Below are 228522 nucleotides of genomic sequence, written 5' to 3' on the forward strand. Positions count from 1 at the left end.
GCCCCCGGCCGATGCCGTGCGCGGCGCGTTCCCGCGCGCGGGACTCCGGCGGGCCGGGCGGTCCGCCCGCGGCTCCGGCGCCTGGGTGCGCCCGGTACGGGAGGGGGTCACGGGACGTACGGGAAGGGTGTGGCAGCGGGCCGGGTCGCCGCCGTCCAAAGGCCCGCCCCCGTTCTGTCCGAGTGCTCACACTTCATTCCTCGCGGCAACCTTCTGCCCCTCCTGCTCGTCGCATTCAGTGGGGGCGCACTCGGGGCGTGCTGATTGTCACGTCCGGAAAAGGCCGGATCGGCGCCCCTTTGTCATAGGGCGCGGTGTTAGCTTGCTGAGCTGACCTGATCGACGAACTTGTGTGCCACGGAGAATGAAGCGGAGCGGATCGACCCATGGGACGAGCTGAAGAGAGACGAGCGCGGCAGGCGCAGGGCCGCCGCGCCGCGCCCCAGAGCTCGCCCGGTGGGCATGAGGCAGCGGGCTCCGGGTCCCCCGGCGCGAAGGCGGGCGCCAAGCCCCGCCGCACCGGCATACGCCGGTTCGTGAACTGGAAGACGATCCTCGGGACGTTCTTCGGCTTCTGCCTGCTCGGCATGGGCGGCTTCATCGTGCTCTACATGATCGTCCCGGTGCCCGAGGGCAACGAGGCCGCGAAGCGCCAGAGCAACATCTACGAATACAGCGACGGCTCGATGCTCGGGCGCAGCGGCAAGGTCAACCGCGAGATAGTCGACCTGGCCAAGGTGCCCAAGGCCGTCCAGAAGACCTTCGTCGCCGCCGAGAACAAGACCTTCTACGGCGACTCGGGCATCGACCTCAAGGGCACCGCCCGAGGTCTGATCAACACCCTCTCCGGCAAGGGCAAGCAGGGTGGTTCGACGATCACCCAGCAGTACGTCAAGAACTACTACCTCAGCCAGGACCAGACCGTCACGCGCAAGCTGAGGGAGATGGTCATCTCGTTGAAGGTGGACCGCAAGAAGTCCAAGGAGGACATCCTCGCGGGCTACATCAACACCAGCTACTACGGCCGCAACGCGTACGGCATCCAGGCCGCGGCGCAGGCGTACTACCAGGTCGACGCCCAGAAGCTCTCGGTCGCGCAGGGCGCCTACCTCGCCTCGCTGCTCCAGGCCCCGAGCCAGTACGACTGGGCGGTCGCCTCGAAGACCGGCAAGAAGCTCGTCCAGGCCCGCTGGAACTACACCCTCGACAACATGGTCGAGATGCACTGGCTCGACGCTGGCAAGCGCGCGGGCCTGAAGTTCCCGGTCCCCAAGGAGCCCAAGGGCGCGCCCGGCATGGAGGGCCAGACCGGCTACCTGGTGGAGACGGCCAACAACGAGGTGGCCAAGCAGCTCGTCGCCCAGGGCACCGCCGAGGACCTCGACGACGCCAAGGCCATGCTCACCGCGGGCGGCTGGACCATCAAGCTCAACATCGACAAGCAGAAGCAGACCCTGCTCGAGAAGACGGTCAAGCAGCAGCTCACCAGCAAGCTGGACCCGAAGAAGCGCAAGGTCGACGCCGACGTCCAGGCCGGTGCCGTGTCGGTCGACCCCAAGACCGGCAAGGTCCTCGCGATGTACGGCGGCAAGGACTACTTCAAGCACTACTTCAACAACGCGACGCGCGACGACTACCAGGCCGCGTCGACGTTCAAGCCGATGATCCTGGCGGCCGCCCTGGACGAGCAGGCCAAGACGCAGTCCGGCACGCCGATCACCGCGAACACGGTCTACGACGGCACCAACCGCCGTCCCGTCGTCGGCAGCGACATCGGCTTCGCGCCGCCGAACGAGGACGAGGCCAGCTACGGTCCCGTCACCGTGCAGACCGCGATGAACAAGTCCATCAACTCCGTCTTCGCGCAGATGGGCGTCGACGTCGGCATGGACGAGGTACTGAAGGTCGCGGGCAAGCTCGGCATGAACACCAAGAAGCTCCAGGCGGTGCCCGCCCAGACCCTCGGCTCCATGGGCGCGAGCCCGCTGGAGATGGCCGGCGCCTACGCCACGCTCGACCACCACGGCAAAAAGGTCACCCCGACGATCGTCGCCTCGGTCGAGCACAAGGACGCCACGGTCACGATGCCGGACGCGATCGGCGAACAGGTCATCAGCGAGAAGGCCGCGGACACGGTCACCTCGGTGCTGACCGGCGTGGTCGACGACGGTACGGCGCGGGTCTCCGTGCGGAACAACCCGAACCGCAACGGCCAGCAGGTCGCCGGCAAGACCGGTACGTCCGACGGCAACAGGTCGGCCTGGTTCACCGGCTACACCCCGAACCTGGTCACCTCGGTCCTGCTGTTCGGTGAGGACCCGAAGACCTACAAGCACGTCTCCATGAAGGGCGCCACGGGCCTCTACCTGGAGGGCGGCCGCGTCAACGGCGGCGGCTACCCGGCGAAGATCTGGGCGGCCTACACGTTCGAGGCGATGGGGGGCAAGGTCACCAAGTTCGACCTGAACACCACGTCGGGCGCGGCGGTGGCGCCGACCGGCCTGCCCACCGTCACCCGGACGCCGTCCAGCACGCCGTCGTCGACCCCGACCACCGAGGAACCGACGACGCAGCCGCCCACCACCAGCAGCCCGCCGACCCCCACGACCGAACCGCCGACGACCGAACCGCCGACGACGGCCCCGTCCACACCGACGAGTTCACCCACCGGCGACGTCATCGACGACCCGTTCGGCCAGACGAGCCAGTAGCGCGTGAGCCGCTGACACGTCAGGAGGGCACCCGGATCTCCGGGTGCCCTCCTTCTTCTCTGCCGCTTCTCCGCCACCGACACCGTGTGGGCGCACGGGCCGGGATCCGGCACGGCCCGGCGCCGGTCCGCCGGGACCGGACGGTTACCGGGTACCCGGTACTCGGTCAGCTCCGGTTCAGCTCGAACCAGACGACCTTTCCCGTACTCAGCCGGGTCGCCCCCCACCGTCGTGCCATCCGGTTCACCAGGAACAGCCCGCGGCCGCCCTCGTCCGTGGCCCGTGCCTGCCGCAGCCGCGGCAGCTGGGGCACGTCGTCGCCGACCTCGCAGCGCAGCACGTCCGTCCGCAGCAGCCGCAGCGTCACCGGCCGCGACGCGTACCGCACCGCGTTCGTCACGACCTCGCTGACCAGCAGCTCCACGGAGTCGGTCATGTCCTCCATGCCCCAGCGGGCCAGGGCCCGCCGGGCCAGCCGCCGGGCCCGGCCGGGCGCCGCGTCCTCCGGCTCCAGGAACCAGTACGCGACATCGCTCGGCGCGATCCCGTCGAACCGCGCCGCGAGCAGCGCGATGTCGTCGTCCCGGTCTCCCGGGCCGAGCATGTCGAGCACCTCGTCGCACAGCGCTTCCAGCGGCGGAGGGTGGTCCGGTCCGGTCAGCGCCGCGACCGCCGCGAGCTTCTCCCGCAGCTGCTCTATCCCGGTCCAGACGTCACGCAGCCGCGACTCGACCAGACCGTCCGTGTACAGCAGCAGCGTCGCCCCGGCCGGAGCGTCCAGCTCCACCGCCTCGAAATCGACTCCGCCCACACCGATGGGGGCGCCCGGAGGCACCCGCAGCACCTCGGCCCGCCCGCCCAGGTGCAGCAGCACCGGCGGCGGATGGCCCGCGTTGGCGATCGTGATCCGGTGCGACACCGGGTCGTAGACGGCGTACAGGCAGGTCGCCATGCGGTCGGTGCCGAGCCGCTGCGCCTGCTCGTCGAGATGGTGCAGCACCTCCTGCGGCGGCAGATCGAGCCCCGCGAGGGTCTGCGCCGTCGTCCGCAGCTGGCCCATGATCGCCGCCGACGTCATGGAGTGGCCCATCACGTCACCGACGACCAGCGCGACCCTGCTGCCCGGCAGCGGGATCGCGTCGTACCAGTCGCCGCCCACCCGGGCCGTCTCCGCGGCCGGCAGATAGCGGGACGCGAGCCGGACCCCCGTGGGCCGCGGCAGCGTCTCGGGCAGCATCGTGCGCTGCAGCTCGTCGGCGATGTACGCCTCACGGCCGTACAGCACCGCCTTGTCGATGCCGAGCGCGCTGTGCGTGGCGAGCTGCGCGGCGACCAGCAGGTCGTCCGCCTCGAAGGCGAGCCGCTCCGGCCGGCGCAGGAACAGCGCCGCCCCGATCACCCGGCGCCGGCCGCGCAGCGGGGCGAGGATCGCGCGCTGCCCGCCCGGCACCGGCAGATCGTCGCCGAGCAGCTCGGGCAGCGCGGCCCGCGCGGCGGGCGCGTCCGCGAACACCGGCCGCACCCCGCGCAGCACCTCGGCCAGCGCACCACCGGGGCGCACCTCGCACAGCTCGGCCGTCATCGCCGACAGCTCGCTGGGCTCGGGCCGCAGCGCGGGCAGGAAACCGCTCTCGGTGTCCCGCTCCTCGGGAATCCGGTCCGTGCGCCGCAGCCGCAGCACGAGAGGACCCGTCGGCCGCTCGTCACCGACCGGCAGCGGGTCACGCAGATAGACGAGGATCGTGTCCGAGAAGGTCGGCACGGTCGCCCGGCACAGGCCCATCACGATCTCGTCGAGGTCGATGCCCCGGGCGATCCGCCGGGTCGCGGCGCCCACGAAACGCAGCCGGTCCCCGTCCCGCCGCATCGGCATCGGGCCGCCCGTCGGCGCGCCCCGCCCGGTACGGCGCTCCTTGCCGCCGGAGGCCCGCGGGACCCGGCCCTGCTCGGAGTCCGGCTGGATCGGGATGCCCTCCGGCACGGGCCGGGGGCGGTGCGTGTCGGGCTCGGCCGCCGAGGGCTGCGAGTGCTCGGGACCGGGCCCGGAGGAGGCGGACGGGGGCGACGGCACGTCCGTGCCCGAGGACGCGGACACGCCGGTGTCGCCGGACACCTTGCCGCCGGCCTTCCCGCGCTTGCCGCGCGGCTTCGACGCGCCCGAGCTCCTCGGCGCGTCGCCCGTGCGGGCCTGTACCGGTAATGCGCCGGGACCCGGCAGCTGGGACGGCGGTTCCGAGGTACGCAGGAGCGCCCCGCGAGGGTCCGCGGGGCCGGCGCCGCTCTGCCGGCGCTCGTGCGAGGTGGGGTGCTCCGTCACGCGTGTCGAGTCCATCCGTCCGGGACCGCGCGCCGTGCGCGCAGTTCTTCCCGCAGCCCCGATACCCGGAATGTGTGCCCCAGGAACGGATTCTGCGTGTCGTCAGGTCCGGGACCGACGGCGGGAACGGCCGCCACCCGGCACGGTACGGCTCGCCGACGGCCGAAAACGGCCCGCGCCGACAGCGGGGCGATGACCGAAGCCCTGGCCCGTACGACCGTCGTGGCGGGCCCGCGCGCTGCGACCGGACTTCGGCCGGCCACGTCGCCGTACGCCTCGTACCCCTCGCTCACGTCCTGCCGCCCCTCGGTGACATATGGTCAAGCCCGGCTCATCCTGCGGGAGTTGTTGTTGCCGTGCGCCCTTGCGGAAGACGATCCTACGGTTGTACCACGGGGGCGCATCAAGGGTCTCATGAGGACACGTGCGCGGGCGTACGGTCCCAGTCATCCGGCAGGGCGGGAACCGGCCAGCTCGGATCAGGTCTCCAGTGCTGCCATCCGTCGGAGAACGGCGCGCCCCAGGAACGGATCACCTCCACCGCCGACCACCCCGCTTCCCTCACACGTGACGCCAGTTGAGCATCCATCAGACCGGCCCGCTGCGCCATGGCGAATTCGTCCTCGTCGAGCCAGCGCCAACTGCGGTCCGGGTGGACCGAGATGTCGAGGAAGTGGTCCTCGGAGTCGACCCCGCCCGTCCAACGGGTCAGTGGGGACTCCAGGTTCACGTACCAGTTCTTGAAATGCCAGCCCTGTTCCCAGAACAGCCACACCGACCAGGCCTCGCCCGGCCGCGCCAGCTTCAGCACCCCGGTCCCGGTCCAGCGGCCCCGGCGCACCGCGCGAGGCTTCGTGTAGCGCGACTCCAGCGGTTCTCCGTGCACCGGCGAGCCGTCGGCCAGCACCGGCTTCACGCACTCCGTCCCCGGCGCCATCCACACCGCGAGCAGCTCGGCGTCGTCCCGTACGACCGTCACGGGGCGGCAGATGTGGACGCGCTCACCGGCGTTCTCCCGGTACCGCCACAGGATCTGGCTGCCGGGCTCCCAGTACGCCGCCGGCCCGCCCGCTTCCGCTCGTCTCACCGCTCCACCCTCCGCCATGGCCAGATATTAGGTGCCCCCGGCATACGACGCTGCGGTACGCGTCACGGTTCACGCCTTCGGGAAGCCACTGTCACAGAGCCGTCATCAGGCGTTTCTCCCCGGAATCGGACCGTTACGGGTGCGTCATCCGCAGGACATCCAGCGCCTCGTCCAACTGCTCCACGGTCAGGTCCCCGCGCTCCACGTACCCCGACTCCAGCACCACCCGGCGAATCGTCTTGCGCTCCGCCAGCGCCCTCTTCGCCACCTTGGCGGCCTCCTCGTACCCGATGTACCTGTTCAGCGGCGTCACCACCGACGGGGACGACTCCGCGTACTCGCGGGCCCGCTCGCGGTGCGCCACGATCCCGTCGACCGTCCGGTCGGCGAGCAGCCGCGAGACGTTCGCGAGCAGCCGCACCGACTCCAGGACGTTCTTGGCGATCACCGGCAGCATCACGTTGAGCTCGAAGTTCCCGGCCGCGCCCGCGGTGGCGACCGTCGCGTCGTTGCCCGTCACCTGCGCGGCGACCATCAGCACCGCCTCCGGGATCACCGGATTCACCTTGCCCGGCATGATCGAGGATCCCGGCTGCAGGTCCGGGAGGCTGATCTCGGCCAGTCCGGTGCGCGGCCCGGAGGCCATCCACCGCAGATCGTTCGCGATCTTCGTCAGTCCGACGGCGATGGTCCGCAACTGCCCGCTGGTCTCCACGATCCCGTCGCGCGCCCCCTGTGCCTCGAAGTGGTCGCGGGCCTCGGTCAGCGGCAGCCCGGTCGCCCGCGCCACCTCCACGATCACCGCGGCGGAGAAACCGGGCGGGGTGTTGATCCCCGTCCCCACGGCCGTGCCGCCGAGGGGCAGTTCGGCCAGCCGCGGCAGCGAGGCCTCCAGCCGCTCGACCCCGTACCGCACCTGGGCCGCGTACCCCCCGAACTCCTGGCCGAGCGTCACCGGCGTCGCGTCCATGAGGTGGGTGCGCCCCGACTTCACCACATCGGCGAACTCCCGCGACTTGCGCTCCAGCGAGGCGGCGAGATGCTCCAGCGCGGGCACGAGATCGCGGGTCACGGCGGCGGTCGCGGCGATGTGGATCGAGGACGGGAACACGTCGTTGCTCGACTGCGACGCGTTCACCTGGTCGTTGGGGTGGACCTCCCGGCCCAGCCGCTCGCCGGCGAGCGTCGCGATCACTTCGTTGGCGTTCATGTTGGAGGAGGTGCCCGAGCCCGTCTGGAAGACGTCGACCGGGAAGTGCGCGTCCCAGTGCCCCTCGGCGACCTCCGCGGCGGCCTCCTGGATCGCCTTCGCGACGTCCTCGCCGATCACGCCCAGCTCGCCGTTCACCTTCGCGGCGGCCCCCTTGATCCGGGCGAGGGCCTCGATGTGCGAGCGCTCGATGCGCTGCCCCGAGACGGGGAAGTTCTCCACGGCGCGCTGCGTCTGCGCCCGCCACTTCGCCTCCGCGGGCACCCTCACCTCGCCCATGGAGTCGTGCTCGATCCGGTACGCGCCTTCGCCCTGGCCATCCGCCACTGGTGACACCTCCACGGGGAACAGCGTCCTGGAGCCTCTGAGTGTTCCCGCCCGGCGCGCGCGAAACCGTACGTTCATCCGAACGGCCCAGCGTCGGCGGGGCGCAGGAACGGCGAACGGCGAACGGCGGCCTCTCCGGCCGCCGTTCGCCGCGTGCCGTGCCGCTAGGCCAGTCCCGGGCCCCGCACCGGGATCGTGGTGAAGGTCGGGGCGGGGGCGGGGTCCTGGAAGAAGTCGTTGCCCTTGTCGTCGACGACGACGAACGCCGGGAAGTCCTCGACCTCGATCTTCCAGACGGCCTCCATGCCGAGCTCCTCGTACTCGACGACCTCGACCTTCTTGATGCAGTCCTGGGCGAGCCGGGCGGCCGGTCCGCCGATGGAGCCGAGGTAGAAACCGCCGTGCGTGCCGCAGGCGTCCGTGACCTGCTTGCTGCGGTTGCCCTTGGCGAGCATCACCTTGGAGCCGCCCGCGGCCTGGAACTGCTCGACGTAGGAGTCCATGCGGCCGGCCGTGGTCGGACCGAAGGAGCCGGACGCGTAGCCCTCGGGGGTCTTGGCCGGGCCCGCGTAGTACACCGGGTGGTCCTTCAGGTACTGCGGCATGTCCTCGCCCGCGTCCAGCCGCTCCTTGATCTTGGCGTGCGCGATGTCGCGCGCCACGACGAGCGGGCCGGAGAGCGAGAGACGGGTCTTGACCGGGTACTTGGTCAGCTCGGCCAGGATGTCGTCCATCGGCTGGTTCAGGTCGATCCGGACGACGTCGCCGGCCTCGTCGAGGTGCTCGTCCGTCGTGTCCGGCAGGAACCGCGCGGGGTCGGTCTCCAGCTGCTCCAGGAAGACGCCCTCGGCGGTGATCTTCGCGACGGCCTGGCGGTCGGCCGAGCAGGACACGGCGATGGCGACCGGGCAGGACGCGCCGTGGCGGGGCAGGCGCACCACGCGCACGTCGTGGCAGAAGTACTTGCCGCCGAACTGCGCGCCGATGCCGATCTTCTGGGTCAGCTCGAAGACCTTCTCCTCCAGCTCCTTGTCCCGGAAGCCGTGGCCGAGCTCGGAACCCTCGGAGGGGATCTCGTCCAGGTAGTGCGCGGAGGCGTACTTCGCGGTCTTCAGCGCGTACTCGGCGCTGGTGCCGCCGACGACGATCGCCAGGTGGTACGGCGGGCAGGCGGCCGTACCGAGCGAGCGGATCTTCTCCTCCAGGAACTTCATCATGGAGGCCTCGTTCAGGACGGCCTTCGTCTCCTGGTAGAGGAACGACTTGTTGGCGGAGCCGCCGCCCTTGGCCATGAACAGGAACTTGTAGGCACCGCCGTCGGTGGCGTACAGCTCGATCTGCGCCGGCAGGTTCGAGCCGGTGTTCTTCTCGTCCCACATGGTCAGCGGGGCCATCTGCGAGTAGCGCAGGTTCAGGTTCTTGTACGCGTCGTAGATGCCGCGCGAGAGGGCGGCCTCGTCGCCGCCCTCGGTGAGCACGTTCTGGCCGCGCTTGCCCATGACGATCGCCGTGCCGGTGTCCTGGCACATCGGCAGGACGCCCGCGGCCGCGATGTTCGCGTTCTTCAGCAGGTCCAGCGCGACGAACTTGTCGTTGCTCGACGCCTCGGGGTCGTCGATGATGCGGCGGAGCTGGGCGAGGTGGGCCGGGCGCAGGTAGTGCTGGATGTCGTGGATCGCCTCTTCGGCGAGCTTGCGCAGCGCCTCCGGCTCCACCTTGAGGAACGTGCGCCCGTCGGCCTCGAAGGTGGAGACACCCTCGGAGGTCACCAGCCGGTACGGGGTGGTGTCCTCTCCCTGGGGGAGCAGATCGGTGTACGCGAACTCAGGCATCTCGCCCATTCCTCACTCGACAGACAGCGTTCGGGGGCCAACCCCTTGGTCCGCCTCGGGCGCGCCCCCTCGGCTCGCTCGCCGGAGGCATGCCGTCATCGGCAGCGTCCACCAGCGTAGGACCTGGCGCGGACGCCGAGGCTGTGAGGTAAGGCTCAGTTCGGACACCGGACCGTCCGCCCCGGCGGAGCGGCGGGTTTCGGGTGGGCGGCGGTCGAGGGGTAGTCGCGATCTATCGCGTTTGGGTACGCTGTTGCCGTGGACCTTCAAAAGAGCCCCGACGCGAGCGCCGCCACGGCGGCGAAGCCGGCCGAGCTGCGCGCCTCCGACGCCGACCGCGACCGGATCACCGACATCCTGCGCGAGGCCCTGGCCGAGGGGCGCCTGACCCCGGAGGAGCACGCCGAGCGGGTCGAGGGCGTGCTGGCCACCAAGACGGTGGGCGAGCTCGACCGCTTCGTGCGGGACCTTCCCGCCGCCCACACCGGCCGCGCGGCCTCCGCGTACGTCTCCGCGCCCAACCGCCCCGCCCAGGGCGCGATCCCGGCGGAGGCCGACGAGAACGTGGTGGCGGTCTTCAGCTCCGCCGTCCGCAAGGGCCGCTGGCGGGCGGGCCGGCGCATCCACGCGTACTCGGTCTTCGGCAACGTCGAGATCGACCTGAGCGAGGCGATCTTCGAGTACCAGCAGGTCGTGATCAAGGCGATCTCGGTCTTCGGTAACGTCGAGATCTTCGTCCCGGAGAACGTCTCGCTGCGCGGCAGCGGTGGCGGGGTGCTCGGCAACTTCGAGGTGGACACGCTGGATTCGGGCGACGCCGACGCGCCCGTGGTCTACATCGACGGTCTCGCCGTCCTGGGGAACGTCGAGGCGCGGCCCAAGCGCGGCAAGCTCGTCGTGGACATCCTCGACCGGGTCACGAGCCGGGTGAACGAGCGGGTGGCGGACCGGCTGGACCGGAGTCTGCGCAAACACCTCGGTCATTGACGCTTGTGAACGCGCGGGCGGGGGGACGCGGTCCGGCCCGGCGGCGGACGATCGATCACGCGTGAGAACGGCCGGGCTTCGGCACGCAGTGCATAGGCGCGCGCACAGCGGGTAGGGCTTGCTGCATCGTCTCTTGGAGGGCGCTGCGGAACTTCCGCGGTGCCCGGCACGCTTGCGAAGCCGTCGTCAGGAGTAGACCGTGCTGCAACCGCCGCGTCAGTCCCTGCAGGTAGCTGCCGTACCGGCCCAGCGGGAGCCCGTGCGGGACAGGGATCAGGAAGCGCCATGGCACACGGAGGCGGTGTGCAGGCGTGACGAAGCCGGCCTGTTCTTCGCGCCCTCCAAGGAGCCGACCGCTTCCCGGCTCTCCCGGGAGGAGGCCGCCAAGCGTGTCTGCGCCCGCTGCCCGGTCATGGTCGAGTGCCGCGAGCACGCGTTGCTGCAACCCGAGCCGTACGGCGTATGGGGCGGCCTCACCGCCGCCGAACGCCGGGTCGTGCTCGCCCGGCGCCGCCGCCGCGATCTGGAACTCAAGAAGGCCGCCCGCGGCACGATAGCCGCGGCCGGCTGACCCACCCCGGCGAAAGCCGAGCCCCCCGTCCCGCACGCGGGGAGCCAGGTCACCCACTCGGCACACGAGGGGGTTCGGGCCGCTCGCCCCGCAGGCGCGGGAGCCGGGCCGCTCGCCCCGCACACGTGAAAGCCGGGCCGCTCGCCCCGTGCGCACGGGAGCGCAGGTCGTCCCCTCCGCGCGCGGGGTGGACGGGCCGCCTTCCCCGCGGGAGGCGGGTGGCTCACCTCGTACGCGCGAGCCGGGCCGTCCACCCGGCCCGTCCGGGTCCCGAGGGCCGGGTGTCGGAGCAGGGGAAAGGGGCGCCCCTCCGCACAAGGGGCGCCCCTTCCGTGCCTCGTCGGCACCCGGCCCGCCGGGCCGGTGGTCCTACTTGGCGCGGTCGAAGTCGATCGCGCTGTACGCACGCAGCTTGCTCAGCCGGTGCTCCGACCTGATCTGGCGGACCGTGCCCGACTTGGACCGCATCACGATCGACTCGGTCGTCGCGGTCTCGGAGCGGTAGCGCACCCCGCGCAGCAGCTCGCCGTCGGTGATCCCGGTCGCGACGAAGAAGACGTTCTCGCCGGAGACCAGGTCGTTCGTGGTCAGGACGCGGTCGAGGTCGTGCCCGGCGTCGACCGCCCGCTGCCGCTCCTCCTCGTCCTTGGGCCACAGCTTGCCCTGGATGGTGCCGCCGAGGCACTTGACGGCGCAGGCCGAGATGATGCCCTCGGGCGTGCCGCCGATGCCGAGCAGCAGGTCGATGCCGGTGCCCTCGCGCAGCGCGAGGATGGAGCCCGCGACGTCGCCGTCGGAGATCAGCTTGATGCGCGCGCCGGTCTCCCGGATCTCCTTGATGATCCCGTCGTGGCGCGGCCGGTCGAGGATGACGACGGTGACGTCCTCGGGCGTGACCCGCTTGGCCTTGGCGACCCGGCGGATGTTCACCTCCACGGACGCGTTGATGTCGACGAAGTCGGCGGCCTCCGGACCGGTGACCAGCTTGTCCATGTAGAAGACCGCGGACGGGTCGAACATGGTGCCGCGGTCGGCGGCGGCCAGCACGGCGATCGCGTTCGTCATGCCCTTGGCGGTGAGCGTGGTCCCGTCGATCGGGTCGACGGCGATGTCGCACTCGGGGCCGGTCCCGTCGCCCACGCGCTCCCCGTTGAAGAGCATCGGGGCCTCGTCCTTCTCCCCCTCGCCGATGACGACGACGCCGTTCATCGAGACGGTGGAGACGAGGGTGCGCATGGCCCGGACGGCGGCGCCGTCGGCACCGTTCTTGTCGCCGCGGCCGACCCAGCGGCCCGCGGCCATCGCGGCGGCCTCGGTGACCCGGACGAGTTCCATGGCGAGGTTGCGGTCGGGGGCTTCGGAGGGGACCTCGAGTTCGGAGGGCAGATGATGTTCGGTCATCGACACGCACCTTTCTGATACGACGACGGCCGGATGAGGGTGATGTCCCGACTCTATCGCCAGGCTTACAAAATGAGCAGGGGGCCCCACGGATGAGCAGACCAGGGCACCTGCGACGATAGGCGCGTGGCAGGTATGAAAGGCAAGCAGTCGGTCCGGGACATGATTCTTTCCCTGGGCCTCATCGGGCTCATGGCGGGCGTCATCTACATCTTCATCCCGCATGACGACTCCGAGCCCGATCTCAAGCGTGTCGACTACCGGGTCGAGCTGCTGACGGCGCGCCGCGCGGCGAGTTATCCCGTGGCGGCGCCCGAAGGTCTGCCCTCGGCGTGGAAGGCGACCTCGGTGCGCTACGACGGCAGCGAGTTCGACGCCTGGCACCTGGGTTTCCAGGCCCCCGACGGTCAGTACGTGGCGGTCGAGCAGTCCACTCAGCGCCCGGCCGTGTTCATCGACTCGGCGAGCCAGGGCGCACGGCGGACGAAGGGCACCGAGCGCATCGGCGACCGGACCTGGCAGCGCTACGAGGGCGACCACTACGACGCCCTCGTCCTGGAGGGCAAGGGCTCCACGACGGTGGTGACCGGCACCGGGTCGTTCGCCTCGCTGGCGAAGATGGCGGAGGCCCTGAAGACCTCGTAGGTCCCCGCGGCACGGAGAAGGGCCCCCGGCGACAGCGCCGGGGGCCCTTCTCGTGTCCGTGTGGGGCGAACAGCCGTACGGTCGTCCGCCGCACCGGTCGTCCCTTCGTGCCGTGGGTCAGACGGTCGTGATGACCTGGTCGGCCTCCAGGCGCGGGGAGCGCGGGAACCAGGCGTCCTCGCCCGGCTTGCCGATGTTGACGATCATCAGCGGGGTGTGGTCGTCGTCCAGGAACTCCTTCTGGACGCCGGCGAGGTCGGCACCGGTCATCGGGCCCGCGGCGAGGCCGGCGGCGCGGACGCCGATGATGAAGTACGCGGCCTGGAGCGCGGCGTTCATCGCGGCGGAACCCTCACGGACCGGGCGCTCGGAGAAGAACATGTCCTTGGCGGCGGGGAAGTGGGGGAGGAGCGCCGGCAGCTCCTCGTGGAACTCGTTGTCCGCGGAGAGGATCGCGACCAGCGGGGCGGCGGCGGTCTTCGCCCGGTTGCCCTCGGCGAGGTGCTGCACCAGGCGCTCACGGGCCTCGGGGGAGCGGACCAGGGTGATGCGCAGCGGCGACTGGTTGAAGGCGGTCGGGCCGAACTTGACCAGGTCGTAGATCGCCTGGACCTGCTCGTCGGTCACCGGCTCGTCGGTGAAGGTGTTCGCGGTGCGGGCCTCGCGGAACAGCAGGTCCTGAGCGGTGGGGTCAAGGACGAGAGACATGAGAAACCTTCTCGGTACGTGCGGTGGATCCGGGGGGATCTGTTGGCGGGTACGACAGTACGCCGAAGAGGTTTAAAGTTCAACCAAAAGCGGGGTGTGGTGATCCGCTTCACAGGCGGAGGGGTCGGAAAAGGGGTCGAAAAAAGGGGACCCGCGGTGTCGCGGGCCCCCTCGGAGCTGCTGGGGACGGGACGTCGAACGGACCAGGAGCCGGGGGTCACCCGGACCGGGACGGGACCGGGAGCGAGCCGCGGCCGTTCACTCGGAGCCGGAGCCGGAGCCGGAGCCGGAGCCGGGGTCCGCCTCCCCTTCCCCGGACTCCTCGGCCATGGCCGCGTCCAGCCGGGCCCGCGCGCCCTCCAGCCAGCGCCGGCACACCTTGGCCAGCTCCTCGCCGCGCTCCCAGAGCGCCAGGGACTCCTCCAGGGTCGTACCGCCCGCCTCCAGGCGGCGCACGACCTCGATCAGCTCGTCCCGCGCCTGCTCGTACCCGAGCGCCTCGTCCACCTTGCTGGTCATTCGCCCACCCTATGCATCGACTTGAACCGTGAATTCACCCTCGGCGACCCGCGCCCGCAGCGTCTCGTCCGCCGCCACCTCGGCCGGGTCCCGGACCACGTGGCCGTCGGCCCGCTGCAGCACCGCGTACCCCCGCTGGAGGGTCGCGGCGGGGGAGAGGGCCACCACGCGCGCGTGGGTGTGCGTCAGCTCCGAGTCCGCGCGGTCCAGCAGATGCCCGAGCGTGCGCCGGCCCCGGTCGAGCAGGGCGGAGACCTGGTCCGCCCGCTCGTCGACCATCCGGTGCGGATCCTCCATGCAGGGCCGGGCCAGCGCGTGCGTGAGACCGCGCTCCTCGCGGTCGACGAACGCCTGGACGCAGCGCCGCGCGCGCTCCCGCAGGAACCGCACCCGCTCGTACTCCTCGCCCACGTCCGGCACGACCTTCTTGGCCGCGTCCGTCGGTGTGGACGCCCTCAGGTCGGCCACCAGGTCGAGCAGCGGGCTGTCCGGCTCGTGCCCGATCGCCGACACGACCGGCGTGCGGCAGGCCGCGACCGCGCGCACGAGCTGCTCGTCGGAGAACGGCAGCAGGTCCTCCACGCTGCCGCCGCCGCGCGCCACGACGATCACGTCGACCTCGTCGAGCGCGTCCAGTTCCCGCACCGCCTGCACGACCTGCGGCACGGCGTGGACGCCCTGCACGGCGACGTTGCGCACCTCGAAGCGGACGGCGGGCCAGCGCCGCCGCGCGTTCTCCAGGACGTCCCGCTCGGCCGCCGACGCGCGCCCGCACACCAGCCCGACGAGCTGCGGCAGGAACGGCAGCGTCTTCTTGCGCTCGGCCGCGAACAGCCCCTCCGCCGCCAGCGACTTCTTCAGCTGTTCGAGGCGGGCCAGCAGCTCCCCCACTCCCACCGGCTTGATCTCGGCGGCGCGCAGGGACAGCTGTCCGCGCGGCGCGTACCACTCCGGCTTGGCGTGGACGACCACCCGGGCGCCCTCGCTCACGACGTCGGCGACCGAGTCGAAGACCTGCCGGTAACAGGTCACGCTCACCGAGACGTCGTACGACGGGTCGCGCAGCGTCAGGAAGACGACGCCCGCCCCGGGGCGCCGCGACAACTGGGTGATCTGCCCCTCGACCCACACCGCGCCGAGCCGGTCGATCCATCCCCCGATGAGCCGTGACACCTCGCCGACGGGCAGCGGAGCGTCCGCGGACGTGTTGAGAGCCATGCGCCGAGCGTAGTGGCCGCCACCGACAACACCGGCGAGCCCGTGCGCCCCGGTGAGCGGCCATGTCACCGAGGAGGCGATCCCCGGGCCCGCCCGGCGCGGCCTTACGATGGTGGGCATGACCGCTTCTCCTGGCCGCCGTGTCCTGCTCGCCGCCCCCCGTGGCTACTGCGCGGGCGTGGACCGCGCCGTGATCGCCGTCGAGAAGGCCCTCGAGCAGTACGGGGCTCCGATCTACGTCCGTCACGAGATCGTCCACAATAAGTACGTCGTGCAGACGCTGGAGAAGAAGGGCGCGATCTTCGTCGAGCAGACGGCGGAGGTCCCCGAGGGGTCCATCGTCATGTTCTCGGCGCACGGCGTCGCCCCCGTCGTCCACGAGGAGGCCGCCGCCGGCAAGCTCGCCACCATCGACGCGACGTGCCCGCTGGTCACCAAGGTCCACAAGGAAGCCGTCCGCTTCGCGAACGAGGACTTCGACATCCTCCTCATCGGGCACGAGGGCCACGAGGAGGTCATCGGCACCTCCGGAGAGGCGCCCGACCACATCACCCTGGTCGACGGCCCCGAGGACGTCGCCAAGGTCGAGGTCCGCGACCCCTCCAGGGTCGTCTGGCTCTCCCAGACCACCCTCTCCGTGGACGAGACCATGGAGACGGTCGACGCCCTCAAGGAGAAGTTCCCACTGCTCATCTCCCCGCCGAGCGACGACATCTGCTACGCCACCCAGAACCGTCAGCTCGCCGTGAAGCAGATGGGCGCGGAGGCCGACCTGGTCATCGTGGTCGGATCGCGCAACTCCTCCAACTCGGTGCGCCTCGTCGAGGTGGCCAAGCTCGCCGGCGCCCGCGCGGCCCACCTGGTGGACTTCGCCGAGGAGATCGACGAGGCCTGGCTGGAGGGTGTGACCACGGTCGGCGTCACCTCCGGAGCCTCCGTCCCCGAGATCCTCGTCGAGCAGGTCCTGGAGTTCCTGTCCGGGCACGGCTTCGAGGACGTGGAGATCGTCAAGGCCGCCGAGGAGTCCATCACCTTCTCGCTCCCCAAGGAGCTGCGCCGCGACCTGCGCGCCGAGGCCGCCGCGCTGGTGGAGGCGCGCACCGGCGCTCCGTCCGGGAAGTGACGGTCAGCCGTACGACGTAACGTAGGGCCATGAAGATCTTCGGTGTGGACATCGGCGGATCCGGGATCAAGGGCGCCCCGGTGGACCTTGATCGCGGTGACTTGGCGGAGGAGCGCTGCAAGGTGCTCACCCCGCACCCCGCGACGCCCGACGCGGTGGCCGACGGGGTGAAGGACGTCATCGACCACTTCGGCTGGACCGGCCCGGTGGGCATCACGTTCCCGGGCGTGGTGACCGGCGGTTCCACCATCCGCACGGCGGCCAACGTCGACAAGTCCTGGATCGACGTGGACGCGGGCGCCCTGCTCGGCGAGCGGCTCGGCGGGCTGCCGGTGACCGTGCTGAACGACGCGGACGCGGCGGGGGTCGCGGAGATGGAGTTCGGCGCGGGCAGGGGCCGCCGGGGCACGGTCATCCTGCTCACCTTCGGCACCGGTATCGGCAGCGCCGTCTTCACCGAGGGCGAGCTGGTCCCGAACACCGAGCTGGGCCACCTGGAGCTGAACGGCCACGACGCCGAGAAGAAGGCCTCCACCAAGGCCAAGGACGACAACGGGCTGACCTGGGAGCACTGGTCGCGCCGCGTCACCAAGTACCTCACCCACGTCGAGATGCTCTTCTCCCCGGAGCTCTTCATCATCGGCGGCGGCGTCAGCCGCAAGGCCGACAAGTTCCTGCCGCTGATCAAGGGCATCAAGGCGGAGATCGTCCCCGCGCAGCTCCAGAACAACGCCGGGATCGTGGGCGCGGCGATGCGGGCGGCGCAGATCCACCACCCCTAGGGCACCCCCGGGGGCACCCCCGGGCCCGTCCGTGACGGGTCAGCGGGGCTGTCGGCCGGGCGGCAGGACGCGTGCCCGGTCACGCCGCAGGTCCGCCCGGCGGCGGTTCACCAGGCGGATCCGGCGGAAGGCCACGACGAGGACCGCGGCCAGCGTTCCCCCGTACAGCCAGCCCGCCTGCAGGGCGAGGGCGGTGACCAGGCCCATGAGGAGGCCGCCCGCACCGCCTCCGCCGTCGTCGGCGATCGGCGGCAGCCCGACGGCGAAGGCGATCGGTACGACCACGGGGGCGGTCACCAGGTCGCCGGGCCGCACCCACAGCGCGGTCAGCACGCACACCGGCAGGAACAGCACCCCGTACACCGTCGCCGACCCGCCGAACAGCAGTTGGTCGACGCAGGCCAGCACGAACATCGACGCCCCGCAGAACAGGCCGCAGCCGAGCCCGGTCAGCCGGGGACGCGACGTCCGGCGCGCCTCCCGGGCACCGGCGGGCGCGGGCCGTCGTGCCACCGGGCCGTCCCGTCGGACACCGCCGCCCGCGGCCCGCCCGGCCTGCGCCGGAACGGGTGCGCCGCGTCGCGGTTCGTGCTGGTGGGGACGCGTCCTGTGCTGCTCCATTGGACCAACTTAGGTCGTTTTATGTGCGGAATGGCCCGTGGGACACGCCGAAGATCAGCCGAAGACGAGGCCGTGGAACGAGCTTGGCCATGCGTTCGATACCTCGCGGGCGGGGGCCGGGGCACGCCGTAGACTGGTGGATCGGCCCGCTCTTCTGGAGGGCCCTTCGCCCATCCTCTCGTACGGGAAGTCGCAACGTGTCGCTCACGATCGGAATCGTCGGTCTGCCCAACGTCGGCAAGTCGACCCTGTTCAACGCCCTGACCAAGAACGACGTGCTCGCGGCCAACTACCCGTTCGCCACGATCGAGCCGAACGTCGGCGTGGTGGGCGTCCCCGACCCCCGGCTGACCAAGCTGGCCGAGATCTTCTCCTCGCAACGCGTCCTGCCGGCGACCGTGGACTTCGTCGACATCGCGGGCATCGTGCGCGGCGCCAGCGAGGGCGAGGGCCTGGGCAACAAGTTCCTCGCGAACATCCGCGAGTCGGACGCGATCTGCCAGGTCATCCGCGCGTTCAAGGACGAGAACGTCGTGCACGTCGACGGCAAGGTCTCGCCCAAGGACGACATCGAGACGATCAACACCGAGCTGATCCTCGCCGACCTCCAGACGATCGAGAAGGTCCTGCCGCGCCTCCAGAAGGAGTCGCGCATCAAGAAGGACGTCGCGCCCAAGGTCGCGGCGGTCGAGGCGGCCAAGGAGATCCTGGAGAAGGGCGACACCCTGTTCTCCGCGGGCATCGTCCAGGGCTCCGGCAACGAGGAACTGCTGCACGACCTGCACCTGCTCACCACCAAGCCGTTCCTCTACGTCTTCAACGTGGACGAGGACGAGCTGGTCGACGAGGACTTCAAGGCCGAGCAGCGCGCCCTGGTCGCCCCCGCCGAGGCGATCTTCCTCAACGCCAAGCTGGAGCAGGACCTCGCCGAGCTCGACGAGGCGGACGCCCTGGAGCTGCTGGAGTCGGTGGGCGCCGAGGAGCCGGGCCTGGCCACCCTCGCCCGCGTCGGCTTCAACACCCTCGGCCTGCAGACCTACCTGACGGCCGGCCCCAAGGAGTCCCGCGCCTGGACGATCAAGAAGGGCGCGACGGCCCCCGAGGCGGCCGGTGTCATCCACACCGACTTCCAGAAGGGCTTCATCAAGGCCGAGGTCATCTCCTTCGCCGACCTGGTCGAGACCGGCTCGGTCGCCGAGGCCCGCGCCAAGGGCAAGGCCCGCATGGAGGGCAAGGAGTACGTCATGCAGGACGGGGACGTGGTGGAGTTCCGCTTCAACGTCTGACACTTCCGGTGAAAGGCCGTCCGACCTGCGGTGGAGCGGGTCGGGCGGCCTTTGCTGTCCGCGCACCACGAGCCGCAACCGCCCGCCGCTTCGAACAGGACGTTCGCGCGCCCCTCCCCGGCCACGCCGACAGGATCCTCGCCGACCTCGCTTGGGCTGCCCTGACCACCGCCCTCGCCCACGCCGGGACCGCCGGTCACAACCCCGACGCCCCCTGGCCGAAGTGAGCGCCCAGCGAGAGCTCGACAGCGCCGAGCGCCCCGCCGAGGTCCTCGACCGGCGCATCACCGCTCAGCCGAACCGGCGGGCGCAAGCCGCTCGTAGGCAAAGCACCATCAGCGGCCCACTGCTCAGCCAGCCATAGAGCTGCTCACGTTGATTCCCCACCCGGTCGGCGAGCCACGCTTCAGGAGCAGATCCACTCCTCGCCGGGCAGTGCGTGCCACAGGTCGAGCCAGTCGTGGAGCAGGAAGAGGGGGCGGGTCAGGACGATGTCGCCGGCCCGCTGGGAGCGGATCGCCAGGCCGAGGTCGGCGAAGACCGGATCGCCGGCGACGCTGTACGCCAGGCTGCCGGGCCGTGTCGTGCGGTGGACGAGCCAGTCCTCCACGTGGGAAGGCGCGCAGCCGGTCAGCGGGGCTGCGTCCAGTCTCACCTGGGGGCCGGTGAGGGCGTCTGCGGCGACGCACCCCAGGCGGCCGTCGTGAAAGAGGGCCCTGATCCCGCTCTCAGTGAAGTCGGCATGGTTGAGCCGCTGGTTTTCGCCGTGGTGGGAGTAGGACGAGACGGCCGGTCCTTCGCCGAGGACGCGGGTGATCTCCTCCAAGGTCATCCCGAAGTGCAGGGGGCCGACTCCTACGTACGGAGTGAACGTCCATTCGGCGCGCTCCTCCTCCCGGGCGATCCGCCACGGCCCGTGGTACCCCGCCTCGCTTCCAGCGGCGGCCACGGGCGGCTCGGGTACCGGCCCGTGCGGGGTGGCCGGTAGGGGAGTGGTCCGGTCCTCACACCGGCGGCCGGGTCGTTCCGGAGCCGCGGTGTCCTCGGGCTGTTCTTCCAGCCAGCGGATCGCCTGCTCCTGGTCGCCGAACGGGTCCTCCGCCAGCTCGCCTGCCCGGTCCAGGGCCGCGCGGCGCTCCTTCTCCGCAGTGACGAAACCAGTGACGTCCTCACCCCAGGCAGCCAGCCGTTCCCGGGCGATCCACCGGTAGTACGAGTCCGCGCTCACGGCAAGGACCTCGCGAACGGCGGGCGCGTACTGGGGTACGGACGGGGCGAGGGCGGGGTCGGCCAGGAGCAGGGCGGTGGCCGCGAGCGCGGCCTCCCTCACCAGTGGATCGCCGGCGTCGCAGAAGTCCGCGATGCGGTCGTGGAGCGTTGGCCTCGCCGTTCGGGCGGCGGCCAGATCCTGTGCCGTACCGACGCCCTCCTCGACGTCCAGGCGGGCGATGTCGGCGAACGAGGCCAGCCAGTTCAGCAGTTCGGCGCGAAGCGACCGCCGACCGGCCCTGCCTTCCCAGCGGTCTTCGGCGAGGGTGCGCGGGTCGTCGAGAAGACGAACGAGGACCAAGGCGGCCGGAGCGGTCGCCGGAAACACCTGCTCCCGATTGAGGAGCAGCCGATACAGATCCCCCACTGCCCGCACCCGGCGGGCCGGGTCGGTGGCGAGCACAGCGCCGAGGACGTCCGGTGTGTCAGGCACACCGTGCCGGCCCGTGCAGACGTGCGGCAGCTCCTCCCAGGCGGTGCCGGCGAGCTCTGCCTGTGCTCTGGGTGGCAGGGAGCCGGCGGGAGCACCAGAACGGTCTGGGGTCATCTCGTTGATCACGGCCGCAGTGTTCCAGCCGGCTCCGACATCAGCGCGGCCGATACGTGCCACAGGCCGCAGACGGCTCACGCTCGAGCAGCACTCTGACGCCCTCGCTGCTCGTGGCAGCGAGAGCATCAGGGCGTCAGACGGCGCGGGTTGTGGGTGACCGCGCGACCCACCTAGTGATCTCGGTCAGGTGCTCGGGCCGTAGACCGAGGTGCGGGTCGGGCTGAATGCGGCAGTGAGTCGGATGTCGTACTGCAGCTCAGCGGCTGCCTCTTCATGTGCCGCACTTGCGGCCAGCACATGGCGTACGCGGACTTCACGTAGCCGCAGTCAGGCGGCTGCGGCTACGGCCGGGTCCAGCCGTCGGCGAAGTCGCATTGGAGGTCAGTCCAGCGGCGACGCTCGGCGGGGGTGTGGGCGGGGTGGTCGCGGAGGTGGGCCAGGGCATTCACCCACTGGTCCCAGAGACCGTCAGGCTCGGTGAAGCGGTCCGCATGGTGGGTGCCGAGGTGGGCGTCGAGGCGGAGGAGGGCGCCGAGGGCTGCGGGCTGGTCGTAGCGGAGGTCGGTGCGGGGGAGGTAATGGTCGAGGTAGGCGGTGAGGATCTCGGCGTCCGCGTGGGTGCCGAAGCGGGCCAGGGCGAAGCAGTAGGCGCTGCCGGAGAAGCAGAACTCGCTGGCCAGGAGCAGGTCGCCGATGCGTTCGCGGAACGTGGCGCGTCGGCCTACGCCGATCAGCCAGGCGGCGGTGAGGCGTGAGCGCCACTCGTAGCCGAGGAGGGCTTCCAGCTCGGCATCGGTGATCGTGGCCGAGTCGTCGATGAGGTGATGGGCGAAACGTTCGGCGTGAGGACACTCGGGCCGCAGGAATCGACCACTTTTCAGGACGAGGTAGCGCGCGTGGCCTGAGTCCTTCATTGCCGCGTAGCGCTCGATGACGTAGCCGTAGCCGATCTCCTCGGGGTGCTGGAACGGCATCGGTCACCTCTCCGGGTGCAGGTCGGTACGGTCGATCCAGGTGGGGGCGACGAAGATGTTGTCGTCGGCGGGGGCTTCGGAGGTTTCCGGCAGGGACCAGGTGCGGGACTCTTCGACCAGGTGCTCCCAGGGCGCGGTCCAGTCGAGTCCCCAGTCCAGGCCGGTGCCGGAGACGCTGTACGCGCGGCCGGCGTCCACGCGCCAGAACTGGGAGCAGAGGATCACCTGGGCGTGGTCGGCGAGGTCGTCGATGATCTCGGCGAAGTGGGCCGAGGGCCACCCCGGGGCGTCGTCCGCAGCGGTGGCCCGCAGGCGTGCGGTGAGCGGCGGGACGACAGGACTGCGTGCGCCGAGTTCGGTGAGGGCCCAGCGGATGCCGACCGGCTCGCTCCAGTCCGGTGGCGTCGCCCGTTCCAGGCAGGCGCGGTGGGCGCGGCGCACGGGCTCGACCGCGCCGTCGATCTTCAAGCTCGCCAGGGCCGTCGCCGCCCATTCTCGGACGGTGCAGTCGTCACTGCCCAGGAGGGCGATCAGGGCGGGGCCGCAGCGTGGGTCCGCCACCTCTTCGAAGACCTCGATGGCGGTCAGCTGACCGAAGCCGCCGAGGGAGGGCAGTCCGTCGATGACGGCGGGGACGGTGTCGGAGCCGATGCCGATCAGTTCTGCGCGGGCATCGTACGACGGGCCGGTCGAGTCGTCGAGCTGCCGGACGAGTCTCTCGGTGTGGGTGGTCATGGGTGGTCCCGGCGCCAGAAAGTGGGGAGCCACCAGCAGAGCACCGAGCGGTCGTCGGGCCACGGGGCACGGTCCTCGGCGTCCCAGTCCTCGAAGGAGTCGCGCGCCAGGTCGATGGGGCGCCAAGCAGGGTCGAGCGGCTCGCCCTCGGCCGGTGGACGGACGTACTGCCGGCCGTGTTGGTCGCAGGCCCCGAAGTCCTGGTAGTTGCGCTGGGCCTCGATCAGGGAGACCTTGTTCGCCCCGCCAGCCATGGTCGGCCAGCGGAACTGGACTCCGTCGTCCTCCCAGAAGCAGACGGGGCAGATCTCGTACGAGCCGGGCATCGCGTCCAGTACGCGGTGCCCGCAGCACGGGCAGGGGTAGGCGTCGCTCACCCGCGCAGTCTCGTTGCAGGTCCCGCCCGTGTGCCATGGATTTCTCCGCCTCGGGACACCTGACCAGTCCGCAGCCAGTCCGCAGGACACCCGTGAACCGCCGTCGGGAGCCAACGCGTGCCCACCATTGCGCGGCGCGACCGGTCCGGTGCCGCACGGCCCGAGAGGCGTCGGGTGCGCGATTCGTGACCCTGGGTGGCAGTCGGCAAGGACGGCAAGCTAACACCGATGTTGCTAACGTTGATGTTAGTTTCATGATCGGGGGTCGGTGAGCATGGTGGACTTCGTGGGCCGTCGGCAGGAGCTGGCGACGTTGGAGCGAGAGCTGCAGAAGGTGGCGGCAGGGGTTGGCGGGGAGCGGCCCGGTCGGTGCGTGATGTTGCGCGGGCGGCGCCGGGTGGGCAAGTCGCGGCTGGTCGAACGGTTCGCGGAACGCTCCGGAGCCCCGTTCTTGTTCTACGCGGCGACCGGCGCGTCCCCTGGGGATGATCTGGCACGGCTGGCCCGGGACGCCCAGGCGTCGACGCTGCCGCTGGCGGGGCTGGTGGCCGCCGCCCGGCCGGAGAGCTGGGATGCCGCGTTCGACGTGCTGGCCGCGGCGCTGCCCGCCGACCGGGTGAGCGTGCTGGTCATCGACGAGGTGCCGTACCTGATGGACGCCGATGGCGCCTTTGAGGGGATGCTGCAGCGGGCCTGGGACCGGGTGCTGGAGACCAAGCCGGTGCTGCTGGTCCTCATCGGCTCCGATCTGTCGATGATGGAGGCCCTGAACAGCTACGGGCGACCCTTTCATCAGCGCGGCCGGGAGATGGTGCTGGGACCGCTGAACCCCGCCGAGGTGGGGCGGATGCTCGGGCTGGACCCGGCGGAAGCCTTCGACGCCGCGCTGGTCACCGGCGGGCTGCCGCTGATCTGCGCGGAGTGGCCGCGGGGCGCAGGGCTGTGGGACTTCCTCGGTGAGGCGCTGACCGACCCGGTCTCCGCCCTGCTCGTGTCGGCCGAGCGCTCGCTGGCCGCCGAATTCCCCCCGCAGGCCCAGGCGCGTACGGTGCTGGCGGCTATCGGCAGTGGTGAGCGGACCTTCACCAACATCGCCCGTGCGGCCGGCGGGATCGGGGCCACGCCGCTGCAGAGAGCTCTGGAACTGCTCGGGGACAAACGGATCGTCGCCGGGGAGCTGCCTGTATCGCTGCGTCCGTCGAAGGATCGCCGCTACCGGGTGGCAGATCCCTACCTGCGGTTCTGGCTGCACATGCTCGGCCCGTCCATGGAGGAGATCGAGCGGGGGCGGGGCGATCTGGCCTTGGCGCGCATCCGGCAGAACTGGACCAGCTGGCGCGGCCGGGCGATCGAGCCGCTCGTCCGCGAGGCGCTCGCCCGGATACTGCCCGACGGCCGACTGCCCGCAGCCCCCGCGGTGGGCGGCTACTGGACCCGCACCAACGACGTCGAGATCGACATCGTCGGGGCGGACCGCGCTCCCATCGCCAAGGAGTTGCTCTTCGTGGGCTCCGTCAAGTGGCTGGAGCGGTCGCCCTTCGACCGGCACGACCTGGCGGCCCTCCACCGCCACCGGGCCGCCCTCACCGACGAACCCGTTCCCGTCGTGGCGGTCTCGCGCAGCGGAGTCGACTGTCCGGGGCTCGACGCCGCCTACGGCCCCGGCCACTTGCTGGCAGCCTGGCCGCTGTGAGTGGTGGTAGCGGGCGAGGCAGTCGACGCCGGACGCGGTCGACGTCTCGGACACGTCGATGACCCGCTTGTCGGCGAGGCGGGTGCGTTCGGGAGGCGCAGAAGGGCCGGAACGCGGTCAACCCGCCCTGCGGGGCTGGATACTGGTGCCTTTCGACTACGTGGCGATCAGAGGGGGGCGGATCGATGGGCTCTGCCGGAGAACCGGATGGTTGGGGCGTGAGCGGCGCCAGGGGCGTGCGACACGCGGTCGTCGTGGGCGGGAGCCTCGCGGGGCTCCTCGCGGCGCACGTCCTCGCCGGACACGCCGACCGGGTGACCGTCGTGGAGCGCGATCGCTTCCCGAGTGGCACGAAGTCGCGGCCCGGCGTACCGCAGGGCCGGCATCCGCATGTCCTCTTGCAGGGCGGTCAGGTGGCCCTGGAGTCGTTGCTGCCGGGCTTTCTGGCGGAGCTGGCGGCGGCCGGGGCGCCGCGGGTGGGCATGCCGTCGGACATGGTGCTGTGGCAGACCGGCCGCTGGTACCGCCGGGTGCCCGCGACGACGCACATCTACACCGGTTCCCGCGCACAGCTCGAGGAGTTGGTGCGGCGGCGGGTGCTCGCCGATCCGGTGATCAGCGTGGTGGAAGGGACCGATGTCGTCGGGCTCCTCGGTGACGCCTCACGCGTGCGTGGAGTGCTGCTGCGAGAGCGCTCGGGCGACGCCCGCGGGGAGCGGCGGGCCCTTGAGGCCGACCTGGTCGTCGATGCCTCCGGCCGCGGCACGAAGGCATCACAGTGGCTCATGACGATCGGCGCCGAGGCCCCGCACGAGGAGACCATCGACACCGGGCTCGCGTACGCCTCGCGCGTCTACCGCGGCAGGAGCGGCGTCCTCGACGGCGACACCGTCGCCTACTACGCCTACCCCGACCCCGACCAGGTGCACGCCGGCGGCGCACTGCCGCTGGAGGACGGCAGTCATCTGGTCATCGTCTCGGGGCTGCGCGGCGACGAACCGCCCACGGACGACGAGGAGTTCGTGACGTACACCAAGAGGCTGCCGCATCCGCTCCTGCACCGGTGGCTGGAGGAGGCCGAACCGCTCTCGCCGGCGTTCGGCTACCGGCAGACCGCGAACGTCCGCCGCCGCTACGACCTGCCCGGTCGCCGCCCGGCCGGATTCCTCGCCACCGGCGACGCCCTGTGCACCTTCAATCCGATCTACGGGCAAGGCATGGCCGTCGCCGCGATGAGCGCGGTCGCCCTGCGGGACGCACTGTCCGACCGGCGCCGGACGCCCACGACGCGGCGAGTGCAGCGGGCGCTCCTCGCGGCGTCCCGGCAGGCGTGGGACATCTCCGCCGGGGCGGACCGCAAGATGCCGGGTGCGGTCGGCACCGCGGTCGTCGGCGGGTCCGCGGACCGTGTCGCCGACTGGTACCTGCGCCGGGTCCAGGAGCGGGCCACCGGCGACCCTGTCGTGGGGCGCGCCTTCCGCTCCGTGCTGACCCTCTCCGCGCCCGTCACCTCTCTGTTCGCCCCGCCCGTGGCGCGGGCCGTCCTCTTCCGCCCGCCCGTGCCGACCCCTGCCGAGCCGCCGGCCGCCCCGGAGGAACCGGCGGCCTGAGTGGCCGGCGGGGCGGTGGTGGCCCTGGAGGTGCGCCCTCCGTGGGCGCCGGCACTTTCGAGGCCGGGGATCAGGCCCGTGCCATGCCCGTCTTCGCCCCCGCCCCGCACAGCGGCACCACGGCCTCCCGCGTGCCGAGGGCGCCCTCCCGGACCGCCGCCCAGCAGGCCACCCCGGTGGACTCCACGTACAGCCCGCGGCCCGCGAGATCCGCCTGGGCGTGACGGATCTGGTCCTCCGTCACGGTCAGGAAGGCGCCCCCGGAGGCGCGCACCGCGCTCAGGATCTGGCGGGCCCGCGGCGGGTGCGGGATCGCGATGCCCTCGGCGAACGTGGGTGCCACGGGGGTCGCCCCGACGAGGTCGTCGGCCCCCTCGGACCAGGCGCGGGCCAGCGGGGCGACCGCGGCGGCCTGGACGGCGTACAGGGCGGGCCTCTTGTCGATCAGCCCCGCCGCGTGCAGTTCGGCCACGGCGAGGGCGGCGCCGAGGAGCAGCGTGCCGTTGCCGACCGGCAGCACGACGACGTCCGGCAGGCGGCCGCCGAGGTCCTCCCAGAGCTCGTGGACGTACGTCTTCGTGCCGTGCAGGAAGTAGGGGTTGAAGACGTGCGAGGCGTAGAACACGCCGTCCTCGCCCGCCGCCTCACGCGCCGCGCGTGCCGTCGCCTCGCGGTCGCCCTCCACCACCCGCAGCCGGGCCCCGTGCGCCTCGATCTGCTCCAGCTTCTTCGCGGAGGTGCCTTCGGGGACGTACACGGCACAGGGAAGTCCGGCCCGCGCGCAGTACGCGGCGACCGCCGTGCCCGCGTTGCCGCTGCTGTCCGCGATCACCCGCCGGGGCCCGAGCCGCAGCGCCAGCTCGGCCAGCAGCACGGCCCCGCGGTCCTTGAACGACAGCGTCGGCATCAGGAAGTCGAGCTTGGCGAGGACGCCCTCGCGCAGGGGGACCAGCGGAGTGCGGCCCTCGCCGAGACTGACCGTGGGCGCGGCCAGCGGCAGGCACTCGGCGTACCGCCACATCGAGTTCACCCGGCCGGTGAGGGACGCGAGGGGAGCCGGCGTCGGCGCGAAGTCCAGATCGAGCGGGCCGCGGCAGACGGGGCAGCACCAGGCGAGCGAGCCGGCGGGGACGCGGGTGCCGTCCGTCGGGCAGAAGCAGTCCGGCAGTGCGGTCATGGGTGCAGGTTAGACGCACCGCCGGGGAACGGGGTGGTGTGAGCGCCTCCGGAACGTCCGGTGCCCGGCGGTCGCCGGGGCGGCCTCCGCCGTGGTCCCGCCCGTGCCGCGCTTACGATGCGCGCAGCCGTTCGGCAGTCGCACGAGCGTTTCGTCACGGATGGACGAGGAGCAAGGTAGACCGTGGCCACACCCCCGCCACCCGGCCCGCAGCAGCCCGAGGGGCAGTACCCGCCGCCGGGACTGCCGCCGTATCCGCACGCCCCGTCCCCCCATGGGGCCGCTCCGCAGGACCCCTACCGGCAAGGGCCGTACCAGCAAGGGCCGTACCAGCAAGGGCCGTACGCGGGTCCGTATCAGCCCTGGGGGCAGGGCTACTCCCCGTACAACCGGCCCGTCCCCTTCAACGGGCTCGCGATCGCGGCGCTGGTCCTCGGCATCCTCTGCTTCCTGCCCGCCGTCGGACTGGTGCTCGGGACCGTCGCGCTCCTCCAGATCAAGAAGCGTGGAGAGCGCGGCAAGGGGATGGCGGTGGCGGGCATGGTGCTGTCGTCGATCGGCGTCGTGCTGCTCGCGCTCATGGTCGCCACCGGGGGAGCGCGCGACTTCTGGGACGGTTTCAGGGGCGCCGCGGACGGTTCGGGGGGCTCCGCGTTCTCGCTGGACGTGGGCGAGTGCTTCGACACGCCCACCGGTTCCCTGAAGGGTCTGGCGATCGACGTCGACAAGGTGCCGTGCTCGGGCGAGCACGACGCCGAGGTGTTCGCGGAGATCACGGTGGCCGAGGACGGCTACCCGGGAGCCGGGGCACTCGCCGACGAAGCCGACCAGCAGTGCTACCTGCGCCGGAACACCTACGCCATGGACTCCTGGGCCGTCCCGGACGACGTCGACGTCTACTCCTTCACGCCGACCTCGCAGAGCTGGCGCCGCGGCGACCGCAAGGTGAGCTGCCTGTTCGGGAACGCCGACGAGAAGGGCGGCCTGACGGGCTCCCTGCGCAAGGACCAGCTGACGCTGGACCCGGACCAGTACTCCTATCTGAGCTCGGCGGCCGCGATCGACAACGCGCTGGACTCGGTACCCGACGCCGAGTACGTCGAGGACGACCTGCCCGCCTACAAGGAATGGGCCGACCATGTCTCGGAGGTGCTGGCGTGGGAGGCGGACGGCCTGCCCGCCCACAGGTTCGCGCCATCCGCGGTCAAGCCGGTGGCCGCGCTGGCCAAGGACCTGGAGCGCTCGGCGAAGGAATGGGCGAAGGCCGCGGACGCGCCGGACGTGGACACCTTCTGGGCCCGCTACCAGAAGGCCCTGAAGCTCGTCGACCCCCAGAAGACGGTCACCACCCGCAAGGCTCTGGGCCTCGCCACCACCCCGCCGAAGGGCGACGAGGGGGGAGGCGCCGGTAGCGGCGGCGAAGAAGGCACCGGAATCGAGGTGTGACGGCGGCCACAGTGGGGAGAAAGTGCCTGCGTAATGCCCCAGGGGACGCGCGTCATCACATTGGGTGATTCTCTGGCCTTCGCTTGCATGGCACAACCCACGGTTGCCACGCTGTTGCTGTCTGTACAACCTGATGGGAGCGGCTAAGTGACATTCGGTGAGCAGCCGGCGTACCTGCGCGTCGCGGGTGATCTCCGCAAGAAGATCGTCGACGGCTCGCTGCCACCGCACACCCGGCTCCCCTCGCAGGCCAGGATCCGCGAGGAGTACGGGGTCTCGGACACGGTCGCCCTGGAGGCGCGCAAGGTGCTCATGGCCGAGGGCCTGGTCGAGGGTCGCTCCGGTTCGGGCACCTACGTCCGCGAGCGGCCGGTGCCGCGCCGCGTCGCCCGCTCCGGATACCGGCCGGACAGCGGCGCCACCCCCTTCCGCCAGGAGCAGGCCGACTTCGCCGTGCGCGGCACCTGGGAGTCCCACAGTCGGCAGGTCGAGGCGAGCGGCGCGATCGCCGAGCGGCTGGCCATCCAGCCGGGCGACCGCGTGATGTGCACGAACTACGTCTACCGGGACGGCGGCGAGGCGATGATGCTCTCCACGTCCTGGGAGCCGCTCGCCGTGACCGGGCGCACGCCGGTGATGCTCCCCGAGGAGGGTCCGCTCGGCGGCATGGGTGTCGTCGAGCGCATGGCGGCCATCGACGTGATCGTGGACAACGTCACCGAGGAGGTGGGGGCGCGCCCCGGCCTCGCCGAGGAACTCCTGGCGCTGGGCGGCGTCCCCGGGCACGTGGTCGTCGTCATCCAGCGCACCTTCTACGCCTCGGGCCGTCCGGTGGAGACGGCGGACGTGGTCGTGCCGGCGGACCGCTACCGGATCGCCTATCACCTGCCGGTGAAGTGACCGCGCGTCACCTTCGCGCGGCGTGCCGTCCGGAGGCCCGTGCGGCGCGCCGTCCGGCGTTTCGCGCGGCACTTCGTACGGTCCGGCGGCCCCGCGCGTCGGCCGGGGCGCCCCCGCTCCGGCGCGAACACCCTTGAAGCCGGTTGGAATCTGGCCTTTCTCGAACGGCGGACCGGGGGCGGCTCTACCCTGCCCGGGGATGCGTGAGGGTCGTGAGCGGCGCGTTCGACGGCGTGCGCCCCCCGGGTCGCCGTTCCTTACTGGCCGGTTGCGTATCTCTTTGTGTAAACCCGTGTTCGCTGCGTGAAGGTAAGGCGTAGGCTCGGGCATATGCGTACTGCGGTTTCGTTGGAATGCGGGGTTCGGCGGGGGCCCGGGGCGGGAAGTGGAGGGGCTCGATGAACGACAGTACGATCACGCTTCCCTGGCTCGTCATACGGCAGGACGACAACGGCAATCGCTATCGCGTGGGCAGGTACGCGACCCGTGCCGAGGCCCAGAAGATCGCGGACAGCCTCGACGACCGCGGGCACAAGCAGCTCTACTGGGTCGAGCAGATCGGGCCGAACGGAACCCGGTGAGCCGGTCGGCGCCCGGCCCCCTCCCGCTCCCGTAGGCTCCGGCGCATGACGGAACGGATCGTGGTGGTCGCGGGCGCCCTGGTGCGCGACGGGCGCCTGCTGGCCGCGCGCCGCAGCGCACCCCCCGACCTCGCCGGGCGCTGGGAACTGCCGGGCGGCAAGGTCGAACCCGGCGAGACCCCCGAGCGCGCCCTCGTGCGCGAGCTGCGCGAGGAACTGGGCGCCGACACACGGGCGCTGGAGCGCGTCCCCGGCGAGTGGCCCCTGAAGCCGGGATACGTCCTGGTGGTGTGGGCCGCCCGGCTGCTGCCCGGCTCGGCCGAACCCGCGCCCCTCGAGGACCACGACGAACTGCGCTGGCTGACCCCCGAGGAGATCTGGGACGTGGACTGGCTGGACCAGGACGTACCGGCGGTCAAGGGCGCACTGCCGTGGATCGATCCGGGTGCGTGACGACCTGGGCGCCCGCGCGTGCGCCGTTCGCGCCAGGGCATGCCCCCGTAGGCGGTAAAGGTCCACTGATACCGGGTATGTGCCCATTAACCCCCCGAAACCGGGCGTGGGTGGGTTCTGGTCTGGGAAGTGATCGGCTTGATCGACACTGACGGCTACTGCGCCGAGTGGACCTTTCCCGCGGAGCCCGGTGCCGTCCGCGCCGCCCGTGCCGTCGTCCGGGGACAACTGCGCGACTGGGACCTCGAATCCCTCGGTGACATCGCCGCGCTGCTGGTCAGCGAACTGGTGACGAACTCGCTCCGGCACGCGACGGGGCCGATCGGCGTCCGTCTCGTACGTCCCGAGGACGTGCCGGACGCCCTGCGCGTCGAGGTCTCCGACCCGCTGCCCGATCCGCCCCGCGAACGGGCCGCCGACACCTCCGACGAGAGCGGACGCGGACTCCAGCTCGTCGCGGGCTCGTGCAGACGCTGGGGCACATGGCCCGCGGACACCGGCAAGACGGTCTGGTTCGAGCTGGCCGTGCCGGACTGAGACGAGGAGGCCGGGACGCCCGCGCGCCGCGCGGCCGGATCACGCTCCCGACCGGTGTCGTGCTGTGTGGTTCGACGGACCGCCACCTGGTTAGAAGACTGGGGAGTATGTCGCGGCCGGTCCAAAAATCATCGGGACCGTGCTGTGATCGTGAACACCGTGTCGTGCGGCGCCGTAGTGCTGGATACTGCGGGCAGCCGCCCCCGGTGACCGGTGCCGGACGCGGTGAGCTGGAGGGGACGGTTCGCGTGAGCGAGATACCAGCGAAGGCCACGGGGTCCGAGGACCCGTCGGACGGCGCGAGGGCCGATGCGGCGGGTGATTTCGCGCGCGCGGTTCCCGGCGAGGCCGCGGGCGCGGCCACGGGCGGAACGGCGGCCGACGCGGCCGGTACGGCGGTCGGCGCGGCGGCCGGTCCGGTCGGCGACGAGGCCGGCGAGGTGCTGGGCGACACGATGTGGCAGAGCAGTCCACCCGGTTCGATCTACGACTACATCAAGGCCGCCTCCTTCTCCATCGGCGCGGACGGGCTCGTCGACCAGTGGAGCCTGCGGGCCGAGCAGATCTTCGGCATCTCCGCGGAGCAGGCCGTCGGCGTGGATCCCATCGAGGCGTTCGTCCCCGCCGACCGGCGCGAGTCCGGTCAGCGGAAGATGGCGGAGATCCTGGACGGCCGCGAGTGGACCGGGCTGGTGCCCTTCCGCGTGCCCGCTTCCGAGGACGCCGGTGAGGGCGCCGGGGACTCCGGGAGCAGGGAGGGCCTCGCCGAGGTCTATGTGATGCCGACGACCACCGAGCACGGCGAGCGGGCCGCCGTGTGCATCGTGGTGGACGTCCGCACCCTGCGGACGATCGAGACGGACCTCGCCGCCTCGCAGGCGATTTTCGGTCAATCTCCTTTCGGATTCCTGCTGATCGACACCGACCTCCAGGTCCGGCGCGCCAACCAGAGGTTCGCCTCGATCTTCGGCGGCACCGTCGACGACCACCGGGGCAAGGGCGTCCACGACTATCTCCCGCACGCGGAGGCCGAACGGGTGACGGCGGTCCTGCGCAGGGTCCTGGAGACCGGCGACTCCATCACGGACATGCACGTCACCGGGCAGGTCCCCGGTTCCGACGAGCGCAGGCACTGGTCCATCAACCTCTACCGGGTGCACAGCGGGAGCGGCCGCCCCATCGGCATCGCCTGGCTCGGAACCGACATCACCGCCCGTCGCGCCGCCGCCCGCGAGGCCGCCGCCGCCCGCCGCAACCTCGCCCTGCTGAACGAGGCGGGCTCCCGCATAGGCAACTCCCTCGACCTGGAGACCACCGCACGCGAACTCCTCGACGTCGTGGTCCCCGGCTTCTGCGACCTCGCGACGGTCGACCTGTACCAGGGGCTGCTGGTCGGCGACGAGACCCCGCCCGGCCTCGCGGACGGCAGTGCCGAACTCCGCCGGGTCGCCTTCGCCAGCGCCGTGGCCGACGCGCCCTTCGCCGGCGGCCCGGCGCCCGTCGCCGTCGGCGCGGTCCACCACTACCCGTTCAACTCGCCCTGCGCGGACGCCCTGCGCACCGCCCGGCCGCAGCACATCCCCGCCGAGGACGGCGGCCTCGTCCAGTCCACGCTCGCGGTCCCGATGGTCGCCCACGACACGGTCGTGGGGCTCGCCCAGTTCTCCCGCACGAAGGGCAGCGAGCCGTTCGGGGAACGCGACCGCGCCCTGGCCGTGGAACTGGCCGCCAGGGCGGCCGTCTGCATCGACAACGCGCGCCTGTACCGCCGCGAGCACGAACGCGCCCTCATCCTGCAGCGGTCCCTGCTGCCCCCGGGCGACCCCGAGGCCTCCGGCCTCGACATCGCGTGCCGCTACCTGCCGGGCAACGCGGCGACGGAGGTCGGCGGCGACTGGTTCGACGTCATCGAACTCCCGGGCCACCGCACGGCCCTCGTCGTGGGCGACGTGATGGGCCGCGGACTGCGCGCCGCGGTGGCGATGGGTGAACTGCGCACCGCGGTACGCACCCTGGCCCTGCTCGACCTCGAACCCGCCGAGGTCCTCTCGGCGTTGGACGAGATCGCGCGCGGCCTCGGCACCCCCGGAGGGGTCCAGCAGGCCACCCGGACGGCCCGTCAGCCCCGCGACGCGGACCTCTCCGAGGTGTACCTCGCGACCTGCGTGTACGCCGTCTACGACTCCGTGACCCGCCGGTGCACCTTCGCCAACGCCGGCCATCTGCCGCCCGTGCTCGTCGAGCCCGGCGAGAGCGCGCTGATGCTCGACGTGCCGCCCGGGATGCCGCTCGGGGTGGGCGGCGAGCCCTTCGAGGAGGTGGAGGTCGAACTGCCCGAAGGCGCCCTGTTGGCGCTCTACACGGATGGACTGGTCGAATCGCGCGACCACCCCCTCGACGAGGGGCTGCAGGCGTTCGTCGGCGCCCTCACCGACCCCTCCAGGCCGCTGGAGGACGTCTGCGACCACGTCCTGAACACCCTCGACACCCATCACGGCGAGGACGACATCGCCCTGCTGATGGCGCGTGTCCAGGGGCTGCCCGCCGAGTCCGTCGGCGACTGGACCCTGCCGCGCGAGCCGCGCAGCGTGGGGCGGGCCCGCGAGTACGCGCGCACCCAGCTGGTCGCCTGGGACCTGGAGCCGCTCGTCGACACGACGGAGCTGCTGGTCAGTGAGCTGGTGACGAACGCCCTGCGCTACGGCGAGGGCGAGATCAGACTGCGGCTGCTCCTCGACCGCACCCTGGTCTGCGAGGTCTGGGACGCCGGCCTCGTCCAGCCGCGCCGCCGCCGCGCCCGCGACACCGACGAGGGCGGGCGGGGCCTGCAACTCGTCGGCCTCCTCTCCGCCGGGTGGGGCTCCCGCCGTACCCCGCGCGGGAAGACCGTGTGGTTCGAACTCCCGCTCCCGGACGGGGAGACGGGCCTCATGGACCCGGCGGAAGCGTTGCTGAGCCTGTTCTGAGGACGAGGGCCGAGCGCCGGGGGCGAGGGCTGGGCTGAGCGCCGAGCCTGAGTGCCGAGCTTGAGTGCCGAGGGCGAGAGCCGGGGCTGAGTGCCGGGGTGATGGCTGAGCTCCGGGGCTGAGAGGCCGGGGCTGGGCGTCGGGGCTGAAGACCGTACGGGCGCTGTTCGGCGGGTCAGGTGAAGTGGGCTCCCCGGCGGCCCCGGGTGCGCGGTCCGCCGTAGCTCATCGGGCCGCCCTCGCCGTCGCTCAGGAGGATTCCGCCGAGCACCGCGCCGCCCGCCCCGGCGCCCCCGCGGCCGCCCGAGGGATTGCCGTACGCCCGTACGTCCCGCTCGGCGAGCCGTCGTGCCTCCCGGGCGAGTTCGTCGGCCCGCAGCACCTCGGAGAGGGGGACGGACCCCGGCCCGAGCAGCCGCCGCGCCTCGGCCAGCCGGGTCCGCGCCTCGCTGCCGACCACCCCCCGGTGCGTGCCGATGAAGCACGCGGCCCCGGCGAGCGCGCTGCGGGCCGGGACCAGCGCGTGATCGTGCCCGTCGGCCACGTCACCGCCCCCCGCCCCGGCCAGGCCCGCGGACGCCTCCGTCACCCGGCGCAGCGCGTCCAGCGGATCGTGGGACCCGGCCGCCGTCTCGTGGCGGACCGAGGCGAGCAGCGCCTCCGCGTGCCCCAGCGGCCCGACGAGCCCGGCGCGGGCGTCCGCCGGGAGTTCTCGGACCGCGTCGCGCGCGGCCTCCGCCGCCGCGATCGCCGCGGGCAGCCCGGCCGTCGCCGAGGCCAGTTCCCCGGCCAGCCGGGTCACGCCGTTCACCAGTTCGGCGGCCTGGGCCAACGCCCCTTCCGCCGCCCGCAGATGGGCGGCGGCCTTCGGGCCGTCGCCCCGATCCGCGTACTGCCGTGCCTGGTTGAGGTGGGACGTGGTGAACAGGAGCCGGTCCTTGGCCTGTTCGGCATCGCCGACGACCGGGAGCGAGGCGGCGGGGGCGTACCGCCCGTGGAGGTCGGCGAGCGTGGCCTCGGCGGCACGGACGCGCCCGGCGACCTCCCGGAAGAGGGTCTCGGCGGACTCCAGCGCGGCCACCGCGTTCCGCTCCAGCGCCCGGATCTGGTCGAACCCCGGAGCCGCCGTGTCCAGCAGCTCCCCGGCGTCCTGGCAGCGGGCGACGATCTCCTCCAGGACGTCCCTGCGGCCGCCCTCGTCCCCGTCCGGGGCCGTGCCGGCCGCGTCCGCCTCGTCGAGGCGCTGCCGCAGCCGGAAGGCCGCGGCGAGTCCGGCTTCCGCGTGCCTCAGGTCGTACACGTACGGTTCGACCGCGTCGCCCGCCGACCGGTCCGCGGCGAGGGCGAGTTCCTCGGCGCCGACGCGTACGCAGTCGTCGATCTCGACGAGCAACCGCCGTGACCGCAGGTCGAGTTCGGGAAGGGGGATGAGCCCGGGGTCGCCGCCGGGTGTCGTCCGGGTCGTCGCCCGCCGCCTGCGGCGCGTGTACCCGTACGCCGCCAGTGCGCCCGCGGCGCCGACCGCGACCAGGGGCGGCACGAGATCGCCGGTCGTGGTCCCGTCCTGCGCGGCCGCGGCTGCGGTCGTGGCCGGCGGAGCGGTGACCTCCGCGCCCCGCGCCGCGGCTGCCGGGGTCTCGTCCCCCGCCCACGCCGACGGCAGCACCAGCCATCCCATCGCGACCAGCCCCCCGAGCACGGCATGCGCCACCCGCACGGCTCTGTGCGACGGGACCCGGCGCGACCGGCTTCGGCTCAGGGGCGACGTCACATTTGGGAGCGTATGGCCGTTCGAGCGCCTCCGCGACCGGTATACGAGGAGTTGGGGGTGGTCGGGGTACGGGAGGTATCGGGGTGTGCGGGAGGGGCGCGGGGGTCTTGCTCGGCGGCCCGCGAGGGGGTGACCGCAGGGGGTCCGCGTGCCATGATCAGGCCGCGTGCTCCCTTCCCGCACGCGGAGGAGCGGGCTCGATGCACTGGTATTTCGTCGCAGGCGCCGTGCTGGTCGTCGTGGCGCAGGCGGGACTGGGGACGGCGGCCCTCACGAAGTACTGGATCCCGCCGTGGGTGCGTCCCCGGGTCGTACGCCCGAAGCTGTGGGGATGGGGCGCGTTGACGGGCTCCGTGGGATGGTCCCTGTTCATGTTCCTCGGACCGCTCCGCGGACCCGACGCCTCGTTGATGCCTTACGCCTTGGGCGGGATGGCCCTGTTCATCGCGGGCCTGGTGGTCCAGATGGCGGGGCAGCGCCCGGGCCGACGTCCCATGGTCCCGCCGGCCCCCGAAGGACGGTGACGCCGGGGCGCGCACGGACGGAGACGGTGCGCCGCCCCGCCCGTGCCCGACCCTCGCCTACGTCCGCCGCCTGCCGATCTTCGACCCCAGCCACACGAGCGGGTCGTACTTGCGGTCGACCGCCCGCTCCTTCAACGGGATCAGCGCGTTGTCCGTGATCCTGATCCCCTCGGGGCAGACCTCCGTGCAGCACTTGGTGATGTTGCAGTAGCCGAGACCGTGCTCGTCCTGGGCCGTGGCCTTGCGGTCCAGGCCGGATTCCGCGGCCGCGTCCAGCGGGTGCATGTCCAGCTCCGCCACCCGCATCAGGAAGCGCGGCCCGGCGAACGCGGGCTTGTTCTCCTCGTGGTCACGGACCACGTGGCAGGTGTCCTGGCACAGGAAGCACTCGATGCACTTGCGGAACTCCTGCGACCGGTCGACGTCCTCCTGCATCATCCGGTACTCGCCGGGCCCGACCCCGGCGGGCGGCACGAAGGCGGGGACCTGCCGCGCCTTGTCGTAGTTGAAGCCGACGTCGGTCACCAGGTCCCGTACGACCGGGAAGGCGCGCAGCGGGGTGATCGTGATCGTCTCCTCCCGGCTGAACACCGACATCCGCGTCATGCACATCAGCCGCGGCCGGCCGTTGATCTCCGCCGAGCACGAACCGCACTTGCCCGCCTTGCAGTTCCAGCGCACCGCGAGGTCCGGGGCCTGGGTCGCCTGGAGCCGGTGGATGATGTCGAGCACCACCTCGCCCTCGTTGACCTCGACCCCGAAGTCCTCCAGGCCGCCGCCCTTCACGTCCCCGCGCCACACCTTGAAGCGGGCCTCGTAGCTGCTCATTCGTACAGCTCCTCTTCGGCGAGGTACTTGACCAGCTCCTCCTTCTCGAAGAGGGCGAGCAGGTCGGGGCGGATGGGCCGGGTGGTCTCGCTCACCAGGTCGATCTGTCCGGCCACCGGGTCGGTGGCGGCCAGCCCGCCGGTGGGGTCCGCGAGCCGGCACAGCAGGTTGATCCGGCGCCAGGAGCGCTCCATCGCCGGGTGGTCCTCACGGGTGTGCCCGCCGCGCGACTCCGTGCGCTCCAGTGCCGCCCGCGCGACGCACTCGCTGACCAGGAGCATGTTCCTGAGGTCGAGGGCGAGGTGCCAGCCCGGGTTGAACTGGCGGTGGCCCTCCACCCCGGCCCGGCGTGCCCGTACCCGCAGCTCGGCGAGCTTCTCCAAGGCCTGCTCCATCTCGGCCTCCCGGCGGATGATGCCGACCAGGTCGTTCATGGCCTGCTGGAGCTCCTGGTGCAGGGTGTACGGGTTCTCGGGCGGCTGCGCGGCGGGGGCGCCGTCGGCGGACGCGGCGGGGACGGCCCCGGGTCCCTCGGCCGAGAAGGGCCGCAGCGCCTCGGCGGCGGCCGCGTCGACCTGGGCGTCGTCCACCGGCGGGCGGGTGCCTTCCCCGGTGAGCCCGGCCGCGTACTCGGCCGCGTGCCAGCCCGCCCGGCGCCCGAACACCAGGAGGTCGGAGAGGGAGTTGCCGCCCAGCCGGTTGGAGCCGTGCATGCCGCCCGCGACCTCACCGGCCGCGAACAGTCCGGGCACCCCGCGCGCCGCCGCCGTGTCCGAGTCGACGGCGACACCGCCCATCACGTAGTGGCAGGTCGGCCCGACCTCCATGGCCTCCGCCGTGATGTCGACGTCGGCCAGCTCCTTGAACTGGTGGTACATGGAAGGCAGCCGGCGTCTGATCACCTCGGCCGGCATCCGGGTCGACACGTCGAGGAAGACCCCGCCGTGCGGTGAGCCGCGGCCCGCCTTGACCTCGGAGTTGATCGCCCGCGCCACCTCGTCGCGCGGCAGCAGTTCCGGAGGGCGCCGGTTGTGGTCCGGGTCCTCGTACCAGCGGTCGCCCTCCTCCTCCGACTGCGCGTACTTCTCCTTGAAGACGTCGGGGATGTAGTCGAACATGAACCGCTTGCCCTCGGAGTTGCGCAGCACCCCGCCGTCGCCGCGCACCGACTCGGTCACGAGGATGCCCTTGACCGACGGCGGCCAGACCATGCCCGTCGGGTGGAACTGCACGAACTCCATGTTCAGCAGCGGCGCCCCGGCGAGCAGCGCCAGCGCGTGCCCGTCACCCGTGTACTCCCACGAGTTGGACGTCACCTTGAAGGACTTGCCGATGCCGCCGGTGGCGATCACCACCGAGGGTGCCTCCAGGGTGAAGAAGCGCCCGGACTCCCGCTCGTAGCAGAAGACCCCGGAGACCCGCTCCCCGTCCTTCAGCACACGGGTGACGGTGCACTCCTGGTAGACCTTCAGGCGCGACTCGTAGTCGCCGGTCTCCTTCATGTCCTCCTGCTGGAGGGACACGATCTTCTGCTGGAGCGTGCGGATCAGTTCGAGACCGGTGCGGTCGCCGACGTGGGCGAGGCGCGGATACTCGTGACCGCCGAAGTTGCGCTGCGAGATCCGTCCGTCCTTCGTCCGGTCGAAGAGGGCGCCCCAGGTCTCCAGCTCCCAGACCCGGTCCGGCGCCTCGCGGGCGTGCAGCTCGGCCATCCGCCACTGGTTGAGGAACTTGCCGCCGCGCATGGTGTCGCGGAAGTGGACCTGCCAGTCGTCACCGGAGTTCACATTGCCCATGGCGGCCGCGATGCCGCCCTCGGCCATCACCGTGTGGGCCTTGCCGAACAGCGACTTGCAGATCACCGCCGTCCGGGCGCCGCGCTCGCGTGCCTCGATCGCGGCACGCAGACCGGCGCCACCGGCACCGACCACGACGACGTCCCACTCCTGTCGGTCGACCACGGACATCAGGGGGCTCCACCCAATCTAGAAGAAGCGCGGATCGTCGAAGGCACCGGACGCGACCAGGTAGACGTAGAAGTCGGCGAGCGCCACGCTCACCAACGACGCCCAGGCCAGCAGCATGTGACGGGCGTTCAGCTTCCCGACCCACTGCCACATCCGGTAGCGCACGGGATGCTTGGAGAAGTGCTTGAGCTTCCCGCCGACGATGTGCCGGCAGGAGTGGCAGGAGAGGGTGTACGCCCAGATCAGCGTGATGTTGACCAGGAACACCAGCGTGCCGAGGCCCATGTGGCCCCAGGCGTAGTGCTCGTCGCGGAAGGAGAGCACGGTGTCGTACGTGAGGATGCCGGCGACGACGAGGGCCGCGTAGAAGAAGTACCGGTGGATGTTCTGCAGGATCAGCGGGAAACGGGTCTCGCCGGTGTACTTCTTGTGCGGTTCGGCCACCGCGCAGGCCGGCGGGCTCGCCCAGAAGCCGCGGTAGTAGGCCTTGCGGTAGTAGTAGCAGGTCAGCCGGAAGCCGAGCGGGAAGACCAGGATGATGATCGCGGGGGAGAGGGCCCACCAGCTCCCGAACAGGTCCGCGTTCGGCCCCGCGCGCATGGTCCCGCACCGCTCGGCCAGACAGGGCGAGTAGAACGGCGAGACGTACGGCGCCGCGTAGTAGTGCGCGTCCGCGAAGGCCCGCCAGGTCGAGTACACGACGAAGGCCAGCAACCCGGCCGCGGTGGCGGCGGGCGCCAGCCACCAGCGGTCGGTCCGCAGATGCGGGGCGGCGATCGCGGCGCGCGTACCGGTGCGTACACCGCCGCTGTTCAGATGAGGTTCCGTACCAGTGGCCAACTTCGCACTCCGGTCGGGTTCGGGGGCGCGCCGGTGTCGGGGGCGCTAGTGGGAGGGACCGTGGTGCGCGCCGAGACCCTCGTCGTCGGAATCGGTCCACAAGGAGCTGTCGTACGGGGTGTCGGGGACGGGCACCAGGTCGGGCAGCCGGCCGGACACGGATCCCGCCTGTCCCGGCACGGCCGGGAGCCCGGGGGAGCGGCCGGCGGCGGACTCGCGCAGCAGCGCGAGGCTCTCGCGCAGGTGGTCGGCGTCGGCGCGCACACGGCGCATCTCCAGATCGGCGCCCATCTGCTGTTCCAGGCGCCGCACCGACCGCTGCAGATCGTCGAGGCAGCGCTGGACCGACGTCAGGTCGTCGTGAACGGACATGACTTGCCCTCACTTCCGTGGGCCCCGAGGCCTTCAGGCGGCAACGTTCATGCGCCTGCGAGTGTTGCGCGTCACCCGTACCCGTGTGAAGGCGTGTGCACGGATTGAAGGTCTTCGCGCTCCAGAACGGACTCCGCGCGCCGGGCCGTCCGCCTCCGCGCCGGCCGGTCTCCCCGCGCGCCCCGGGCGCGGTTCCGGATTGCGCCGCACGAGTGGGGTTGCCCGCGCCCGTCGCCGTGTCTCCGCCGACGCTCCGCAGCGCTGTTCTTCAGTTAGCACGTAGATCGGATGAGCTCTCTAAATACCGCCGAACGGGATCAGAAGCAGACCTGCCCCGCGGCGCAGCGTCCCCCGGAGGTTGCAGTGATGTCCCACGAAGGCGTCGGACTGCGCGCGGTGATGCGCTCGGCCGCATTCCTCACCGCGGGCGCGCTCGCGGTACCCGCCCTCGCCGCGTGCAGTGCGGACGAGGAGACGGACAGGGCCGTGGCCGTGCAGGACATCGCGCCCGCGTCCCGTGACCTGATCGCCGACGGGGGCACCCTGCGCTGGGCCGTGGACGCCGTACCGGAGACGCTGAACACGTTCCAGGCGGACGCCGACGCCGCGACCTCCCGTGTCGCCGGCGCCGTCCTGCCGTCGATGTACCGGCTGGACGCGAACGGGCGGCCGCAGGTCGACTCCGACTACCTGGAGTCGGCGAAGGTCGTGGGGACGTCGCCCAAGCAGGTCGTGCTGTACAAGCTCAACCAGCAGGCCGTGTGGAGCGACGGACGCGAGATCGGCGCCGCCGACTTCGCCGCCCAGTGGCGCGCCCTGTCCGGCAAGGACTCCGCGTACTGGACGGCGCGCAACGCCGGTTACGACCGCATCGAGAAGATCGAGCGGGGCAAGAACGACCTGGAGGTCCGCGTCACGTTCAGCCGGCCCTACGCCGACTGGAAGGCGCTGTTCTCGCCGCTGTACCCGAAGGACGTCATGGGGACCGCGGACTCCTTCAACGACGGCGCGCGGCGCAAGCTCAAGGTCAGCGCGGGGCCCTTCGCGGTGAAGACGGTCGACCGCAAGGCGGGCCGGGTCCGGCTCACGCGCAACACGCGCTGGTGGGGCCGGCCCAGCAAGCTCGACGAGATCGACCTGGTGGCCGTGGCCCGTGACAAGCGGGCCGAGGCGCTCGCCGCCGACGAGCTCGACCTGGCCGAGATCGACCCCGCCGAGGCCGAGCGCGTCACCCTCGCGGCCCGGAACAAGGACGGCGCCCCGTTGCAGGGGGCCTCCGCGACGAGCGAGAAGAGCGAGAAGGGCACCTCGAAGAGGAAGAGCGAGAAGAGCGAGTCCGAGGAGGAGGACGGGAAGAACGCGACGGAGGAGAAGAGCGACAGGGACGAGGAGGGCACCCGGAGCGAGAAGACCGAGAAGAGCGAGAAGACCGAGAAGAAGAGCAGGCACGACGACAGCGACGAGGGCGACGAGGGCGGGAAGACCGACAAGGACGAGAAGAGCGCCCAGCACAAGAAGAGTGCCGAGGGCGAGAAGAGCGCCGAGCACAAGAAGACCGACGAGGGCGACGAGGGCGCCGAGAGCGAGAAGAGCACCGGGCACGCGAAGAGCGTCGAGCACAAGAAGACCCACGAGGACGAGGAGGGCGCCGAGGGAGAGAAGGGGAGCGGGGCCGGGTCGAAGAAGGCTCCCGCGCGGTCGGCGCTGAGCGAGTTCGTGATCCGCAAGTCCCTCGAACCCGCCTACACGCAGCTCGCACTCAACGGCTCGGAGGGCCCCCTCGCTGACGAGCGCGTCCGCCGAGCGGTGGCCCGGGCCCTGGACCGCAAGGAACTCGCCAGGATCGTCCTCCGGCCGCTCGGCCTGCCCGCCGAGCCGGTCGGCAGCCACCTCGCCCTGGCCGGACAGGCCGCGTACGCCGACGGCAGCGGCGCCCTCGGCGACCAGGACGCCGCCGAGGCGCGGGCCCTGCTCGCGGACGCCGGGTGGGTGCCGGGCGGGCCGGTCACGGAGCAGAAGAAGACGGAGAAGGCGGCCGGGTCCAAGGGGAAGAAGGGGGACTCCGCCGAGGACGGCAGGCCGGGCGCCGGCGGGACGTACGACCTCGGCGACGACAAGCCCGCCGGAGCGGTCCGGGAGCCGGCGCAGGACCCCAAGGACCACGCGAGGAAGCAGGAGCAGCAGACCGGCGTCCGGCCGGGTGCCTTCACGGACGAGCAGGCCGCCCGGAACCTGGAGGGTCGGCAGTACGCCGGACAGGGCGGCCTCCCGGGGGCGTACGCGCCCAAGGGGACGGCCGCTCCGGCGGGCGCCGCGGCCGGCGTCCTCGCCAAGGACGGCAAGCCGCTGACGCTCCGCTTCGTCGTGCCCTCCGGCGCGGGCTCGGACTCCCTGCGCCTCGTGGCCGACCGGATCGCGAAGATGCTCCAGGGCATCGGGGTCCGCACGGACATCACGAAGGTCTCCGACGAGAGCTACTTCAAGGACCACATCGCCTCGGGCGACTACGACCTGGCGCTCTACTCGTGGCCCGCCTCGGCCTTCCCGGCCACCGACGCCCGTCCGATCTACGCCAAGCCCGTCCCGGCGGCGGACGGATCGCTGAGCGTCGAGCAGAACTACACCCGCGTCGGCACCGACCAGGTCGACCAGCTCTTCGACCAGGCGCTCTCCACCCTGAACGAGGACGAGGAGCGCTCCCTGGTCCGCAAGGCGGACGCCCGCATCTGGGCCGCCGCCGGTTCCATCCCCCTCTATCAGCGCCCCCAGCTCGCCGCCGCCCGCATCGGCCTGGCGAACACCGGAGCCTTCGGATTCCAGACCCCGGTGTACGAGGACATGGGCTTCCTGAAGAAGGGAGCGAAGCCTTCGGCGAGCCCGTCGAAGACCCGGTGACCTGCGGGTGAACGGACCGGGGCCGCCCCTTGGCGGGCCCGGTCCGTCCGGGCCCCGGCAACCCTGCGGAGGCCGCTTCTGTCAAGGCCACGTACCATGGGGTAAGGCCGTGGCGTGTTCAGCCCGGCAGTGGCCCCGCGGATGCGGAGGCCGTCCACTCACTCCGGGAGAAGCGCCTCACTATGGCCACGCGCCACGACATCCGCAACGTCGCCATCGTCGCCCACGTCGACCACGGCAAGACCACCCTGGTCGACGCCATGCTCAAGCAGGCCGGTGCCTTCGCCGCGCACGCCGCCGAGTCGCTCGACGACCGCATGATGGACTCGAACGACCTGGAACGTGAGAAGGGCATCACGATCCTGGCGAAGAACACGGCGGTCAAGTACCACCCGAAGGATGGCAGCGACGCCATCACGATCAACATCATCGACACCCCCGGCCACGCCGACTTCGGTGGTGAGGTCGAGCGCGGCCTGTCGATGGTGGACGCGGTCGTCCTGCTGGTCGACGCCTCCGAGGGCCCGCTGCCCCAGACCCGCTTCGTGCTGCGCAAGGCGCTCCAGCAGCGTCTGCCCGTCATCCTCTGCATCAACAAGACGGACCGCCCGGACTCGCGGATCGACGAGGTCGTCAACGAGACCTACGACCTCTTCCTCGACCTGGACGCCGACGAGGACCAGATCGAGTTCCCGATCGTCTACGCCTGCGCGCGTGACGGCGTGGCCTCGCTGACCAAGCCGCAGGACGGCACCGTCCCGGCCGACAGCGACAACCTGGAGCCGTTCTTCTCCACGATCCTGGAGCACGTCCCGGCCCCGTCCTACGACGAGTCCGCGCCGCTCCAGGCCCACGTCACCAACCTGGACGCCGACAACTTCCTCGGCCGTATCGCGCTGCTCCGCGTCGAGCAGGGCGAGCTGCGCAAGGGCCAGACCGTCACGTGGATCAAGCGCGACGGCACGATGTCCAACGTGCGCATCACCGAGCTGCTGATGACCGAGGCGCTCACCCGCAAGCCCGCCGAGGTGGCCGGCCCCGGTGACATCTGCGCCGTCGCCGGTATCGCGGACATCATGATCGGTGAGACCCTCGCCGACACCGAGAACCCGATCGCGCTGCCGCTGATCACGGTCGACGAGCCGGCGATCTCCATGACCATCGGCACCAACACCTCGCCGCTCGTCGGCCGCGGCGGCACGGGCAAGGGCGCGGACGCCAAGGCCGCGGTCAAGGACCGCAAGGTCACCGCCCGCCAGGTCAAGGACCGCCTCGACCGCGAGCTGATCGGTAACGTCTCCCTCCGCGTGCTCGACACCGAGCGCCCGGACGCCTGGGAGGTCCAGGGCCGTGGTGAGCTCGCGCTCGCCATCCTGGTCGAGCAGATGCGCCGCGAGGGCTTCGAGCTGACCATCGGCAAGCCCCAGGTCGTCACCCAGGAGATCGACGGCAAGACCTACGAGCCCGTCGAGCGCATGACGATCGACGTGCCCGAGGAGCACATGGGCGCGGTCACGCAGCTCATGGGTGTCCGCAAGGGCCGGATGGACAACATGTCCAACCACGGCTCGGGCTGGGTCCGCATGGAGTTCGTCGTGCCCTCCCGCGGTCTGATCGGCTTCCGGACCGAGTTCCTGACCCAGACCCGCGGCACCGGCATCGGCCACTCCATCCACGAGGGCCACGAGCCGTGGTTCGGCACGCTGGCGACCCGTAACAACGGCTCGCTCGTCGCCGACCGCGCCGGCGCCGTCACCGCGTTCGCGATGACGAACCTCCAGGAGCGCGGCGTGCTGTTCACCGACCCCGGCACCGAGGTGTACGAGGGCATGATCGTCGGCGAGAACTCGCGCTCCGACGACATGGACGTGAACATCACCAAGGAGAAGAAGCTCACGAACATGCGGTCGTCCTCGGCCGACTCGTTCGAGGCGATCGTCCCGCCGCGCAAGCTCTCGCTGGAGCAGTCGCTGGAGTTCTGCCGCGACGACGAGTGCGTCGAGGTGACCCCGGAGGCCGTTCGCATCCGCAAGGTCGTCCTCGACCAGCGCGACCGCGCCCGCACCGCGAGCCGCGCCAAGCACGGCTGATCCACCGCGCCGAGCACGGCTGATCCACCGGCTTCGGCCGGCTGATCCACCGGCGATCCGAGCCCGGGTACCCCCGCATGGGGGGTACCCGGGCTTTTTTGCCACCCGTTTTCCGCCCTCCCGTGTCCGAAATCCGGTACCTCCAGACCGATACGCATGTAACACGTCCGTTTCGGGGGCTTCTCCCGCAGATCATTTTGTCCAGATTTTGGAAGATGTACGCGGCAGCTGTGATGGAACCGAGACCTAAAGGCTGTGGTCGGTTATCTGGCTCATGTCACATAGTTAGCCGCGTAACGCTCGGGTCAATGGGTCATGCGCTGTGGGGACAGCGCCGACTCACGAGCACAGTGGGGTGCTTGATCCTCCGTCAGGGGTGTCGGAGATCAGCAGTACCCCTCCTGTCCGTGCACCGGTTGAGTCATGAGGAGGTACCCATGTGCGGTGTCACCAGCGCCCTGTGGGTCACATCGTCCCCTGCGGTCCGCGACGACGGCGCGGAGTTCCGAGCGCGGATCCGCGCCCGCGCGTACTGACGCGGAGCCGGCGCCATTCCCGGCCCGGCGGACCGTGACGTGGTCTCAACTACGCGCGTCCCGCTGGGATTTCCGGACGACCGCCGGGTGATCGACGTCTCTTCTGAACCGAACGGTGGCCGGCACGCCAGGTGACGGCCGTCGGCTCGGCACGGCCTGATCCGCCCCGGCGGACCGGCTCCGCCGGGCACGGCACACCCACACTTGCGGAATGGGCGAATTGTGACGAGTCCTATCGAGACTGAGGACGGCGCGGAACCGGTCGTCGTGCACGGCGGGCAGGCGGCGGCCACGAAACCCGAGGGCGAGCAGCTCGTCGGCCGGTCTCCCGGCCAGTTGATGTGGGCCCGCTTCAAGCGGGACCGCTCGGGGGTCGTCTCCGCCTACGTCGTGGGGTTCTACTTCCTGATCGGGCTGGCGGCCCCGCTGATCGCCAAGGTGTACGGCAAGAACCCGTACACGGTGTACGCGGACGAACGCCCCGAACTCTTCGACAGCGCGGGCGTGCCGCTCCAGCCCAACGGCGGTATCAGCGGCGAGTTCTGGTTCGGCCTGGAGCCGGGCAACGGCTACGACGTCTTCACCAAGCTGATCTTCGGTATCCGGACCTCGCTGATGATCTCCGTGGTGGTGACGATCACGGTCGTGCTCACCGGCATCCTGCTGGGCGTCACCGCCGGCTACGTCGGCGGGAAGGCCGACTACGCCATCAGCCGTGTCATCGACTTCCTGCTGGCCTTCCCCTCGCAGCTCTTCTTCATCGCGAGCATGCCGGTCGTGGTCTCGCTCTTCGTGAGTCCGCGCGACGAGACGCCGACCTATGTACGCGTGGTCGCGCTGATCGCCGTCCAGTGGTTCCTCGGCTGGATGAGTCTCGCCCGCATCCTGCGGGGAACGTCGCTCTCCCTGCGCGAGAGGGAGTTCATCGAAGCGGCCAAGGTGAGCGGGGCGTCCCCCTGGCGGATCATCCGCAAGGAGGTGCTGCCCAACGTGGTGACACCGCTCCTGGTGCAGTCCACCTACCTGCTCCCCAACTTCGTGACGATCGAGGCGGGCCTGTCGTTCCTCGGCGTCGGGATCGTCGAGCCGACGCCCGACTGGGGACAGATGTTCTCCAAGGCCTCGACGGAACTCGTCCTGCAGAACGACATCACCTACATGTTCTTCCCGGGCGTCTCGATGATCATCTTCGTCGTCGCGTTCAACCTGCTCGGGGATTCGGTCAGGGACGCCTTCGATCCCAAGACGGCTCGCTGACCACAGAGTTGTGGGCGCCTTCGCCCCGATCACGAACGGCACTTCCACAGCACCGCAATGTCCGACACCGGTCCGAAGACCGCAGACCGCAACTCACCGGCACCACAGGTGCACTTGTTCGCACCGGTGACAACAGATGGGTAGGAATCTGAGTGATGAGTAGGGGCGGACGCCACGCATACGCCGCAGTCTCAGTGCTCGCGGCGGGAGCTCTCGTGCTCACCGGTTGCAGCAAGGGCGGCAGCGACAACGGGAACGACAACAAGAAGGACAAGGAGAACGCGCAGCGGCAGCAGCAGTCGATCAAGTTCGGTAACGCGGCCGACTCCACCGGCCCCGCGGCCGAGGTACCCGGCGCGAAGAGCGGCGGCACGATGGAGGTCCTCCAGCGCGACAGCTACGCGCACCTGGACCCGGGCCAGATCTACGTCTCCGACGAGGGCTCCCTCGCCACGCTGATCCACCGCGGTCTGACCGGCTACAAGGCCACGAGCGACGACGGCTCCAAGCACGAGGTCGTCGGCGACCTCGCCACCGACTCCGGCACCACGACGGACGGCGGCAAGACCTGGAAGTACACGCTCAAGGACGGCATCAAGTTCGAGGACGGGTCGCCGATCACGTCCAAGGACGTCCGCCACACCATCGAGCGCCTCTTCGCCCCGTTCATCAACCAGGGCCCGCCCTACGTCCAGCAGTGGCTCGCCGACACCCCGGGCGCGGACTACCGCAAGCTGCTGAAGGACGGCCCCTACAAGGGCAAGCACCTGTCGGACGACATCCTGCAGACGCCGGACGACAAAACCATCGTCTTCAAGTTCAAGAACTCGCACCCCGACCTGCCGTACGCCCTCGCCATGGCGGGTTACGCGGTCGTCTCCGCCAAGGGCGACACCAAGACGAAGTACGACCGGGCACCCGTGACGACCGGACCGTACAAGATCCAGTCGTTCAAGTCCGGCAAGTCGATGGTCCTCGTGAAGAACACCAACTGGGACCCGAAGACGGACCCGATCCGCCACCAGTACGTGGACAAGTTCAACATCACGTTCAACCAGCAGTACGAGACGTCCACCAAGACGCTGCTGGCCGACACCGGCGCCGACCAGGCCGGCATCAGCTTCAACAACCAGGTCGACGCGGGCAACCTCTCCAAGGTCCTCGCCGACCCGAAGATGAAGTCCCGTACGGTCTCGGGCTTCCAGCCCTACGTCGGCCAGATGAACATCAACATGAGCCACCCGGCGCTCAAGGACAAGAAGATCCGCGAGGCCATCGCCTACGCCCTGCCGATCACGCCGTTCGTGCGCGCCTACGGCGGCACCGACGCGATGCAGGTCGCCGGCGGTCTCATCAGCCCGACCGTCAGCGGCTACGACGCCTCCTTCGACCCGCACGGCAAGATCAAGAAGCCGGCCGGTGACCCGGAGAAGGCCAAGGCCCTGCTGAAGGAAGCGGGCAAGGTGGGCATGAAGCTGACCTTCGGCTACATCAACACCCCCGAGGGCCAGCAGTACTCCACCGCCATGGCGGCGGGTCTGAAGAAGGCCGGCTTCGACGTCCAGCGCCAGGAGATCCCGGCCGAGACCTACTACGACCAGGTCAGCAAGCTGGACAACAACTACGACATCTTCCACACCGCGTGGGGTGCCGACTGGCCGTCCGCCTCGACCGTGATCCCGCCGCTGTACGACGGCCGCGCGATCGCCGACGGCGCGCAGAACTACTCGCAGGTCAACGACCCCAAGGTGAACGCGGACATCGACCGCATCAACAAGATCACCGACCCGGTCAAGGGCGCGGCCGAGTGGGAGAAGGTCGACCAGTACCTGGTCAAGGACGTCGTCAACGTCGTCCCGACCGGCTACTACAAGCAGACCCAGATCGCCGGCTCCAAGGTCGGCGGCATGGTCTACGACGACGTGATCGGCGGCGTCGACCCCCGTCGCCTGTTCGTCAAGTAACCGTCGCTCTGACGGGGCCCGGCGCGCTCGCCCCCGGCGAGACACACGCGCCGGGCCCCGCCGGGCCCGCTGACGTCTGAGAGCTGCCCCTGCCATGCTGCGCTTCCTCATTCGCCGGACACTCGGCGCCGCCGTCATCCTCTTCCTGCTGAGCATCGTCGCGTTCCTGCTGTTCTTCGGGATGCCGAGGGACCCGGGACTGCTGATGTGCGGCAAGACATGCACGCCCGCCAACCTCGCGAACATCCATCATGTGCTCGGCCTCGACAAGTCGATCCCCGAGCAGTACTGGATCTTCCTGCACAACCTCGTGCTGGGCAGCAACGGCTTCGACCAGGGTCCGTGCCCCGCACCCTGTTTCGGGTACTCGTACCACACCAACGAGGCGGTCTGGGGCACGCTGATGGACCGCCTGCCCACGACGGTCTCGCTGACGCTGGGGGCCGCGGTCTGCTTCCTGTTCGTGGGCCTCGGCACGGGCATGCTCTCCGCGTGGAAGCGCGGCACGCTCGTGGACAAGACGGTGACGGCCGGCGCGATGGTGCTCAGCTCGATGCAGATCTACTTCCTCGGCCCGCTGGCGCTGGCGGCCCTCGTCTACCAGAGCCACCTCTTCGACAAGCCCTCCTACAACGACTTCACCGCGAACCCGGTCAGCTGGTTCAGCGGACTGATCATCCCCTGGGTGATCCTGTCCACGATCTTCGCCTCGCAGTACACCCGTATGGCGCGCTCGTCGATGATCGAGCAGCTCCAGGAGGAACACGTCCGCACCGCGCGGGCCAAGGGCATGTCGCGCAAGTACGTCTTCTTCCGCTACGCCTGGCGCGGATCGCTGATCCCCATCGTCACCATCTTCGGCATCGACCTCGGCTCGCTGCTGGGCGGCGCGATCATCACCGAGTACACCTTCGGACTGCCCGGCCTCGGCAAGCTGGCCGTCGAGTCGGTCTTCTTCAGCGACCTTCCGCTGCTGCTGGGCGTGATGCTCTTCTCCGCCGCCATGATCCTGCTGTTCAACATCATCGTGGATGCCTGCTACGCCTTCATCGACCCGCGCGTGCGGCTGTCCTAGGAGCGATCCGTGACCACTTCGACCAAGGAATCGGGCGCCGCCGTCCCGGCGACCCCGGGTCCCTTCCTCTCGGTGCGGGACCTGTACGTCAGGTTCAAGACCGAGGACGGCGTCGTCAAGGCCGTGGACGGGCTCTCCTTCGACCTCGAACGGGGCAAGACCCTCGGCATCGTGGGGGAGTCGGGCTCCGGCAAGTCGGTGACCAACCTGACGATCCTCGGCCTGCACAACCCGATGTTCACGACCGTCGAGGGCGAGATCGTCCTCGACGGCCAGGAGCTGATCACCGCCCGCGAGTCGGAGCTGGAGAAGGTGCGCGGCAACAAGGCCGCGATGATCTTCCAGGACCCGCTGACGGCGCTCTCCCCGTACTACACCGTGGGCAGGCAGATCGCCGAGCCGTTCTGGAAGCACACCGGGGCGTCGAAGAAGGAAGCCTGGGACCGGGCGGTGGAGATGCTCGGCAAGGTCGGCATCCCCAACCCCACGCAACGGGCGAAGGACTACCCGCACCAGTTCTCCGGCGGCATGCGCCAGCGCGCGATGATCGCGATGGCGCTGGTCTGCGACCCCGACCTCCTGATCGCGGACGAGCCGACCACCGCGCTCGACGTCACCGTGCAGGCCCAGATCCTCGACCTCCTGAAGAGCCTCCAGCAGGAGTTCGGCTCGGCGATCATCTTCATCACGCACGACCTGGGCGTGATCGCGGACATGGCCGACGACATCATGGTGATGTACGCGGGCGGAGCCGTGGAACGCGGCACGGTCGACGAGGTGCTGCGCTCGCCCCAACACCCCTACACCTGGGGCCTGCTGAACTCGATGCCCCGGCTGGACTCGGACCTCGACACCCCGCTGGCCCCCATCCCCGGCGCGCCGCCCTCCCTGCTGAGGCCGCCGTCGGGCTGCCGGTTCCACCCCCGCTGCACCTTCCAGGGCGAGGTCGGGGGCGCGCGGTGCGTGGACGAACTCCCGCTGCTGCCGACGGGCCGGGGCGGCGCGTGCCACCTCACGGCCGAGCAGAAGCAGACCATTTTCGTCGAGCAGATCAAGCCCCGGCTGCGGTAGGGAGAAGAGCGACATGAAGGAAGACGTCGCGAAGGACGTCACGACGGGCGCCACCACGCTGCCCGCCCCCCGCACCGCCGCCAAGGACACCCCGGCCGAGCCGCTGCTCGTGGTCGACAAGCTGGTCAAGCACTTCCCGATCAAGGGCGGTTTCCCCGTCCGGCGCACGGTCGGCGCGGTGCAGGCCGTGGACGGCATCGACCTGACGGTGCACGTGGGCGAGAGCTTCGGCCTGGTGGGGGAGTCGGGCTGCGGGAAGTCGACGACCGGACGCCTGATCACCCGCCTGCTGGAGCCGACGGGCGGCACCATCTCGTACCGCGGCCGGGACATCAGCCATGCCAGCCGCAAGGAGCTGGCGCCGGTCCGCTCCGAGATCCAGATGATCTTCCAGGACCCCTACTCGTCGCTGAACCCGCGCCAGACCGTCGGCAGGATCATCTCCGCGCCGATGGAGATCAACGGGATCGACCCGGCCGGCGGCCGCGAGAAGCGGGTCCGTGAGCTCCTGGAGATCGTCGGTCTGAACCCCGAGCACTACAACCGCTTCCCGCACGAGTTCTCCGGCGGCCAGCGCCAGCGCATCGGCGTGGCCCGCGCGCTGGCGTCCGAGCCGAAGCTGATCGTCGCGGACGAGCCGGTCTCCGCGCTCGACGTCTCCATCCAGGCGCAGGTGGTCAATCTCCTCCAGAAGGTGCAGCGGGAACTGGGCATCGCGTTCCTGTTCATCGCCCACGACCTGGCCGTGGTACGGCACTTCTCGCAGCGCGTCGCGGTCATGTACCTCGGCAAGGTGATCGAGGTCGGCGACCGGGGCTCGATCTACACCCGGCCCCGGCACCCCTACACCCACGCCCTGCTCTCCGCGGTCCCCGAGGTCGAGCTGGAGGAGTCCGGCAAGGTCCGGCGGGAGCGCATCCGGCTCGCCGGCGACGTGCCCTCCCCCATCTCCCCGCCCTCCGGCTGCCGCTTCCGCACCCGCTGCTGGAAGGCGCAGGACAAGTGCGCCCAGGAGGAGCCGCCGCTGGTCCGCCTGTCGGGCAACCGCGAGGACCATCTGACGGCGTGCCACTTCCCGGAGGACCCGACCACCGAGGCGCGCGACGAGGACATCGTGCTGGACCCGGCGCTGGCGGCCCTGGAGGACGCGGCCGAGGACCAGTAGGGCGAACCGCCGTACGCGGAAGGGGCCCGTCGCATCGAGCGCGGGCCCCTTCTCCGCTCCGGGACCCCGGGGGTCAGGCCCGGCCGGCGACCGTGATGATCTCGGGGGCGGCGGGGGAGAGCGGCTCGCGCCCCCAGTCCCCGTACTGCTCGTGCACGACGAGCCCGGCCTCGCCGAGGAACTCCCGCAGGGCGTCCCTTCCCAGGAACCGCAGTGTGCTGCGGCTGACCCGGGGCCGCCCCCAGCGCGCGTGCTCGAAGGTCTCGCTGAACGTCACGCGGTCCCCGCGCACCGGCGTCTCGACCTCGTGCCGCACCCGTACGACGTCCCCGTGCGCGTCACTCACCTCGCGCGCCCGCTCGGGCCGCCAGGTCTCCCACGCCCGGACGGCGGGATTGCGGGTCTCGAAGACGAACCGCCCGCCGTCGCCGAGGGCCCGCCGTACGGCGGCCAGCGCCGAGCGCACCTCCTCGTCGCCGACGAGCACCTGGAACGCGTGCCCGGTCATCACGACGAGGTCGAACTCCCGCTCCCAGCGCACCGATCCGAGATCCCCGAGCACCCACTCGACGTCCGCCCGCCCGCGCGCCTGCACCAGCATGGCCGCGGCGGGATCCAGCCCGCACAGGCGCCCCTCGTGACCGGCCTCGCGGGCGCGCGTCAACAAGCGTCCCGTCCCGCAACCGACATCGAGCACGGACTGCGCGGACATCACCAGATCCAGGTAGAAGTCGTCGCTCGGACCCCAGGGATTCAACGCGTCGTACAGGGTGGCGAGCGAGACGTCACTGAACGAACGGTCAGTCATCGCAGCAGTCTCTCAGCCCGCGAGGTCATCCGAAACCACTGATCGGGAAGGAATCGGGTGAGCAACCGGCCGGAAGGAACCGCAGGTTGAACGCGTCGGGAGGGAAGCCCGGTCACGGCGTCCTTAATCGCTCGACACCGGCCGGTGGACCCGGGATGCTTCACCCCGATGACTTCACAGACACGAACGGACAAGCCCGGTGCCTGGGACGAGCGCACCCAGTTGACCACCTTCCTCGACTACGCCCGTGCCACCGCTCGCGCCAAGTGCGAGGGGGTGTCGGCGGAGGACGCCCGCAAGGCCCCGCTGCCGGGGTCCCCGCTGATGACGCTGAGCGGACTGATCAACCACCTCCGCTGGGTCGAGTACTTCTGGTTCCAGGTGATGTTCCTGGGCGAGGACGACAAGGGACCCTGGACGGACGAGGACCCCGACCGCGAGATGCGGATCGCCGTCGACTTCCCGCTGCCGCAGCTGCTCCAGGAGTACGAGGAGCAGAGCGCCCGGTACCGCGAGCTGGTGGCCGCGCACGACCTCGACACCAAGGCCAGGCGGGCGGGCCGCGACGGCGACCACGTCGACCTGCGCTGGATCGTCCTCCACCTCGTGGAGGAGACGGCCCGCCACAACGGTCACATCGACATCCTGCGCGAGATGGCCGACGGCCGGACGGGAGACTGATCGTGGGAGAGGCACAGCTCTCGCATCCCACCATCCGTACGATCACCTTCGACTGCAGCGGTGATCCGTACGATGTCGGGCTGTTCTGGAGCCGGTTGCTCGGCCGGCCGCTCGCCGACGACGACAAGCCCGGTGACCCCGAGGCGGTGATCGAGGACCCGTCCGGTGGTCCGACCCTCCTGTTCGTGCGGGTCCCCGAGGGCAAGGCGGTCAAGAACCGCGTCCACCTCGACCTGACCCCGCACGGTCGCACCCGGAACGAGGAGGTCGAACGGGCCCTGTCCCTCGGCGCCCGCCGGGTCGAGGACCACGTCCGCCCCGACGGCAGCGGCTGGGTCACCCTCGCGGACCCCGAGGGCAACGAATTCTGCATGGAACGCGGCCCGGCGGACCACTGACCGGACCGTCCTGCTTCCCTGCTCCCGGGTCGGCCTGAGCGGCTCGCGCCGGCCGGCCCGGGGGCAAGCTCGGTCCTTTCCGACGTAGATGACGTTCTGTCACCCCGCCGGTGAGTCCCCCGCCTTGCCGTAGCGGCGGAAGGCGTCGGTCCTGACGGTCCACGGACCGAACGGGACGGCGTCGCCGAAGATGTACGAGGCCTTGTCCCGGTAACGATCCCCGCAGGGCTTCGAGTGCACCTCGATGGTGCCCGTGCGGGGATCTACGATCATGTAGTCGGCGATGCCCATGGCCGGGTACTCGGCGAGCTTCTCGCCATAGTCGTTGTCCGGGTTGGACGGGGAGACGATCTCGATGACCGCCAGCACCTGGGTGGCGTCGACGGAGAGCCCCTCTTCGTCGAGTACGTCCTCGGGGATGACGATCGCGTCCGGGCGCCGCATACGACCGATTCCCGGATGCTCGATCTCAGGGCCGTTCTCGCAAATGTAGCCGGGGTGGGTGGCGGGGAGCTGCTCATTGAGCTGGTTGCGGATACGGCGGACAGCGCCCTCGTGACGCTTCGAGGGGCTCATCATGGCGAGGAAAGGTCCAGATGGGCCGATCTCGACCTCCCACGATCCCTCAAGCTGCTCGGCGTACTCCGTCAGCTCCTCGGCGATCATGCGCATCTTCGCGTAGTCCATGGTCCCAGATTAGCCAGTTCGATGCCCCCTGCCCCGTCCACGGCGAAGGCCCGCACCGGGACGGTGCGGGCCTTCGGTCCCCTGAAACCGGCGTTCATGGGCTCGGGTCAAAGGGCCGGGAAAGTCGGTTCCTGAAGGGGGCGGCTGACGGGAAAGGGGTGTGTCAGACCGCCGCCTCGGGGCTTTCGGCGAGACGCTGGGCCGGAACGGTCTCCGTCGTCTCCGGGTAGTGGCAGGCCGTCAGGTGGCCGTCGTTGCTGCCCGAGGCCTGGACCAGCGGCGGAGCCTCGGTCGCGCACTTCTCCGTCGCCTTCCAGCAGCGGGTGCGGAAACGGCAGCCCGACGGCGGGTTGAGCGGCGAGGGGACGTCACCCTTGAGCAGGATGCGCTCACGGGCCGGGACGTCGTCCGCGGTGGCCTCGGGAACGGCGGACATCAGGGCGCGCGTGTACGGGTGGCGCGGGTTCCCGTACAGGTCCTCACGGTTGGCGATCTCGACGATCTTGCCGAGGTACATCACCGCGACGCGCTGCGAGAAGTGCCGCACGATCGCGAGGTCGTGGGCGATGAACACGAACGCGATGCCCAGGTCCCGCTGGAGTTCCTGGAGCAGGTTGACGACCTGCGCCTGGATGGAGACGTCGAGCGCGGAGACCGGCTCGTCCGCGACGATCAGCTTCGGCTCCAGGGCCAGCGCGCGGGCCACGCCGATGCGCTGGCGCTGGCCGCCGGAGAACTCGTGCGGGAAGCGGTTGTAGTGCTCGGGGTTCAGACCGACGGTCTCCAGGAGCTCACGGACCCGCTTCTCGCGGCCGCCGGCCGGGTTGATGTCGTTGATCTCCATCGGGCCCGAGATGATCTTGCCGACCGTCTGCCGCGGGTTCAGCGAGGCGTACGGGTCCTGGAAGATCATCTGGATCTCGGAGCGGACCGGCGCCAGCTTCTTGCGGTCGGCGTGCGTGATGTCCTGGCCGCGGTACTTGATGCTGCCGCCGGTGGGCTCCAGCAGACGCGTGATCAGGCGTCCGGTCGTCGACTTGCCGCAGCCGGACTCACCGACGAGGCCGAGGCTCTCGCCCTCGGCGACCTGGAAGTCGAGACCGTCCACGGCCTGGACCGCGCCGATCTTCCGCTTGAAGGGGAAGCCGCCCATCACCGGGAAGTGCTTGGTCAGTCCGGTGACGTCCAGGAGGGGGTTCGTGTTGCTCATGATCGTGAAGTCCCGTCTCAGTTACGTCAGTGCGACCGCGTCGCGGTGTGGTCGGCGAAGAAGTCGCGGCGCTGGTCCGCCGTGAGGTGGCAGGCGGCACCGCGCCCGTCCGTGACCTGGAGCAGCGGCCGCTCGGAGGAGCAGCGGCCGTCCGTGACCTTCTCCGCGAAGGCGCACCGCGGGTGGAAGCGGCAGCCCGACGGCGGGTTGAGGAGCGAGGGCGGCGAGCCGGGGATCGGCGACAGCGGCACGTCGACCGGTCCGTCCAGGCTCGGCATCGAGCTCAGCAGACCCCAGGTGTAGGGGTGCTGCGGCGCGCGCAGCACCTCCTTCTTGGTGCCCCGCTCCACGCACCGGCCGCCGTACATCACCAGCACGTCGTCGGCGATGTCGGCGATGACGCCGAGGTCGTGGGTGATGAAGATGATCGCCGTGCCGAACTCCTGCTGGAGGTCCTTGAGCAGGTCCATGATCTGGGCCTGCACGGTGACGTCGAGCGCGGTGGTCGGCTCGTCCGCGATCAGCAGCTCGGGGTCGCAGACCAGTGCCATCGCGATCATCGCGCGCTGGCGCATACCGCCGGAGAACTGGTGCGGGTAGTCGTCCACCCGGACGTCCGGCTGCGGGATGCCGACGCGCCGCAGCATCTCGATCGCCCGCTCCCGGGCCTCCTTCTTGGAGGCGCCGGTGTGCTTGCGGTACGTCTCGCCGATCTGCCGGCCGATGGTGTGGTACGGCGACAGCGAGGCCAGCGCGTCCTGGAAGATCATCGACATCTTGTTGCCGCGCAGCCGCTCCAGCTCCCGCTCGGAGGCGGTCAGCAGCTCCTTGCCGTCCAGCAGGATCTCGCCGTCGATGGCGGTGCGCTCACGGTCGTGCAGACCGAGGATCGTCAGGTTCGTGACGGACTTGCCCGAACCCGACTCGCCCACGATGCCGAGCGTCTTGCCCTTGGCCAGGTCGAAGGTGAGACCGTCGACGGCCTTGACGACGCCGTCCTCGGTGGAGAAGTGGACCTTCAGATCCCTGACGGACAGGAAGGGCTGCTGATCGGTGCTCGTCACGGGGACGCTCCTGGGGGGTGATGCGAGGGGGTAGCTTGCGGTCGGCGGGTGGGCGGCGCGGGGGCGCCGGGGTCAGGCGAGCCGGATCCGCGGGTCGATGAAGGCGTAGACCGCGTCCACGATGATGTTGAAGAAGACGATCGCGCCTGCCGCGACCAGCGTCACGCCGAGCAGCATCGGCAGGTCGTTCGCGTCCACGGCGGTCACGGCGAGCTTGCCGATGCCCTGGAGGCTGAAGACCGACTCGGTGATGATGGCGCCACCGATCAGGGTGCCCAGGTCGATGCCGAAGATCGTGACGATCGGACCCATCGCGCCGCGCCAGGCGAAGCGGAAGAACACCGAGCGCCGGGACAGGCCCTTGGCGCGTGCCGTGCGCACGTAGTCCTCGCTGAGCTGTTCCACCAGCTGGGAGCGGGTCATACGGGTGTAGTTGGCGGTGAAGATGATCGACAGCGTCAGCCAGGGCAGCAGCAGGCCGCCGGCCCAGGCACCGGGGTCGTCGGTGAACGGCGTGTACGAGGGCTGCTCGAGGATGCCGAGCTGCTGGACCAGGAAGTACATCGCGATGTAGCCGACGAAGTAGATCTGGAGCGAGGAGCCGATCAGCGAGAACGAACTGGCGATCTTGTCGGCGGCCTTGCCCTGCTTGACCGCGGCGATCATGCCCGTGCCGACGCCGATGATGAGGAAGAAGACCGCGGCACCGAGCGCGAGGGAGAGCGTCGTCGGCATACGGTCCATGATCGTGCCGAGAACGGGCTCACGGTTGGTGAACGAGAAGCCGAGGCAGGGGGCGTTGCAGTTGCCCAGGCCGCCGTAGTCGCGGCCGGCGAAGATGCCCACCAGCCAGTGCCAGTACTGCACCGGCAGCGAATCCTTGATCCCGAGGTTGGTCCTGACCTGCTCCAGGAGTTCCGGGGTACAGACCTTTCCGCACGCCATGCGGGCTGGGTCACGCGGCATCGCGTAGAAGAGCATGAAGGTGACGGCGCTGATGATCAGCAGAATCACAAGTGCGCCGAGAACACGGCGGACTAGAAAACGGAACATGTGGCGTGACTTTCCGGACGGGGCGCCGTCGCCGGGAGTGTGGGGAGAAGTACGAGGGGGTGGAGAGGGACCGGGGCGGCGGCACGGGTGCCGCCGCCCCGGAGCTGGATCAGGCCTTCGCGGCGTAGACCTTGCCCAGCGCGATGCAGGTGTTGCCGGAGTCGTAGATCACGCCGCCGACCTTGGAGCCGTGGAAGTAGTTGCGGATCGGGTTGTAGTCCGGAACCACGGCGGCGAGCTGCATGATCTGCTCGTCGATGTCGCCCCACATCTTGGCGGCCTTCTTCGCGTCGGGCTCGACCGTGGCGGCGGCGATCGCCTTGTCCACGCCCGTGTCCTTCAGCTGCGGCCAGTTGACGCCACCGTCGGCGATCTGGCTGCTGTCGAAGCAGGGCTGGATGACGGCGTAACCGGCCGGCCAGTCCGGGCCCCAGCCCGCGGCGAACATGTCGTACTCGTTGTCGAGCTGGCCGATCTGGCTGTAGAAGGAGGTCTTGTCGACCTGCTTCACGACCGGGGAGAAGCCAGCCTTGGTCAGCGCGGTCTTGATCGCGACGGCCTGCTTCACGGCGTTGTCCGACTGCTGCATCGCGACGACGACCTTCTGGCCCGTCTTGCCGGCCTCCTTGAGGAGGGCCTTGGCCTTCTCCGGGTCACCCATGGGCTTCGTCTTCTTCTCGTAGAGGTCGAAGTCCTTGTGGCCCGGGGTGAGGGGGCTGATGATCGTGGTCGCGGTCGCGGTGGAGAGCGAGCCACCACGGATCTGCTGGAGCTGCTTCGACGGCCACGCGAAGTTGAGCGCCTGGCGCACCTTGACGTCGGTGATGCGCTTGGTGTTGATCGCGAAGTAGTAGCAGGTGGTGTCGACCTGGGTCAGGACGCGCTTCTTGAGGGTCGGGTTCGTCATGACCTTCTGGATGCGCTCGGCCGCGACCTCGTTGAGCAGCGACAGCGTGAACTGGTCGTTGCCCTTGTCGGCGATGTAGCGGTCCGTCGAGGCCAGCGACTGGAAGCCGAACTGGAACACGAACTTGTCCGGGTACGCGTTGCGCAGCGGGTCCGTCTCGGCGACCCAGTGGGTGTTGCGGACCAGCGTCGCGCCCTTGCCGATGCTGCGGCTCTCGATCTTGTACGGGGCGCAGGAGAACGGGCGCTTGTCGTACTTCTCCTTGGTGTCGTGCTTCTTGGGCACGATGGAGAAGCCGCGCATGGCCACCATGAAGTTGAAGTCGGCGTGGGCCTCCTTCAGCTTGAACGTGATGGTCTTGCCGCTGACCTCGATGGAGTCGAGGTGCTTGCCGCCGTAGGGGCCCTTGTACTTGTCGCCGCCGATGAGCCAGCCCTGCGGGTAACGGGGGCCCTGGGTGACGAAGGAGGCGAAGAGGCGCTCGAAGGTGTGGCGCACGTCCTCGATCGTGACGTCGGCGCCGTCCTCCCACTTCACGTTGTCCTTCAGCGTGAAGGACCAGGTCTTGCCGCCGTCGGTCGCGGTGCCGGCGTCGGTGGCGAGGTCGCCGACGAGCGTGGTGCCGCCCTTGTTGTCGACCTTGTAGCCGGTCAGGCCGCGCAGGAACAGGACCGAGCAGGCACCCTCGTAGGAGGAGTAGAGCTGCGCCGGGTCCAGGTGGTCCCAGTCGATCTGGTCGAGCGTGTAGATCGTGCCGCCCTTGACCGCGCCGGGGACCTCGGGGGCCGGACCGGTCGAGTCGGCCTTGGTGCCGACCAGGATCTCGGCGGCCTTGGCCTTGTCCACGGACGGAGCCTTGTTGCTGCCGCTCCCGCCGCCGTTGCCGCTGCTGCAGGCGCTCAGGACCGTGGTGGCTCCGGCGGCCACACCAGTGGCGATGAGGAAGTTTCTGCGGGAAAAGGACATGGCTTACCTGCCTATTGATGGTTGAGTGACAGACGGGCAACCAGCCGGACGACTGCGACCGGGGCTGGGGGGGTGGACGTCAGCGCTTGGACTTCGGGTCGAGTGCGTCGCGGACCGAGTCTCCGAGCAGGTTGAAGGCGAGGACGAAGATGATCATCGAGACGCCCGGGAAGATCATGAAGGTGATGTCTTCCGTGTAGAAGCCGGCACCACGCTGGATCATGACGCCCCAGTCCGGGGTCGGGTCCTGGATACCGACGCCCAGGAAGGCGAGACCCGCCTCGGCCGTGACGTAGGCCGGCAGCATGAGGGTCGACTGGATCAGGATCGGTGTCCAGAGGTTGGGCAGCAGCTCTTTGAAAACGATGCGGCGCGAGGACGCGCCGGTCACCTTGGCCGCCTCGACGAACTCGCGCTCCCGCAGGCCGAGGACCTGGCCACGCAGCAGACGTGCGATGGAGGCCCAGCCGAAGGCGGACAGGACGAGGATCAGGCAGGTGGCCCGCAGCCAGGTCGGGACCTCTTCGTTGAAGGGCACGAAGAGCGCGTAGACGACCGGCATGAAGGCGATGAAGAACAGCGTGGACGGGAACGACAGCAGGATGTCGATGACCCGGCCGACGAGGTAGTCCGTCTTGCCGCCGAGGTATCCCGCGGTGATGCCGATGACGACACCGACCACCGTGGTCAGCAGCGTGGCGGCGGTCGCGATCATCAGCGAGGTGCGGATGCCGTACAGCAGGAAGGTGAAGACGTCACGTCCGAGCTGCGGCTCGATGCCGAACCAGAAGCTGCCGTCGATGCCGCCGTTGGGCTTCACCGGGAAGGCGAAGTCGTTGAGCAGGCCGTCCGTCTCCTGGCCGTACTGCTCGTACGGGTTCTTCCCGTACAGCTTGGCTATCAGCGGTGCGCAGACGGCGATCGCGAAGAAGAAGACCACGATGTACGCGGAGACGACACCGGTGCGGTCGCGCTTGAAGCGCGTCCAGGCGAGTCGTCCGGGGGAGCGACTTTCCGAGCCCTTGGCGGTGGAAGACGGAGCCGGGGTCTTGCCGGTCTCGTCGGTCACCTCAAGTGGGGCGGCCGCGGATGGAGTAGGGGGGGTCATGATGCTCCAGGCCCGAGGGGGTCAAGGGCTCCGCAGGGCGCTCCCTACGGGCTACGCCGGACTTTTTCAACGCAATTCATGCAAGGTCAATAAAATCTCGGTCGCCTTGGTCTTCTCTTTACCTTCTTTGCCTTTGCTTGACCTCAGCGTAACTACGCGTGTAGTGCACTGTGGCCGTTCCGTGTCCGGATTCGGGCCAATCCGGCCAATCGGTCAATGAGTTCGTTATCCGGACGCCTGAGTATCGGAATGCGTACATCTAGGGCACTGGAATCAACGGTTCCGTATCGAAGCGCGGAGATCCGTTGCGTCGAAGGTCAAGATCGTCTTTTTCGGCGGTCAAGATCGTCTGACGGATCGTCCGGAGTGCCCCCTTCCGGGCGGATCGCCACCCGGAAGGGGGGAATCAATGTGCGATGTGCACCATATGGGCAGATATTGGGCCCTAAAGGAAAACCGCACCGGAGCCGGACGTTCGACCCCGACCCCGGCGCCGGTGGCACAGCGCACTCTCGAGGAGGCACTCCATGCGTGGAGCCACGCACGCCAAATGGGCCGCATGTGCGGTGGCGGTAGCCCTGGCGGCGTCCGCCTGCGGAGGAGGAGGGGGGAGCAGCAGCAGCGGCTCCGGCACGGTCAGCGCCTCCTGGGGTGACCCGCAGAACCCGCTGGAACCGGCCAACACCAATGAGGTGCAGGGCGGCAAGGTCCTCGACATGACCTTCCGCGGGCTGAAGCGGTACAACGCCAAGACCGGCGCCGCCGAGGACATGCTCGCCGAGAAGATCGAGACCTCGGACTCGCAGAACTTCACCATCACGGTCAAGGACGGCTGGAAGTTCAGCAACGGCGAGGCCGTCACCGCGCAGTCCTTCGTCGACGCCTGGAACTACGGCGCCAGCCTGAAGAACAACCAGAAGAACGCGTACTTCTTCGGGTACATCCAGGGCTACGACAAGACGCACCCCGACACGGGCAAGCAGACCGCCGACACCCTGTCCGGGCTCAAGGTGACCGGAACGAACACCTTCACGGTCGCGCTCACCCAGAAGTTCTCGACGTTCCCGGACACCCTCGGCTACGCGGCCTTCTCGCCGCTGCCCAAGTCGTTCTTCAGCGACCACGCCGCCTGGGTCGCGAAGCCCGTCGGCAACGGCCCGTACACCATCAACAGCTACACCAAGGGCTCCGAGATGTCCCTCACGAAGTGGGACGACTACCCCGGCGACGACAAGGCGAAGAACGACGGCGTGACCCTCAAGGTCTACACGGACAACAACACCGCCTACAACGACCTGCTGGCCGGCAACCTCGACCTCGTCGACGACGTGCCCGCGGCCCAGCTCAAGAACGCCAAGTCCGACCTGAACGGCCGGTACATCAACACCCCGGCCGGCATCATCCAGACGCTCGCCTTCCCGTTCTACGACCCGAAGTGGGACACCAGCGGCGCCACCAAGGTCCGGCAGGGACTGTCCATGGCGATCAACCGCCAGCAGATCACCGACACCATCTTCCAGAAGACCCGCACGCCCGCGAGCGACTGGACCTCACCGGTGCTCGGCGAGAAGGGCGGCTTCCAGGAAGGCCTGTGCGGCAAGTACTGCGACTACAACCCGTCCGAGGCCAAGAAGATGGTCCAGGAGGGCGGCGGCCTGCCCGGAGGCCAGGTCAAGATCTCGTACAACGCGGACACCGGCTCCCACAAGGAATGGGTCGACGCCGTCTGCAACTCGATCAACAACGCCCTCGGCAACGACAAGGCCTGCGTCGGCAACCCGGTCGGCACCTTCGCCGACTTCCGCAACCAGATCGGGCAGCACAAGATGCCCGGTCCGTTCCGGGCCGGCTGGCAGATGGACTACCCGCTGATCCAGAACTTCCTCCAGCCCCTCTACTACACGAACGCCTCCTCCAACGACGGCCAGTGGTCCAACAAGCAGTTCGACAACCTGGTGAACCAGGCGAACGCGGAGACCGACACGTCCAAGGCCATCAAGCTCTTCCAGCAGGCCGAGGGCGTCGTACGGGACAACATGGCCGCCATCCCGCTCTGGTACCAGAACGGCAGCGCCGGCTACTCCGACAAGGTCTCGAACGTGGCGCTGAACCAGTTCAGCGTGCCCGTCTACAACGAGATCACCGTCAACTGAGCCGCCGGGGCGGGCCCGTCCCGGCGGGCCCGCTCCTCTATCCCCGGAGCACTCATGGGACGGTACGTCATCCGGCGACTGCTGCAGATGATCCCGGTCTTCATCGGCGCCACACTGCTCATCTTCGTGATGGTGAACGTGATGGGCGACCCCATCGCGGGTCTGTGCGGCGAGCGCAAGTGCGACCCCGCGACGGCCGCCCAGCTCCGTGCGGAGTTCGGCCTCGACAAGCCCCTGTGGCAGCAGTACCTGACCTACCTCGGCAACATCTTCACCGGTGACTTCGGCACCGCGTTCAACGGACAGCCGGTCACCGAGCTGATGTCCACCGCCTTCCCGGTCACCATCCGGCTGACGATCGTCGCGATCTTCTTCGAGATCATCATCGGCATCACCCTCGGCGTCATCACCGGTCTGCGCCGCGGCAAGCCCGTCGACACCGGCGTCCTGCTGCTCACCCTCGTGGTCATCTCCGTGCCGACCTTCGTCACCGGTCTGCTGGCCCAGCTGGTGCTCGGCGTCCAGTGGGGCTGGATCCAGCCGTCGGTCTCCTCGGACGCCACCTTCGGCGAGCTGATCGTGCCCGGCCTGGTGCTGGCCTCGGTCTCCCTCGCGTACGTGACCCGGCTGACCCGGACCTCCATCGCGGAGAACAAGCGGTCCGACTACGTCCGTACGGCCGTCGCCAAGGGACTGCCGCGGCGCCGCGTGACCATCCGGCATCTGCTGCGCAACTCGCTGATCCCCGTGGTCACCTTCATCGGCACCGACATCGGCGCGCTCATGGGCGGCGCGATCGTCACCGAGCGGATCTTCAACATCCACGGCGTCGGCTACCAGCTCTACCAGGGGATCGTGCGCCAGAACACCCAGACGGTCGTCGGCTTCGTGACCATCCTCGTCCTCATCTTCATGGTCGCCAATCTGCTCGTCGACCTTCTGTACGCCGTACTCGACCCGAGGATCCGCTATGCCTGAGCAGCCGCCGTACGAGGAAGAGGAGTTTCACCACGGCCCCGAAGGTCCGCCGCCGGAAGACCTCGCCATCGCACCGACCGGCTTCGGAGGAACGATGGACCTCGGAACGAGCGAAGCGGAGACCCTGGAGAAGACCCCGGGAGGACCGGAGGGCACGGGGCCGAAGGAGAAGCCGCGCTCCCTGTGGTCCGACGCCTGGCGGGACCTGCGCCGCAACCCCGTCTTCATCATCTCCGGACTCGTCATCGTCTTCCTGGTCGTCATCTCGATCTGGCCCTCGCTGATCACCGACCAGTCCCCCCTCAAGTGCGACCTCTCCAAGGCGCAGCAGGGCTCGCAGCCCGGACACCCCTTCGGTTACGACGGTCAGGGCTGCGACGTCTACACCCGGACCGTCTACGGGACCCGCGTCTCGATCAGCGTCGGTGTCCTCGCCACGATCGGGGTTGCGCTCCTCGGCTCGTTCCTCGGCGGGCTGGCAGGCTTCTACGGCGGGGTGGGCGACTCGATCCTGTCCCGGATCACCGACATCTTCTTCGCGATCCCCGTCGTGCTCGGCGGTCTGGTCCTCCTCTCCGTGGTGACCAGCAACACGATCTGGCCGGTCGTCGGGTTCATGGTGCTGCTCGGCTGGCCGCAGGTCTCCCGCATCGCGCGCGGCTCCGTCATCACCACCAAGGAGAACGACTACGTCCACGCGGCACGGGCGCTCGGCGCCTCCAACTCGCGGATGATGCTGCGGCACATCACCCCGAACGCGGTCGCGCCGGTGATCGTCGTCGCGACCATCGCGCTCGGCACGTACATCTCGCTGGAGGCGACGCTGTCGTACCTCGGTGTCGGTCTCAAGCCCCCGACGGTCAGCTGGGGCATCGACATCTCCTCGGCCTCCGCGTACATCCGCCAGGCCCCGCACATGCTGCTGTGGCCGGCCGGCGCGCTCGCGATCACCGTGCTCGCGTTCATCATGCTCGGCGACGCGGTGCGCGACGCCCTCGACCCGAAGCTGAGGTGAGAGCCGTGCTCCTCGAAGTGCGCGATCTGCAGGTGGAGTTCAGAACCCGGGACGGTGTCGCCAAGGCCGTCAACGGCGTGACGTACAGCGTCGACGAGGGCGAGACGCTCGCCGTGCTCGGCGAGTCCGGCTCCGGCAAGTCGGTGACCGCCCAGGCCGTCATGGGCATCCTCGACATGCCGCCCGGGAAGATCACCGGCGGCGAGATCCTCTTCAAGGGCAAGGACCTGCTGAAGTACAAGGAGGAGGAGCGGCGCAAGGTGCGGGGCGCCGAGATGGCGATGATCTTCCAGGACGCGCTGTCCTCCCTGAACCCCGTCATCAGCGTCGGCGACCAGCTCGGCGAGATGTTCGTCGTGCACCGCGGCATGAAACGCAAGGAGGCCCGCGCCAAGGCGATCGAGCTGATGGAGCACGTGCGCATCCCGGCCGCCGCCGAGCGCGTGCGGGACTATCCGCACCAGTTCTCCGGCGGAATGCGCCAGCGCATCATGATCGCCATGGCGCTGGCCCTGGAGCCCGCCCTGATCATCGCCGACGAACCGACCACCGCGCTCGACGTCACCGTGCAGGCCCAGGTCATGGACCTGCTCGCCGAACTCCAGCGCGAGCTCCACATGGGGCTCATCCTCATCACCCACGACCTCGGCGTGGTCGCGGACGTCGCCGACAAGATCGCGGTGATGTACGCGGGCCGGATCGTCGAGACGGCCCCGGTCCACGACATCTACAAGGCACCGGCCCATCCCTACACCAGGGGTCTCCTCGACTCGATCCCCCGGCTCGACCAGAAGGGCGGCGAGCTGTACGCCATCAAGGGACTGCCGCCCAACCTGATGCACATCCCGCCGGGCTGCGCCTTCAACCCGCGCTGCCCGATGGCCCAGGACGTCTGCCGCACCGAGGTGCCGCCGCTCTTCGAGGTCGACGCGGACCGCGGGAGCGCCTGCTTCTTCTGGAGGGAGTGCCTCGATGACGCAAGCCGCGACTGAACCGCTGCTGGAGGTCAGCGGACTGGTCAAGCACTTCCCGCTCACCCAGGGGATCCTGTTCAAGAAGCAGGTCGGGGCCGTCAAGGCGGTCGACGGCGTCGACTTCCACCTCGACCGGGGCGAGACCCTCGGCATCGTCGGCGAGTCCGGCTGCGGCAAGTCGACGGTCGCCAAGATGCTGGTCAACCTGGAGAAGCCGACCGAGGGCGCGATCAAGTACAAGGGCGAGGACATCACCCGGCTGTCCGGCAAGGCGCTCAAAGCGGTACGGCGCAACATCCAGATGGTGTTCCAGGACCCGTACACCTCGCTCAACCCGCGCATGACCGTCGGCGACATCATCGGGGAGCCCTACGACATCCACCCCGAGGTCGCGCCGAAGGGCGACCGGCGGCGCCGGGTCCAGGAGCTGCTGGACGTGGTCGGGCTCAACCCGGAGTACATCAACCGCTATCCGCACCAGTTCTCCGGCGGTCAGCGCCAGCGCATCGGCATCGCGCGGGGCCTGGCGCTGCGGCCCGAGATCATCGTCGCCGACGAGCCGGTCTCCGCGCTCGACGTCTCCGTGCAGGCGCAGGTGATCAACCTGCTGGACCGCCTCCAGGCCGAGTTCGAGCTCAGTTACGTCTTCATCGCGCACGACCTGTCGATCGTGCGGCACATCTCCGACCGGGTCGGGGTGATGTACCTCGGGCGCATCGTGGAGACCGGCAAGGACGTCGAGATCTACGACCATCCGACGCACCCCTACACCCAGGCGCTGCTGTCCGCGGTGCCCCTGCCGGATCCGGAGGCCCGGGAGCACCGGGAGCGGATCATCCTGCACGGGGACGTGCCCTCGCCCGCGAACGTCCCGTCCGGCTGCCGGTTCCGCACCCGCTGCTGGAAGGCGCAGGAGCGCTGCACGCTGGAGGTGCCGCTGCTCGCGGTGCCCGCCGAGTTCCGGCTCGTCGAGGGGCCGGCCGCCCACGACTCGGCCTGTCACTTCGCGGAGGAGAAACAGGTCGTGCCTCCGGAGGAGCCGACCGACCCTCCGGAGGGGCCGACCGGCAAGACGCCATAACATCACAAATGTGAGCGAACTTCGTTAACACGCAGGCAACTTGACGGAAGCGGTACCGATATACGGACGCGGCATGGTGAACACCGTACGGCCGTGCGGGTGCCGTGGACGAGCCGGGGTGCAGCCATGTCACCCCGGCTCGTCGCTTTCCCGGCGGGCGGCGCGGGTCAGCCCATCCCGAGGGAGCGCTTCAGGAAGTCCACCTGGAGCAGGAGCAGGTTCTCGGCGACCGTCTCCTGCGGGGTCATGTGGGTCACCCCCGACAGCGGCAGCACCTCGTGCGGGCGGCCGGCGGCCAGCAGGGCCGAGGAGAGCCGCAGGGCGTGCGCCACCACCACGTTGTCGTCCGCGAGGCCGTGCACGATCATCAGCGGCCGGTGCGGGTCCGCGGGCGCGGACAGCCCCTCGTCGGTGACCAGTGAACTGTCCGCGTACGCGGCCGGGTTCGCCGCCGGGTCGCCGAGGTACCGCTCCGTGTAGTGCGTGTCGTACAGCCGCCAGTCCGCGACCGGGGCGCCCGCGATGCCCGCGTGGAAGACGTCGGGGCGGCGCAGCACGGCCATTCCCGCGAGCCAGCCGCCGTACGACCAGCCGCGGATCGCCACCCGGGAGAGATCGAGCGGGAACCTCTCGGCGAGACCGTGCAGCGCCTCCACCTGGTCGTCCAGGGAGACGGTCAGGTCCTCGTGGACGGCCTTCTCCCAGCCGGGGGAGCGCCCCGGGGTGCCGCGTCCGTCGGCGACGACCACCGCGAAGCCCTGGTCGGCGAACCACTGCGAGGTGAGGTGCGCGTTGTGCGCGGCCAGCACCCGGGGACCGTGCGGACCGCCGTAGGGGTCCATGAGGACGGGAAGGGGGCCGTCGCCGTCATAACCAGTGGGCATGAGCACGGCGCATGGGATTTTCCGTGCGCCCCCCTGCGTGAGCGTCACGCGCGGGGACAAACCGGGATCTTCGGCGTACGAGGGGATGGTGGCCAGGTGCTTCCCCTCGCGCAGCACCTGCACCTGGGCTCCCGGCCGGTCGGGCACCGACGACACGAGCACGGTCACGCCCCCGGCGCGCACGGCCGAGTGCACGCCGGGCTCCTGCGAGACGCGCTCCAGGCCGAGTTCGTTCACCCGGTACACGTGTACTTCACCCGTTTCGGGGGAGCTCGCGGCCTCTCCGGCCGAAGCCGCGACCAGCACGTCGTCGGCCGAGACGTCGAGCACCGCCCGGACGTGCAACTGGGCTCCGGTCAGCGGGCGTTCGCCGAACGCCAGGACCCGCGCGCCGCCCTCGTCGGCGATCCGCACGAGCTGTCCGCCCGGACTCCAGCACGGCACGCCAGGGAAAAGATCAAGCCAACTTGGATCTTGATCAGCATGCACCATCCGGGTCACCCCGGTGTCCGGGTCCACGGCCAGGAAGAGCTGGCTGCGCTGGTCCCTCGCCTGCACCAGAAGCAGCGGCGCACCCGCCGCTGACCAGTGCACATGTGCCAGATACGGGTAGCGCGCCCGGTCCCAGGACACCTCCGTGCGCACCCCGTCGAGCCCGAACACGAAGAGCCGGACCTCCGCGTTGGCGCTGCCCGCCCTCGGATAGGCGACCCGCTGCGGATCGGCTTCCGGGCGCGCCGGATCGGAGATCCACCAGCGCTGCACCGGCGTGTCGTCGACCCGCGCGACGAGCAGCCGGTCCCCTTCGGGCGACCACCAGAAGCCGCGCGAACGCCCCATCTCCTCGGCCGCGATGAACTCGGCCAGCCCGTAGGAGACCGTGCCGGGACCCGGGTTCCGCTCCGGTTCCGCGAGGGCCCGGTCGTTCTCGCCCTCGGCCCCGACGACCCGCAGAGCACCCCCGGACACGTACGCCACGAGGGTGCCGTCCGGGGAGGGGCGCGGGTCGATCACCGGCCCGGGGACCGGGAGTTCACGCGCGGTGCCGGCCCGGAGCTCCGCCGTGAAAAGCCGCCCTGACAAGGTGAAAGAGGCCAACTCGACGGCTGTGTCGGTGGCATATCCGACGATCCCCGCGCCGCCCTCGCGGCTGCGCTCGCGACGCGCCCGCTCCTCCGGGGAGAGGTGTTCGGCGGCGCCGCCGAGCAGGGCCACGGGGTCGGCCGCGACCCGTTCGTGGCCCTCGGGCACATCGAGGACCCACAGTTGATTGGCCCGCTCCGTACCGGAAGGAGACCGCAGGAACGCCACGCGGGAACCGTCGGGGGACACGGTGAACGCGCGCGGCGCGCCGGAGGTGAACCGCTGGGTGCGGGCGTACCGGCGCGGGAAGGAGAGAGGCTCGTTCGTCATGCCTCGACCATATTGGCCATGCGCCCCCTTGTGCGGCCGTGCGCCGATCGATGCGCGCGTACGGATAGTTATGATCACTAGCGCTGTGTGGGTAGGAACCTGCTGGCTGCTGTTCCGATGTACCGACCTGTTCCTGTCCGACCCCGTACCGGACCCCAAGTCCCTGGGAACTTTGGAGGTGAGCCGCCGTGGCACTCTCGATTTCGGCGGTGGTGCTGCTGGCGATCATCGTCTTTCTTCTGATCAAGAAGTCAGGACTGAAAGGCGGGCACGCGGTCGTCTGCATGCTGCTCGGCTTCTATCTCGCCTCCTCCACCGTCGCGCCCACGATCAGCGATCTGACGACGAACGTGGCGAGCATGATCGGCAGCATCAAGTTCTGATCCGCTTCTGATCCGTGCCGGGACCGGCGGCGGGGAGAGCGTTCGGCTCCGACTCCCCGCCTGCCCCGTCCGGCCTCCCTGAAACGGCCCTGCTCGCCCGGACCGCCTGATCCTTCGCGACGCCCGGCTCCGTAAGCCCTGTCGGGGGCGGTCAGCCTTCGGACGCGTACGACACGAAGTCGGCCCAGGACGCCGGCGTCAGCGCCAGCCGGGGGCCGAGGGGGTTCTTGGAGTCGCGGACGTGGACGGTGCCGGGGGTGACGGCGATCTCGACGCAGGACTCGCCGCTAGTGCCGCCGCTGTAGCTGCTCTTGAGCCACGCCGGTTCGCAACCGTCCTGGACCGAGGTGGTGCGGATCATGTGTCTCCCAGCAGTTTTTCGATCAAAGCCAGTGATTCCCGTGGTGGGAGAGCCTGAGCCCGGATGGTGCTGAACCACAGATCGATGACCCGGAGCTGCTTCGGCTCCGAGACCGGCCGGCCACCGAACACGCCGTCGGCCCGCCCTACGGCCGTCCCGTCCGCGAACTTCAGCAGTTCGATCCTGCCGTCCAGCCCGGGATGAGCGTCGCTCTTCGTGGGCATCACCTGAAGTGTGACGTGACGCAGCCGTCCCATTTCCCGGAGGCGTTCGAGCTGCCGCCTCCACGCCATTGTGCCCCCGATCTCCCGGTGGAGCACTGCTTCTTCCAACGCGAAGTTGATCGATGGTGACGGATCTCGTTCGAAGACCGACTGCCGAGCCAGACGAGCGGCCACCATGCGATCCACGTCGTCCGGTGAGTACGGGGGCTGCGCCGCTTCGATCAACGCTCGTGCATGTTCCGGTGTCTGCAACAGCCCCGGGACGGTGTTGCACTCGTACACCCCGATCTCGACCGCCTTCGCCTCCATCGCCGCCAGGTCCCGGACCTTCTTCGGGTAACTGACCCGCTTCACGTCCTCCTTCATCGCGGACAGCAGCCCGCCCGCGCCCAACACCTCGTCCGCCATGTCCAGATACTCGGGTCGGGGGATCCTCTTCCCGCCCTCGATCTTGTAGACCATGTCCTCGCCGTACCCCACCGCCTTGCCGAACTCCGCGGCCCGCATCCCCACCGCTTCCCGCCGCAGCTTCAGCTGTCGTCCGACCGTCGCGACGACCGCCACGCCCCAGTCGTCGTCGGGGTCGACTTCCCAACCCGGCTCGTCCGCCTCGGTCTTGAGTCGTCCGATTTCGCTGTTCAGATGCATCGTGCGCCCCTCATCAGCAAGGCGGTCCGGGCCCCACGCACCGGAACCCGGCCACCCGTGCTTCGGCGCGACGGGCGGTCTTTTCCAAGAACCACGACAGGGGGAAAGCATCCCCACCAAACCCAACCCCTCCCGCCCGCGGCGCAAACTCACTCGCGCGAGTGAACATCACCAACTGGGCTGGATTCGAGGCCGGTTGCCTGCCCTACGCTCAGCGCAACAGAACAGCAGAAATGCGACGGCCCCCGCCGGGAGTGCAATCCCAAGGCGAGGGCCTGACCACCGAGGAAGTAGGAGCTTCCCGATGGATACGCAGAACCCTAGCGTGCCCCCGTGCGCCCAATCCCGTGTTGCAGCCGACAAATCCCGTACTCGCCGCCCCCGTTCCGGCGGCGGCCTCACCCACGAGAACACCCGGCACACCGAGCGCTTCACGGTGATCGGCAACCATCTCACCCAGCACCCGGAGCTGTCCGGGCTCGCGATCGGACTGGGTGTGCACATCCAGTCCCTGCCCACCGGCGCCCGCGTCGACATCAAGACCCTCACCGCCCGGTTCCCCGAGGGGTCGACCCGTATCGCCGCAGCGCTGCGCGAGCTCGAAGTCCACGGCTACCTCCGCCGCACCCGCGAACGCGTCCCCGGCGGCCGGATCGTCACCCGTACGGTCTTCTGCAATCGGCCCGGCCACCGCGCCGACGCCGGGGCGGCTCCCGAGCCTGCCCGGCCGACCCGTTCCACCCCGGCGCACGTCGGGTCGGCACACACCGGACCGGAGAACCGCGCTCCAGAACATCCCGCCCCGGGGCGTCCGAGGCCCCGGGCGCCCCGCAAGCCCCTCCCCGCGGTGCCGCAGCCCGCCTGCGCCGCCCCCGGGCTCCTCCAGGCCGCCACCGACCTCCTCGCGGACCTCCGCCGCCACGACCCCTGCCTGCTGCTCTCCGCCTGCGACACGGCCCATCTCGCCCCCGGTGTCGCCGCCTGGCTGGAGCGGGACGTCAGCGCCAGTGCCGTACGGCGTGCGCTGACCAGTGATCTGCCGCCCGAAGGGCTCCGGCGCCCGGCCGCACTGCTGGCCCACCGTCTCGCCGCCCAGCTGCCGCCTCCGCCGCCGTTCCGCGAGCCCGTGCGGCCGCCGGACGTCCGGCACCCGCTCCAGACCTGCGACGGCTGCGACCGTGCCTTTCGGGCGCCCGGACCAGGCCGCTGCCGCGACTGCCGGTCCGGCCTCCGGGCGGCCGTCTGATGCGATGCGGCCCCCTGTGTCCCGTCCGGACCTGTGTCCCGTTCGGACGAGCATGACCGCCCGTCGGCCGCCGTCCGGCATCGATGTAGAACGAGTAGTACCGTGAAGGAATGAGTGAGAGCGCGGAGGTCCCGCTCAGGGAGCTCAATCAGCAGACATCGCGTGTCCTGGCCCGAGTGGCGGCAGGGGAGACGGTGACCATCACCAAGGACGGCGTCCCCATAGGAGACATCGTGCCGCGCGGTGCGCCGACGGGCCGACCCGCGTATCCGTTCCGCACCGATCCCATGGGCGACCTGGACTTCCCGGACCTGGGTGGTCCCGTGCTCGACGACGACGAGATCGAGGCGACGCTACGGGGTCTGGGCGAAGACGTCGGTGGGGGAACCGGTGCCTGACATCCAGGTCGCCATCGCCGACACGAACGCCCTGTACCGACTGTTCACGCCGAAGGATCCCCGCCACTCCGCTCACCGGGAAGCTCTGGCGCAGACGGGGCACCTCGTCGTGTCACCCATGGTGCTCACCGAACTGGACTACCTGCTGACCTCACGAGTCGGCACCAAGGCCGCCATGAACGCACTGGACTTCATCACAGGCCAGGCGGAGGCCCGCCGGTTCGAGATTCCCGACACCGCACCGCACCTGAGAACCGCCATGGCGGTGATGCGCGGGTACGTCGACGCGGACGGTGGGGCGGGAGTGGGTCTGGTGGACGTGATGAACGTCGCCCTGGCGGCGGCTTTCCGGACGGCCGACATCTTCACGACGGACAGCCACTTCCGCACGATGCGTCCGCTCACCGGCCAGCCCGCCTTCCGGCTGCTCCCCGACGACTTCTGACGCTGTCGGAGCGCTTCGAGGCCGTTGTCGGCGGGAGCCGGAAGCCGACGGGAGTACGGGGACGTCCGACAGCGAAGCCGCCTCGTAGGGTGGGCCCCATGACGGAACTGCCCGACCGGCGTCTGCTCCTGGTGCACGCGCATCCGGACGACGAGTCGATCAACAACGGCGCGACCATGGCCCGGTACGCGGCCGAGGGCGCCCAGGTGACGCTGGTGACCTGCACCCTCGGCGAGGAGGGCGAGGTCATCCCGCCCGAGCTCGCCCATCTCGCCCCCGACCGCGAGGGCGGACTCGGCCCCTACCGGACCGGTGAGCTGAGCGCCGCCATGAAGGAGCTGGGCGTCACCGACCACCGCTTCCTGGGTGGCCCGGGGCGGTTCCGCGACTCCGGGATGATGGGCGTCGAGCAGAACCACCGCCCCGGCGCCTTCTGGGCCGCGGACGTGGACGAGGCCGCCGACCACCTCGTGGAGGTGATCCGCGAGGTGCGTCCCCAGGTGCTCGTCACCTACGACCCCGACGGGGGCTACGGGCACCCCGACCACATCCAGGCCCACCGCGTGGCCATGCGCGCCGCGGAGCTGGCCGCGGACCCCGCCCACCGCCCCGACCTCGGCGGCGCGTGGCGGATCGCCAAGACCTACTGGAACCGGGTGCCGCGCCCGGTCGTCGAGGAGGCCTTCGCCCGTCTGCGCGAGGCCCTCCCCGGGCTGCCGTTCGACAGGGCTGCCGCCGTCGACGACGTACCGGGCGTGGTCGGCCAGGAGACCGTCACCACCGAGATCGACGGAACCGCGTACGCCGCCGCCAAGGCCGCGGCCATGCGGGCGCACGCCACCCAGATCACCGTGGACGGCCCCTGGTTCGTGCTCTCGAACGAGCTGGCCCAGCCGCTCTTCACCACGGAGTACTACGAACTGGTCGGCGCCCCGCGGCCCGCGGCGCGCGAGCGGGACCTCTTCGAGGGGACCGGGACGGCCGAGGGGGGCGACCTGTGACGGGCGCGGGGACGACGAGGGCCGGTACGACGAGGGCCGGCGCGGCCCGGCGAGGGGCGGATCTGTGATGAGCGCGAACGGACAGCGCGGCGGAAGCATGCTCGCCCAGCCGCTGACCCGGCCCTCGGGCGGGCGGATGGCCGCCTACCTGGGGCTCTTCCTGCTCGGCGCCGTGGTCGGCGTCGCCGGAGCGCTGGTGCAGCCGGGCTGGTTCCCCCTCGGGCTGCTGCTCGCCCTGGCGGGTGCCGCCGGACTCTTCCTGGGCGGCGCGCGGGCGATGGAATCCCGGGCCGGGGCCGTGGCCCCCGCGGCGGGCTGGATGGTCGCCGTCGTCCTGCTCACCGCCAGCCGTCCGGAAGGGGACTTCCTCTTCGGCGCGGGAGTCGTCTCGTACCTCTTCCTCCTCGGAGGCATGGCCGTGGCTGTGATGTGTGCCACTCTCGCCCAGGGGAGGCAACCGGGCCCTTCCGGTGCCCGACTTGCCAAGTGACGTACCGCTTCGCCTTATCGGTCCCGTGCGGGTCCCGTGTGAGATTCCTCCAAGGGCGAGGTTTGCGGGCCGGACACGGCCAGTATGGTGGTGCGCGCCGCCGAGCTGCCCGAGATGAGGTCGAGTAAACGGGCGGCGGAGCCAACCGGGAGAACCTGCCTTGAGTCGTGAAACTGACAGTTCGTCCTCCGGGCCCAACGGGCGCGGTGGAGCCGCGTACCCGTCGGGGACGCCGCCGTACGGCACCCCCGCGGTCTCCGAGCACGGCGCCGACGCGGGCCGTTCGGCCGCCGGCAAGCCGACGGAGGAGCGCAAGACCGAGACAACCCTGACGACACGGATCCGGATCAACATCCCCGGATCGCGGCCCATCCCGCCCGTGGTCGTCCGCACACCCGTCGCCGACGCCGACGCGTCGTCCGAGGACGGCGACGGCACGCAGGCACCGCAGGGCGCGAGCTCGCCCGCGGACGCGTCGAGCTCCAGCACGACGGCCAACAACCCGGTCCCGCCCGCGCCCGCGGAGCAGTCCGCGCCGGCCGAGACGAGCAACTGGTTCGCGCCCCGCAAGGCCGCCGCGCCCCCCAAGGGCGGGCCGGCCGGCGGCGCGGGCGCGCCGGGCGCTTCGGCTCCCGCCGGCCCCGCGCCCTCCGCTCCCGCGGCGGGCACGCCCGGCACGGGACGGCCGGCGCCGTCCGTCGGCGCCGGCCCGCTGGGCATCACCGGTGGTGTCCGGCCCGGCGGCACGAAGGGTGCCGCGCTCCCCGGTGCCACCGGCGCCGGACCCGTGGCCCCCGGCCACGGCGGCGGCACGGGCTCCTTCGACGTCTCCGGCGCGCTGCGCGACACCGGCTCCTTCCCGGCCATCGGTTCCTCCGGCGGATCCGCGCGGTCCGGCGGTCCGGCGGGATCCGGCGGGCCCGAGCAGTCCGGCGAACCGCGCCGCGACGACCTCCCGTACTTCTCCGAGAACGGCCGGGGCGGCCCGGCCGGCCCGACCGGCGGTCCCGCCACCGGTGACGGCCCGCTGCGGCCTCCGGCCGGTGCGGGCGCGGCCCCCGGCAGCCTGGCCGCGCAAGGCGGCCCGGCCCGCGGCAACCGGAACAAGGGCGCGGGACGCCCCGGCACCGCAAACGGTCCGCGCGGCGGCCTGAGCGGCGGTCTCAGCGACGACACCGCGATCCTCACCCCGCAGAAGCCGGCACCCGACCCGGGACCCGGTGCCTACGGCGCCCCCGCGGAGAACGTCTCCGGGCACACGCTGACGAGCGGCATGCCCGTCGTCTCGCCCAGCCAGAACTTCGCGTACGACGGCGACTTCGACGACAGCCTCGGGTCGCACACCGCGCCCAAGTTCCCCGAGCCGGTCCGGCAGCAGCAGCAGCCGTCCGCCCCGCCGAAGCCGGCGAAGAAGAAGGGCCGCAACAAGCCGGCGCTCCTCGCCGCCCTCGTCGTGGTCCTCGCCGTCGGCGCCTACGGTGCCGGTCTGCTCATGAACCACTCGGACGTGCCCAAGGGCACCACGGTGCTCGGCGTCGACATCGGCGGCGGCACCCGTGACGACGCCGTCAAGAAGCTCGACGCCGCCTTCGGCAGCCGGACGAACAAGCCGCTCACGCTGTCCGTCGACGGTGACACGGTCAAGCTCAGGCCCGACCAGGCCGGACTCCAGATGGACAGCCAGGCCACCGTCCGCGCCGCCGCCGGCAGCGACTACAACCCGATCTCGGTGATCGGCTCGCTGTTCGGCCACGGGCGCGCGATCGAGCCCGTGATGCCGGTCGACAAGGAGAAGCTGCAGGCCGCCCTGGAGCGCGCCGCGAGCGGCGCGGGTTCGGCGGTCGACGGCACGATCAAGTTCCAGCCGGGCAAGGCCGTCGCGGTCTACGGCAAGGCGGGCAGCGGCATCGACGTCGCGCCTTCGCTGCAGGCCGTCCAGGACGCGTACCGCGCCCAGGTGGAGACCAATGCGGCGACCCCGGTGAAGGTCGCCACCACGACCCGCCAGCCCACGGTCAGCAAGGCCGAGGTGGACCGGAAGATGTCGGCGTTCGCGTCGGTCGCCATGTCGGCGAACATCACCGTCCAGACGGACGCGGCCCACTCCGTCTCCTTCAGCCCGCAGAAGTCCATCTGGAAGTTCCTGAGCGTCCAGCCGGTCCAGGGCAAGCTCGTCGAGCACTACGACCTCAACGCGCTCGAGGCGCTGTACGGCCACGCCTTCGACGGAGTGACGATCACCCGGGGCGACGGCAGCCAGAAGGCCGTGACCCCGCAGGACGTGGCCTCCGCCGTCGGCAGGGCGCTCGTCGGGAAGACGGCCGCCGAGCGGATCGTGACCATCTCCACCAACCCCAGCTAGCGGGCGCACCGCCCACACGGAGGGCACCCGGCCGGATCTTCACCGGCCGGGTGCCCTCTTGTCGTGCCGGGCGCCCCGCCACGGGCCCGTCGGCATGACATCTGTCATGCACGGCCCAGGACACACCACACTGCCGCGCGCGCACCCCCCTCCACCACGATGGACGGCATGACAACGACTGCGGCGACCACCACCACACCGGTGGTCCGGTTCGAATCGGTGACCAAGAGCTACGGGAGCGTCCGGGCCGTGGACGGGCTGACGCTCGAACTCCACCCGGGGGAAACCGTCGCCCTGCTGGGCCCCAACGGCGCGGGCAAGTCGACCACGCTGGACCTGCTGCTCGGCCTCAAGAACGCCGACGGCGGGACCGTCCAGGTCTTCGGCACCGGCCCCCGCGAGGCGATCGTCGCCGGCCGGGTGGGCGCCATGCTCCAGAGCGGCGGACTGATGGACGAGGTCACCGTAGGCGAACTGGTCCAGCTCGCCTGCGACCTGCACCCGAAGCCCTACCGCGCCACCGAGGTCCTCGCCCGCGCCGGGATCGCCCAGATCGCCGACCGCAAGGTCAACAAGCTCTCCGGCGGCCAGGCGCAGCGCGTCCGCTTCGCCCTCGCCACGGCCGGCGACAGCGACCTGATCGTCCTCGACGAGCCCACCACCGGCATGGACGTCACCGCCCGGCAGGCCTTCTGGGCCACCATGCGCGAGCAGGCCGACCAGGGCCGTACGGTCCTGTTCGCCACGCACTACCTGGAGGAGGCCGACGCCATAGCGGACCGCGTGCTCGTCCTGCACCGGGGACGGCTGCTGGCCGACGGCACCGCCGCCGAGATCAAGGCCAAGGCCGGGGCGCGCCGCGTCTCCTTCGACCTGGAGGGCACGATCGACGAGGCCGCCCTGCGCGCGCTGCCCTTCCTCACCTCGCTCACGGTGTCCAAGAGCGGCTCCGCCGCGGGCTCCGGGCAGACCGTCCGCATCCAGTCCTCCGACGCGGACGCGACCGTCCACGCGCTGTACGGGACCGGCGTCTACCCCCGCAACCTCGAAGTCGCCGGGCTCGGTCTGGAGCAGGCCTTCGTCGCCATCACCGAGGCCGAAGAGGCCACCCGCACCGCCGCCGAGGAGGCCGCGTCCAAGTGAACAGTCTCATCAAGCTGGAGATCACCCGCGCCCTGCGCAACCGGAAGTTCCTGTTCTTCTCGGTGATCTACCCCTCGGCCCTGTTCCTGATGATCGCGGGCAGCGCCGACGACCACACCAAGGTGGACGGCACCGGCCTGACCCTGCCGACCTTCTTCATGGTCTCCATGGCCTCCTTCGGCGCCCTGACCGCCGTCCTCATGGGCAACAGCGAGCGCATCGCCAAGGAACGGGAGAGCGGCTGGGTCAGACAGCTGAGGCTCACCCCGCTGCCCGGCCGCGGCTACGTGTTCGCCAAGACCGCCAGCGCCGCCGTGATCAGCCTGCCCTCGATCGTGATCGTCTTCGTGGTCGCCGCGGCGGTGAAGAACGTCCGCCTGGACGTCTGGCAGTGGTTCGCGCTCACCGGCGTGATCTGGGCCGGCAGCCTGGTCTTCGCCGCGCTCGGCGTCGCCATCGGCTATCTCGCCAGCGGGGACGCGGTCCGGCCGATCACGATGATCGTCTACTTCGGCCTGTCGATGCTCGGCGGCCTGTGGATGCCGACGACGACCTTCCCCGACTGGCTGCAGGACATAGCCAAGTGGCTCCCCACGCACGCGTACGCTGCCCTGGGGCAGGCCATCGAACTGGGGAACGCCCCGCACGCGAAGGACGTCGCCATCCTCGCCGTGTCCTTCGCCCTCTTCGCGGGCGGCGCGGCCTGGCTGTACCGGAAGGACACGCTGAAGGCGTGAACGCCATGACGGAAGACCCGGTGCCCGACGGGGCCCGCACCGACGGTTTCGTGCGGATGGGGGAGTCCCCGCGCAACCTCCGCGAGGTCCTGCGCAAGTCGGTGTGGATCGTCATCTGGCTGGTGTTCCTCAGCTCGCCGATCCACGACCTCGTCTCGGGCCACCACACGCCCGCGGCCACCGTGGCCGGCTGGGCGGGCCTCGCGGCCTTCGTCACGGTCTATCTGACGCTGGTCTTCCGACACCTGGGCAAGGCGTTCACGGGCTCCCTGGCCGTCACCCTCATGGTGATCGCCCTCGGCGTGTTGGCCGTCGTCCTGTGCCTGACGCTCGGCGCGTCCTGGCTCGGTCTGTTCGTGTACGTCTCGGTCGCCTGCGGGACGACGCTGCCGATGCGTGCCTCCTACTGGACGATTCCGCTGACCGCCGTGGTGATGCTGCTCGTCGGCCTGCACGGCGGCGAGGAGGAGGCGGGCAACCTCGTCCTGCTCGTCGTGCTGATCGGCTTCGCCATGACCGGCGTACGGCAGCTCGTGCGCACGACGATCGAGCTGCGCAAGGCGAGGGCCACCGTCGCCCAGCTCGCCGCGAACGAGGAACGCCTGCGGCTCGCCCGGGACCTGCACGACCTGCTCGGCCACTCGCTCTCACTGATCACGCTGAAGAGCGAACTGGCCGGGCGGATGCTGCCCGACCACCCCGACAAGGCGGCCCAGCAGGTCGCCGACATCGAACAGGTCAGCCGCCAGGCCCTGGTGGACGTGCGCGCGGCGGTCACCGGCTACCGCAGGCTGCGGCTGGCGGAGGAACTGGCGGGCGCCCAGGTCGCGTTGACCGCCGCCGAGGTGACCGCCGACCTTCCGGCCGAGCCCGGCCTCGACGGTGTTCCCGAGGAGACCGAGTCCGCGCTGGCCTGGGCGCTGCGCGAGGCGGTCACCAACGTCGTACGGCACAGCGGCGCCCGGCGCTGCACCGTCGAACTCGTCCGGCGCCAGACCCTGGACGGTCCCGTGCTCGAACTCGCGGTGGAGGACGACGGTTCGGGCGGCTCGGGCGCACCCGGCAACGGACTGACCGGACTGGCCGAACGCCTGGAGAAGGCGGGCGGATCGATGGAGGCGGGCCGCGTCCGGCACGGATTCCGGCTGGTGGCACGGGCGCCCCTGGAAGGGGGCCGGACTTCCGCGGGAGCGGTGGCGACCCCGTAGGATCCGGTGCATGAGCCGCACGATCAAGGTCCTGCTCGCCGAGGACCAGTCGATGGTCCGCGAGGCGCTGGCCGCCCTGCTGGGACTGGAGCCGGACATCGAGGTGGTCGCCCAAGTGGCCCGCGGCGACGAGGTGCTGGCCGCGGCCCGCACCCATGACGTGGACGTGGCGCTCCTGGACATCGAGATGCCGGGCATGACGGGGATAGAGGCGGCGGCCGAGGTCCACGAGGAACTCCCGGGCGTCAAACTGCTCATCCTCACCACGTTCGGGCGCCCCGGATACCTGCGCAGCGCCATGGAGTCCGGCGCCGACGCGTTCCTGGTCAAGGACGCCCCGGCCGCCCAACTCGCCGCGGCCGTGCGCAAGGTGCTGGCCGGCGAGCGCGTCATCGACCCCACCCTGGCGGCGGCCGCGCTGGCCGAGGGCGCCAACCCGCTGACCGACCGCGAACGCGAGATCCTGCGGGCCGCCGCCGACGGCTCCACCAACGCCGAACTGGCCAAGGCCCTCCACCTCTCCCAGGGCACGGTCCGCAACTACCTCTCGACCGCGATCCAGAAGCTCGCGGTGCGCAACCGGGCGGAGGCGGTCCGGATCGCCCGGGAGAAGGGCTGGCTGTGAGCGCAGCGGCCGGCCGGTGCCTCAGTTGAGCATCGCCCGTGCCGCGTGGGCCTGTCGGCGCACCCGGGACGCGGCCGGTTCGTCGACCACCGCCACCACGTCCGCATAGGCGTCGAGTTCGGCCGCACCGGTCAGGAAGTCGCCTCGCTGGACCAGGAGTTGAGCCCGGTCGTACCGCAGCCGCGCCGGGTGCGAGGGCAGCAGCAGGGAGAGTTCCACCGACCACAGGGCCACGTCGGAGCGTTCGGGGCGGGCGGCGGCCCAGGCGCGGATGTTGTTCAGGACGCGCAGGACGATGTCGAGCGGGTCGGCGGGGGTGAGCATCGACGGGTCGAGCGGGGCACCGGTGGCGCCCGCGACGAGGAGATCGGCGTCGGAGCCGGTCAGCACGCGCCCGCCGTCGAAGGGGTCGGCGAGCACCTGCCGCTCGGGCGGCCCGAAGCCCACCACGAAGTGACCGGGCAGCGCGACCCCGTGGACCGGCGCACCGGCCCGCCGTGCGACCTCCATCCACACCACCGAGAGCAGGATGGGCAGCCCGCGCCGCCGGCGCAGCACCGTGTGCAGCAGGGAGGACTCCAGCCGCTGGTAGTCGCCCGGTGAGCCCCGGTACCCGCAGCGCGCGCCGAGGAGCTCGGCGAGGGCGGTCGCCCAGGGCAGCGGGCCGCCCGGACGGAAGGGCAGCCGGCCCGCCAGCTCGTCCAGCTCGATCTGCACCGCGTCCGTCCCGGCGTCGTCCAGCGTCCCGTCCGCCGCCGCGCCCACCAGCAGGCACAGCTCCGCCAGGTCGGGCCGCTCGGCCCGCGCCTCGTCGGCGAACCGCCGTCGTACCTCGTCGGCCCGCTCGGGTCCCGGTGGCTGGAGGGAACGCATAGCTGGCTCGTGCCCCGTCACGTCGATCGATACGGCTCGGTGCCGGGACCGGTGTCGCCGGACGCGCCGCCGTCCGTCGCCGGAGAGGCGTCGGTACCGGTGCCCGCCGCGCCCGTGTCCGGCCCGGTGCCCGTGACGGGGGCGGACGGCCACCGGTAGTGGTGGTACGCGTGGTGCGGGGCGAAGCCCATCCGGGCGTACAGCTCCCGTGCCCCGGCGTTGTCCGCCTCCACCTGGAGCCAGGCCGCCGAGGCGCCCTCCTCCAGGGCCCGGCCGGCCAGGGCGGCCATGACGGCGGTGGCGAGGCCCTGGCGGCGTCGGCCGGGGGCGACCTCCACGGCGGCGAAACCGGCCCAGCGGCCGTCCACCACGCAGCGCCCGATCGCCGCCGGAGGCTCGCCCTCGTCACCGGGCACCGTCGCGAACCACACCGAGGGGCCGCCGCCCAGCACCTTCAGGGCCGTCTCGCCGACGCCCTTGCGCTGATAGCGGCCGAGCCACGCCTCGTCGGCCGTGCGGGAGAGCGTCACCCCGGGCGCCTCCCGGTCCGCGACCGGCGCGAGCGCCCCGGTCCACAGCTCCGCGGTCACCTCGCGCGTCCAGCCGCGGTCCTCCAGCTCCGCACAGAGCAGCTCCTGCGTGCCCTCGGCGCCGGTGGCGGTCTGGACGAAGGCGGGCAGGTCGCGTGCCGCGTACCAGTCCCGTACGTACGTCAGCGCCCGGTCGAGGGGCACGCCCGGGTCACCCAGCGGCAGCACCGAGTTGGCGCGCCGGGTGAACCCGCCCGCCGCCCGCAGTTCCCAGTCGCCGAGCCGCTCGCTCTCCACCGGTGGCCAGGCCCGCGCGGCGACGCGCGCCAGCTCCTCGTAGGAGGCCGCGGGACCGCGCCGCCGCGCCGGGGCGGGCGGTACGACCTTGGCCGCGACCAGGGAGGACTCGGCGATCCGGACCCGTTCCCCGGTCCGTCGTGTGATCAGCAGCACACCGTCGTCCCATGATGTGAGAACTCCGACCGTATCGGTGAACTTCTCCACCGTGTCTCCATTGTCGGCCAGGCGTCGCACCGAGACGCGTTTGCCCACGTCAGCGGCGGTGACGCGGACCTCCAGGCGGCCGGCGGCAGAGAATTCCACAGGTCAGTTCACCCCTCCTGTTCGGATCATGCCCAAGAACGGAGATACTAGGTGCGGGCATCGACGACGCCGCGCTCCCGCGCGCCAGGCGGCGGAGCCTACGACAGGCCCGCCAGCGCCCTATCGAGGAGGAACGACAGCGTGACCTACGTCATCGCGCAGCCTTGTGTCGACGTCAAGGACAAGGCGTGCATCGAGGAGTGCCCGGTCGACTGCATCTACGAGGGCTCCCGGTCCTTGTACATCCACCCGGACGAATGCGTCGACTGCGGAGCCTGTGAGCCGGTGTGCCCGGTCGAGGCGATCTTCTACGAGGACGACACTCCGGAAGAGTGGAAGGACTACTACAAGGCGAACGTCGAGTTCTTCGACGAGCTCGGCTCGCCCGGCGGCGCCAGCAAGCTCGGCCTGATCGAGCGCGACCACCCCTTCGTCGCCGCGCTGCCGCCGCAGAACCAGTAAAGCGGCCCGCACAAGCGCCGCCTCGGTCCCGTACGGCCTGATCGTTCCGGTCGCCGTACGGGACCGAGGCGTTTGCCGTGCCGGACCGCGCAGCATCCGTGCAGGGGCCCGTACCCGCGTGTACGGGCCGTAGGTACGAGAAAGTGAGCCCGATCCCGTGTCCGCAGTCTCCGACCGGCTTCCCGTCTTCCCCTGGGACAAGCTGGAGCCCTACAAGGCGACCGCCGCAGCTCACCCGGGCGGCATCGTCGACCTGTCCGTCGGCACCCCGGTCGACCCGGTGCCCGAGCTGATCCAGAAGGCCCTGGTGGCGGCCGCGGACTCGCCCGGCTATCCCACGGTGTGGGGCACGCCCGAGCTGCGGGACGCGCTCACGGGCTGGGTGGAGCGGCGGCTCGGGGCGCGTGACGTCACCCACCGGCACGTCCTGCCGATCGTCGGCTCCAAGGAACTGGTCGCCTGGCTGCCGACCCAGCTCGGCCTCGGCCCCGGCGACAAGGTCGCCTACCCGCGCCTCGCCTACCCCACGTACGAGGTCGGCGCGCGGCTCGCGCGGGCGGAGCCCGTGGTCTACGACGACCCGACGGAGCTGGACCCGACGGGCCTGAAGCTGCTGTGGCTGAACTCCCCGTCGAACCCGACCGGCAAGGTGCTGTCCGCCGCGGAGCTCACCCGGATCGTCGCCTGGGCCCGCGAGCACGGCGTCCTCGTCTTCTCCGACGAGTGCTACATCGAGCTGGGCTGGGAGGCCGACCCGGTCTCGGTGCTGCACCCCGACGTGTGCGGCGGCTCCTACGAGGGGATCGTCTCGGTCCACTCGCTGTCCAAGCGCTCGAACCTGGCCGGCTACCGCGCGGCCTTCCTCGCGGGCGACCCCGCCGTCCTCGGCGAGCTCCTCGCGATCCGCAAGCACGGCGGCATGATGACCTCCGCGCCGACCCAGGCCGCCGTGGTGGCCGCGCTCGCGGACGACACCCACGTCCGCGAACAGCGCGAGCGTTACGCGGCCCGCCGCACCGCCCTGCGCGACGCCCTCCTGGGCCACGGCTTCCGCATCGAGCACAGCGAGGCGAGCCTCTACCTCTGGGCGACCCGGGACGAGTCCTGCTGGTCCACGGTGGCCCACCTGGCCGAGCTGGGCATCCTGGTGGCCCCCGGCGACTTCTACGGCGAGGCGGGCGAGAAGTTCGTCCGCGTGGCGCTCACCGCCTCGGACGAGCGCGTGGCGGCGGCGGTGGAGCGCCTGCGGTAGTCCGGCCGCCCGGCAGCGGAACGGGGGTCCGGGGAGGCGAACTCCCCGGACCCCCGTCGCCGTACGGTGCGAGCCGCACGGCGGCCCCGGCCCGGAAGCGGGCCTCAGCCCACCTGCAGGCCCTGCGTCGGCAGCTGTCCCGTCGGCAGGTCGCCCCTGGCCACGGAGTCCGTCGGCAGGCCACCGCCGGACGCGGCCTTCGCGGCGCCGCCGACGAGGCCTCCGGCCTGTCCCGCCGTGCCTCCGGCCACCTTGCGCGCGGCGGGCGCCGCCTTCTTCGTGGCCTTGGTGCCGGCCTTGCCCACGCCCGGCAGCGCCTTCTCGACCGTGTCGCCGCCGGCCTTGCCGGCGATCCCGGTGACGTGCTGCGCCGTGCCGCCGACGTTCGCCCCGTCCAGGGCGGTCACGCCGCCGAGTCCGGGAGCGGCGGGCAGGTCGGCCGCGCAGGCGGAGCCGGCCGCGCCGACCACGGGCGCCGCTCCGGCCGCGACGAGCAGCACGACACGGGCGATCCGGCGGGTCAGGGGGAGGGACATGATGCTCCTTGGACGGAGGGAACGGGGAAGTGTTCTGCCGTGCCCGGCGGCCGGCCGTGCGACCGGCCGGCCGTGTCACCGGAAAGCCGACCGCGGTGCGGTCGTTCCGGGCTCGGACGCAGTGACTACCGCTCGAAGTCCGTGAAGGTTGCGGTGACCCGTCCTAAAGAGTTGGTAATGCGTCGCATTATCGTTTGTGGATAAAAACGGGCAAAGGATGCCCGGCGGGGGTGACCGCGAAATGCCCGTGGCCCTTTGTTCCCAAGGGATTTCGCGGACGGGGGAGTGAGTGCCCGAAAACGCGCGCACATCGCAGGCCCGTCCGGGGCCGATCCTCCCCAGGGGTGAGGCCCCGTACTACTGCCCGGTGACGATCCGGACCTCGGCCGCGGCCTCCTCCGCCCCCGGACCGTTCTTGTCGTCGGCCGTGCGCCACGAGCCCTCCGAGCTCCCCGCGGTCCACTCGCGCCCCGCGTACGACACCCGGTCGATGTGCAGGGTCGAGGAATTGGCCACGGCCCAGTGCGCCAGCTCCCAGCCGCGGCGGAGCGCCCCGGCCCCGGTGGCGGACTCCTCGGACACGGGGACCGTCACGGTCCGGTCGGCGGTCCCCGCGGAGGCGGGGGGAGCCGACGGGGCCGGGGCGGCCGACGAGGCGGAGGGGACCGGGGAGTCCGAGGCGGCCGGTGCCGGCGACACGGAGGAACCCTCGGCGGCCACGGTGGCGCCCGCCTCCTGGAACACATCGCGCCCGAAGTCCCGCGCGAGCGCGGCCCGCACCGGCGCCGGGCCGCCCGCCGGGGTCGCGGCCGGGCGCCCCTGGCAGGTCAGCGTGGCCGCCGCGCGGCCGGTCAGGGCGGCGGCGAGCAGCGTGGCGTCCGGCTCGTGCTTCGCGTAGGCCTGCGGGAAACCGCTGTGCTGCACCCGCTGCGCGGCGACGGTGAGCGGCAGCCGCGAGTAGCCGGGCACCTTGGCCAGGTGCTCGTAGAAGATGCCCGCCGAGTACGTCGGGTCCATGATCTGCTTCTCGGTGCCCCAGCCCTGCGAGGGACGCTGCTGGAACAGGCCGAGGGAGTCCCGGTCGCCGTGCCGGATGTTGCGCAGGCCCGACTCCTGGAGCGCCGTCGCCAGCGCGATGGCCACCGCCCGCTCGGGCATGCCGCGCGAGGTGCCGATCGCCGAGATCGTCGCCGCGTTCACCGCCTGTTCGGGAGTGAACTCGTACGACGCGCCGTCGCCGTTGCCGGAGACGACCTTGCACCGGGGCGCGCCCACGCCGCCCGTGAGGTACTGCACGCCGAGATAACCCGCGACCGCGAGCAGGACCATGAGGGCCCCGCCGAAGCGCAGGAGGCGACCGCGGCGCCGGACTGGAGTGGGGGACGGCTCAGACACGCGTACAAGGTACTGGAGAGCGCCGTGGATGAACCCTGGGGCTGTGGACAACGTGAGCGAGGCCGGGGGATACGACCGCATCCGGCTGTTTTCGGTGCCCCCGGCCGGGCGCGCTAGGGTCGACGCCATGGCCGACACCCCGCTTGACCTCACCCTGGACGCCGCCGAGCTCACCGCGCGGCTGGTCGACTTCCGCTCCGAGAGCGGGGACGAGAAGCCGCTCGCGGACGAGATCGAGGCCGCCCTGCGCGCCCTGCCGCACCTGACGGTCGACCGGTACGGCAACAACGTCGTGGCCCGTACGGACCTGGGCCGCGCCGAGCGGGTCGTCCTGGCCGGTCACATCGACACCGTGCCGATCGCCGGCAACGTGCCCTCCCGCCTCGACGAGGACGGGGTGCTGTGGGGCTGCGGCACCTGCGACATGAAGTCGGGCGTCGCCGTCCAGCTCCGTATCGCGGCCACCGTCCCCGAACCCAACCGGGACCTCACCTTCGTCTTCTACGACAACGAAGAGGTCGCCGCCCATCTGAACGGTCTGAAGCATGTGGCCGAGGCCCACCCAGAGTGGCTGCGGGGTGACTTCGCGGTCCTCCTGGAGCCCTCCGACGGACAGGTCGAGGGCGGCTGCCAGGGCACGCTGCGGGTGCTGCTGAGGACCAAGGGGGAGCGGGCCCACTCCGCCCGCAGCTGGATGGGCTCGAACGCCATCCACGCGGCCGCCCCGATCCTCGCCGCGCTGGCCGCCTACGAGCCCCGCTACCCGGTGATCGACGGCCTGGAGTACCGCGAGGGCCTGAACGCGGTGAACATCTCGGGCGGCGTCGCCGGCAACGTCATCCCCGACGAGTGCGTCGTCACCGTCAACTTCCGCTACGCGCCCGACCGCACCGAGGAGGAGGCGATCGCGCACGTCCGCGAGGTCTTCGCCGACTGCGGGGTCGAGGAGTTCGTCGTCGACGACCACAGCGGTGCCGCCCTCCCCGGCCTGTCCCACCCGGCCGCCGCCGCGTTCATCGAGGCGGTGGGGGGCACTCCGCAGCCCAAGTACGGCTGGACGGACGTCTCCCGTTTCAGCGCGCTCGGCATCCCCGCGGTCAACTACGGCCCCGGCAACCCGCACCTGGCGCACAAGCGGGACGAGCGGGTGGAAACGGCCAAGATCCTCGCGGGCGAGGAGCGGCTGCGCGACTGGCTCACCGGCTGAGGCGCGGCACGTACCCGTCGGCTGCTCACGGCGGACATGCCCACGTCCCCCCGTCGTAACCAGCGGAGATCTACGCTGGGACGGAACGACCTTCCCCCGCACCGGTTTCGGCCGGAGCGGGGGAGATCCGTACGCGGAGGGAGTGGACATGGCTACTGGCGACCCGAGGGGCAAGAAGCGGCCACCGGACGAGCAGCGGCTGGGCCCGGTGCTGCGCAGGCGGGACCAGGTCCAGGCGAGCACCACGGACCAGCGGCTGCTGGACGCGGGCGGCCCCTCGGACTGGGTGCACACCGATCCCTGGCGTGTTCTGCGCATCCAGTCGGAGTTCATCGAAGGCTTCGGGACGCTGGCCGAACTCCCGGCCGCGATCAGCGTGTTCGGCTCGGCGCGGACGCCGGTCGACTCGCCCGAGTACGAGGCGGGCGTCGCCCTCGGCCGGGGCCTGGTCGACGCCGGGTTCGCGGTGATCACCGGTGGTGGACCGGGTGCCATGGAGGCGGCCAACAAGGGCGCCCTGGAGGCGAAGGGCATCTCCGTCGGCCTCGGCATCGAGCTCCCCTTCGAGCAGGGACTGAACCCGTACGTCGACATCGGCCTGAACTTCCGCTACTTCTTCGTCCGGAAGATGATGTTCGTCAAGTACGCCCAGGGGTTCGTGGTCCTGCCCGGCGGGCTCGGCACCCTCGACGAACTCTTCGAGGCGCTCACGCTGGTGCAGACCCAGAAGGTCACCCGCTTCCCCATCGTGCTGTTCGGCTCGGAGTACTGGGGCGGTCTCGTGGACTGGCTCAAGAACACCCTCGTCGCCCAGGGCAAGGCGGCCGAGAAGGACCTGCTGCTGTTCCACGTGACCGACGACGTGGACGAGGCGGTGGCCCTGGTGTCGAAGGAGGCCGGCCGCTAGGACGTCACGAGGGGCACGGGCAGGACGTCACGAGGGGTACGGGAGGAACCGGGTTCCTCCCGTACCCCTCGTGCGTTCCGTTCGCTACGCCAGCCCGCGCCGGGCCACCGCCGGCGGCCGGTGCCCGGCGATCGAGGCCACCATGTCCAGCACCTGACGGGTCTCCGCGACCTCGTGGACGCGGTACACCTGCGCCCCCAGCCACGCCGACACGGCGGTCGTCGCCAGCGTTCCGAGGACCCGCTCCTTGACCGGCTTGTCGAGCGTCTCGCCCACGAAGTCCTTGTTGGAGAGGGAGACGAGGACCGGCCACCCGGTGGAGACCATCTCCCCGAGCCGCCGTGTCGCCTCCAGACTGTGCCGGGTGTTCTTCCCGAAGTCGTGACCGGGATCGATGAGCACCGACTCGCGGGGCACCCCGAGGGCGACCGCGCGCTCCGCGAGCCCGAGCGTGACCCGCAGGATGTCGGCCATCACGTCGTCGTAGGCGACGCGGTGCGGACGCGTCCGCGGCTCGGACTCCCCGGCGTGCGTGCACACGAGCCCCACCCGGTACCGGGCGGCCACCTCGGCCAGCCGCGGATCGACCCCGCCCCAGGCGTCGTTGAGCAGGTCGGCACCGGCCTCGCAGACCGCCTCGCCGACCTCGTGCCGCCAGGTGTCGACGCTGATCACGACGTCGGGGAAGCGGCGGCGCACCTCGGCGACGAAGCCGACCGTCCGGCGCGCCTCCTCCTCGGCGGTGACCTCCTCGCCCGGCCCGGCCTTGACCCCGCCGATGTCGATGATGGCGGCGCCCTCGGCGACCGCCTGCTCCACGCGCGCGAGGGCGGGCTCGTCGCGGAAGGTGGCCCCCTGGTCGTAGAAGGAGTCCGGGGTCCGGTTCACGATCGCCATGATCACCGGCTCGTGCGCGTCGAATTCACGCCTGCCCAGCCTGAGCATCCCCTGTGACCTCTCCCAGTAAGTCGCACCGATAAGCCGCCTGCGACCTTAACTGTCAGACTCGCATGGCACGATCGGAGCCTGACACTTCCAGCGTCAGACTGCTTTCGTCAGCACCAGTACTTCCGCGCCGACGCGAACCGCGCCGGCACCAGAGCGTGGGGACCTCAGCGATGTTCATGTTCTTGTTCCTGGTCGTCGCCCTCGCCGTCGTGGTCGCCGCGGTGACCCTGTCCGTGGTGGGCGGCGGCGAGAAGGCGCCCCTTGCCGACGCCGAGCCCGAGCGGCTGAGCGATCCGCTGCCGTACGGCCGCCCGGTGCACAAGGGCGACGTGGACGCCCTGCGTTTCGCCGTCACCGTGCGCGGTTACCGCATGGAGGACGTCGACGACGCGCTCGGCCGGCTGGGCGCCGAGATCGGCGAGCGGGACGCCCGCATCGCCGACCTGGAGGCCGCGCTCGCGGGCGCCCGCGCGGCGAACGCCGCCACCTCGCTGCACAAGCACCCCGAGGACGAGCGGTGAGCGGGGCGCTGGCCGGATCCGACGGAGTGCTGCGCTGCCCCTGGGCGCTGTCCACCGAGGACTACGTGGCGTACCACGACGAGGAGTGGGGCCGGGCGGTCCACGGCGACGACGCCCTCTACGAGCGGCTGTGCCTGGAGGCCTTCCAGTCGGGGCTGTCCTGGATCACCATCCTGCGCCGCCGCCCCGGCTTCCGCGCGGCCTTCGCGGACTTCGAGATCGCCAAGGTCGCCCTGTTCACCGAGGCCGACGAGGAGCGTCTGCTCGCCGACCCGGGGATCATCCGCAACGGCGCCAAGATCCGGGCGACCGTCGCCAACGCGCGCGTGCTGGCCGGATGGGCCCCGGGCGAGCTGGACGAGCTCATCTGGTCCTTCGCCCCCGACCACACCTCCCGGCCGGTCCCGGAGAAGCTCTCCGACGTACCGGCCGTCACCGACGGGTCGACCGCGCTGTCCAAGGCGCTCAAGAAGCGCGGCATCCGCTTCGTGGGCCCGACGACGGCGTACGCGCTGATGCAGGCGTGCGGTCTGGTGAACGACCACCTGGCGGACTGCGCGGCGCGCCACACCGGGTGACGCGGGACGCGAGGAGAGGTTCGGGGCGTGTCCGCCACGGACCTGGCGCGGCCCGCGGCGGACACGCCGGGCGGGTCAGCGCCCCAGGTACTCGGGCTTCTGCTTGTTCACGAACGCCTGGACCGCGATGGTGTGGTCCTCGGAGGCCCCGGCCCGCCCCTGGAGCTCGTCCTCCTTCTCCAGGGTCTCCTCCAGCGAGTGGGTGAGCCCGAAGGCGACGGACTCCTTCAGGGCGGCGTACGCCAGCGTCGGCCCGGAGGCCAGCGCCCGCGCCACCTTCTCCGCCTCGGCCCGCAGCTCGGCGGCCGGAACCAGCCGGTTCGCGATGCCCAGCTCGTACGCCTCCTGGGCGCTGATGCTGCGCGGGAAGAGCAGCAGGTCGGTGGCACGGCTCGGGCCGATCACCCGGGGCAGCGTCCAGGAGATCCCGGAGTCGGCGGTCAGCGCGACACCGGCGAAGGACGTGTTGAAGGCGGCCGTGTCGGCGACGACGCGGTAGTCGGCCGCGAGCGCGAAACCGAACCCGGCCCCGGCCGCGACGCCGTTGACCGCGGCGACCACGGGCTTCGCGGCGCCGGTCAGCGCCCGCACGATGGGGTTGTAGTGCTCGCGCACGGTCCTCATCGTCCCGCCCGACCCCGACTCGCGGTCGGCGGCCAGCAGCCCGATGTGCTCCTTGAGGTCCTGGCCCACGCAGAACGCCCGGTCCCCGGCGGCGGTCAGCAGGATCGCCCGTACGGCGTCGTCGGCGGCGGCAGCCTGCGCCGCGTCCCGGAGAGCGACCTTGGTCTCGATGTTCATCGCGTTCATCGCCTCGGGGCGGTTCAGCGTGATCGTCGCGAGTCCGTCGCTCACCTCGTAGAGCACGGTGTCGGCCATGGTGGGTCCCTTCCGGGGTCGCGGCTCGTCGTACCGGCCGGTACGTCCTGTGTCCGATGACAGCATGGCGGAGATCGCCGGCGTCGGCGCGGGGCATACATGTGACCTGCATCAAAGAATTCCGCGTCGCGGAACTCCGTGCGGCGGAGCAGTATCGCAGCCACATCGCCGAATTGGGTGGTTTTGCTCAAGCGCGTTGCGCAAGCGATGCCGACTGATGTTGGTCATCGGGTCCTGAGATGCGGGATAATGGCCTGGAAGCAATGTGTTCGATGCCGGTGACGCGTGTCCTATGAGGGGATGTGCGTGCCCTCCGAGGGGGCCGTCGGCGACGATGAGCTGGTTTCAGGAAGGGGAACGAGCATGGCGGCCATGAAGCCGCGGACGGGCGATGGCCCGCTCGAGGTGACCAAGGAGGGGCGGGGCATCGTCATGCGCGTTCCGCTCGAAGGCGGCGGTCGGCTCGTCGTCGAGCTGACCCCTGACGAGGCCGACGCGCTCGGCGACGCCCTCAAGAAGGTCGTCGGCTGACGCGGAACACGACCCATACCTCTTTCGGCTTCCCCGGTACCGCACACGGTGCCGGGGAAGCCGTTTTTCCGGCACCGTGCGCGGTACCGCCGACCGGCCCGGTCGGCCCGGTCGGCGGGGTCAGCGCTTGACCGCGCACAGCAGGCCGTCGCCCACCGGCAGCAGCGACGGCACCAGCTCCTGGCTCTCGCGCACCGCGCGCAGCAGTTCGCGCAGCCGGCTCACCTCGACCGGCTGCGGTCCCGAGTCCACGGTGCGGCCGTCCGCGAAGACGCCCTCGAAGGCGACGAGCCCACCCGGACGCAGCAGGCGCAACGATTCAGCGAGGTAGTCCAGGCACTCCAGCCGGTCGCCGTCGCAGAACACGAGGTCGTACCCGGCGTCGGCGAGACGGGGCAGGACCTCCAGCGCGCGGCCCGGTATGAAGCGCGCGCGATTGCTGGCGAACCCGGCCGCGCGGAAGGCCTGGCGCGCGAACTGCTGGCGCTCCGGCTCCGGGTCCACCGTGGTCAGTACCCCGTCCGGCCGCATGCCGTGCAGAAGATGGATCCCGGAGACGCCGGTCCCGGTACCGATCTCGGCGACCGCCTTCGCGTCCACGGTGGCGGCGAGCAGGCGCAGCGCGGCGCCCGTGCCGGGCGTCACCGAGCGCAGGCCCGCCTCGTGGGCCCGGTCCCGGGCCCAGCGCAGTGCCTCGTCCTCGGCGACAAAGGCGTCGGCGAACGCCGCCCAGCTCGTCTGCCGGTTGCCGGTAATGACCCTCTCCTGTCCCCGTGGTTGCCTGGGCGTGACTGTATCCGTTGGCGCCGGGAACCTGCGGATGGGACCGGGCGTTTAGAGGGGTGGGAGAACCGAGCGGGGGGAAGTCGATGGGCCGGTACACGGAGCGGGGACGCGGGCGGACGTCGGCGCGCCCGTATGAGCCCGTATCAATTTCGCGTAAAACCGCTTATCCGGAGCTAACGGGCGAGGTGGCTATGGTAGGGGCTCCACTGGACACCACCAGAGCCGACAGGGGAGGTGCGGCTGCGCCTGTGGATCGGGGAGGAGTGCTGCGGCGCCTGCTCAGATCGACGGGTGAGCCGAAATCCGTGACCGACAACGCTGACCAGCTCCCCGTTGCTGCCCCGGCGCAGACCGCGACGTTCACCACCGACGCGGAGTCCCAGGCGTGGACCCCTCCCACCTGGGAGGAGATCGTCAGCACCCACAGCGGTCGCGTCTACCGTCTGGCGTACCGCCTCACGGGCAACCAGCACGACGCCGAGGACCTCACCCAGGAGGTCTTCGTCCGTGTCTTCCGCTCCCTGTCGACCTACACGCCCGGCACCTTCGAGGGCTGGCTGCACCGCATCACCACGAACCTCTTCCTCGACATGGTGCGGCGCAAGCAGCGCATCCGCTTCGACGCCCTCGGCGACGACGCGGCCGAGCGGCTGCCCAGCCGTGAGCCCTCCCCGCAGCAGGTCTTCAACGACGCGCACTTCGACGCCGACGTCCAGCAGGCGCTGGACACCCTCGCGCCCGAGTTCCGCGCCGCCGTCGTCCTCTGCGACATCGAGGGACTCTCCTACGAGGAGATCGCCGCGACCCTGGGCGTCAAGCTCGGCACGGTCCGTTCCCGGATCCACCGCGGCCGCTCCCAGCTGCGCAAGGCCCTGGCACACCGGTCTCCCGAGGCCCGCGCCGAACGTCGCTCGTTCGTGTCCCGCGTGCCCGTGCTGGGGGGAGGAGGCGCGACCGCGTGAGTGGAACCCGTCCCACCCCTGCCGAGCAGCACCTGGGAGACCGGCTTTCCGCCCTGGTGGACGGAGAGCTCGGTCATGAGTCGCGCGACCGCGTCCTGGCCCACCTCGCCACCTGCGCGAAGTGCAAGGCCGAGGCCGACGCCCAGCGCCGACTGAAGAACGTCTTCGCGGAGATGGCCCCGCCGCCACCCTCCGAGAGCTTCCTCGCCCGCCTCCAGGGGCTTCCCGGGGGAGGCGACTCCGAGGGCCCCCGGCTGAACGGAGGGGGCTTCGGCGGCGGACTGTCCGGCGGCTCCACGGGTCCCGGCCTGCCCGGCGTCTTCGGAATGCGGGGCGAGTCCTTCGGGTACGTGCCGGCCGGACCGCACGCCGACGTGCTGCCCTCCGCTCCGGGGCGCGGCTTCCGCATCCATGACGTCAGCCGCCACGAGGCCGAGCGGTCCGCCTCGCGCGGGCTGCGGTTCGCCTTCGTCGCCGCGGGCGCGGTGTCGCTCGCGGCCGTCGCCCTCGGCGGGGTGACCGCCGGTATGCCCGGGAGCCCGGACGCGCGCGGAGGAGCCGGCGCCGGGAGCAACGTGACCCCGTCCCGCTCCCAGGGCACGGGAGCCGCCTCGACCCCCGAGTCGCAGCGCCGCCGCTCCGTCGGACCGGTGCTCGCCCAGGGCGAGCGGTCGCTCGCCGCCGGGCCGGTGGCACCGACCGGGATGTCCGCCCCGCTGCTGCCCGGGGTCCCCGCCCCGGTGGGCCACGGCCAGGACGCCGTCCGCACGCTGACGACACCGGCGGTCGCCGGTGCCACCGCGACGTCCCCGCTCATACGTCCGCTCACCGACGTCCAGCCGCTCGCCCTGACCCCGGCCGTGAGGCCCTCCGCCCCCGCCGTCACACCGTCCCCCTCGCCGTCCCCCTCCTCGTCCTCGTCCCCCGCCTCTCGTAGCGCCCACTGACACCGCCCTCTGCGCGGCGGCCCGTGAACCTGGTTGAATCCGGGGCAGGGCCGCGTCCGCGGGAGGGATCACGGGCGCGGAGTCGACAAGTCTGTGGTGGCCGTCGGCGCGCTGTGCCGTGGGCCGGGTGTGGGGAGAGCATGAACGAGGGCAGGCCCACGAAGGCGAAGTGGTGGAGTCGACCCCGGCCCGAGGCCGCGGGCGCGGACTCCGCACCGGCTCACCTCACGGAACCGGATTCCGCGCACCCCGCCGCCCCTTTCCCGGGCGCCGGGGGCGGCGCGGAGCCGAACCCGCCCGAGGCGCAGGCGCACCCGGGAGGCGCCCCCGGGCCGGAGCGGCCCACGGACGTTCCCGGTCCCGCGGACGCGGAACCCTCCACCGGTGCGGGTGCGGGTGCGGGTGCGGGTGCGGGTGCGGGTACCGGTGCCGACGCCGAAACGGTCCCTCTGGGCGGAATCCCGGCCCAGGCCGGCACGCCCTTCGACGCCCTGCCCCTCGCACCGGCGGAACCCTCCGGACCCCCGGCCCCGGCGGCCCCCGTGTCCCAGCCCCCGGCCGGCCCCGCCGCCCCGCCCGTCGGGGCCGAGTCCGCCGGCCCCGCCGAGCCCGCCCCCCTCGACCCGTGGCGGAACTACGACCCCTGGGCCGCGCCCGGGTCCCCGCGTCAGTACGGCGACCTCCAGCAGAACGCTCCCTTCCAGCAGAACGGCGGCGCCGTGCCCACCGCGGCCGAGCGGCGCAGGCGGGCGCGGAAGGCCCTGGTGCTCGGCGCCGTCGCGCTCGCGCTGGTGTCCGGGGGCGTGGGCGGCGCCGTGGGGGCGTATCTGGAGCGGAACGGGGGACTGACGGACATCGAACTGCCGCAGGCCGCCAAGGAGGCCCCGGGGCGCGCCCCGGACAGCGTCGCCGGCATCGCCGCGCACGCGCTGCCCAGCGTCGTCACCCTGCACGTGCACGGGAGCGAGGAGGACGGCACCGGCACCGGGTTCGTCCTCGACGGCGAGGGACACATCCTCACCAACAACCACGTGATCGAGCCCGCCGGCGGCAGCGGCACGATAACCGTGACGTTCAGCGGCGGTCAGAGCGCGAAGGCCCGGGTCGTCGGGCACGACAGCGGCTACGACCTCGCCGTGGTCAAGGTCTCGGGGGTCCACGGTCTGGCCCCGATGCCGCTGGGCAACTCCGACAGCGTCCAGGTCGGCGACCCCGTCGTCGCCATCGGCGCGCCCTTCGACCTCGCCAACACGGTCACCTCCGGGATCATCAGCGCCAAGGAGAGGCCCATCACGGCCGGCGGCGAGAAGGGCGACGGCACCGACGTCTCGTACGTGGACGCCCTCCAGACCGACGCGCCGATCAACCCCGGCAACTCGGGCGGGCCGCTGCTCGACTCCCGGGCCCGCGTCATCGGCATCAACAGCGCCATCCGCTCCGCAGACAGCGGCTCCGACCCGGGGACAGGTCAGGCCGGTTCCATCGGGCTCGGCTTCGCCATACCCGTGAACCAGGCCAAGCGCGTCGCCGAGGAGCTCATCAACACCGGCAGGGCCACCCACCCCGTGATCGGTGTCACGCTCGACATGAACTACGCGGGTGACGGAGCGCGGGTCGCCGCCAAGGCGGCCGGGGGCGGGGCGCCCGTCACCGCCGGCGGTCCCGGTGCCAGGGCCGGCATCAGGGCGGGCGACGTCATCACCGAGGTCGACGGCACGCGGGTCCACTCCGGTGAGGAACTCATCGTGAAGACCCGCGCCCACCGGCCCGGCGACCGTCTGCGGCTGACCGTCAGGCGGGGCGGCACGGACAGGACGGTCACCCTGGTCCTCGGCTCGGCGGACGGCGACTGAGCCCGCGGGCGCCGGGGCCCGCGAATGACGCGAACCTCACAGTCGAGCGCGGTACCGCGGCCCCGGACGGCAAACATCGTGGAAAACCCGCGGTGCGCGCGAAGCCGGAAGCCCTGGGACAGTTCCGGACGGACGGGAACGCCGGGTACCGTTGGACGCGGCCCGGACCGCGGAAGACCCCCGAGGGCCGAGGACCGAGGGCATCGCGAGGAGCTATCAGGTGTTCAACGACGTAGGACCGCTCGAGCTGGTGACGCTGGTCGTCCTGGCCGTGCTCGTCTTCGGTCCCGAAAAGCTCCCGAAGCTGATCCAGGACGTGACGCGCACGATCCGCAAGATCCGCGAGTTCTCGGAGAGCGCCAAGGCGGACATCCGCGACGAACTCGGCCCGGAGTTCAAGGACTTCGAGTTCGAGGACCTCAACCCCAAGACGTTCATACGCAAGCAGCTGGACAACGACGAGCTGGGGCTCAAGGAGATCCGCAACGGCTTCGACCTGAAGAAGGAGATGGCCGAGGTCACGGACGCGGTGCACGGCCGCGAGTCCGAGTCCGCCGCGGCGGGCGGGTCCTCCGACGGCACGGCCGGCGGCACCGTCGACATGACGAAGAAGCCCGAAGCCGACGAGCGTCCTCCTTACGACGCCGACGCCACCTGATCCGTACGGAGCACCGCGGTCCGTTCCGCCGGAGTGCCCTCGAACGGCCCCGCGCGGTCCGAATGCTCCGTTCGTGCGCCTTACGCGCCGGGCGCTTTCGCCGCCGCTCGGGGCGGGGTGGCTATGCTGCCCAGTTGTTGTGCGGACCGACAAGGTCGCCCGAGGGGGGTGGGCCGCCCGGTCCGACGAGAGCGAGGAGGCGTCCGGCAGATGGAGACGACAAGTCGGGTAGGCGCGCAGGCGTCGGCCGCGGAGGGCGGACAACAGGTCCCCTCCGCCCGGCGTACGGTCGACGGCTACCTGCTGGCGCCCTTTCCCTGGTACGGCCTCGACGAGGCCTTCACGGGGCCGCGCTGGCTGATGCAGGTGGGCACCTCCGCGGAGGGCGTGGTCGAGCACGGTTCCGTCGGACACGGGGACGAGCCCTCGGTGCGTCCCGAGCCGGGCGAGGACAAGGAGCGGTTCGCGGTGGTCGTCACCGTGGCCGCCAATCCCGTACGGCGCAGCGCGGACGGCACGGGACTGCTGGAGGCCACCTCGGTGTCCTCGGCGGCGTGGCTGGCCGGTGTGGGGCTGCTGTCCTTCACCTGGCCCGGCCAGATGGACCACACCTTGCGCGACGACTGGCTGGACCAGCAGACCGAGACCGCGTGGGTGCTGGCCGACGACCTGGACGGCCCGGACTGGTCCACCCTGTCCCTTCCCGTGGACGGCGTCCCCACGCCGTTCCACTACCGCGAGTCCGAGTTCGGCTGGGTCCTCGCGGGTTCCACCCAGGAGGGCGTCCACGTGGGCGCGTACGGGCGGGGGATGAGCGCGTACGGGCTCGGCTTCGCGATGATCAAGGACATCACGGCGTACGACCGGTAGGGCGCCGCGGGCGGCCGCGGGGGCCGGGGGACCGCCACGGGCGCCCACGGGCCGCTCAGGGGCCCCGAAGACGCCACGAAGGAGGGGGCGCCGTCCATGCGGACGGCGCCCCCTCCTTCGTAGGGACGGCGCCGGAGCCTCCCGAAGGAGACTCCGGCGCCCCGGGACTCCTCGAGCCCTAGAACTTGTTGCGCGGGGTGATGCCCAGCGACATGCCCGACAGACCGCGCTGACGGCCGCCCAGCTTGCCCGCGATGGCGCGCAGGGCCGAGCCGGCGGGGGAGTCGGGGTCGGTCAGGACGACCGGCTTGCCCTCGTCGCCGCCCTCGCGCAGGCGGACGTCGATCGGGATGGAGCCGAGGACCGGGACGGTCGCGCCGGTGGTGCGGGTCAGGCCGTCGGCGACCTTCTGGCCGCCACCGGTGCCGAAGACGTCGACCATCTCGTCGCAGTGCGGGCAGGGCAGCCCCGACATGTTCTCGACGACGCCCACGATCTTCTGGTGCGTCTGCACGGCGATGGAGCCAGCCCGCTCGGCCACCTCGGCCGCCGCCTGCTGCGGGGTCGTGACGACCAGGATCTCGGCGTTCGGGACGAGCTGGGCGACGGAGATCGCGATGTCGCCGGTGCCCGGCGGGAGGTCCAGGAGCAGGACGTCCAGGTCGCCCCAGTACACGTCCGCCAGGAACTGCTGGAGCGCGCGGTGGAGCATCGGGCCGCGCCAGACGACCGGCGCGTTGCCCGGGGTGAACATGCCGATGGAGATGACCTTCACACCGTTCGCGGACGGCGGCATGATCATGTTCTCGACCTGGGTCGGCCGGCCCTCCGCGCCGAGCATGCGCGGGACCGAGTGGCCGTAGATGTCGGCGTCCACGACACCGACCTTGAGCCCGTCGGCGGCCATCGCGGCCGCGAGGTTCACGGTGACCGAGGACTTGCCGACGCCGCCCTTGCCGGAGGCGACCGCGTACACCCGGGTCAGCGAGCCGGGCTTGGCGAAGGGCACCTCGCGCTCGGCGGTGCCGCCCTTGAGCGCGGTCGCCAGCTCGCGGCGCTGCTCGTCGCTCATCACGTCGAGTTCGACGTCGACGCGCGTGACGCCCTCGACCCGCGAGACCGCCTCCGTCACCCGCTGGGTGATCGTGTCGCGCATCGGGCAGCCGGAGACCGTCAGGTACACGGCGACCGCGACCACGCCATCCGCACCGATCTCCACCGATTTGACCATCCCCAGTTCGGTGATGGGTCGGTTGATCTCGGGGTCGTTCACCGTCGCCAGTGCCTCGCGCACCGCGTCTTCCGTAGCCATAGGGACGATGGTACGGCGCGACCCATGTGCCCCGGAAAGCCCTGTCACCGGTCTTCTACGTCACGTCCCGGTGACCGTTCCGCCGGGAATACGACCTGTCCGTCCCCGCGGCCGCCGGGACGGCGGTCCTCCAGCTCCTTGACCAGGTCCTGGAGCTCGTTGCGGATCCAGTCGCGGGTGGCGACCTCGCCGAGGCCCATCCGCAGCGCGGCGATCTCGCGGGTGAGGTACTCGGTGTCGGCGATGGAGCGCTCGTTCTGCTTGCGGTCCTGTTCGAGGTTGACCCGGTCCCGGTCGTCCTGCCGGTTCTGCGCGAGCAGGATCAGCGGGGCGGCGTAGGAGGCCTGGAGCGACAGCATCAGGGTCAGGAAGATGAACGGGTAGTTGTCGAAGCGCAGGTGGTCCGGCGCGAAGACGTTCCAGGCCACCCACATGATGATGACGACCGTCATCCAGACGATGAACCGTCCGGTGCCCAGGAAGCGGGCGATGCGCTCCGAGAGCCGCCCGAAGGCCTCGGGGTCCCACTCGGGCAGGAACCTGATCCGCGGCGGCTTCGGCTGGTCGAGCCGGGTGCGCGGGCGGGTGGTCGCCGTCGCCCCCGTGGCGGCCCGCTCCCGGGCCTCACGGTCGGGCGCCATGGCGGCCCTCTCCGTCCCGCGGCCCGTCCGGCTCCCGGCGGCCGTTCCCCCGGCCGGTGCCGTCCCCGGGAGCGCCCCCGCGGCCGGTCCCGTGCCCGCCGCCGCTGTCGTGGCTCTCCGCGTGCACGCTCTCGTGCATGTCCTCGTCGAGGTGGAACTCCGTCTCCCGCCAGTCCTCGGGCAGCATGTGGTCCAGCACGTCGTCCACGGTCACCGCTCCGAGCAGCGAGCCGCTCTCGTCGACGACGGGGGCCGCGACCATGTCGTACGTCGCGAAGAACCCGGCGACCACCGGCAGCTCGTCCTCGGGGGCCAGCGGCTGGAGGTCGTCGTCGACGAGCGAGCCGACCAGGGTGAACGGCGGGTCGCGCAGCAGCCGCTGGAAGTGCACCGCCCCCAGGTACTTGCCCGTCGGCGTCTCGTCCGGCGGGCGGCACACGTACACCTGGGCGGCGAGCGCGGGGGACAGGTCGGGGTTGCGGACCCGGGCGAGCGCGTCGGCGACGGTCGCGTCGGCCCGCAGCACGATGGGCTCGGTGGTCATGAGCCCGCCCGCCGTCCGTTCCGCGTACGCCATCAGCCGCCGGACGTCCGCCGCCTCGCCGGGCCGCATCAGCCTCAGCAGCCGCTCCACGTCCTCGGTGGGCAGCTCCGCCAGCAGGTCGGCCGCGTCGTCGGGGTCCATCGCCTCCAGGACGTCCGCCGCGCGCTCCTCCTTGAGCTTGCCGAGGATCTCGATCTGGTCGTCCTCGGGCAGTTCCTCCAGGACGTCGGCGAGGCGGTCGTCGTCGAGCGCGGCGGCCACCTCGCCGCGCCGCTTCGGCGACAGGTGGTGCAGCACGTTCGCGAGGTCGGCGGGCCGCAGCTGCTCGAAGGTGGCGAGAAGGCTCTCCGCGCCCTGTCCGTGCTCCTCCAGCGAGAAGCCGGTGACGGAGGACCAGTCGACCGTCATCGTCTCGCCCTTGGCCCGCCGGAAGGCGCCGGCGCGCCCCTTGCGCACGAAGACCCGGCCGATCTCCCACTCCCTGCGGGCCGGCAGCTGCTGGATCGACACGTCCAGGACCGTCACCTCCTCGCCCGTCTCCACGAGGGTCACGAGCCGGTCGAGCAGCTCGCCGAAGACGAGCCGCTCGGTGGGCCGCTGCTCGAAGCGGCGCACGTTCAGGACGCCGGTCGTGATCACCTGGCCGGACTCGATGCCGGTCACCCGGGTCATGGGCAGGAAGATCCGGCGGCGCGTGGACAGTTCGACGACGAGGCCGAGCATGCGGGGCGGCCGCCGCCCCACGCGCAGCATGGCGACGAGGTCGCGCACCCGGCCCACCTGGTCGCCGTTCGGGTCGAAGACGGCGACGCCGGACAGGTGCGAGACGAAGATCCGGGGGGCGGCTGCGGCCATGCCCGCGCCTCCTTCGCTTCGATGCGTTCTGTGCGGGTCTGTCCGCTCGGGTGGGCTTCAGGCTAGCCCGTCCCGGTCGGGTACGCCCTGGTGGGCGGTCCGGACGGACTGCCTCCGCCGGACGGGTGCCGCACCGGTACGCTGCCGTACGCCGTTTGAGGTCCGCGCACGAGAGGCACCCCACCTGTGACCGCTATTCCCCAGGGCCGTACCCGCAGAGCCGTGACGGTGGCCGCGATGTGCGCGCTGGCCGTGACAGGAACGGGACTGACGGGGTGCGGCAGCGAGGATCCGGACGCGGGCACGAACGGGGTCGGCAAGCTGTCCGCCGCCGCCATCCAGGCGAAGGCGAAGCAGGCGGCCGCGAAGGCGCCGGCCGTGCGGCTCTCGGGGACCGTGGTCTCGGGCGGCACCACGTACACCCTCGACATGCGCCTCAAGTCCGGCGGCGGCACCGGATCGGTCACCTCGAAGGGGGCCGGTTTCCATCTGCTGCGGGTCGGCGAGCACCTCTTCCTCAAGGCCGACGCCGAGTTCTGGGCCCATGAGGAGGGCAAGGACGGCGGCAAGGCGGACACCGCGGCGGCGGACAAGCTGGAGGGCATGTACGTGAAGGTGCCGACCGGCGACCCCGCGTACAAGCGCTTCAGCGGCTTCACCGACAAGAACGTCCTGCTCGACGGGCTGCTCGGGCTGCACGGCGCCCTCGCCAAGGACGGCCACCACGAACAGTCCGGCGTCCGCACCATCCGCATCACCGGCGACAAGGGCTCGGGCGGAACCCTCGACGTCTCCCTGCAGGGCACCCCGTACCCGGTCGTGCTGGGGCGCGCGGGCAACGCGGGCACCCTCCGTCTGTCCGACTGGGGCAAGGACTTCCCGCTCGCGGAACCGCCCGAGAAGGACACGGTCGACTACGGGCAGCAGCTCCCCTCGTCGTAGCCCGGCCCGGCCCGGCTCCGTGCGCCCCTAGCCGCGCCTGCGCCGCTTCAGCAGGAGGCGGGGCAGGGCCGCCGGGACGGGCCGACGGGTCGTCACCGGGGTCGGCAGTGGCGGTTCGGCGAGCGAGCCCTCGGGCAGTTCCTCGGTCGCGCCCGTCGGTTCCAGGCGCACCACCCGGCACTCGCGCGCCCAGCGCTCCGGCATGGCCTCGCCGTCCGGGGCGTTCAGGCGCTTGCCCTTGAGCTCCCCGACGGCCGCCTCCCACTCCGGGGTGCCCGCGGCGAGCTCCACGACCGCGGCCGACCAGGTGACGAGCCGTCCGCCCTTGTCCTTGCTGCGCACGGTGACCACCGCGTGGCTCCCGTCGGCCAGTCCCGGCAGCGGCTGCTCGCCGGGGCCGTCGCCGACCAGGCAGGCCGCGCCGTCGTGCCACACGTGCCACAGCGCGCGGGCGGGCACCGTCCCGTCCGGGCCGGCGGGCGCGGGCGTGCCGGAGCCCCGCACCCAGATCAGCCCGGACTTCTTGGTGGCCTCCTCGACGAGGGCCTGGTCGAGCAGCTCTTGCGTCATGGGGCCCAGACTATCCAGCCCGCCCTACAGCCAGCCGTTGCGCTTGAGGATGCGGTGGATCGAGAGGCAGAGCCCGACCGTGATGCCCATGACCACCGGGTAGCCGTAGCGCGCGTGCAGTTCGGGCATGTGCTCGAAGTTCATGCCGTACACGCCGCAGACCATCGTCGGCACGGCGACGATCGCGGCCCACGAGGTGATCTTGCGCATGTCCTCGTTCTGCGCCACGGAGGCCTGCGCGAGGTTGGCCTGGAGGATCGAGTTGAGCAGTTCGTCGAAGCCGAGGACCTGCTCCTGCACGCGCGCGAGGTGGTCGGCGACGTCGCGGAAGTACTTCTGGATGTCGGGGTCGATCAGCCGCATCGGGCGCTCGCTCAGCAGCTGCATGGGGCGCAGCAGCGGCGAGACCGCCCGCTTGAACTCCAGCACCTCGCGCTTGAGCTGGTAGATCTGCCCGGCGTCCGTGCCGCGCGGAGTGCCCTTGCGGCCCGGCGAGAACACCTCGGTCTCGACCTCGTCGATGTCGTCCTGCACGGCGTCCACGACCGCGATGTAGCCGTCGACGACGTGGTCGGCGATCGCGTGCAGCACCGCCGAGGGGCCCTTGGCGAGCAGCTCGGGGTCGTCCTGCAGGCGGTGCCGCAGCCCGCGCAGCGACCCCTGTCCGCCGTGCCGGACGGTGATGAAGAAGTCCCCTCCGGTGAAGCACATGACCTCGCCGGTCTCGACGATCTCGCTGTTCGCCGTCAGCCGGTCGTGCTCGACGTAGTGGACGGTCTTGAAGACGGTGAACAGGGAGTCGTCGTAGCGCTCCAGCTTGGGCCGCTGGTGGGCCTGGACGGCGTCCTCCACGGCCAGCGGGTGCAGTCCGAACTCGCGGGCGATACCGGCGAATTCGTCCTCGGTGGGCTCGTGCAGGCCGATCCACACGAAGCCGCCGTCGCGCCGCACCTGGCGCATGGCCTCCTGCGGCGTGAGCGGGGCGCGGGTGGCGACGCGGGCGCCGTCGCGGTAGACGGCGCAGTCGACCACGGCCGAGGGGGTGGCGGGGTCACGGGTGGTGTCGTACGAGCCACTGTCCTTGCGCAGGGACGGGCGGGGGCGGACCGCGGCGCGCAGGTCACGGATCATCGACATGGCAGGCTCCTTCTCGCGGCGGAGGCGGCCGGGCGACGGTTGGAACTACCCGGAATGGGGACGTCCTGACTGCGGATGTTTGGCACGTCCACAAAGCGGGGAGCACCGCACCGTCGCGGTGGCAGCTTCGCTACTGATTCAGATCGGACAGATCAGGGGTTCAGATCAGACAGATCAGGCGGAAACGAAGCGCTCTTCCGTGGTGCACCGGGCAACGCTGACACGTGCGCACACGATTGCGGGAGGCGGCAGCCGGAAGGGCCGAAAGCCCCGTGGAACCAGCTGTGAACTCAGCGACCGGAAGAGCGGGTGGTACTGCACGATCGACTTCGATCCATTGCAGCCCCACCTCCTCCGGTCGGTCCCCCGTGGGGGACGATCCATCCCCCGTGGGGGAGTCCGGCTCCCTTTGAGGGGAGTCGGATCAGTCTCAGTGCGCCGGAGCGCGGGAGCAACTCCCGCGGTGCCAAGAGGGTCTGGAGACCCTCGGTCATGCACTGCTCCGACCAGCGGCCAAGAGTATCAGCGCACCGATACGTCAAGACTCCGCTTTGCGCGTTGTTGACCGGGGTCCGGTGCGCCCTGGCTGAATTGACGCGGCCTATGCTCGATTCATGACTGATGTTCTTCCTCTGGTCGAGGCCCGTTTGCGCTCCGCGCTGGGCGAACCCGACGCGCGGGCCGCGGTCACCTTTCTGGGCACCGACCGCATCGAGGTGCTCCGCTTCACCGAGGGCGACATCGTCCGCTACGCCACGCTCGGCATGTCCGCCCAGCCGATGGCGGATCCCACCGCCGTGCTCGCCGATCCGGTGAAGGGCCCGCGCGCCGAGCTGGTCCTCTCCGTCCGGCCAGCCGGGGCCGAGACCGACAAGGTGCTCCGCCCGCTGGCCGTGCTCGCCGCCTCCCCCCAGGTCGAGGGTCTGGTCGTGGCCCCCGGTGCCTCGCTCGACGTGGGTGAACCCCTGTGGCCCGGCGCGCCGTTCACCTCCGTCCTGGTCGCCGAGTCCGGCGGTCTGGTGGAGGACCTGGAGCTGGACGCTCCCGCCGACCCCGTACGCTTCCTGCCGTTGCTCCCCATGACGCCCAACGAGGCCGCCTGGAAGCGCGTCCACGGCGCGGGCGCCCTCCAGGAACGCTGGCTGAACGGCGGAACGGACCTGCGCGATCCGCTGCGCAGGTCCGTCGCCCTGGACTGAGCGATCCCGGAGCCCGTGCGTGACGGGACCTCACATCGCCCTTCCGGCGGCTCAGTCGGCGAAGACCGCGACACCGTCCTCGACGGCGTGGACGGGCGCCTGCTCCTCGGCCTCCTCGGTGAGCGCGCCGCGCCGTACGTGGATCACCGCCGCGCCCAGCAGCGCGGTGACCGCGGCGACCACGAACGGGACGTGGACGTCGCTCCACTCCTCGATCTTCGGGGCGAAGTACGGCGCCGCCGCGGCCGCGAACCAGCGCACGAAGTTGTAGCCGGCGCTCGCCACGGGACGCGGGGCGTCGGAGACCCCGAGGGCCAGCTCCGTGTAGACGGTGTTGTTCACGCCGATGAAGGCGCCGGACAGGACCGTGCAGACGACGGCGGTGGCGTGGTCGCCGTACCCGAGGACGAGCACGTCGGCGGCGAGCAGCACCAGGGAGCCGCCCAGCACCTTCGGCGAGCCGAGGCGCGCCTGCAGGCGGGGGGCCACGATCACCGAGAAGACCGCGAGCAGCAGGCCCCAGCAGAAGAACACCGCGCCGGACCGGTAGGGCGTCATGTCCAGCACGAACGGGGTGAAGGCCAGCACGGTGAAGAACGTGTAGTTGTAGAAGAACGCGGAGGCGGCGACGGAGGCGAGGCCGCCGTGGCCGAGGGCGCGCAGCGGGTCGAGCGGCGAGGTCCTGCGCGCGGGCTTCGGCTGCTCCTTCAGGAACGCCGTGATGCACAGGAAGCCGACCGCCATCAGGAACGCGGTGCCGAAGAACGGGTAGCGCCAGCTGGCGTTGCCGAGCAGGGCTCCGAGCAGCGGGCCGCAGGCCATGCCGAGGCCCAGCGCGGACTCGTAGAGCAGGATCGCCGCCGCGCTGCCGTCGGCCGCGGCGCCGACGATGACCGCGAGGGCGGTGGAGACGAACAGCGCGTTTCCGAGGCCCCAGCCGGCCCGGAAGCCGACGAGTTCGCCGACCGAGCCCGAGGTTCCGGCGAGGCCGGCGAAGACCACGACGAGCGCGAGGCCGAGCAGCAGGGTCCTGCGGCCGCCGATCCGGCTGGAGACGAAGCCGGTCAGCAGCATGGCGACGGCGGTGATCAGGAAGTACGAGGTGAAGAGCAGCGACACCTGGCCGGGCGTGGCGTCGAGGCCCCGGGCGATGGACGGCAGGATCGGGTCGACGAGCCCGATGCCCATGAAGGCGACGACCGACGCTCCGGCGGTCGCCCAGACGGCCCTCGGCTGCCGCAGGACGCCGCCCGCGCCGCTGCCGGACGTGCCGCCCTTCGCCGGGCCTTCCGTTCTGTTGATCATGCCCGCTCCCTCGCTGTGCGCCGACTGGGTCGTTGCTCTATACACAGAATAAGTTAGGTGAGCTAATAAGTGCAATATGCACGTAGTTTTTGGCGTGACCGGCCCGCGCCGGACGGGTGATCGTCCTTGACGCGGGGAAGGACGGGGAGGACCGTTGGGGCCTATGAGGGGCGAACCCAGTTGCCCGAAGTGTGGTGGCCGGGTCAGGGCTCCCGGCCTCTTTGCCGACTCCTGGCAGTGTGATGTGCACGGCACGGTGCACCCGCTGCAGCCCGTGATCCCGCCCAGCGTCGAGGCCCTCGGCGTGGTCGTGCACCGCGCCCGGGTACCGGTGTGGATGCCGTGGCCGCTGCCGGTCGGCTGGCTGTTCACCGGAGCGGCGTTCGCGGGGGACGACCGCAGCGGGGGCCGGGCCACCGCCGTCGCCTGCTCGGGGCCCGGGCCGCTGGGCGGCATGGGTGAGCTGATCCTCGTCGCCGAGGAGCTGGGCGTCGGCCTCGGCGCGCGGTACGCGGGCATGGACGGACCCGACCCCGGCCCGTACATGAGCGTCGAGAAACCGCCTCAGGCGAAGGTCCTCGCCGCGGGCCGGCCCACTCCGCTCTGGCACGTCTCCGGTTCCCCCGACGACCGCGCCGTCTTCGCGGGCGAGGCGCGGGGGCTGTGGCTGTGGGCCGTCGTCTGGCCCGAACAGACCGGACTGCTGATGTACGACGAGCTGGTCCTGACGGATCTGCGCGACGCGGGCGCGGAGGTCGACCTGCTGCCGTGCGGCGCGTTGTCGCCGCGCATCCTGGAACCGTAGGGCCGCGCGGCGCGGTGCCGGGAGCCGACGTGCCCGGACGCCGGGGGGTGTAGGGGGCGCTCCCCTGGTACGGGTGTGACAGCGGAGGGTGGGTTCCCGCTATCCTTGAGCGTCCCCGCCCGTTCCGTCACCGCCTGGAGTCCGCGTAGTGCGCATCGACCTGCACGCCCACTCCACCGCCTCCGACGGGACGGACACCCCCGCCGAGCTGGTGCGGGGCGCGGCCGCCGCCGGTCTGGACGTCGTCGCGCTGACCGACCACGACACCACGCGCGGGTACGCCGAGGCGGTCGCCGCGCTGCCCGAGGGGCTCACCCTCGTCACGGGCGCCGAACTCTCCTGCCGGATCGACGGCATCAGCATGCACATGCTGGCCTACCTCTTCGACCCCGAGGAGCCCGCACTGCTCGCCGAGCGCGAACTGGTGCGGGACGACCGGGTGCCGAGGGCCCAGGGCATGGTCGCCAGGCTGCGGGACCTCGGTGTGCCGGTCACCTGGGAGCAGGTGGCGCGCATCGCGGGCGAGGGTTCCGTCGGGCGCCCGCACGTCGCCTCCGCGCTGGTCGAGCTGGGCGTCGTCGACAGCGTCTCCGACGCCTTCACCGAGCGGTGGCTGGCCGACGGGGGCCGCGCCTACGTGCCCAAGCACGAGACCGATCCCTTCGAGGCGATCCGGCTGGTCAAGGGGGCCGGGGGCGTCACCGTCTTCGCCCACCCGGCCGCCGCCAAGCGGGGCCGCACCGTGCCCGAGTCGGTGATCGCGGAGCTGGCGTCCGCGGGCCTCGACGGCATCGAGGTCGACCACATGGACCACGAACCGGCCACCCGGGCACGGCTGCGCGGTCTGGCCGCCGAACTGGGGCTGCTGGCCACGGGTTCCTCCGACTACCACGGCAGCCGCAAGACCTGTGCGCTCGGGGAGTTCACGACCGACCCCGAGGTCTACGGGGAGATCACCCGCCGCGCCACCGGGGCGTTCCCGGTACCGGGCGCGGGCGGAGCCTGAGTCCCCGGACGTTCCGCGTCGCGCGGGTCCGGCAGGCCGGTGGCCGGGGGCGCGTGCCCGCCGTCGCCCCGGCGGGCCGGTGCCGCCGGGGCCGGCGCGTGAGGGCCGTACGGACCGGGCCGGTGTCGTAGGACCCCCGCCCCGATTCCTTCCGGCCTCCGGTCTCCGTCGCCCGGACTCCGTCGTCCGGCGCGTGCCGAGGCTCGTGCCGGACCGGACGTCCCGGCCGGCGCCGGGCCGGGACCGCGCGTTCCGGGCCGTGTCCGCGGTGCGCACGGCGGACCCGCGTCCGCCCAGTGCTCGCCTCGGGGCCGGGCGACGGACCCGTGCCGCCCGCGGCGCGCATCCGGCGCCCGCGTCCCGCCGCCCGCCGGAACCGTGTCCACCGGCCCGTCCCCAGGCACCCGGCCCCGCCGGTCGTGCCCCCCGTCCCGCCCCGCGGGACGACTGCCCGAAAGCGGTGGCCGGAAGACCCGCCCACCCACTCCCACCACCTCGCAAGGCTCTTCTCCAGCATGTTCGACGTCGCCGTCTTCGGTTCCCTCTTCCTCACGCTCTTCGTCATCATGGATCCCCCCGGGATCACCCCGATCTTCCTGGCGCTGACCGCCGGCCGTCCCGCCCGGGTGCAGCGGCGGATGGCCGTCCAGGCGGTCTGCGTCGCGGGTGGCGTCATCACCGTCTTCGGGCTCCTCGGGCACCAGATCCTGGACTACCTGCACGTGTCCGTGCCCGCGCTGATGATCGCGGGCGGACTGCTGCTCCTGCTCATCGCCCTCGACCTGCTCACCGGCAAGACGGACGAGCCGAAGCAGACCAAGGACGTCAACGTCGCCCTCGTGCCCCTGGGGATGCCGCTGCTCGCCGGGCCCGGCGCGATCGTGTCCGTGATCCTCGCGGTGCAGAAGGCCGACTCGGTCGCCACCCAGGTCTCCGTGTGGACCGCGATCCTCGCGATCCACGTCGTGCTGTGGGTCGTGATGCGCTACTCGCTGCTGATCATCCGCGTCATCAAGGACGGCGGGGTGGTCCTGGTGACCCGGCTCGCGGGCATGATGCTCTCCGCCATCGCGGTGCAGCAGATCATCAACGGCGTCACCCAGGTGATCCACGGCAGCTGACGGCCTTCCCGGCCGGACGACACGGAGCCCCGCACGGCATTGCCGTGCGGGGCTCCGAAGTCTCAGAAACGTCTGCTGTCCGCGACGCGTCTCGTCCCACGAGGCGCCTTCAGCGCGTCCTCGTCGGGCGAAGCGGACCCTCGTCGTGTCAAGAAGCGGTGGTGTCGGCCGGGCGGATCCACAGACGCTGCCCGATGGCGGCGGCCTGCTGAACGATCCGGTTGACGGAGGCGGCGTCCACGACAGTGCTGTCCACGGGCGTGCCGTCGACATCGTCGAGTCGCATGATTTCGAAGCGCATGGGCTTCTCCCTTCGTCTGGTCATCCTCCTGAGGAGAACTACTCGTGTGAGGAGCGAGGCGCCAGTGCCCTCGCTCACGTAAGGATGCAACGGGATGCGTGTTACAAACATTCCCTACGCTAAGGAAAATTTTCGAGAACCTAATTACTGGCGGGTAGGCCGGGTGGCGGAGACTGAACGGCGCCGGTTGTGTTCGCAGCGTGACCGCCGGGACAATGGTGATGATGAACGACGACCACGCGGCTCTCGCCGCCCGCATAGACCGTACGAACGAGTTGCTCCAGCGCATGCTCGCCGAGGTCGCGAAGACCCCCTCCACCCACGCGATCTTCGTCGACGCCGGATATCTGTACGCGGCCGCGGGGCGCCTCGTCGCGGGCACGGAGGACCGCCGTTCGTTCGAGCTGGACACCGAGGGACTCATCGAGGCGCTCATCGACCGGGCCCGCACGATCTTCGCCGACAGCCGGCTGCTGCGCGTCTACTGGTACGACGGCGCACGACGCCGCATCCACACCGCGGAGCAGCAGTCCATCGCCGAACTCCCGGACGTCAAGGTCAGGTTGGGAAACCTGAACGCCAACAACCAGCAGAAGGGCGTCGATTCGCTGATCCGCTCGGACCTGGAGTCCCTCGCCCGGCACCGCGCCATCAGCGACGCGGCACTGCTCGGCGGCGACGAGGACCTGGTCTCCGCGGTCGAGGCGGCCCAGGGCTACGGCGCCCGGGTCCACCTCTGGGGCATCGAGGCGCCCGAGGGCGGCAACCAGGCCGAGCCGCTCCTCTGGGAGGTCGACAGCCAGCGCACGCTCGACCTCGACTTCTTCAAGCCGTATGTGGCCAGGCGGACCGCCCAGTCGTACGACCCGACGGCGGCGGTCCGGCCCACCCGGGAGGACGTGCGCTTCGTGGGGGCCCAGATCGTCGCGAAGTGGCTGGCCGCACGCGGCCGCGAATCCCTGGCCGAGCTGCTTCCCGGGCACCCTTACCTGCCCGGCTCGGTCGACCAGGACCTGCTGGTCGAGGCCGAGGGCCTGCTCCAGTACTCCCTGCGCGGCCAGTCGGACCTGCGCCGCGCCCTGCGGGACGGCTTCTGGGAGCACCTTCAGGCGCAGTACTAGGCCGCCGGGCCGGGCGCGGTACCGGGCACCGTGCCAGACGCCGTGCCGGGTGCCGTACGGGCCCGCCCTTCGGGTGACGGGTCCTAGAGGGAGGCGCCGTCCCAGAACGCGGCCAGGGCGCGGGCGGTCTCCAGGGGCTGGTCGGCGTTCGGGGAGTGCTCCGCCCCCTCGACGACCGTGCGGTGCGCGTCGAGCCGTGCGGCCATCGTGTCCAGCAGGGCGACCGGCCAGGTGTCGTCACGCTCGCCGGAGAGCACGTGCTTGGGCAGGGGGACGGCGGCCAGTTCGGCGACGCGGTCGGGCTCGTCGCACAACTGGCGGCCCGTGGCGACGAGCTGGGCGGGGCTGTTGGCGAGCCAGCGGCGGCGCAGGTCGGCGAGGTCGTCGAGCCCCGCGTCCAGCCCGCCCGTCTCGGTCTCCTCGGGCGGCTCCATCGCCTGGATCGCCTCCCACACCTCGGCCATGCCCATCACGGCCAGCGCGTCCCGCAGCAGCTTGACGCGCTGCTGCTGCGCCTCGGAGATCTGCGCGGGGCCGGAGGCCATGAGCGTCAGGGACACGAACGGCGAGGCGTCGGCCAGTACCGCGGCGCGCGCGATCTGACCGCCGAGCGAGTGCCCCACGAGGTGCACGGGAGTGCCGACGGCGGCGGCCTGCGCGAGCACGTCCTGTGCCAACTCGCTCTGCGCGTAAGCCGTTTCGTCGTCCCGTGGCCCCCCGGTCTCGAACTGTCCGCGCCCGTCCACGGCCACCGTGCGGTAGCCCGCCGCGGCCAACGGCGCGTGCAGCGCGATGAAGTCCTCCTTGCTGCCGGTGAATCCCGGCAGCAGCAGGGCGGTCCCCTTGGACCGTCCCCGGGGCGCGGCGTCGAGCACGGCGAACTCGCCGCGCGCGGTGGACAACCGGTACGCGCGGACACCGGCGGGCGGAACGAACGTGTAGGGCCTGCTCATGCGGAGGAGGCTATCGGGCGCCGGTGACGGCCGCTCGACGGGTGCGTCGCTCCCGGCCCGGTGCCCGGTGAAGTCGGCCACGGCCGGCGGGCGGGGTGGTGTCGGGGGCGGAACCGGTGGCGGAGACGGGGAAACGCCGACGGCCCGGCCCCACCGGATGGGGGACCGGGCCGTCGGACGGGAGATCAGCTCTCCGTGGGCTCCGTGGCGACCGCCTTGCGGGTGCGTCGGCGGGGTGCGGGCTTGGTCTCCGTCGCCTCTCCGGCCTGGGCCGGGATGTCGGCGTCGGCGACTGCGACGGCCTTGCGGGTGCGTCGGCGTACGGGCTTCGCCTCGGCCGCCTCGGCGGTCGTGTCCGCGTCCGCGACCGTGGCCGCGGTCTTGCGGGTGCGCCGCGGCTTGGCCTCGGCGACCGCCTCCGCCGCCTTGCGGGTGCGCCGGCGGGGGGCGGGCTTGGTCTCCGTCGCCTCTCCGGCCTGGGCCGGGATGTCGGCGTCGGCGACTGCGACGGCCTTGCGGGTCCGTCGGCGTACGGGCTTCGCCTCGGCCGCCTCGGCGGTCGTGTCCGCGACCGTGGCCGCGGTCTTGCGGGTGCGCCGCGGCTTGGCCTCGGCCACCGTCTCGACGGCCTCGGTGGCGGCGGCCTCGACGGTGTCGACGACGGCCTCCGCGGTCTTGCGGGTCCGGCGCCGCACGGGCTTGGCCGGAGCCTCGGCGGCCTCGACGGCCTCGGTGACCGGCTCGGCGGCGGGCGTCGGCTCGGCGGCCTTGCGGGTCCGGCGGCGGGCCGGCTTGGCCGGAGCCTCCGTGACGGCCTCGGCGGCGGCGCTCTCGACCACGGCCTCGGCGGCGGTCACCACCGCCTCCGCCGTCTCGACGGCCGCGGCGGCGGGCTTACGGGTGCGGCGGCGGCGCGGCGCGGCCGGCTCGTCGGTGACACCCTCGGCCGTCGCCACGGCGGCCTCCGCGGCCTCGGTCACGGGAGCGGCGACGGCGGCCACGGGCTCGCCCGCTCCACCGCGCGTGCGCCGACGACGGCGCGGCGTGCGGGGCTCGACGGCCTCGACGGACGCGGGCGCGTCCGTGGCCGCCGGAGCGTCCGTGGTCGCGGGAACACCGTCGGCGGGCGCGCCGCCGCGTGTACGGCGGCGCTGGCGCGGGGTACGCGGCGCGCGCTCGCGCTCGCGCTCGACGGGCGCGGCCGAACGGCCGGTACGGCCACGCGGACCGCCACGGCCACCGGTCTCGCCCAGGTCCTCGACCTCCTCGGCCGCGAGCCCGGCGCGGGTGCGCTCGGAACGCGGCAGGACACCCTTGGTGCCGGCCGGGATGTTCAGCTCCTCGAAGAGGTGCGGGGAGGTGGAGTACGTCTCCGGCGGGTTGCCGAAGTCGAGGTCCAGCGCCTTGTTGATCAGCTGCCAGCGCGGGATGTCGTCCCAGTCGACGAGGGTGATCGCGATGCCCTTGGCGCCCGCGCGGCCGGTGCGGCCGATGCGGTGCAGGTACGTCTTCTCGTCCTCGGGGGACTGGTAGTTGATGACGTGGGTGACGCCCTCGACGTCGATGCCGCGGGCCGCGACGTCGGTGCAGACCAGGACGTCGACCTTGCCGTTGCGGAACGCGCGCAGCGCCTGCTCGCGGGCGCCCTGGCCGAGGTCGCCGTGGACCGCGCCGGAGGCGAAGCCCCGCTGCTGGAGCTGGTCGGCGAGGTCCGCCGCCGTCCGCTTGGTGCGGCAGAAGATCATCGCGAGACCGCGGCCCTCGGCCTGCAGTATGCGCGCGACCATCTCGGGCTTGTCCATGTTGTGCGCGCGGTAGACGAACTGCGCGATGTTCGCGACCGTCGCGCCCGAGTCGTCCGGCGCGGCGGCGCGGATGTGCGTGGGCTGCGACATGTAGCGGCGCGCGAGACCGATGACCGCGCCCGGCATGGTCGCCGAGAACAGCATCGTCTGACGGCGGGCCGGCAGCATGTTCATGATCTTCTCGACGTCGGGCAGGAAGCCCAGGTCGAGCATCTCGTCGGCCTCGTCGAGGACGAGCGCCTTGACGTGCTTCAGGTTGAGCTTCTTCTGGCCCGCGAGGTCCAGCAGGCGCCCCGGGGTGCCGACGACGACGTCGACGCCCTGCTTCAGGGCCTCCACCTGGGGTTCGTAGGCCCGGCCGCCGTAGATGGCCAGAACGCGTACGTTGCGGACCTTGCCCGCGGTCAGCAGGTCGTTGGTCACCTGGGTGCACAGCTCGCGCGTCGGGACGACGACGAGCGCCTGCGGGGCGTCGGTGAGCTGCTCGGGCTTCGCCCGGCCCGCCTCGACGTCCGCGGGGACGGTGACGCGCTCCAGCAGCGGGAGGCCGAAGCCCAGCGTCTTGCCGGTGCCGGTCTTGGCCTGGCCGATGACGTCGGTGCCGGAGAGGGCGACCGGGAGCGTCATCTCCTGGATGGGGAAGGGGTTGACGATGCCGACGGCCTCAAGGGCCTCGGCGGTCTCAGGGAGGATTCCGAGCTCTCGGAAAGTCGTAGTCAGGGTGCTGCCTCTTCTGTGTACGCGGTGCGAGGCGAGCGCGGGGGTCGTGTCGGGACCGTGCCGGGGACGTCGGCCGCTCTTGACGGGCGGGCCGAGTGGCATGGGACCACTGCCGACGCTCGAGCTCTCGTGCCGCTGAGGGTCCCTCCGGATGTCGTACGCAATGTGCCGTACCGACGAGGAGGGCTGTCGGGTCGGAGCCGATCGGGCCACCGACCGGGCATCCTCATTCGTGCGGCCCGTCGAATACTCGGCGGGCGCATTACCACCATACCCCGGAATCGCGCACATGTGATGGCCGATTTGGTCACGTAGTCGTCATCACACAGGTTGAGCGGGAACTTCCCCCGCGCTGCGAGCGGGCTATTGTGCGCTTCATGACGACGCCTGACAACGCCGCTGAGAAGCCCGCCGAAGCCCCCGCCGACACCGCCCCCGCGGCCACCGGAGTAGCCGCGCAGAACTGGGAGACGGCCTCGGCCGAGCCCCAGTACCGCGCCGCGGTCGTGGACCTGCTCGGAGCGCTCGCGTACGGCGAGCTCGCGGCGTTCGAGCGGCTCGCGGAGGACGCCAAGCTGGCACCCACGCTCAGCGACAAGGCGGAGCTGGCGAAGATGGCGTCCGCCGAGTTCCACCACTTCGAGCAGCTGCGGGACCGGCTCGCCGCGATCGGCGCGGAGCCGACGGAGGCGATGGAGCCCTTCGTCGCCGCACTCGACGGCTTCCACCGGCAGACGGCTCCCTCGGACTGGCTGGAGGGCCTCGTCAAGGCGTACGTCGGCGACTCGATCGCCAGTGACTTCTACCGCGAGGTCGCGGCCCGTCTCGACTCGGACACCCGCAAGCTCGTCCTCGGCGTCCTCGACGACACCGGTCACGCCGGTTTCGCCATCGAGAAGGTGCGGGCCGCGATCGACGCCGACCCGCGCGTGGGGGGCCGGCTCGCGCTGTGGGCGCGACGGCTGATGGGCGAGGCCCTGTCCCAGTCGCAGCGCGTGGTCGCCGACCGTGACGCCCTGTCGACGATGCTCGTGGGCGGTGTGGCGGACGGCTTCGACCTCGCGGAGGTGGGCCGGATGTTCTCCCGGATCACCGAGGCGCACACCAAGCGGATGGCGGCGCTGGGCCTGGCGGCCTAGGGCGTCCGGGGCCTCGTGCGGCCCGGAGCACCCGGGGCCCGTGCGGCCCCGGACGCCGAGGGCCCGGCCGGAGCGCCGGTGGCCCGGCCGTGGCGCGGAACGCCGAAGGCCCCGCGGCCCGGAGGACCTGACCGCTCCCCGTCTAGGGGCGCGGTTCACGGTCGCGGGAGCGGGGCCTTCGCAGTGGCTTACGCCGTCGCCGAGCGGCGTCGAAAGCGCTCCTCGGGGCGCAGCAGCAGCGACAGCAGCGCCGCGGAGACGGTCGCCGCGCCGAGGAGGATGGCCAGGAAGTGGCCCGAGCCCAGTGCCGTGTGCGTCAGGAAGGCGCCGAACAGGGCTCCCGCCACTCCGGTCGACAGGACCAGGCTGCGCGCCGGCAGCCGGTGGGGCAGGCGGTAGGCCGCCGCCCACGCCAGCGCGAGACCGAGCAGTGCGGAGCCGAGCGTTTCCAAGAACATGGTGAGGTCCCTCCCGCACGGCCGGCGCAAATCGGTCGTAGCCGGTCCTACCCCTGACGTTCGGAACGCAATCCTCCCCGGTGCCCGGCATGTGCTCCATCTGCGTACGCGAGGGGCTCGGTGACATCGTCACCGAGCCCCTCGGGCACTGCTTCGTCGCCCTGTCGTCCTACAGGGCGCTGAACCCGACCTTGCGCTGCGTGGGCTCGCCGAGCTCCACGTACGCCAGCCGGTCGGCGGGAACCAGGACCTTGCGGCCGTGGTCGTCCACGAGGCTCAGCAGCTGCGACTTGCCGGCCAGCGCCTCGGACACCGCGCGCTCGACCTCTTCCGGGGTCTGACCGCTCTCCAGAACGATCTCGCGGGGCGCGTGCTGCACGCCGATCTTGACCTCCACGGCTTTGTCCCTCCGACGGTCAGTCATGTGCGCGTTCGTACGCGCCGTACGCAGCACACATTAGCCCGGCGAGGGGACGCGCACGCTCAGCCCGGGAACGCCAGGAGCGAACAGCCGACGGGAACAAAAAAGCGGCCGGGACGTGCCCCGGCCGCTTCCTCCGCGCCGGTGATCCGGCGATCCGGTGCTCAGTGGTGGTCGGTACCGTGCAGCGGGAAACCCGCGATGCCCCGCCAGGCGAGCGAGGTCAGCAGCTGGACCGCCTGGTCGCGCGGGACGCTGCGGTCGCTGTGCAGCCAGGAACGGGCCACCACCTGGGCCAGGCCGCCGAGCCCCGAGGCGAGGAGCATCGACTCGGCGCGCGAGAGGCCCGTGTCCTCCGCGATGACGTCGCAGATCGCCTCGGCGCACTCGTGCGTCACCTTGTCGACGCGCTCGCGCACCGCCGGCTCGTTCGTCAGGTCCGACTCGAAGACCAGCCGGAACGCGCCGCCGTCGTCCTCCACGTACGCGAAGTAGGCGTCCATCGTCGCGCGGACGCGCAGCTTGTTGTCCGTGGTCGACGCGAGCGCCGTGCGCACCGCCAGGAGCAGGGACTCGCAGTGCTGGTCGAGCAGGGCGAGGTACAGATCGAGCTTGCCCGGGAAGTGCTGGTAGAGGACCGGCTTGCTGACGCCCGCACGCTCGGCGATGTCGTCCATGGCGGCCGAGTGGTATCCCTGCGCAACGAAAACTTCCTGGGCGGCGCCGAGGAGCTGGTTGCGCCGGGCACGGCGCGGCAGGCGTGTGCCCCGTGGGCGTGCTGCCTCTGTCTGCTCGATGGCTGTCACGCCGCCTCCCAAAGTTGTCCACGTGCGGTGTGCGCCGCGCCGCCATCGTACTTTTCGGTAACCCTGCTGTGTGCGGTGCGAGCGCAGAATTTCGCGGACCGGACCTCCTTCGGGGCGGCGCACAGTGTGCCGAAGGGGACGAGCCGGTCACCCCGGCCGCCGTGACGGGCCTGATCAGCGGAGCCGGGTCACCTGTAGCCGGGTCACCTGTAGCCGGGTCACCTGTAGTCGTCCTCGCTCAGCCGGACGACCCGGGCCTGTTCGGCCAGATCCGCGTCGTCGGCGTTGAGGCGGTCGCCCGGGGGTTCCGGGTCGACGTCGTCCACGGGGTCCAGTTCGGCGGACTGCTCGGCGGCGTCGGCCTCCGGTGTCTCCGGGTCGGGGATCTCCCGGAACTGGTCGTCGAAGGTTCCGGGGTCTGTCGGGTCGACTGTCATGGTTCCTCTTCCCGAACGGGTACGAGTGCGCTCCTGATGTGCGTACGAGTGCCCTCGTTCGAAGCCTAGGAGACACACGATCCGGCCGCTATGCGATCCGCCCGCCACCTGTGACGGCGAACACATGAGCCCCTGCGTGATCGTCTCGTAACATTGCCGCATGTCTTCGACCGAACTCCCTTCCGTGCCGGCCGCCAGCGTCACACCGAGGGTCGGTGCCGTCAGGGTCGCGGAAGGAGAGCGGCTGCGATCGGCCGCGCTGCCCGGCATGACGCTGACGGTCAGGTCGAGACCCCCGGCCCGGGAGGGACTTCCGCCCGCGCTGTACGTGCACGGTCTGGGCGGTTCCTCACAGAACTGGTCGGCGCTGATGGCCGGGCTCGACGGACTCGTGGACAGCGAGGCCCTCGATCTGCCGGGCTTCGGCGACTCGCCGCCGCCGGACGACGGCGACTACTCGGTCACCGGGCACGCGCGCGCGGTGATCCGCCACCTCGACGCGTCCGGACGCGGTCCGGTACATCTTTTCGGCAATTCACTCGGTGGAGCCGTCGCCACCCGGGTCGCCGCGGTCCGGCCGGACCTCGTCCGGACGCTCACGCTGGTGTCCCCCGCGCTGCCCGAGATCCGTGCCCAGCGCACCGCCTGGCCGACCGCCCTGCTCGCCCTGCCCGGGGTGGCGGGACTGTTCACCAGGCTCACCCGGGAATGGACCGCTGAGCAGCGCGTACGGGGGGTGCTGGCCCTCTGTTACGGCGATCCCGGCATCGTCACGCCCGAGGGGTTCCGCCACGCGGTGGAGGAGATGGAGCGGCGGCTCGCCCTGCCCTATTTCTGGGACGCCATGGCACGTTCCGCGCGCGGGGTCGTGAACGCCTACACGCTCGGAGGGCAGCACGGACTGTGGCGTCAGGCCGAACGGGTGCTCGCCCCGACGCTCCTGGTCTACGGAGGCCGTGACCAACTTGTCGGCTACCGTATGGCGCAGCGCGCGGCCCGTGCATTCCGTGACTCCCGGCTGCTTTCCCTGCCGGAGGCGGGACACGTCGCCATGATGGAGTATCCGGAGACGGTCGCCACCGCCTTCCGTGAACTCCTGGCGGATCTGGGAGAGTTGACCTCTCCGATGGCAGTCGGCGCGGAGAGCTGAGGCGGGAAGTGGGACGACACAGTCGTCGGGGGCGGGCCGACAAGACGGACACCGCGCGGACGCGGACGGTTCCGGCGGAGGGGGCGGCGCCCGCTCCGGCGCCGGGCCCGGACTCCGCCCGTCGCGCGGCGGCACGTCCGCCCGGTTCCCCGAATCCCTACCCGCCCGCGGGCGGGAGCCCGCGGCAGGGCGCACCCCGTTTCCCCGACGGCACTCCGGCGCACGGCGTTCCCCGGTTCCAGGGCGGCGCCCCGGCCCAGGGCGTGCCGCGTCTCGCCGACGGGACCCCGGCGCACGGTTTTCCGCGGGTGGCCGACGGGACTCCCGCGCGTGGGGTGCCGCGGTTCGCGGACGGGACCCCCGCACACGGCGTCCCGCGGCACCAGGACGGCACCCCGGCGCACGGGGTGCCGCGTTCTTTCGACGGGACCCCGGCACACGGAACACCGAGGCTTCCGGACGGAACCCCCGCACACGGAACACCGAGGCTTCCCGACGGGACCCCCGCCCACGGCGTGCCGCAGGTGCGGGGCGGACATCCCGAGCAGCGTGAACAGGGCGGCGGCTGGGGGGAGTCCAGGGCCGGCGGGGCTCCTCGGGGCACGCCCGCGGGCTCGCGGGTGCCCCGGCAGCGCGAGCAGGCCGCACCGGGGCCCCGGCAGGCGTACGTCGACGCGTTCGACTTCGACGGGCCCCGCGCCGCCGGCTTCGACGACTCCGCCGACTGGAGCGCCCGGGCCACCGACGCCGGTGAGCGGCCGCTCCGGGGAGCCGGCGGCCAGGGCGAGGACAAGGCCCGCAAGGGATGGGCGTTCACCGGGATCGCGGCGGCCGCCGTCACCACCGTGCTGGCCGTCGTCGTGGCCGGACAGATGGCCACGGGAGGCCATGACGCCGACGCGCGGACACAGTCCGCCGACGGCGGCCGGGCGACCCAGGACTCCGCCTCGCGCGGGGACGACCGGCCGACCCAGCCGCAGGTGGCCGCGGCGCCCCTGACGTACGACCAGCAGATGGCCAGGACGTACCCGCTCGGGGCGAAGCTCAAGGGGTCGGGGAAGTTCGAGGCGGTGCCCGGAGTCGTCAAGGCGCCCGGCAAGGGACGCAAGTACACCTACCGCGTCGACATCGAGAAGGGCCTCGGTCTCGACGGAGCGCTCTTCGCCGACGCCGTGCAGAAGACCCTCAACGACAAGAGGAGCTGGGCCCACGGCGGAGCCCGCACCTTCGAGCGGGTCGATTCCGGCGACGCGGACTTCGTCATCACGCTGGCGAGTCCCGGCACCACCGCCGAGTGGTGCGCCAAGTCGGGGCTCGACACCACGGAGGACAACGTCTCGTGCGACTCGGCGTCCACCGAGCGCGTCATGATCAACGCGTACCGCTGGGCCCAGGGCTCCAAGACCTACGGCTTCGGTGACGAGATTCACGCCTACCGCCAGATGCTGATCAACCACGAGGTCGGCCACCGGCTCGGATACGGGCACGTCACCTGTGAGAAGGACGGCGACCTCGCCCCGGTCATGCAGCAGCAGACCAAGTTCCTCGACCACGACGGAATCCACTGCAGGCCCAACCCCTGGCCCTATCCCGAGAGTTGACGGAAAGCGCGCAGAACGCTTTGACATGCGGAAAAAGATCGTTCATATTTTCCGCATGTCCTCCCGTCACGCCTCCGTTCGCGCCGCCATCGAGCTGGCGCTCATCGGCGTGACCGCGCTCTGCGTGGCCGACATCCACTGTTGCTGACGCCCGCCCCCGGCGAGTGCGTCGCTCTTCCTCCCGTTCTGTTCCCGTGCGCCGCCGAACCCCCGCGGTTCGGCGCGCCCGTGTCCCTTTCGGTCCGGTCGGACTCCGACGCCTGACGCCCTGGGCGAGCTCCGCGCTCTGCCGTCTCACTCCGTGTCATTCCGTCTCAGTATTCGAGTCATCCGAGAGGTCGTCTTCCGATGCGTCAATCGTCCGTCATAGCGCGCCGCGTGGCCGCGGCATCCGTCAGCCTGGTCGTGGCAGCGGGCGCCGCCGCCTGCGGGCCGAAGGACAACGATGCCAAGAGCTCCGGCGGCGACTCCAAGCCCCACAAGGGCGGCACGCTCACCGTCCTGAACTCCAATCCGCAGTCGGACTTCGACCCCGCGCGGCTCTACACCTCCGGCGGCGGCAACGTGCCCTCGCTCGTCTTCCGCACGCTCACCACCCGCAACCGTGAGAACGGCGCAGCCGGCGCCCAGGTCGTCCCCGACCTCGCCACGGACACCGGCCGCCCGAGCAAGAACGCGACCGTGTGGACGTACACGCTGAAGCCGGGACTCAAGTTCGAGGACGGCACGCCGATCACCTCCGCCGACATCAAGTACGGCATCGAGCGCTCCTTCGCCGCCGAACTCTCCGGCGGCGCGCCCTACCTGAGGGACTGGCTGATCGGCGGCGCCGACTACCAGGGGCCCTACAAGGACAAGAAGGGCCTCGACTCGATCGAGACGCCCGACGCGCTGACCATCGTCTTCCACCTGAACAAGCCCGAGGGCGAGTTCCCCTACCTGGCCACGCAGACGCAGTTCACGCCCGTCCCCAAGGCCAAGGACACCGGCACGAAGTACGAGGAGCACCCCGTCTCCTCGGGCCCGTACAAGGTCGTCAAGAACGAGAACGACGGCGAGCGCCTCACCCTGGAGCGCAACACCCACTGGTCCGCGTCCACCGACGCCGAGCGCAAGGCCTACCCGGACAGGATCGACGTCCGGTCCGGCCTGGACTCCTCCGTGATCAACCAGCGGCTGTCCTCCTCCCAGGGCGCCGACGCCGCCGCCGTCACCACGGACACCAACCTCGGCCCGGCCGAGCTCGCCAAGGTGACCGGGGACAAGGAACTGGCCTCCCGCGTCGGGACCGGGCACTTCGGCTACACGAACTACATCGCCTTCAACCCGAAGGTGAAGCCGTTCGACAACCCGAAGGTCCGCCAGGCGATCTCGTACGCCATCGACCGCACCTCGGTGATCAACGCGGCGGGCGGCTCCTCGCTCGCCGAGCCCGCGACGACCTACCTGCCGAACCAGAAGTCCTTCGGCTACACGCCGTACGACCACTTCCCGGCGGGCGCCTCCGGCGACGCGGCCAAGGCCAAGGCGGTGCTGGCCGAGGCCGGCTACAAGAACGGCCTGAGCGTGACGCTCACGCATTCCAACAGCAAGGACTTCGAGACCAGCCCGGAGATCGCGACCGCGATCCAGGACGCGCTCAAGAAGGCCGGCATCACGGTCAAGCTCCAGGGCCTGGAGGAGAACGACTACAGCGACAAGATCCACGGCGCGAAGACCGAGCCGGGCTTCTTCCTCGCCCACTGGGGTGCCGACTGGCCCTCCGGCGGCCCCTTCCTGGCCCCGATCTTCGACGGCCGGCAGATCGTGAAGGACGGCGCCAACTTCAACACCGGCTTCCTCGACGACAAGTCCGTCAACGCCGAGATCGACGCGATCAACAAGCTGACCGACCTCGGCGAGGCCGCCAAGCGCTGGGGCGCGCTGGACAAGAAGATCGGTGAGCAGGCGCTGACCGTCCCGCTGTTCCACCCCGTCTACAAGCGCCTGTACGGCAAGGGCGTCAAGAACATCGTGATCAGCGACTGGACCGGCGTCCTGGACATCTCCCAGGTCGCGGTGAAGTAGCACCGTGAGCGAGGCACTTGCCGCCTCCCCGGCCCCCGCGGCGGACCTCTCCGCCGCGGGGGCCTCGGGGGCCCGTCAGTTCTGGCGGCGGCTGCGTGCGCAGCGCGCCGCCCTCGTCGCGGCCGCCGTCGTCGCGCTGCTCGTCCTGGTCGCGCTCGCGGCACCGCTGCTCACGGCGATCGAGGGCCAGGACCCCACCACCTACCACCCCTCGCTGGTGGACTCCGCGCGCGGCGGCGTCCCCGTCGGCCCGCTCGGCGGCATCGGTGCCGACCACTGGCTCGGCGTCGAACCCCAGACCGGCCGCGACCTGTTCGCGCGCCTGGTGTACGGCGCGCGGGTCTCCCTCGGCGTCGCGATCGCCGCGACCCTGGTGCAGGTCCTCATCGCCGTGGTCGTGGGCGTCTCGGCGGCGCTCGGGAACCGATGGGTCGACCAGGTGCTGAGCAGGATGACCGAGATCATCGTCGCCCTGCCGCTGATGATCATGTCGCTGGCGCTGCTGGCGATCGTGCCCGGCAGCTTCCCGCGGCCCGTCCTGGTCGCCCTCGTCATCGGTCTGATCGCCTGGGGCACCCTCGCGAAGATCGTGCGCGCGCAGACGCTCACGCTCAAGCAGCTGGACTACGTCGCCGCCGCGCGGCTCAGCGGCTGGGGCACCTGGCGGATCGCCCGCCGCGACCTGCTGCCGGGGCTCGCCGCCCCGCTCATCACCTACTCCGCGCTCCTCGTGCCGGCGAACATCGGCGTCGAGGCCGCCCTGTCCTTCCTCGGTGTCGGCGTGAAGCCGCCGACACCGTCCTGGGGACAGATGCTGACCGCCGCCGACGTCTGGTACCAGGCCGCCCCGCAGTACCTGCTGCTGCCCGCGGGCGCGCTGTTCGTCACCGTCCTCGCCCTGACCGTCCTCGGCGACGGCGTGCGCACCGCCCTCGACCCGCGCGCGGCCTCCCGCCTGCGCGTCGGCACGGGCCGCAGGGGAGAGGCCAGGGCCGACGCGGGCACCGCCGCGGGCACGGACCCGCTCCGGCCGGGCACGCCCGCCGACGGGACGAAGGAGGCCACGGCATGAGCGGCTTCGGCGGATTCCTCCTGCGCAGGACCCTCGGCACCGTGATCACCCTCTTCGCCATCTCGGTGATCGTCTACGTCGTCTTCTACGCCACCCCGGGCAACGTCGCCCAGATCACCTGCGGCCCGCGCTGCTCGCCCGCCCAGGTGCACCAGGTCGCCGAGCAGCTGCGCCTCGGGGACCCGCTGTACGTGCGCTACGGGCACTTCCTCCAGGGACTCCTCGCCGGCCAGGACTACTCGACGGGCGCCTCCGTCCAGCACTGCCCGGCCCCCTGCCTCGGGCTGTCGTACCAGACGGACCAGCAGGTCATGCGGCTGATCCTGACGAAGCTGCCGGTCAGCCTGTCGCTGGTGTTCGGCGCGATGGTCGTATGGCTCGTGCTCGGCGTCGGCACCGGTGTGCTCTCCGCGTGGCGGCGCGGCCGGATCGGCGAGCGGGTGCTGACCGGGCTCACCCTCGCCGGCCAGGCGACGCCCGTCTTCGTCATCGGCCTGATCCTGATGATCGTCGTCTGCGGCCAGCTCGAACTGCTGCCCTTCCCGCAGTACGTGAACCTCTCCGACGACCCCGAGCAGTGGGCGTGGAACCTGGTGCTCCCCTGGCTCTCGCTCGCCCTCGTCGAAGCCGCCGCCTTCGCCCGGCTGACCAGGGCCTCGATGCTGGAGACGCTGGCCGAGGACCACATCCGGACCTTCCGCGCGTACGGCGTGGGGGAGCGGTCGGTCATCGGGCGGCACGCCGTCCGGGGAGCCCTCGCCCCGATCATCGCGCTGAACGCCAACACCTTCGGGTCGGCGGTCGGCGGCGCCGTGCTCACCGAGACCCTCTTCGGACTGCCCGGCATCGGCCAGGAACTGGTGCACGCGGTGAACGTCGTCGACCTTCCCGTGGTCGTCGGCATGGTCCTGGTCATCGGCTTCTTCGTGGTCATCGCCAACGCCGTCGCGGACGTGCTCTACGCGGTGGCCGACCGACGGGTGGTGCTGACATGAGCGACTCTTCCCCGACTCCCACCGGCGCACCGCTGGTCGAGGTGAGCGGCCTCGTCGTCGACTTCGGAGGGCTGCGGGCCGTCGACGGCATCTCCTTCCGGCTGGAGAAGGGTGCCGCGCTGGGCCTGGTCGGCGAGTCCGGCTCGGGCAAGTCCACCGTGGCGTCGGCCCTGCTGGCGCTGCACCGGGGCACCGGAGCGCGCGTCGACGGCACGGTCCGCGTGGCCGGCGTCGACGTCCAGCGGGCGTCCGACGGCGAACTGCGCGGACTGCGCGGCCGGAAGGCGGCCATGGTCTTCCAGGACCCGCTGTCCTCCCTCGACCCGTACTACGCGGTCGGCGACCAGATCGCCGAGGTGTACCGGGTGCACACCAAGGCGTCCCGGCGGGCGGCACGCGCGCGTGCCGTACAGGTGCTGGACCGCGTCGGCATCCCCGACGCGGCACGCCGGTCCCGCTCGCGCCCGCACGAGTTCAGCGGCGGCATGCGGCAGCGCGCCCTTATCGCCATGGCCCTGGCCTGCGAACCCGAGCTCCTGATCGCCGACGAGCCGACCACGGCCCTCGACGTGACCGTCCAGGCCCAGATCCTCGACCTCCTGCACACCCTGCGCCAGGGGACCGGGACCGGGCTGCTGCTGGTCACCCACGACGTCGGGGTCGCGGCCGGGAGCGTCGACGAGATCCTGGTGATGCGGCACGGACGCGCGGTCGAGCACGGCCCCGTCGCCGCCGTCCTCGGCGCGCCCCGGGAGCCGTACACCCGCGAACTCCTCGGTGCCGTCCCCCGCGTGGACACCCCCCGGACGGTCGGGCGGACCGGTCACGAGGGCGGCAGCGGCCCCGCCGAGGAGGCCCGGCCGGACGACGTGGTCCTCGAAGCGGTCGGGCTCCGGCGGGAGTTCGGGCGCGGGAAGCGGCGCTTCGCGGCCGTCGACGACGTGTCGCTGAGCGTCCGCCGGGGCGAGACCCTCGGCGTCGTCGGCGAGAGCGGCAGCGGGAAGACGACCCTGGGAAGGATGCTGGTCGGGCTCCTGGAGCCCACGGCCGGCGTGGTCCGCCACGAGGGACGCGAACGGTCCGGTGTCCGCCCCTCGGTGCAGATGGTCTTCCAGGACCCGGTGTCCTCCCTCAACCCCCGGCGCAGCGTCGGCGAGTCCATCGCCGACCCGTTGCGGGCGCGCGGGGAGAAGGACGAGGGGCGCGTCCGAGGACGCGTACGGGAACTGCTGGAGCGCGTGGGGCTCGACGGGGCGCACTACGACCGCTACCCGCACGAGTTCAGCGGCGGCCAGCGCCAGCGGGTCGGCATCGCGCGGGCGCTGGCCGCCGATCCGGCCGTCATCGTGTGCGACGAGCCGGTCTCCGCGCTCGACGTCACCACGCAGGCCCAGGTCGTGGCCCTGCTCGGCGAGCTGCAGCGGGAACTCGGCCTGGCGCTGGTGTTCGTGGCGCACGACCTCGCGGTCGTGCGCCAGGTCAGCGACCACGTGGCGGTGATGCGGCGCGGCCGGATCGTCGAGCACGGTCCCGCCGACGAGGTCTACGACAGCCCCCGCGACCCGTACACCCGGCAGCTGCTGGCCGCCGTACCGGCACTCGACCCGGAGGTCGCGGCACGGCGCCGCGCGGAGCGGGGGGAGCTGTCCCCGGCGTGACCCGAGGGCCCGGAGTCCTCGGGGACGCGCCCGGGTGATCTCGTAGCGCGACGAAACGCGGCCTGCGCGGGAAAGTTACGACCATTCACCCCTTCTGGTGGTACGACGGACAACCGTCCGTCGTACCACCGCCTTGTCCGCATACCTTCGTCCCGCTGCGAGCCGCCGGGTCAACGGCGGCTCCCCATACGGGAGATCGGGGGTGTGCTCGTGCGCATCGGACTGCTTACGGAGGGTGGCTACCCGTATGTGGGCGGTGACGCCGGACTCTGGTGCGACCGGCTCGTGCGCGGGCTCGGGCAGCACGAGTTCGACGTCTACGCGCTCAGCCGCACCGAGCGCCAGGAGGACCAGGGCTGGGTCCGGCTGCCGCCCCAGGTCGGCCGTGTGCGCACGGCACCGCTGTGGGCGGCGCACGACGACGGGGTGGTGTACGGGCGCCGGACCCGGCGCCGGTTCGCCGAGGCGTACGGGGAACTGCTGGCGGCGGTGTGCGGGAAACCCCGAGCCGCGAGCGCGGAAGCCTCGGGGGACCCGGAGGATTCCGTCGGCGCCGAGGCGGACCGTTTCGCCAGCGCTCTGTACGGGCTGGCCGAGCTCGCCCGGGACGAGGGCGGGCTGGCCGGCGCCCTGCGCTCCGAGACCGCGATGCGCGTCCTCGAACGCGCCTGCCGCGCACCGGGCGCACCCCGTACCGCCCGCACCGCGAGCGTGCCCGACCTGCTCACCGTCGCCGCGCACATCGAGCGCACCCTGCGCCCCCTCTCACTGGACTGGTACGAGGACGACGCGCTCGGCTCGGCCGACCTCTGCCACGCCGCGGCGGGCGGGGCGGCGGCACTGCCCGGCCTCCTCGCCCGGCACTTCCTCGGCGTCCCGCTGCTGGTCACCGAGTACGGCGTGCAGCTGCGGGCCCACTATCTGGCCGCCGCGACCCTCGAAGAGGCCCCCGCCGTCCGGGCGCTGCTCGCCGCGTTCCACGGCAGGCTCGCCACCGAGGTCTACCGCGCGGCCGCGATCGTCACCCCCGGCAACACGCACGCCCGCCGCTGGCAGGAGCGCTGCGGCGCCGACCGCGCCAAACTGCGCACCGTCCACCCCGGCATGGAGGCCGCGCGCTTCGCGGACGTGGGGGAGGGGGTGCGGGGCAGCCGGTGCGCGGACCCCGGCGCGCTGGTGTGGGTCGGCCGTATCGAACCGGCCAAGGACCTGATCTCCCTGCTGCACGCCTTCGCCGAGGTCCGCAGGGCCGAGCCGGACACCCGGCTGCGGATCGTCGGCGCCCCCGCGGAAGACCCCGAAGCCGCCACCTATCTGACCCACTGCAAGGCGCTGGCCGCGCAGCTCTTCCCCGACGAGGCGGAGGGCGTGCACGCGGTCGGCGACAACCCGGTCTCCTTCGAGGAGATCGGCGGTCCGGAGATCCCGAGCCTCGCGGAGGCCTACGCCTGCGGAGCCCTGGTCGTCCTGTCCAGCGTCGTCGAGGGCTTCCCGGTCAGCCTCGTCGAAGCCATGCTCTGCGGCCGGGCCACCGTCTCCACGGACGTCGGCGCGGTCGTCGAGGTCATCGGCGGCACGGGACTGGTGGTTCCGCCACGCAACCCGCGGGCGCTCGCGGAGGCGTGCGTGGCACTGCTGCGCGACCCCGAGCGCCGTGAGCGGCTCGGCGCGGCCGCCCGCGCACGCGCCCTCGAACTCTTCACCGTCGAGCAGAACATCACGGCATTTCACGGCATTTACCTGGAGATCGTCTCGCACTCCCCGGTGCGCCGGGTCGTCGTGGACGACGAGGGGGAACCGTTGCCCTTCGGCGTCCCCGCCGAGGCCCATGTGCCCGGCCGCTGGACCGTGACCCGCTTCATGACCGAGCGCCGGCCGCGCCGGGCGGAGGACGCGCCGGTACGGGCCACCGTGCCCCCGCCCGCGTCGGCAACCGTCTTCGCGGGGGAGGGCGCGTGACGATCGACAGCGCGGGACCGGGTGCCCCGGGCGGGCTCGACGACCCGGGCGAGCCCGGTCGGCCCGCAGGGCGCCGCGGCGCGGTGGACCCCGTGAAGGCGCTCATGCACCGGCACCGCGAGCTCTGCGAGCGGGCCGTGGACCCGCTGGAGATCGCGGCGGGCCTGGAGGCGCACGGTGTCACCGACCGGACCGCCGCCCGCCTGCGGCACCGGGACGTCTTCTCGCTCGCCGAGGAGATGTACGCCCGCGCCGCCCGCGACGGGGAGGCCCCGCCCCGCGCCGAGACCCCGGGGCGTCCCGGCCCGCGCGCCTACTGGGCGGCGCTCGCCCTGGTGCCGGGCGTCCTCGGTACGGCCGTCGTCGTCGCTCTGCGGCTCACCGGCGGACCGTCGCGTCCGGCCGTCGCCGCGTTCGGAGCCCTGGCCGTGGCGGCCGGTCTGTACCTCGCCTTCCGGCGCGGCCCCCTGAGCACCCGGAACCGCACGACGGGCGCCGCACGCGCGTGGACCTGCTGGCTCGTCGCGTACGCCCTCGCCGGCGACGGACTGCTGAGCGCCGGCCGGGACGGCGGCCCGCACGGTCCCTGGCCCCTGGCCACCGCACCCGTGCTGGCCCTCTTCCTGGCCTGCGCCCCGGCGGCCTGGTGCGCCCACCTCTTCGCCGCCCGTGCCCGTCACCGGCTGAGCGCCAGCCGGGGCCTGGAGGAGTTCGCCGCCTCCGTACGCCCTCTGCTCGTCGGGGTGTTCGCCCTGTTCCTGTCCGCGCTGTGCGGGCTGCTCGCGCTGTGCGGGGCGGTACTGGACGAGTCACCCGCCTACGCCGGAGCCGGTGCGCTCGGCGCACTGCTCCTCCTCGCGCGGATGCTCACGTCACGCGGCTTCACCCACGTGCCGGGCCGCGTGCTCGTCGGCGCGGGCGCGGCGGAGGCCACCGCCCTCGCCACGGTCCTCGCCGCACGACTGCCCGGCTGTTCCTTCCTGGCCGCCCCCGTCGACGGCCTGGTCGAAGCGGCGGGCCCCGGGGCCGTACCGGCTCTGGCCTGCGGGGCGGGTGCCCTCGTCCTCCTCGTCCAGGCGACCCGCACGCTCACCTGCGCCTCGGCCCACGCTCCGCCCTGCGAGGCCCCATGAGCCGCGATCGATCCGGACGGTCCGGGCCCCGAGGCACCGGCGCCGAGGCACCGGGACCGGGCCCGGCGGTCCGTTCGACCGGGCGGCCGGAGGCCGTCCGGAACCGGACCACGGCACTCCCACCGCCGTGAGTCCTCCCCGGAGTCCGGACAGCGTCCCGGATCCGGACCCTCTTTCTCCCGCGGGGCCGACACCGCGGGCCCTCTTCACGACCTACGGCATCACCTCGAAGGAGACAGTCAGATGATCACCTCCCGAACCGGAGAATCCGCCCCGGGAGCCGCCCGATGAGGGTCCTGCTGATCGGAGCCAACGGCTACCTGGGCCGATTCGTCGCCGACAGACTGCTCGCCGACCCGGCCGTGCAGCTCACCGCGCTCGGCCGGGGCGACGACGCCGACGTACGGTTCGACCTCGCCTCGGGCAGCCCCGGCGCGCTCACCCGTTTCCTGGACGCGGTGCACCCCGGAGTCGTCATCAACTGCGCGGGCGCCATCCGCGGCGGCGCCCGCGAACTGACCCGGCACAACACCGTCGCCGTCGCCACCGTCTGCGAGGCCCTGCGCCGGAGCGGCTGCGGGGCCCGGCTCGTCCAGATCGGCTGCGGTGCCGAGTACGGGCCCAGCCAGCCCGGCTCCTCCACCGCGGAGGACGCCGTGCCGCGCCCGGGCGGCCCGTACGGAGTGAGCAAACTCGCCGCGACCGAACTCGTCCTCGGCTCCGGTCTGGACGCCGTCGTGCTCCGTGTCTTCTCCCCCGCGGGACCCGGCACGCCCGCCGGATCCCCGCTCGGCCGGCTCGCCGAAGCCCTGCGCCGTGCCATGCAGGCCAGTGACGGCGAACTCAAGCTCGGCGGCCTCGGTGTCCAGCGCGACTTCATCGACGTCCGTGACGTCGCCCGCGCCGTCCACGCCGCCTCCCTGTCCGCCGCGCAGGGCGTGATCAACATCGGCTCGGGCCGTGCCGTACGCCTCCGTGACGTCGCCGCGGTCCTCGCCAGGGTGGCCGGCTACAGCGGCAGCCTGCACGAACTCGACGGCCCGCCCGGCCCGCCCATGCGGCCGGGCATCGGCCACCCCCGTCCCGAGCCCGACCACGCCGCTCCGGTCGCCTACCCCTACCCGGACGGCTGCGGCAGCTGGCAGCAGGCCGATGTGCGCACCGCACGCGACCGGCTCGGCTGGCGGCCCCGGATCAACCTCGAGGAGTCCCTCGCCGACATCTGGATGGAGGCGGCGTGTCGTATCTGACCCGGACCGCGACCGGCAGCGCGAGCACCGATCTGGGGCTGGGCTTCGGTGTCCCCGGCTATGCGCATCCTCTCGTCGCTCCGATGGAATGGGACGAACTCACCCGCCCCGGCACCCCCCTGCACTGGGTCGTCCTGAACGTGGACAGCGGTCCCGGCGAGCGACCCGACCCGCGCTGCCTGGAAGCGACGGGACGGCTGCGCAACGCGGGGGTCCGGGTGCTGGGACTTGTCGACGCCGCCCGTGGGTTACGCCCCTCCGGCGAGATGGCCGCCGACGCGCGCCGCCATCTCGACTGGTACAAGGCCGACGGATTCGTCCTCGACCGCTGCCCCACCGAACGCGCCGCGCTGTCCGACGTCCGCCGGACGGCCGACGAACTGCGCGCGCTCAGGGACGGCGCCCACATCGTGTTCGGTCATGGCACCCACCCGCACCCGGGATACGCCGAGATCGCCGACCAGCTCGTGACCTTCTCGGGCCCGTGGACCGAGTACCGCTGGTCGCAGGTCGCCGAGTGGACCGCCGACTATCCTCCCGAGCGCTTCTGCCACTTCGTGCACGGTGTGCCGCGCGGTCATCTGGAGGAAGCCCTGCGCATCGCCCGCTGGCAGGGCGCCGCGACGATCTACTTCACCGACCGCTCCGATCAGGGAGGGACGGTCGACCCCTGGGAGACGATGCCCGGCTACTGGGACGAAATCGTCTCGCGGATCGGAACGGGTGTCTCGGAATGAAGAAGGGCGTGGCAGTGTTACGGGAAGAACAACCGTAGTGATAGACCGACCAACGGAGTCCCCGTGTCGCTGCCACCCCTGGTCGAGCCAGCCTCTGAGCTCACCGTAGACGAGGTCCGCAGGTACTCCCGCCACCTGATCATCCCCGATGTGGGCATGGACGGGCAGAAGCGGCTGAAGAACGCCAAGGTGCTCTGTGTGGGCGCTGGCGGCCTCGGATCGCCGGCTCTGATGTATCTGGCCGCGGCGGGCGTCGGCACGCTCGGCATCGTGGAGTTCGACGAGGTCGACGAGTCGAACCTGCAGCGTCAGATCATCCACAGCCAGGCGGACATCGGCCGCTCCAAGGCCGCGTCCGCGCGTGATTCCGTGCTGGGCATCAACCCGTACGTGAACGTGGTCCTTCACGAAGAGCGGCTCGAGGCCGAGAACGTGATGGACATCTTCAGCCAGTACGACCTGATCGTCGACGGCACCGACAACTTCGCGACCCGCTACCTGGTCAACGACGCCTGCGTGCTGCTCAACAAGCCCTACGTGTGGGGTTCGATCTACCGCTTCGACGGCCAGGCCTCCGTCTTCTGGTCCGAGCACGGGCCCTGCTACCGCTGCCTCTACCCGGAGCCCCCGCCGCCGGGCATGGTCCCCTCCTGCGCCGAGGGCGGTGTCCTCGGCGTGCTGTGCGCGTCCATCGGCTCCATCCAGGTCAACGAGGCGATCAAGCTCCTCGCGGGCATCGGCGAGCCGCTGGTCGGCCGCCTGATGATCTACGACGCCCTGGAGATGCAGTACCGCCAGGTCAAGGTCCGCAAGGACCCGAACTGCGCGGTCTGCGGCGAGAACCCCACCGTCACCGAGCTCATCGACTACGAGGCCTTCTGCGGCGTCGTGTCCGAGGAGGCGCAGGAGGCGGCCGCCGGCTCGACGATCACTCCCAAGCAGCTCAAGGAGTGGATCGACGACGGTGAGAACATCGACATCATCGATGTCCGCGAGGTCAACGAGTACGAGATCGTCTCGATCCCCGGTGCCCGGCTGATCCCGAAGAACGAGTTCCTCATGGGTGCCGCCCTGGAGAACCTGCCGCAGGACAAGAAGATCGTCCTGCACTGCAAGACGGGTGTCCGCAGTGCGGAAGTCCTCGCCGTCCTGAAGTCCGCCGGTTTCTCCGACGCGGTGCACGTCGGCGGCGGCGTGATCGGCTGGGTCAACCAGATCGAGCCCGAGAAGCCGGTGTACTGACCGGCGGACCGTCCCGCTCTTCCGGTGGCGGGGGTCTCGCGGACCCGGTGTCCGCGAGACCCCCGCCACCGTCATGAACAGACCTTGCCGTCCTTCGGCACCGCCCCGTCCAGCAGATAGCTGTTCACGGTCGAGTCGACACAGTCGCTGCCGCTCCCGTAGGCACCGTGGCCCTCGCCCTTCCAGGTGAGCTCCACCCCGATGCCCTTGCCGAGCCCGTCCGCCATCCTGCGCGCGCCCTCGTAGGGTGTCGCCGGGTCCCCGGTGTTGCCGACGACCAGCACGGGGGCGGCTCCCGGCGCGCTGACCTCGGGATGGTCGAACTGGCCGGCCACCGGCCAGTCGTGGCACCAGCCCGCCGTGTCCCAGCCCATGAAGTCCCCGAAGACGGGCGAGATCCTCTCGAACTCGGGCAGCCGCTTCCTGGTCTCCTCGGGGGTCGGCCGCTGCTTGTCGTCCAGGCACGATATGACCCGTTGGGAGTGGGTCGTCGTGCCGTAGTGCCCCGAGGCGTCACGATCGTTGTAGGCGTCGGCGAGCGCCAGCAGGGCCGAACCGTCCCCGTTCTCGGCGTCCTTCAGGGCCTCGGTCAGGCGTGGCCAGCCCTCCTTGCTGTAGAGCGGCAGCACGATGCCGGTGAGGGCGAGTGTCTGGCCGAGCTCACGCCCGCCGGTGGCGGGCAACGGCTTCGCGTCGATCCGCTTCAGCAGGTCCGCGATCTTCCGGGAGCCCTGCTTCGGGTCCTGCCCGGTGGACTTGAGGTAGTCGTCCAGCGCGCGCTGGAAGCCCAGCGTCTGGTTCTTGGCGTGCCCCACGGTGTCGGCGCTCGGGTCGACGACCGCGTCCAGCACCAGGCGCCCCACGTTCTTCGGGAACAAGTGGGCGTACACACCGCCCAGTTCCGTGCCGTAGGAGATGCCGAAGTAGTGCATCCGGCGGTCGCCGAGGACCTGGCGCATCAGGTCCATGTCGCGGGCCGTGTCCGTCGTCGAGACGTGGGACAGCAGCTTTCCGGCGGCCTTCGCGCAGCCCTTTCCGAAGTCCGACGCGTCCTTGAAGTACGCCGCTTCCTCGGCCGTGTCGTCCGGTGTGGCGTCCACCGACTCGGCGGCCTGGACGGCCTTGTCCCCGCGGCACCGGACGCCTTCGCTGGCGGCCACCCCGCGCGGGTCCCAGCTCACCAGGTCGTAGCGCTGGTGGAGCGGGCCGACAACGCTCTCGTACAACGGCATCGTGGAGACGCCCGAGCCGCCGGGGCCGCCGAAGTTGAAGAGGAGCGAGCCGATGCGCTTGTCCTGGCCGGCGGTCGCCCTGGAGCGGATGAGCGCCAGGCCGATCGTCTCGCCGTTCGGCTTCGCGTAGTCCAGCGGCGCCTTGAGCGTCGAGCACTGCCAGCCGCTCCCGGGCGCGGGGGAGTCCGAAGTGCCTTTGCAGCGGCCCCAGTCGAGCTTCTGCGAGGTGAGCGAGGCGGGCAGCCCCGGCGACCCGCCGGAGGGCCCTGTGGCGGTCGGCGCCTTGTCGCCGTTCTTGCCCTCGTCCCCGCCGTCGGCCGGGGTGCCTCCGCCGCAGCCGGTCAGCAGCAGCGTGGCGGCGGCCGCGGCCGTCCACCGTGCGAAACGTGTCATGGGTGTCCCCCCTCGCCCGTGGTCCGCCCGAATCCGCGGATCACACGCAAGCAATGGTAGGCGTCGGCCGCCGACCCCTGCCGAGGCCTGTGGATAACGCTCTGACCTGCGGTTCTCTAGGAGCAGACAGTGCCGGTCGACGGTACGGTGCCCTGCAGCAGATAGCCGTTCACCGCGCCCTGCACGCACTTGTTCCCGCTGTCGTACGCCCCGTGCCCCTGGCCCTTGTACGTCAGCTCGACCCCGACGCCCTTGCCGAGCGCGTTCACCATCGCCCGGGCACCTTCGTACGGTGTGGCGGGGTCGCCGGTGTTGCCGACCACGAGGATCGGTGCCGCGCCGGGGGCGCTGACGTCCGGGTGCTCGGCGGCTCCCGGCACCGCCCAGTCGGTGCAGCTGACCAGGCCCCAGGCCAGATAGTCGCCGAACAGCGGCGAGGCGGCCCGGAACTCGGGAAGTTTCGACCTCACCTGGTCCGCGGTGTAGCGCGGCTTGTCGTCGGCGCAGTTGATGGAGATGTTCGCCGGGGTGATGTTGCTGTACTGGCCGTTCTCGCTGCGTCCGTTCATCGAGTCCGACAGCAGCATCAGCACCTTGCCGTCGCCGTCGTAGGCCTGCTCGAGTCCCTCCGTCAGGTACTCCCAGAAGTCCTTGGAGTACAGCGACTGCGCGATGCCGCTGGTCGCGGCGGTCTGGGTGAGCCGGCGTGGGAAGACGCCGGGGATCGGCTTGCTGTCGAGGTCCTTCAGCAGGCCGGCGATGCGGTCCTTGACGTCCTGCGGACTGTCGCCGATGGGACAGCCCTCGGCCTTCGCGACGCAGTCCTCGGCGAAGTTGTCCAGTGCGAGCTGGAAGCCCCTGGCCTGGCCGAGCGAGCCCTGCTCCACGTTCTGCGTCGGGTCGACGACCCCGTCGAAGACGGCCCGTCCCACGTTCTTCGGGAACAAGTGGGCGTAGACGCCGCCCAGTTCGGTGCCGTACGAGATGCCGAAGTAGTGCAGCTTGTCGTCACCGAGCACCTGCCTCATCAGATCCATGTCGCGAGCGGCGTCCGTGGTGCGCACATGGGGGAGAACCCTGCCGGAGTTCTTCTCGCACGCGGCGTTGAACGTCCTGGTGTTCCGCAGGAGTTCCTGTTGTTCGGCGGCGTCGTCCGGAGTGGCGTCCTGCTGGAAGAACCTGTCGAGCTGCTGGTCGTTCTCGCACTTCACCCCCGCGCTGCGGCCGACGCCGCGCGGGTCGAAGCTCACCAGGTCGTAGCGGGTGCGCAGGGCGGCGTAGTCCTGTCCGAAGGCGGGCAGCGAGGCGACGCCCGAGCCGCCGGGGCCGCCGAAGTTGAAGACGAGCGAGCCGATGCGCCTGTCGGGGGCGCCGCTCGCCCTCGCCCGGATCAGCGCGAGCCCGATCGTGTCGCCCTTGGGATCGGACCAGTCGAGGGGCACCTTCAACGTGGCGCACTGCCACTGCGTGCCGCCCGGCAGGGGCGAGGGGGCACTGCCGCCGCCCTGGGCCTCGGACGGTGCCGGGCACTCCTTCCAGTCCAGCTTCTGCGCCGTCAGGTCCTCGTCCTCGGAGTCGCCGCCGCAGCCGGACACCCACGAGGTCAGCAGGACGGCGGCGACGGCCAGGGCGGCGGCGCGCGACCGGGACGGGTTCGGCATGTTCCCCATCCTGCGGGCGCCCGAGGAGGGGCGCTCGGGGCACGAGCCGTGTGGGTGAGGACGCGCCGGGCCCTAGAGCGCGCCCTTGCGTGTCAGGTGGTTGAAGAACAGCCATCCGGGCAGCACCGGGATCCACAGGGTCAGCAGCCGGTACAGCAGCACCGCGGGCGCCGCGACCTCCTTGGGCAGGCCGACGGCGATCAGGCCGACGGTGAGGGTCGCCTCGACCGCACCCACGCCGCCCGGGGTCGGGGCCGCCGAGCCCAGCGCGTTGCCGGCGAGGAAGACGACGGCGACACTGGCGAGGCTGAGCGTGCTCGTCTCGCCGTGGCCGAACGCGCGGATCGACGCGTCCAGGCACATCACGAAGCAGGCCGTCAGCAGCAGCATGCCTCCGATGCCGGTGACGAGCTTCTGCGGCCGCTGCAGGACGTCCAGCATGCGCGGTACGACACCCGCGAACAGCGACCTCACGCGCGTGGAGACGAACTTGCGCAGCAGCGGTACCGACGTCACGACGAGGATGAACACCGCGACCGTCAGCAGACCCGCGATGACCGTACGGGACGGGGACAGGGACGGCGTCTTCTCCGTACCGGTCAGATAGCCGAAGGACAGCAGCATCAGGATGTGACAGCCGAGCCCGAACAGCTGCGACGCGCCGACACTCGCCACCGCGAGTCCCGGCCGCACCCCGGCCCGCTGGAGGAAGCGCGTGTTGAGGGCGACGCCGCCGACCGCGGCGGGCGCCACGATCTTCACGAACGAACCGGCGACCTGTGCCGCCGTGGTCCGCAGGAACGGCACCCGTTCGGGCACGAAGCCGAGGAGGCTCATCGCCGCCGCGAAGTAGCTCAGGGCGGAGAACAGCGCGGCCGCCGCGACCCAGCCCCACGAGGCGTTGTCGAAGAGGGTGCCGAACTCGATGTGGGTGAGCTGCGTGAGCAGGAAGTACGCGCCGATCGCCCCGGCGATGAAACTGATCAGCGTGCGGGGTCTGACCCGCTCCAGACGGGCCGGTTCCACCGGTGCCTGCGGCCTGATCAGCAGTACCTGATGGCGGATCTGGGTGAGCAGATCCTCCTCGCGCGCCTCGTCCAGGGCCTCGTCGATCGCCCGCTTCTCGGCGCGCTGCTCGGCGCGCACGGCTTTCTTCCCGGCCTTCTCCGACACGGGCTGCGCCGCCTGCGCGCCGTCCTCGGCCGCTTCGGCGGCGCGGGCGAGCTTGGCCTGCCGCGAGGCCTCCAGCACCGCCTCGCGTTCGCGCTGCGCGCGCTCCCGGGCGAGTCTGCGCAGCGTCGCGCGCGTGGAGCGCGTCAGCGCGATCGGCTGGAGCATGGGAAGGCAGTCCGCGACGGCGTCCGGGCCGAGCACGCCCACCGCCGACGCCACCGCGCGCTCGGCGCCCACGCGCAGCCCGAGGGTGGTCACCAGCTGGGCGATGTCCATGCGCAGCAGCAGATCGCCCGCCGCGATCTCGCCGCCGCGCAGATCCGTGAGGATCACCGTGCCGGAACGATCCACCAGAATCGCGTCGCCCGCGAGCCTGCGGTGCGCGATGCGCCGGGACTGCAGCGCCTGCACCTGGTGCCAGGTGTCGCGGAGCAGTTCCTCGGTGATCAGTTCGTCGGGCAGCGAGTCGAGGGTGTGCGCGCCGGTGTGCTCGTAGACGAGCATCACGGCGTCCGGGCCCAGCTCGGAGGTCGCGATCAGCTTGGGCGCGTTGGCCCCGGCCGCGATGGCCGCGTACGCGAGGAGGGCTTCCTGCTCCAGGGCCTGGCGCAGCGACTGGAGACTGCGGCGCGTGGTGATCCCGCGCAGCGTCAGACGGCGCCAGGCGCGGTAGAAGAAGCCCTGCGCCTGCTGCTCGCGGTCGACGACCGTGACGTCCAGCGGCGGGCCGTCCTCCAGGGTGACGAAGTAGCGCCGGCCGCGGTCGCCGCTCTCCGTGGTCTCCGGCGTCTCCTCGCGGGCCGCGCTGACCGGGTGGAAGCCGACGTGCCGGAGGCCCGCCATCAGCGTCCGCCCGGTCGGCCGCACGTTCGGCGAACCGACCGCGTACAGCGTCCCGTAGGCGACGGTCCAGCCGATCAGCACCGTCAGGATGATCGAGAACGGGGTCGTGTAGCCGGTCACCAGCATGGAGAAGGCGTCGAGGAGCAGTACGACCCAGAGCACCCCGCGCCAGCGCGGTCTGCGGGACATGCCGACGGCCGTCATGTACGCGATGACCGGTGCGAGATAGCCGTGCACCGGGTCGGTGAGGGCGTGGACGTCACCCGGCGAGGGCTGGGTGAGCGCCTCCTGGATGGAACCGGGGGCGCCCTTCGCGACCCAGAGGTCCGTGGCGAGGGTCACCCCGTGCGCGAGGACCGCGGCGAGGACGCCGTCGGCGATGCGCAGCCCGTCCCGTTTGACCAGCCGCTCGACGGCGAAGGCGACCGGCACCAGGAGGATCGCGATGCTGGACGCCAGCCCCGCGATCCTGATCAGCAGATCGGGTGCCTGTCCGGTGCCCTTGTTGATGTCCTGTTCGAGCCCCGAGGTGGTGCCGTGCGCGAACGCGGCGATGCCGAGCAGCACCACGATCGCGAGGACGCCCACCAGGAGCCGCATCAGGTCGGAGGGGCGGTGCACGCGCGCGGGGAGCAGCGGTTCGTCGCCCTCGACCTCGTCGGCATGGACCTCGTCCACGCAGTCGGCGCCCCGCTCGGCCCGCCGCTTCTCGTCCCCGTGGGGCCGGGACGGGCTCGCGGGGGCCTCAGGGGAGGAGTCCGCCGCCTCGCCGGAGCCGGTCCCGCTCGTCGCGGAGGAGGACTCGTCCGCCTCGACGCCGGTGTCCTTCTCGTCGACGCCGTCGGTGTCCGGGTACGACGAGGCGGCGGAGGTGCCCTCCGCGTCTTCGGGGTGCACGCCCTGCTGCCTCATGGACTCTTCTTGATCTCGTATCACCAGTCACCGCCCGCACGATGGTGGCATGCCAGACCGACACACGGGGGCATCAGGGTGCAAATGAGGGGCACGCGATCTGCTGCGAACGTCACTCCGCGGGAGGGAACGCGCACGGTCGCCGCCGCGTCACGTTGTCGGTGGGGTGCGGCAGGATGGGGCGGATGAGCGAGGAGAGCCTTCCGGCGGACGCCCTGCCGGAGTACGCGGAGCGGGTCCTCGACGTCGCCGAGCTGATCCCGCCCGGCCGCGTCATGACGTACGGCGACATCGCCGAATGGCTGGAGGAAGGCGGACCGCGCCAGGTGGGCCGGGTGCTGGCCCTCTACGGCGGAGCGGTTCCGTGGTGGCGCGTCATGCGCGCCGACGGCGTGCTGCTGCCCGGCCACGAACTGGACGCGCTCGCCCACTACCGCGCCGAGGGAACGCCCCTGAAGGAGGCGAGCCGGGCCTCTGCGGGACATCTGCCGCGCGTCGACATGAGACGGGCCCGATGGGACGGCGGCGAACGCGCGGAAGGTCACACCTGACAGCTTCCGGCATTCACGGGCCCGAAGGGGAAAACGGGCCCCGTACGAGCGAAACGAGGCACATCCGTGACATGCCGTACGTTCGTAGGGCGCGAGGCGCACAGGACGCGCGGGACGCACGGGACATGAGGGAAGAATCGGAAGTCCTCCTTCCGTGGACCGCACCGGCGTAGCGTCGTCGGCACGCGCCCCCCGCACCCCGCGGTCGCCGCCCTCCACGCGGCGGTCCGCCCACCAGTACGACCACCAGGACCGGCGAACCACGTGAGCTCCACTTCCTCCCCCAGACGCCTGACGCACCCGTCCGTGCGCCAGGGGGCCCGCGGTGCGTACCGGCTGGTGCGCACCGCGCCGGCCCGGGTGGATCCCCCTCGTCTTGACGCGGGACAGCGCGCGGTGGTTGACCACGGGGGCGGACCGCTGCTCGTGCTCGCGGGACCCGGTACGGGCAAGACGACCACGCTCGTCGAGTCCGTGACCGCCCGGATCGAACGCGGCGGCGACCCGGAACGGATCCTGGTGCTCACGTTCAGCCGCAAGGCGGCCGTCGAGCTCCGCGACCGCATGGCGCTGCGCATAGGGACCGCCCGCGCGCCCCGGGCCACCACCTTCCACTCCTTCTGCTACGCCCTGATCCGGGCCCACCAGGACAGCGATCTGTTCGCGGAGCCCCTGCGGCTGCTGTCCGGCCCCGAGCAGGACGTGGCCGTGCGCGAGCTGCTCGCGGGGCAGCCGGACCTGGACCGGCTGGGCCTCGCCCATGTGCGCTGGCCGGACGAACTGCGCGCCTGTCTGACCACGCGCGGCTTCGCGGACGAGGTCCGCGCGGTCCTCGCACGCAGCCGGGAACTCGGTCTCGGTCCCGATGCCCTGGAGGCCTTCGCGCGCCGCATCGGCCGCCCGGACTGGGGCGCGGCGGCCGCCTTCCTCGCCGAGTACCTCGACGTCCTCGACATGCAAGGAGTCCTCGACTACGCGGAACTGGTCCACCGCGCGGTGCTCCTCGTCCGCCGTCCCGAGGTCGCCGAACGGCTCGCGCTCCGGTACGACGCCGTCTACGTGGACGAGTACCAGGACACCGACCCCGCGCAGGTGCGGCTGCTGCGCGGCCTCGCCGGCGGCGGGCGCACCCTCGTCGCCTTCGGCGATCCCGACCAGTCGATCTACGCCTTCCGCGGCGCCGACGTGAACGGCATCCTGGACTTCCCCGAGGCCTTCCCGCGCACGGACGGCCGCCCGGCTCCGGTCGAGGTCCTCGGGACGTCCCGCCGCTCGGGCGCCCGTCTGCTGGAAGCCACCCGCCGGCTCACCCTGCGCATGCCGCTGACCCGCCTGCCGGCGCAGAAGGTGCGCGCCCACCGCGAGCTGTCCCCGGTACGGGACGGGGGGCAGGTCGAGGTCTACACGTACCCGACGGCCGGCACGGAGCTCGACAACATCGCGGACATCCTGCGCCGCGCCCACCTGGAAGACGGGGTTCCCTGGGGGGAGATGGCCGTCCTGGTGCGCGCCGGTTCCCGGACGATCCCCACGATCCGGCGGGCGCTCACCTCGGCGGGCGTCCCCCTCGACATCGACGGCGACGATCTGCCGCTGCGGCACGAACCCGCGGTCGCGCCGCTGCTGACGGCGCTGCGGGCGGTGGCCCGCGCGGAGTCGGAGTCGGGCGCGAACGGGGTGCCCGGCGCGGACGGGACGTCCGGTGCGAACGGGGTGCCCGGGGCGGAAGAGATGTCCGGTGCGGACGGGACGCCCGGTGCCGCCACCGACCCGCGAACCGTCACCGACCCGCGAACCCCCGCAGAGCCGGATGCCGGGGCAGCCTCGGACACCGACACCGACACCGACACCGACACCGACACCGACAGGCGTGCCGAGACCGATCCGTCCGCCGGCCCCGAACCGTACGTGGACGCCACCGGCGCCCACGTCGTGTCCTGGCTCGACACCGAGACCGCGCTCACCCTCCTCGCCTCGCCCCTCGCGAGCATGGACGCCGCGGACCTGCGGCGCCTCGGGCGTGCCCTGCGGGAGGAGGAGCGCGCCGGCGGGAACCTCGTACCGCCGCCGTCCGACGTCCTGCTCGCCCGCGCGCTGGCCGAGCCGGAGCGGCTCGTCGCGCACGATCCCGCGTACGCCCGGGGGGCCCAGCGCCTCGGCGCGCTGCTGCGCAAGGCGCGTGAGCGTCTCGCGGGCGGGGGAACGGCCGAGGAGGCCCTCTGGGACCTGTGGGACGGCACGCCCTGGCCCCAGCGCCTGGAACGGGCCGCCCGGCGCGGCGGCGCGGCCGGCCGCAACGCCGACCGGGACCTCGACGCCGTGTGCGCGCTGTTCGCGACCGCCGGGCGGGCGGAGGAGCGCACCGGAGGCCGTGGCGCCCTGAACTTCCTGGAGGAGATCGACGCCGAGGACATCGCGGCCGACACGCTCACCCGCAGGGCCGTGCGCCCCGAAGCCGTACGCCTGATGACGGCGCACCGCTCCAAGGGACTGGAGTGGCGTCTCGTCGTCGTCGCGGGCGTCCAGGAAGGCCTGTGGCCGGATCTGCGCCGCCGCGGCTCCCTGCTGGAGGCCGACCGCATCGGGCGGGACGGACTCGCCGAACCCCTCACCCCCGGGGCACTCCTCTCCGAGGAACGCCGGCTGTTCTACGTGGCCGCCACCCGCGCGCGTGAACGGCTCGTCGTGACGGCGGTGAAGGCGCCGGCCGACGACGGCGACCAGCCCTCCCGCTTCCTCACCGAGCTCGGTGTCGAACCCAAGGACGTGACCGGCCGTCCGCGCCGTCCGCTGGCCGTCGCCCCGCTGGTCGCCGAGCTGCGCGCCACCACGGTCGACCCGCGCGTCTCGGAGAACCTCAGGCAGGCCGCCGCCCGCCGTCTCGCCCGGCTCGCCGCGCTCGCCGACGAGGACGGCCGCCCGCTCGTCCCCTCCGCGCACCCCTACCGCTGGTGGGGCATGTACGAGCCGACGGAGAGCAAGGTCCCGCTGCGCGACCGCGACCAGCCCGTCGTGCTCTCCGGCAGCGCGCTCGACCAACTCGCCAACACCTGCGCCCTGCAGTGGTTCCTCGGGCGGGAGGTGAAGGCCGACGCGCCCGCGACGGCGGCCCAGGGCTTCGGCAACGTGGTGCACGTCCTCGCCGACGAGGTCGCGTCCGGACGCACCCCCGCGGACCTGGACGTCCTCATGGAGCGCCTCGACTCCGTGTGGAACGCGCTCGCCTTCGACGCGCCCTGGAAGTCCGCGCAGGAGAAGGAGCACGCGCGCGTGGCGCTCGAACGCTTCCTGAAGTGGCACGTCATGGACCGCACCGGCCGCACGCCGGTGGCCAGCGAGCACGACTTCGACGTGACCCTCGAAGCGGGCTCCTACGAGGTGCGCATCCGCGGCTCCATGGACCGCGTCGAGGCGGACACCGAAGGGCGCGCCTACGTGGTCGACTTCAAGACCGGCAAGAACGCGCCGAGCGCCGACGAGGTGAGGCACCACCCGCAGCTCGCCGTCTACCAGCTCGCCGTCGGCGAGGGAGCGGTCGACGACGCCTTCGACGGCGCCCGCCCCGGAGCGGGCGGTGCCGAGCTCGTCCAGCTCCGCCAGGGCGCCGCCAAGAAGAACGGCGGCGAGACCCTTCCCAAGGTGCAGGCGCAGGAGCCGTTGGAGGGCGACTGGGTCGGCGACCTGCTGGCGAACGCCGCCGGCAAGGTCCTCGACGAGCGGTTCTCGCCGACGACGGGACAGCACTGCACGCACTGCTCCTTCCAGGCGTCCTGCAGTGCCCGGCCGGAGGGCCGGCAAGTGGTCGAGTGACGTAGAGCACCATATGGGTTGACCTGCGGTTATTTCGTCCTGGGCGGCGATGTGGGCATCGCTGTCGGTGGACGCCGCTAACCTCTGCGCATGCCCGCCCGCATCACCGACCCCGAACAGCTCAAGGAGCTCCTCGGCATCCCGTTCACCCCGGAACAGACGGACTGCATCACCGCGGAACCGGCCCCGCAGGTGATCGTGGCCGGAGCGGGTTCCGGCAAGACCACGGTGATGGCGGCCCGCGTGGTGTGGCTGGTGGGCACCGGGCAGGTCGCCCCCGAGCAGGTCCTCGGCCTGACGTTCACCAACAAGGCCGCGGGCGAACTCGCCGAGCGGGTCCGCAAGGCGCTCGTCAAGGCGGGAGTCACCGACCCGGACGTCATCGACCCCGACAACCCGCCGGGCGAGCCGGTCATCTCCACGTACCACGCCTTCGCGGGCCGTCTGCTGACCGACCACGGCCTGCGCATCGGGCTCGAACCGACCTCCCGGCTCCTCGCCGACGCCACCCGCTACCAGCTCGCCGCGCGCGTGCTGCGCGAGGCGCCGGGTCCGTACCCGGCGCTGACCCGGTCCTTCCCGGACCTGGTGAGCGACCTCCTGGCCCTCGACTCCGAGCTCGCCGAACACCTCGTGGCGGCGGAGGACCTGCGCGCCCACGACGCCGAGCTGCTGCGCGCCCTGGAGGGCGCCCGGCTCACCAACGCGGACCTGCGCAAGGTCCCCGAGGCCGCCGCGGCCCGGCGCGAACTCGCCGAGCTGGTGGGCCGCTACCGGGCGGCGAAGCGGGAGCGCGACCTCCTCGACTTCGGCGACCAGATCGCCCTCTCGGCCACCCTGGCCCGCACCCGCCCCGAGGTCGGAGAGATCCTGCGGGACGAGTTCCGGGTGGTCCTGCTGGACGAGTACCAGGACACGTCGGTGGCCCAACGCGTCCTGCTCGCCGGACTGTTCGGCGGCGGCACGGGACACCCCGTGACCGCGGTCGGGGACCCCTGCCAGGCGATCTACGGCTGGCGCGGCGCCTCCGTGGCCAACCTCGACGACTTCCCCGAGCACTTCGCGCGCCCCGACGGCCGGTCCGCCACCCGCCAGTCGCTCAGCGAGAACCGCCGCAGCGGCGGCCGCCTCCTCGACCTCGCCAACGGTCTCGCGGAGCCGCTGCGCGCCATGCACGCGGGCGTGGAGGCCCTGCGGCCCGCCCCCGGGGCCGAGCGGGACGGCGTCGTGCGCTGCGCGCTGCTGCGCACCCACGCCGAGGAGATCGGCTGGCTCGCCGACTCGATCGCCCATCTCGTCCGCACCGGGAAGGCGCCCGCCGAGATCGCGGTCCTGTGCCGCACCGCCGCCGACTTCGCCGAGATCCAGGGCGCGCTCGTCGCCCGTGACATCCCCGTCGAGGTGGTGGGCCTCTCCGGGCTGCTGCACCTGCCCGAGGTGGCCGACCTCGTGGCCGTCTGCGAGGTCCTCCAGGACCCGGGGGCGAACGCCTCCCTGGTCCGGCTGCTCACCGGTCCGCGCTGGCGGATCGGCCCGCGCGACCTCGCCCTCCTCGGGCGCCGCGCCCGTCTGCTCGTGTCCCACGCCCACGCGCGGGCCGACGACGATCCGGACCGCAGGCTCGCCGCGGCCGTCGAGGGGGTCGACCCGGCCGAGGTGACATCGCTCGCCGACGCCCTCGACACGTTCCTGGAGACGCCCGTCGAGGCCGCGGGGGACGACGACGGGCTGCCCTTCTCGCCGGACGCGCGCGTGCGCTTCGCGCGGCTCGCCGCCGAACTGCGCGACCTGCGCCGCTCGCTCGCCGACCCGCTGATGGACGTCCTGCACCGGGTCCTCGCCGTCACCGGTCTCGAGGTCGAGCTCTCCGCGTCCCCGCACGCCCTGGCCGCCCGCCGCCGCGAGACCCTGTCCAACTTCCTGGACATCGCCGCGTCCTTCGCGTCCGGCGACGGCGAGGCGAGCCTGCTGGCCTTCCTCGGCTTCCTGCGCACCGCCGCGCGGTACGAGAAGGGCCTGGACAACGCCCTGCCCGGCGGCGAGAACACCGTCAAGGTGCTCACCGCGCACAAGTCCAAGGGCCTGGAGTGGGACGTCGTGGCCGTCCCCGGCCTCGTCGAGGGCACGTTCCCCAGCGGCCAGGGCCGCGAGAAGTGGACCGCCCAGGGCAAAGTCCTGCCCCACCGGCTGCGTGGCGACGCCGACACGCTGCCCGACGTCGACACCTGGGACGCCAAGGGCCTCAAGTCCTTCCACGAGGCCATGAAGGCCCACCAGCACACCGAGGAACTGCGCCTCGGCTACGTCACGTTCACCCGGCCCCGCTCGCTCCTGCTCGGCTCCGGCCACTGGTGGGGGCCCTCCCAGAAGCGGCCGCGCGGCCCCTCGGACTTCCTGCAGGCCCTCCACGACCACTGCGCGGCCGGACACGGCGAGATCGAGGTCTGGGCGGACGGACCGGCAGAGGGCGAGGAGAACCCGGCCCTGCACGAGGCGGCCGCCGACCACGCCTGGCCGCTCCCGCTCGACGACACGGCCCTCGCGCGGCGCCGCGCGGCGGCGGAGACCGTGCTCGCCCACCTGGAGCGGGTCGCGTCGCACGACGAGGTCCACCCGGGCTCCGGCGCCCACCCGTACCCGGCCGCCTCCGGCCCCGGCCCCGGGTCGTACGACGATCCGGAGTGGCCGTCTCCGGCGGAGGACGACATCCCGCCCCACGACGAGGACGGCTTCCCCGAGGACGAATTCTTCGAGGACGAGTTCTTCGAGGGGGACCTCCCCGACGACCCCTTCCCCGAGGACCGCTTCCCGGGGGACGGCCCCGCGGACGGCGGCCTGCCCGAGGACGACGGCTCGGACTGGGACTCCTGGGCCACGGAACGACCGGGGGACGGCCCGGCCGGCCGCGGGAGCGCACGTCCGACGGTGCCGCACCAGGACCGGCCGCCCGTGCTCCTCCCGCACCCCCGGGAGGCCGTGAGCGAGCGCCTCACCCCCGAGGAGGCCCGCACGCTCGCCTCCTGGGACCGCGACCTGGACGCGCTGACCGGAGAACTCCTGCGCGCCCGCGAGACCGTCACCCATGTGCCCCTGCCGGCCTCGCTCACCGCCTCCCAGCTGCTGCGCATGGCCGCCGACCCCGACGGCTTCGCACAGGAACTCGCACGCCCCATGCCGCGCCCCCCGCAGCCCGCCGCGCGCCGGGGCACGCGCTTCCACGCCTGGGTGGAGTCCCGCTTCGAGGAGCTGCGGCTGCCGATGCTGGACCCCGACGACCTGCCCGGCGGCGAGGCGGAGATCGCCGACGAGCAGGACCTGCAGACCCTGAAGGACGCCTTCGAACGCACCCCCTACGCGCACCGCACCCCGTACCGCGTCGAGGTGCCCTTCCAGCTCGCGATCGCCGGCCGGGTCGTCCGCGGCCGGATCGACGCCGTCTACAGGAACGGCGACGGCGAGGCGACGACGTACGAGATCGTCGACTGGAAGACCGGTCACGGCCGCACGGCCGACCCCCTCCAGCTCGCGCTGTACCGCCTGGGCTGGGCCGAACGGCAGGGAGTGCCCCTGGAATCCGTGACGGCCGCGTTCCTCTACGTCCGCGACGGCGAGGTCGTACGACCGGAGGGCCTTCCGGACCGTGCCGCGCTGGAACGGCTGCTCACCGAGGAGCCGGCGGTCGCGCCGGACGGAGTCCCCGGGGAACCACCGGACGAACGCGCCTCTGTGGGCGGATAGGCTCAGGAACATGAGCAAGCCCGTTGACAACGCCGTCAGCACCGTCCGCGCGTACATCGAGAGCCACCGCGCCGCCTTCCTCGACGACCTCGGGCAGTGGCTGCGCATCCCCTCGGTCTCGGCCCAGCCCGAGCACGCCGCGGACGTGGCACGCAGCGCCGACTGGCTCGCCGCCAAACTCCGGGAGACCGGCTTCCCGACCTGCGAGGTCTGGCCGACCGAGGGCGCCCCGGCCGTCTTCGCCGAGTGGCCCTGCGAGGACCCGGACGCACCCACGGTCCTCGTCTACGGACACCACGACGTGCAGCCCGCCGCCCGTGAGGACGGCTGGGACACCGACCCCTTCGAGCCGGTGGTCCGGGACGGCCGCCTCCACGCGCGCGGGGCCGCGGACGACAAGGGCCAGGTGTTCTTCCACACACTCGGCGTCCGGGCCCACCTCGCCGCCACCGGACGCACCACCCCGGCCGTGCACCTCAAGCTGCTGGTCGAGGGCGAGGAGGAGTCCGGCTCCCCGCACTTCCGCGCACTCGTCGAAGCACGCGCCGAGCGGCTCGCCGCCGACGCCGTGATCGTCTCCGACACCGGCATGTGGTCCGAGAACACCCCCACGGTCTGCACGGGCATGCGCGGCCTCGCCGAGTGCGAGATCGTCCTCCACGGACCCGGGCAGGACATCCACTCCGGATCGTTCGGCGGCGCCGTCCCCAACCCCGCCACCGCGGTCGGGCGCCTGGTCGCGGCCCTGCACGACGAGCACGCGCGTGTGGCCGTACCCGGCTTCTACGACGGGGTCACCGAACTCACCGACCGCGAGCGCGAACTCTTCGCCGAACTGCCCTTCGACGAGGAGGAGTGGCTGCGCACGGCCAGGTCCACGGCCACCCACGGAGAGGCCGGACACACCACCCTGGAGCGGATCTGGGCCCGCCCGACCGCCGAGGTCAACGGCATCGGCGGCGGCTACCAGGGCGCCGGCAGCAAGACGATCATCCCGTCCTCGGCCCTGGTGAAGATCTCCTTCCGGCTCGTCGCCGGACAGGACCCGGACCACGTCCAGAAGGCCGTGCGCGCCTGGGCGGCCGAGCAGGTGCCCGACGGCATCCGGCACGAGATCACGTTCAGCCCGTCCACCCGCCCGTGTCTGACGCCGCTGGACCACCCCGCCCTGCAGTCCGTCGTCCGCGCCATGGGCCGGGCCTTCGAACAGCCGGTCCGCTACACCCGCGAAGGCGGCTCGGGACCGGCGGCCGACCTCCAGGAAGTCCTCGGCGCCCCGGTGCTGTTCCTGGGCATCTCCGTTCCCTCCGACGGCTGGCACGCCCCGAACGAGAAGGTCGAACTCGGCCTCCTCATGAAGGGCGTCGAGACGGCCGCCTACCTGTGGGGCGACCTGGCCGAGAACTGGCGCGAGACACACTGAACAACCCGAACCACAGCACCGAGAGCCCACTGCACGCCCGTCCTGCTGAACCGCCCGCCGAAACAACCGTTCCACCGGGGGAGTTGGAAGCATCCGTGACCACCTGGACCGACCACAGCGCCGACCGTCCCATCTCGCTCACCGCTCCGAGCGGCATCGACCGGGCCGCCCACCACCGGCTCGACGAGGCCTGGCTCGCGGCGGCCTGGAGCCACCCCACGACCCGCGTCTTCGTGGTCTCCGGCGGTCAGGTGCTCATCGACGAGACGGCCGACGGCACCACCGAGCTGCTGATGACGCCCTCCTTCGAGGCCCCGCTCACCGAGGCGCACCGCTATTTCCTGGGCACGGACGACGACGGGGTGAGCTACTTCGCGCTCCAGAAGGACGCGCTTCCCGGCCGCATCGACCAGTCCGCCCGTCCGGCGGGCCTGCGCGAGGCGGGCCTGCTGCTGTCGCCGCGCGACGCGGGCCTGATGGTGCACGCGGTCGGCCTGGAGAACTGGCAGCGCACCCACCGCTTCTGCTCCCGCTGCGGCGAGCGCACGGTGATCGCCGCGGCCGGCCACATCCGCCGCTGCCCCGCCTGCGGCGCCGAGCACTACCCGCGCACCGACCCGGCCGTGATCATGGCCGTCACGGACGACGACGACCGCATCCTGCTCGGACGCCAGGTCCACTGGCCCGAAGGCCGCTTCTCCACCCTCGCGGGCTTCGTCGAGCCCGGCGAGTCGATCGAGCAGTCCGTGCGCCGTGAGGTCCTCGAGGAGGTCGGCGTCACGGTCGGCGAGGTCGAGTACGTCGCCAGCCAGCCCTGGCCGTTCCCCTCCAGCCTCATGCTGGGCTTCCGGGCCCGCGCCACCTCGTCGGAGATCAGCGTCGACGGCGAGGAGATCCACGAGGCCCGCTGGTTCTCCCGGGACGACCTGGGAGCCGCCTTCGAGTCCGGTGAGGTCATGCCCCCCTACGGGATCTCGATCGCCGCCCGCCTGATCGAGCTCTGGTACGGCAAGCCCCTGCCGACCCGGGGAAACAGCGCCTGAGGCTCCGGACATGACGAACGCCCCTCCGGCCGGCCGGAGGGGCGTTGCCGTGCGCGCGGGAGATCAGGCCGTGAGGGCCTGCTTCACCTGGGCGAGACTCGGGTTCGTCATGACGACCTCGGCGCCGCCGGCACCGGGGACGATCCGGACGGTCGGCACCGTCTGGTTGCCGCCGTTCGCCTTCTCGACGAACGCCGCGGACTGCGGGTCCTGCTCGATGTTGATCTCGGTGTACGCGATGCCCTCACGGTCCAGCTGGCTCTTGAGCCGGCGGCAGTAGCCGCACCACGTGGTGCTGTACATCGTCACAGTGCCCTGCATGTCTCTTGCGCTCCTTCACGGCTTCGGGTGCGTGGTCGCTGCAAGTGGAACGCAGGTCACCCGGCCGTCATTCCCTCGGGGGGTATCGGGGACCCCCGCCGGGACGTGACGCTCGCCGCACACCGGGACGCCACGCTTGCCGCATCCGTGCCGCACCGCAGGTGACGGGGCCGCGGCAGGGAAGGGGCGAACCTCCGCGACTGGCTGAAACGCGCCCTCGGCACACGCGGCGGACGTGACGCTCACCGCATTCGTACGACCGCAGCCGTCCCCCTGTGGACAACCGGCTCACCCGTCTCCGCCGACCTGGCAGCATGGCTGTGTGACAGCAGCAACGCACTCCACCCTCTTCCCGCGGGTCCCGGACACGGCCGACGCGGTGCTCGACGGGCTCGACCCCGAACAGCGCGCGGTGGCCACCGCCCTGCACGGTCCGGTGTGCGTGCTGGCGGGAGCCGGCACGGGCAAGACGCGGGCGATCACCCACCGCATCGCCTACGGGGTGCGCGCGGGGATCCTCCAGCCCTCCAGCGTTCTCGCGGTCACCTTCACCAACCGGGCCGCGGGCGAGATGCGCGGACGGCTGCGCCAGCTCGGTGCCGGAGGCGTCCAGGCCCGCACCTTCCACTCCGCCGCGCTGCGCCAGCTCCAGTACTTCTGGCCGAAAGCCGTCGGTGGCTCACTGCCCCGGCTCGTGGACCGCAAGATCCAGCTCGTCGCGGACGCGGCGGCCGCCTGCCGCATCCGCCTCGACCGGGGGGAGCTGCGGGACGTCACCGCCGAGATCGAGTGGTGCAAGGTCACCCAGACCATCCCCGCCGACTACGCCGCTGCCGCCGCCCGGGCCGGCCGCGAAGCCCCCCGGGACCCGGCCGAGACCGCCAAGATCTACGCGGCGTACGAGGACCTCAAGCGCGACCGCGCGGTCATCGACTTCGAGGACGTCCTGCTGCTCACGGTCGCCGTCCTGCAGGACCGGCACGACATCGCCGAGCAGGTCCGCTCCCAGTACCAGCACTTCGTGGTCGACGAGTACCAGGACGTCAGCCCGCTCCAGCAACGCCTTCTGGAACTGTGGCTCGGCGAGCGGGACAGCCTCTGCGTGGTGGGCGACGCCAGCCAGACGATCTACTCGTTCACCGGTGCGACCCCGGACCACCTCCTCGACTTCCGCACCCGCCATCCCGGAGCCACCGTCGTCAAGCTCGTCCGCGACTACCGCTCCTCGCCCCAGGTCGTCCACCTGGCCAACGGCCTGCTCTCCCAGGCGCGGGGCCGGGCCGCCGAGCACCGTCTCGAACTGATCTCCCAGCGGCCCCCGGGCGCTGAGCCCGTCTACGCCGAGTACACGGACGAGCCCGCCGAGGCCGAGGGCGCCGCCCGCCGCATCCGCGAGCTCATCGCCTCGGGCGTCCCCGCCGGCGAGATCGCGGTCCTGTTCCGCACGAACTCCCAGTCCGAGACCTACGAGCAGGCACTCGCCGACGCCGGTGTGCCCTACCAGCTGCGCGGGGCCGAGCGGTTCTTCGACCGCCCCGAGGTGCGCAAGGCGGGCGCGGCCCTGCGCGCAGCGGCCCGTTTCGGCGGCAACGACACGCTCCTCGCCGACGCCGTCGACCTGCCCTCGCAGGTCCGTGCGGTGCTCTCGGGCGAAGGCTGGACCGGCAGCCCCCCGGCGGGCTCCGGCGCGGTCAGGGAACGCTGGGAGTCGCTCGCGGCCCTGGTGCACCTCGCGCAGGACTTCGCGACCGCCAAGCCCGGCGCGACGCTCGGCGACCTGGTGGCCGAACTCGACGAACGCGCGAGCGCCCAGCACGCCCCGACCGTGCAGGGCGTCACCCTCGCCTCCCTGCACTCCGCCAAGGGCCTCGAGTGGGACGTCGTCTTCCTGGTGGGCGTCGCCGAGGGCATGATGCCGATCACCTACGCAAAGACCGACGACCAGATCGAGGAGGAGCGCCGCCTCCTCTACGTCGGTGTCACCCGTGCCAGGGAGCACCTCTTCGTCTCCTGGGCGCTCGCCCGCTCGCCCGGCGGCCGCGCGGGCCGGCGCCCCAGCCGGTTCCTCGACGGGCTGCGCCCCGGCTCCGTCGCCACGGCCGGCGGCCGCGCCGGCGCCGCCCAGGGCGGCATCGAACGCGGCGCCGCGAGAACCGGCGTCACCGCCGCCCGGCGTACGAGCCGCAGCCCCGCGCGCTGCCGGGTCTGCGGCCGCACGCTCGCCGACGCCGGTGAGATGAAGCTGATGCGCTGCGACGGCTGCCCCTCCGACATGGACGAGGGTCTCTACGAGCGGCTGCGCGAGTGGCGCGCGGTGCAGGCGGAGCGCAGCGGGCAGCCCGCGTTCTGCGTCTTCACCGACAGGACACTGATGGCGATCGCGGAGACCGCGCCGGACGACGAGGGCGAGCTCGCCCGGATCCCCGGGGTCGGTGTCCGCAAACTCAACCGCTTCGGAGCCGACGTTCTGGCCATCTGCGCAGGTCGGGAGGTCATGGAAGACGGCGGGGGCAACTGATTCAAAATCGTCGAGAAAATAGTTTGCGCATGCCCCAGCGATCCCCATAGGTTCTTAACCACGGCAACAGCGGCCTTCTCGAAGGCCCTGGTTCCGTGCTGTACTTAATAACCGTCGGATCGGCTCACGCCGGTCCCCCTAGACGCCGAGAGGAGGCGATTCCAGTGATCAGCATCGACACCAGCTCCAGCAACACCGTGAAAATGACCGATCGCTCGGTCGTCGTCTCCATGTGCTCGCTCGGCCTCTCGAACCTGGGCACCGGTCTGTCCGGCATTCCTGCCGTCCGGCCGGCGTCCTCCGTGTCTCTCGCGGGTCTTCCCGTCCGTGAGCGCAATGAGCGACCGACCCAGGCACTGGAAGCGGCAGTAGTGGCAGAGGCACATGCCTATGCCTTTGCGGCAGCCGGTGCCGGATCCCTGAAGCAGACGCAGCAGCACCACACGATGTGGGCCTTCCGTGGGCCTGAACCCTGGAGTGATCCAGCCTGATTCACCATCAGGCCGGCGCCTTCAGGGCCGCGGAACCCCACCCGGGATCCGCGGCCCTTCTGTTTGTCCCCGACCGGGGACGGCGGAGCGAAGGGGCCTCGGGACAAGAAAAGAACCCGGTACCAGCCGCCAACCGGCCGACCCCGGCCGGAACGACCAGACGAGGAAGACGAACCGTGCAACTCGAAGCGCACGCCCCGTCCGTACCGCCTTCCGAAACGATCCCCCCGCCCGGCCTCACGGAGGACTCCACCTTGATCCCCCTCACCGCGCTCACCGCGCTCGACGACGCCATCGAGAACCTCGGCGTACCCGTCCCCTGCCGCTCCTACGACCCGGAGGTCTTCTTCGCCGAGTCGCCGGCCGACGTCGAGTACGCCAAGTCTCTCTGCCGCACCTGCCCGCTGATGGAGGCCTGCCTCGCCGGCGCCAAGGAGCGGCGTGAGCCCTGGGGCGTCTGGGGTGGCGAGCTCTTCGTCCAGGGTGTCGTCGTGGCCCGCAAGCGGCCGCGTGGCCGCCCGCGCAAGAACCCGGTCGCGGCATGAACATCCGAGGAACGATCGACCGCCCCCTGACGCACGACCCCAAGAAGCAGGCCCCGATGAAGCCGTCCACGAGCGAGCCCGCAGGCTCCGCGATCCCAGACTTCGCCACCACCGGCGCGACCGACTCGCGTCAGAACAGGACCCGAGAGATGCAACTCATCCCAGAAGCCCTGGCTCGTGCGCATATGCACGAGCGACTGCACCAGGCCGAGCGGGAACGCCAGGCCGTGCGCCTGGCGGCCGCTCGCCGCATGCAGCGCAGGGCCGAGCGCGCCTCGATGCGCGCCCGGCGTGCGCTGGCCATGGCGGTCATGCAGTAATCGACGTACGCCGTCGTAGCAGCCGTTGCAGTCGCAGCAGTCACAGGCAGTGAGTCCCGCGGGGGCCGGTCCGTTCGGACCGGCCCCCGCGGTGCGTTGCACCGGGCGATCCGCCGACAGCGGAGATATCGTCGCCAGGGTGACGAGTCTTCCCGAAGACAGTGACAGCACCGGCCCCGCACCGGAGTCCGACGCGGACGAAGCCGAGAGGATCGTGTGCGCCCGCTGCGGCACCTCCGCTCCCGGCCCCAGGCCGACATGGACCTGTTCCGTCGAGAACGGCACCCGCCACTACTTCTGCGACAACTGTTCCCGCGACAACCTCAGGGCGATCGAGGGCCGCCTCGACTCGGCCTGGTGGTAGACCCGGTCCGACGACCGCCCCGCCCGCCGGCCCGATCCCGCCCGCAGCCGGATCCGTGACGACCCCTCACGCCTCGGCGGCGGACACCTCTTCGTCCAGCTCCTCGTCCGCGGGCTCCTCCGGCACGAACCCCGGCAGCCACTCCTCCAGTTCGTCACGCAGACGGACCGTGGCGCCGAGCTGGCACAGGACACCTATGGTGCTCAGGGTCACCCGGTGTATGAGGAGATAGGAGGGCGGCAGGTTCAGCTGCCTGCCCAACTGGTGGGCGGGGGAACGCGGATCGGCGATGCGGGCGGCCTGACCGCGCATCCAGCCCCGGGTGAAGGTGAACTCGTCCACCTCGGCCGGTTCGATGATCGGCAGCAGATAGTCCAGGACCGCGTCGGGCTCGAGGTCTATCGACTCCTTGACGAAGCCTTCCTCGCAGAGCAGTTCGTAGACCGAATCGGCGTCACCCTCCAGGGTCATCCGGAGGGAATCGCCGATCGGCTGGGGCAGGCCCCCGGGAAGCCGGTCCACCGTGCCGAAGTCCAGGACCCCCAGACGCCAGCCGTTCTCCCCGTCCGGCAGGAGACGGAAGTTGCCCGGGTGCGGATCGGCGTGCAGCAGACCGGTGCGGGCGGGCCCCGAGAAGAGGAAGCGGGCCAGCAACTGGCCGGCACGGTCCCGCTGTTCCTGCGTGCCGTCGGTGATCACCTCCGACAGGGGCACCCCGTCGATCCACTCCGTCACCAGAACCTGCTCGCACTGATGGACCACCGCGGGCACCAGTACGTCCGGGTCGTCCGCGAACTCCTCGGCGTGCGCCGCCTGCGCCCGCGCCTCCAGGCCGTAGTCGAGCTCCTCGGAGACCCGGTCGCGCAGCTCCGTGATGAGCGGCTTGATGTCCATCCCGGGGATCAGGGGACCCAGGAGCCGTGCGAAGCGGCTGAGCTGGGTCAGGTCGGACAGGAGAGCCTCACCCGCCCCCGGATACTGCACCTTGACGGCGACTTCACGGCCGTCGTGCCACACCGCCCGGTGCACCTGGCCGATCGAGGCCGCCGCCGACGGCTTGTCCTCGAACTCCACGAACAACTCGGCCCAGTCCGCGCCGAGCCGCTCCTCCAGCACGGAGTGGACCGTGCGTGTGGGCATGGGGGGCGCCGCGTCCTGGAGTTTCGTCAGCGCCGCACGATAGGGGCCCGCGATCTCCTCCGGCAGTGCCGACTCGAACACGGACAGTGCCTGCCCGAACTTCATCGCACCGCCCTTCAGCTCCCCGAGGACCTTGAAGAGCTGCTCGGCCGTGCGCTGCTGGAGTTCACGGCCCACGATCTCCGCCGACTTCCCGCCGATCCGCTTCCCGAGCCCCCAGGTCGCCCGCCCGGCGAAGCCGAGTGGCAGCGCGGCCAGTTTGGCAGTCCGGGTGACCGCCTTCCGGGGAAGATCAGACATGCGCCCTCCAGGTCCCAGCAAGCTGTGCCGCGTGCGGCTGTCGCCCTGCCATTGTCTCGTGCGCTCCGCCGTCCTCGGGGGTCCGCTCACCATTTGTTTTCCTCGCGGTGCCGCAGGCGCAGGCGGGATGCGCCCGGACCGGTGTCGTGCGCCACTCGCATCCGGGGAGCGAGGCCTCCCGGCGAACTCCCGCGACGGCGGCCGGATCTCCGTCCAGGAAGGCGAGCGCGTGGCTCGCGGCGAGTCCGGCGACCGCGGCGGCGAGAGCGAGATCACACGGGGCCACCCGCCGCTGCCGCCCGGAGCGCCACTGCGCGACCAGGCGCGGCCAGGCCGGATCGCGGTCGGTGCGCCGCTGGTCCAGACAGCCCGCGCAGCCGGTGTCGCCCGGCAGGACCAGGGGGCCCACGACCCCGGTCGCTTCGACGACCCCCGCGTAGAGATGGGGCGTCCCCGAGGCGATCAGGCCCTCGGCCGACGCGGGGTCCGGCGCGTGGACGCCGAGACCGTCCCGGGGAGCGAGGACCACGAGGGACAGCCCGAGTGTCTCTTCCGTCCCTCTCCCCCCGGCCGGGGCGCGGGGCGGACGGTCCGGGGCGGCCCGGTGCACCGCCCGCCGAGCGGCGTCCTCCCGGCGCTCGCCGACGGACTCGACGGGAAGCCCGCCCGGCGCTACGTCCCACGGCTCGACGCGGCCGAGGTCACGCACCTCGACCTCGCCCACGCCGGCGCCCGCGAGCAGCGAGGCCAGAACGACTCCCACCCGGCCGGCGCCCCGCACCTGGACCCGCAGACGGCGGCGGGCCGCCAGACGTCCGACGGCCCCGCCCGGATCGCGGACGACGAGGGAGAGGGAGGCGAGGTCCGGGCGCAGCCGGTCCAGGACCTCCTTCTTCTCGCGCAGGGCGTCCGCGGCCGGGCCGCCTCCGGTCGTGTCGTCCAGGAGGCCGGACCCGGCCAGCCGGTCCACCAGGGCGTCGACATGCCCGTCGGACAGCCCCAACCGCCGCCCCTGCTCGCGCAGCAGCGGCATTCCGCGTGTCCCGTCGAGCAGTTCGAGGAAACCGCCCGTCGCGGTGTCCACCGGGCCCAGCACCATCGCGTGCGCCGGGGTCATCCCGAACTGCACGGTGGCGAGATCCCGCCAGCCGCGCCGCAGAGCGGGCTTCACGATCGGATGCATGACCTACCCCCGTAGACCCGTAGTACGTCCCTGTACGTCCTCGTACGTCCCCGTACGTCCGCGGCGCACTTCGCGGCGCGGACCGGATGCCAGCATGCCCGCGTCCGCCGGACCCCGCCGAAAGTTGTCCACAGGCGGCGCCGTTCGTCGTACGAATCAGACGGGCAGGGCGCGGATCGGCATCGAACCGTTCCGGGGGCGGGACTTCCCCCATGTGCAGCAGGTAACGTCGGGGCGTGCCCGCCGACCCACCGCACAGCGCCGCGACATCACAGCGCAGCACGACGAGCCCGCCGCCGAGCGGCTCGGGGGCGAGCGCGATCGAGGTCCGCAGGAGCGCCCGACGGCGCAGAACGGTCTCCGCGTACCGCGAGGGCGACCGCACCGTCGTGCTCATCCCCGCCCGGATGTCCGAGGCGGAGGAGAAGCGCTGGGTGACCGTCATGCTCGACAAACTGGCCGCCCAGGAGAGCCGACGGGTGCTCGGCGACACCGAGCTGGCCGAACGCGCCGAGCGGCTATCGGCCCATTACTTCGACGGCCGGGCGCGGCCGTCGTCGGTGCGCTGGGTCACCAACCAGAACACCCGCTGGGGCTCCTGCACCCCCGCCGAGGGCAGCATCCGCCTGTCCCACCGGCTGCAGGGCATGCCCGAGTACGTCGTCGACTACGTCCTCCTCCACGAGCTCGCCCATCTGCTCGTACCCGGCCACGGGCCCCGCTTCTGGCGTCTCCTGGAGGCCTATCCGCGGACCGAGCGCGCCCGCGGCTACCTCGAGGGGGTCGTCGCCGCCGACCGGCTGCCCCACCTCCCGGCCGCGCGCGAGGAGTAGGGGCGGGCGGACCGTCCCGCCGGGAGTGCGATTGTGTACCGGCTCTGCACCGGCTTCGTCCACTTCCGGACTTTGCGGTTAGCCTGACGCGACGCACTCGTATTCGGGATGGGGGACGGTCGTTACGCATGGCCAGGGAATTCCAACGCGGCCACAAGGCCAGGATCAGTGACCTCACCGCGGGCACGGATCTGTACGTAGGTGTACAGATCACCGGCCCCGGGCTCACCTTCGACATCAGCTGCTTCGGCCTGGACGCCGACGAACGGCTGTCGGACGACCGGTACTTCGTCTTCTTCAACCAGCCGAAGTCCCCCGAGGAGTCCATCCAGCTGCTCGGCGCGCAGTCGGGCGACACGGAGTCCTTCCGGGTCACCCTCGACCGGATTCCGGCGCACATCCAGAAACTGTCGTTCACGGCGACGATCGACGGCGCCGGACAGATGTCGCAGATCGCCCCCGGATACCTGCGCGTCGTCGCGGGCGGTGAAGAGGTGGCCCGGTACGCGTTCAACGGTGCCGAGTTCTCCACCGAACGTGCCGTGATGCTGGGCGACTTCTACCTCAAGGACGTCTGGCGCTTCGCCGCGGTGGGACAGGGCTTCGACGGCGGCCTCGACGCGCTGCTGAAGAACTTCGGCGGCGAGGTCGCCGAGGAGGAGCCCGCCGCCCCGCAGCCGGGGCCCGGCGCCGCGCCGTCCTTCGCCCCGCCCGCCCAGACCACCCCCGCGCCCGCGTTCGGCGCCCCGGCGGCGCCCGCCCCGGCGCCCGCGCAGGGCTTCGCGCCGCCGCCGGGTGCCACCCCGCCCGCGCCTCCCGTGCACGCCGCCCCCACCATCGTGGGGCCGCTGCACACCCCGCCGGGCGGCACCGTCCCGCCGCCGGGCCCCGCACCGTACGCGCAGCCGCCCGGCCCGCCCGGTCCGCCGCCCGGATACGGCCAGCAGCCCGGCCAGACGGCCCACATGCCGCCCGGCTACGGCCAGCAGGCACCGTCCGCGCCGCCCGGATACGGCCAGCCCCCGACGGCGCCCCCCGGTTACGGCCAGCAGCCGCCCTACGGTCAGATCCCGGGCCAGGCACCAGGGCAGTACCCGGGCCAGCCCGGCGCCCCGTCCCCCTACGGCGCGCCCCAGGGCGCCCCGCAGGGCGGAGCCGGTGTGGCCGCCGCGCTGAGCGCCTTCAAGGAGACGCCCACCGGCCAGCGGTGGACCCCGCAGAACAAGAAGCTCATCCGTGTCGACCTCGGCATCGGCGGCCAGGCCGTACTGGCCCGTCAGGGCAGCATGGTGCTGTACCAGGGCAAGGTCGACTTCAGTTACAAGGGCGCCGGGTTCGCCGGCCGGATCGTGGGCAACGCGACCGGCCAGGAGATGCAGCTCATGCGCTGCACCGGCCAGGGCCAGGTGTTCTTCGCCGAGAACGCCACCCAGGTGCACCCCATCGAGCTCCAGGGGGACGCGATCTGCGTCTCCGCGGAGAACGTCCTCGCCTTCGACGAGTCCCTCCAGTACGAGGTCCGCCGCATCGAGGGGCACGGCATCCCCGGGGGCGCGCTGTTCACGATGCAGTTCCAGGGGACGGGCACCATCGTCGTCAAGACGCACGGCGCGCCCGTCGTCCTGCCGGTGACGCCCACGACGTTCGCCGACTGCAACGCCGTCGTCGCCTGGTCGGCCGCCGCGCAGGTGATCGTCTCCAGCCAGGTGAGGATGCGCCGGAACGCCTACGCCGGTGACACCGGGGAGAGCGTGAACCTCCAGTTCCGCGCCGCGCCAGGCAATTTCGTCGTCGTCCAGCCGTACGAGGTCTGAGGGAGCCCGTCATGAACCAGCCACTCGCGGGCTTCGCCCCTGCACCCGTCACCGCGCGCATGGAGAACCACGGCAATCACATGCTGAAGGTCGCCATGCAGACCGGGAACGACCTCCTCGCGCGCGTGGGATCGATGGTCGCCTACGAAGGGTTCGTCCAGTACGAGCCCAACCCGCCCGCCGTACGCCAGATCGCCCGCGACTGGATGACCGGTGAGGGCGCGCCCCTCATGAAGTGCTCCGGCGACGGCCTGCTCTACCTGGCCGACTACGGGGCGAACGTCGTCGTCATCAACCTCAACGGGGACGCGATCTCCGTCAACGCGACCAATCTGCTCGCCTTCGACGCCCACCTCACCTGGGGGGTCGAGCGGGTCAAGGGGCTCGCCAAGTTCGCCGGACAGGGTCTGTGGAACACCAAGATCTCCGGTCAGGGCTGGGTCGCGCTGACCTCCCGCGGCAAGCCGATCGTCGTCGACTGCGGCGGCGGTGAGGACGAGACGTACGTCGACCCGGACGCGCTCGTCGCCTGGTCCCCGAACCTCAAGGTGAAGGGCAAGCGCAGCTTCAAGGCGCAGTCGCTGATCGGACGCGGCAGCGGCGAGGCGTTCCAGATGGCGTTCTCCGGCCAGGGCATCGTCGTCGTCCAGCCCAGCGAGGACAGCACCGACCGCCTCCGAGTCCGGGGCTGAGGGGGAGCAGGACATCATGCAGAGCCCGCTTTTCGGCTACAACGAGCAGCAGACCCAGGACCGCTACAGCCTGCAGAACTCGCAGATGCTGCGCGTCGTCCTGGAGGGTCACGACGACATCCTCGCCCGCAAGGGCACCATGGTCGCGTACCAGGGTCTCGTCGAGTTCGACGCCGAGTACCAGAACAGCAGTCAGCACCGCGCGCGTGCGCACACCGGTGAGGGTCTCGACCTGATGCGCTGCCACGGGCAGGGCACGGTCTACCTCGCCAACCTCGGTCAGCACGTGCACATCCTCGACGTCGACCAGGACGGCCTGACCGTCGACAGCAGCTATGTGCTGGCGATGGACTCCGGGCTGCACCACGAGGTCATCGCCGTGGACAGCCAGTACGGCATCTCCGGTTCCGGCAAGTACCAGCTCAACATCACGGGGCGCGGCAAGGTCGCGCTGGTGACCTCCGGGATGCCGCTGCTGATGCAGGTCACCCCGGACAAGTACGTCAACTGCGACGCCGACGCGATCGTCGCCTGGTCCACCGGCCTGCGCGTGCAGATGCAGGCCCAGACCCATTCCTCCGGAGTGTGGCGGCGCCGCGGCAACACCGGTGAGGGCTGGGAGCTCAGCTTCATGGGCAGCGGTTACGCGCTCGTACAGCCGAGTGAACTGCTGCCGCCGCAGAACGCGGTGATCGGCCAGGGGCTGCGTGCCCAGTACGGCATGGGCCAGCAGGGCGTGCACGCGCAGAACCAGGGCAATGTCTGGAGCTGACCGTTCGGCCGTCCGGGTCACGGCGGTCCGGTGAGCGAAGGCGAGGGGCGACCGTCATGGACGGTCGCCCCTCGGGCGTCGCCGGCCCCGGGGCGGTCACAGCCGGGCGCGGGCCGCTTCCAGGAGTCGTACGACCGAGTCGTCGGCGGCCTCGGAGACCTCGTCGTAGGCGAACCACCGCAGGTCCAGGGACTCGTCGCTGATGGCCGGGGCGGCGTCGGCCGGGGCGAGGGCGGCGTACTGGACGTCCAGGTGCCAGTGGCACGGCGCCGGGATCGCGTGCCGGTCCAGCCTCACGGGGCCGCCCGGCAGCAGCGTCAGGCCCTCGACGCCCGACTCCTCCAGCGCCTCGCGCAGGGCGGCCTCGGCCAGGGTCGAGTCGCCCGGCTCGCAGTGCCCGCCCATCTGCAGCCACATCCGGAGCTTGCGGTGCAGCGTCAGCAAAACGCGGCCGCGTGACGGGTCGATCACCAGGGCGCTCGCCGTGAGGTGCCCGGCCTCGCAGGACTTCCACATCGCGTCCGGACGCACGGACAGGTGGTCCAGATAGACCTGGCGCAGCTCTTCCTGGCCCTCGTAGGCCTTCAGCACGAGGACCGCGTCGTCGTGCAGGCTCACTCGGCGCCGTCACCCTTGCCGGAGTCCTCCGGGCCGTCGTGCTTCTTCAGGTCCGGCTTCTCCGCGGCGCCGCTCGCGGCCTCGCCGAGCATCTTGTCGAGCTCGGAGAAGTCCATGTGCTCGCGGTGCACGAAGCCGTCCGGGTCGTCCAGGTCGGACGCCGTCGGCAGCATGTCCGGGTGGGCCCACAGGCCGTCCCTGCCGTCCACACCGCGCGCGTCGGTGAGCGAGGCCCACAGGCGCGAGGCGTCGCGCAGCCGGCGCGGGCGCAGCTCCAGACCGATCAGCGTGGCGAACGTCTGCTCGGCGGGGCCGCCCGTGGCGCGGCGGCGGCGCAGCGTCTCGCGCAGCGCGTCGGCCGACGAGAGCCGCGGCTTGGCCGCCGAGTGGACGACCGCGTCCACCCATCCCTCGACCAGCGCGAGGGCCGTCTCCAGGCGGGCCAGCGCCGCCTTCTGCTCCGGCGTGTCCTCCGGCTGGAACATGCCCTGCTGGAGTGCCTGCTGCAGTTCCTCCGGGTTCTGCGGGTCGAACTGGCCGACCACGTCCTCCAGCTTCGCGGTGTCGACCTTGATCCCGCGCGCGTACCCCTCGACAGCGCCGAACAGGTGCGAGCGCAGCCACGGCACGTGCGCGAAGAGGCGCTGGTGGGCGGCCTCGCGCAGGGCGAGGTAGAGGCGTACCTCTTCCTGGGGGACGCTCAGGTCCTTGCCGAACGATTCGATGTTCAGCGGCAGCAGCGCGGCCTTGCCGACCGGGCCGAGCGGCAGACCGATGTCGGTCGAGCCGACGACCTCGCCCGCGAGCACGCCGACGGCCTGGCCGATCTGCGTACCGAACATGGCGCCGCCCATGGAGCGCATCATGCCGATCAGCGGGCCCGCCATGGCCTGCATCTCCTCGGGCAGCACGTCGCCCATGGCCGCGCCGACCCGCTCGGCGACCGGGTCGACGAGTTCCTTCCACACGGGCAGGGTCGCCTCGACCCACTCCGCCCGGCTCCAGGCCAGCGCGGAGGCGGCACCGGACGGCAGGGACGTCGCGTCGTCCAGCCACAGATCGGCCAGACGGACGGCCTCCTCGACCGCGAGCCGCTCGGAGTGGCCGACGCTCGCGTCCTTCTTGCCGTCGGAGGTGCCCTGGGCGACCGTCTGCCGGGCGATCTGCTTGGCCATGTCCCAGTTCACCGGTCCGCCCTCGTACGAGAGCATCTGGCCCAGCTGCTGGAACGCGGCGCCCAGGTCGTTGGGGTTCATCGAACCGAACATGGCTGCGAGCGGATTGTCGGCTCCGGGGCCACCGGCTCCGGGCAGCCCGAAACCGAACGGTCCCTGAGCACCGCCGCCCTGCTGGTCCTTCTTCTTGCCCTCGTCGCCGTGCTCCGGCTCCTCCGGCGGAAGGCCGAATCCGAATGGGGTGTCACTCACGGGATTCCTCGGCTGGTAAGGCCGCCGGTTCGTTCCGACGGCGGCTGCCCACAACACCACCCAGCGTAGACACCTGAACCCGATCGGGCCTCGGTGCTTCGCCGACTCGTCGCCTGCGGCAGGATGGATGCCACCTGGTAGGGGCGCGTCACACGCGCCCATTACTGAAGACAACCGCTGGAGACGCCCGGTGAGTTCCCCAGATCCGCAGGTTCGCGCAGCGCGAAACCACTCAACCAGCCCAGCCTCGCGCGGCCCCGTCGTCGCGGTCACCGGCGCCGCGGCCGGGGTGGGGGCGCTGCTCACCGAGCGGCTGGCCGCCAGCGAGGAGATCAGGCAGGTCGTCGCCATCGACGAGCGGCGCGGCGAGTGCGCCGACGCGCAGTGGCACATCCTGGACGTCCGGGACCCGGCGATCGCCGAGAAGCTGCGCGGAGCGGACGTCGTGGTCCATCTGGCGCTCGACCTCGATCTGGAGACGGACGCGGCGGCCCGGACCGCCTACAACGTCCGGGGGACGCAGACCGTGCTCACCGCCGCCGCGGCGGCCGGGGTCCACCGGGTCGTGCTGTGCACGTCGGCGATGGTCTACGGAGCGCTTCCCGACAACGAGCTGCCCCTGTCCGAGGACGCCGAACTGCGGGCGACGGCCGAGGCGACGGGCGTCGGCGACCTCCTGGAGATCGAGCGGCTCGCGCGCCGCGCGCCGCGGGCGCACCCGGGGCTGAACGTGACCGTCGTACGGCCCGCGGTGCTCGTCGGCGGCGGTACGGACACCGCGCTGACCAGGTATTTCGAGTCTCCCCGGCTGCTGGTGGTGACCGGGTCGACGCCCGCCTGGCAGTTCTGCCACGTCGAGGACCTGTGCGCCGCGCTGGAGTACGCGGTCGTCGAGAAGGTCGAGGGCGAGCTGGCCGTCGGGTGCGACGGGTGGCTGGAGCAGGAGCAGGTGGAGGAGCTGAGCGGGATCCGGCGGATGGAGCTGCCGTCCGCGGTCGCGCTGGGCGCCGCCGCCCGGCTTCACCGGATCGGGCTCACCCCGTCGCCCGCCGGGGACCTCGCCTACACGATGTACCCCTGGGTGGTGAGCGGGAGCAGGCTGCACGACGCCGGGTGGCGCCCGCGCTGGACCAACGAAGAGGTCCTGGCGGAGCTGCTGGAGGAGGTCGCGGGGCGGCACACGGTGGCCGGTCGGCGGCTGGGCCGCAAGGACGCGACCGCGGCGGGCGCGGCGGGCGCGACGGTGGCGCTGCTGGGCGCGGCGGCGGTGGTCCGCCGGGCCCGGAAGGCCCGGCGCAGGTTCTGACACCGGGGCCGTGCCGGCGCGGTGCCGGGACGAACGGTGGCGAGGCGGCGCCGGTCCTCCTTTGCCGCGCCGTGCCGGGAGCGCCGTACCGGGCCGTGCCGGGCGTGCCGTACCGCGTGGCGTCGGGCGTGCCGTACCGCGTGGCGTCGGGCGTGTCGAGCCGGGCGGAACCGGTCCGCTCCGTGGGCGCGGTCCTCCCGGCCCCATGGACCGACGGCCCCGGGTCCTGGCCCGACGGCACGCCCGGGTGGTCCGGAGAGGGTTCCGGGCGGTACGCGCGCGTACCGGGTGGGAGCCGTGTTCCACGGGGCCGACGGGGTGGGGCACGATGGGTGCATGGCACCTACCTATGACCACCCCGGTGAGCGGGCCGCTCAGGATCCGGTCCGGCTGCTCGCGATCCGCGACGAACCGCTCTCCCTGGACGAGGTCTTCAAGGCGGTGGGGGACGACGCCGCCGGGGGGACCGCGTTGTTCGTGGGGACCGTGCGCAACCACGACGCGGGTGCCGACGTCGACGAGCTCGGGTACTCGTCCCATCCCAGCGCCGAGGCGGAGATGCGCCGCGTCGCGGAGAAGGTGGCCGCCGCCTATCCGGTACGGGCGCTGGCCGCCGTCCACCGGGTGGGCGACCTGCGCGTCGGGGACCTGGCCGTGATCGTCGCCGTGTCGTGCCCGCACCGGAGCGAGGCCTTCGAGGCCTGCCGCAAGCTCATCGACGACCTCAAGCACGAGGTGCCGATCTGGAAGCACCAGAGGTTCTCCGACGGCACGGAGGAATGGGTCGGCGCCTGCTGAGACCCGCGGGACCGTCCGGCGCCGGACACCCACCGGAGCCGCCCGACTTCTCACCGTCGTCCGGTTGCGTAACCAGGGCCCTGCCGTGAGCGTTGACAGTGCGGATGGTTAATCTGCTGAACAGTGCGGATGTTAAATCTGCTGATCAGTCAGTTGCGGTCGCTCATGGGGTTGGGAGGTCGGCATGGCGGCGCTCGCCTGGTTGCTGATTCCGTTGATGGCGGCGATCGGTGCCAGCCTGTGGGGCAGTTGGGCCGGCCGGAATCGCAAGGCCGCGGGAGACGGCGTCGAGCTCGCCGGATACACGCGTTTCCGTGAGGCCATGGAGCGGACCGGCGTCCGGGAGAAGACCCACTCCGACGCGTTCTGAGGTTCGCGGTCCGCCCCTGTCACCGACGCGTCCGGACGTTCGACGGGTCCCGGCGGGCGTCCCGGTCGGCCGGGCGCGTGCGGAACGCCTGGGAACGCCTCGGTCCGCCGCCCGGAACACGGCATTCGCGCCTTACGGGAGGGATTCCGGCCCCTCACGTACGGACGGCCCCGACGGTGCGCTTACACCACCGTCCCGTACTGTCGTTCCATGCCACGCCGCACCGCGACGATGCTCGCCTCCACTCTGATCCTGATCGCGCTCCTGTGCGCGGGAGTGTTCATCAAAGTGCCGTACTCGGAGATGTCGCCGGGTCCCACGGTGAACACGCTGGGTGACCACGACGGTGAGCCGGTGCTGCAGATCTCGGGCCGCAAGACCTACCCGACGACCGGACATCTGAACATGACCACGGTCCGGGTCACGAGCGCCGACTACAACATGAACCTCGTCGAGGCCGTGTACGGGTGGCTGGCGCACGACAGCAAGATCGTGCCGCACGACACGCTCTACCCGGACGGCAAGACCGAGCAGCAGTCGACACAGGAGAACGCCGAGGAGTTCAGCCAGTCCCAGGAGAGCGCCAAGGTGTCCGCCCTGAAGGAGCTGGGCATCCCCGTGAAGTCCTGGGTGATCGTCTCCACCGTCGTCAAGGGTTCCCCGTCCGAGGGGCGGCTGCACGCCGGTGACGTCATCAAGGCCGTCGACGGCACGGCCGTGAAGGCGCCCGACGACGTCGCGAAGCTCGTCACCAAGCACAAGCCGGGTCAGAAGACCGTGTTCACGATCGTGCCCGCCAAGGAGCAGGCCGCCGCCACCAAGGAGCACACGACGGCGACCGCGACCAAGGACGTGACGATAACCACGGCCAAGTCCGACGACAGCGGCACCGGCCGCGCCATCGTCGGGATCTCGGCCGGGATCGACCACACGTTCCCGTTCACCATCGACATCAAGCTCGCCGACGTCGGCGGCCCGAGCGCGGGTCTGATGTTCTCGCTCGGCATCGTGGACAAGCTCACTCCGGGGAACCTCACCGGAGGCAAGTTCGTGGCCGGCACCGGCACCATCGACGACAACGGCAAGGTCGGCCCGATCGGCGGCATCGACATGAAGACGGTCGGCGCGCGCAACAAGGGCGCCCAGTACTTCCTGACCCCCAAGGACAACTGCGCCGAGGCCGCCAAGGACACCCCCGACGGGCTCAGGCTCGTCAAGGTCGACACCCTCGACGACGCGATGAAGGCCCTCAAGGACATCGGCGCGGGCCGCACCTCCGACCTGCCCGAGTGCACCGTCAAGAACTGACGGACACCGCCCGTCCGTGACCGGGGGCGCCCCGCGAACAGCGGGGCGCCCCCGGTCACGTCCGTGCGCGGATCAGTCCGCGAACGTCGCGGACAGCGCCTCCGCGAGGCCCGGCACCAGGCCCGCGCCCGTGAGCACCTCCGTCGCCGCGTCCTTCTCGCGCAGCCGCACCGCCGAGTCGCGGGTGCCGTCGCGCAGGACGCCGACCGTCATCCGCACCTCCTGGCGGTCCGGGTGCGAGGCCACCCACTGGGTCAGCTTCTTGCCGCTCAGGTCCCCGGGGACGGAGGCCTCCGCGGACGGCGGCAGCATCAGCCGCTCCACGGTGAGCGCGCAGCCGACGACGGCGTCGGGCCAGGCGATGGTGCCGAGGAACTCGTCCAGCGGCTTGCCGGCGGGGATCTCCTCCTGCTCGACGGGGGTGAGACCGGTGGTCTCCTGCTCGTGCTCCAGGCCGAGCTGAGCGGCGAGGCCGGGTTCCTGGGCCCGCAGGCGCGCGGTGTCTACGAGGGCGAAGAGGCGGGCGGGCTGGTCCCAGCCGAGGCCGGAGGCGTACTCGTCGATCTCGAGTACGGCCCGGGTCAGGGGGCTCGCTGCCATGGGAGTGTTGGACATGGTCACAATCCTGCCTCGTTCGTGACCTGAATCGGGAACCGAGTAAAGCGTGAGTAAGTTGCATAGATGAGGCTCCCCGATCACGGAGCCTTACTGACGGTCCACCGACATGGGGACCGGACGGAATCGACAGCGACTTCGAGGTGCGCACCTTGGCTTTCCAGATGCCGGACCGCGGCGGAGGCCCGACGGGGCCACGGATCAGAGTGGGCCGGCCGTCCCGGCGTATCCGGACCCTGCTCATGACACTGGGCGTGCTGGCCGTGCTGGCCATGGCCTTCGTCATGTTCGCGGGGTTCTGGACGGACTGGCTCTGGTACCGCTCGGTCCACTACTCGTCGGTCTTCACCACCACACTGTGGACCAAGATCGGGCTCTTCTTCGTCTTCGGTCTGCTGATGGCGGCCGCGGTGGGCTTCAACATCTGGCTGGCGCACCGGCTGCGCCCGCCGCTGAGCGCCATGTCGATGGAGCAGCAGAGCCTCGACCGGTACCGCATGGGCATCGCGCCCTACAAGCGCTGGCTGCTGCTCGCGATCACGTCCCTGGTGGGGCTGATCGCCGGCGCGTCCGCCTCGGGCCAGTGGCGCACGTGGCTGATGTGGGTGAACGGGGTCCCCTTCCACCAGAAGGACCCCCAGTTCCACCTCGACGTCTCGTTCTACGCCTTCGACCTGCCCTGGTACCGCTTCCTGCTCGGCTTCGGCTTCGCCGCCGCCGTGCTCTCCCTGATCGCCGCCGCGCTCACGCACTACCTGTACGGCGGTCTGCGCGTCACCAGCCCGGGAGCGCGCGCGACGGCCGCGGCCACCGGACACCTCTCGGTGCTCCTCGGCGTCTTCGTCGCCCTGAAGGCGGTCGCGTACTGGCTCGACCGGTACGGGCTCGCGGTGAAGTCCAGCGACTTCAAGGCGACCGGCAACTGGACGGGTCTGCGGTACGTCGACGCGAACGCGTACCTGCCCGCCAAGACGATCCTGTTCTGCATCGCGGTCATCTGCGCGCTGCTCTTCTTCGCGACGCTGTGGCGGCGCACCTGGCAGCTGCCCGTGATCGGCTTCGGCCTCATGGTGCTCTCGGCGGTCCTCATCGGCGGCCTGTACCCCGCGATAGTCCAGAAGTTCCAGGTCGAGCCCAACGAGCAGGCCAAGGAAGCGCCGTACGTCGAGAAGAACCTCAAGGCGACCCGCGAGGCGTACGGGATCGCCGGCACCGACGTGCAGGACTACCCGGGGGCGAGCGACACCGAGAACAAGGCCGAGCTCCGCGACGACGCCGACACCGTCGCGAGCATCCGCCTGATGGACCCGAACATCGTGTCGCCGACCTTCCAGCAGCTCCAGCAGGTGCGGAACTACTACGGCTTCCCGTCGAACCTGGACGTCGACCGGTACAGCAAGGACGGCAAGGAGCAGGACACCGTCCTCGGTCTGCGCGAGCTGAACCTCGCGGGCATCCCGAAGAACAACTGGATCAACGACCACTTCCGGTACACGCACGGATACGGCGTCGTCGCGGCCAAGGGCACCGAGGCCGACAGCGAGGGCCGTCCGGTCTTCACCGAGTACAACCTGCCGTCCAAGGGCGACCTCGGCTCGTACCAGCAGCAGGTCTACTACGGCGAGAAGACCACCCAGTACTCGATCGTCGGCGGTCCCCAGAAGGAGATCGACTACTCCGACGACAACGGTGAGAAGACCACCAGCTACAAGGGCAAGAGCGGCGTCAGCCTCGCGAGTCCGGTCAACCGGGCCGCGTACGCGGTGGCGTTCGGCGAGCCGCAGATCCTGTACTCGGGCGCGATCGGTGAGGGTTCGCGGATCCTCTACAACCGCACGCCCAAGGAGCGGGTCGAGGCGGTGGCGCCCTGGCTGACCATCGACGGCGACGCCTACCCGGCGGTCGTCGACGGGAAGATCCAGTGGATCGTCGACGCGTACACCACCACCAACGGCTATCCGTACGCCTCGCGCACCACGCTCGGCGACACCACGGCGGACTCGCTGACGGCCGCCAACAACCAGCGCGCGGTGGTGGCCCAGCAGAACCAGGTCAACTACATCCGCAACTCGGTGAAGGCGACCGTCGACGCGTACACCGGCGACGTCAAGCTCTACCAGTGGGACACCGAGGACCCGGTCCTGAAGACCTGGATGAAGGCGTTCCCGGGCACGGTGAAGTCGGAGAAGTCGATCTCGCCGGAGCTGATGGCCCATCTGCGCTACCCGCAGGACCTGTTCAAGGTCCAGCGCGAACTGCTCACCCGCTACCACGTGAAGGACGCCCAGACGTTCCTGAGCGGCAGCGAGGTGTGGCAGGTCCCGGACGACCCGACCAACAAGTCGGGCAGCGCGGTGCCGCCGTACTACCTGAGCATGAAGCTGCCGGGGCAGTCGTCGCAGGCGTTCTCGCTGACGACGACGATGACGCCCAACGGCCGGGACAACCTGAGCGCGTTCGTGTCGGTCAACGCCGAGGCGGGGACGCCCGGTTACGGCAAGATCAGCGTCCTGAAGCTGCCGACCGGCAGAACGGTCGACGGACCCAAGCGGGTGCAGAGCCAGTTCAACTCCGAGCCGTCCATCGCCGAGTCCATCAGGCTCCTCAGAGGCGGCGACTCGGAGGTCGAGTACGGCAACCTGCTGACCGTGCCGCTCGACGGCGGACTGCTCTACGTGGAGCCGGTCTACGTCCGCGGTGGCGATCTCAAGTACCCGCTGCTGCGCAAGGTGCTGGTCACCTACGGAGGCAGCACCGCCTTCGAGGACACCCTCGGCCAGGCGCTCAACAAGGTCTTCGGGGCCGAGAGTTCGACCCAGCCGCCGGACCAGGACACCACGAAGCCGAAGCCGCCCACGTCGGGCAACCCGACGGTCCAGGCCGCGCTCGACGACGCGCAGAAGGCCTTCGACGACGGACAGGAAGCCCTCAAGAAGGGTGACTGGAAGGCGTACGGAGAGGCGCAGAAGGCCCTGGAGGACGCGCTGAAGCGGGCCGAGGACGCGCAGGCCGCGGCGGACAAGTCCGCCGGCGGCTCCGGTGCGGACAAAACGGACGGCAAGGGCTCCGGCAAGAGCGGTGGGGCCGGAAGCAGTCCCAGTCCCACTCCGAGCGGCAGCCCGAGCGGCTGAAAGAGCTCCGCAAGCAGTTGATCAAGACTGCTCCCCGCGCCGTGATACGGTTGAGGAACAACGGCGCGGGGTGGAGCAGCTCGGTAGCTCGCTGGGCTCATAACCCAGAGGTCGCAGGTTCAAATCCTGTCCCCGCTACTGAAGTCGAAGGCCCGGATCCAGTTCATGGATCCGGGCCTTCGACGTGTGTGACGCCACGCCGGAGAGAGCCGGTGACCTGGCCACTCGCGCGAAGTGCCGCGACATGCGAGGGGAGTTGGGTGATCTGTGTTTGACTTGTCTCTCTGTGGGCATGTCGACAAAACGCTGAAGTGACCTCACTGGCTGCGGTATACCAGGTGTACCCAGGTTGCGGGTGGTGCGACGATGGACGTTATGGGGGACAAGGCAACTCTGTTGGATACAGGGCGGTTTGCGCAGTCTGCCGACTTCGAGCAGCCTGCGGATCTCACGCAGCCTTCCGACCGGGACGAAACCGGCGAGGCCGCCGAGGAGGCACGCCAGTGGTCGGCCGCGCAGGCCGGCGACGTCGAGGCGATGAGCGTCCTCGGGGCCATGCTGCTGCGCCGCGGCGATCTCGACGCGGCCGAACCCCAGTTGCGCGCGGCGACCGCCGCCGGTGACCGTGCCGCCGCCAACAATCTGGGCGTCCTCCTCTACCAGCGCGGATACGCCGACGAGGCCGCCGGATGGTGGCGGATCGCCGCCGTGGCCGGCAGCGCGGCCGCCGCGCACGCGCTCGGCCGGCACCACCGGGAGCGCGGTGACGAGCCCGCCGCCGAGTACTGGCTGCGCCAGTCCGCCGAGCAGGGGCACGCCCTGGGCGCGTACGCCCTCGCCGATCTGCTGGAGCATCGTAGCGACGTGGGTGCCGAGCAGTGGATGCGGGCCGCCGCGGAGCGGGGACACCGCGAGGCCGCGTACCGGCTGGCGCGCACGCTCGACCGCAAAGCCCTGGACTCGGGCGAGGCCGTGGGCGACAACGGTGTCATCGGAGCCGCCGGGCAGGCCGCCGAGCAGTGGTACCGGCAGGCCGCCGCGCGCGGGCACCGCAGGGCCGCGCTGCACCTCGGGGCGATCCTGGAGAAGCGCGGCGACCTCAAGGAGGCCGGGCGCTGGTACCTGACGTCCGCCAAGGACGGGGAGGCGCGTGCCGCGTGCGCCCTCGGGTTCCTGCTGCGCGACGCCGGGGACCCCGACAGCGCCGCCGTCTGGTGGCTGCGGGCCGCGCAGGACGGGGACGGGAACGCCGCCAACGCGCTGGGCGCCCTGCATGCCGAGCGGGGCGAGACCCAGACCGCCGAGCGGTGGTACCGGGCCGCGATGGACGCGGGCGACGTGAACGGCGCGTACAACCTCGCGCTGCTCTGCGCCGAGCAGGGGCGGACCGCGCAGGCCGAACAGTGGTACCGCAGGGCCGCGTACGCCGGTCACCGCGAGGCCGCCAACGCCCTGGCGATCCTGCTGCTCCAGGTCGGCGACGCGGCCGGAGCCGAGCCGTGGTTCTCCAAGGCCGCGGAGGCCGGGAGCGTGGACGCCGCGTTCAACCTCGGCATCCTGCACGCCGGGCGCGCCACCGAGGCCGACGACGCCGCCGCGCTGCGGTGGTACGAGCGCGCGGCCGCCGCCGGACACACCGAAGCGGCGCTCCAGGTGGGCATCGCGCGGCTGCGGGAGGGCGACGAGCCTGCCGCCGAGCGGCATCTGCGGTGCGCCGCGGGAGGGGGCAGCGCCGAGGCCGCCTACCGGCTCGCCACCGTGCTCGACGCCCGGCGGCCCCCGGCGCCCGCGCACGAGCTCGGGGAGCACTCGCAGGAGAAGAGCGAGTGCGAGGAGTGGTACGAGCGGGCCGCGTCCCAGGGGCACCGGCGCGCGCAGGTGCGGGTCGGGATGCTGGCCGCGGCGCGGGGCGACGTGGTGGAGGCGGCGCGCTGGTACCGCGAGGCCGCCGAGGCCGGGTCGCGCAACGGAGCCTTCAACCTCGGGCTGCTGCTGGCCCGCGAGGGGAGCGAGCCGGAGGCGGCGCTGTGGTGGACCCGCGCGGCCGACGCGGGCCACGGGCGGGCGGCGCTCCGGCTGGCGCTCGTGTACGCGCGGCGCGGGGAGCTCGCGGAGGGGCAGCGGTGGGCCGACCGGGCCGTGTCGCTGGGGCCGGCGGAGGTCTCCGAGCGGGCGGCGCGGCTGCGGGACGCCCTGCGGGAGGAGCTGTCCGCGTGAGCGGAGGGGCGGGTCCCGGCGCACCGGCCGGGGAGCCGCCCCGGCCGGTGCGCCGGGACCCGCCGGGGCCGCCGCCGGAGCGTCCGGTCAATGGATTTGCGTCGGCCACGGCCTTGACGTACTGTTCAGTTCATCGACGCGGGGTGGAGCAGCTCGGTAGCTCGCTGGGCTCATAACCCAGAGGTCGCAGGTTCAAATCCTGTCCCCGCTACTGAAGGCCGAGGGCCGGAATCCGAAAGGGTTCCGGCCCTCGGTGCGTTTGCGGTCCCGGCGCGGAAACGCTGCAGCGAACAGCGAACAGGGGTGTGAGCGACCTTCTACGCCGCCATGGCCGCGCAGTCCGGGCAGACGCCCCGGTAGGTCACCTCGACGTCCGAGACGGTGAAGCCGAAGCGCTCCGAGTCGGGGAGGTCGCTGAGCGGGTTGCCGATCGGGTGGACGTCGCGGATCGCGCCGCACCGGGCGCAGACCAGGTGGTGGTGCGGGCGGTGCGCGTTCGGGTCGTACCGCTTGGCGCGCTTGTCCGTGGCGACTTCCAGCACCTCGCCGAGCGAGACCAGCTCACCCAGCGTGTTGTAGACGGTCGCCCGGGAGATCTCGGGCAGCTTGGCCACGGCGCGGGCGTGCACCTCGTCGGCCGTCAGATGGACGTGGTCGCCGTCGAGGACCTCGGCCACGACACGTCGCTGCGCGGTCATCCGCCATCCACGTCCGCGCAGTCGTTCCAACAGGTCACTCATACGAATCAGCGTAACAGCAGGTGAACCAGATCCCGAACAGGTGTGATTTTGGAGTCGTCCTTGATTTGGACAATGTCTATCGAGGGATCGGGTCCGGCACGGCCGGGGACGCGGTGCTTTCCGGTCGACGGAGCGGTGGCGGGCCCGAACCCCGGGTCTGCCCCGGGGGTTCGGGCCCGCCTTCACGCCGGGTCCGGACCCGCGGGTCCGGTCAGGCCGGTACCTGCTGCCGGACGGGAGCCCAGCAGCGGATGATGTCGCGGACCGAGACGATGCCCACCGGGCCGCTGCCGTCGAGGACGATCAGATGCCGGAAGCCGCCGTGCGACATCGCGGCCGCGGCCTCCTCCAGGGTCCAGGTGGGCGCCGCGAAGACGACGTCGGTGGTGGTGTGGCCGCCGGCGGTCTCCGTGTCCGGGTTCTGGCCGTGGGCGAGGGAGTTGAGGATGTCACGCTCGGTGAGGATGCCGAGGCCGGAGGATTCCTCGTCGTGGACCACCGCCGCACCGACGCGGCGCGCGGACATCAGGCGGGCGGACTGTCGGAGGGTGTGTGCCGGGCCGATGGTGAGGACCACCGTGCTCATGGCGTCGCGGACGAGCATGGGCTGGAGCCACCTCCTCGGTGAACCGCAGGCTCCCCGGCTCCTCGACGGAGCGCAAAGAGAAGTGGTTCACAAGTTCACAAGTGGGGGAGCTCTCAGGGTCGCAGTTAAAGGGAGGGTCAACAAGAGGGCGTGTGCCGCGAGTTCGGGGGCGCCCGGGGTTGCCCGGCAGTCCCGGACCCGGCGGGGCTGCTCAGGGGTACCGGCGGTACCGCCGGACGGAAGGGCCGTCCGGCGGGGCGCGCCGACGCGCGATGCCCCGGGCCGACGCGCATCACGCGCCCGTGCGCGGATCAGTGCAGACCGAGCTTCACGATCAGACTCCCGGTCCGGGCCTCCTCGTTCGTGATCTCCGTCCTTCCGTGCCGGCCGATCCGCACGGCGTACGACTTCGAGCCGTCCGGAACTCCCCGTACGGCGACCGGGAACACGCACCTCGCGAAGTCGTCGTAGGCGCCGCCTCCCAGCGACCCGGTCGCGACGACCCGGCCCGCCGAGTCGAAGACGGTCACCGGCGCGCCCTTGTCGAGGTCGCCGAACTCGTGGTCGCCGGCGCAGGGCCCCGAGGCTCCGGGATCGCCCGCGACCTGCACCTCCCCCACCAGGGTGAACGGCCGGTCGCCCGCGGATCTGGAGAGGGTCCAGGCCAGTGCGACGGCACCCGCCCCGATCACGATCCCGGCCGCCGGCCAGGCCACCGGAACACCGGGCGACCGGGCTTCTCGCGCGGGCCGGGCGGATGCCGGCGCCGGTACGGAGGGCGGCGGAGCGCCCCGCTCGTCGAGCGATTCCCCGGGCATGTCCGCAGCATGGCACCGAGCGGCGGCGGTGTGAGTCACCGTCACATCACGGCCGCCGCCCGCCACTCAGTAGCGCTGGTTCAGATACCCCAGCATCTCGTCGTGCAGAAGGCCGTTCGACGCGGCCGCGTTGCCGCTGTGCGGGCCGGGGCGTCCGTCGAGGCCGGTGAACGAGCCGCCCGCCTCGGTCACGACGATCGCGTTCGCCGCCATGTCCCAGAGCGACAGCTCGGGTTCGGCGCAGATGTCGACCGAGCCCTCGGCGACCATCATGTACGGCCAGAAGTCGCCGTAACCGCGGGTGCGCCAGACCGCCTTCGTGAGATCGAGGAAACCGTCCAGACGGCCCTGGTCCTCCCAGCCGGACAGCGAGGAGTAGGCGAAGGACGCGTCGCCCATCCGGGAGACGCTGGACACCCGCAGCCGGGTCGCGGAGGACAGGCTGCGACCGGTGAACGCGCCGTGCCCCTTCGCCGCCCACCAGCGACGGCCCAGCGCGGGGGCGGAGACGACGCCGACGACCGGCTGGTAGCCGCCCTCGCCCGCCTCCATCAGGGAGATCAGCGTGGCCCACACGGGCACGCCGCGGACGTAGTTCTTGGTGCCGTCGATCGGGTCCACGACCCAGCGGCGCGGGCCCGTGCCCTCGATGCCGTACTCCTCGCCGAGGACCGCGTCGCGCGGCCTGGCCCGCTGGAGATGGCCGCGGATCAGTTCCTCGGCGGCCTTGTCCGCCTCGCTCACCGGGGTCATGTCCGGCTTGGTCTCGACCTTCAGGTCGAGCGCCTTGAAGCGGTCCATCGTCGCGGCGTCGGCGGCGTCCGCCAGGACATGGGCGAGGCGCAGGTCATCGCGGTAGTCGGGCATGGATGAACCGTATCTGCCCGCGTCGGGACGGGGCTACACAGGACCGGGGGTGATCGCCGTGCCGTGCCGTGCCGTGTCGGACCGTGCCGGACCGCGCCGTGCCGGACCGCGCCGCGCTGGGCCGGACCGTGCCGTGCCGGGCAAGGCCATGGCGGACGGGGCCCGGGGCGGGCGGACCCGCGGCTCGCGCCCGGTCCGGGCGAGCACGGCTCCGGGGCCCGGGTCCGGTCCGGGGGTCGGCTCATGCCCGGTCCGGTGGCCGGCCCGGGCCCGGACCGGTCGCGCGGCTTCGGACGCGCGCCCCTCGGGGCCGCCGCGAACCCTTGACAGTGCTCCCGCACGCGTCAAATCTGGCTCCAGTGCCGCTCGCCCCAGGGAGGCGATGATGCCCGCAGCGCGAGAATCCCTTCTGGACGCCGCCTATACGGCACTCGCGCGCCGGCCGTGGTCCGCGGTGCGGATGGTCGACGTGGCCGCCATGGCCGGGGTGTCGCGCCAGACGCTCTACAACGAGTTCGGGAGCAAGGAAGGGCTCGCCCGCGCCCTCGTGCGCAGGGAGGCGGACGCCTATCTGGCCGGTGTCGACCGGGCCCTGGCGGCTCACACGGACGCGCGGGAGCGGCTGGCCGCGGCCGCCGAGTGGACCACCTCGGCGGCCCGCAGCAACGCGCTGGTGCGGGCGATGCTGACCGGATGCTGGAGCGAGCGGCTGCCCTCGCCCGCGCTGTCCGCCGTCCCCTCGTCGTCCGCGGTGCCCGCGCAGCGGCGGGCCGACGGACCGCTGCCCTCGCCCACCGACTTCGTGGCGCTGGTCCGCGACCGCGCGGTCGCCGCGCTCGCCCTGTCCAGGGCGGACACCCCCGAGGCCGCACGGGCCTGCGAACTGGTGGTCCGGCTCGCACTGTCGTGGGTCGTCGCGCCGCCCGCCCGGGGCATCACCACGGAGCTGGTCAGGACCGCGCTGGCGCCGTCCCACCGGCTCGGGGTGTGAGGAGCCGGGGGCGTTCCGGGGTGCGGCGGGCCCTCGGGGGCGTCCTCAGTGCGCCGACCCCGACAACTGGAGCCCGATGACGCCGATGATGACCAGGCTGATCGAGACGATCTTGAGGACCGAGACCAGGTCGTCGAGGAAGATCATGCCGTAGACGGCGGTGCCGGCCGCGCCGATGCCGGTCCACACCGCATAGGCCGGACCGACGTCGAGCTTCTTCAGGGAGAGGGTCAGCAGACCGAAGCTGCCGAGGGCGAAGACGCAGAACGCGACGGTGGGCCAGAGTCTGGTGAAGCCGTGCGAGAGCTTCAGACAGACGGCGAAGCCGGTTTCGAGCAGTCCCGCCACGACGACCAGCAGCCACGCCATGATTTGTCCTCCCGCATCACACGTCGACTGCTTAGGGCCTGCCCAGCGGATCATGCCGGAGACGCGGGGCTTGGCACGCCCATCTGCGGCGTTGTCGTCACTCGCCGACGCTCCGCGTCGACTCCCTCCTCCGCCTTGCAGCTGACCGCACCAAGCCCCGCTCACCTTGGCCTGTATGGCACCGTGGGTCTCCTCCGACCTGATCCGCCGGACAGGCCCTCGGCTGGTCCGGGCCGGTTCGGTGCGATTATGCATTCACCGGCCCGGAGAAGCCCTTACCGACGGCGGGGCCGCGCAAACCCGGGGACGTCAGTCGCCCTCGCGGCGTTCGCGCGTGGCCAGCAGACGGCGCAGCGAGTACAGCCGCTGCGGGTCCGCGTGGCCCTCGGCCACCCACTCGTCGAGCGCGCAGTCCGGTTCGTCGTGACTGCACGCCCGGGGGCAGCCCTCCGTGCCCGGTTCGAGATCGGGGAAGGCGTGGATGACCCGGGACGGATCGACGTGGTTGAGGCCGAAGGACCGGACACCGGGAGTGTCGATCACCCAGCCTCCGCCGCCCCCCGCCAGGGGCAGCGCCAGCGCCGAGGTGGTCGTGTGCCGGCCGCGGCCCGTGACCGCGTTGACGTGGCCGGTCGTGCGGCGCCGCTCGGGCGGCACCAGCGCGTTCACCAAGGTCGTCTTGCCGACGCCCGAGTGACCGACGAACGCCGTGATCCTGCCGTCCAGGTGCGCGCGCACCCGGTCGGCGGCGGCCTCGCTGCGCAGCTCCTCGCGGCTGGTCACCACGTAGGGGATGTCCAGCGCGCCGTACAGCTCCAGGAACTTGTCCGGCGGCGCCAGGTCCGACTTCGTGAGCACGAGGAGCGGACTCAGACCGCCGTCGAAGGCCGCCACCAGACAGCGGTCGATCAGCCGGGGGCGCGGCTCGGGGTCCGCGAGGGCGGTGACGATGGCGAGCTGGTCGGCGTTGGCGACGACCACCCGCTCGTACGGGTCGTCGTCGTCGGCCGTGCGGCGCAGCACCGAGCCGCGCGGCTCGATGCGGACGATGCGGGCGAGGGTGTCCTTCTCGCCGGACAGGTCACCGACGATGGCCACCCGGTCGCCGACGACGGCGGCCTTGCGGCCCAGTTCGCGTGCCTTCATCGCCACCACGGCGCGGTCCTCGACCAGACAGGTCAGCCGGCCGCGGTCGACCGTGAGGACCATGCCCTCGACGGCCTCCTCGTGCTTGGGGCGGATGTTCGTGCGGGGACGGTTGCCCTTGCGGTTCGGCCGCTGGCGGATGTCGTCCTCGTCGGTGTGCTTGCCGTAACGGCGCATGATCCAGGTCCGCCCGTCAGTTCCCGAGCATCCCGGCCCACAGCTCGGGGAAGTCGGGCAGGGTCTTCGCCGTCGTCGCCACGTTCTCGATCTGCACGCCTCCCACCACCAGTCCGATGATCGCGCCGGCCGTCGCCATGCGGTGGTCGTCGTACGTGTGGAAGACGCCGCCGTGCAGCGGGCGCGGCCGGATGTGCAGGCCGTCGGCGGTCTCGGTGACGTCGCCGCCGAGTTCGTTGATCTCCTTGGTGAGCGCGGCCAGCCGGTCCGTCTCGTGCAGCCGCAGATGGGCCACGCCCCGCAGTGTGGAGGGGGAGTCGGCGAGCGCCGCGACCGCCGCGACGCCCGGGGTCAGCTCACCGACCTCGCCCAGGTCCACGTCGATACCGTGAATGGCACCCGAACCGGTGAACTCCAGCCCGCGCTCGGTCAGTTCGCAGGAACCACCCATCTCGGTGAAGATCTCCCGCAGCCGGTCACCGGGCTGGGTGGTGCGGGTCGGCCAGTCGGGGATCACGACGGTGCCGCCGGTGACCAGCGCCGCCGCCAGGAACGGCTGGGCGTTCGACAGGTCCGGCTCGACGATCAGGTCGCGGCCGAGCAGCGCGCCCGAGGTCACCCGCCAGACGTTCGGCTCGCCGCCCGACTCCGGGGTGTCCACCTGGGCGCCGACCGCGCGCAGCATGTCCACGGTCATCCGGATGTGCGGCATGGACGGGAGGGTCGAGCCGGTGTGCCGGACCTCGACGCCCTGGTTGAAGCGCGGGGCGGAGAGCAGCAGGGCGGAGACGAACTGGGAGGACGAGGAGGCGTCGATCTCCACCGTCCCGCCGTCCAGGGCACCGCTCCCGTGCACGGTCAGCGGCAGCGCGCCGCGGGCGTCGTCGTCGATCCGGGCGCCGAGCACGCGCAGCGCGTCGATCACGCCGTGCAGCGGACGCTCGTACGACCGCGGGTCGCCGTCGAAACGGACGGGGCCGTCCGCGAGCGCCGCGACGGGGGGCAGGAAGCGCATGACGGTGCCGGCGTTGCCGACGTCGACCGTGGCCGGGCCGCGCAGGCCCGAGGGGATGATCCGCCAGGCCTCGCCGGAGGCGTCCGGGCCCGCGGCGACCGTCGAACTGGAGGCGACCGTCTCCTCGATGCCCACGCCCATCGCGCGCAGCGCGCCGGCCATCAGCAGGGTGTCGCGGGAACGCAGCGGGCGGCGCAGCCAGCCCGGCTCGGAGGCCAGCGCGGCCAGGACGAGAGCGCGGTTGGTGACCGACTTGGACCCCGGCACGTGAACCGTCGCGTCGACGGCTCCGCTTGCGTGCGGGGCTGGCCAGAGGGCGGTGTGGGCGGGGTTCACGGTCATGCGCCCCACTTTAGTGGCAGCGCGCCGGGCGGCCGCGGGTCCGTCACGGCCGGTGGCGCCCGCCCGGGAGGGCCGGACGGGGCATGTGCCGGGGGTGCGCCGGGCGGGTCGCGTCGCAGCTCGGGGCGGGTCGGACAGGGGTCCGCGGATCACAGCCCCAGCAGCCAGCGTCCGCCGCCCATCAGCGAGCACAGCGACACGGCGTGGAAGAGGAACAGCCACAGTCCGGCCGGCACGTGGGTGAGCCGCGAGAGCTGGTCCGCGTCGGAGTCGCCCGCGCCGCCCCGCGTCCGCTTCGCCTGGAGCTCGAAGGCCGGGCGGACGCCGCCGAGGAGCAGGAACCACACCACGGCGTACGCGAACGCGGCCTGCACCTGGGGTCCGGCGAGCCAGGACACCAGCAGGAAGGTGCCGCCGGTGAGGATCACGGTGAGCGCGCCGTACGCGTTGCGGATCATCACCAGCATGGCTATGAGCAGGGCCGTGGCCACCCACAGCAGCAGGGTGATGTGGCCCGCGCCGAGCAGGGCCGCGCCGCCGAGGCCGAGCAGCGGGGGAGCGGTGTAGCCGGCCGCCGCCGTCAGGATCATGCCGAGGCCGGTCGGCTTGCCGCGGCTGACCGTGAGGCCGCTGGTGTCGGAGTGCAGCCGGATGCCGCTGAGGCTGCGCCCGGTGAGCAGGGCGACCAGTCCGTGGCCGCCCTCGTGCGCGATGGTGATGGCGTTGCGGGAGACACGCCAGACGCCGTGCGGGAGGATCACCGCGAGGGCCGCGACCATGGTGGCGATCACCACCCACAGGTCGGGATCCGGCTGGGTGCCGAAGACCTCGTCCCACAGGGAGCCGAGCGAGGCCAGGGAGGTGGATGCGGTGCTGTCCATTGTCGGTGGTGGCTCCCTTTCGCGGCGCGGAATCTGGCAGTGTTGCACGTATGTGCGGACGCTATGCAGCCAGTCGTGGAGCCGAGGATCTCGCAGCAACCTTTGAGGTCGAGAAGTGGGATGCGGAAGAAACCCTGGCGCCCGACTACAACGTGGCCCCGACCAAGGAGGTCTACGTCGTCCTCGACCGCCCCCTGAAGGACGCGGACAGCCCGAGACCGGTTCGCCAGCTGCGCAGGCTCAAATGGGGGCTCGTCCCGTCCTGGTCCAAGACGCCCGAGGGTGCCGCCCGGATGATCAACGCGCGCGCCGAGACGGTGCACGAGAAGCCCTCGTACCGCCGGGCCTTCGCCACCCGGCGCTGCATCGTCCCCGCCGACGGCTACTACGAGTGGGTCACCTCCGGCGCCGAACGCGACCTGGAGGTCGAGGGGAAGAAGAAGCGGCCCCGCAAGCAGCCCTACTTCGTGACCCCGGCGGACGGCTCCGTCTTCGCGATGGCGGGGCTGTACGAGTTCTGGCGGGACCGGACGCTGCCGGACGAGCACCCGCTGGCCTGGTGGGCGACCTGCTCGGTCATCACGACCGAGGCGGAGACGGCCCCGCTCGCGGCGGCTCCCGCCGAGGGCCCGCGCTCGCTGGCCGACATCCACCCCCGGATGCCCCTGATGCTCACCCCCGACCGCTGGGACGACTGGCTCGACCCGTCCCGCACGGATCCGGACGAGGTGCGTGACCTGCTCGCGCCGCCGCCCACCGGACTGATGCGCGCGTACCCCGTCTCCACCGCGGTCAGCAACGTCCGCAACAACGGGGCGGAGCTGCTGAGGGAACTGGAGGGGCCCGAGGAGGGCACACTCTTCTGACATGACGAGGACCGACGACGCGAGCAGGACCGGCGAGACCAGCGAGACCAGCGAGACCAGCGGGACCGGCGAGACCATCGAGACGGACGCCGGTACGGCCCGGATCACCTGGCACCGGGCGGCGGAGGCGCGGCTCGTCCTCGCCGTGAGCCACGGCGCGGGCGGCGGCATCGAGGCCCGGGACCTGCGGGCGCTCGCCGGGACGCTTCCCGCGCACGGGGTGAGCGTGGCGCTCGTGGAACAGCCCTGGCGGGTGGCGGGCAAGAAGGTGGCGCCCGCGCCGAGGACGCTGGACACGGGATGGCGGGGCGTGTGGCCGGCACTGGCGGAGCAGGGGCTGCCCGTGATCTCCGGCGGCCGCAGCGCGGGCGCCCGTGTCGCGTGCCGGACCGCGGTGGAGCTGGGCGCCGCCGCGGTACTCGCCCTGAGCTTCCCCCTGCACCCGCCGGGCAAGCCGGAGAGGTCCCGCGCCGCCGAGCTGCTCGGCGCCGGGGTGCCCACGCTCGTCGTCCAGGGCGGCAACGATCCGTTCGGGAGACCGGAGGAGTTCCCGCCGGGCTCGTACGAGCTGATCGAAGTGCCTCATGCAGATCACGGCCTCGCCGTCCCGAAGCGGGCTCCGCTCGGCGAGGAGGAGGCGCTGAAGATCGTCACGGACGGTGTCACGGGGTGGGCCGCGTCACTCGGGTGACGGCCGGGAATGCAGAGTGACGGACTTCTGTTGTGCCGAGCAGACAGCACGCATCGTTGCTGCACCGTTCGTACGAGAGGAAGTCCGCCGCATGGGTTCGACCTTCTGCCCGAGCCGCAGCAGCCGCGCTGACCTGGACTGGACGGTGCTGCACGCGGGCAAGAACGCCCCGATTCGGGCGGCGGGCGGACATGATGTTCGTCTATCCTCCGATTCCAGTGGGACCGGTCTCGGTCTCGCTACGTCGCTGGAGGAGGTGGGTCCGGTCACTGGGACCGACGCAGGGACCGAAAACGGCCAGGCGGAGCAGCCCGAGGGCCGGGGCACGAGCGACGCGACGGCGGAGACCTCCGCCGAGCGCACCGCGCGCTTCGAGCGGGACGCGCTCGAATTCCTCGACCAGATGTATTCGGCCGCCCTGCGCATGACGCGCAACCCGGCCGACGCCGAGGACCTGGTGCAGGAGACGTACGCCAAGGCGTACGCGTCGTTCCACCAGTTCCGCGAGGGCACGAACCTCAAGGCGTGGCTGTACCGCATTCTCACCAACACCTTCATCAACTCGTACCGCAAGAAGCAGCGCGAACCCCAGCGCAGCGCGGCCGAGGAGATCGAGGACTGGCAGCTGGCGCGCGCCGAGTCGCACATGTCGACCGGCCTCCGTTCCGCCGAGTCGCAGGCGCTGGACCACCTGCCCGACTCCGACGTGAAGGAAGCGCTGCAGGCGATCCCCGAGGAATTCCGCATCGCCGTCTATCTCGCGGACGTAGAGGGCTTTGCGTACAAGGAGATCGCGGACATCATGGGGACACCCATCGGTACGGTGATGTCCCGGCTGCACCGGGGCCGTCGCCAACTGCGCGGCATGCTGGAGGACTACGCCCGTGACCGCGGGCTGGTCCCCGCCGGCGCCGGAGAGTCGAACGAAGCGAAAGGCTCGGGCTCATGAGCTGCGGAGAGCCGCACGAGACGGATTGCAGTGAGGTACTCGATCATCTCTACGAGTTCCTCGATCATGAGATGCCGGACGCGGACTGCACCAAGTTCGAGGTCCACTTCGAAGAGTGCTCCCCGTGTCTCGAGAAGTACGGCCTCGAACAGGCCGTCAAGAAGCTGGTCAAGCGGTGCTGCGGCCATGACGACGTGCCCACCGATCTGCGGGCCAAGGTCATGGGCCGCATCGATCTGATCCGCTCCGGACAGACCGTGCCCGAGCACGACGTGACCGCGACCGCCCAGGAGTCCTGACCCCCCCCGGGCGGCCCTCCGCCGCGAGGGCCGGACTCCAGGTTCTCCGTTTATCACCCGAACGTGCTAATCCGCGGGCCCGGAGCCCGTGGATTCGCACATACCCGTCCCCGTCCCCTTCCTCCCGGCCTAGGCTCCGAGCCTGGGATCGGGGGAGGTACGGGGGAGGTTCGGGGATGGGTGCGGTTCCGGCGTGGGCCCGTGCGTATGTGGCCGGTGTCGTTCTCCTGGCCCTCGCCTGCCTGGCTCCCGTGCTCCATCTCCGCGTCCCCTGGGGGATCGCCGCGCCGCTCGCCGTGCTGTACGCGGGCTGCGAGCGCGTCACGCTGCCGCTCCGGCCGGGCGCCGTCGGCGACAGTGCCCGGGGGACGGTCACCTTCCTCCCCGTCCTGCTGGCCGGCGCCTTCCTGCTGCCCCCCTCCGCCGCCGCCCTCGTCGCGCTGCCCGGGGCGCTGCTCGCCCGGGTCGAACAGCGCCCGCGCGGCCCGCGCCGGATCTGGCGCGCGGCCCAGCTCGCCGTCGCCGTCTGGGCGGCCTCCCGGACGTACGGGGCGTGCGGCGGCCGGGAGACGCTCGTCACGCCCGACTTCCCCCACGCGCTGGTGCCCGCGGGAGCCGCGGTGCTCGCCTTCTGCGCCGTGCTCACCGTCCTCGACGGCGGGATCCTCGCGCTCGCCGAGCGCGCTCCCGTGCGCGGCGCCTGGCACGGTCTCTTCGCGCGCTCGCTGGCGCCGGTCGCCGTGCACGGCCTCGCCGGGCTGATGATGGCGGTGCTGTGGCGCAGCCCGTACGGGCCCGTCGCCGCGCTGCTCGTCCTGCTGCCGATGTACGTGTCCTGCTGGGTCTTCGCCCAGTACCACCGCGAACGGGCCGCCCACCAGGCCACCATCCGCGCCCTCGTCCAGGCCGTCGACATCAAGGACGGCTACACCCGGGGGCACAGTGAACGGGTCGGCCGGGCGTCCGTGCTGATCGCCCGCGAGCTGGGCATGCACGACGAGCGCGTCGAGATGCTCAGGTTCGCCGGGATCCTGCACGACGTCGGCAAACTCGGCGTCCCCACACGGCTGCTCCGCAAGGACGGACCACTGACCCCCGAGGAGCGGCGGGTCATCGAACTGCACCCCGAGTACGGGCACGAGATGGTCCGCGGGATCGGGTTCCTCGGCGAGGCCCGCTCGGCGATCCTGCACCACCACGAGCGGCTCGACGGGAGCGGATACCCGTACGGGCTGGCGGGCACCCAGATCCCGGAGTTCGCCCGGGTGGTGGCCGTGGCCGACGCGTTCGACGCCATGACGTCGACCCGGTCCTACCGCAGGGCCCGCCCGGTGCCCGCGGCCCTGGAGGAACTGACGCGGTGCGCGGGGACGCAGTTCGACCCCCGGATGGTGGCGGCACTGGTACGGGCGCTCGACCGGCACGGCTGGCACCCCGCGGTGACCGCGGACACCGCCCCGGCCGCGGCGTCCGGCATACCGCCCGCGCACCCGTCCGGCACCGTCGGACGGAGCGCGCCGTGAGCACCACCGCCCCACGGTCCGGGGTCCGCGCCCGCCCCGTCCGCCCCGCCCGCCTCCCCTCGGCCGGGAGGACCCCCGCCCTGCTCACCGCGGTGCGCGCCCTCGCCCTCCTCCTCGCGCTCCTCGCCCTCGGCGTCACCCTCTGGTACGGACTCGACGAACGCGGTACGGCACTGGCCTTCGGCGTGCTCATCGCCGTCGGCGAGCTCGCCCGGTGGAGCGGGACCGGGGAGCGGGAGTCCGCGCCCCTCGGGGCCGCCGGGGCCCTCGCGTACGCGCTGCTCGGCGAGAACGCCGGGCACCGCACCGACCACGGCGTCCTCCAGGTCGTCGCCGTCGTCGTGGCGGCGGCTCTGGTCGGCTGCGTTCCCCACGTGGCGCGGGGCCACGGGCCGACGCCCGACGACCTCGCCCGCCGCGTCCTGACCGTCGCCTTCGCCGCCGTGTGCTTCCAACCCCTCTACGACCGGGGCAGGTTGCTGGAGTGGGGCGGTCCGGCCCAGGCCCTGCTGCTGGTCGCGCTGCTGGTCCTCACCACGCTGTGGGACGCCGTGCTCGCGGCGGCGACGGCCCACGCGCGGACCCGGTGGCCGTTCGGCCCGCTGCTGCGCGACGAGCTGCGGGCCACCCCCGGGATCGGTTCGGCGGTGTGCGCGACCGGGGCCGTGATGGCGCTCGCGGTCGCGGTGACCGGACTGTGGGCGCTGCCCGTCTTCTCGCTGCCGCTGCTGCTCACCCAGCTGTCCTTCCGGCGCTACGCGGCCGTGCGGGCGACCTACCGGCAGACGATCGCCTCCCTCGCGCGCGCGACCGAGATCGCCGGGTACACGCCGGCCGGGCACGCCCGGCGGGTGGCCGCCCTCAGCCGGGCCGTGGGCCGTGAGCTGGGCCTGTCCGAACCCGACCTCACCGTCCTGGAGCACGCGGCGCTGATGCACGACATCGGGCAGCTGAGCCTGGTCGACCCCGTACCGGCCGGCGCCACCGCCGCGCTCCCGTCGGCCGAGCAGCGGCGGATCGCGCTGCTCGGCGGCGCCGTCGTACGGCAGACCGGGGTGGAGGCCGAGGTCGCCGTGGTGGTGGAGCGGCAGGCGGACCCGTACCGGGACCAGCCGGTCACCGCGCGCATCGTGCGGACCGTGAACGCGTACGAGGAGATGGCCAGGGAAGCGGGACCCTCGGGGCCGCTGACCGCACTGGAGAAACTGCGGCTGGGCACCGCCCGCGACTACCAGCCGGAGGTCGTGGAGTCACTGGCCCGGGTCCTGTCCCGGGCCGGTCTGACCTTGCCCCGGCCTGGGTAACCCATGGGTAATGAGCGGCCGTCCGAAGGTACGTGGTTGGATGCGAGGAGAGGGTGTCAGGGGGCACGGGCCGGCCCGGGGCTGCACTGCCTCCCAGGGACTCTTCGAGGGACCGGCAGGCGGGAAACGCGAGGAACTGGCAGGCGGGAATCGTGAGGATCTTCGGCAAGGGGCGACACCGGCCCTCCGCCTCGTGGCGGCAGGCCACCGATCGTGCGTTCACGCTGATCGGCGACGGCCGGTACGAGGACGCGGGAGCGCTGCTGACACGTGCCGCGGACCTGGAGCCCTGGCTGTCCGAGTCCTGGTTCAACCTGGCCCTGCTGCACAAGTTCCGGCACGACTGGGAGCAGGCGCGGGCGGCCGGTCTGCGGGCCGTCGCCCTGCTCGACCGGGAGACCGGCGCACCCGACTGGTGGAACGTGGGGATCGCGGCCACCGCCCTGCAGGACTGGCCGCTGGCGCGGCGTGCCTGGCAGGCGTACGGGCTGCGGGTGCCCGGCGGCGCCGCCGTCTCCGGCGAGCCGGTGGGCATGGACCTCGGCAGCGCGGCGGTCCGGCTGTCGCCGGAGGGCGAGGCCGAGGTGGTGTGGGGGCGCCGGCTGGACCCGGCCCGCCTCGAGGTGCTGTCGATCCCGCTGCCGTCCTCCGGCCGCCGCTGGGGCGAGGTCGTGCTGCACGACGGCGTTCCGCACGGTGAGCGGACCACGGCCGCCGGGCACGCCTACCCGGTCTTCGACGAGATCGAGCTGTGGGCGCCCTCGCCGGTGCCCACCTGGGTCGTCCTGCTCGAGGCGGCCACCGAGGACGACCGGGACGCGCTGGAACAGCTCGCCGCCGACGCCGGCTTCGCCGCGGAGGACTGGTCGTCGTCCGTACGGCTGCTGTGCCGGATGTGCTCCGAGTCCCGGATGCCGTCCGACGAGGGCGACGAGGAACACCTCGACCCGCACGACCACAGCGAGCCGGGGCACCCGGGTCCGCTCGGCCATCGCACCGACGGGCTGCTGTGGGTGCCCGAGCGGGAGTGCGGGCTCGCGGCGCCCGCCTCGCTGGTGCGCGGTCTTCTCGACGGCTGGGTCGCCGACAGCCCGGACTCCCGTGACTGGCGGGATCTGGAAGAGGTCTGCTGAGCGCACCTTTAGGCTGTAGTCGCAGGAAATTCCAAGGTCTGAGGAAGGCGTACGTCGTCATGGCGCAGCAGGACACCGATCAGCAGCACGTGGGCGTGCTCCCCGTGGACGACGACGGCTTCGTCATCGACACCGAGGACGCCGAGGAGCGCGAGAGCGCCTACCGCGAGCGCGGCACCTCGCGCCCGATCACGGTGGTCGGGAACCCGGTGCTGCACAAGGAGTGCAAGGACGTCACCGAGTTCGGGGACGAGCTGGGCCGGCTGGTCGACGACATGTTCGCGAGCCAGCGCACCGCCGAGGGCGTGGGCCTGGCGGCCAATCAGATCGGTGTCGACCTGAAGGTCTTCGTCTACGACTGCCAGGACGACCAGGGCGTCCGGCACGTCGGCGTGGTCTGCAACCCGAAGCTGGTCGACCTGCCCGCCGAGCGCCGTCAGCTCGACGAGAGCAACGAGGGCTGCCTGTCCGTGCCGACCGCCTACGCGCCGCTCGCCCGCCCCGACTACGCCGAGGTCACCGGGCAGGACGAGAAGGGCAACCCGATCCGGGTGCGCGGCACGGGCTACTTCGCGCGCTGCCTCCAGCACGAGACGGACCACCTGTACGGCTACCTGTACATCGACCGGCTCTCCAAGCGCGACCGCAAGGACGCGCTGAAGCAGATGGCCGAGAACGAGCCGCGCTACCCCGTCGTGACGAACGGCTGAGCCGTCGCCTCGCCGCGCGCCCCGCGCGGCTGTGACATAAATTGACCGGCGTGACGCACGGCGTCTCGTGGGTCCACTCGAAACGGTGCCTGGACAGGTGATCCTCCTGACCAGGCACCGTTCGCATGTACGTCGTATGTTCGATCCTTTGTACTCCTTCGGCGATCCATATTCAGTCATACAAGGGGATATTCTCGGCATGGTCGTGCAGTGGGTGGGCCAAATCCATTCCCAGAACGGTCAGTTGTGGTGCTGAATGGGAAGTGCGGGGATACGCAACGACGCGCGCCCGGGACAGGCGCAGGGGCGTGACGTCAACAGGCGGCTGAGAGGGGTTTGTTCGTGCGTGCTTTCTCATACGGCTCTTCGTCGACAGCGCTCGCGGTGCCGCCGGCGCTCTCTCTCCCGGTGGTCGAGTCCGGGTTTCCCCGTCAACTGCACCCGTATTGGCCGAGACTCCAGGAGAACACCAGGACCTGGCTCCTCGAAAAACGGCTGATGCCCGCGGACAAGGTCGAGGAGCATGCCGACGGGTTGCGCTACACGGATCTCATGGCGGGCTACTACGCGGACGCCCCCGACGAGGTCATGCAGGCGATAGCGGACTACAGCGCGTGGTTCTTCGTCTGGGACGACCGTCATGACCGCGACGCCGTCCACGGCCGGGCGGGCGCCTGGCGGAAGCTCAGGTTCCGGCTCCACGCGGCCCTCGACGCACCCAGGGACCACCTGCACCACCAGGATCCCCTGGTCGCGGGGTTGGCGGACAGCATGGTGCGGTTGTACTCGTTCCTCGGCGAGAACTGGAACAAACGGTTCGCGTTCCACTTCCACGCAGTGATCGAGGCGTACGATCGGGAGTTCCGGAACCGGATCTCCGGCACCGTTCCCACGGTCGCGGAATACCTGGAACTCCGTCGGCTCACTTTCGCGCACTGGATCTGGACCGACCTTCTGGAGCCGAGCGCGGGCCATGAACTCCCCGTCGGCGTGAGACTCCATCCCGCATTCACGCGGGCGGCGCTGCTCAGTCAGGAATTCGCCGCCTGGTACAACGACCTCTGCTCTCTCCCCAAAGAAATAGCGGGCGACGAGGTGCACAATCTCGGAATCAGCCTCATTCATCACGAGGGGCTGACGCTCGAAGAATCCGTCATCGAAGTGAGGCGGCGGGTCGAGGAATGCGTGGAGCAATTCCTCGTCGCCGAGAAGGACGTCTTACGGCTCGCCGAATCGCTCGCCGACGGCACGGTCCGGGGAAAAGAGACGAGCATCGCCGTCAGGGCGTGCCTCGGAAACATGCGGAACTGGTTCAGCTCCGTGTACTGGTTCCACCACGAGTCGGGCCGGTACATGGTCGACAGCTGGGACGACCGCTCCACGCCCCCGTACGTCAACAATGAAGCGGCAGGTGAGAAATGACCGTCGATTCGGTACGACCCGAGGTGCGGGAGCTGTCGGTCCCGCCCCTCGCCGGAGGCGGGCTGCCCGTCCTCGGACACGGCTGGAAACTGGCCCGCGACCCCCTGGGCTTCCTCGCCCGGCTGCGCGACCACGGTGATGTCGTCCGGCTCAGGATGGGACCCAAGACGGTGTACGCCGTCACCACCCCCGCGCTCACCGGCGCGCTGGCGCTCAGCCCCGACTACGAGATCGGCGGCCCCCTGTGGGAGTCGCTCGAAGGCCTGCTGGGCAAGCAGGGCGTCGCCACGGCCAACGGGGCGCTGCACCGGCGCCAGCGCCGGACCATCCAGCCCGCGTTCCGGGCCGACACCATCCCCGAGTACGGCCCGGTCATGGAGGAGGAGTCGAAGGCGTTCGCGGAGCGCTGGGAGGACGGCGCGACGGTCGACTGCACCTCCGAGTCGTTCCGCGTCGCGGTCCGTGTCGCCGCCCGCTGTCTGCTGCGCGGACGGTTCATGGACGAACGCGCCGAGCGGCTGAGCCTCGCGCTCACCACCGTGTTCCGCGGCATGTACCGCCGTATGGTCGTCCCCGCCGGACCGCTCTACCGGCTCCCGCTCCCCTCGATACGCGCATTCGACCGCGCATTGGCCGATCTGCACGCGCTCGTCGACGAGATCATCGACGAGCGGCGGGCATCTGGTCAAAAGCCGAACGATTTGCTGACGGCATTGCTGGAGGCGAAGAACGACGACGGCGACCCCATAGGCGAACAGGAGATCCACGACCAAGTCGTCGCGATACTCACCCCCGGCAGCGAAACCATCGCCTCCACGATCATGTGGTTGCTTCAAGTATTGACGGAACATCCGGAACACGCGGACAAAGTGGCCGCAGAGGCACGATCCGTCGCGGGGGACCGGCCCGTCGGATTCGACGACGTCCGGAAGCTGTCGCACACGAACAATGTCGTCGTCGAGGCGATGCGTTTACGCCCCGCCGTATGGATATTGACGCGGCGCGCGGTGGCCGAAACCGAGCTGGGCGGCTATCGCATTCCGGCCGGAGCCGACATCGTCTACAGCCCGTACGCGATCCAGCGCGACCCCCGGTCGTACCGGGAACACCTGGATTTCGATCCCGACCGCTGGCTTCCGGAACGCTCCAAAGACATCCCGAAGTACGCGATGCGCCCCTTCAGCGTGGGCAACCGCAAGTGCCCGAGCGACCACTTCTCGATGGCGCTGCTCTCCCTGATCACCGCGACCCTGGCGTCCCGGTGGCGCTTCGAGCAGGTGCCCGGGTCCAGCGACGCGACCCGCGTCGGCATCACCCTGCGCCCCCACGAACTACGGCTGAGGGCCCGGCCGAGGTAGGGCGATCGCGCACGTCCGGGCCGCCCCCGGGCTCCCGGACGTGCGCCGCGGCCGTCGTCTCACGCCTTCCGCACGATCACGGTGACCTTCCACTCCTGGAGGCCCTTGCAGGAGATCCGGGCCGGATCGCTCGGGCACAGCGGGCGGGACGAGGTCAGCTCGACGGCTCCCTCCGAGACCGCCCGGTAGGCGGCGGACGCGTCACCCGGCTGGAGGACGATCCCGCTGTTGGTGGCCTCCAGCGCGTTCCCGTCGCTCTTCACGGGCTTCCAGGGCCGGATGCTGCTGCCGTCCAGCAGGACCCGGATCGTCTCGCCGGGAGCCAGACAGTACGTACGGCCCGTGTCGGCGGCGCCGAGCTCCGCCCCGGCCGTCGCGCAGTCCGGGCGGGACGGGGTCGGGGACGGGGACGGCGACGCGGTGCCGTGGGGCGGGGACGGGGACGGGACGGTGCGGGTCGGGGGCGGCGGCGCGGTGCCGCCGGTGCCCGCGTCGCTCCCGCCCTGTGTGCCGCAGCCCGCCAGCAGCAGGGCCAGGGCGGCGAGGGCGATGGTCCGGGTGTGGGTCGTTCGACGCATGGGGTGACCTCCTCGGAGGTTGGACGTGTCACCGGTGGATCAGGATCCGTCCCGGCCGGGGACCGGCACGGCGACCGGAGGCACGGGGCGGTACGTGCCGAGAGCCGGGCCGCAGGGGCGGCCCGGCTCTCGGCGGCGACGAACGGTCAGGACGACCGCGCCGGTCAGAAGTCCTCGTCGAAGTCGACGGTGCCCTCCACCGCGACCTGGTAGGCGGACGGCCGGCGCTCGAAGAAGTTCGTCAGCTCCTGGACGCCCTGCAACTCCATGAAGGAGAACGGGTTCTCGGAGCCGTACACCGGCGCGAAGCCCAGCCGCTGCAGGCGCTGGTCCGCGACGCACTCCAGGTACTGCCGCATCGAGTCGGTGTTCATGCCCGGCAGACCCTCACCGCACAGGTCGCGCCCGAACTGCAGCTCCGCCTCGACGGCCTCGCGCAGCATGGCGGTCACCTGCTCCTGGAGCAGGTCGTCGAAGAGGTCCGGCTCCTCCTTGCGGACGGTGTCGACGACCTCGAAGGCGAAGCTCATGTGCATCGTCTCGTCGCGGAACACCCAGTTGGTGCCGGTCGCCAGACCGTGCAGCAGACCCCGGCTGCGGAACCAGTAGACGTACGCGAAGGCCCCGTAGAAGAAGAGTCCCTCGATGCACGCGGCGAAGCAGATCAGGTTCAGCAGGAAGCGGCGGCGGTCCGCCTTGCTCTCCAGCCGGTCCAGCTTCTCCACCGAGTCCATCCACTTGAAGCAGAACTGCGCCTTCTCGCGGATGGAGGGGATGTTCTCGACGGCCGCGAAGGCCGCCGCCCGGTCGTCCGGGTCGGGCAGATAGGTGTCGAGCAGCGTCAGATAGAACTGGACGTGCACGGCCTCCTCGAAGAGCTGACGGCTCAGGTACAGCCGCGCCTCGGGGGAGTTGATGTGCTTGTACAGCGTCAGCACCAGGTTGTTCGCCACGATCGAGTCGCCCGTCGCGAAGAACGCGACCAGCCGGCCGATCATGTGCTGCTCACCCGGCGTCAGCTTCGCGAGGTCGGCGACGTCCGAGTGGAGGTCGACCTCCTCGACGGTCCAGGTGTTCTTGATCGCGTCCCGGTAGCGCTCGTAGAAGTCCGGGTAGCGCATGGGACGCAGGGTGAGTTCGAAGCCCGGGTCCAGGAGGTTCTTCTCGGTGTTGGTGTCGCTCATTACTGGCACGCCTCGCAGGACTCGGGGTTTTCCAGGGAGCAGGCGACGGCGTCGGGGTCGGCCGCCTGCTGGACGGGGACGGTGGTCTCGGGCCGCGCCTGCGCCTGGGCCGCGCGGGCGATGCGCGTCGCCGGGCGGGACCGCAGGTAGTACGTCGTCTTCAGGCCCGCCTTCCAGGCGTACGCGTACATCGAGGAGAGCTTGCCGATGGTCGGTGTCTCCAGGAACAGGTTCAGCGACTGGGCCTGGTCGAGGAACGGGGTGCGGGCGGCGGCCATGTCGATCAGACCGCGCTGCGGGATCTCCCACGCCGTGCGGTACAGGTCGCGGACCTCCTGCGGGACCCAGGTGAAGCCCTGGACCGAGCCGTTGGACTCGCGCAGCGCCTCACGGGTCTGCGCGTCCCACACGCCGAGCTCCTTCAGCTCGGCCACCAGGTACGAGTTGACCTGGAGGAACTCGCCGGAGAGCGTCTCGCGCTTGAACAGGTTCGACACCTGCGGCTCGATGCACTCGTACACGCCCGCGATGGACGCGATGGTGGCGGTCGGCGCGATCGCGAGCAGCAGCGAGTTGCGCATGCCGACCTCGGCGATCCGCTCCCGCAGGGCCGCCCAGCGCTCCGGCCAGTTCAGCTCGACGTCGAAGTGGTCCGGGTGCAGCACACCGCGGGCGGTACGGGTCTTCTCCCAGGCCGGGAGCGGTCCGTTGCGCTCGGCGAGGTCCGCGGAGGCCTCGTAGGAGGCGAGCATGATCCGCTCGGCGATCCGGGTGGACAGGGCGCGCGCCTCGGGCGAGTCGAACGGCATCCGCAGCTTGAAGAAGACGTCCTGCAGACCCATCGCGCCGAGGCCGACCGGACGCCACTTGGCGTTGGAGCGGCCCGCCTGCTCGGTCGGGTAGAAGTTGATGTCCACCACGCGGTCGAGGAAGGTCACCGCGGTGCGCACGGTCTGGTCCAGCCGCTCCCAGTCGATGTCCCCGCCGGTCACGAACGCGCCGAGGTTGACCGAGCCCAGGTTGCAGACCGCCGTCTCCCCGTCGTCCGTGACCTCCAGGATCTCGGTGCACAGGTTCGAGGAGTGGACGGTGTGGCCCGGCTCCGCCGTCTGGTTGGCGGTGCGGTTGGCGGCGTCCTTGAAGGTCATCCAGCCGTTGCCGGTCTGCGCGAGGGTGCGCATCATGCGGCCGTAGAGGTCGCGGGCCGGGATGGTCTTCCTGGCCAGGCCCGCCTCCTCGGCCTTGCGGTAGGCGGCGTCGAACTCGTCGCCCCACAGGTCGACCAGTTCCGGCACGTCGGCGGGGGAGAACAGCGACCAGACGCCGTCCGCGTTCACGCGGCGCATGAACTCGTCCGGGATCCAGTGCGCGAGGTTCAGGTTGTGCGTACGCCGGGCGTCCTCACCGGTGTTGTCGCGCAGCTCCAGGAACTCCTCGATGTCGGAGTGCCAGGTCTCCAGGTAGACCGCGGCCGCGCCCTTGCGCCGACCGCCCTGGTTCACCGCGGCGACCGAGGCGTCGAGCGTCTTCAGGAACGGGACGATGCCGTTGGAGTGCCCGTTGGTGCCGCGGATCAGCGAACCGCGCGAGCGGATGCGGGAGTACGACAGCCCGATGCCGCCCGCGTGCTTCGACAGCCGCGCCACCTGGTGGTAGCGGTCGTAGATGGAGTCCAGCTCGTCCAGCGGGGAGTCGAGGAGGTAGCAGGACGACATCTGGGGGTGCCGCGTACCGGAGTTGAAGAGGGTGGGGGAGGAGGGGAGGTAGTCGAGGCGGCTCATGAGCCGGTAGAGCGCGGCGACCTCGTCCACGGAGCGGACGGTGTCGTCCTCCGCGAGACCGGAGGCCACCCGGAGCATGAAGTGCTGGGGCGTCTCGACGACCTTGCGGGTGATCGGGTGCCGGAGCAGATAGCGGCTGTGCAGCGTGCGCAGCCCGAAGTAGCCGAAGCGGTCGTCGCCCTCGGCGTCGATCAGCGCGTCGAGGCGGGCCGTGTGCAGCCGCACGAACGCGGCCGTGCGGTCGGCGATCAGGCCCTCGCGGTGGCCGACGGCGACCGACTCGGAGAAGGTGGTGACGCCCTGGGAGGCGGCCTCGGCGGCGATCGTGATCGCGAGCAGACGGGCGGCCAGCCGGGAGTAGGCGGGGTCCTCGGAGATGAGACCCGCGGCCGCCTCGGTGGCCAGTTCGCGCAGCTCGGCCTCGTCGGCGCGGGCGGACCGGCCGCGCAGCGCCGCGGCGGCGACCCGGCCGGGGTCGGCGTCGGGGAGGTCGGCGGTCAGATCCGTCAGGGTCCGCAGCAGCGCGGTTCCGGGACCGTCGGTCTCCACCGGGGCCTGCTGCGCGGTCACTGAAGCCGGATCGGCTGGCGCGATGGTCACTGGGGCTCTCCCTCGCTCGGCACGGGGCTTCGCGGCGGGCGCGGGGCACACGGGAGCGCTTTCGGGCAGCACACACCGCGTCCACCGGCCCATTCCGCGAGGCCCGGACGTCGTCGGCACCCGGGCCGGACGGCCGGGGCGCGCTGTCGGCAGGTCCTCGGACTGACGCGAGTACGGGCACACGCAGACGCGAACACGCACAAGTACACCGTTGCGGGACAGTTCCGGATTCGCACCGGATTCCCCTGCGGCGACAGCGACCATGAGCATACATCTTGTGCCGGGCTCCGGGACTGCCCCCACATGTTGTGTCCGTTGGGCGTCCGAGAGCGCTACGGAGTGTGCCGGAGCGTCAACTCGTAGGTGAGCAAACGGATGTCGTCGGGCTCCGGATACCCGGCTTTCCGGTGTGTCCGGCCGGGGCGCCGACGGGCCGCCGGTTTTTCACCGGCGGCCCGTCGTTCACGGCTGTCGCGGGGACCCGTCCCGTCGGCCCGTGGGCCCTGGTGGCGTGCCCCCTAGTGGCTCGCCTCCGCCGTGGCCGGCGGGAGTTCCGTCTGGACTCCCGGGTCGCCCGCGTCGGCCGTGTAGTCCCCGGGAGAGGTCTCGTCCACGCCCTCCGGGGCCTTGAACGCCCTGAGGGCGAAGGTGAGGACGACGGCCACGGCCACGTTCAGGACGAACGCCGTCAGGCCGATGTAGCCGATCTCCCCGATGCCGGGGATCTCCTTCGAGCTGCCGCCGAAGTGCTTCTGGGTCGGCGAGGCCACCCCGTAGGCGGCGATCGTGCCGTAGAGCATGCCGACCGCCCAGCCGCCCAGCAGCGCCCAGCGGTGGAACCAGCGGGTGAACAGGCCGCCGACCAGCGAGGGGAAGGTCTGCAGGATCCAGATGCCGCCCAGCAGCTGGAAGTTGATCGCGACGGTCTTGTCCATGGTCAGGACGAAGACCAGCGCGCCCACCTTCACCAGGAGCGAGACCAGCTTGGAGACCCTGGTCTCCTGCCGCGGGGTGGCGGCCGGGTTGATGAAGTCCTTGTAGATGTTGCGGGTGAAGAGGTTCGCGGCCGCGATCGACATGATGGCCGCCGGGACGAGCGCGCCGATGCCGATGGCGGCGAAGGCGACGCCCGCGAACCAGTCGGGGAACATGTTCTCGAAGAGCTGGGGGATCGCGAGCTGGCCGTTGGTGACCTTCACCCCGGCCGCGATCGCCATGAACCCGAGCAGGGCGAGCAGGCCCAGCATCAGCGAGTACAGCGGCAGGATCGTGGTGTTGCGGCGGATCACCTCCCGGCTGCGGCTGGACAGCGTCGCGGTGACCGAGTGCGGGTACATGAACAGCGCCAGCGCCGAACCGAGCGCGAGGGTGGCGTACGTCCACTGGCCCGCCTCGGCGGGGACGAGCCCGCCGGCGCCCGCGGCCGTGTACTTGGCGCTCGCCGCCTTGAAGATCTCGTCGAAGCCGCCCAGTTTGATCGGGATGTAGATGACGGCCACCGCGATCACGATGTAGATCAGGGTGTCCTTCACGAACGCGATCAGAGCGGGGGCCCGCAGGCCCGAGGAGTAGGTGTACGCGGCCAGCACGCCGAAGGCGATGAGGAGCGGCAGGTCCTTGACGAACCAGTTGGAGGAGTCGCCGCCGCCCACGCCCATCACGTCCAGCACGGCCTGGATGCCGACGAGTTGGAGCGCGATGTACGGCATGGTGGCGAGGATGCCGGTGACGGCCACGGCGAGGGACAGGCCCTTGGAGCCGAAGCGGCCGCGCACGAAGTCCGAGGTCGTCACATAGCCGTGCCGGTGGGAGACCGACCACAGGCGGGGCAGGAAGGTGAAGATCAGCGGGTAGACCAGGATCGTGTACGGCACGGCGAAGAAGCCGGCCGCGCCCGCCGCGTAGATCGCCGCGGGTACGGCGACGAAGGTGTACGCCGTGTAGAGGTCGCCGCCGAGCAGGAACCAGGTCACCCAGGTGCCGAACGACCGTCCGCCCAGGCCCCATTCGTCGAGCGTGTGCTCGTCGGCGGCCCTGCGCCAGCGCGCGGCCAGGAAGCCCATGACCGTGACGGCCAGGAAGAAGAAGATGAAGACGCCCAGAGCGACGCCGTTCACACCGTCTTTCATGCTTCCACACCCTCCTTCGCGGAGGTGCGGGCCCGCTGGTCACGCCGCCACAACTGGTGGGCGATCACCGTCAGCAGGGTGGAGAGGGGTACCCACAGCAGTTGGTACCAGTAGAAGAACGGGACACCGATGAACGCCGGGTCGGTCTTCGTGTAGGAGCCGACCCACAGCATCGCCACGAAGGGCGCGAGCAGACAGAGGGCGATCACCACACGTACCGGTGTCACCACGGGTGGTTTCACTTCGGGCAGGTCTGACATCGGGCGACTCCGTCCCCTCATCGATCACCTGAGTAACGCGCAGGCAATCTAGGGGACGGTGCGGCTTTAGGGAACACCGCAGCCCGCGGGTGTCGTCGGGCGCGCGGGCAGGGCAAGGCGTGTCCCGTGCCCGCGCGTTGCTCCGTACGGGTCAGTCCTGCGGGCGCTTGAGGCGGGCGACGAACTTGTAGCGGTCGCCCCGGTACACCGACCGCACCCACTCCACCGGCTCGCCCTGCCGGTCGAGCGAGTGACGGGAGAGCATCAGCATGGGCAGGCCCACGTCGGTGCCGAGCAGCCCGGCCTCGCGCGGAGTCGCCAGCGAGGTCTCGATGGTCTCCTCGGCCTCGGCGAGGTGGACGTCGTACACCTCGGCGAGCGCGGTGTAGAGGGAGGTGTACTTGACCAGCGACCTGCGCAGGGCGGGGAAGCGCTTGGCGGACAGGTGGGTCGTCTCGATGGCCATCGGCTCGCCGCTCGCGAGGCGCAGCCGCTCGATGCGCAGCACCCGGCCGCCGGCCGAGATGTCGAGCAGTCCGGCGAGGGCGTCGTCGGCCGTGATGTAGCCGATGTCCAGCAGCTGCGAGGTGGGTTCGAGGCCCTGGGCGCGCATGTCCTCGGTGTACGAGGTCAGTTGGAGTGCCTGGGAGACCTTCGGCTTGGCGACGAAGGTGCCCTTGCCCTGGATGCGTTCGAGCCGGCCCTCGACGACCAGTTCCTGGAGGGCCTGGCGCACCGTGGTGCGTGAGGTGTCGAACTCGGCGGCGAGGGTCCGCTCCGGCGGTACCGGCGTGCCGGGCGGCAGCGTCTCCGTCATGTCGAGCAGGTGCTTCTTGAGACGGTAGTACTTGGGCACGCGCGCGGTACGGATGGGCGCCCCACCCTCGTTCTCCGCACTGCTGACGTCGGTGCTCATGCTCTGCCTTCCCGGCTCCGGATGCCGAAGCGACCGCCATGTCGTCGGCCACGGCTCACATCGTGGCACGGCTTTTTGTGCGTGTGTTCCCCGCACGCTCCGTGATCCCCTCTATATACCGTCGACGTACCCGTTGGTCTAGTCCATCATGCGCGGACGGTGGCGCGGGAGCCGGCGCGGACGGCCCGGGGGCGGCTTCCCCGCAGGTCGCGAACAGGACCGTCATTTGTACCGCTTGGCTACTTAAAGGTCCTTGCATATGTAGGTCCCATAACGGCCGTCTGGACGGGCTTACACACCCTTGACACCCCCTTAGGTCTAGGCCAAGCTCCGGGTACTGGTCTACACCATTGGTCCAGTCCCGGCCCCACGGGCGGTACACGGCGTATGTCACCGCGGGGGAGCAGGGGGTTTGTGGCATCCCTGAGGAGGGTGGCGTGAAGCGCAAGCTGATAGCCGCGATCGGTATCGCGGGCATGATGTTCTCCGTCGCGGCGTGCGGGAACGACGACAAGTCCGGGGGGTCGGACAAGGGCGCGGACGCCAAGGAGCTGACGGTCTGGCTCACGGTCGACGCGCAGAACAACTGGCCCGACCTGGTCAAGCAGGCCGACGCCGCGATCGAGGCGAAGCACTCCGGCATCAAGATCAAGCACGAGTACTACGGCTGGCCGGACAAGAACGCCAAGCTCGACGCGGTCCTCGCCACCGACAAGGCGCCGGACGTGGTCGAGATGGGCAACTCCGAGATGCTCGGCTACATGGTCAAGGGCGCCTTCGCCCCCCTCGACGCGTCGAAGTTCGAGAACTCCACCGCCTGGCTGGACGGCCTCAAGGAGTCCGTGACCTACGACGGCAAGACCTACGGCGTGCCGTACTACGCCGGTGGCCGCGTCGGCAACTGGCGCAAGGACGTCGCCGCCTCGGCCGGCGTGAAGAGCACGCCGAAGACGTACAAGGAGCTCCTCTCCGACCTGGACAAGATCCAGAAGAAGCAGGGCGACAAGTTCAGCGCCTGGTACCAGCCCACCCGTGACTGGTACGCGGCCATGTCCTTCGTCTACGACGCCGGCGGCTCCATCGCGAAGGAGGAGGGCGGCACCTGGAAGGCCAACCTCTCCTCGCCCGAGTCGATCAAGGGCCTCACCGAGTTCAAGAACATCGTCGACAAGTACATGCACGGCGACAAGACCAAGGACGAGTCCGACCGCTACATCGTCTACGGCCAGGGCAAGTCCGGCATGATCTTCGGTGCCGCCTGGGAGGGCGCGACCGCCGAGGACCCGAAGAGCGACAAGACCGGCAAGCTCAAGGGCAACCTCGAGAACTTCGTGATGCCCGGCCCGTCCGGCAAGAACATCCCGGTCTTCCTGGGCGGCTCCGACCTCGCCGTCCCGGTGAAGTCGAAGGCGCAGGCCGTCGCCGCCGAGTGGATCAACGCGTTCACCGGCGCCAAGGGCCAGCAGGGCCTGATGGCCAAGGGTAACCTGCCGAACAACAAGATGGACCTGGTCAAGCTGCAGAGCGACCCGAAGACGGCCGTCCCGGCCACCGCGGCCGAGTCCAGCTGGTTCGTCCCGATGGCGCCGGGCTGGGGCCAGGTCGAGAAGGCCCAGACCCTGCAGACCATGCTGCAGAACATCGGCACCGGCAAGAAGTCCGTCGCGGACGCCGCGAAGGAAGCGGACGCCGCGATCGACAAGGTCATCAACACCAAGTGACCTGAGAGCAGGGCCCCGTCGGTCCTCCGCCACGGAGGGACGGGGCCCTGCCTCCCGTACGGCCCGGCCAGGGGCTCGCCCCGGACGCCCGGCCGTACGGGCCTTCGCTTTCGTACGACCTGAGGGACCGCTGAGGAGCGCGCGATGAGTGCCGCAGACACGACCACCCCCGCCAAGGTGCCGCCGCCGCGGCAGGCACCGCCACCGGCCGTCGCCGGGGCGCCACGCGCGAAGAAGAAGCGGACCTCGGGTACGGCGGCGGCCCCCTGGGTCCTGCTCGCCCCGTGCCTGCTGATCCTCGTGCTGGTCCTCGGCTACCCCATGGTGCGCCTGGTCACGCTCTCCTTCCAGAAGTTCGGGCAGTCCCAGCTCTGGGGCTTCCAGCCGGCCGAGTCGGTCGGCTTCGACAACTTCCAGGGCGTGCTCTCGGACGGCGAGTTCTGGCAGGTGGTCCTCAGGACCGTCCTGTTCGCCGGCGGGGCCGTCGTCTTCACGATGGTCGTCGGCATGCTGATCGCGCTGCTCCTCCAGCGGGTCTCCGGCTGGATGAAGACACTCATCAACATCGTGCTGGTGGCCAGCTGGGGCATGCCCATCATCGTGGCCACCACCGTCTTCAAGTGGCTCTTCGACTCCGACTACGGCGTCTTCAACGCGCTGCTCAGCAAGCTTCCCGGCGTCGACATGATCGGCCACAACTGGTTCGCCAGCGGGGCCCAGGGCCTGAGCGTGATTATGCTCCTGGTCGTCTGGGGCGCGGTGCCCTTCGTGGTCATCACGCTCAGCGCCGGACTCACCCAGGTCCCCGCCGAGCTGGAGGAGGCCGCACGGCTCGACGGCGCGGGTTCCTGGGGCGTCTTCCGGCACGTCACCCTGCCGATCCTCAAGCCCATCATCGTCATGCTGACGACCCTCTCCGTCATCTGGGACATGGGCGTCTTCCCGCAGGTCTTCGTCATGCGGGGCGGTCACCCGGAGGCGGAGTTCCAGCTCCTCACCACGTACTCGTACGACCGCGCCTTCGTCGTCAACGACTACGCGCAGGGGTCGGCGATCGCCGTGCTGACCGTGCTGCTGCTCCTCGGCGTGGTCGCCGTGTACATGCGTCAGATGCTGCAGATCGGAGAGGTCGAATGAGTGCCGTCGCCACGTCCGGGCGTACGTCCGCCACGGGGCGGAAGTCCTCCGGTCCCCGCAAGTCCAAGCTCGGCTGGAACCTGCTCGGCCTGTTCGTCTTCCTCACCGCGGGCTTCCCCGTCTACTGGATGCTCAACACGGCGATCAAGCCCGCCAAGGACGCCATCGACCCCGACCCGAGCCTGCTCCCCACCGGGTTCACGCTCGACAACTTCCGCCGCGCGCTGGACATCGCCGACTTCTGGGGCCCGGTGGGCCGCAGCCTGATCGTCTCCCTCTCGGTGGTCGTGATCGGCATCGTGGTCGGGATGCTGGCCGCGCTGGCCATCTCCCGCTTCGCCTTCCGCGGCCGCAAGATCGTGATCGTCGGCATCCTCGCGGTCCAGATGGTCCCGCTGGTCGCCATGATCATCCCGGTCTTCCTGCTGCTGAACGACCTGCACCAGTACGACAAGCTTTCCGGTCTGATCCTCACGTACCTGACCTTCATCCTCCCCTTCACGGTGTGGACGCTGCGCGGCTTCATCGTCAACATCCCGAAGGAGCTGGAGGAGGCGGCCATGGTCGACGGATGCAGCCGCACCGGCGCCTTCATCCGCGTGGTCTTCCCGCTGCTGGCCCCCGGCATGGTCGCGACGTCCGTCTACGCCTTCATCCAGGCCTGGAACGAATACCTCTACGCCCTCATGCTGCTGAGCCAGCAGAACCAGACGGCCACCGTCTGGCTCGGCAACTTCACCACCAAGCACGGCACCGAGTACGCCCCGATGATGGCCGGAGCCACCATGATGGCCGTGCCGATCGTCGTCCTGTTCCTCCTCGTCCAGCGCAAGATGGCCGCGGGTCTGACCGCGGGCGCCGTGAAGGGATAACGCCACCCGATGACGACATTCGCCAGCGGTACAGACACCCTGACGCGCAACGCCCTCACCGTGCTCCAGCCCGGTTTCACCGGGACCACGGCTCCGGACTGGCTGCTGCGCCGCCTCGGTGAAGGCCTCGCCTCCGTCGGCCTGTTCGGCCGCAACATCGCCTCGCCCGAGCAACTGGCCGTCCTGACGGCCCAGCTGCGCGCCGAACGCGAGGACGTCCTGGTCGCCATCGACGAGGAGGGCGGTGACGTCACCCGCCTGGAGGTGCGCACCGGCTCATCCTTCCCGGGCAACCACGCGCTGGGCGCCGTCGACGACGTGGCGCTCACCGAGCAGGTCGCCCTCGAACTCGGCCGCAGACTGGCCGCGTGCGGGGTGAACCTCAACTGGGCGCCGTCCGCCGACGTGAACTCCAACCCCGCCAACCCGGTCATCGGCGTACGGTCCTTCGGCGCCGACACCCACCTGGTGGCCCGGCACACGGCCGCCTACGTCACCGGCCTCCAGGCCGCCGGCGTCGCCGCCTGCACCAAGCACTTCCCGGGCCACGGGGACACCGCGGTGGACTCCCACCACGCCCTGCCGCGCATCGACGCGGACCTGTCGGTCCTCCAGTCCCGCGAACTCGTCCCCTTCCGGGCCGCCATCGCCGCGGGCAGCCGTGCCGTGATGAGCGCGCACATCCTCGTCCCGGCCCTGGACCCGGACCGCCCGGCCACCCTCTCCCGCCGCATCCTCACGGGCCTGCTGCGCGAGGAGCTCGGCTACGACGGCCTCATCGTCACCGACGGCATGGAGATGCAGGCCATCGCGGCGACGTACGGCATCGAGCGGGGCAGCGTGCTGGCCATCGCGGCCGGGGCGGACGCCATCTGCGTCGGCGGCGGACTCGCGGACGACGACACGGTGCGCCGCCTCCGCGACGCCCTGGTCTCCGCGGTCCGCTCCGGCGAGCTCTCCGAGGAACGCCTCGCGGACGCGGCGGACCGGGTGCGGGCGCTGGCCGAGTGGACGGCCGCGTCCGCCGCGGCCCGGAAGGCCGCGACGGTCTCCCCCACGAATGGCTTGAACGGCTCGAACGCATCGAACAGCCCGGGCGGTGCGGGCGGTACGGACGGTGCGAGTGGCGTGCGCGGTACGGGTGTCACCGGCGGTGCGAACGGTACAGGAGGTGCGGGCGGTCCGGACGGAGCCGTCGACGTGGGCCTGGTCGCCGCCCGGCGCGCGCTGACCGTGACCCGCTCCGCCTCGTACGCCCCGCTCACCGAGGCCCCCTACGTGGCCGCGCTCACCCCGGTCGCGAACATCGCCGTCGGTGACGAGACCCCCTGGGGCGTGGCGGCGGAGCTGGTCCGGCTGCTTCCCGGCACCGAGACCGGCAGCTTCACCGGCGAGGACGCGGGCTCCTCGGCCCTCGCGGCCGCCGGCGGGCGGCCGCTCGTCGCGGTGGTCCGCGACGAACACCGCCACCCCTGGATGGCGGCCGCCCTCGACACCCTGCTCGCCTCCCGCCCCGACACCGTCGTGGTCGAGATGGGCGTCCCGCAGTCGGCCCCCCGGGGCGCCCTGCACATCGCCACCCACGGCGCGGCACGGGTGTGCGGCCGGGCGGCGGCGGAGATCATCGCGGGCGCGTAGTGCACCGGCCCCCGGGCCCCCGGGCCTGCCCCCCGGAGGCCCGGGGCCCCGGTCTCACACCCCCGAACACCACCCCCACCCCACGAGCCCGCCCCCTGCCCCAGCCTTCGGATCCCCAGGTCCCTGCCCCGGCCTTCCGGTCCACGGCCCCCGGCAGCGCCCCCCCCGATCCCGGCCTCCGGCCTCCGGCCGAGCCTCGGGCCCGGGCCTACGGTTCAAGCTCCGGCCCCGTATGCCCCGGTCTCGGGCTCCGGTGCAGGTGTCGGTCCCCGGCTTCGGGTGCCCGAGGTCCGGGGCCGGTGGTGGTCCTGGGTGTTCCGGGGATCGGCGCTGGGGCGTCACGCACCGGCGCCGGGCACCCCCTCGGGGTGCCCGGCACCGTTCTGTCTTCGTGGCGCGGAGCGCCGGGACCGGCTCTAGATGCCCTGCCAGTCCGGCTTGGCGGCGAACGTCTGGCGGAAGTAGTCGCCGAGCTTCAGCTTGGACGCGGCGGCGTCGTCGACGACCACCGTCGCGTGCGGGTGCAGCTGCAGCGCCGACGCCGGGCAGACCGCGGCGACCGGCCCCTCGACCGTCGCCGCCACGGCGTCCGCCTTGCCCTCGCCGGTCGCGAGCAGCACCAGGTGCCGTGCCTCCAGGATCGTGCCGATGCCCTGGGTGATGACGTGGTGCGGCACCTGCTCGATGTCGCCGTCGAAGAACCGCGCGTTGTCCACCCGGGTCTGCTCGGTCAGCGTCTTGATCCGGGTCCGCGAGGCGAGCGAGGAGCACGGTTCGTTGAACCCGATGTGCCCGTCCGTGCCGATCCCCAGCAGTTGGAGGTCGACCCCGCCGGCCGCCGCCAGCGCCCTGTCGTAGGCCTCGCACGCGGCCTGGACGTCCGCCGCCGTGCCGTCGGGCCCCATGAACGCGTCCATGCCGATGCCCAGCGGCTCCAGCACCTCGCGCCGCAGCACGGAGCGGTAGGACTCGGGGTGCTCGGCCGGCAGCCCCACGTACTCGTCGAGCTGTGCGATGCGCGCGCCCGAGGCGTCCACGGCACCGGAACCCACTCGGGCCGCCAGCGCCGCGTAGATGGGCAGTGGCGTCGAGCCGGTGGCCACGCCGAGGAGCGCGTCGGGCTTGCGCCGGAGCAGTTCCGCCATGGCCTCGGCGATCAGCTCGCCGCCCGCCTTGGCGTCCGGGACGATGACAACTTCCACGCTGGGCCTGCCGATCTGGAGAGGGGACTCAGGGACGCGCCCGAATCCGAAGGGGGACACATGTGGTATAGACCAATCTAGCAGAGCGCCATCCTTCCGTCGCCCCGGGCCGGGGCGCGTCGCGACGCGGTCCACCGGATCCGCCCGGCCCCGCCGGTCCGGCGCGTCCGCCCGTCCGTGAACGAGGCGGGATGGTCTGGCGGGCGCTCCTGGTGTTGGATGAGCGGGCGACGAAGAAACGAAGAACGGCCGCGGGCGCACGGACGCGTCGGCGTCCGGACTCATGGACGCGGAACCATGGTCTAGTCCACAATGCTCTGAGAAACTGAACAAGCCTCCGTCTTCCCCGCACAGGAAGACGGATCGAGGAACCGGCGCTCTCTGCCCTGACTGCTCCGGCTCCTCCCTTCGGCCGACCGGGACCGCACACCCCACGGCCGTTGTTGCTCCGGGCTGCGGTGCCGGGAGGGTTGAGGGTCCCTCCCAGGCGCCGCGGCCCGCGGGTGTTCTCGGGGGTCTCGCGCGGCCCTCCGGAGCCCCGGGCGCGTGGCCGATTTCGGGACCTGTCGGATCCGCCGGGTACGCTCGCACACGTGCCCTCCATGAACGACCTCGTACGCCAGCACACAGCCCTCGACGACTCCGATCTCGAGTGGCTGCATCTGCTGGTCTCGGAGTGGCAGCTGCTCTCCGACCTCTCCTTCGCCGACCTCGTCCTGTGGGTCCCCACACGCGACGGCACCCGCTACGTCTCGGTCGCCCAGATGCGCCCCAACACGGGGCCCACCTCGTACCAGGACGACATGGTCGGGCATCTGGTCCCGCGCGGTCGCCGCCCCCTGCTGGACGCGGCGCTCGACGAGGGCCGGATCGTGCGCGAGGGCGATCCCGAATGGCGCGAGGAGGTGCCGGTCCGTGTCGAGTCGATTCCCGTACGTCGTGAGGGCCGCGTCCTCGGCGTCATCGCGCGCAACACCAACCTGCTCACCGTGCGCACCCCGAGCCGCCTCGAACTGACGTATCTGCAGAGCGCCTCCGACCTCGCGCAGATGATCGCGGCGGGCACCTTCCCCTTCCCCGACCAGCAGGTCGACATGGACGCCTCGCCGAGGGTCGGCGACGGACTGATCCGCCTCGACGCGGACGGCATCGTCCAGTACGCCTCGCCGAACGCGCTCTCCGCGTACCACCGCATCGGTCTGGCCTCCGACCTGGTGGGGCACAACCTCGGTACCACGACCGCCGAACTCGCCCCGTCCCGGGGCCCGGTGGACGAGGCGCTGTCGAAGGTCGCCAGCGGCTGGGCGCCCCGCGAGTTCGAGATCGAGAGCGCCGACGGGGTGATCCAGCTCCGGGCGATCCCGCTCAAGCCCAAGGGCACGCGTGTCGGCTCCCTGGTCCTGCTCCGCGACGTCACCGAACTGCGCCGTCGTGAGCGCGAATTGATCACCAAGGACGCCACCATCCGGGAGATCCACCACCGGGTGAAGAACAACCTCCAGACGGTGGCGGCCCTGCTGCGGCTGCAGGCCCGCCGCATCGAGTCGGACCGGGGCCGGGAAGCCCTGGAGGAGGCCGTGCGCCGGGTCGGTTCGATCGCGATCGTGCACGAGACGCTCTCCCAGAACCTGGACGAGCGGGTGGAGTTCGACGAGATCGCCGACCGGGTGCTCGCCATGGTCGCCGAGATCTCGCCCGGCAAGGTCACCGGCCGGCGCACCGGGCGCTTCGGCATCCTGGACGCCGAGGTCGCGACCCCGCTCTCCATGGTCCTCACCGAGGTCCTGCAGAACGCGCTGGAGCACGGCTTCCGCGAGGGCGACCGGGGGACCGTCGAGGTCTCCGCGGTGCGCGGCGGCACCTCCCGGGACGCCCGGCTCCTGGTCACCGTGCAGGACGACGGGGTCGGACTGCCCGAGGGCTTCGACCCGCACCGCTCGGGAAACCTCGGCCTGCAGATCGTGCGGACGCTGGTGGAGGGCGAGTTGGGCGGCAGCTTCGACATGGTGGCCGCTCCGGAGCGCGGCACCCAGGTGCTCCTGGACATCCCGGTGGTCGTGTCCAAGTAGTGACCGGCCCGCGCGCGACGCGCGTACGGGCCGCGCAAGTGGCCCCCGGGCAGGGGCAGTCGGCGCCCGGGGGAGCCGGTCACTCACGGTGACCGGTTCCGGACGCGAACAGCAATGAGCCCCGGATCACCAGGTGATCCGGGGCTGAAAGCTCGTTGCATCAAGCGCATCGGGGTACTGCGCGCTGCGGCTCGGGGGCGGGAGTTGCGTACTCGCTGTACGCGCCGCCAAGCTCAGGCTCGTGCGGGGTGGAACGTCAGGCGGTGGCCTGACGAGCTCGGTTGCGGGCGGCACGGCGCTTCATTGCGCGGCGCTCGTCCTCGCTGAGGCCACCCCAGACGCCGGAGTCCTGGCCGGACTCGAGCGCCCACTGCAGGCACTGCTCCATGACGGGGCAGCGGCGGCAGACGGCCTTGGCTTCCTCGATCTGCAGCAGCGCAGGACCGGTGTTGCCGATGGGGAAGAAGAGCTCGGGGTCTTCCTCGCGGCAAACGGCGTTGTGACGCCAGTCCATGGCTGCTACCTCTCCTTGGTATTACATGCACGTTGCTTGTGAATGTGAACGCTTTCACGAATCCCTCAACAAGTGAAGGGCCGACAACCAGACGGACTGGTGTGGTCCTAAGAATTGAGGAGGGGTTCCGGTGCTCTGTGGGGCCGATGTTGCGGGCCGTCCCGAGCGCCACGTAGAGACTCGCAAACCTCAGCGGCGGATACAACCCCTTCCGGAAAGTTTTTTTTGATTCCTCGGTGTCGGCTGAGTCACAGCCGTACTTCCATGGGGTGGACCGTGGTCTAAACGTTCGAGTGAAAGGAGTTTGGCCTCTTCCACTCACACAATCACACGCAGTGCACGGCGTACGCCTGTGAACGTCACGCTCGTACGCAGTCCCAGATGGTCGCCGTCCATCTGAAGGGGGAGCGGCACCTTCGAATGCAAGGTGAACTCCGTCAGGTCATGCAGGGTGACGGCGTGCTTGCCCTGGGGTCCACGCTCGGGGGACGAAGTGAGCAACTGGGTGGCATACCGGGCGACCGCGGGCGTCGACATGCGGCTGAGCGCGAGTACGTCGAGCCCGGTATCGAACGAGGCCTTAGGTGCCGCGTACACCGGACGATTGCCGAGAAACGTCCACGGCGAGGTGTTGCAGATGATGGACAGGACCAGATCCGTGACCGGGTCGGCGCCGGGGCGCTCCAGGGTGATCATTCCGTGCCGGCGGTGAGGATCGTCCAGAAACTGACGCAGTACTTGGCGGAGATACAGCGCATGCGTGGAGCGCCGGCCGAGTTCGCGCTGTTGTTCGACCCGGCCCACCACTCCCGCGTCGAAGCCGAGACCGGCGCAGAAGGTGAACCAGCGGGAGGGGACGGACTCGTCCTCGGTGCCGGGGGTCCCCGTGGCGAGACCGAGGCCGACCGTGCGCTCGCGCTCCTCGCGCAGCGCGTCCAGCAGGGCGCCGGTCGCCTCCACGGCGTCGTTCGGCAGGCCCAGGGCGCGGGCGAAGACGTTCGTCGAGCCGCCGGGCACCACGGCGAGGCCCGGAAGACGCTCGAGGTCGGGGCCCCGGTGCAGCAGACCGTTCACGACCTCGTTGACCGTGCCGTCCCCGCCGAGGGCCACGACCAGGTCTATGTCGTCGCTGTCCGCGGCCTGCCGGCCGAGGTCCCGGGCGTGCCCGCGGTACTCGGTCATGACCACTTCGAGTTTCATCTCGCTGGCCAGCGCGTGGATCAAGACGTCACGCGTACGCGCACTGGTGGTGGTTGCCGCCGGATTGACCACGAGAAGTGCACGCATGCGATGCAGCTTACTTACTGGGTGGTACTCGTCCCAGACCGAGGTAGGGATCCAGTAAGAGTCCGCAGGTGGCGCCGGTGCGCGGAATCGGCCCGGCGGAACGCCCGTGACCGTGCGGTTCCCGGGCCCGGGGGCCTTCGGGCGCCGGGGAGCGGCGGCTACTCTTCGGGGGTGAGCCGTGAGCAGAATCCCACTTCCGACACCCCCCGCACCGACCCCCGCCCCGGGCGGCTGACCGCCGCGGCGGCGCTGGCCGCGCTGGAGGGGACCGCCCTCGTGGCGGGCGGCGTCTGCGTCCTCGTCCTCGGTCTCACCGGCGATCCCGACAACCGGCAGCAGGCCGTCACCGGCGGCGTCACGCTGATCGCGCTCGCGCTGCTGCCGCTGCTCGCCGCGCGCGGACTGCTGCTGCGCCGCGGCTGGAGCCGGGGCCCCGCCCTCATCACCCAGATCATGGCGCTGCCCGTCGCCTACACCCTGCTCCAGGCCGACAGCGTCGCGATCCCGGCCGGCATCGCCCTGGCGGTCGTCGCGGTGGCGGCCTTGGTGCTGCTGGTGAACCCGGAGACGACACGGGCCCTCGGGATCCGAGGGCCCGGCGGCGACGCGCACGACGAGGAGTAGCGCGGCTCACTCCTCGACGAGGAGCTTCTCCCGCAGCTGGGCCAGGGTGCGGGCCAGCAGCCGCGAGACGTGCATCTGGGAGATGCCGACCTCCTGCGCGATCTGCGACTGCGTCATGTTGCCGAAGAAGCGAAGGAGCAGGATCCGCTTCTCCCGCGGGGGCAGGTCCTCCAGCAGCGGCTTCAGCGACTCGCGGTACTCGACGCCCTCCAGCGCCTCGTCCTCGGCGCCCAGGGTGTCCGCGACCGCCGGGGACTCGTCGTCCGTGTCGGGGACGTCCAGGGACAGCGTGGAGTACGCGTTGGCGGACTCCAGGCCCTCCAGGACCTCCTCCTCCGAGATGGCCAGCTTCTCGGCCAGCTCGTGGACCGTCGGGGAGCGCCCGTGCAGCTGCGAGAGCTCCGCGGTCGCCGTGGTCAGCGCGAGACGCAGCTCCTGCAGCCGGCGCGGGACGCGCACCGCCCAGCCCTTGTCGCGGAAGTGCCGCTTGATCTCGCCGACCACCGTCGGGGTCGCGTACGTCGAGAACTCGACCCCGCGCTCCGGGTCGAACCGGTCGACCGACTTGATCAGCCCGATCGTCGCGACCTGGGTCAGGTCGTCCAGCGGCTCACCGCGGTTGCGGAAGCGGCGGGCCAGGTGCTCGACGAGCGGCAGGTGCATGCGGACCAGCTGATTGCGCAGCTCCGCGTACTCGGCGCTGCCGTCCTGCAGCTTGCGCAGCTCGACGAACATCGCCCGCGCCCCGCTGCGGTCCTGCGGGTCGTGCTGGACGTGCCGGTCGCTCGGCTCGTGCTGCGCGGCCCGCGCGTCCTGCTCGGTGTCCCGCTCGTGCTGCGCGCCCTGCGCGTCCTGTTCCGCGTTCCGCTCGTGCTCGCTCATAGTCCCGCCCGTCACCATTTCCCGAGCTCGAGGCTCTTCCCCCGTGTCCTCGGCCGCGCTCGGACCGGGGGGACCTCCCCGGACGGGGAAGGCTCCCGGCTGCGCCGTCGCCGAGGAGACGCCGATCTCCGGATGCGGCCGGGCCTGTTCGGGGATGCCGTCGACGCCCTCCGCCGTGTGCCGCGGCCCGTCCGCACCGTCGGAGCGCTCCGCGGGAGGCTCCCGTGTGCCGCGCTCTTCGTCCCGCACCGGCCCGTCCCCGTTCCTCACGCCGGCCCGGGTCCCGCGCCGCGTTGTTTGTAGAGGCTGATCGCCACGGTCTTGTCCTCGGCGACGCTGGAGTCGACCTTGCCCGCGAGGGCGGACAGGACGGTCCAGGCGAAGGTGTCACGTGACGGAGCGTGACCGTCGGTGGTCGGCGCCGAGACCGTGACCTCCAGTGAGTCGTCGATCAGCCGGAAGACACAGCTGAGCACCGAACCGGGGACGGCCTGCTGCAGCAGGATCGCGCAGGCCTCGTCCACCGCGATGCGCAGGTCCTCGATCTCGTCGAGGGTGAAGTCCAAACGGGCTGCCAGCCCGGCCGTGGCCGTGCGCAGTACCGACAGGTAGGCACCCGCGGCCGGCAGCCGGACTTCCACGAAGTCCTTCGTCGCGGGCTCGCCTGCGATCTGGGACACCCTCACCTCCATGGTGGTACAAGCTCATTCGAGCTCTTTCGGGGGCCGAGGGTCGCCCCCCGGGGTAACGCGCTACGTCGTTCTGCGGTGACGCTACCGCGCTCCCGACTTTCCTGTCCTGGGGACCCCGCCCCTTGCTGTCACTCATAGTAAGCCCACGAGTACGCACAGTGGCTAGAGGTCTGCGGCCCCAAATAGGAAGAGCGCGCGCCGGGTTGACGTACCCAGGCGTCAGACGGTCGAACCGTCCGGATCGTGAGTCACGCGCGTACGTGATCCACGGCTCAGACGAGTACGTGGTCCACGAAACACCAACGCCAGCTCTCCCCCTGCTCGAACGTGCGCATGATCGGATGGCCCGTGTCGTCGTGGTGGGCCGAGGCGTGCCGCAGCGGTGAGGAGTCGCAACAGGCGAGATGCCCGCACTCCAGACACAGCCGGAGCTGCACCGGATGGGTACCGGCGGCCACGCACTCCAGGCAGGTCTCGCTCCCGGGGGCGGGTTCGGGCTGCGGCAGCGCGTCGGCGTGCGTGCACTGTTTCATGATTGCCAGGTTACGTCGGGCGTGCGGGAAACCGCGTGGAAAAAGAGGGCGGGCGGAAGACGATGGACGTGTTGCCACTGCTGTTGCTGGTCGCGGGGAGCGCTGCGGTCGCCGGGGCCGCCCGCCGCACCCCGGTCCCGGCACCCCTGCTGATCGTCGCCGTGGCCCTCGCGGTCTCGTACGTCCCCGGGGTGCCCGCGTACGAACTCGACCCCGACGTCGTGCTCCCGCTGGTGCTGCCCCCGCTGCTGTACACGGCGGCCACCGACAGCTCCTACCTGGACCTGAGAGCCCAGTTGAGGCCCGTCGCGCTGTTGTCGGTCGGGTACGTCCTGTTCGCGACCCTCGTGGTCGGCTGGGCCGCGTACCTGCTGGTGCCGGGCCTGCCGCTGCCCGCGGCCCTGGTCCTCGGCGCCGTGGTCGCGCCGCCGGACGCGGTGGCCGCCACGGCCGTGGCGCGCCGGGTCGGACTGCCCTCGCGGATCACCACGATCCTGCAGGGCGAGTCCCTGGTGAACGACGCGACCGCGATCACCGCCTACAAGGTGGCCCTCGCCGCGGCGGTCGGCGAGGGCGCGACCTGGGCGGGCGGCATCGGCGAGTTCCTGCTCGCGTCGGTCGGCGGGGTGGCCGTCGGGCTCGTGCTGATGATCCCCATCCACTGGCTGCGCACCCACATGAACGAGGCGCTCCTGCAGAACACCCTCTCCCTGCTGATCCCCTTCGTCGCCTACGGCATCGCCGAGCAGTTCCACGCCTCCGGGGTGCTCGCGGTGGTCGTCGTCGCCCTCTACCTCGGACACCGCTCCTGGGAGGTGGACTTCGCGACCCGGCTCCAGGAGGAGGCGGTGTGGAAGATGGTCGCCTTCGTCCTGGAGTCCGCGGTGTTCGCGCTGATCGGACTCCAGCTGCCGGTCGTCCTCAAGGGCCTCGGCGCCTACGAGGGCACGAGCGCCGCCTGGTACGCGATCGCCCTCTTCCTCGTCGTCGTCGCGGCCCGCTTCGTGTGGGTGTACCCCGCCACCTTCCTGCCGCGCCTGCTGTCGGCACGCATCCGCGAACGCGAGGACAACCCCACCTGGAAGGGGCCGTTCGTCATCGGCTGGGCCGGCATGCGCGGTGTCGTCTCGCTCGCCATCGCCTTCTCGATCCCGCTCACCGTGGACGGCGGCGACGCCTTCCCCGAGCGCAACCTGATCCTTTTCCTGACCTTCACCACCGTCATCGGGACCCTGGTCGTGCAGGGTCTGACCCTGCCCCCGCTCATCCGGATGCTGAAGCTGCCCGGACGCGACACCCAGGCCGAGACCCTCGCCGAGGCCAACGCCCAGGCGCAGGCCTCCCGCGCCGCCGAGGAGCGCCTCGACGAACTCCTCGCCGACGAGCGCAACGCCCTGCCCCCGCCGCTCGCCGAGCGGCTGCGCACGGTCATGGAGCGGCGCCGCAACGCCGTCTGGGAGCGGCTCGGCGCGGTCAACCCGGTCACCGGGGAGACCGCGGACGACACCTACCGCCGGCTGTCCCGCGAGATGATCAGCACCGAGCGCGACGTCTTCGTCAGGCTGCGCGACCACCGCTACATCGACGACGAGATGCTGCGCACGCTGCTGCGCCGGCTGGACCTGGAGGAGGCCGCGGCCTACCGGGAGGCGGCCTGAGGCCGAGGCGGCCCGAGGTCAGGGCGCGGCGGCGGGGAACGGCGCTCCGGTGATCACCGCCGCCACCGTCGCGCCGCGCGGGAACGCCCCCTCCCCGGCGAGGGCGACAAGTCCGTAGAGCATCTTGGCGACATAGAGACGTTCGACGGGCAGCCCGTGCCGCTGCTCGAAGTCCTCGGCGAAGGCGTCGAGTTCGGGGGTGGTGCGGGCGTAGCCGCCGAAGTGGAAGCGGTCGTCGAGGGACCAGTTGCCGCACCGGGCGCCGAACGCGGCCGTCTGGAGGGCCGCCGTGTCGGCGTCGAGGAAGCCGCCGCGCAGGACCGGAACGCCCAGGGCGCGCCGGCCGGGACCGAGGCCGGCGGCCATTCCGGCGAGGGTGCCGCCGGTGCCGCAGGCGAGGGCGGCCACGTCGACGCCGTCCGCGTCCCGCAGTTCCTCGCCGAGCGCACGGCAGCCGCGTACGGCGAGGGCGTTGCTGCCGCCCTCCGGCACCACGTACGCGTCCTCGGTGCCCGTCGCGCGCAGGATCCCGGCCAGCGTCAGGGGTTCCGTCTTGTGCCGGTACGTCGATCTGTCGACGAAGTGGAGGCGCATGCCGTCGGCCGCGCAGCGGGCCAGCGAGGGGTTGAGGGGGCGGTCGGCCAGCTCCTGGCCGCGGACCACGCCCAGCGTGGGCAGGCCCAGCAGACGGCCCGCGGCGGCGGTGGCGCGCAGATGGTTCGAGTACGCCCCGCCGAAGGTGACCAGGGTGCGGCCGGCCGCCGCCCCGAGGTTCGGCGTCAGCTTGCGCCACTTGTTGCCGATCAGCTCCGGGTGGATCAGATCGTCCCTCTTCAGCACCAGCCGGACCCCGTACCGCTCGAACCGGGGATCCACGGCTTCCACCAGGGGCGACGGGAGCCGCGGCAGGGGGCCGCCGGGGCCGGCCGGGACATCGGGACTGGTCACGCACCCATTGTCGGACACCTCTCCGGGGCCGCCCGGCCGCGGGGGGGGGGGCCTGCGACCGGGCGGACACGGGGGCCCGGCGAACGGCCGGACGCCCGGGCCGGGCCCGGTGCTCAGCTCACTTCAGCAGTTCGCGGACGCGCCCCCGCAGGGAGCTCATCGTGAATCCCCGCGGGTCCACCTTCCCCGGCTGCCACTCCAGGTGGCCGATGACCGAACGCTCCGTCCAGCCGTGGAACCGGCAGATCGCGGCACAGGCCTTGGCGATGGCGTCCAGCTGGACCTCGGGCCACGGGTCCTCGCCGTCGCCGAGGTTCTCGCACTCGAAGCCGTAGAAGTGGCGGTTGCCGTCGGTGTTCGCCTCGTTGTCGTGCGGCAGCGCCCTCTCGGCGATCACCGCGCGCAGTACGTCGTCGTCGCCGAGCCCCGCGTGGTTGGCGCGGCCGTAGCCGACCAGGTGCACCACGCCGTCCTTGGTGACGACCCCGTGGCACAGCGGTCCGGGCAGGTCCTCGCGGCCCTCGCGGCAGAGCCCGACCGTGAGGGCGCCACCGGAGGTCACCGTGTGGTGGATCATTACCCCGTGGACCGGCCCCCACGGCCCCTTGTGGTTGCGGTTGTGATGCCTCCAGTCGCCGACCTCGACGACACGGACGCCTTCGTCCCTGATCCGGTCCAGGAAACTGCCCGCGGACATGGGCGATGCCATGGCCGACTCCTTCGCGCTGTACGCGGCCACCCTGCCGTGGCCGTCTGGTACCGCAGCTTCTATAACCGGCCAGGTGGCCGGACCCAGCCGTTCGCACAGCGTGCGAGCCGATCCGGTCAGCCCCGGGGAAGCGGAATCGCCCCTCCCTGCCCAGGCCCGGAGTGATCCATTCCCCCTCATTCGTGTAATGGCACCAGCACGCTCCGTGATGAAAGGCTTCGATCGCGAAGATCAGTGCACGACCGGGAGGGCAATTTTCATGTCGGTAGGCGAAGAGGTCCGCGCGGAACAGGGCCGTCCGCAGCAGAGCCTTGGCACATCAGCCGCGCGGAACCTGGCCACCACCACCAAGTCCGCGCCGCAGATGCAGGAGATCAGCTCGCGGTGGCTGCTGCGCATGCTCCCATGGGTGAACGTGCAGGGTGGCACGTACCGCGTGAACCGGCGGCTCAGCTACTCCGTGGGCGACGGGCGCGTGACGTTCGTCAAGACCGGCGACCGCGTCCAGGTCATCCCCGCGGAGCTCGGAGAACTGTCCGTGCTGCGGTCGTACGAGGACCAGGAGGTGCTGGGCGAGCTCGCCCAGCGGTGCCAGCAGCGGGAGTTCGCCCCCGGGGAAGTGCTGGCCTCGTTCGGCAGCCGGGCCGAAGAGGTGTTCCTCCTGGCGCACGGCAAGGTCGAGAAGATCGGCACAGGGCCCTACGGGGACGACGCGGTGCTCGGTGTCCTCGCCGACGGCGCGTACTTCGGGGAACAGTCGCTCATCGACCCGGAGGCCATCTGGGAGTACACGGCCCGCGCGGTGACCGCGGTGACCGCGCTCGTGCTGCCCCGCCGGGACCTGGAACAGGTGGCGGAGCGTTCCGAGTCCCTGGAGGAGCACCTCCGGGAGCTGCGGGCGATCCCGTCGCAGCGCACCAACAAGTACGGCGAGAAGGAGATCGACCTCTCGGCCGGCCACACCGGTGAGCCGGACATCCCCGGCACCTTCGTGGACTACGAGGCCAGCCCGCGCGAGTACGAACTGAGCATCGCCCAGACCGTCCTGCGGCTGCACACCCGCGTGGCCGACCTCTACAACCAGCCGATGAACCAGACCGAGCAGCAGTTGCGGCTCACCGTGGAGGCGCTGAAGGAACGCCAGGAGCACGAGCTCGTCAACAACCGCGAGTTCGGCCTGCTCAACAACTGCGAGTACGACCAGCGGCTCCAGCCGCACGACGGCGTGCCGAGCCCGGACGACATGGACGAGCTGCTCAGCCGCCGCCGCGGCACCAAGCTCTTCCTCGCCCATCCGCGCGCGATCTCCGCGTTCGGCCGCGAACTCAACAAGCGCGGACTCGTCCCCGAGAGCATCGAGGTGGCCGGCAACCGCATCCCGACCTGGCGCGGGGTGCCGATCTTCCCGTGCAACAAGATCCCGGTCAGCGACGCCCGTACGACCTCGATCATCGCCATGCGCACCGGTGAGGACGAGCAAGGTGTGATCGGGCTCCAGCAGTCGGGCATCCCGGACGAGATCGAGCCGAGCCTGTCGGTGCGCTTCATGGGCATCAACGAGCAGGCGATCATCTCCTACCTGGTGACGGCGTACTACTCGGCCGCGGTGCTCGTGCCGGACGCCCTCGGCATCCTGGAGAACGTCGAGATCGGCCGCTGGCGGTGACGATCCGCGACGCCGGGCCCGTCGTGGTCCCGCCCCGGGAGGCGGGACCACGACGGGAGCGCGCGGGGCCCGCGGCCCGTCGCGGTCCCGTCGGGGGGCCCGTGGAGCGACAGGCCGTGCCGGGCCCGTTCGACGCGCAGGAGGCCGCGGTCGTCCTGGAGCGGGCACGGGCGTGCGTCGACCCCGAACTGCGCCGGGCCGTCGACTCGCTGCCGGGCTCCATGCGCCGGATCGCGCTCTACCACTTCGGCTGGGAGCAGGCGGACGGAACCCCCGGGGCGGGGAACGCCGGCAGGGCCGTCCGCCCCGCGCTCGTGCTCAGCGCGGCCCGGGCGCTCGGCGGACGGCACACGGAGGCCGTACGGGCCGCCGCCGCGGTGGAACTGATCCACAACTTCACACTGCTGCACGACGACGTGATGGACCGGGACACCACCCGCAGACACCGCCCCACCGCGTGGACCGTGTTCGGCGACGCCGACGCGATCCTCGCCGGTGACGCCCTGCAGGCGCTGGCCCTGCGGATGCTCGCCGAGGACCCGCACCCCGCGTCCTCGGCCGCCGCCGCGCGGCTCGCGGGCTGTGTCGTCGAACTGTGCGCCGGACAGCACACGGACACGGCCATGGAGAAGCTCGGCCCGGGCGAGATCACCCTCGACGAGTGCCTCGCCACGGCCGAGGCGAAGACGGGCGCCCTGATCGGCAGCGCCTGCGCCATCGGCGGGCTGTACGCGGGGGCGGCCGCCGAGGACGTCGAGGCGCTGGACGCGTTCGGCCGGGAGGCGGGGCTCGCCTTCCAGCTGATCGACGACGTGATCGGGATCTGGGGGGATCCGGGCCGCACCGGCGAACCCGCCGGGGCGGACCTCGCCGCCCGGAAGAAGTCGCTGCCCGTGGTCGCCGCCCTCACCTCGGGTACCCCGGCGGCCGACGAGCTGGCCGAGTTGTACGCGGCTCCGTTCCGGGAAGGGGAGCTGGAGCGAACGGTACTGGCGGTCGAGCGGGCGGGCGGGCGCGACTGGGCGCAGGTCCAGGCGGCCGACCGGATGTCCCGGGCGATGCACGAGCTGTCCCGCGCGGTCCCCGACCCCGGGGCGGCGGGCGGCCTTCTCGCGCTGGCCGAGTTCGTCACGCGACGCGGCAACTGACCGGCCCGGTGGGCGGTCCGACGCCCCCTGGAGCCCCCAAGTCCCGGAGCCCCGGGCGCCGTACGGCACCTGACGTCCGTGCGGTGTCCGGCTCCGGAGGGCGGGCCCCGCGCGTCCCCACGACGTGCGGGGCCCGCGTTCTCGCGGCCGCCGTCGGGACACCCCGGCGGGAGGTGGGCCGGCGCCGGGCGTAATAGGCTCAACCGCCGTACGTCAGAGGCTGGTTGGAGCGAAGGGCGGGGCTGGTCATGGGTGTGGCGATCCGGGTGGCGGGCGAGGCGGACCGGGAGCTGGTCGTCCGGCTGCTGGACGAGGCCTTCCAGGACGATCCGGTGAGCAACTGGGTCTTCCCCGACCCGGCGCACCGGCGTGCGAAGCACCCCGGACTGATGGCGGCCTTCACCGATGTCGTGCTCGCCGAGGGGCGCATCGATCTGGCCGAGGACGGTTCGGCGTGCGCCCTGTGGCTGTCCGTCCCCGCCGGGAACCACGACGGGAACCATGGCGGGGAGAGCGACGGCGGGGAGGGCGACGGGGACTCCGGCCGGGCGGACGAGGACGGTCCCGCGCAGCTGCGCGCGGCCGTCGACCCGGACAACGAACGCGTCGAGCTGATCGGCCGGCTGACGGCGGACATCCATCCCGAGGGGCGGGCCCACGCGTACCTGTGGATGATCGGGGTGGTGCCGGAGCGCCAGGGCGAGGGGCTCGGCGGCGCGCTGATCGGGTCGGTCCTCGACCGCTGCGACCGCGAGGGACTGGCCGCCTATCTGGAGGCGAGCAACGCCCGCAGCCGCGCGCTGTACGAACGGCTCGGCTTCGAGCTCTCGGGCCGCCCCCTCGACCTGCCGGACGGTCCGCGGATGTGGCCGATGTGGCGCGAGCCGCGCCCGGGCGGACGGGCATAGGCCCGGGGACCCGTCCGGGACGTACGACAGGAAGCGGTGGGACCGCCGTCCTACCCTGAAGACATGGGCACCGATGAGCACGCTTGTCCCGAATGCGGGCAGCCGGTCGCCACGGCCGTGCACCGCTACAAGACCCTGGGGGTATGGGCGCCCAGATGGGGTCCCGGCCCCTGCCACAACCCGGACTGCGCGGCCTACACGTACGAGCCCGGGCAAGGACACGAACCCGGGCAAGGGCACGGGCCCGGACAAGGGCACGAGTCCGGACAAGGGCACGGACAGGGCCGACGGGACGGGCCCGGTCTGCCGGAGGAGGCCGCGGCGGAGAAGACCTGACGCGCACCGGAAGCCGTCGCGCGAGGACGGGAAAAAGACACGCGAGGACGTGTAGAGAAACCCGGGCCGGCTCCGACGTCCCCAGTGAGAGCCGCCCGCCACGGGCGGTCCGAGCCGAGGAAGCCGAAGGAGCGGACTCATGAAGTACCTGGTGATGGTGCAGGGCACACAGGCCGACTACGAGGGCATGCGGGGCAAGGCGTCCACGCAGGCGCCGGCCTGGAGCGAAGAGGAACTGCAGGCCATGTACGCCTACATGGGCGCGATCAGCGACGACCTCTCCGAATCCGGCGAACTGGTCGACGCCCAGGGGCTGACCGACCCCGCGCGGGCCCGTCAGGTGTCCCTGGGCCCGGACGGGAAGGCCGTGATCACCGACGGCCCGTACAGCGAGACCAAGGAACTGATGGCCGGCTACTGGGTGGTCGACTGCGCGAGCCTGGAGCGGGTCACCGAGATCGCCGAGCGCGTCACCCGCTGCCCGGGTCCCGAGGGCGCCACCGGACACCCGGTGGTCATCCGGCCCGTCCAGGACGGTGCCGGGGACCTCTGAGCGAATGAGGGCCACGACCGAGGTCGAGGACCTGCTGCGCCGCCACGCGCCGCAGGTCCTCGGCGCGCTGGTCCGCCGCTACGGGCACTTCGACGCCGCCGAGGACGCCGTGCAGGAGGCGCTGCTCGCGGCCGCCGGGCAGTGGCCCGCGAAAGGCGTGCCGGACAACCCGCGCGGCTGGCTGATCAAGGTCGCCTCGCGACGGCTCGTCGACACCCTGCGCGCCGAGGAGGCACGGCGGCTGCGGGAGGAGAGGGCCGCGGCGCTGACCCCTCGGGACGCCTTCACGGCGCCGCCGCCGGGAGCGGACCGCGCCCCGTCGGAGGACGACACCCTCTCCCTCCTCTTCCTGTGCTGCCACCCCGCGCTGTCCCCGGCCGCGCAGATCGCCCTCACCCTGCGCGCGGTGGGCGGTCTGACCACGGCGGAGATCGCGCGGGCGTACCTGGTGCCCGAGGCGACCATGGCGCAGCGGATCAGCCGGGCCAAGCAGCGGATACGGGGCACCGGTCTCGGCCGCCCCGACCACTGGGAGCAGCGGCTCCCCGCCGTCCTGCACACCCTCTACCTGATCTTCAACGAGGGCTACACGGCGACCTCCGGCACGACGCTCCGGCGTGCCGAACTCGCCCGCGAGGCCATCCGGCTGACGCGCACGGTCCGGCGGCTGCTGCCCGAGGACGGCGAGGTGGCCGGCCTGCTCGCGCTGATGCTGCTCACCGACGCCCGGCGCGCCGCGCGGACCGGGCCGCACGGAGAGCTCGTCCCCCTCGACGAACAGGACCGCACCCGCTGGGACGGGGCGGAGACCGAGGAGGGCGTGGCGCTGGTGACCGGGGCGCTGGCGCTGGGACCGGCGGGTCCCTACGCGCTCCGGGCCGCGATCGCCGCGGTCCACGACGAGGCGCCCTCGCCTGAGGCGACGGACTGGACCGAGATCCTCGGCCTGTACGACCTCCTCGTGCGCCAGGTCCCGGGTCCCGTCGAACGCCTCAACCGCGCGGTCGCCGTGGCCATGGTGCACGGTCCGCGCGCCGCCCTCGCCGAACTCGACCGGCTGGAGGGGGAGTCGGACGCCGGACACCGGCTGGACGCGGTCCGGGGCCATCTGCTGGAGCGCGCGGGCGACCCGGACGCGGCCCGGGAGGCCTACGCGTCGGCGGCGGCCAGGACCCTCAGCCTGCCCGAGCGCCGCTATTTGGAAGTGCGCGCGGCGCGTCTGCGTGCGTAGCGTGGTCCGCATGTCCGAACCTCTGCTGCACCTGACCGAGCGTTCCCTGTGGGACGCGGCCCGCGCATCGGGCACCTTCGAGATCTCCACCCGTGGCCGGACCCTGCAGGAGGAGGGCTTCATCCACTGCTCGCTGCGCCGCCAACTCCCCGCCGTGGCGGCCATGGTGTACGGCTCCTACACCGGCCCCGACGAACTCGTGGTCCTCGTGATCGACGCCGAACGGCTCACGGCGCCGGTCCGCTTCGAGGCCATGAAACCCGGCGGGGAGGAATTCCCGCACGTCTACGGGCCGATCGTGGTGGACGCCGTCGTGGACGTGGAGGCCTGGGACCAGGGCGGGGCGGCTTCGGCGTGAGGGCGGCGGGGGGACGGCGCCGGGTGTGGCGCCGGATGCTGGTGGTGTGGGCGGTCGCCGTGACCGGCGGCGGCGTTCTCACGTTATGGCTCCAGTCCTCGGCGGAGCCGCCACCGCCCACCGGCTGGTACACCTACGAGGAGGACGGCCCTGACGGTCCTGAGGCCCCGGCGTCGCCGCTCTCCTCCGGACCCTCGACGCTCCCCTGCCCGAGCGCGCGTGACGGCGGGGCCGTCATCTGCGTCCACATGACCAGCCGCTAGTGCCTGCCGCTGCCCTGGGGCAGGCTGCCCGTGGCGGGGTCGCGGCCGGTCAGGCAGTAGACGCCGCCGGCGGGGTCCCGCATCACCGTCCAGCGGGCGCCCCGGCCGACCGTCGTCGCCCCGAGGGCCTCGTGCCGGGCCCGGACCGCCTCGACGTCCGAGCAGGCGAGGTCCAGATGGGCCGAGGTGGGGCGTCCGGTGCCGAGGCGCTGCAGCAGGATGCGCACCGGCAGCCCGGCGGGCGGCCTGATCAGATGGAACTCCGGGAGCGCTCCGGGTAGGGACTCCCACCCCGTGAGCCCGCTCCAGAAGACGGTCTCGGCCTCGAACACGTCCGGAGCCAGATCGATGCTCACCTGGTCGAGCCGGCTCGTCGCCCCGTCCGGCCCCTCGGTGACCGGCGGCCGCGCGGACTGCCCGTTCCAGGGCACCGCGCAGAACGGCTGGCCGCCGGGAGAGCGCAGTACGGCCCACTCCCCGTGGTCCGCGACGAGTCCGGCGCCCAGCCGCAGCGCCCGCTCCACCAGCGCCGGCACGTCCTCCACGGACAGGCAGAGGTGCGCGCCCCCGGGGCCCTCCTGGACGCCCTGCGCCTTCACGTACGCGTCGCCCTCGGCGGGCAGCAGCGTCACGAACTCGCCCCGTTTGCCCCGGGGTTCGGACGGCTTCGTGCCGGTGACCGCCGTCCAGAAACCGAGAGCGGTTCCGAGACCGGCCGCGGGCCGGTCGACGAAGACATGGGTCCACCGGACGACCGCACCCGCGACCGGCGGGGCGTCCTCCGCCGGAACGCTGCCGTGGTTCATACCGTCTCCTGTGCGATCAGGGCGCGCAGCGACGTCTTCATCCGCGCGACGAAGGAGTCCCGGGCCTCGGGGGAGAGGACGTCCAGGGACAGGTAGGGGTTGAGGTCCTCCAGTTCGACGAGGAGCAGCTCGCCGCCGGGGGCCCGGCAGGCGTCCACGCGCTGGACGCCGTACGCGATGTCGTTCCATTCGACGAACCGCCGCGCGAACTCCCGGTCCTCGTCGGTCGGTTCGTAGGGCGCCAGGGCCCACCGCCGCTCCGGGTCCGGCGCGTACAGGGCGTACTGCAGGGTCCGGTCGACGAAGTAGAACGACACCTCGTAGCGGAACTCGACGCGCGGCTGGACGAGGATGTCGCCGAACGCCAGCCCGGCGAGCCCCTCGCGCGGCACGAACTCCAGGCCGATGGAGTCCGCCCCCTGCCTCGGCTTCACCACGTACACGTCGGCCTCGGGCAGCAGGTGCAGGTCCTCGGCGCGGTCGACGGTCGGGATGACGGGGAACCCGGCCGCGGTCAGCTCCAGCAGGTAGCCCTTGCCTGCCATGTCCCCCTTGCCGGAGAGCTGGTTGTAGACGCGGACCCCCTCCGCGAGCGCCCGTTCGCGGAACGCGTCGTAGGCGGCCTGGTAGTGCAGGACCGGCCCGCTGTTGCGCACGACCACGGCGTCGAAGCCGGTCATCAGCGCCGCCGCGTCCAGCGGGTGGCAGACGGCGATGTCGAACTCCTCGCGCAGCCGCGAGGTCAGGACGATGTCCTCGTCGCAGTACCGCCGCCCCTTGGCCGGATAGGCCAGGTCGCTGACGAACAGGACGCGGGGGCGCGCGGACGGCACGGACGGCTCCTCGGAACGCTCGGACGGTTCGCCGCGCGGGCGGATCATGCCCGCGCGGCACACGGACGTAGTGTCCCTCCCGCCCGGTCCCGCCCTTCCGCCGCCCCCGGTGTCCCGGTCAGTCCGCGGGGCGCTTCTGGGTGAAGCGCAGGAGGTTGCCCGCCGGATCGCGGAACGCGCAGTCGCGCAGGCCGTACGGCTGGTCCTCGGGCTCCTGGACGACGTCGGCGCCCGAGGCGCGGACCCGCTCGAAGAGTTCGTCGCAGTCGGTCGTCGAGAAGATCACCCCGCGCAGCATCCCCTTGGCCAGCAGCCGGGCCATGGCCTGCTTGTCCGCGGGGGAGGCGTCCGGGTCCGCCCCCGGGGGCTCCAGGACGATCTCCACGTCCGGCTGGAGCGGCGAGCCGACGGTGACCCACCGCATCCCCTCGAACCCGACGTCCTCCCGGACCTCCAGGCCCAGCACGTCACGGTAGAAGGCGAGGGCCTTGTCGTGGTCGTCCACGGAGAGGAAGCACTGGGACAGTCTCAGATCCATGCGTCCAACCTAGGCCCATCGGGGCCGCCCCCGCCGCCCCGTGGGCGACCGGCCTAGAGACGCGTGCCCGGTTCCGCCTCCGGGTTGGGGTGACGGGCCGGGCGGGTTAGCCTGCGGGCCACGCAGGAGGGGATGGGGGCGCCGTGGTCGTGCGGGCGGGCCCGGTACGCGCTCGGGGTCTCGCCCACCAGCTCCGTGAACCGCGAGCTGAACGAACCGAGCGAGGTGCAGCCCACCGCGAAGCACACCTCGGTCACCGTCATGTCGCCGCGCCGCAGCAGCGCCTTCGCGCGCTCGATCCGGCGGGTCATCAGATAGGTGTACGGCGTCTGGCCGAACGCCTCCCGGAAACTGCGCTGGAAGTGCCCGGGCGACATCAGCGCGGTGCGCGCGAGCGTGGCCATGTCCCACGGCTCCGCGTACTCGCGGTTCATCCGGTCGCGTGCCTGCCGCAGCCGGACCAGGTCGTCGAGCGGTCGGGGATTCACCACGTCCCCAGGATGGCACACGGCCCGCCGTCCCCCGGGGGATCACTGGCCCGGGGGACGGCGGTGGTCTTCGTGCGCGGAGGTGTCCGTGCCGTCGGGCGGCGAGGACCTCGTCCGTCAGGCGGCGAGGACCTTGGCCTTGGCCCTCTCGAACTCCTCGGCCGTGATGTGGCCGTGGGTCTTGAGGTCCGCGAGCTTCGCCAGTTCGTCGGCCTTGCCGGTGGAACTGGTTCCGGCGGTCTCACGGATGTAGGCGTTCATGTCCTCCTGGCTCTTCTGCATGCGCCGCATCTCGCGCTCACCCATGCCGCGGCCCCGCGCGATCAGGTACACGAAGATGCCCAGGAAGGGCAGGATGACGACGAAGACGCACCAGCCCGCCTTGCCCCAGCCGTTCAGCTCGTCGTCGCGGAAGATGTCCCCGATGACGCGGAACAGCAGCATGAACCAGAGGATCCAGAGGAAGAACCACATCGTGGTCCAGAAGACCTGCAGCAGGGGGTAGTCCGCTGCCAGATTGACCGTCGAGCCGTTCATGGTCGAACTCCTGTCGGTTGTGCGACATCTCCGCGAGCGTTGCCTTGGTGTCGGGCGGATCGAACTGTCGCCGGGCGCCGGGTCGCGATCTCGGGGATTCCGCCGGGCCCGGCCGGCGCGGGGTGGCGGCCGGTCGCAGGGGCCTGGCGGGTCAGTGCGCAGAGCGCGGTGATGGGGCGGACGGGGACGGTGCCGTGGTGTCCGCCGACGGACAGACGCTCGAAGGCGGGGGGCGAGCGGGACCCCCCGGACACACGGGACGGGCCGTGACGACGCCGTCGGGTGCGTTCGGCGTGATCGGTACGACGTTCGGTGCGCCGTGAGGGGGCGGCAGTGGCCGCGTCGACGGCGTGCGCCGCGGGGATCCCGGGAGCCACGGTGACGCGGAGGACCGTCCGTGGTCCTCCGGGCCGTGGCGGCCGGGCCCGGGGCACGGCACACCCGGCACGGGCCGGATCTGCCGCTGGATGCAGGCCATGAGCGGTGCCCTCTCTGACGCGTGACGTCTTGCTCCGGCTCCAGAGTGCGGTCACCCCCCGCCCCACCGGATCACCCTCCGCGGGTGAGCTCGCGGAGCCGCCGACGCGGGCTCCCGGGCGGGGGCCGGCCCGGTCCCCGGGCCCTCGCCGTCCCGTTCACCCGCCGTCCGGACGCTCCTCGCCCACCCGGCCCGTATCGCCCTCCGCGCGGTCACCGCCCTCCGCGCGCTCCTTCGCGAGGGCGTCCCGCAGCCGGGGAAACCGGGCGTCGAGTTCGTCGTCCACCCAGGCCAGGCGCCTGCCGATCGGCCCGTCGACGCGGCCGTGGCCCGTGCCGCGCAGGTTCTCCAGCAGTGCGCGGAGGCGGATGAGGACCATCGGGGAGTTCCGGGCGGCCGGGATCACGTCGTCGAGCGCGGTCCGCAGGAAGTCCTCCCGTCCGGGCCGCGGGACGACGACGCGCACGGTGCCCGCCCGGTCGGCGACCTCGTGCGCCCAGACCCGCGCCGGGGCCGGCCGGAGCAGCAGATCCTCCATGGCGTCCACCGCCTGCACCGCCGTGGCGGGGTCGTTGACCGCCGGGGACAGTGCCCTGAGCGCGATGTCGGCGAGCAGCCGGAACGCGAGCCCGGGGTCCTGGTCGAAGACCCGTTCGGCGCCGGTCTCCAGAGCGCGCAGGACGGCGGGGGCGGGCAGTTCGCCGTCGTACACCTCGGCGACGGTGGTGCCGTGGCGCAGGGCGGTGCCGGGGCTCACCCGCAGGACGACGACCGCGTCCGCGGCCCGCGCGGCAGCCGCCAGCCGGCCCGTGTCCACGCGTTGCAGCACCGTGCCGGCCCCCGGCCAGCCGACCGTCGACCGCGGCCGGCCCCGCCCGGCCGGACGCCCCGGGCCCGCCGGGTTCTCGGGGCCCCCGGCACCTCCCGGGCCGCTCGCGCGGAGGGCGTCGAGGCCCCTTCGGCCCCGTTCGGAGACGGAACGCAGCACCGGGGCCAGCTGGATCGCGGCGACGGCCTGGAGCAGGAGGCTGCGCAGCAGCGCCAGCAGCAGGAGCAGCAGGACACCCATGCCGGCCGGTACGACCAACGAGACCTCGTCCCGGCCGGCGATCGTCAGGGCCGCGGTGGCGCAGAAGACGGCCAGCCCGACGACGAAGGCGAAGGTCCGCCACACGATCGGCGCGTCCCGGAAGAGGGTGAGCCGGGGGGTGAAGGTGGTGGCCGCCCACTGCACCACCAGGAACAGCACGGAGAAGATGACGGTGGCCGCGCCGAGCACCCCGAAGCCGGTCGCGAGCAGCAGCTCGGCCACCTGACGGGACGGCAGCGTGGGGCCGCGGCCGATCTCCGGGACCGTCAGGCCGAGGCCCAGCCCGACGCCGACGGACACCAGTTGGAGGAGGCCCGCGCGAAGCCGTCTCCGGCGGCGGAACGCGGCGCGGCCGGTGCGGCCGGAGACGCTCCGGCCGACTGCCGCGAGAACGTTCATCGGACATCCTCCGAGGCGGTCCCGGGGCCGGCGGAACGCGGACCCGCCCCTCAAGGTTCGCCGCCGGGCCGTCCCCCCGCATCACCGCTCACGCGTCCCCCCCCCCGCATCACCGCTCACGCGTCCCCCCCGCATCACCGCTCACGCGGCGTCCCGCATCACCGCTCACGCGGCGTCCCGCATCACCGCTCACGCGGCGTCCCGCATCACCGCTCACGCGGCGTCCCGCATCACCGCTCACGCGGCGCCCCGCGTCACCACTTGCACGGCGCTTCCGCGTCACCGCTCGCACGGCGCCCCCGCGTCACCGCTCGCAGGTGTCCTCCGGCGTCACCGCTCGCACGGCGGTCCGTCCCCATCGCGCTCGCCACCGGCGTGCCCGGGCATCCCGCCCCATCACCGGCGGCGCCCAGACACCACCACGCGGTCCCGCGCGACCCCGTGGCACCGCTCGCGCGTGCGCGGCCCCGTGTCGCCGCTCGCCGCCCGCGCGGCCACCGCCTCACCCGCCGGGTCGGGCACCAGGCCCCTCACCCGTCGGAGGTGAGCCCCCTCCGCCTCACCCGCCGGAGGCGGGCACCGCGCCCGGGCGCGGTGCCCGGATTTTCCGGCCTTTTTCCGCGCCCGGAGGGCGCGGTGCCGGGGCACGGAGAGAAGGTGGAACGGCAAGGGTGCGAGCGGGAGTGTTCCGAGGTGGGCGGGGGTCGCCCGCACCGGGGGATGTCACATCGGCGTGCGCGGCCGAGGATGGCAAGGCATCACAGCGGGCCCCGCGCCCCGGCCCCGAGGGAAGTGCTCGTATGCGCTACGAATTCCGCATCGCCGGCATTGTTTCGGACACGCTCGCCTCGGCCTTCGCCGAACTCGACAGGGTCCGTACGAAGGAGCAGACCCTGTTCTTCGGCACCGTGATCGACGACGCCCATCTGTACGGACTGCTCACCCGCTTCCAGGCGCTGGGCCTGCGGGTGATCGAGATGCGCCAGCTGCCCGTGTGAACGGGACACGCCGATCGCCTCGGAACACAAGTACGCACCCGGACCGTCGGGACGCCGGGAACGGCGACCCGCGGACCGGGTGCGGACAGGAGGGCGGTGCGACCCCCGGGACCGGGGTGCGATCCCCGGAACCGGGACCGGACGGCCCGGACGAAGGTCAGGCCTTCTTGGTCTCCCAGAAGATCTTGTCGATCTGGGCGATGTGGTCCAGCGCCTTCTGGCCCGTCGCCGGGTCGGTGGACGCCTTCGCGGCCGAGAGGGCCTTGAGGGTGTCGTTCACCAGCTGGTGCAGCTCCGGGTACTTCTCGAAGTGCGGGGGCTTGAAGTAGTCGCTCCAGAGCACCGACACGTGGTGCTTGGCGAGCTCGGCGCGCTGCTCCTTGATGACGGTGGCGCGAGCCTGGAAGTGGGGGTCGTCGTTGCCGGCCATCTTCTCCTGGACGGCCTTGACCGACTCCGCCTCGATGCGGGCCTGGGCCGGGTCGTACACGCCGCAGGGCAGGTCGCAGTGCGCGCTGACCTTGACCTTG

206 protein-coding genes, 2 tRNA genes, 1 pseudogene and 1 riboswitch (1 of these 210 running past the window's edge) are annotated in these 228522 nt (G+C 71.5%); of the genes and pseudogenes, 122 read left to right on the forward strand and 87 right to left on the reverse strand.

Going from position 1 to position 228522, the window contains the following annotated elements:
• Positions 1-386: 386 nt before the first annotated feature.
• The gene (locus ACICHK_RS25560; RefSeq protein ID WP_406838716.1) at positions 387-2711 is read left to right on the forward strand and encodes a transglycosylase domain-containing protein; all 2325 of its coding nucleotides are present in this window, start codon (positions 387-389) and stop codon (positions 2709-2711) included.
• A gap of 166 nt (positions 2712-2877) precedes the next feature.
• On the opposite strand, the gene ACICHK_RS25565 is transcribed toward ACICHK_RS25560, so the two are convergent.
• The 4 genes from ACICHK_RS25565 to ACICHK_RS25580 all read right to left on the reverse strand — a co-directional run bounded on the left by ACICHK_RS25565 (position 2878) and on the right by ACICHK_RS25580 (position 9484).
• A complete protein-coding gene (locus ACICHK_RS25565) occupies positions 2878-5043 on the reverse strand; it encodes a SpoIIE family protein phosphatase (protein ID WP_406838717.1) in 2166 nt (721 codons plus the stop codon).
• Between the two features lie 397 nt (positions 5044-5440).
• On the reverse strand, positions 5441-6133 hold the full coding sequence (locus tag ACICHK_RS25570) for a DUF402 domain-containing protein (RefSeq protein WP_406838718.1): 693 nt from the start codon (positions 6131-6133) through the stop codon (positions 5441-5443).
• Between the two features lie 115 nt (positions 6134-6248).
• Positions 6249-7652, reverse strand: coding sequence for a class II fumarate hydratase (locus tag ACICHK_RS25575; protein ID WP_406838719.1), 1404 nt, complete (start codon positions 7650-7652; stop codon positions 6249-6251).
• Positions 7653-7816: 164 nt separating this feature from the next.
• The gene (locus ACICHK_RS25580; protein ID WP_192582418.1) at positions 7817-9484 is read right to left on the reverse strand and encodes a fumarate hydratase; all 1668 of its coding nucleotides are present in this window, start codon (positions 9482-9484) and stop codon (positions 7817-7819) included.
• 258 nt (positions 9485-9742) lie between these two features.
• Between ACICHK_RS25580 and ACICHK_RS25585 the strand changes: the two genes are divergently transcribed.
• Positions 9743-10471, forward strand: a complete 729-nt coding sequence (locus tag ACICHK_RS25585) for a DUF1707 domain-containing protein (RefSeq protein WP_406838720.1) — start codon at positions 9743-9745, stop codon at positions 10469-10471.
• 199 nt (positions 10472-10670) lie between these two features.
• Complete coding sequence (locus tag ACICHK_RS25590; RefSeq protein WP_151469908.1) at positions 10671-11042, forward strand: WhiB family transcriptional regulator; 372 nt, start codon at positions 10671-10673, stop codon at positions 11040-11042.
• 369 nt (positions 11043-11411) lie between these two features.
• Here the strand turns inward: ACICHK_RS25590 and glpX are convergent, their stop codons facing one another.
• Positions 11412-12443 carry a class II fructose-bisphosphatase gene (glpX, locus tag ACICHK_RS25595; RefSeq protein ID WP_151469907.1) on the reverse strand — a complete coding sequence of 344 codons (1032 nt, stop codon included), beginning with the start codon at positions 12441-12443 and terminating at the stop codon, positions 11412-11414.
• A 126-nt stretch (positions 12444-12569) separates the two neighbouring features.
• On the opposite strand from glpX, the gene ACICHK_RS25600 reads away from it, so the two are divergent.
• Positions 12570-13088, forward strand: a complete 519-nt coding sequence (locus tag ACICHK_RS25600) for a DUF4245 domain-containing protein (protein WP_151469906.1) — start codon at positions 12570-12572, stop codon at positions 13086-13088.
• 117 nt (positions 13089-13205) lie between these two features.
• Here the strand turns inward: ACICHK_RS25600 and ACICHK_RS25605 are convergent, their stop codons facing one another.
• From ACICHK_RS25605 to xseA, 3 genes are all read right to left on the reverse strand, one after another.
• Entirely contained in the window at positions 13206-13796 is a 591-nt protein-coding gene (locus tag ACICHK_RS25605) for a malonic semialdehyde reductase (protein WP_151469905.1), read from the reverse strand.
• A 258-nt stretch (positions 13797-14054) separates the two neighbouring features.
• A complete protein-coding gene (locus tag ACICHK_RS25610) occupies positions 14055-14315 on the reverse strand; it encodes an exodeoxyribonuclease VII small subunit (protein ID WP_406838721.1) in 261 nt (86 codons plus the stop codon).
• 9 nt (positions 14316-14324) lie between these two features.
• Positions 14325-15533 carry an exodeoxyribonuclease VII large subunit gene (xseA, locus tag ACICHK_RS25615; protein WP_406838722.1) on the reverse strand — a complete coding sequence of 403 codons (1209 nt, stop codon included), beginning with the start codon at positions 15531-15533 and terminating at the stop codon, positions 14325-14327.
• Positions 15534-15642: 109 nt separating this feature from the next.
• Here xseA and ACICHK_RS25620 point away from each other — a divergent pair, with 109 nt between their 5' ends.
• A complete protein-coding gene (locus ACICHK_RS25620) occupies positions 15643-16656 on the forward strand; it encodes a 4-hydroxy-3-methylbut-2-enyl diphosphate reductase (RefSeq protein ID WP_151470002.1) in 1014 nt (337 codons plus the stop codon).
• Positions 16657-16685: 29 nt separating this feature from the next.
• A complete protein-coding gene (ppgK, locus tag ACICHK_RS25625; protein ID WP_406838723.1) occupies positions 16686-17438 on the forward strand; it encodes a polyphosphate--glucose phosphotransferase in 753 nt (250 codons plus the stop codon).
• A gap of 39 nt (positions 17439-17477) precedes the next feature.
• Here the strand turns inward: ppgK and ACICHK_RS25630 are convergent, their stop codons facing one another.
• Positions 17478-18059 carry a DUF6542 domain-containing protein gene (locus ACICHK_RS25630; protein ID WP_406838724.1) on the reverse strand — a complete coding sequence of 194 codons (582 nt, stop codon included), beginning with the start codon at positions 18057-18059 and terminating at the stop codon, positions 17478-17480.
• Between the two features lie 197 nt (positions 18060-18256).
• Between ACICHK_RS25630 and ychF the strand changes: the two genes are divergently transcribed.
• Both ychF and ACICHK_RS25640 read left to right on the forward strand, forming a co-directional pair.
• Entirely contained in the window at positions 18257-19345 is a 1089-nt protein-coding gene (ychF, locus tag ACICHK_RS25635; RefSeq protein ID WP_151469900.1) for a redox-regulated ATPase YchF, read from the forward strand.
• Between the two features lie 44 nt (positions 19346-19389).
• Positions 19390-19709, forward strand: a pseudogene (locus tag ACICHK_RS25640) (mobilization protein); the annotation flags it as partial.
• A 42-nt stretch (positions 19710-19751) separates the two neighbouring features.
• On the opposite strand, the gene ACICHK_RS25645 reads toward ACICHK_RS25640, so the two are convergent.
• The 4 genes from ACICHK_RS25645 to ACICHK_RS25660 all read right to left on the reverse strand — a co-directional run bounded on the left by ACICHK_RS25645 (position 19752) and on the right by ACICHK_RS25660 (position 23250).
• Complete coding sequence (locus ACICHK_RS25645) at positions 19752-21173, reverse strand: hypothetical protein (protein ID WP_406838725.1); 1422 nt, start codon at positions 21171-21173, stop codon at positions 19752-19754.
• Positions 21174-21505: 332 nt separating this feature from the next.
• A complete protein-coding gene (locus ACICHK_RS25650) occupies positions 21506-22138 on the reverse strand; it encodes a DUF6000 family protein (protein WP_406838726.1) in 633 nt (210 codons plus the stop codon).
• 3 nt (positions 22139-22141) lie between these two features.
• Positions 22142-22873 carry a HEAT repeat domain-containing protein gene (locus ACICHK_RS25655; protein WP_406838727.1) on the reverse strand — a complete coding sequence of 244 codons (732 nt, stop codon included), beginning with the start codon at positions 22871-22873 and terminating at the stop codon, positions 22142-22144.
• Positions 22870-23250, reverse strand: a complete 381-nt coding sequence (locus ACICHK_RS25660; protein WP_406838728.1) for a CPCC family cysteine-rich protein — start codon at positions 23248-23250, stop codon at positions 22870-22872. Before ACICHK_RS25660 ends, ACICHK_RS25655 begins: the two co-directional genes overlap by 4 nt.
• A gap of 274 nt (positions 23251-23524) precedes the next feature.
• On the opposite strand from ACICHK_RS25660, the gene ACICHK_RS25665 reads away from it, so the two are divergent.
• Complete coding sequence (locus tag ACICHK_RS25665) at positions 23525-24943, forward strand: ATP-binding protein (RefSeq protein ID WP_406841322.1); 1419 nt, start codon at positions 23525-23527, stop codon at positions 24941-24943.
• Positions 24944-25197: 254 nt separating this feature from the next.
• A complete protein-coding gene (locus ACICHK_RS25670) occupies positions 25198-26553 on the forward strand; it encodes an FAD-dependent oxidoreductase (protein ID WP_406841323.1) in 1356 nt (451 codons plus the stop codon).
• 70 nt (positions 26554-26623) lie between these two features.
• On the opposite strand, the gene ACICHK_RS25675 is transcribed toward ACICHK_RS25670, so the two are convergent.
• Positions 26624-27730 carry a threonine synthase gene (locus ACICHK_RS25675; RefSeq protein ID WP_151469896.1) on the reverse strand — a complete coding sequence of 369 codons (1107 nt, stop codon included), beginning with the start codon at positions 27728-27730 and terminating at the stop codon, positions 26624-26626.
• A gap of 183 nt (positions 27731-27913) precedes the next feature.
• Here ACICHK_RS25675 and ACICHK_RS25680 point away from each other — a divergent pair, with 183 nt between their 5' ends.
• The 6 genes from ACICHK_RS25680 (at position 27914) to ACICHK_RS25705 (ending at position 34613) form a co-directional block, all read left to right on the forward strand.
• Positions 27914-29176 carry a DUF4190 domain-containing protein gene (locus ACICHK_RS25680; RefSeq protein ID WP_406838729.1) on the forward strand — a complete coding sequence of 421 codons (1263 nt, stop codon included), beginning with the start codon at positions 27914-27916 and terminating at the stop codon, positions 29174-29176.
• A gap of 147 nt (positions 29177-29323) precedes the next feature.
• Positions 29324-30076, forward strand: a complete 753-nt coding sequence (locus ACICHK_RS25685) for a GntR family transcriptional regulator (protein WP_151469894.1) — start codon at positions 29324-29326, stop codon at positions 30074-30076.
• A 398-nt stretch (positions 30077-30474) separates the two neighbouring features.
• Positions 30475-30657 (forward strand): SPOR domain-containing protein, encoded by a 183-nt coding sequence (locus ACICHK_RS25690; protein WP_151469893.1) that lies wholly within the window; start codon positions 30475-30477, stop codon positions 30655-30657.
• 45 nt (positions 30658-30702) lie between these two features.
• The gene (locus ACICHK_RS25695) at positions 30703-31110 is read left to right on the forward strand and encodes a (deoxy)nucleoside triphosphate pyrophosphohydrolase (RefSeq protein ID WP_151469892.1); all 408 of its coding nucleotides are present in this window, start codon (positions 30703-30705) and stop codon (positions 31108-31110) included.
• A 129-nt stretch (positions 31111-31239) separates the two neighbouring features.
• Positions 31240-31647: an ATP-binding protein gene (locus ACICHK_RS25700; protein ID WP_406838730.1), complete on the forward strand. Its 408-nt coding sequence runs from the start codon at positions 31240-31242 to the stop codon at positions 31645-31647.
• 248 nt (positions 31648-31895) lie between these two features.
• Positions 31896-34613 carry a SpoIIE family protein phosphatase gene (locus ACICHK_RS25705; RefSeq protein WP_406838731.1) on the forward strand — a complete coding sequence of 906 codons (2718 nt, stop codon included), beginning with the start codon at positions 31896-31898 and terminating at the stop codon, positions 34611-34613.
• Between the two features lie 175 nt (positions 34614-34788).
• On the opposite strand, the gene ACICHK_RS25710 is transcribed toward ACICHK_RS25705, so the two are convergent.
• Positions 34789-36330, reverse strand: coding sequence for a hypothetical protein (locus ACICHK_RS25710; RefSeq protein ID WP_406838732.1), 1542 nt, complete (start codon positions 36328-36330; stop codon positions 34789-34791).
• A gap of 254 nt (positions 36331-36584) precedes the next feature.
• Between ACICHK_RS25710 and ACICHK_RS25715 the strand changes: the two genes are divergently transcribed.
• On the forward strand, positions 36585-36908 hold the full coding sequence (locus ACICHK_RS25715; protein ID WP_406838733.1) for a hypothetical protein: 324 nt from the start codon (positions 36585-36587) through the stop codon (positions 36906-36908).
• A gap of 57 nt (positions 36909-36965) precedes the next feature.
• Here ACICHK_RS25715 and ACICHK_RS25720 read toward each other — a convergent pair whose 3' ends face one another.
• From ACICHK_RS25720 to ACICHK_RS25735, 4 genes are read right to left on the reverse strand one after another with little or no spacing between them, the layout of a single operon-like run.
• Positions 36966-37736 carry a succinate dehydrogenase/fumarate reductase iron-sulfur subunit gene (locus ACICHK_RS25720; RefSeq protein WP_406838734.1) on the reverse strand — a complete coding sequence of 257 codons (771 nt, stop codon included), beginning with the start codon at positions 37734-37736 and terminating at the stop codon, positions 36966-36968.
• Complete coding sequence (locus tag ACICHK_RS25725) at positions 37733-39703, reverse strand: fumarate reductase/succinate dehydrogenase flavoprotein subunit (RefSeq protein WP_406838735.1); 1971 nt, start codon at positions 39701-39703, stop codon at positions 37733-37735. The genes ACICHK_RS25720 and ACICHK_RS25725 overlap by 4 nt, the downstream gene beginning before the upstream one ends.
• Positions 39704-39721: 18 nt before the next feature.
• Positions 39722-40543, reverse strand: a complete 822-nt coding sequence (locus tag ACICHK_RS25730; protein ID WP_151469886.1) for a hypothetical protein — start codon at positions 40541-40543, stop codon at positions 39722-39724.
• Positions 40544-40588: 45 nt separating this feature from the next.
• Positions 40589-40915: a hypothetical protein gene (locus ACICHK_RS25735; protein ID WP_406838736.1), complete on the reverse strand. Its 327-nt coding sequence runs from the start codon at positions 40913-40915 to the stop codon at positions 40589-40591.
• A 366-nt stretch (positions 40916-41281) separates the two neighbouring features.
• Here ACICHK_RS25735 and ACICHK_RS25740 point away from each other — a divergent pair, with 366 nt between their 5' ends.
• The 7 genes from ACICHK_RS25740 to ACICHK_RS25770 all read left to right on the forward strand — a co-directional run bounded on the left by ACICHK_RS25740 (position 41282) and on the right by ACICHK_RS25770 (position 52968).
• The gene (locus tag ACICHK_RS25740; protein WP_406838737.1) at positions 41282-43810 is read left to right on the forward strand and encodes an ABC transporter substrate-binding protein; all 2529 of its coding nucleotides are present in this window, start codon (positions 41282-41284) and stop codon (positions 43808-43810) included.
• A 182-nt stretch (positions 43811-43992) separates the two neighbouring features.
• A complete protein-coding gene (gene typA, locus ACICHK_RS25745; RefSeq protein WP_151469882.1) occupies positions 43993-45900 on the forward strand; it encodes a translational GTPase TypA in 1908 nt (635 codons plus the stop codon).
• A 758-nt stretch (positions 45901-46658) separates the two neighbouring features.
• Positions 46659-47693 (forward strand): ABC transporter permease, encoded by a 1035-nt coding sequence (locus ACICHK_RS25750; protein WP_406838738.1) that lies wholly within the window; start codon positions 46659-46661, stop codon positions 47691-47693.
• A 155-nt stretch (positions 47694-47848) separates the two neighbouring features.
• Positions 47849-49657 (forward strand): ABC transporter substrate-binding protein, encoded by a 1809-nt coding sequence (locus ACICHK_RS25755; RefSeq protein WP_406838739.1) that lies wholly within the window; start codon positions 47849-47851, stop codon positions 49655-49657.
• A 94-nt stretch (positions 49658-49751) separates the two neighbouring features.
• Positions 49752-50732, forward strand: a complete 981-nt coding sequence (locus ACICHK_RS25760; protein WP_151469879.1) for an ABC transporter permease — start codon at positions 49752-49754, stop codon at positions 50730-50732.
• 9 nt (positions 50733-50741) lie between these two features.
• Positions 50742-51803 carry an ABC transporter ATP-binding protein gene (locus ACICHK_RS25765; RefSeq protein ID WP_406838740.1) on the forward strand — a complete coding sequence of 354 codons (1062 nt, stop codon included), beginning with the start codon at positions 50742-50744 and terminating at the stop codon, positions 51801-51803.
• Positions 51804-51816: 13 nt separating this feature from the next.
• Positions 51817-52968 (forward strand): ABC transporter ATP-binding protein, encoded by a 1152-nt coding sequence (locus ACICHK_RS25770; RefSeq protein ID WP_406838741.1) that lies wholly within the window; start codon positions 51817-51819, stop codon positions 52966-52968.
• Positions 52969-53041: 73 nt separating this feature from the next.
• Here ACICHK_RS25770 and ACICHK_RS25775 read toward each other — a convergent pair whose 3' ends face one another.
• A complete protein-coding gene (locus ACICHK_RS25775) occupies positions 53042-53776 on the reverse strand; it encodes a class I SAM-dependent DNA methyltransferase (protein WP_406838742.1) in 735 nt (244 codons plus the stop codon).
• Positions 53777-53944: 168 nt separating this feature from the next.
• On the opposite strand from ACICHK_RS25775, the gene ACICHK_RS25780 reads away from it, so the two are divergent.
• Together ACICHK_RS25780 and ACICHK_RS25785 are read left to right on the forward strand one after the other, a co-directional pair.
• Positions 53945-54457: a DinB family protein gene (locus ACICHK_RS25780; protein ID WP_151469875.1), complete on the forward strand. Its 513-nt coding sequence runs from the start codon at positions 53945-53947 to the stop codon at positions 54455-54457.
• Between the two features lie 2 nt (positions 54458-54459).
• Positions 54460-54855, forward strand: a complete 396-nt coding sequence (locus ACICHK_RS25785; RefSeq protein ID WP_406838743.1) for a VOC family protein — start codon at positions 54460-54462, stop codon at positions 54853-54855.
• A gap of 99 nt (positions 54856-54954) precedes the next feature.
• On the opposite strand, the gene ACICHK_RS25790 is transcribed toward ACICHK_RS25785, so the two are convergent.
• The 6 genes from ACICHK_RS25790 to ACICHK_RS25815 form a co-directional block, all read right to left on the reverse strand.
• Positions 54955-55542 (reverse strand): Uma2 family endonuclease, encoded by a 588-nt coding sequence (locus ACICHK_RS25790; RefSeq protein ID WP_406838744.1) that lies wholly within the window; start codon positions 55540-55542, stop codon positions 54955-54957.
• A gap of 163 nt (positions 55543-55705) precedes the next feature.
• Positions 55706-56752, reverse strand: a complete 1047-nt coding sequence (locus ACICHK_RS25795; protein ID WP_406838745.1) for an ABC transporter ATP-binding protein — start codon at positions 56750-56752, stop codon at positions 55706-55708.
• A gap of 26 nt (positions 56753-56778) precedes the next feature.
• Positions 56779-57816, reverse strand: coding sequence for an ABC transporter ATP-binding protein (locus ACICHK_RS25800; protein WP_406838746.1), 1038 nt, complete (start codon positions 57814-57816; stop codon positions 56779-56781).
• Positions 57817-57888: 72 nt separating this feature from the next.
• Positions 57889-58869, reverse strand: a complete 981-nt coding sequence (locus tag ACICHK_RS25805) for an ABC transporter permease (protein WP_406838747.1) — start codon at positions 58867-58869, stop codon at positions 57889-57891.
• A 109-nt stretch (positions 58870-58978) separates the two neighbouring features.
• Complete coding sequence (locus tag ACICHK_RS25810; protein ID WP_406838748.1) at positions 58979-60742, reverse strand: ABC transporter substrate-binding protein; 1764 nt, start codon at positions 60740-60742, stop codon at positions 58979-58981.
• 79 nt (positions 60743-60821) lie between these two features.
• Positions 60822-61850, reverse strand: a complete 1029-nt coding sequence (locus tag ACICHK_RS25815; protein ID WP_406838749.1) for an ABC transporter permease — start codon at positions 61848-61850, stop codon at positions 60822-60824.
• Between the two features lie 527 nt (positions 61851-62377).
• Here ACICHK_RS25815 and ACICHK_RS25820 point away from each other — a divergent pair.
• The 5 genes from ACICHK_RS25820 to ACICHK_RS25840 are packed head-to-tail and all read left to right on the forward strand — an operon-like array spanning position 62378 to position 68051.
• Entirely contained in the window at positions 62378-64003 is a 1626-nt protein-coding gene (locus tag ACICHK_RS25820; protein ID WP_151469869.1) for an ABC transporter substrate-binding protein, read from the forward strand.
• Positions 64004-64057: 54 nt separating this feature from the next.
• A complete protein-coding gene (locus ACICHK_RS25825) occupies positions 64058-64981 on the forward strand; it encodes an ABC transporter permease (protein WP_406838750.1) in 924 nt (307 codons plus the stop codon).
• Positions 64974-65996 (forward strand): ABC transporter permease, encoded by a 1023-nt coding sequence (locus ACICHK_RS25830; RefSeq protein WP_406838751.1) that lies wholly within the window; start codon positions 64974-64976, stop codon positions 65994-65996. The genes ACICHK_RS25825 and ACICHK_RS25830 overlap by 8 nt, the downstream gene beginning before the upstream one ends.
• A 5-nt stretch (positions 65997-66001) precedes the next feature.
• Positions 66002-66988: an ABC transporter ATP-binding protein gene (locus ACICHK_RS25835; RefSeq protein ID WP_406838752.1), complete on the forward strand. Its 987-nt coding sequence runs from the start codon at positions 66002-66004 to the stop codon at positions 66986-66988.
• A complete protein-coding gene (locus tag ACICHK_RS25840) occupies positions 66969-68051 on the forward strand; it encodes an ABC transporter ATP-binding protein (RefSeq protein ID WP_406838753.1) in 1083 nt (360 codons plus the stop codon). Before ACICHK_RS25835 ends, ACICHK_RS25840 begins: the two co-directional genes overlap by 20 nt.
• Positions 68052-68218: 167 nt before the next feature.
• Here ACICHK_RS25840 and ACICHK_RS25845 read toward each other — a convergent pair whose 3' ends face one another.
• A complete protein-coding gene (locus ACICHK_RS25845) occupies positions 68219-70348 on the reverse strand; it encodes a prolyl oligopeptidase family serine peptidase (RefSeq protein WP_406838754.1) in 2130 nt (709 codons plus the stop codon).
• A 188-nt stretch (positions 70349-70536) separates the two neighbouring features.
• On the opposite strand from ACICHK_RS25845, the gene ACICHK_RS25850 reads away from it, so the two are divergent.
• Positions 70537-70731 carry a hypothetical protein gene (locus tag ACICHK_RS25850; protein ID WP_046733847.1) on the forward strand — a complete coding sequence of 65 codons (195 nt, stop codon included), beginning with the start codon at positions 70537-70539 and terminating at the stop codon, positions 70729-70731.
• Positions 70732-70882: 151 nt separating this feature from the next.
• Here the strand turns inward: ACICHK_RS25850 and ACICHK_RS25855 are convergent, their stop codons facing one another.
• Positions 70883-71092, reverse strand: a complete 210-nt coding sequence (locus ACICHK_RS25855; protein ID WP_406838755.1) for a DUF397 domain-containing protein — start codon at positions 71090-71092, stop codon at positions 70883-70885.
• Entirely contained in the window at positions 71089-71964 is an 876-nt protein-coding gene (locus tag ACICHK_RS25860) for a helix-turn-helix domain-containing protein (protein ID WP_406838756.1), read from the reverse strand. The genes ACICHK_RS25855 and ACICHK_RS25860 overlap by 4 nt, the downstream gene beginning before the upstream one ends.
• A 304-nt stretch (positions 71965-72268) precedes the next feature.
• Here ACICHK_RS25860 and ACICHK_RS25865 point away from each other — a divergent pair, with 304 nt between their 5' ends.
• From ACICHK_RS25865 to ACICHK_RS25910, 10 genes are all read left to right on the forward strand, one after another.
• Positions 72269-73210 carry a helix-turn-helix domain-containing protein gene (locus ACICHK_RS25865; RefSeq protein WP_406838757.1) on the forward strand — a complete coding sequence of 314 codons (942 nt, stop codon included), beginning with the start codon at positions 72269-72271 and terminating at the stop codon, positions 73208-73210.
• Positions 73211-73320: 110 nt separating this feature from the next.
• Positions 73321-73608 carry a type II toxin-antitoxin system Phd/YefM family antitoxin gene (locus ACICHK_RS25870; protein ID WP_151469858.1) on the forward strand — a complete coding sequence of 96 codons (288 nt, stop codon included), beginning with the start codon at positions 73321-73323 and terminating at the stop codon, positions 73606-73608.
• A complete protein-coding gene (locus ACICHK_RS25875) occupies positions 73601-74053 on the forward strand; it encodes a PIN domain-containing protein (RefSeq protein WP_406838758.1) in 453 nt (150 codons plus the stop codon). Before ACICHK_RS25870 ends, ACICHK_RS25875 begins: the two co-directional genes overlap by 8 nt.
• A 98-nt stretch (positions 74054-74151) precedes the next feature.
• A complete protein-coding gene (gene mshB / locus ACICHK_RS25880) occupies positions 74152-75054 on the forward strand; it encodes an N-acetyl-1-D-myo-inositol-2-amino-2-deoxy-alpha-D-glucopyranoside deacetylase (RefSeq protein WP_406838759.1) in 903 nt (300 codons plus the stop codon).
• 67 nt (positions 75055-75121) lie between these two features.
• Positions 75122-75544 (forward strand): DUF6113 family protein, encoded by a 423-nt coding sequence (locus ACICHK_RS25885; protein WP_151469855.1) that lies wholly within the window; start codon positions 75122-75124, stop codon positions 75542-75544.
• A gap of 160 nt (positions 75545-75704) precedes the next feature.
• Positions 75705-77906, forward strand: coding sequence for a hypothetical protein (locus ACICHK_RS25890; RefSeq protein WP_406838760.1), 2202 nt, complete (start codon positions 75705-75707; stop codon positions 77904-77906).
• A 168-nt stretch (positions 77907-78074) separates the two neighbouring features.
• Positions 78075-79049: an ABC transporter ATP-binding protein gene (locus tag ACICHK_RS25895; RefSeq protein WP_406838761.1), complete on the forward strand. Its 975-nt coding sequence runs from the start codon at positions 78075-78077 to the stop codon at positions 79047-79049.
• On the forward strand, positions 79046-79786 hold the full coding sequence (locus ACICHK_RS25900) for an ABC transporter permease (RefSeq protein WP_406838762.1): 741 nt from the start codon (positions 79046-79048) through the stop codon (positions 79784-79786). Before ACICHK_RS25895 ends, ACICHK_RS25900 begins: the two co-directional genes overlap by 4 nt.
• Positions 79787-79791: 5 nt before the next feature.
• Positions 79792-80994, forward strand: a complete 1203-nt coding sequence (locus ACICHK_RS25905) for a sensor histidine kinase (RefSeq protein WP_406841324.1) — start codon at positions 79792-79794, stop codon at positions 80992-80994.
• A 10-nt stretch (positions 80995-81004) separates the two neighbouring features.
• Positions 81005-81619 carry a DNA-binding response regulator gene (locus ACICHK_RS25910; RefSeq protein WP_406838763.1) on the forward strand — a complete coding sequence of 205 codons (615 nt, stop codon included), beginning with the start codon at positions 81005-81007 and terminating at the stop codon, positions 81617-81619.
• 21 nt (positions 81620-81640) lie between these two features.
• On the opposite strand, the gene ACICHK_RS25915 is transcribed toward ACICHK_RS25910, so the two are convergent.
• Together ACICHK_RS25915 and ACICHK_RS25920 are read right to left on the reverse strand one after the other, a co-directional pair.
• The gene (locus tag ACICHK_RS25915; RefSeq protein WP_406838764.1) at positions 81641-82492 is read right to left on the reverse strand and encodes a tetratricopeptide repeat protein; all 852 of its coding nucleotides are present in this window, start codon (positions 82490-82492) and stop codon (positions 81641-81643) included.
• A 17-nt stretch (positions 82493-82509) separates the two neighbouring features.
• Complete coding sequence (locus ACICHK_RS25920) at positions 82510-83625, reverse strand: GNAT family N-acetyltransferase (protein ID WP_406838765.1); 1116 nt, start codon at positions 83623-83625, stop codon at positions 82510-82512.
• Between the two features lie 141 nt (positions 83626-83766).
• Between ACICHK_RS25920 and fdxA the strand changes: the two genes are divergently transcribed.
• Both fdxA and ACICHK_RS25930 read left to right on the forward strand, forming a co-directional pair.
• On the forward strand, positions 83767-84087 hold the full coding sequence (gene fdxA, locus ACICHK_RS25925) for a ferredoxin (protein WP_019058397.1): 321 nt from the start codon (positions 83767-83769) through the stop codon (positions 84085-84087).
• 157 nt (positions 84088-84244) lie between these two features.
• A complete protein-coding gene (locus ACICHK_RS25930; protein WP_151469848.1) occupies positions 84245-85339 on the forward strand; it encodes a bifunctional succinyldiaminopimelate transaminase/glutamate-prephenate aminotransferase in 1095 nt (364 codons plus the stop codon).
• A 104-nt stretch (positions 85340-85443) separates the two neighbouring features.
• Here the strand turns inward: ACICHK_RS25930 and ACICHK_RS25935 are convergent, their stop codons facing one another.
• The gene (locus tag ACICHK_RS25935) at positions 85444-85875 is read right to left on the reverse strand and encodes an ATP-binding protein (protein WP_406838766.1); all 432 of its coding nucleotides are present in this window, start codon (positions 85873-85875) and stop codon (positions 85444-85446) included.
• Positions 85876-86232: 357 nt separating this feature from the next.
• A complete protein-coding gene (locus ACICHK_RS25940; RefSeq protein WP_406838767.1) occupies positions 86233-87270 on the reverse strand; it encodes a heavy metal transporter in 1038 nt (345 codons plus the stop codon).
• A gap of 127 nt (positions 87271-87397) precedes the next feature.
• Here ACICHK_RS25940 and dapE point away from each other — a divergent pair, with 127 nt between their 5' ends.
• Both dapE and ACICHK_RS25950 read left to right on the forward strand, forming a co-directional pair.
• Complete coding sequence (gene dapE / locus ACICHK_RS25945; protein WP_151469845.1) at positions 87398-88477, forward strand: succinyl-diaminopimelate desuccinylase; 1080 nt, start codon at positions 87398-87400, stop codon at positions 88475-88477.
• 148 nt (positions 88478-88625) lie between these two features.
• A complete protein-coding gene (locus tag ACICHK_RS25950) occupies positions 88626-89384 on the forward strand; it encodes a TIGR00730 family Rossman fold protein (RefSeq protein WP_151469844.1) in 759 nt (252 codons plus the stop codon).
• Positions 89385-89468: 84 nt separating this feature from the next.
• On the opposite strand, the gene folP is transcribed toward ACICHK_RS25950, so the two are convergent.
• Entirely contained in the window at positions 89469-90329 is an 861-nt protein-coding gene (gene folP / locus ACICHK_RS25955; protein WP_151469843.1) for a dihydropteroate synthase, read from the reverse strand.
• Between the two features lie 173 nt (positions 90330-90502).
• Here folP and ACICHK_RS25960 point away from each other — a divergent pair, with 173 nt between their 5' ends.
• A complete protein-coding gene (locus tag ACICHK_RS25960) occupies positions 90503-90853 on the forward strand; it encodes a DivIVA domain-containing protein (RefSeq protein ID WP_406838768.1) in 351 nt (116 codons plus the stop codon).
• The gene (locus tag ACICHK_RS25965) at positions 90850-91431 is read left to right on the forward strand and encodes a DNA-3-methyladenine glycosylase I (protein ID WP_406838769.1); all 582 of its coding nucleotides are present in this window, start codon (positions 90850-90852) and stop codon (positions 91429-91431) included. The genes ACICHK_RS25960 and ACICHK_RS25965 overlap by 4 nt, the downstream gene beginning before the upstream one ends.
• Positions 91432-91506: 75 nt before the next feature.
• Here the strand turns inward: ACICHK_RS25965 and ACICHK_RS25970 are convergent, their stop codons facing one another.
• Positions 91507-92310 carry an enoyl-CoA hydratase/isomerase family protein gene (locus tag ACICHK_RS25970; protein WP_151469840.1) on the reverse strand — a complete coding sequence of 268 codons (804 nt, stop codon included), beginning with the start codon at positions 92308-92310 and terminating at the stop codon, positions 91507-91509.
• Positions 92311-92673: 363 nt separating this feature from the next.
• Here ACICHK_RS25970 and ACICHK_RS25975 point away from each other — a divergent pair, with 363 nt between their 5' ends.
• The gene (locus ACICHK_RS25975; RefSeq protein WP_003966491.1) at positions 92674-92841 is read left to right on the forward strand and encodes a DUF3117 domain-containing protein; all 168 of its coding nucleotides are present in this window, start codon (positions 92674-92676) and stop codon (positions 92839-92841) included.
• Between the two features lie 120 nt (positions 92842-92961).
• On the opposite strand, the gene ACICHK_RS25980 is transcribed toward ACICHK_RS25975, so the two are convergent.
• Complete coding sequence (locus tag ACICHK_RS25980; RefSeq protein WP_151469838.1) at positions 92962-93663, reverse strand: O-methyltransferase; 702 nt, start codon at positions 93661-93663, stop codon at positions 92962-92964.
• Between the two features lie 227 nt (positions 93664-93890).
• On the opposite strand from ACICHK_RS25980, the gene sigE reads away from it, so the two are divergent.
• The 5 genes from sigE to ACICHK_RS26005 all read left to right on the forward strand — a co-directional run bounded on the left by sigE (position 93891) and on the right by ACICHK_RS26005 (position 98917).
• Entirely contained in the window at positions 93891-94589 is a 699-nt protein-coding gene (gene sigE, locus ACICHK_RS25985) for an RNA polymerase sigma factor SigE (RefSeq protein ID WP_151469995.1), read from the forward strand.
• Positions 94586-95536: an anti-sigma factor family protein gene (locus ACICHK_RS25990; RefSeq protein WP_406838770.1), complete on the forward strand. Its 951-nt coding sequence runs from the start codon at positions 94586-94588 to the stop codon at positions 95534-95536. Before sigE ends, ACICHK_RS25990 begins: the two co-directional genes overlap by 4 nt.
• Before the next feature lie 140 nt (positions 95537-95676).
• On the forward strand, positions 95677-97389 hold the full coding sequence (locus ACICHK_RS25995; RefSeq protein WP_406838771.1) for a trypsin-like peptidase domain-containing protein: 1713 nt from the start codon (positions 95677-95679) through the stop codon (positions 97387-97389).
• A 220-nt stretch (positions 97390-97609) separates the two neighbouring features.
• A complete protein-coding gene (locus ACICHK_RS26000) occupies positions 97610-98047 on the forward strand; it encodes a sec-independent translocase (RefSeq protein ID WP_406838772.1) in 438 nt (145 codons plus the stop codon).
• A 210-nt stretch (positions 98048-98257) separates the two neighbouring features.
• Positions 98258-98917 carry a hypothetical protein gene (locus tag ACICHK_RS26005; protein WP_406838773.1) on the forward strand — a complete coding sequence of 220 codons (660 nt, stop codon included), beginning with the start codon at positions 98258-98260 and terminating at the stop codon, positions 98915-98917.
• Positions 98918-99095: 178 nt separating this feature from the next.
• Here ACICHK_RS26005 and ACICHK_RS26010 read toward each other — a convergent pair whose 3' ends face one another.
• Genes ACICHK_RS26010 through ACICHK_RS26020 form a run of 3 tightly spaced genes read right to left on the reverse strand, consistent with a single transcriptional unit; the run spans position 99096 to position 102269 of the window.
• The gene (locus ACICHK_RS26010; RefSeq protein WP_103548011.1) at positions 99096-100229 is read right to left on the reverse strand and encodes an Mrp/NBP35 family ATP-binding protein; all 1134 of its coding nucleotides are present in this window, start codon (positions 100227-100229) and stop codon (positions 99096-99098) included.
• Positions 100230-100273: 44 nt separating this feature from the next.
• Positions 100274-100870: a DUF1003 domain-containing protein gene (locus ACICHK_RS26015; RefSeq protein WP_406838774.1), complete on the reverse strand. Its 597-nt coding sequence runs from the start codon at positions 100868-100870 to the stop codon at positions 100274-100276.
• A complete protein-coding gene (locus ACICHK_RS26020; RefSeq protein ID WP_406838775.1) occupies positions 100854-102269 on the reverse strand; it encodes a magnesium transporter MgtE N-terminal domain-containing protein in 1416 nt (471 codons plus the stop codon). Before ACICHK_RS26020 ends, ACICHK_RS26015 begins: the two co-directional genes overlap by 17 nt.
• 186 nt (positions 102270-102455) lie before the next feature.
• On the opposite strand from ACICHK_RS26020, the gene ACICHK_RS26025 reads away from it, so the two are divergent.
• Positions 102456-103211, forward strand: coding sequence for a hypothetical protein (locus ACICHK_RS26025; RefSeq protein WP_192582413.1), 756 nt, complete (start codon positions 102456-102458; stop codon positions 103209-103211).
• Between the two features lie 27 nt (positions 103212-103238).
• Here ACICHK_RS26025 and ACICHK_RS26030 read toward each other — a convergent pair whose 3' ends face one another.
• Entirely contained in the window at positions 103239-103781 is a 543-nt protein-coding gene (locus ACICHK_RS26030) for a hypothetical protein (RefSeq protein WP_406838776.1), read from the reverse strand.
• A gap of 24 nt (positions 103782-103805) precedes the next feature.
• The gene (locus tag ACICHK_RS26035) at positions 103806-104918 is read right to left on the reverse strand and encodes a magnesium and cobalt transport protein CorA (protein ID WP_406838777.1); all 1113 of its coding nucleotides are present in this window, start codon (positions 104916-104918) and stop codon (positions 103806-103808) included.
• A 614-nt stretch (positions 104919-105532) separates the two neighbouring features.
• Here ACICHK_RS26035 and ACICHK_RS26040 point away from each other — a divergent pair.
• A complete protein-coding gene (locus tag ACICHK_RS26040; protein ID WP_151469830.1) occupies positions 105533-106117 on the forward strand; it encodes a suppressor of fused domain protein in 585 nt (194 codons plus the stop codon).
• A gap of 51 nt (positions 106118-106168) precedes the next feature.
• On the opposite strand, the gene ACICHK_RS26045 is transcribed toward ACICHK_RS26040, so the two are convergent.
• Positions 106169-107422, reverse strand: a complete 1254-nt coding sequence (locus ACICHK_RS26045; protein WP_406838778.1) for an MFS transporter — start codon at positions 107420-107422, stop codon at positions 106169-106171.
• A gap of 163 nt (positions 107423-107585) precedes the next feature.
• On the opposite strand from ACICHK_RS26045, the gene ACICHK_RS26050 reads away from it, so the two are divergent.
• The 3 genes from ACICHK_RS26050 (at position 107586) to ACICHK_RS26060 (ending at position 110354) form a co-directional block, all read left to right on the forward strand.
• Positions 107586-108227 (forward strand): DUF6758 family protein, encoded by a 642-nt coding sequence (locus ACICHK_RS26050; RefSeq protein ID WP_398394626.1) that lies wholly within the window; start codon positions 107586-107588, stop codon positions 108225-108227.
• 148 nt (positions 108228-108375) lie between these two features.
• On the forward strand, positions 108376-109233 hold the full coding sequence (locus ACICHK_RS26055; RefSeq protein WP_406838779.1) for a PHP domain-containing protein: 858 nt from the start codon (positions 108376-108378) through the stop codon (positions 109231-109233).
• A 515-nt stretch (positions 109234-109748) separates the two neighbouring features.
• On the forward strand, positions 109749-110354 hold the full coding sequence (locus ACICHK_RS26060; protein ID WP_103548086.1) for a MarC family protein: 606 nt from the start codon (positions 109749-109751) through the stop codon (positions 110352-110354).
• A 148-nt stretch (positions 110355-110502) separates the two neighbouring features.
• On the opposite strand, the gene ACICHK_RS26065 is transcribed toward ACICHK_RS26060, so the two are convergent.
• Positions 110503-110655 carry a hypothetical protein gene (locus ACICHK_RS26065; RefSeq protein ID WP_020136747.1) on the reverse strand — a complete coding sequence of 51 codons (153 nt, stop codon included), beginning with the start codon at positions 110653-110655 and terminating at the stop codon, positions 110503-110505.
• A gap of 224 nt (positions 110656-110879) precedes the next feature.
• Here ACICHK_RS26065 and ACICHK_RS26070 point away from each other — a divergent pair, with 224 nt between their 5' ends.
• The gene (locus ACICHK_RS26070) at positions 110880-111776 is read left to right on the forward strand and encodes an NYN domain-containing protein (protein ID WP_151469825.1); all 897 of its coding nucleotides are present in this window, start codon (positions 110880-110882) and stop codon (positions 111774-111776) included.
• 83 nt (positions 111777-111859) lie between these two features.
• Here ACICHK_RS26070 and ACICHK_RS26075 read toward each other — a convergent pair whose 3' ends face one another.
• Entirely contained in the window at positions 111860-112729 is an 870-nt protein-coding gene (locus ACICHK_RS26075) for an alpha/beta fold hydrolase (protein ID WP_406838780.1), read from the reverse strand.
• Between the two features lie 185 nt (positions 112730-112914).
• Positions 112915-115161, reverse strand: coding sequence for a DEAD/DEAH box helicase (locus ACICHK_RS26080; RefSeq protein ID WP_406838781.1), 2247 nt, complete (start codon positions 115159-115161; stop codon positions 112915-112917).
• A 470-nt stretch (positions 115162-115631) separates the two neighbouring features.
• Between ACICHK_RS26080 and ACICHK_RS26085 the strand changes: the two genes are divergently transcribed.
• On the forward strand, positions 115632-116393 hold the full coding sequence (locus ACICHK_RS26085; RefSeq protein WP_406838782.1) for a ferritin-like fold-containing protein: 762 nt from the start codon (positions 115632-115634) through the stop codon (positions 116391-116393).
• 188 nt (positions 116394-116581) lie between these two features.
• Here ACICHK_RS26085 and ACICHK_RS26090 read toward each other — a convergent pair whose 3' ends face one another.
• From ACICHK_RS26090 to ACICHK_RS26105, 4 genes are all read right to left on the reverse strand, one after another.
• On the reverse strand, positions 116582-116851 hold the full coding sequence (locus ACICHK_RS26090) for a hypothetical protein (protein ID WP_151472776.1): 270 nt from the start codon (positions 116849-116851) through the stop codon (positions 116582-116584).
• Positions 116852-117020: 169 nt separating this feature from the next.
• Complete coding sequence (locus tag ACICHK_RS26095) at positions 117021-117248, reverse strand: DUF3107 domain-containing protein (RefSeq protein ID WP_028801993.1); 228 nt, start codon at positions 117246-117248, stop codon at positions 117021-117023.
• A 188-nt stretch (positions 117249-117436) separates the two neighbouring features.
• The gene (locus ACICHK_RS26100; RefSeq protein ID WP_037620773.1) at positions 117437-118078 is read right to left on the reverse strand and encodes a TetR/AcrR family transcriptional regulator; all 642 of its coding nucleotides are present in this window, start codon (positions 118076-118078) and stop codon (positions 117437-117439) included.
• A gap of 218 nt (positions 118079-118296) precedes the next feature.
• A complete protein-coding gene (locus ACICHK_RS26105; RefSeq protein ID WP_406838783.1) occupies positions 118297-118515 on the reverse strand; it encodes a hypothetical protein in 219 nt (72 codons plus the stop codon).
• Positions 118516-118675: 160 nt separating this feature from the next.
• On the opposite strand from ACICHK_RS26105, the gene ACICHK_RS26110 reads away from it, so the two are divergent.
• The 12 genes from ACICHK_RS26110 (at position 118676) to moeZ (ending at position 133379) form a co-directional block, all read left to right on the forward strand.
• A complete protein-coding gene (locus ACICHK_RS26110; RefSeq protein WP_406838784.1) occupies positions 118676-119665 on the forward strand; it encodes an alpha/beta fold hydrolase in 990 nt (329 codons plus the stop codon).
• 8 nt (positions 119666-119673) lie between these two features.
• Positions 119674-121266, forward strand: coding sequence for a DUF3152 domain-containing protein (locus ACICHK_RS26115; RefSeq protein WP_406838785.1), 1593 nt, complete (start codon positions 119674-119676; stop codon positions 121264-121266).
• 55 nt (positions 121267-121321) lie between these two features.
• Entirely contained in the window at positions 121322-121414 is a 93-nt protein-coding gene (locus ACICHK_RS26120; RefSeq protein WP_318658278.1) for an Ms4533A family Cys-rich leader peptide, read from the forward strand.
• A gap of 200 nt (positions 121415-121614) precedes the next feature.
• The gene (locus tag ACICHK_RS26125; protein WP_151472780.1) at positions 121615-123333 is read left to right on the forward strand and encodes an ABC transporter substrate-binding protein; all 1719 of its coding nucleotides are present in this window, start codon (positions 121615-121617) and stop codon (positions 123331-123333) included.
• 4 nt (positions 123334-123337) lie between these two features.
• On the forward strand, positions 123338-124405 hold the full coding sequence (locus tag ACICHK_RS26130) for an ABC transporter permease (protein WP_406838786.1): 1068 nt from the start codon (positions 123338-123340) through the stop codon (positions 124403-124405).
• Entirely contained in the window at positions 124402-125400 is a 999-nt protein-coding gene (locus ACICHK_RS26135) for an ABC transporter permease (RefSeq protein WP_406838787.1), read from the forward strand. The genes ACICHK_RS26130 and ACICHK_RS26135 overlap by 4 nt, the downstream gene beginning before the upstream one ends.
• Entirely contained in the window at positions 125397-127058 is a 1662-nt protein-coding gene (locus ACICHK_RS26140) for a dipeptide ABC transporter ATP-binding protein (protein WP_406838788.1), read from the forward strand. Before ACICHK_RS26135 ends, ACICHK_RS26140 begins: the two co-directional genes overlap by 4 nt.
• Before the next feature lie 210 nt (positions 127059-127268).
• Positions 127269-129017 (forward strand): DUF3492 domain-containing protein, encoded by a 1749-nt coding sequence (locus ACICHK_RS26145; protein WP_406841325.1) that lies wholly within the window; start codon positions 127269-127271, stop codon positions 129015-129017.
• Positions 129014-130150 carry a hypothetical protein gene (locus ACICHK_RS26150; protein WP_406838789.1) on the forward strand — a complete coding sequence of 379 codons (1137 nt, stop codon included), beginning with the start codon at positions 129014-129016 and terminating at the stop codon, positions 130148-130150. Before ACICHK_RS26145 ends, ACICHK_RS26150 begins: the two co-directional genes overlap by 4 nt.
• Before the next feature lie 287 nt (positions 130151-130437).
• Positions 130438-131400, forward strand: a complete 963-nt coding sequence (locus ACICHK_RS26155; RefSeq protein WP_406838790.1) for an NAD-dependent epimerase/dehydratase family protein — start codon at positions 130438-130440, stop codon at positions 131398-131400.
• Positions 131388-132137: a spherulation-specific family 4 protein gene (locus ACICHK_RS26160; RefSeq protein ID WP_151472786.1), complete on the forward strand. Its 750-nt coding sequence runs from the start codon at positions 131388-131390 to the stop codon at positions 132135-132137. The genes ACICHK_RS26155 and ACICHK_RS26160 overlap by 13 nt, the downstream gene beginning before the upstream one ends.
• A 63-nt stretch (positions 132138-132200) precedes the next feature.
• The gene (gene moeZ / locus ACICHK_RS26165) at positions 132201-133379 is read left to right on the forward strand and encodes an adenylyltransferase/sulfurtransferase MoeZ (protein ID WP_406838791.1); all 1179 of its coding nucleotides are present in this window, start codon (positions 132201-132203) and stop codon (positions 133377-133379) included.
• Positions 133380-133450: 71 nt separating this feature from the next.
• Here the strand turns inward: moeZ and ACICHK_RS26170 are convergent, their stop codons facing one another.
• The 3 genes from ACICHK_RS26170 to ACICHK_RS26180 all read right to left on the reverse strand — a co-directional run bounded on the left by ACICHK_RS26170 (position 133451) and on the right by ACICHK_RS26180 (position 139593).
• Positions 133451-135004: an alpha/beta hydrolase gene (locus ACICHK_RS26170; RefSeq protein WP_406838792.1), complete on the reverse strand. Its 1554-nt coding sequence runs from the start codon at positions 135002-135004 to the stop codon at positions 133451-133453.
• 116 nt (positions 135005-135120) lie between these two features.
• On the reverse strand, positions 135121-136665 hold the full coding sequence (locus ACICHK_RS26175) for an alpha/beta hydrolase (RefSeq protein ID WP_406838793.1): 1545 nt from the start codon (positions 136663-136665) through the stop codon (positions 135121-135123).
• Positions 136666-136737: 72 nt separating this feature from the next.
• Positions 136738-139593: a lysylphosphatidylglycerol synthase domain-containing protein gene (locus ACICHK_RS26180; RefSeq protein WP_406838794.1), complete on the reverse strand. Its 2856-nt coding sequence runs from the start codon at positions 139591-139593 to the stop codon at positions 136738-136740.
• A 185-nt stretch (positions 139594-139778) separates the two neighbouring features.
• On the opposite strand from ACICHK_RS26180, the gene ACICHK_RS26185 reads away from it, so the two are divergent.
• The 5 genes from ACICHK_RS26185 (at position 139779) to nudC (ending at position 150158) form a co-directional block, all read left to right on the forward strand.
• Positions 139779-140144, forward strand: coding sequence for an MGMT family protein (locus ACICHK_RS26185; protein ID WP_162683959.1), 366 nt, complete (start codon positions 139779-139781; stop codon positions 140142-140144).
• Positions 140145-140408: 264 nt separating this feature from the next.
• Entirely contained in the window at positions 140409-143954 is a 3546-nt protein-coding gene (locus tag ACICHK_RS26190; protein WP_406838795.1) for an ATP-dependent helicase, read from the forward strand.
• Between the two features lie 90 nt (positions 143955-144044).
• Positions 144045-147692, forward strand: a complete 3648-nt coding sequence (locus ACICHK_RS26195) for a UvrD-helicase domain-containing protein (protein WP_406838796.1) — start codon at positions 144045-144047, stop codon at positions 147690-147692.
• A 10-nt stretch (positions 147693-147702) separates the two neighbouring features.
• Complete coding sequence (locus ACICHK_RS26200) at positions 147703-149115, forward strand: dipeptidase (protein ID WP_406838797.1); 1413 nt, start codon at positions 147703-147705, stop codon at positions 149113-149115.
• Positions 149116-149210: 95 nt separating this feature from the next.
• Positions 149211-150158: an NAD(+) diphosphatase gene (nudC, locus tag ACICHK_RS26205; protein WP_151472794.1), complete on the forward strand. Its 948-nt coding sequence runs from the start codon at positions 149211-149213 to the stop codon at positions 150156-150158.
• A 63-nt stretch (positions 150159-150221) separates the two neighbouring features.
• On the opposite strand, the gene ACICHK_RS26210 is transcribed toward nudC, so the two are convergent.
• Positions 150222-150479: a mycoredoxin gene (locus ACICHK_RS26210; protein ID WP_151472795.1), complete on the reverse strand. Its 258-nt coding sequence runs from the start codon at positions 150477-150479 to the stop codon at positions 150222-150224.
• Positions 150480-150801: 322 nt separating this feature from the next.
• Here ACICHK_RS26210 and ACICHK_RS26215 point away from each other — a divergent pair, with 322 nt between their 5' ends.
• From ACICHK_RS26215 to ACICHK_RS26235, 5 genes are all read left to right on the forward strand, one after another.
• Positions 150802-152997 (forward strand): ATP-dependent DNA helicase UvrD2, encoded by a 2196-nt coding sequence (locus ACICHK_RS26215; RefSeq protein ID WP_406838798.1) that lies wholly within the window; start codon positions 150802-150804, stop codon positions 152995-152997.
• A 164-nt stretch (positions 152998-153161) separates the two neighbouring features.
• On the forward strand, positions 153162-153488 hold the full coding sequence (locus tag ACICHK_RS26220; RefSeq protein WP_151472798.1) for a hypothetical protein: 327 nt from the start codon (positions 153162-153164) through the stop codon (positions 153486-153488).
• A gap of 176 nt (positions 153489-153664) precedes the next feature.
• Complete coding sequence (locus tag ACICHK_RS26225) at positions 153665-154033, forward strand: WhiB family transcriptional regulator (RefSeq protein WP_028802016.1); 369 nt, start codon at positions 153665-153667, stop codon at positions 154031-154033.
• The gene (locus ACICHK_RS26230; protein WP_406838799.1) at positions 154030-154353 is read left to right on the forward strand and encodes a hypothetical protein; all 324 of its coding nucleotides are present in this window, start codon (positions 154030-154032) and stop codon (positions 154351-154353) included. Before ACICHK_RS26225 ends, ACICHK_RS26230 begins: the two co-directional genes overlap by 4 nt.
• A gap of 139 nt (positions 154354-154492) precedes the next feature.
• Entirely contained in the window at positions 154493-154717 is a 225-nt protein-coding gene (locus tag ACICHK_RS26235) for a hypothetical protein (protein WP_406838800.1), read from the forward strand.
• A 66-nt stretch (positions 154718-154783) separates the two neighbouring features.
• Here ACICHK_RS26235 and ACICHK_RS26240 read toward each other — a convergent pair whose 3' ends face one another.
• Together ACICHK_RS26240 and ACICHK_RS26245 are read right to left on the reverse strand one after the other, a co-directional pair.
• Positions 154784-156157, reverse strand: coding sequence for an ABC1 kinase family protein (locus ACICHK_RS26240; protein ID WP_406838801.1), 1374 nt, complete (start codon positions 156155-156157; stop codon positions 154784-154786).
• Positions 156150-157340 (reverse strand): TOMM precursor leader peptide-binding protein, encoded by a 1191-nt coding sequence (locus tag ACICHK_RS26245; protein WP_406838802.1) that lies wholly within the window; start codon positions 157338-157340, stop codon positions 156150-156152. The genes ACICHK_RS26240 and ACICHK_RS26245 overlap by 8 nt, the downstream gene beginning before the upstream one ends.
• A gap of 236 nt (positions 157341-157576) precedes the next feature.
• Between ACICHK_RS26245 and ACICHK_RS26250 the strand changes: the two genes are divergently transcribed.
• From ACICHK_RS26250 to ACICHK_RS26265, 4 genes are all read left to right on the forward strand, one after another.
• Positions 157577-158173 (forward strand): M48 family metallopeptidase, encoded by a 597-nt coding sequence (locus ACICHK_RS26250; protein WP_406838803.1) that lies wholly within the window; start codon positions 157577-157579, stop codon positions 158171-158173.
• Between the two features lie 128 nt (positions 158174-158301).
• Positions 158302-159987, forward strand: coding sequence for a TerD family protein (locus tag ACICHK_RS26255; protein WP_406838804.1), 1686 nt, complete (start codon positions 158302-158304; stop codon positions 159985-159987).
• Positions 159988-159998: 11 nt separating this feature from the next.
• A complete protein-coding gene (locus ACICHK_RS26260) occupies positions 159999-160679 on the forward strand; it encodes an AIM24 family protein (protein ID WP_103548048.1) in 681 nt (226 codons plus the stop codon).
• 16 nt (positions 160680-160695) lie between these two features.
• The gene (locus ACICHK_RS26265; protein WP_406838805.1) at positions 160696-161451 is read left to right on the forward strand and encodes an AIM24 family protein; all 756 of its coding nucleotides are present in this window, start codon (positions 160696-160698) and stop codon (positions 161449-161451) included.
• 96 nt (positions 161452-161547) lie between these two features.
• Here ACICHK_RS26265 and ACICHK_RS26270 read toward each other — a convergent pair whose 3' ends face one another.
• Both ACICHK_RS26270 and ACICHK_RS26275 read right to left on the reverse strand, forming a co-directional pair.
• On the reverse strand, positions 161548-162069 hold the full coding sequence (locus ACICHK_RS26270) for an NUDIX hydrolase (protein WP_406838806.1): 522 nt from the start codon (positions 162067-162069) through the stop codon (positions 161548-161550).
• Positions 162066-163496, reverse strand: a complete 1431-nt coding sequence (locus ACICHK_RS26275; protein ID WP_406838807.1) for a zinc-dependent metalloprotease — start codon at positions 163494-163496, stop codon at positions 162066-162068. The genes ACICHK_RS26270 and ACICHK_RS26275 overlap by 4 nt, the downstream gene beginning before the upstream one ends.
• Positions 163497-163686: 190 nt before the next feature.
• Here ACICHK_RS26275 and ACICHK_RS26280 point away from each other — a divergent pair, with 190 nt between their 5' ends.
• From ACICHK_RS26280 to ACICHK_RS26295, 4 genes are all read left to right on the forward strand, one after another.
• Positions 163687-164802, forward strand: a complete 1116-nt coding sequence (locus ACICHK_RS26280; RefSeq protein ID WP_151472807.1) for an SDR family oxidoreductase — start codon at positions 163687-163689, stop codon at positions 164800-164802.
• 336 nt (positions 164803-165138) lie between these two features.
• Positions 165139-165600 (forward strand): molybdenum cofactor biosynthesis protein MoaE, encoded by a 462-nt coding sequence (locus tag ACICHK_RS26285; RefSeq protein ID WP_151472808.1) that lies wholly within the window; start codon positions 165139-165141, stop codon positions 165598-165600.
• Positions 165601-165784: 184 nt separating this feature from the next.
• On the forward strand, positions 165785-165970 hold the full coding sequence (locus tag ACICHK_RS26290) for a hypothetical protein (RefSeq protein WP_151472809.1): 186 nt from the start codon (positions 165785-165787) through the stop codon (positions 165968-165970).
• A gap of 210 nt (positions 165971-166180) precedes the next feature.
• Positions 166181-167278, forward strand: coding sequence for a PDZ domain-containing protein (locus tag ACICHK_RS26295; protein ID WP_406838808.1), 1098 nt, complete (start codon positions 166181-166183; stop codon positions 167276-167278).
• 72 nt (positions 167279-167350) lie between these two features.
• On the opposite strand, the gene ACICHK_RS26300 is transcribed toward ACICHK_RS26295, so the two are convergent.
• Positions 167351-167893: a PPA1309 family protein gene (locus ACICHK_RS26300; protein WP_406838809.1), complete on the reverse strand. Its 543-nt coding sequence runs from the start codon at positions 167891-167893 to the stop codon at positions 167351-167353.
• Between the two features lie 164 nt (positions 167894-168057).
• Between ACICHK_RS26300 and ACICHK_RS26305 the strand changes: the two genes are divergently transcribed.
• From ACICHK_RS26305 to ACICHK_RS26320, 4 genes are all read left to right on the forward strand, one after another.
• A complete protein-coding gene (locus ACICHK_RS26305) occupies positions 168058-171024 on the forward strand; it encodes a UPF0182 family protein (RefSeq protein ID WP_406841326.1) in 2967 nt (988 codons plus the stop codon).
• Positions 171025-171088: 64 nt separating this feature from the next.
• Positions 171089-171162 (forward strand) — tRNA-Met (locus ACICHK_RS26310).
• 228 nt (positions 171163-171390) lie between these two features.
• Complete coding sequence (locus ACICHK_RS26315; RefSeq protein ID WP_406838810.1) at positions 171391-173241, forward strand: sel1 repeat family protein; 1851 nt, start codon at positions 171391-171393, stop codon at positions 173239-173241.
• Between the two features lie 137 nt (positions 173242-173378).
• Positions 173379-173452 (forward strand) — tRNA-Met (locus ACICHK_RS26320).
• 106 nt (positions 173453-173558) lie between these two features.
• Here the strand turns inward: ACICHK_RS26320 and ACICHK_RS26325 are convergent.
• The 4 genes from ACICHK_RS26325 to hisN all read right to left on the reverse strand — a co-directional run bounded on the left by ACICHK_RS26325 (position 173559) and on the right by hisN (position 176252).
• Positions 173559-173981: a Fur family transcriptional regulator gene (locus ACICHK_RS26325; protein WP_406838811.1), complete on the reverse strand. Its 423-nt coding sequence runs from the start codon at positions 173979-173981 to the stop codon at positions 173559-173561.
• Positions 173982-174192: 211 nt separating this feature from the next.
• A complete protein-coding gene (locus ACICHK_RS26330; protein ID WP_406838812.1) occupies positions 174193-174585 on the reverse strand; it encodes a cyclic nucleotide-binding/CBS domain-containing protein in 393 nt (130 codons plus the stop codon).
• A 293-nt stretch (positions 174586-174878) separates the two neighbouring features.
• A complete protein-coding gene (locus ACICHK_RS26335; protein WP_406838813.1) occupies positions 174879-175385 on the reverse strand; it encodes a hypothetical protein in 507 nt (168 codons plus the stop codon).
• 66 nt (positions 175386-175451) lie between these two features.
• Positions 175452-176252: a histidinol-phosphatase gene (hisN, locus tag ACICHK_RS26340; RefSeq protein ID WP_151472816.1), complete on the reverse strand. Its 801-nt coding sequence runs from the start codon at positions 176250-176252 to the stop codon at positions 175452-175454.
• Positions 176253-176634: 382 nt separating this feature from the next.
• Here hisN and ACICHK_RS26345 point away from each other — a divergent pair, with 382 nt between their 5' ends.
• A complete protein-coding gene (locus ACICHK_RS26345) occupies positions 176635-177243 on the forward strand; it encodes a TetR/AcrR family transcriptional regulator (RefSeq protein ID WP_151472817.1) in 609 nt (202 codons plus the stop codon).
• 45 nt (positions 177244-177288) lie between these two features.
• Here ACICHK_RS26345 and ACICHK_RS26350 read toward each other — a convergent pair whose 3' ends face one another.
• The 4 genes from ACICHK_RS26350 to ACICHK_RS26365 all read right to left on the reverse strand — a co-directional run bounded on the left by ACICHK_RS26350 (position 177289) and on the right by ACICHK_RS26365 (position 181173).
• A complete protein-coding gene (locus tag ACICHK_RS26350; protein WP_103548063.1) occupies positions 177289-177612 on the reverse strand; it encodes a multidrug efflux SMR transporter in 324 nt (107 codons plus the stop codon).
• A 309-nt stretch (positions 177613-177921) separates the two neighbouring features.
• A complete protein-coding gene (gene rsgA / locus ACICHK_RS26355; protein WP_151472819.1) occupies positions 177922-178935 on the reverse strand; it encodes a ribosome small subunit-dependent GTPase A in 1014 nt (337 codons plus the stop codon).
• A 16-nt stretch (positions 178936-178951) separates the two neighbouring features.
• Positions 178952-180292: a 3-phosphoshikimate 1-carboxyvinyltransferase gene (gene aroA / locus ACICHK_RS26360; protein ID WP_406838814.1), complete on the reverse strand. Its 1341-nt coding sequence runs from the start codon at positions 180290-180292 to the stop codon at positions 178952-178954.
• Positions 180293-180441: 149 nt separating this feature from the next.
• Positions 180442-181173, reverse strand: a complete 732-nt coding sequence (locus ACICHK_RS26365; RefSeq protein WP_151472821.1) for a M50 family metallopeptidase — start codon at positions 181171-181173, stop codon at positions 180442-180444.
• Between the two features lie 50 nt (positions 181174-181223).
• On the opposite strand from ACICHK_RS26365, the gene ACICHK_RS26370 reads away from it, so the two are divergent.
• The 10 genes from ACICHK_RS26370 (at position 181224) to ACICHK_RS26415 (ending at position 191428) form a co-directional block, all read left to right on the forward strand.
• Positions 181224-182039: an SOS response-associated peptidase gene (locus ACICHK_RS26370; RefSeq protein ID WP_406838815.1), complete on the forward strand. Its 816-nt coding sequence runs from the start codon at positions 181224-181226 to the stop codon at positions 182037-182039.
• Between the two features lies 1 nt (position 182040).
• Entirely contained in the window at positions 182041-182730 is a 690-nt protein-coding gene (locus ACICHK_RS26375) for an alpha/beta family hydrolase (RefSeq protein WP_406838816.1), read from the forward strand.
• A 256-nt stretch (positions 182731-182986) separates the two neighbouring features.
• Complete coding sequence (gene sigR / locus ACICHK_RS26380; protein WP_192582671.1) at positions 182987-183679, forward strand: RNA polymerase sigma factor SigR; 693 nt, start codon at positions 182987-182989, stop codon at positions 183677-183679.
• A complete protein-coding gene (gene rsrA, locus ACICHK_RS26385) occupies positions 183676-183978 on the forward strand; it encodes a mycothiol system anti-sigma-R factor (RefSeq protein WP_103548068.1) in 303 nt (100 codons plus the stop codon). The genes sigR and rsrA overlap by 4 nt, the downstream gene beginning before the upstream one ends.
• 176 nt (positions 183979-184154) lie before the next feature.
• Positions 184155-185501 carry an HD-GYP domain-containing protein gene (locus tag ACICHK_RS26390; RefSeq protein ID WP_406838817.1) on the forward strand — a complete coding sequence of 449 codons (1347 nt, stop codon included), beginning with the start codon at positions 184155-184157 and terminating at the stop codon, positions 185499-185501.
• Positions 185502-185581: 80 nt separating this feature from the next.
• The gene (locus ACICHK_RS26395; protein WP_404818647.1) at positions 185582-186805 is read left to right on the forward strand and encodes an HD-GYP domain-containing protein; all 1224 of its coding nucleotides are present in this window, start codon (positions 185582-185584) and stop codon (positions 186803-186805) included.
• 152 nt (positions 186806-186957) lie between these two features.
• Positions 186958-187938, forward strand: a complete 981-nt coding sequence (locus tag ACICHK_RS26400) for a hypothetical protein (protein WP_151472826.1) — start codon at positions 186958-186960, stop codon at positions 187936-187938.
• A gap of 59 nt (positions 187939-187997) precedes the next feature.
• Entirely contained in the window at positions 187998-188648 is a 651-nt protein-coding gene (def, locus tag ACICHK_RS26405) for a peptide deformylase (RefSeq protein WP_406838818.1), read from the forward strand.
• 342 nt (positions 188649-188990) lie between these two features.
• Positions 188991-190070 (forward strand): epi-isozizaene synthase, encoded by a 1080-nt coding sequence (cyc1, locus tag ACICHK_RS26410; RefSeq protein WP_406841327.1) that lies wholly within the window; start codon positions 188991-188993, stop codon positions 190068-190070.
• Positions 190067-191428 carry a cytochrome P450 gene (locus ACICHK_RS26415; RefSeq protein WP_406838819.1) on the forward strand — a complete coding sequence of 454 codons (1362 nt, stop codon included), beginning with the start codon at positions 190067-190069 and terminating at the stop codon, positions 191426-191428. Before cyc1 ends, ACICHK_RS26415 begins: the two co-directional genes overlap by 4 nt.
• Positions 191429-191487: 59 nt before the next feature.
• Here ACICHK_RS26415 and ACICHK_RS26420 read toward each other — a convergent pair whose 3' ends face one another.
• The 6 genes from ACICHK_RS26420 to ACICHK_RS26445 form a co-directional block, all read right to left on the reverse strand.
• Complete coding sequence (locus ACICHK_RS26420; protein WP_406838820.1) at positions 191488-192006, reverse strand: hypothetical protein; 519 nt, start codon at positions 192004-192006, stop codon at positions 191488-191490.
• Between the two features lie 164 nt (positions 192007-192170).
• Positions 192171-193190, reverse strand: a complete 1020-nt coding sequence (locus ACICHK_RS26425) for a ribonucleotide-diphosphate reductase subunit beta (RefSeq protein ID WP_151472831.1) — start codon at positions 193188-193190, stop codon at positions 192171-192173.
• Positions 193190-195571: a ribonucleoside-diphosphate reductase subunit alpha gene (locus ACICHK_RS26430; protein ID WP_151472832.1), complete on the reverse strand. Its 2382-nt coding sequence runs from the start codon at positions 195569-195571 to the stop codon at positions 193190-193192. The genes ACICHK_RS26425 and ACICHK_RS26430 overlap by 1 nt, the downstream gene beginning before the upstream one ends.
• A gap of 130 nt (positions 195572-195701) precedes the next feature.
• A riboswitch (cobalamin riboswitch) is annotated at positions 195702-195851 on the reverse strand.
• 238 nt (positions 195852-196089) lie between these two features.
• Complete coding sequence (mctP, locus tag ACICHK_RS26435; protein ID WP_406838821.1) at positions 196090-197700, reverse strand: monocarboxylate uptake permease MctP; 1611 nt, start codon at positions 197698-197700, stop codon at positions 196090-196092.
• Positions 197697-197960: a DUF3311 domain-containing protein gene (locus ACICHK_RS26440; RefSeq protein ID WP_406838822.1), complete on the reverse strand. Its 264-nt coding sequence runs from the start codon at positions 197958-197960 to the stop codon at positions 197697-197699. The genes mctP and ACICHK_RS26440 overlap by 4 nt, the downstream gene beginning before the upstream one ends.
• A gap of 151 nt (positions 197961-198111) precedes the next feature.
• The gene (locus ACICHK_RS26445; RefSeq protein WP_103554145.1) at positions 198112-198876 is read right to left on the reverse strand and encodes a GntR family transcriptional regulator; all 765 of its coding nucleotides are present in this window, start codon (positions 198874-198876) and stop codon (positions 198112-198114) included.
• Between the two features lie 437 nt (positions 198877-199313).
• Between ACICHK_RS26445 and ACICHK_RS26450 the strand changes: the two genes are divergently transcribed.
• The 4 genes from ACICHK_RS26450 (at position 199314) to ACICHK_RS26465 (ending at position 204244) form a co-directional block, all read left to right on the forward strand.
• Positions 199314-200597, forward strand: a complete 1284-nt coding sequence (locus ACICHK_RS26450) for an extracellular solute-binding protein (protein ID WP_406838823.1) — start codon at positions 199314-199316, stop codon at positions 200595-200597.
• Between the two features lie 144 nt (positions 200598-200741).
• Positions 200742-201734: a carbohydrate ABC transporter permease gene (locus ACICHK_RS26455; RefSeq protein ID WP_406838824.1), complete on the forward strand. Its 993-nt coding sequence runs from the start codon at positions 200742-200744 to the stop codon at positions 201732-201734.
• Positions 201731-202606 (forward strand): carbohydrate ABC transporter permease, encoded by an 876-nt coding sequence (locus ACICHK_RS26460; RefSeq protein WP_151472837.1) that lies wholly within the window; start codon positions 201731-201733, stop codon positions 202604-202606. The genes ACICHK_RS26455 and ACICHK_RS26460 overlap by 4 nt, the downstream gene beginning before the upstream one ends.
• A 9-nt stretch (positions 202607-202615) precedes the next feature.
• Complete coding sequence (locus ACICHK_RS26465) at positions 202616-204244, forward strand: glycoside hydrolase family 3 protein (RefSeq protein WP_406838825.1); 1629 nt, start codon at positions 202616-202618, stop codon at positions 204242-204244.
• Positions 204245-204660: 416 nt separating this feature from the next.
• Here ACICHK_RS26465 and nagB read toward each other — a convergent pair whose 3' ends face one another.
• Positions 204661-205446 carry a glucosamine-6-phosphate deaminase gene (nagB, locus tag ACICHK_RS26470; RefSeq protein WP_406838826.1) on the reverse strand — a complete coding sequence of 262 codons (786 nt, stop codon included), beginning with the start codon at positions 205444-205446 and terminating at the stop codon, positions 204661-204663.
• A gap of 593 nt (positions 205447-206039) precedes the next feature.
• Between nagB and ACICHK_RS26475 the strand changes: the two genes are divergently transcribed.
• Entirely contained in the window at positions 206040-207515 is a 1476-nt protein-coding gene (locus ACICHK_RS26475; protein WP_151472840.1) for a PAS domain-containing sensor histidine kinase, read from the forward strand.
• 256 nt (positions 207516-207771) lie between these two features.
• Here the strand turns inward: ACICHK_RS26475 and ACICHK_RS26480 are convergent, their stop codons facing one another.
• Entirely contained in the window at positions 207772-208029 is a 258-nt protein-coding gene (locus ACICHK_RS26480) for a WhiB family transcriptional regulator (RefSeq protein ID WP_006380970.1), read from the reverse strand.
• A 318-nt stretch (positions 208030-208347) separates the two neighbouring features.
• On the reverse strand, positions 208348-209316 hold the full coding sequence (locus ACICHK_RS26485) for a diacylglycerol kinase family protein (protein ID WP_151472841.1): 969 nt from the start codon (positions 209314-209316) through the stop codon (positions 208348-208350).
• A 171-nt stretch (positions 209317-209487) separates the two neighbouring features.
• Between ACICHK_RS26485 and ACICHK_RS26490 the strand changes: the two genes are divergently transcribed.
• The gene (locus ACICHK_RS26490; protein ID WP_151472842.1) at positions 209488-209940 is read left to right on the forward strand and encodes a hypothetical protein; all 453 of its coding nucleotides are present in this window, start codon (positions 209488-209490) and stop codon (positions 209938-209940) included.
• Between the two features lie 6 nt (positions 209941-209946).
• Here the strand turns inward: ACICHK_RS26490 and ACICHK_RS26495 are convergent, their stop codons facing one another.
• The 3 genes from ACICHK_RS26495 to ACICHK_RS26505 form a co-directional block, all read right to left on the reverse strand.
• Positions 209947-211092, reverse strand: a complete 1146-nt coding sequence (locus ACICHK_RS26495; protein WP_406838827.1) for a SigB/SigF/SigG family RNA polymerase sigma factor — start codon at positions 211090-211092, stop codon at positions 209947-209949.
• Entirely contained in the window at positions 211089-211502 is a 414-nt protein-coding gene (locus ACICHK_RS26500; RefSeq protein WP_103554148.1) for an anti-sigma regulatory factor, read from the reverse strand. Before ACICHK_RS26500 ends, ACICHK_RS26495 begins: the two co-directional genes overlap by 4 nt.
• A gap of 284 nt (positions 211503-211786) precedes the next feature.
• On the reverse strand, positions 211787-212047 hold the full coding sequence (locus ACICHK_RS26505; protein ID WP_037620866.1) for a UBP-type zinc finger domain-containing protein: 261 nt from the start codon (positions 212045-212047) through the stop codon (positions 211787-211789).
• 62 nt (positions 212048-212109) lie between these two features.
• Between ACICHK_RS26505 and ACICHK_RS26510 the strand changes: the two genes are divergently transcribed.
• Positions 212110-213705: a Na+/H+ antiporter gene (locus ACICHK_RS26510; RefSeq protein ID WP_406838828.1), complete on the forward strand. Its 1596-nt coding sequence runs from the start codon at positions 212110-212112 to the stop codon at positions 213703-213705.
• Positions 213706-213723: 18 nt separating this feature from the next.
• Here the strand turns inward: ACICHK_RS26510 and ACICHK_RS26515 are convergent, their stop codons facing one another.
• Both ACICHK_RS26515 and ACICHK_RS26520 read right to left on the reverse strand, forming a co-directional pair.
• Positions 213724-214653 carry a 1-aminocyclopropane-1-carboxylate deaminase/D-cysteine desulfhydrase gene (locus ACICHK_RS26515; RefSeq protein WP_406838829.1) on the reverse strand — a complete coding sequence of 310 codons (930 nt, stop codon included), beginning with the start codon at positions 214651-214653 and terminating at the stop codon, positions 213724-213726.
• 118 nt (positions 214654-214771) lie between these two features.
• Positions 214772-215362 carry an N-acetylmuramoyl-L-alanine amidase gene (locus ACICHK_RS26520; protein WP_151472846.1) on the reverse strand — a complete coding sequence of 197 codons (591 nt, stop codon included), beginning with the start codon at positions 215360-215362 and terminating at the stop codon, positions 214772-214774.
• A 259-nt stretch (positions 215363-215621) separates the two neighbouring features.
• Between ACICHK_RS26520 and ACICHK_RS26525 the strand changes: the two genes are divergently transcribed.
• The 8 genes from ACICHK_RS26525 to ACICHK_RS26560 all read left to right on the forward strand — a co-directional run bounded on the left by ACICHK_RS26525 (position 215622) and on the right by ACICHK_RS26560 (position 221825).
• Positions 215622-217028: a family 2B encapsulin nanocompartment shell protein gene (locus ACICHK_RS26525; RefSeq protein WP_406838830.1), complete on the forward strand. Its 1407-nt coding sequence runs from the start codon at positions 215622-215624 to the stop codon at positions 217026-217028.
• A gap of 101 nt (positions 217029-217129) precedes the next feature.
• Positions 217130-218176: a family 2 encapsulin nanocompartment cargo protein polyprenyl transferase gene (locus tag ACICHK_RS26530; RefSeq protein WP_406838831.1), complete on the forward strand. Its 1047-nt coding sequence runs from the start codon at positions 217130-217132 to the stop codon at positions 218174-218176.
• A 248-nt stretch (positions 218177-218424) separates the two neighbouring features.
• On the forward strand, positions 218425-219084 hold the full coding sequence (locus ACICHK_RS26535) for a GNAT family N-acetyltransferase (RefSeq protein ID WP_406838832.1): 660 nt from the start codon (positions 218425-218427) through the stop codon (positions 219082-219084).
• A 63-nt stretch (positions 219085-219147) separates the two neighbouring features.
• Positions 219148-219420 carry a hypothetical protein gene (locus tag ACICHK_RS26540; protein WP_406838833.1) on the forward strand — a complete coding sequence of 91 codons (273 nt, stop codon included), beginning with the start codon at positions 219148-219150 and terminating at the stop codon, positions 219418-219420.
• Positions 219421-219559: 139 nt separating this feature from the next.
• Positions 219560-219973, forward strand: a complete 414-nt coding sequence (locus ACICHK_RS26545) for a YciI family protein (protein ID WP_406838834.1) — start codon at positions 219560-219562, stop codon at positions 219971-219973.
• A gap of 4 nt (positions 219974-219977) precedes the next feature.
• Positions 219978-221204, forward strand: coding sequence for an RNA polymerase sigma factor (locus tag ACICHK_RS26550; RefSeq protein WP_406838835.1), 1227 nt, complete (start codon positions 219978-219980; stop codon positions 221202-221204).
• Positions 221205-221214: 10 nt separating this feature from the next.
• Positions 221215-221562 carry a DUF952 domain-containing protein gene (locus tag ACICHK_RS26555; protein ID WP_406838836.1) on the forward strand — a complete coding sequence of 116 codons (348 nt, stop codon included), beginning with the start codon at positions 221215-221217 and terminating at the stop codon, positions 221560-221562.
• Positions 221559-221825: a hypothetical protein gene (locus ACICHK_RS26560; protein ID WP_406838837.1), complete on the forward strand. Its 267-nt coding sequence runs from the start codon at positions 221559-221561 to the stop codon at positions 221823-221825. The genes ACICHK_RS26555 and ACICHK_RS26560 overlap by 4 nt, the downstream gene beginning before the upstream one ends.
• On the opposite strand, the gene ACICHK_RS26565 is transcribed toward ACICHK_RS26560, so the two are convergent.
• The 6 genes from ACICHK_RS26565 to ACICHK_RS26590 form a co-directional block, all read right to left on the reverse strand.
• A complete protein-coding gene (locus ACICHK_RS26565) occupies positions 221822-222631 on the reverse strand; it encodes a VOC family protein (RefSeq protein WP_406838838.1) in 810 nt (269 codons plus the stop codon). The two genes, ACICHK_RS26560 and ACICHK_RS26565, sit on opposite strands and share 4 nt — an antisense overlap.
• Positions 222628-223464 (reverse strand): hypothetical protein, encoded by an 837-nt coding sequence (locus tag ACICHK_RS26570; protein WP_406838839.1) that lies wholly within the window; start codon positions 223462-223464, stop codon positions 222628-222630. Before ACICHK_RS26570 ends, ACICHK_RS26565 begins: the two co-directional genes overlap by 4 nt.
• Before the next feature lie 118 nt (positions 223465-223582).
• Positions 223583-224002, reverse strand: a complete 420-nt coding sequence (locus tag ACICHK_RS26575; protein WP_406838840.1) for a VOC family protein — start codon at positions 224000-224002, stop codon at positions 223583-223585.
• 53 nt (positions 224003-224055) lie between these two features.
• Positions 224056-224436: a helix-turn-helix transcriptional regulator gene (locus ACICHK_RS26580; RefSeq protein ID WP_151472876.1), complete on the reverse strand. Its 381-nt coding sequence runs from the start codon at positions 224434-224436 to the stop codon at positions 224056-224058.
• A 171-nt stretch (positions 224437-224607) separates the two neighbouring features.
• The gene (locus ACICHK_RS26585) at positions 224608-225027 is read right to left on the reverse strand and encodes an SHOCT domain-containing protein (protein ID WP_406838841.1); all 420 of its coding nucleotides are present in this window, start codon (positions 225025-225027) and stop codon (positions 224608-224610) included.
• 635 nt (positions 225028-225662) lie between these two features.
• Positions 225663-226994, reverse strand: coding sequence for a DUF2254 family protein (locus tag ACICHK_RS26590; protein WP_406838842.1), 1332 nt, complete (start codon positions 226992-226994; stop codon positions 225663-225665).
• A gap of 800 nt (positions 226995-227794) precedes the next feature.
• On the opposite strand from ACICHK_RS26590, the gene ACICHK_RS26595 reads away from it, so the two are divergent.
• Complete coding sequence (locus tag ACICHK_RS26595; protein ID WP_037620896.1) at positions 227795-227992, forward strand: hypothetical protein; 198 nt, start codon at positions 227795-227797, stop codon at positions 227990-227992.
• Between the two features lie 157 nt (positions 227993-228149).
• On the opposite strand, the gene sodN is transcribed toward ACICHK_RS26595, so the two are convergent.
• Positions 228150-228522: the 3' portion of a superoxide dismutase, Ni gene (gene sodN, locus ACICHK_RS26600; RefSeq protein ID WP_055688839.1), read on the reverse strand. 23 nt of this gene lie beyond the right edge of the window; the window shows 373 of its 396 coding nt (coding positions 24-396); its start codon lies beyond the right edge, outside the window; it ends in the stop codon at positions 228150-228152.

The sequence above is a fragment of the Streptomyces sp. AHU1 genome, assembly GCF_045343905.1.
GTDB lineage: Bacteria > Actinomycetota > Actinomycetes > Streptomycetales > Streptomycetaceae > Streptomyces > Streptomyces triticiradicis.

Coding starts and splice junctions, on each gene's coding strand:
- ACICHK_RS25560 (WP_406838716.1), top strand. CDS start 387: ATGGGACGAGCTGAAGAGAGACGAGCGCGGCAGGCGCAGGGCCGCCGC.
- ACICHK_RS25565 (WP_406838717.1), bottom strand. CDS start 5,043: ATGGACTCGACACGCGTGACGGAGCACCCCACCTCGCACGAGCGCCGG.
- ACICHK_RS25570 (WP_406838718.1), bottom strand. CDS start 6,133: ATGGCGGAGGGTGGAGCGGTGAGACGAGCGGAAGCGGGCGGGCCGGCG.
- ACICHK_RS25580 (WP_192582418.1), bottom strand. CDS start 9,484: ATGCCTGAGTTCGCGTACACCGATCTGCTCCCCCAGGGAGAGGACACC.
- glpX (WP_151469907.1), bottom strand. CDS start 12,443: ATGACCGAACATCATCTGCCCTCCGAACTCGAGGTCCCCTCCGAAGCC.
- ACICHK_RS25605 (WP_151469905.1), bottom strand. CDS start 13,796: ATGTCTCTCGTCCTTGACCCCACCGCTCAGGACCTGCTGTTCCGCGAG.
- ACICHK_RS25610 (WP_406838721.1), bottom strand. CDS start 14,315: ATGACCAGCAAGGTGGACGAGGCGCTCGGGTACGAGCAGGCGCGGGAC.
- xseA (WP_406838722.1), bottom strand. CDS start 15,533: ATGGCTCTCAACACGTCCGCGGACGCTCCGCTGCCCGTCGGCGAGGTG.
- ACICHK_RS25620 (WP_151470002.1), top strand. CDS start 15,643: ATGGTGGGCATGACCGCTTCTCCTGGCCGCCGTGTCCTGCTCGCCGCC.
- ppgK (WP_406838723.1), top strand. CDS start 16,686: ATGAAGATCTTCGGTGTGGACATCGGCGGATCCGGGATCAAGGGCGCC.
- ACICHK_RS25630 (WP_406838724.1), bottom strand. CDS start 18,059: ATGGAGCAGCACAGGACGCGTCCCCACCAGCACGAACCGCGACGCGGC.
- ACICHK_RS25650 (WP_406838726.1), bottom strand. CDS start 22,138: ATGCCGTTCCAGCACCCCGAGGAGATCGGCTACGGCTACGTCATCGAG.
- ACICHK_RS25655 (WP_406838727.1), bottom strand. CDS start 22,873: ATGACCACCCACACCGAGAGACTCGTCCGGCAGCTCGACGACTCGACC.
- ACICHK_RS25665 (WP_406841322.1), top strand. CDS start 23,525: ATGGTGGACTTCGTGGGCCGTCGGCAGGAGCTGGCGACGTTGGAGCGA.
- ACICHK_RS25675 (WP_151469896.1), bottom strand. CDS start 27,730: ATGACCGCACTGCCGGACTGCTTCTGCCCGACGGACGGCACCCGCGTC.
- ACICHK_RS25690 (WP_151469893.1), top strand. CDS start 30,475: ATGAACGACAGTACGATCACGCTTCCCTGGCTCGTCATACGGCAGGAC.
- ACICHK_RS25695 (WP_151469892.1), top strand. CDS start 30,703: ATGACGGAACGGATCGTGGTGGTCGCGGGCGCCCTGGTGCGCGACGGG.
- ACICHK_RS25715 (WP_406838733.1), top strand. CDS start 36,585: ATGCACTGGTATTTCGTCGCAGGCGCCGTGCTGGTCGTCGTGGCGCAG.
- ACICHK_RS25720 (WP_406838734.1), bottom strand. CDS start 37,736: ATGAGCAGCTACGAGGCCCGCTTCAAGGTGTGGCGCGGGGACGTGAAG.
- ACICHK_RS25725 (WP_406838735.1), bottom strand. CDS start 39,703: ATGTCCGTGGTCGACCGACAGGAGTGGGACGTCGTCGTGGTCGGTGCC.
- ACICHK_RS25735 (WP_406838736.1), bottom strand. CDS start 40,915: ATGTCCGTTCACGACGACCTGACGTCGGTCCAGCGCTGCCTCGACGAT.
- ACICHK_RS25740 (WP_406838737.1), top strand. CDS start 41,282: ATGTCCCACGAAGGCGTCGGACTGCGCGCGGTGATGCGCTCGGCCGCA.
- typA (WP_151469882.1), top strand. CDS start 43,993: ATGGCCACGCGCCACGACATCCGCAACGTCGCCATCGTCGCCCACGTC.
- ACICHK_RS25755 (WP_406838739.1), top strand. CDS start 47,849: ATGAGTAGGGGCGGACGCCACGCATACGCCGCAGTCTCAGTGCTCGCG.
- ACICHK_RS25760 (WP_151469879.1), top strand. CDS start 49,752: ATGCTGCGCTTCCTCATTCGCCGGACACTCGGCGCCGCCGTCATCCTC.
- ACICHK_RS25770 (WP_406838741.1), top strand. CDS start 51,817: ATGAAGGAAGACGTCGCGAAGGACGTCACGACGGGCGCCACCACGCTG.
- ACICHK_RS25775 (WP_406838742.1), bottom strand. CDS start 53,776: ATGACTGACCGTTCGTTCAGTGACGTCTCGCTCGCCACCCTGTACGAC.
- ACICHK_RS25780 (WP_151469875.1), top strand. CDS start 53,945: ATGACTTCACAGACACGAACGGACAAGCCCGGTGCCTGGGACGAGCGC.
- ACICHK_RS25790 (WP_406838744.1), bottom strand. CDS start 55,542: ATGGACTACGCGAAGATGCGCATGATCGCCGAGGAGCTGACGGAGTAC.
- ACICHK_RS25795 (WP_406838745.1), bottom strand. CDS start 56,752: ATGAGCAACACGAACCCCCTCCTGGACGTCACCGGACTGACCAAGCAC.
- ACICHK_RS25805 (WP_406838747.1), bottom strand. CDS start 58,869: ATGTTCCGTTTTCTAGTCCGCCGTGTTCTCGGCGCACTTGTGATTCTG.
- ACICHK_RS25810 (WP_406838748.1), bottom strand. CDS start 60,742: ATGTCCTTTTCCCGCAGAAACTTCCTCATCGCCACTGGTGTGGCCGCC.
- ACICHK_RS25815 (WP_406838749.1), bottom strand. CDS start 61,850: ATGACCCCCCCTACTCCATCCGCGGCCGCCCCACTTGAGGTGACCGAC.
- ACICHK_RS25820 (WP_151469869.1), top strand. CDS start 62,378: ATGCGTGGAGCCACGCACGCCAAATGGGCCGCATGTGCGGTGGCGGTA.
- ACICHK_RS25825 (WP_406838750.1), top strand. CDS start 64,058: ATGGGACGGTACGTCATCCGGCGACTGCTGCAGATGATCCCGGTCTTC.
- ACICHK_RS25830 (WP_406838751.1), top strand. CDS start 64,974: ATGCCTGAGCAGCCGCCGTACGAGGAAGAGGAGTTTCACCACGGCCCC.
- ACICHK_RS25840 (WP_406838753.1), top strand. CDS start 66,969: ATGACGCAAGCCGCGACTGAACCGCTGCTGGAGGTCAGCGGACTGGTC.
- ACICHK_RS25845 (WP_406838754.1), bottom strand. CDS start 70,348: ATGACGAACGAGCCTCTCTCCTTCCCGCGCCGGTACGCCCGCACCCAG.
- ACICHK_RS25855 (WP_406838755.1), bottom strand. CDS start 71,092: ATGATCCGCACCACCTCGGTCCAGGACGGTTGCGAACCGGCGTGGCTC.
- ACICHK_RS25860 (WP_406838756.1), bottom strand. CDS start 71,964: ATGCATCTGAACAGCGAAATCGGACGACTCAAGACCGAGGCGGACGAG.
- ACICHK_RS25865 (WP_406838757.1), top strand. CDS start 72,269: ATGGATACGCAGAACCCTAGCGTGCCCCCGTGCGCCCAATCCCGTGTT.
- ACICHK_RS25870 (WP_151469858.1), top strand. CDS start 73,321: ATGAGTGAGAGCGCGGAGGTCCCGCTCAGGGAGCTCAATCAGCAGACA.
- mshB (WP_406838759.1), top strand. CDS start 74,152: ATGACGGAACTGCCCGACCGGCGTCTGCTCCTGGTGCACGCGCATCCG.
- ACICHK_RS25885 (WP_151469855.1), top strand. CDS start 75,122: ATGAGCGCGAACGGACAGCGCGGCGGAAGCATGCTCGCCCAGCCGCTG.
- ACICHK_RS25895 (WP_406838761.1), top strand. CDS start 78,075: ATGACAACGACTGCGGCGACCACCACCACACCGGTGGTCCGGTTCGAA.
- ACICHK_RS25905 (WP_406841324.1), top strand. CDS start 79,792: ATGACGGAAGACCCGGTGCCCGACGGGGCCCGCACCGACGGTTTCGTG.
- ACICHK_RS25910 (WP_406838763.1), top strand. CDS start 81,005: ATGAGCCGCACGATCAAGGTCCTGCTCGCCGAGGACCAGTCGATGGTC.
- ACICHK_RS25915 (WP_406838764.1), bottom strand. CDS start 82,492: ATGCGTTCCCTCCAGCCACCGGGACCCGAGCGGGCCGACGAGGTACGA.
- ACICHK_RS25935 (WP_406838766.1), bottom strand. CDS start 85,875: ATGTCCCTCCCCCTGACCCGCCGGATCGCCCGTGTCGTGCTGCTCGTC.
- dapE (WP_151469845.1), top strand. CDS start 87,398: ATGGCCGACACCCCGCTTGACCTCACCCTGGACGCCGCCGAGCTCACC.
- ACICHK_RS25950 (WP_151469844.1), top strand. CDS start 88,626: ATGGCTACTGGCGACCCGAGGGGCAAGAAGCGGCCACCGGACGAGCAG.
- folP (WP_151469843.1), bottom strand. CDS start 90,329: ATGCTCAGGCTGGGCAGGCGTGAATTCGACGCGCACGAGCCGGTGATC.
- ACICHK_RS25960 (WP_406838768.1), top strand. CDS start 90,503: ATGTTCATGTTCTTGTTCCTGGTCGTCGCCCTCGCCGTCGTGGTCGCC.
- ACICHK_RS25970 (WP_151469840.1), bottom strand. CDS start 92,310: ATGGCCGACACCGTGCTCTACGAGGTGAGCGACGGACTCGCGACGATC.
- ACICHK_RS25975 (WP_003966491.1), top strand. CDS start 92,674: ATGGCGGCCATGAAGCCGCGGACGGGCGATGGCCCGCTCGAGGTGACC.
- ACICHK_RS25995 (WP_406838771.1), top strand. CDS start 95,677: ATGAACGAGGGCAGGCCCACGAAGGCGAAGTGGTGGAGTCGACCCCGG.
- ACICHK_RS26005 (WP_406838773.1), top strand. CDS start 98,258: ATGGAGACGACAAGTCGGGTAGGCGCGCAGGCGTCGGCCGCGGAGGGC.
- ACICHK_RS26010 (WP_103548011.1), bottom strand. CDS start 100,229: ATGGCTACGGAAGACGCGGTGCGCGAGGCACTGGCGACGGTGAACGAC.
- ACICHK_RS26015 (WP_406838774.1), bottom strand. CDS start 100,870: ATGGCGCCCGACCGTGAGGCCCGGGAGCGGGCCGCCACGGGGGCGACG.
- ACICHK_RS26020 (WP_406838775.1), bottom strand. CDS start 102,269: ATGGCCGCAGCCGCCCCCCGGATCTTCGTCTCGCACCTGTCCGGCGTC.
- ACICHK_RS26030 (WP_406838776.1), bottom strand. CDS start 103,781: ATGACGCAAGAGCTGCTCGACCAGGCCCTCGTCGAGGAGGCCACCAAG.
- ACICHK_RS26035 (WP_406838777.1), bottom strand. CDS start 104,918: ATGTCGATGATCCGTGACCTGCGCGCCGCGGTCCGCCCCCGCCCGTCC.
- ACICHK_RS26040 (WP_151469830.1), top strand. CDS start 105,533: ATGACTGATGTTCTTCCTCTGGTCGAGGCCCGTTTGCGCTCCGCGCTG.
- ACICHK_RS26045 (WP_406838778.1), bottom strand. CDS start 107,422: ATGATCAACAGAACGGAAGGCCCGGCGAAGGGCGGCACGTCCGGCAGC.
- ACICHK_RS26050 (WP_398394626.1), top strand. CDS start 107,586: ATGAGGGGCGAACCCAGTTGCCCGAAGTGTGGTGGCCGGGTCAGGGCT.
- ACICHK_RS26060 (WP_103548086.1), top strand. CDS start 109,749: ATGTTCGACGTCGCCGTCTTCGGTTCCCTCTTCCTCACGCTCTTCGTC.
- ACICHK_RS26065 (WP_020136747.1), bottom strand. CDS start 110,655: ATGCGCTTCGAAATCATGCGACTCGACGATGTCGACGGCACGCCCGTG.
- ACICHK_RS26070 (WP_151469825.1), top strand. CDS start 110,880: ATGAACGACGACCACGCGGCTCTCGCCGCCCGCATAGACCGTACGAAC.
- ACICHK_RS26075 (WP_406838780.1), bottom strand. CDS start 112,729: ATGAGCAGGCCCTACACGTTCGTTCCGCCCGCCGGTGTCCGCGCGTAC.
- ACICHK_RS26080 (WP_406838781.1), bottom strand. CDS start 115,161: ATGACGCTCCCGGTCGCCCTCTCCGGCACCGACGTCATCGGCCAGGCC.
- ACICHK_RS26085 (WP_406838782.1), top strand. CDS start 115,632: ATGACGACGCCTGACAACGCCGCTGAGAAGCCCGCCGAAGCCCCCGCC.
- ACICHK_RS26090 (WP_151472776.1), bottom strand. CDS start 116,851: ATGTTCTTGGAAACGCTCGGCTCCGCACTGCTCGGTCTCGCGCTGGCG.
- ACICHK_RS26105 (WP_406838783.1), bottom strand. CDS start 118,515: ATGACAGTCGACCCGACAGACCCCGGAACCTTCGACGACCAGTTCCGG.
- ACICHK_RS26110 (WP_406838784.1), top strand. CDS start 118,676: ATGTCTTCGACCGAACTCCCTTCCGTGCCGGCCGCCAGCGTCACACCG.
- ACICHK_RS26120 (WP_318658278.1), top strand. CDS start 121,322: ATGTCCTCCCGTCACGCCTCCGTTCGCGCCGCCATCGAGCTGGCGCTC.
- ACICHK_RS26125 (WP_151472780.1), top strand. CDS start 121,615: ATGCGTCAATCGTCCGTCATAGCGCGCCGCGTGGCCGCGGCATCCGTC.
- ACICHK_RS26135 (WP_406838787.1), top strand. CDS start 124,402: ATGAGCGGCTTCGGCGGATTCCTCCTGCGCAGGACCCTCGGCACCGTG.
- ACICHK_RS26140 (WP_406838788.1), top strand. CDS start 125,397: ATGAGCGACTCTTCCCCGACTCCCACCGGCGCACCGCTGGTCGAGGTG.
- ACICHK_RS26155 (WP_406838790.1), top strand. CDS start 130,438: ATGAGGGTCCTGCTGATCGGAGCCAACGGCTACCTGGGCCGATTCGTC.
- ACICHK_RS26170 (WP_406838792.1), bottom strand. CDS start 135,004: ATGACACGTTTCGCACGGTGGACGGCCGCGGCCGCCGCCACGCTGCTG.
- ACICHK_RS26175 (WP_406838793.1), bottom strand. CDS start 136,665: ATGCCGAACCCGTCCCGGTCGCGCGCCGCCGCCCTGGCCGTCGCCGCC.
- ACICHK_RS26180 (WP_406838794.1), bottom strand. CDS start 139,593: ATGAGGCAGCAGGGCGTGCACCCCGAAGACGCGGAGGGCACCTCCGCC.
- ACICHK_RS26185 (WP_162683959.1), top strand. CDS start 139,779: ATGAGCGAGGAGAGCCTTCCGGCGGACGCCCTGCCGGAGTACGCGGAG.
- ACICHK_RS26195 (WP_406838796.1), top strand. CDS start 144,045: ATGCCCGCCCGCATCACCGACCCCGAACAGCTCAAGGAGCTCCTCGGC.
- ACICHK_RS26200 (WP_406838797.1), top strand. CDS start 147,703: ATGAGCAAGCCCGTTGACAACGCCGTCAGCACCGTCCGCGCGTACATC.
- ACICHK_RS26210 (WP_151472795.1), bottom strand. CDS start 150,479: ATGCAGGGCACTGTGACGATGTACAGCACCACGTGGTGCGGCTACTGC.
- ACICHK_RS26230 (WP_406838799.1), top strand. CDS start 154,030: ATGAACATCCGAGGAACGATCGACCGCCCCCTGACGCACGACCCCAAG.
- ACICHK_RS26240 (WP_406838801.1), bottom strand. CDS start 156,157: ATGTCTGATCTTCCCCGGAAGGCGGTCACCCGGACTGCCAAACTGGCC.
- ACICHK_RS26245 (WP_406838802.1), bottom strand. CDS start 157,340: ATGCATCCGATCGTGAAGCCCGCTCTGCGGCGCGGCTGGCGGGATCTC.
- ACICHK_RS26255 (WP_406838804.1), top strand. CDS start 158,302: ATGGCCAGGGAATTCCAACGCGGCCACAAGGCCAGGATCAGTGACCTC.
- ACICHK_RS26260 (WP_103548048.1), top strand. CDS start 159,999: ATGAACCAGCCACTCGCGGGCTTCGCCCCTGCACCCGTCACCGCGCGC.
- ACICHK_RS26265 (WP_406838805.1), top strand. CDS start 160,696: ATGCAGAGCCCGCTTTTCGGCTACAACGAGCAGCAGACCCAGGACCGC.
- ACICHK_RS26285 (WP_151472808.1), top strand. CDS start 165,139: ATGGCACCTACCTATGACCACCCCGGTGAGCGGGCCGCTCAGGATCCG.
- ACICHK_RS26290 (WP_151472809.1), top strand. CDS start 165,785: ATGGCGGCGCTCGCCTGGTTGCTGATTCCGTTGATGGCGGCGATCGGT.
- ACICHK_RS26295 (WP_406838808.1), top strand. CDS start 166,181: ATGCCACGCCGCACCGCGACGATGCTCGCCTCCACTCTGATCCTGATC.
- ACICHK_RS26300 (WP_406838809.1), bottom strand. CDS start 167,893: ATGTCCAACACTCCCATGGCAGCGAGCCCCCTGACCCGGGCCGTACTC.
- ACICHK_RS26305 (WP_406841326.1), top strand. CDS start 168,058: ATGCCGGACCGCGGCGGAGGCCCGACGGGGCCACGGATCAGAGTGGGC.
- ACICHK_RS26315 (WP_406838810.1), top strand. CDS start 171,391: ATGGACGTTATGGGGGACAAGGCAACTCTGTTGGATACAGGGCGGTTT.
- ACICHK_RS26325 (WP_406838811.1), bottom strand. CDS start 173,981: ATGAGTGACCTGTTGGAACGACTGCGCGGACGTGGATGGCGGATGACC.
- ACICHK_RS26330 (WP_406838812.1), bottom strand. CDS start 174,585: ATGCTCGTCCGCGACGCCATGAGCACGGTGGTCCTCACCATCGGCCCG.
- ACICHK_RS26335 (WP_406838813.1), bottom strand. CDS start 175,385: ATGCCCGGGGAATCGCTCGACGAGCGGGGCGCTCCGCCGCCCTCCGTA.
- hisN (WP_151472816.1), bottom strand. CDS start 176,252: ATGCCCGACTACCGCGATGACCTGCGCCTCGCCCATGTCCTGGCGGAC.
- ACICHK_RS26345 (WP_151472817.1), top strand. CDS start 176,635: ATGATGCCCGCAGCGCGAGAATCCCTTCTGGACGCCGCCTATACGGCA.
- ACICHK_RS26350 (WP_103548063.1), bottom strand. CDS start 177,612: ATGGCGTGGCTGCTGGTCGTCGTGGCGGGACTGCTCGAAACCGGCTTC.
- rsgA (WP_151472819.1), bottom strand. CDS start 178,935: ATGCGCCGTTACGGCAAGCACACCGACGAGGACGACATCCGCCAGCGG.
- aroA (WP_406838814.1), bottom strand. CDS start 180,292: ATGACCGTGAACCCCGCCCACACCGCCCTCTGGCCAGCCCCGCACGCA.
- ACICHK_RS26365 (WP_151472821.1), bottom strand. CDS start 181,173: ATGGACAGCACCGCATCCACCTCCCTGGCCTCGCTCGGCTCCCTGTGG.
- ACICHK_RS26370 (WP_406838815.1), top strand. CDS start 181,224: ATGTGCGGACGCTATGCAGCCAGTCGTGGAGCCGAGGATCTCGCAGCA.
- ACICHK_RS26375 (WP_406838816.1), top strand. CDS start 182,041: ATGACGAGGACCGACGACGCGAGCAGGACCGGCGAGACCAGCGAGACC.
- rsrA (WP_103548068.1), top strand. CDS start 183,676: ATGAGCTGCGGAGAGCCGCACGAGACGGATTGCAGTGAGGTACTCGAT.
- ACICHK_RS26390 (WP_406838817.1), top strand. CDS start 184,155: ATGGGTGCGGTTCCGGCGTGGGCCCGTGCGTATGTGGCCGGTGTCGTT.
- def (WP_406838818.1), top strand. CDS start 187,998: ATGGCGCAGCAGGACACCGATCAGCAGCACGTGGGCGTGCTCCCCGTG.
- ACICHK_RS26415 (WP_406838819.1), top strand. CDS start 190,067: ATGACCGTCGATTCGGTACGACCCGAGGTGCGGGAGCTGTCGGTCCCG.
- ACICHK_RS26420 (WP_406838820.1), bottom strand. CDS start 192,006: ATGCGTCGAACGACCCACACCCGGACCATCGCCCTCGCCGCCCTGGCC.
- ACICHK_RS26425 (WP_151472831.1), bottom strand. CDS start 193,190: ATGAGCGACACCAACACCGAGAAGAACCTCCTGGACCCGGGCTTCGAA.
- mctP (WP_406838821.1), bottom strand. CDS start 197,700: ATGAAAGACGGTGTGAACGGCGTCGCTCTGGGCGTCTTCATCTTCTTC.
- ACICHK_RS26440 (WP_406838822.1), bottom strand. CDS start 197,960: ATGTCAGACCTGCCCGAAGTGAAACCACCCGTGGTGACACCGGTACGT.
- ACICHK_RS26445 (WP_103554145.1), bottom strand. CDS start 198,876: ATGAGCACCGACGTCAGCAGTGCGGAGAACGAGGGTGGGGCGCCCATC.
- ACICHK_RS26455 (WP_406838824.1), top strand. CDS start 200,742: ATGAGTGCCGCAGACACGACCACCCCCGCCAAGGTGCCGCCGCCGCGG.
- ACICHK_RS26460 (WP_151472837.1), top strand. CDS start 201,731: ATGAGTGCCGTCGCCACGTCCGGGCGTACGTCCGCCACGGGGCGGAAG.
- ACICHK_RS26465 (WP_406838825.1), top strand. CDS start 202,616: ATGACGACATTCGCCAGCGGTACAGACACCCTGACGCGCAACGCCCTC.
- ACICHK_RS26480 (WP_006380970.1), bottom strand. CDS start 208,029: ATGGACTGGCGTCACAACGCCGTTTGCCGCGAGGAAGACCCCGAGCTC.
- ACICHK_RS26485 (WP_151472841.1), bottom strand. CDS start 209,316: ATGCGTGCACTTCTCGTGGTCAATCCGGCGGCAACCACCACCAGTGCG.
- ACICHK_RS26505 (WP_037620866.1), bottom strand. CDS start 212,047: ATGAAACAGTGCACGCACGCCGACGCGCTGCCGCAGCCCGAACCCGCC.
- ACICHK_RS26510 (WP_406838828.1), top strand. CDS start 212,110: ATGGACGTGTTGCCACTGCTGTTGCTGGTCGCGGGGAGCGCTGCGGTC.
- ACICHK_RS26520 (WP_151472846.1), bottom strand. CDS start 215,362: ATGGCATCGCCCATGTCCGCGGGCAGTTTCCTGGACCGGATCAGGGAC.
- ACICHK_RS26525 (WP_406838830.1), top strand. CDS start 215,622: ATGTCGGTAGGCGAAGAGGTCCGCGCGGAACAGGGCCGTCCGCAGCAG.
- ACICHK_RS26535 (WP_406838832.1), top strand. CDS start 218,425: ATGGGTGTGGCGATCCGGGTGGCGGGCGAGGCGGACCGGGAGCTGGTC.
- ACICHK_RS26540 (WP_406838833.1), top strand. CDS start 219,148: ATGGGCACCGATGAGCACGCTTGTCCCGAATGCGGGCAGCCGGTCGCC.
- ACICHK_RS26545 (WP_406838834.1), top strand. CDS start 219,560: ATGAAGTACCTGGTGATGGTGCAGGGCACACAGGCCGACTACGAGGGC.
- ACICHK_RS26550 (WP_406838835.1), top strand. CDS start 219,978: ATGAGGGCCACGACCGAGGTCGAGGACCTGCTGCGCCGCCACGCGCCG.
- ACICHK_RS26555 (WP_406838836.1), top strand. CDS start 221,215: ATGTCCGAACCTCTGCTGCACCTGACCGAGCGTTCCCTGTGGGACGCG.
- ACICHK_RS26565 (WP_406838838.1), bottom strand. CDS start 222,631: ATGAACCACGGCAGCGTTCCGGCGGAGGACGCCCCGCCGGTCGCGGGT.
- ACICHK_RS26575 (WP_406838840.1), bottom strand. CDS start 224,002: ATGGATCTGAGACTGTCCCAGTGCTTCCTCTCCGTGGACGACCACGAC.
- ACICHK_RS26580 (WP_151472876.1), bottom strand. CDS start 224,436: ATGAACCGCGAGTACGCGGAGCCGTGGGACATGGCCACGCTCGCGCGC.
- ACICHK_RS26585 (WP_406838841.1), bottom strand. CDS start 225,027: ATGAACGGCTCGACGGTCAATCTGGCAGCGGACTACCCCCTGCTGCAG.
- ACICHK_RS26590 (WP_406838842.1), bottom strand. CDS start 226,994: ATGAACGTTCTCGCGGCAGTCGGCCGGAGCGTCTCCGGCCGCACCGGC.
- ACICHK_RS26595 (WP_037620896.1), top strand. CDS start 227,795: ATGCGCTACGAATTCCGCATCGCCGGCATTGTTTCGGACACGCTCGCC.